This window comes from Streptomyces sp. NPDC085596, from assembly GCF_044541565.1.
Lineage (GTDB): Bacteria > Actinomycetota > Actinomycetes > Streptomycetales > Streptomycetaceae > Streptomyces.
Window position 1 is genome coordinate 57,051 of the sequence record NZ_JBITTC010000006.1, and the last position, 224,864, is coordinate 281,914.

At 71.9% G+C, this 224,864-nt stretch carries 211 protein-coding genes, 8 tRNA genes and 3 pseudogenes (2 of these 222 cut by a window edge); 132 read left to right on the forward strand and 90 right to left on the reverse strand.

Going from position 1 to position 224,864, the window contains the following annotated elements; all coding sequences use genetic code 11:
- Together ACIGA3_RS18995 and ACIGA3_RS19000 are read left to right on the forward strand one after the other, a co-directional pair.
- A protein-coding gene (locus tag ACIGA3_RS18995; protein ID WP_399716791.1) for a GNAT family N-acetyltransferase crosses the window boundary here: on the forward strand, positions 1-185 show its final stretch. Its footprint begins 274 nt before the window's first position; the window shows 185 of its 459 coding nt (coding positions 275-459); its start codon lies off the left edge, out of view; it ends in the stop codon at positions 183-185.
- A gap of 72 nt (positions 186-257) precedes the next feature.
- On the forward strand, positions 258-878 hold the full coding sequence (locus tag ACIGA3_RS19000; protein ID WP_399716793.1) for a class I SAM-dependent methyltransferase: 621 nt from the start codon (positions 258-260) through the stop codon (positions 876-878).
- 3 nt (positions 879-881) lie between these two features.
- Here the strand turns inward: ACIGA3_RS19000 and ACIGA3_RS19005 are convergent, their stop codons facing one another.
- Both ACIGA3_RS19005 and ACIGA3_RS19010 read right to left on the reverse strand, forming a co-directional pair.
- Entirely contained in the window at positions 882-1,379 is a 498-nt protein-coding gene (locus ACIGA3_RS19005) for a DUF402 domain-containing protein (protein WP_399716796.1), read from the reverse strand.
- Positions 1,360-2,289: a GNAT family N-acetyltransferase gene (locus tag ACIGA3_RS19010; RefSeq protein WP_399716799.1), complete on the reverse strand. Its 930-nt coding sequence runs from the start codon at positions 2,287-2,289 to the stop codon at positions 1,360-1,362. Before ACIGA3_RS19010 ends, ACIGA3_RS19005 begins: the two co-directional genes overlap by 20 nt.
- Positions 2,290-2,360: 71 nt before the next feature.
- Here ACIGA3_RS19010 and ACIGA3_RS19015 point away from each other — a divergent pair, with 71 nt between their 5' ends.
- Positions 2,361-2,732, forward strand: a complete 372-nt coding sequence (locus ACIGA3_RS19015; RefSeq protein WP_399716802.1) for a GntR family transcriptional regulator — start codon at positions 2,361-2,363, stop codon at positions 2,730-2,732.
- Positions 2,733-2,742: 10 nt separating this feature from the next.
- Here the strand turns inward: ACIGA3_RS19015 and ACIGA3_RS19020 are convergent, their stop codons facing one another.
- Together ACIGA3_RS19020 and ACIGA3_RS19025 are read right to left on the reverse strand one after the other, a co-directional pair.
- Positions 2,743-3,513, reverse strand: coding sequence for a DUF72 domain-containing protein (locus tag ACIGA3_RS19020; RefSeq protein WP_399716804.1), 771 nt, complete (start codon positions 3,511-3,513; stop codon positions 2,743-2,745).
- A 51-nt stretch (positions 3,514-3,564) separates the two neighbouring features.
- Entirely contained in the window at positions 3,565-4,674 is a 1,110-nt protein-coding gene (locus ACIGA3_RS19025; protein WP_399716806.1) for a DUF5925 domain-containing protein, read from the reverse strand.
- Positions 4,675-4,784: 110 nt separating this feature from the next.
- Between ACIGA3_RS19025 and ACIGA3_RS19030 the strand changes: the two genes are divergently transcribed.
- Positions 4,785-6,200: a xylan 1,4-beta-xylosidase gene (locus tag ACIGA3_RS19030; RefSeq protein WP_399716808.1), complete on the forward strand. Its 1,416-nt coding sequence runs from the start codon at positions 4,785-4,787 to the stop codon at positions 6,198-6,200.
- An 18-nt stretch (positions 6,201-6,218) separates the two neighbouring features.
- On the opposite strand, the gene ACIGA3_RS19035 is transcribed toward ACIGA3_RS19030, so the two are convergent.
- The 5 genes from ACIGA3_RS19035 to ACIGA3_RS19055 form a co-directional block, all read right to left on the reverse strand.
- Positions 6,219-9,779 carry a lipopolysaccharide biosynthesis protein gene (locus ACIGA3_RS19035; protein WP_399716811.1) on the reverse strand — a complete coding sequence of 1,187 codons (3,561 nt, stop codon included), beginning with the start codon at positions 9,777-9,779 and terminating at the stop codon, positions 6,219-6,221.
- Positions 9,772-10,572: a polysaccharide deacetylase family protein gene (locus ACIGA3_RS19040; protein ID WP_399716814.1), complete on the reverse strand. Its 801-nt coding sequence runs from the start codon at positions 10,570-10,572 to the stop codon at positions 9,772-9,774. Before ACIGA3_RS19040 ends, ACIGA3_RS19035 begins: the two co-directional genes overlap by 8 nt.
- A complete protein-coding gene (locus ACIGA3_RS19045) occupies positions 10,569-11,561 on the reverse strand; it encodes a glycosyltransferase family 2 protein (protein WP_399716817.1) in 993 nt (330 codons plus the stop codon). Before ACIGA3_RS19045 ends, ACIGA3_RS19040 begins: the two co-directional genes overlap by 4 nt.
- On the reverse strand, positions 11,558-12,376 hold the full coding sequence (locus tag ACIGA3_RS19050) for a glycosyltransferase family 2 protein (protein WP_399716819.1): 819 nt from the start codon (positions 12,374-12,376) through the stop codon (positions 11,558-11,560). The genes ACIGA3_RS19045 and ACIGA3_RS19050 overlap by 4 nt, the downstream gene beginning before the upstream one ends.
- Before the next feature lie 373 nt (positions 12,377-12,749).
- Positions 12,750-13,196 carry a hypothetical protein gene (locus tag ACIGA3_RS19055; protein ID WP_399716821.1) on the reverse strand — a complete coding sequence of 149 codons (447 nt, stop codon included), beginning with the start codon at positions 13,194-13,196 and terminating at the stop codon, positions 12,750-12,752.
- 310 nt (positions 13,197-13,506) lie between these two features.
- Between ACIGA3_RS19055 and ACIGA3_RS19060 the strand changes: the two genes are divergently transcribed.
- A complete protein-coding gene (locus ACIGA3_RS19060) occupies positions 13,507-14,301 on the forward strand; it encodes an SGNH/GDSL hydrolase family protein (RefSeq protein WP_399716823.1) in 795 nt (264 codons plus the stop codon).
- Between the two features lie 68 nt (positions 14,302-14,369).
- On the opposite strand, the gene ACIGA3_RS19065 is transcribed toward ACIGA3_RS19060, so the two are convergent.
- The 4 genes and pseudogenes from ACIGA3_RS19065 to ACIGA3_RS19080 all read right to left on the reverse strand — a co-directional run bounded on the left by ACIGA3_RS19065 (position 14,370) and on the right by ACIGA3_RS19080 (position 20,733).
- The gene (locus ACIGA3_RS19065; RefSeq protein WP_399716826.1) at positions 14,370-15,911 is read right to left on the reverse strand and encodes a serine/threonine-protein kinase; all 1,542 of its coding nucleotides are present in this window, start codon (positions 15,909-15,911) and stop codon (positions 14,370-14,372) included.
- 44 nt (positions 15,912-15,955) lie between these two features.
- On the reverse strand, positions 15,956-17,674 hold the full coding sequence (locus ACIGA3_RS19070; protein WP_399716829.1) for a nickel transporter: 1,719 nt from the start codon (positions 17,672-17,674) through the stop codon (positions 15,956-15,958).
- Positions 17,671-19,068, reverse strand: coding sequence for a tetratricopeptide repeat protein (locus ACIGA3_RS19075; RefSeq protein ID WP_399716832.1), 1,398 nt, complete (start codon positions 19,066-19,068; stop codon positions 17,671-17,673). Before ACIGA3_RS19075 ends, ACIGA3_RS19070 begins: the two co-directional genes overlap by 4 nt.
- A 103-nt stretch (positions 19,069-19,171) precedes the next feature.
- A pseudogene (locus ACIGA3_RS19080) lies at positions 19,172-20,733 on the reverse strand (DUF4331 domain-containing protein).
- Between the two features lie 156 nt (positions 20,734-20,889).
- On the opposite strand from ACIGA3_RS19080, the gene ACIGA3_RS19085 reads away from it, so the two are divergent.
- From ACIGA3_RS19085 to ACIGA3_RS19095, 3 genes are all read left to right on the forward strand, one after another.
- A complete protein-coding gene (locus tag ACIGA3_RS19085) occupies positions 20,890-21,480 on the forward strand; it encodes a sigma-70 family RNA polymerase sigma factor (RefSeq protein ID WP_399716834.1) in 591 nt (196 codons plus the stop codon).
- Positions 21,477-22,298, forward strand: coding sequence for an anti-sigma factor domain-containing protein (locus ACIGA3_RS19090; protein ID WP_399716837.1), 822 nt, complete (start codon positions 21,477-21,479; stop codon positions 22,296-22,298). Before ACIGA3_RS19085 ends, ACIGA3_RS19090 begins: the two co-directional genes overlap by 4 nt.
- A gap of 128 nt (positions 22,299-22,426) precedes the next feature.
- Positions 22,427-22,696 (forward strand): hypothetical protein, encoded by a 270-nt coding sequence (locus tag ACIGA3_RS19095; protein ID WP_384357409.1) that lies wholly within the window; start codon positions 22,427-22,429, stop codon positions 22,694-22,696.
- Between the two features lie 83 nt (positions 22,697-22,779).
- Here the strand turns inward: ACIGA3_RS19095 and ACIGA3_RS19100 are convergent.
- The 4 genes and pseudogenes from ACIGA3_RS19100 to hmgA all read right to left on the reverse strand — a co-directional run bounded on the left by ACIGA3_RS19100 (position 22,780) and on the right by hmgA (position 26,983).
- Positions 22,780-23,626 (reverse strand): annotated as a pseudogene (locus ACIGA3_RS19100) (CaiB/BaiF CoA transferase family protein).
- Between the two features lie 48 nt (positions 23,627-23,674).
- Complete coding sequence (locus tag ACIGA3_RS19105; protein WP_399716840.1) at positions 23,675-24,814, reverse strand: type ISP restriction/modification enzyme; 1,140 nt, start codon at positions 24,812-24,814, stop codon at positions 23,675-23,677.
- Between the two features lie 44 nt (positions 24,815-24,858).
- On the reverse strand, positions 24,859-25,608 hold the full coding sequence (locus tag ACIGA3_RS19110; RefSeq protein WP_399716842.1) for a GntR family transcriptional regulator: 750 nt from the start codon (positions 25,606-25,608) through the stop codon (positions 24,859-24,861).
- Between the two features lie 61 nt (positions 25,609-25,669).
- Positions 25,670-26,983: a homogentisate 1,2-dioxygenase gene (gene hmgA / locus ACIGA3_RS19115; RefSeq protein ID WP_399716845.1), complete on the reverse strand. Its 1,314-nt coding sequence runs from the start codon at positions 26,981-26,983 to the stop codon at positions 25,670-25,672.
- Between the two features lie 170 nt (positions 26,984-27,153).
- On the opposite strand from hmgA, the gene ACIGA3_RS19120 reads away from it, so the two are divergent.
- The 3 genes from ACIGA3_RS19120 to ACIGA3_RS19130 all read left to right on the forward strand — a co-directional run bounded on the left by ACIGA3_RS19120 (position 27,154) and on the right by ACIGA3_RS19130 (position 31,303).
- The gene (locus tag ACIGA3_RS19120; protein ID WP_399716847.1) at positions 27,154-27,762 is read left to right on the forward strand and encodes a TetR family transcriptional regulator; all 609 of its coding nucleotides are present in this window, start codon (positions 27,154-27,156) and stop codon (positions 27,760-27,762) included.
- A 104-nt stretch (positions 27,763-27,866) separates the two neighbouring features.
- On the forward strand, positions 27,867-30,125 hold the full coding sequence (locus ACIGA3_RS19125; RefSeq protein WP_399716850.1) for a molybdopterin oxidoreductase family protein: 2,259 nt from the start codon (positions 27,867-27,869) through the stop codon (positions 30,123-30,125).
- 95 nt (positions 30,126-30,220) lie between these two features.
- The gene (locus ACIGA3_RS19130; RefSeq protein ID WP_399716853.1) at positions 30,221-31,303 is read left to right on the forward strand and encodes a Zn-dependent alcohol dehydrogenase; all 1,083 of its coding nucleotides are present in this window, start codon (positions 30,221-30,223) and stop codon (positions 31,301-31,303) included.
- A 6-nt stretch (positions 31,304-31,309) separates the two neighbouring features.
- On the opposite strand, the gene ACIGA3_RS19135 is transcribed toward ACIGA3_RS19130, so the two are convergent.
- Genes ACIGA3_RS19135 through ACIGA3_RS19145 form a run of 3 tightly spaced genes read right to left on the reverse strand, consistent with a single transcriptional unit; the run spans position 31,310 to position 33,695 of the window.
- Positions 31,310-32,242 (reverse strand): DMT family transporter, encoded by a 933-nt coding sequence (locus ACIGA3_RS19135; protein WP_399716856.1) that lies wholly within the window; start codon positions 32,240-32,242, stop codon positions 31,310-31,312.
- A 51-nt stretch (positions 32,243-32,293) separates the two neighbouring features.
- Entirely contained in the window at positions 32,294-33,007 is a 714-nt protein-coding gene (locus tag ACIGA3_RS19140; RefSeq protein ID WP_399716859.1) for an ArsR/SmtB family transcription factor, read from the reverse strand.
- Between the two features lie 40 nt (positions 33,008-33,047).
- The gene (locus ACIGA3_RS19145) at positions 33,048-33,695 is read right to left on the reverse strand and encodes a TetR/AcrR family transcriptional regulator (protein WP_399716862.1); all 648 of its coding nucleotides are present in this window, start codon (positions 33,693-33,695) and stop codon (positions 33,048-33,050) included.
- A 106-nt stretch (positions 33,696-33,801) separates the two neighbouring features.
- On the opposite strand from ACIGA3_RS19145, the gene ACIGA3_RS19150 reads away from it, so the two are divergent.
- From ACIGA3_RS19150 to ACIGA3_RS19160, 3 genes are all read left to right on the forward strand, one after another.
- Positions 33,802-34,953 (forward strand): acyl-CoA dehydrogenase family protein, encoded by a 1,152-nt coding sequence (locus ACIGA3_RS19150; RefSeq protein WP_399717594.1) that lies wholly within the window; start codon positions 33,802-33,804, stop codon positions 34,951-34,953.
- 76 nt (positions 34,954-35,029) lie between these two features.
- The gene (locus ACIGA3_RS19155) at positions 35,030-35,338 is read left to right on the forward strand and encodes a YiaA/YiaB family inner membrane protein (RefSeq protein WP_399716864.1); all 309 of its coding nucleotides are present in this window, start codon (positions 35,030-35,032) and stop codon (positions 35,336-35,338) included.
- Positions 35,339-35,621: 283 nt separating this feature from the next.
- Positions 35,622-36,245: a TetR/AcrR family transcriptional regulator gene (locus tag ACIGA3_RS19160; RefSeq protein ID WP_399716867.1), complete on the forward strand. Its 624-nt coding sequence runs from the start codon at positions 35,622-35,624 to the stop codon at positions 36,243-36,245.
- A 16-nt stretch (positions 36,246-36,261) separates the two neighbouring features.
- On the opposite strand, the gene ACIGA3_RS19165 is transcribed toward ACIGA3_RS19160, so the two are convergent.
- Positions 36,262-36,723 carry a MaoC family dehydratase gene (locus ACIGA3_RS19165; RefSeq protein WP_399716870.1) on the reverse strand — a complete coding sequence of 154 codons (462 nt, stop codon included), beginning with the start codon at positions 36,721-36,723 and terminating at the stop codon, positions 36,262-36,264.
- Positions 36,724-36,829: 106 nt separating this feature from the next.
- Here ACIGA3_RS19165 and soxR point away from each other — a divergent pair, with 106 nt between their 5' ends.
- Positions 36,830-37,306 carry a redox-sensitive transcriptional activator SoxR gene (soxR, locus tag ACIGA3_RS19170; protein WP_399716873.1) on the forward strand — a complete coding sequence of 159 codons (477 nt, stop codon included), beginning with the start codon at positions 36,830-36,832 and terminating at the stop codon, positions 37,304-37,306.
- A 108-nt stretch (positions 37,307-37,414) separates the two neighbouring features.
- Here soxR and ACIGA3_RS19175 read toward each other — a convergent pair whose 3' ends face one another.
- Both ACIGA3_RS19175 and ACIGA3_RS19180 read right to left on the reverse strand, forming a co-directional pair.
- Positions 37,415-38,137 (reverse strand): 3-keto-5-aminohexanoate cleavage protein, encoded by a 723-nt coding sequence (locus tag ACIGA3_RS19175; RefSeq protein WP_399716875.1) that lies wholly within the window; start codon positions 38,135-38,137, stop codon positions 37,415-37,417.
- A 22-nt stretch (positions 38,138-38,159) separates the two neighbouring features.
- Entirely contained in the window at positions 38,160-38,762 is a 603-nt protein-coding gene (locus ACIGA3_RS19180) for a hypothetical protein (RefSeq protein ID WP_399716878.1), read from the reverse strand.
- Positions 38,763-39,018: 256 nt separating this feature from the next.
- On the opposite strand from ACIGA3_RS19180, the gene ACIGA3_RS19185 reads away from it, so the two are divergent.
- Complete coding sequence (locus ACIGA3_RS19185; protein WP_399716881.1) at positions 39,019-41,811, forward strand: penicillin acylase family protein; 2,793 nt, start codon at positions 39,019-39,021, stop codon at positions 41,809-41,811.
- 38 nt (positions 41,812-41,849) lie between these two features.
- On the opposite strand, the gene ACIGA3_RS19190 is transcribed toward ACIGA3_RS19185, so the two are convergent.
- Entirely contained in the window at positions 41,850-43,091 is a 1,242-nt protein-coding gene (locus tag ACIGA3_RS19190; protein ID WP_399716884.1) for an exo-beta-N-acetylmuramidase NamZ domain-containing protein, read from the reverse strand.
- A gap of 182 nt (positions 43,092-43,273) precedes the next feature.
- Between ACIGA3_RS19190 and ACIGA3_RS19195 the strand changes: the two genes are divergently transcribed.
- Positions 43,274-44,047, forward strand: coding sequence for an SDR family oxidoreductase (locus ACIGA3_RS19195; protein ID WP_399717597.1), 774 nt, complete (start codon positions 43,274-43,276; stop codon positions 44,045-44,047).
- Between the two features lie 113 nt (positions 44,048-44,160).
- On the forward strand, positions 44,161-44,754 hold the full coding sequence (locus ACIGA3_RS19200) for a TetR/AcrR family transcriptional regulator (RefSeq protein ID WP_399716887.1): 594 nt from the start codon (positions 44,161-44,163) through the stop codon (positions 44,752-44,754).
- Between the two features lie 56 nt (positions 44,755-44,810).
- Here ACIGA3_RS19200 and ACIGA3_RS19205 read toward each other — a convergent pair whose 3' ends face one another.
- Together ACIGA3_RS19205 and ACIGA3_RS19210 are read right to left on the reverse strand one after the other, a co-directional pair.
- Complete coding sequence (locus ACIGA3_RS19205) at positions 44,811-46,025, reverse strand: acyl-CoA dehydrogenase family protein (RefSeq protein WP_399716889.1); 1,215 nt, start codon at positions 46,023-46,025, stop codon at positions 44,811-44,813.
- 6 nt (positions 46,026-46,031) lie between these two features.
- Entirely contained in the window at positions 46,032-47,054 is a 1,023-nt protein-coding gene (locus tag ACIGA3_RS19210) for a phosphotransferase family protein (protein ID WP_399716892.1), read from the reverse strand.
- 175 nt (positions 47,055-47,229) lie between these two features.
- On the opposite strand from ACIGA3_RS19210, the gene ACIGA3_RS19215 reads away from it, so the two are divergent.
- A complete protein-coding gene (locus tag ACIGA3_RS19215; RefSeq protein WP_399716894.1) occupies positions 47,230-48,168 on the forward strand; it encodes an NADP-dependent oxidoreductase in 939 nt (312 codons plus the stop codon).
- 16 nt (positions 48,169-48,184) lie between these two features.
- Here ACIGA3_RS19215 and ACIGA3_RS19220 read toward each other — a convergent pair whose 3' ends face one another.
- Genes ACIGA3_RS19220 through ACIGA3_RS19235 form a run of 4 tightly spaced genes read right to left on the reverse strand, consistent with a single transcriptional unit; the run spans position 48,185 to position 50,353 of the window.
- Positions 48,185-48,499 (reverse strand): DUF202 domain-containing protein, encoded by a 315-nt coding sequence (locus tag ACIGA3_RS19220; RefSeq protein WP_399716897.1) that lies wholly within the window; start codon positions 48,497-48,499, stop codon positions 48,185-48,187.
- The gene (locus ACIGA3_RS19225) at positions 48,496-48,888 is read right to left on the reverse strand and encodes a YidH family protein (protein WP_399716899.1); all 393 of its coding nucleotides are present in this window, start codon (positions 48,886-48,888) and stop codon (positions 48,496-48,498) included. The genes ACIGA3_RS19220 and ACIGA3_RS19225 overlap by 4 nt, the downstream gene beginning before the upstream one ends.
- 21 nt (positions 48,889-48,909) lie before the next feature.
- The gene (locus ACIGA3_RS19230) at positions 48,910-49,425 is read right to left on the reverse strand and encodes an NUDIX domain-containing protein (RefSeq protein WP_399716902.1); all 516 of its coding nucleotides are present in this window, start codon (positions 49,423-49,425) and stop codon (positions 48,910-48,912) included.
- A gap of 34 nt (positions 49,426-49,459) precedes the next feature.
- The gene (locus ACIGA3_RS19235; RefSeq protein ID WP_399716903.1) at positions 49,460-50,353 is read right to left on the reverse strand and encodes a DMT family transporter; all 894 of its coding nucleotides are present in this window, start codon (positions 50,351-50,353) and stop codon (positions 49,460-49,462) included.
- A gap of 345 nt (positions 50,354-50,698) precedes the next feature.
- Here ACIGA3_RS19235 and ACIGA3_RS19240 point away from each other — a divergent pair, with 345 nt between their 5' ends.
- The 3 genes from ACIGA3_RS19240 to ACIGA3_RS19250 are packed head-to-tail and all read left to right on the forward strand — an operon-like array spanning position 50,699 to position 53,097.
- Positions 50,699-51,673, forward strand: coding sequence for a hypothetical protein (locus ACIGA3_RS19240; protein WP_399717599.1), 975 nt, complete (start codon positions 50,699-50,701; stop codon positions 51,671-51,673).
- 49 nt (positions 51,674-51,722) lie between these two features.
- Positions 51,723-52,487, forward strand: coding sequence for a molybdopterin-dependent oxidoreductase (locus ACIGA3_RS19245; protein WP_399716905.1), 765 nt, complete (start codon positions 51,723-51,725; stop codon positions 52,485-52,487).
- Positions 52,471-53,097, forward strand: a complete 627-nt coding sequence (locus tag ACIGA3_RS19250) for a cytochrome b/b6 domain-containing protein (RefSeq protein WP_399716908.1) — start codon at positions 52,471-52,473, stop codon at positions 53,095-53,097. The genes ACIGA3_RS19245 and ACIGA3_RS19250 overlap by 17 nt, the downstream gene beginning before the upstream one ends.
- A gap of 9 nt (positions 53,098-53,106) precedes the next feature.
- Here the strand turns inward: ACIGA3_RS19250 and ACIGA3_RS19255 are convergent, their stop codons facing one another.
- The 3 genes from ACIGA3_RS19255 to ACIGA3_RS19265 form a co-directional block, all read right to left on the reverse strand.
- Positions 53,107-53,871 carry an SDR family oxidoreductase gene (locus tag ACIGA3_RS19255; protein WP_399716910.1) on the reverse strand — a complete coding sequence of 255 codons (765 nt, stop codon included), beginning with the start codon at positions 53,869-53,871 and terminating at the stop codon, positions 53,107-53,109.
- A 13-nt stretch (positions 53,872-53,884) separates the two neighbouring features.
- Positions 53,885-55,282 (reverse strand): GntP family permease, encoded by a 1,398-nt coding sequence (locus tag ACIGA3_RS19260; RefSeq protein ID WP_399716912.1) that lies wholly within the window; start codon positions 55,280-55,282, stop codon positions 53,885-53,887.
- An 86-nt stretch (positions 55,283-55,368) separates the two neighbouring features.
- Positions 55,369-55,887, reverse strand: a complete 519-nt coding sequence (locus ACIGA3_RS19265) for a gluconokinase (RefSeq protein WP_399717602.1) — start codon at positions 55,885-55,887, stop codon at positions 55,369-55,371.
- A gap of 141 nt (positions 55,888-56,028) precedes the next feature.
- Between ACIGA3_RS19265 and ACIGA3_RS19270 the strand changes: the two genes are divergently transcribed.
- Positions 56,029-56,730: a FadR/GntR family transcriptional regulator gene (locus ACIGA3_RS19270; protein ID WP_399716914.1), complete on the forward strand. Its 702-nt coding sequence runs from the start codon at positions 56,029-56,031 to the stop codon at positions 56,728-56,730.
- A gap of 17 nt (positions 56,731-56,747) precedes the next feature.
- Here ACIGA3_RS19270 and ACIGA3_RS19275 read toward each other — a convergent pair whose 3' ends face one another.
- The 5 genes from ACIGA3_RS19275 to ACIGA3_RS19295 form a co-directional block, all read right to left on the reverse strand.
- Positions 56,748-57,155: a YchJ family protein gene (locus ACIGA3_RS19275; protein WP_399716916.1), complete on the reverse strand. Its 408-nt coding sequence runs from the start codon at positions 57,153-57,155 to the stop codon at positions 56,748-56,750.
- 236 nt (positions 57,156-57,391) lie between these two features.
- Positions 57,392-58,240 (reverse strand): helix-turn-helix domain-containing protein, encoded by an 849-nt coding sequence (locus ACIGA3_RS19280; protein WP_399716918.1) that lies wholly within the window; start codon positions 58,238-58,240, stop codon positions 57,392-57,394.
- Between the two features lie 14 nt (positions 58,241-58,254).
- On the reverse strand, positions 58,255-58,770 hold the full coding sequence (locus ACIGA3_RS19285) for a DUF6879 family protein (RefSeq protein ID WP_399716920.1): 516 nt from the start codon (positions 58,768-58,770) through the stop codon (positions 58,255-58,257).
- Complete coding sequence (locus ACIGA3_RS19290) at positions 58,742-58,996, reverse strand: hypothetical protein (RefSeq protein WP_399716922.1); 255 nt, start codon at positions 58,994-58,996, stop codon at positions 58,742-58,744. Before ACIGA3_RS19290 ends, ACIGA3_RS19285 begins: the two co-directional genes overlap by 29 nt.
- Positions 58,997-59,948: 952 nt before the next feature.
- Positions 59,949-60,036, reverse strand: a tRNA-Leu gene (locus tag ACIGA3_RS19295).
- 188 nt (positions 60,037-60,224) lie between these two features.
- Between ACIGA3_RS19295 and ACIGA3_RS19300 the strand changes: the two genes are divergently transcribed.
- The 3 genes from ACIGA3_RS19300 to ACIGA3_RS19310 all read left to right on the forward strand — a co-directional run bounded on the left by ACIGA3_RS19300 (position 60,225) and on the right by ACIGA3_RS19310 (position 63,054).
- A complete protein-coding gene (locus ACIGA3_RS19300) occupies positions 60,225-61,550 on the forward strand; it encodes a M20/M25/M40 family metallo-hydrolase (RefSeq protein WP_399716925.1) in 1,326 nt (441 codons plus the stop codon).
- A 147-nt stretch (positions 61,551-61,697) separates the two neighbouring features.
- The gene (gene chpH / locus ACIGA3_RS19305; RefSeq protein WP_350903157.1) at positions 61,698-61,931 is read left to right on the forward strand and encodes a chaplin ChpH; all 234 of its coding nucleotides are present in this window, start codon (positions 61,698-61,700) and stop codon (positions 61,929-61,931) included.
- Positions 61,932-62,052: 121 nt separating this feature from the next.
- On the forward strand, positions 62,053-63,054 hold the full coding sequence (locus ACIGA3_RS19310) for a chaplin family protein (RefSeq protein ID WP_399716928.1): 1,002 nt from the start codon (positions 62,053-62,055) through the stop codon (positions 63,052-63,054).
- An 85-nt stretch (positions 63,055-63,139) separates the two neighbouring features.
- Here the strand turns inward: ACIGA3_RS19310 and ACIGA3_RS19315 are convergent, their stop codons facing one another.
- Positions 63,140-63,328 (reverse strand): DUF5703 family protein, encoded by a 189-nt coding sequence (locus ACIGA3_RS19315; RefSeq protein ID WP_093505037.1) that lies wholly within the window; start codon positions 63,326-63,328, stop codon positions 63,140-63,142.
- A 47-nt stretch (positions 63,329-63,375) separates the two neighbouring features.
- Here ACIGA3_RS19315 and ACIGA3_RS19320 point away from each other — a divergent pair, with 47 nt between their 5' ends.
- Positions 63,376-64,068 carry a hypothetical protein gene (locus tag ACIGA3_RS19320; protein WP_399716931.1) on the forward strand — a complete coding sequence of 231 codons (693 nt, stop codon included), beginning with the start codon at positions 63,376-63,378 and terminating at the stop codon, positions 64,066-64,068.
- Between the two features lie 58 nt (positions 64,069-64,126).
- Here ACIGA3_RS19320 and ACIGA3_RS19325 read toward each other — a convergent pair whose 3' ends face one another.
- Positions 64,127-66,517 carry a helix-hairpin-helix domain-containing protein gene (locus ACIGA3_RS19325; protein ID WP_399716934.1) on the reverse strand — a complete coding sequence of 797 codons (2,391 nt, stop codon included), beginning with the start codon at positions 66,515-66,517 and terminating at the stop codon, positions 64,127-64,129.
- A 152-nt stretch (positions 66,518-66,669) separates the two neighbouring features.
- Positions 66,670-67,653 (reverse strand): aldo/keto reductase, encoded by a 984-nt coding sequence (locus ACIGA3_RS19330; RefSeq protein ID WP_399716936.1) that lies wholly within the window; start codon positions 67,651-67,653, stop codon positions 66,670-66,672.
- A 157-nt stretch (positions 67,654-67,810) separates the two neighbouring features.
- Here ACIGA3_RS19330 and ACIGA3_RS19335 point away from each other — a divergent pair, with 157 nt between their 5' ends.
- Together ACIGA3_RS19335 and ACIGA3_RS19340 are read left to right on the forward strand one after the other, a co-directional pair.
- Positions 67,811-68,866, forward strand: coding sequence for an LLM class F420-dependent oxidoreductase (locus tag ACIGA3_RS19335; RefSeq protein ID WP_399716938.1), 1,056 nt, complete (start codon positions 67,811-67,813; stop codon positions 68,864-68,866).
- A gap of 464 nt (positions 68,867-69,330) precedes the next feature.
- A complete protein-coding gene (locus tag ACIGA3_RS19340; RefSeq protein ID WP_399716941.1) occupies positions 69,331-70,119 on the forward strand; it encodes a ferritin-like domain-containing protein in 789 nt (262 codons plus the stop codon).
- A 13-nt stretch (positions 70,120-70,132) separates the two neighbouring features.
- Here the strand turns inward: ACIGA3_RS19340 and corA are convergent, their stop codons facing one another.
- A complete protein-coding gene (gene corA / locus ACIGA3_RS19345; protein ID WP_399716943.1) occupies positions 70,133-71,131 on the reverse strand; it encodes a magnesium/cobalt transporter CorA in 999 nt (332 codons plus the stop codon).
- A gap of 98 nt (positions 71,132-71,229) precedes the next feature.
- Between corA and ACIGA3_RS19350 the strand changes: the two genes are divergently transcribed.
- The 4 genes from ACIGA3_RS19350 (at position 71,230) to mshC (ending at position 74,772) form a co-directional block, all read left to right on the forward strand.
- Positions 71,230-71,916, forward strand: a complete 687-nt coding sequence (locus ACIGA3_RS19350; RefSeq protein ID WP_399716945.1) for a histidine phosphatase family protein — start codon at positions 71,230-71,232, stop codon at positions 71,914-71,916.
- A 104-nt stretch (positions 71,917-72,020) separates the two neighbouring features.
- The gene (locus ACIGA3_RS19355) at positions 72,021-72,611 is read left to right on the forward strand and encodes a DUF3090 domain-containing protein (RefSeq protein ID WP_399716948.1); all 591 of its coding nucleotides are present in this window, start codon (positions 72,021-72,023) and stop codon (positions 72,609-72,611) included.
- A complete protein-coding gene (locus tag ACIGA3_RS19360; RefSeq protein ID WP_399716951.1) occupies positions 72,575-73,420 on the forward strand; it encodes an SCO1664 family protein in 846 nt (281 codons plus the stop codon). The genes ACIGA3_RS19355 and ACIGA3_RS19360 overlap by 37 nt, the downstream gene beginning before the upstream one ends.
- A 122-nt stretch (positions 73,421-73,542) precedes the next feature.
- Positions 73,543-74,772 (forward strand): cysteine--1-D-myo-inosityl 2-amino-2-deoxy-alpha-D-glucopyranoside ligase, encoded by a 1,230-nt coding sequence (gene mshC / locus ACIGA3_RS19365; protein WP_399716954.1) that lies wholly within the window; start codon positions 73,543-73,545, stop codon positions 74,770-74,772.
- Positions 74,773-74,837: 65 nt separating this feature from the next.
- Here mshC and ACIGA3_RS19370 read toward each other — a convergent pair whose 3' ends face one another.
- The 5 genes from ACIGA3_RS19370 to ACIGA3_RS19390 all read right to left on the reverse strand — a co-directional run bounded on the left by ACIGA3_RS19370 (position 74,838) and on the right by ACIGA3_RS19390 (position 81,159).
- A complete protein-coding gene (locus tag ACIGA3_RS19370) occupies positions 74,838-75,830 on the reverse strand; it encodes a PAC2 family protein (RefSeq protein WP_399716956.1) in 993 nt (330 codons plus the stop codon).
- A gap of 253 nt (positions 75,831-76,083) precedes the next feature.
- Complete coding sequence (locus ACIGA3_RS19375) at positions 76,084-77,703, reverse strand: FAD-dependent oxidoreductase (protein WP_399716959.1); 1,620 nt, start codon at positions 77,701-77,703, stop codon at positions 76,084-76,086.
- A 53-nt stretch (positions 77,704-77,756) separates the two neighbouring features.
- On the reverse strand, positions 77,757-79,295 hold the full coding sequence (gene glpK / locus ACIGA3_RS19380; protein ID WP_399716962.1) for a glycerol kinase GlpK: 1,539 nt from the start codon (positions 79,293-79,295) through the stop codon (positions 77,757-77,759).
- Positions 79,296-79,383: 88 nt separating this feature from the next.
- Positions 79,384-80,175, reverse strand: a complete 792-nt coding sequence (locus ACIGA3_RS19385; protein WP_399716965.1) for an MIP/aquaporin family protein — start codon at positions 80,173-80,175, stop codon at positions 79,384-79,386.
- Positions 80,176-80,394: 219 nt separating this feature from the next.
- Positions 80,395-81,159, reverse strand: coding sequence for an IclR family transcriptional regulator (locus ACIGA3_RS19390; protein ID WP_399716967.1), 765 nt, complete (start codon positions 81,157-81,159; stop codon positions 80,395-80,397).
- 292 nt (positions 81,160-81,451) lie between these two features.
- Here ACIGA3_RS19390 and metH point away from each other — a divergent pair, with 292 nt between their 5' ends.
- From metH to ACIGA3_RS19410, 4 genes are all read left to right on the forward strand, one after another.
- Positions 81,452-84,970: a methionine synthase gene (gene metH, locus ACIGA3_RS19395; RefSeq protein WP_399716970.1), complete on the forward strand. Its 3,519-nt coding sequence runs from the start codon at positions 81,452-81,454 to the stop codon at positions 84,968-84,970.
- 130 nt (positions 84,971-85,100) lie between these two features.
- A complete protein-coding gene (locus ACIGA3_RS19400) occupies positions 85,101-85,802 on the forward strand; it encodes an HAD family hydrolase (protein ID WP_399716973.1) in 702 nt (233 codons plus the stop codon).
- 432 nt (positions 85,803-86,234) lie between these two features.
- Complete coding sequence (locus ACIGA3_RS19405; RefSeq protein WP_399716976.1) at positions 86,235-87,839, forward strand: ABC transporter substrate-binding protein; 1,605 nt, start codon at positions 86,235-86,237, stop codon at positions 87,837-87,839.
- A gap of 63 nt (positions 87,840-87,902) precedes the next feature.
- The gene (locus ACIGA3_RS19410) at positions 87,903-89,483 is read left to right on the forward strand and encodes an ABC transporter substrate-binding protein (RefSeq protein WP_399716979.1); all 1,581 of its coding nucleotides are present in this window, start codon (positions 87,903-87,905) and stop codon (positions 89,481-89,483) included.
- A gap of 64 nt (positions 89,484-89,547) precedes the next feature.
- Here ACIGA3_RS19410 and ACIGA3_RS19415 read toward each other — a convergent pair whose 3' ends face one another.
- Both ACIGA3_RS19415 and ACIGA3_RS19420 read right to left on the reverse strand, forming a co-directional pair.
- Positions 89,548-90,219 (reverse strand): response regulator, encoded by a 672-nt coding sequence (locus tag ACIGA3_RS19415; RefSeq protein WP_399716981.1) that lies wholly within the window; start codon positions 90,217-90,219, stop codon positions 89,548-89,550.
- A gap of 15 nt (positions 90,220-90,234) precedes the next feature.
- A complete protein-coding gene (locus ACIGA3_RS19420; RefSeq protein WP_399716984.1) occupies positions 90,235-91,164 on the reverse strand; it encodes a RecB family exonuclease in 930 nt (309 codons plus the stop codon).
- 165 nt (positions 91,165-91,329) lie between these two features.
- Between ACIGA3_RS19420 and ACIGA3_RS19425 the strand changes: the two genes are divergently transcribed.
- The 3 genes from ACIGA3_RS19425 (at position 91,330) to ACIGA3_RS19435 (ending at position 94,467) form a co-directional block, all read left to right on the forward strand.
- Entirely contained in the window at positions 91,330-92,715 is a 1,386-nt protein-coding gene (locus ACIGA3_RS19425; RefSeq protein ID WP_399716987.1) for a site-2 protease family protein, read from the forward strand.
- A gap of 53 nt (positions 92,716-92,768) precedes the next feature.
- Entirely contained in the window at positions 92,769-93,671 is a 903-nt protein-coding gene (locus ACIGA3_RS19430; protein ID WP_389004769.1) for a tRNA (adenine-N1)-methyltransferase, read from the forward strand.
- Positions 93,672-93,879: 208 nt separating this feature from the next.
- Positions 93,880-94,467 carry a hypothetical protein gene (locus ACIGA3_RS19435; protein ID WP_399716991.1) on the forward strand — a complete coding sequence of 196 codons (588 nt, stop codon included), beginning with the start codon at positions 93,880-93,882 and terminating at the stop codon, positions 94,465-94,467.
- Positions 94,468-94,553: 86 nt separating this feature from the next.
- Here the strand turns inward: ACIGA3_RS19435 and ACIGA3_RS19440 are convergent, their stop codons facing one another.
- A complete protein-coding gene (locus tag ACIGA3_RS19440; protein WP_399716993.1) occupies positions 94,554-94,856 on the reverse strand; it encodes a ferredoxin in 303 nt (100 codons plus the stop codon).
- A gap of 453 nt (positions 94,857-95,309) precedes the next feature.
- Between ACIGA3_RS19440 and arc the strand changes: the two genes are divergently transcribed.
- The 6 genes from arc to prcA all read left to right on the forward strand — a co-directional run bounded on the left by arc (position 95,310) and on the right by prcA (position 101,488).
- Entirely contained in the window at positions 95,310-97,076 is a 1,767-nt protein-coding gene (gene arc / locus ACIGA3_RS19445; protein ID WP_399716996.1) for a proteasome ATPase, read from the forward strand.
- A gap of 233 nt (positions 97,077-97,309) precedes the next feature.
- Positions 97,310-98,821, forward strand: a complete 1,512-nt coding sequence (gene dop / locus ACIGA3_RS19450; protein ID WP_399716998.1) for a depupylase/deamidase Dop — start codon at positions 97,310-97,312, stop codon at positions 98,819-98,821.
- A 167-nt stretch (positions 98,822-98,988) separates the two neighbouring features.
- Positions 98,989-99,207 carry a ubiquitin-like protein Pup gene (locus tag ACIGA3_RS19455; protein ID WP_399717000.1) on the forward strand — a complete coding sequence of 73 codons (219 nt, stop codon included), beginning with the start codon at positions 98,989-98,991 and terminating at the stop codon, positions 99,205-99,207.
- Positions 99,208-99,251: 44 nt separating this feature from the next.
- Complete coding sequence (locus tag ACIGA3_RS19460) at positions 99,252-99,845, forward strand: endonuclease VII domain-containing protein (RefSeq protein ID WP_399717002.1); 594 nt, start codon at positions 99,252-99,254, stop codon at positions 99,843-99,845.
- Positions 99,797-100,642 carry a proteasome subunit beta gene (prcB, locus tag ACIGA3_RS19465; RefSeq protein ID WP_399717005.1) on the forward strand — a complete coding sequence of 282 codons (846 nt, stop codon included), beginning with the start codon at positions 99,797-99,799 and terminating at the stop codon, positions 100,640-100,642. Before ACIGA3_RS19460 ends, prcB begins: the two co-directional genes overlap by 49 nt.
- A gap of 63 nt (positions 100,643-100,705) precedes the next feature.
- Positions 100,706-101,488: a proteasome subunit alpha gene (gene prcA / locus ACIGA3_RS19470; protein WP_399717008.1), complete on the forward strand. Its 783-nt coding sequence runs from the start codon at positions 100,706-100,708 to the stop codon at positions 101,486-101,488.
- 84 nt (positions 101,489-101,572) lie between these two features.
- Here the strand turns inward: prcA and ACIGA3_RS19475 are convergent, their stop codons facing one another.
- Positions 101,573-102,589: a LacI family DNA-binding transcriptional regulator gene (locus tag ACIGA3_RS19475; protein ID WP_399717010.1), complete on the reverse strand. Its 1,017-nt coding sequence runs from the start codon at positions 102,587-102,589 to the stop codon at positions 101,573-101,575.
- Between the two features lie 139 nt (positions 102,590-102,728).
- On the opposite strand from ACIGA3_RS19475, the gene ACIGA3_RS19480 reads away from it, so the two are divergent.
- From ACIGA3_RS19480 to ACIGA3_RS19555, 16 genes are all read left to right on the forward strand, one after another.
- On the forward strand, positions 102,729-103,988 hold the full coding sequence (locus tag ACIGA3_RS19480; protein WP_399717013.1) for an MFS transporter: 1,260 nt from the start codon (positions 102,729-102,731) through the stop codon (positions 103,986-103,988).
- 9 nt (positions 103,989-103,997) lie between these two features.
- Positions 103,998-105,359: a Pup--protein ligase gene (pafA, locus tag ACIGA3_RS19485; RefSeq protein WP_026249154.1), complete on the forward strand. Its 1,362-nt coding sequence runs from the start codon at positions 103,998-104,000 to the stop codon at positions 105,357-105,359.
- Between the two features lie 144 nt (positions 105,360-105,503).
- A complete protein-coding gene (locus tag ACIGA3_RS19490) occupies positions 105,504-106,511 on the forward strand; it encodes an FKBP-type peptidyl-prolyl cis-trans isomerase (protein WP_399717015.1) in 1,008 nt (335 codons plus the stop codon).
- A gap of 101 nt (positions 106,512-106,612) precedes the next feature.
- Positions 106,613-106,993, forward strand: coding sequence for an FKBP-type peptidyl-prolyl cis-trans isomerase (locus tag ACIGA3_RS19495; RefSeq protein ID WP_399717017.1), 381 nt, complete (start codon positions 106,613-106,615; stop codon positions 106,991-106,993).
- A 167-nt stretch (positions 106,994-107,160) separates the two neighbouring features.
- Positions 107,161-108,114, forward strand: coding sequence for a helix-turn-helix transcriptional regulator (locus tag ACIGA3_RS19500; RefSeq protein WP_399717020.1), 954 nt, complete (start codon positions 107,161-107,163; stop codon positions 108,112-108,114).
- A 20-nt stretch (positions 108,115-108,134) separates the two neighbouring features.
- The gene (locus ACIGA3_RS19505) at positions 108,135-109,154 is read left to right on the forward strand and encodes a helix-turn-helix transcriptional regulator (RefSeq protein ID WP_399717022.1); all 1,020 of its coding nucleotides are present in this window, start codon (positions 108,135-108,137) and stop codon (positions 109,152-109,154) included.
- A 29-nt stretch (positions 109,155-109,183) separates the two neighbouring features.
- Positions 109,184-109,453, forward strand: a complete 270-nt coding sequence (locus ACIGA3_RS19510) for a hypothetical protein (protein ID WP_399717605.1) — start codon at positions 109,184-109,186, stop codon at positions 109,451-109,453.
- A gap of 20 nt (positions 109,454-109,473) precedes the next feature.
- Entirely contained in the window at positions 109,474-109,668 is a 195-nt protein-coding gene (locus tag ACIGA3_RS19515) for a hypothetical protein (RefSeq protein ID WP_161150348.1), read from the forward strand.
- Positions 109,669-109,925: 257 nt separating this feature from the next.
- Positions 109,926-110,210, forward strand: coding sequence for a Sec-independent protein translocase subunit TatA (gene tatA, locus ACIGA3_RS19520; RefSeq protein WP_399717025.1), 285 nt, complete (start codon positions 109,926-109,928; stop codon positions 110,208-110,210).
- Between the two features lie 90 nt (positions 110,211-110,300).
- Positions 110,301-111,197 carry a twin-arginine translocase subunit TatC gene (tatC, locus tag ACIGA3_RS19525; protein ID WP_399717608.1) on the forward strand — a complete coding sequence of 299 codons (897 nt, stop codon included), beginning with the start codon at positions 110,301-110,303 and terminating at the stop codon, positions 111,195-111,197.
- A gap of 113 nt (positions 111,198-111,310) precedes the next feature.
- The gene (locus ACIGA3_RS19530) at positions 111,311-114,163 is read left to right on the forward strand and encodes a DEAD/DEAH box helicase (protein WP_399717027.1); all 2,853 of its coding nucleotides are present in this window, start codon (positions 111,311-111,313) and stop codon (positions 114,161-114,163) included.
- Positions 114,164-114,484: 321 nt separating this feature from the next.
- Positions 114,485-116,122: an ATP-binding protein gene (locus ACIGA3_RS19535; RefSeq protein WP_399717029.1), complete on the forward strand. Its 1,638-nt coding sequence runs from the start codon at positions 114,485-114,487 to the stop codon at positions 116,120-116,122.
- On the forward strand, positions 116,119-116,526 hold the full coding sequence (locus ACIGA3_RS19540; protein WP_217460818.1) for a roadblock/LC7 domain-containing protein: 408 nt from the start codon (positions 116,119-116,121) through the stop codon (positions 116,524-116,526). The genes ACIGA3_RS19535 and ACIGA3_RS19540 overlap by 4 nt, the downstream gene beginning before the upstream one ends.
- Positions 116,523-116,933 (forward strand): DUF742 domain-containing protein, encoded by a 411-nt coding sequence (locus ACIGA3_RS19545; RefSeq protein ID WP_399717032.1) that lies wholly within the window; start codon positions 116,523-116,525, stop codon positions 116,931-116,933. The genes ACIGA3_RS19540 and ACIGA3_RS19545 overlap by 4 nt, the downstream gene beginning before the upstream one ends.
- A complete protein-coding gene (locus ACIGA3_RS19550) occupies positions 116,914-117,546 on the forward strand; it encodes a GTP-binding protein (RefSeq protein WP_399717034.1) in 633 nt (210 codons plus the stop codon). Before ACIGA3_RS19545 ends, ACIGA3_RS19550 begins: the two co-directional genes overlap by 20 nt.
- A 49-nt stretch (positions 117,547-117,595) precedes the next feature.
- Positions 117,596-119,104: a cytochrome P450 gene (locus ACIGA3_RS19555; protein ID WP_399717037.1), complete on the forward strand. Its 1,509-nt coding sequence runs from the start codon at positions 117,596-117,598 to the stop codon at positions 119,102-119,104.
- Positions 119,105-119,125: 21 nt separating this feature from the next.
- Here ACIGA3_RS19555 and ACIGA3_RS19560 read toward each other — a convergent pair whose 3' ends face one another.
- Complete coding sequence (locus ACIGA3_RS19560; RefSeq protein ID WP_399717040.1) at positions 119,126-120,079, reverse strand: pseudouridine synthase; 954 nt, start codon at positions 120,077-120,079, stop codon at positions 119,126-119,128.
- Positions 120,080-120,147: 68 nt separating this feature from the next.
- Here ACIGA3_RS19560 and ACIGA3_RS19565 point away from each other — a divergent pair, with 68 nt between their 5' ends.
- Entirely contained in the window at positions 120,148-120,729 is a 582-nt protein-coding gene (locus ACIGA3_RS19565; protein ID WP_399717042.1) for a GNAT family N-acetyltransferase, read from the forward strand.
- A 15-nt stretch (positions 120,730-120,744) separates the two neighbouring features.
- On the opposite strand, the gene ACIGA3_RS19570 is transcribed toward ACIGA3_RS19565, so the two are convergent.
- Positions 120,745-121,593: a siderophore-interacting protein gene (locus ACIGA3_RS19570; RefSeq protein ID WP_399717045.1), complete on the reverse strand. Its 849-nt coding sequence runs from the start codon at positions 121,591-121,593 to the stop codon at positions 120,745-120,747.
- Positions 121,594-121,706: 113 nt separating this feature from the next.
- On the reverse strand, positions 121,707-122,627 hold the full coding sequence (locus ACIGA3_RS19575) for a 5'-3' exonuclease H3TH domain-containing protein (protein WP_399717048.1): 921 nt from the start codon (positions 122,625-122,627) through the stop codon (positions 121,707-121,709).
- 187 nt (positions 122,628-122,814) lie between these two features.
- Between ACIGA3_RS19575 and ACIGA3_RS19580 the strand changes: the two genes are divergently transcribed.
- The 4 genes from ACIGA3_RS19580 to ACIGA3_RS19595 all read left to right on the forward strand — a co-directional run bounded on the left by ACIGA3_RS19580 (position 122,815) and on the right by ACIGA3_RS19595 (position 127,359).
- Entirely contained in the window at positions 122,815-123,897 is a 1,083-nt protein-coding gene (locus ACIGA3_RS19580) for a glycine betaine/L-proline ABC transporter ATP-binding protein (protein ID WP_399717051.1), read from the forward strand.
- Positions 123,890-125,698 (forward strand): ABC transporter permease/substrate binding protein, encoded by a 1,809-nt coding sequence (locus ACIGA3_RS19585; protein WP_399717053.1) that lies wholly within the window; start codon positions 123,890-123,892, stop codon positions 125,696-125,698. The genes ACIGA3_RS19580 and ACIGA3_RS19585 overlap by 8 nt, the downstream gene beginning before the upstream one ends.
- Positions 125,699-126,067: 369 nt before the next feature.
- A complete protein-coding gene (locus ACIGA3_RS19590) occupies positions 126,068-126,640 on the forward strand; it encodes a helix-turn-helix domain-containing protein (protein WP_391299844.1) in 573 nt (190 codons plus the stop codon).
- On the forward strand, positions 126,640-127,359 hold the full coding sequence (locus ACIGA3_RS19595) for a helical backbone metal receptor (RefSeq protein ID WP_399717056.1): 720 nt from the start codon (positions 126,640-126,642) through the stop codon (positions 127,357-127,359). Before ACIGA3_RS19590 ends, ACIGA3_RS19595 begins: the two co-directional genes overlap by 1 nt.
- Here the strand turns inward: ACIGA3_RS19595 and ACIGA3_RS19600 are convergent.
- Positions 127,271-128,392 carry a TDT family transporter gene (locus ACIGA3_RS19600; protein WP_399717059.1) on the reverse strand — a complete coding sequence of 374 codons (1,122 nt, stop codon included), beginning with the start codon at positions 128,390-128,392 and terminating at the stop codon, positions 127,271-127,273. The two genes, ACIGA3_RS19595 and ACIGA3_RS19600, sit on opposite strands and share 89 nt — an antisense overlap.
- A 70-nt stretch (positions 128,393-128,462) precedes the next feature.
- Here ACIGA3_RS19600 and ACIGA3_RS19605 point away from each other — a divergent pair, with 70 nt between their 5' ends.
- Complete coding sequence (locus ACIGA3_RS19605; protein ID WP_399717060.1) at positions 128,463-129,377, forward strand: LysR family transcriptional regulator; 915 nt, start codon at positions 128,463-128,465, stop codon at positions 129,375-129,377.
- A 77-nt stretch (positions 129,378-129,454) separates the two neighbouring features.
- Here ACIGA3_RS19605 and ACIGA3_RS19610 read toward each other — a convergent pair whose 3' ends face one another.
- Both ACIGA3_RS19610 and ACIGA3_RS19615 read right to left on the reverse strand, forming a co-directional pair.
- The gene (locus ACIGA3_RS19610; protein ID WP_399717610.1) at positions 129,455-130,162 is read right to left on the reverse strand and encodes a gamma-glutamyl-gamma-aminobutyrate hydrolase family protein; all 708 of its coding nucleotides are present in this window, start codon (positions 130,160-130,162) and stop codon (positions 129,455-129,457) included.
- A 43-nt stretch (positions 130,163-130,205) separates the two neighbouring features.
- Positions 130,206-130,952, reverse strand: a complete 747-nt coding sequence (locus ACIGA3_RS19615; protein ID WP_399717063.1) for a FadR/GntR family transcriptional regulator — start codon at positions 130,950-130,952, stop codon at positions 130,206-130,208.
- A 111-nt stretch (positions 130,953-131,063) separates the two neighbouring features.
- On the opposite strand from ACIGA3_RS19615, the gene ACIGA3_RS19620 reads away from it, so the two are divergent.
- Genes ACIGA3_RS19620 through ACIGA3_RS19635 form a run of 4 tightly spaced genes read left to right on the forward strand, consistent with a single transcriptional unit; the run spans position 131,064 to position 135,933 of the window.
- Complete coding sequence (locus ACIGA3_RS19620; protein ID WP_399717065.1) at positions 131,064-132,422, forward strand: glutamine synthetase family protein; 1,359 nt, start codon at positions 131,064-131,066, stop codon at positions 132,420-132,422.
- A gap of 58 nt (positions 132,423-132,480) precedes the next feature.
- The gene (locus ACIGA3_RS19625; RefSeq protein ID WP_399717068.1) at positions 132,481-133,851 is read left to right on the forward strand and encodes an aldehyde dehydrogenase family protein; all 1,371 of its coding nucleotides are present in this window, start codon (positions 132,481-132,483) and stop codon (positions 133,849-133,851) included.
- Entirely contained in the window at positions 133,852-134,640 is a 789-nt protein-coding gene (locus ACIGA3_RS19630; protein WP_399717071.1) for a 3-oxoacyl-ACP reductase, read from the forward strand. It abuts the gene before it with no gap.
- Positions 134,641-134,691: 51 nt separating this feature from the next.
- On the forward strand, positions 134,692-135,933 hold the full coding sequence (locus ACIGA3_RS19635; RefSeq protein WP_399717074.1) for a haloacid dehalogenase-like hydrolase: 1,242 nt from the start codon (positions 134,692-134,694) through the stop codon (positions 135,931-135,933).
- A gap of 7 nt (positions 135,934-135,940) precedes the next feature.
- Here the strand turns inward: ACIGA3_RS19635 and ACIGA3_RS19640 are convergent, their stop codons facing one another.
- Complete coding sequence (locus ACIGA3_RS19640; protein ID WP_399717077.1) at positions 135,941-137,143, reverse strand: amino acid deaminase/aldolase; 1,203 nt, start codon at positions 137,141-137,143, stop codon at positions 135,941-135,943.
- A gap of 273 nt (positions 137,144-137,416) precedes the next feature.
- Here ACIGA3_RS19640 and ACIGA3_RS19645 point away from each other — a divergent pair, with 273 nt between their 5' ends.
- Positions 137,417-138,625, forward strand: a complete 1,209-nt coding sequence (locus ACIGA3_RS19645) for a hypothetical protein (protein ID WP_399717080.1) — start codon at positions 137,417-137,419, stop codon at positions 138,623-138,625.
- Positions 138,622-139,791, forward strand: coding sequence for a type VII secretion-associated serine protease mycosin (gene mycP, locus ACIGA3_RS19650; protein ID WP_399717081.1), 1,170 nt, complete (start codon positions 138,622-138,624; stop codon positions 139,789-139,791). The genes ACIGA3_RS19645 and mycP overlap by 4 nt, the downstream gene beginning before the upstream one ends.
- Here the strand turns inward: mycP and ACIGA3_RS19655 are convergent, their stop codons facing one another.
- Positions 139,792-140,481 carry a serine hydrolase gene (locus ACIGA3_RS19655; RefSeq protein WP_399717084.1) on the reverse strand — a complete coding sequence of 230 codons (690 nt, stop codon included), beginning with the start codon at positions 140,479-140,481 and terminating at the stop codon, positions 139,792-139,794.
- A gap of 51 nt (positions 140,482-140,532) precedes the next feature.
- Here ACIGA3_RS19655 and ACIGA3_RS19660 point away from each other — a divergent pair, with 51 nt between their 5' ends.
- Positions 140,533-141,264 (forward strand): SseB family protein, encoded by a 732-nt coding sequence (locus ACIGA3_RS19660; protein ID WP_399717086.1) that lies wholly within the window; start codon positions 140,533-140,535, stop codon positions 141,262-141,264.
- Between the two features lie 15 nt (positions 141,265-141,279).
- Here the strand turns inward: ACIGA3_RS19660 and ACIGA3_RS19665 are convergent, their stop codons facing one another.
- Positions 141,280-141,636, reverse strand: coding sequence for a DUF1844 domain-containing protein (locus tag ACIGA3_RS19665; protein ID WP_399717088.1), 357 nt, complete (start codon positions 141,634-141,636; stop codon positions 141,280-141,282).
- Positions 141,637-142,020: 384 nt separating this feature from the next.
- Between ACIGA3_RS19665 and infC the strand changes: the two genes are divergently transcribed.
- The 9 genes from infC (at position 142,021) to ACIGA3_RS19710 (ending at position 151,892) form a co-directional block, all read left to right on the forward strand.
- Positions 142,021-142,731: a translation initiation factor IF-3 gene (infC, locus tag ACIGA3_RS19670; protein WP_399717613.1), complete on the forward strand. Its 711-nt coding sequence runs from the start codon at positions 142,021-142,023 to the stop codon at positions 142,729-142,731.
- A gap of 108 nt (positions 142,732-142,839) precedes the next feature.
- Positions 142,840-143,034: a 50S ribosomal protein L35 gene (gene rpmI / locus ACIGA3_RS19675; protein ID WP_006374321.1), complete on the forward strand. Its 195-nt coding sequence runs from the start codon at positions 142,840-142,842 to the stop codon at positions 143,032-143,034.
- A gap of 109 nt (positions 143,035-143,143) precedes the next feature.
- Positions 143,144-143,527, forward strand: a complete 384-nt coding sequence (gene rplT, locus ACIGA3_RS19680) for a 50S ribosomal protein L20 (protein WP_103845028.1) — start codon at positions 143,144-143,146, stop codon at positions 143,525-143,527.
- Between the two features lie 182 nt (positions 143,528-143,709).
- Positions 143,710-144,570, forward strand: a complete 861-nt coding sequence (locus tag ACIGA3_RS19685; RefSeq protein WP_399717091.1) for a TrmH family RNA methyltransferase — start codon at positions 143,710-143,712, stop codon at positions 144,568-144,570.
- 51 nt (positions 144,571-144,621) lie between these two features.
- The gene (locus tag ACIGA3_RS19690) at positions 144,622-145,749 is read left to right on the forward strand and encodes an ATP-binding protein (RefSeq protein ID WP_399717094.1); all 1,128 of its coding nucleotides are present in this window, start codon (positions 144,622-144,624) and stop codon (positions 145,747-145,749) included.
- Between the two features lie 136 nt (positions 145,750-145,885).
- On the forward strand, positions 145,886-147,007 hold the full coding sequence (pheS, locus tag ACIGA3_RS19695; protein ID WP_399717097.1) for a phenylalanine--tRNA ligase subunit alpha: 1,122 nt from the start codon (positions 145,886-145,888) through the stop codon (positions 147,005-147,007).
- Entirely contained in the window at positions 147,007-149,520 is a 2,514-nt protein-coding gene (gene pheT, locus ACIGA3_RS19700) for a phenylalanine--tRNA ligase subunit beta (RefSeq protein ID WP_399717099.1), read from the forward strand. Before pheS ends, pheT begins: the two co-directional genes overlap by 1 nt.
- Before the next feature lie 394 nt (positions 149,521-149,914).
- Positions 149,915-151,255, forward strand: a complete 1,341-nt coding sequence (locus tag ACIGA3_RS19705; RefSeq protein WP_399717102.1) for a transcriptional regulator — start codon at positions 149,915-149,917, stop codon at positions 151,253-151,255.
- A gap of 97 nt (positions 151,256-151,352) precedes the next feature.
- Positions 151,353-151,892, forward strand: a complete 540-nt coding sequence (locus ACIGA3_RS19710; protein WP_399717105.1) for an NUDIX hydrolase — start codon at positions 151,353-151,355, stop codon at positions 151,890-151,892.
- On the opposite strand, the gene ACIGA3_RS19715 is transcribed toward ACIGA3_RS19710, so the two are convergent.
- The 3 genes from ACIGA3_RS19715 to ACIGA3_RS19725 form a co-directional block, all read right to left on the reverse strand.
- Complete coding sequence (locus tag ACIGA3_RS19715; protein ID WP_399717108.1) at positions 151,886-152,143, reverse strand: hypothetical protein; 258 nt, start codon at positions 152,141-152,143, stop codon at positions 151,886-151,888. The genes ACIGA3_RS19710 and ACIGA3_RS19715 overlap by 7 nt on opposite strands.
- A 178-nt stretch (positions 152,144-152,321) precedes the next feature.
- The gene (locus tag ACIGA3_RS19720; protein WP_399717111.1) at positions 152,322-155,024 is read right to left on the reverse strand and encodes a tetratricopeptide repeat protein; all 2,703 of its coding nucleotides are present in this window, start codon (positions 155,022-155,024) and stop codon (positions 152,322-152,324) included.
- A 155-nt stretch (positions 155,025-155,179) separates the two neighbouring features.
- A complete protein-coding gene (locus tag ACIGA3_RS19725) occupies positions 155,180-156,055 on the reverse strand; it encodes a 3-hydroxybutyryl-CoA dehydrogenase (protein ID WP_399717114.1) in 876 nt (291 codons plus the stop codon).
- 169 nt (positions 156,056-156,224) lie between these two features.
- Between ACIGA3_RS19725 and ACIGA3_RS19730 the strand changes: the two genes are divergently transcribed.
- Complete coding sequence (locus ACIGA3_RS19730) at positions 156,225-157,481, forward strand: glycoside hydrolase family 10 protein (RefSeq protein ID WP_399717117.1); 1,257 nt, start codon at positions 156,225-156,227, stop codon at positions 157,479-157,481.
- A 29-nt stretch (positions 157,482-157,510) separates the two neighbouring features.
- On the opposite strand, the gene ACIGA3_RS19735 is transcribed toward ACIGA3_RS19730, so the two are convergent.
- Positions 157,511-157,708 (reverse strand): DUF1918 domain-containing protein, encoded by a 198-nt coding sequence (locus tag ACIGA3_RS19735; RefSeq protein ID WP_381093172.1) that lies wholly within the window; start codon positions 157,706-157,708, stop codon positions 157,511-157,513.
- Positions 157,709-157,727: 19 nt separating this feature from the next.
- Positions 157,728-158,639, reverse strand: a complete 912-nt coding sequence (locus ACIGA3_RS19740; protein ID WP_399717119.1) for a DMT family transporter — start codon at positions 158,637-158,639, stop codon at positions 157,728-157,730.
- On the opposite strand from ACIGA3_RS19740, the gene ACIGA3_RS19745 reads away from it, so the two are divergent.
- Both ACIGA3_RS19745 and ACIGA3_RS19750 read left to right on the forward strand, forming a co-directional pair.
- Positions 158,638-160,071, forward strand: a complete 1,434-nt coding sequence (locus ACIGA3_RS19745; RefSeq protein ID WP_399717122.1) for a PLP-dependent aminotransferase family protein — start codon at positions 158,638-158,640, stop codon at positions 160,069-160,071. The genes ACIGA3_RS19740 and ACIGA3_RS19745 overlap by 2 nt on opposite strands.
- A 124-nt stretch (positions 160,072-160,195) precedes the next feature.
- Positions 160,196-160,789: a histidine phosphatase family protein gene (locus tag ACIGA3_RS19750; protein WP_399717125.1), complete on the forward strand. Its 594-nt coding sequence runs from the start codon at positions 160,196-160,198 to the stop codon at positions 160,787-160,789.
- Here the strand turns inward: ACIGA3_RS19750 and ACIGA3_RS19755 are convergent.
- On the reverse strand, positions 160,771-161,217 hold the full coding sequence (locus ACIGA3_RS19755) for a DUF6314 family protein (RefSeq protein WP_399717127.1): 447 nt from the start codon (positions 161,215-161,217) through the stop codon (positions 160,771-160,773). The two genes, ACIGA3_RS19750 and ACIGA3_RS19755, sit on opposite strands and share 19 nt — an antisense overlap.
- A gap of 272 nt (positions 161,218-161,489) precedes the next feature.
- Positions 161,490-162,356 carry a GyrI-like domain-containing protein gene (locus tag ACIGA3_RS19760; protein WP_399717129.1) on the reverse strand — a complete coding sequence of 289 codons (867 nt, stop codon included), beginning with the start codon at positions 162,354-162,356 and terminating at the stop codon, positions 161,490-161,492.
- Between the two features lie 308 nt (positions 162,357-162,664).
- On the opposite strand from ACIGA3_RS19760, the gene rox reads away from it, so the two are divergent.
- Positions 162,665-164,146, forward strand: coding sequence for a rifampin monooxygenase (rox, locus tag ACIGA3_RS19765; RefSeq protein ID WP_399717132.1), 1,482 nt, complete (start codon positions 162,665-162,667; stop codon positions 164,144-164,146).
- Here the strand turns inward: rox and ACIGA3_RS19770 are convergent.
- Positions 164,097-164,225, reverse strand: coding sequence for a hypothetical protein (locus ACIGA3_RS19770; protein WP_399717135.1), 129 nt, complete (start codon positions 164,223-164,225; stop codon positions 164,097-164,099). The genes rox and ACIGA3_RS19770 overlap by 50 nt on opposite strands.
- 40 nt (positions 164,226-164,265) lie before the next feature.
- Positions 164,266-165,006, reverse strand: a complete 741-nt coding sequence (locus ACIGA3_RS19775; protein WP_399717137.1) for a VOC family protein — start codon at positions 165,004-165,006, stop codon at positions 164,266-164,268.
- Positions 165,007-165,148: 142 nt separating this feature from the next.
- Between ACIGA3_RS19775 and ACIGA3_RS19780 the strand changes: the two genes are divergently transcribed.
- From ACIGA3_RS19780 to ACIGA3_RS19810, 7 genes are all read left to right on the forward strand, one after another.
- Entirely contained in the window at positions 165,149-165,478 is a 330-nt protein-coding gene (locus ACIGA3_RS19780; RefSeq protein ID WP_399717140.1) for a deoxyxylulose-5-phosphate synthase, read from the forward strand.
- 172 nt (positions 165,479-165,650) lie between these two features.
- Entirely contained in the window at positions 165,651-166,700 is a 1,050-nt protein-coding gene (locus tag ACIGA3_RS19785) for a hypothetical protein (RefSeq protein WP_399717143.1), read from the forward strand.
- Between the two features lie 98 nt (positions 166,701-166,798).
- Positions 166,799-167,827 carry an N-acetyl-gamma-glutamyl-phosphate reductase gene (gene argC, locus ACIGA3_RS19790; RefSeq protein ID WP_399717146.1) on the forward strand — a complete coding sequence of 343 codons (1,029 nt, stop codon included), beginning with the start codon at positions 166,799-166,801 and terminating at the stop codon, positions 167,825-167,827.
- Positions 167,824-168,975 carry a bifunctional glutamate N-acetyltransferase/amino-acid acetyltransferase ArgJ gene (gene argJ / locus ACIGA3_RS19795; protein WP_399717149.1) on the forward strand — a complete coding sequence of 384 codons (1,152 nt, stop codon included), beginning with the start codon at positions 167,824-167,826 and terminating at the stop codon, positions 168,973-168,975. The genes argC and argJ overlap by 4 nt, the downstream gene beginning before the upstream one ends.
- Positions 168,972-169,886: an acetylglutamate kinase gene (gene argB, locus ACIGA3_RS19800; protein WP_399717153.1), complete on the forward strand. Its 915-nt coding sequence runs from the start codon at positions 168,972-168,974 to the stop codon at positions 169,884-169,886. The genes argJ and argB overlap by 4 nt, the downstream gene beginning before the upstream one ends.
- Positions 169,883-171,079 carry an acetylornithine transaminase gene (locus tag ACIGA3_RS19805; protein ID WP_399717155.1) on the forward strand — a complete coding sequence of 399 codons (1,197 nt, stop codon included), beginning with the start codon at positions 169,883-169,885 and terminating at the stop codon, positions 171,077-171,079. The genes argB and ACIGA3_RS19805 overlap by 4 nt, the downstream gene beginning before the upstream one ends.
- A gap of 7 nt (positions 171,080-171,086) precedes the next feature.
- On the forward strand, positions 171,087-171,626 hold the full coding sequence (locus ACIGA3_RS19810) for an arginine repressor (RefSeq protein WP_399717158.1): 540 nt from the start codon (positions 171,087-171,089) through the stop codon (positions 171,624-171,626).
- 39 nt (positions 171,627-171,665) lie between these two features.
- Here ACIGA3_RS19810 and ACIGA3_RS19815 read toward each other — a convergent pair whose 3' ends face one another.
- The 5 genes from ACIGA3_RS19815 to ACIGA3_RS19835 form a co-directional block, all read right to left on the reverse strand.
- Positions 171,666-172,406 carry an FAD:protein FMN transferase gene (locus ACIGA3_RS19815; RefSeq protein ID WP_399717615.1) on the reverse strand — a complete coding sequence of 247 codons (741 nt, stop codon included), beginning with the start codon at positions 172,404-172,406 and terminating at the stop codon, positions 171,666-171,668.
- A gap of 55 nt (positions 172,407-172,461) precedes the next feature.
- Positions 172,462-173,223 (reverse strand): FMN-binding protein, encoded by a 762-nt coding sequence (locus ACIGA3_RS19820; RefSeq protein WP_399717160.1) that lies wholly within the window; start codon positions 173,221-173,223, stop codon positions 172,462-172,464.
- Between the two features lie 16 nt (positions 173,224-173,239).
- Complete coding sequence (locus ACIGA3_RS19825) at positions 173,240-174,622, reverse strand: ferric reductase-like transmembrane domain-containing protein (RefSeq protein ID WP_399717163.1); 1,383 nt, start codon at positions 174,620-174,622, stop codon at positions 173,240-173,242.
- A gap of 88 nt (positions 174,623-174,710) precedes the next feature.
- A complete protein-coding gene (locus tag ACIGA3_RS19830; RefSeq protein ID WP_399717164.1) occupies positions 174,711-175,412 on the reverse strand; it encodes a L,D-transpeptidase in 702 nt (233 codons plus the stop codon).
- A 3-nt stretch (positions 175,413-175,415) separates the two neighbouring features.
- The gene (locus ACIGA3_RS19835) at positions 175,416-176,003 is read right to left on the reverse strand and encodes a pyridoxamine 5'-phosphate oxidase family protein (RefSeq protein WP_399717167.1); all 588 of its coding nucleotides are present in this window, start codon (positions 176,001-176,003) and stop codon (positions 175,416-175,418) included.
- Between the two features lie 91 nt (positions 176,004-176,094).
- Here ACIGA3_RS19835 and ACIGA3_RS19840 point away from each other — a divergent pair, with 91 nt between their 5' ends.
- The 5 genes from ACIGA3_RS19840 (at position 176,095) to ACIGA3_RS19860 (ending at position 181,983) form a co-directional block, all read left to right on the forward strand.
- A complete protein-coding gene (locus ACIGA3_RS19840) occupies positions 176,095-177,288 on the forward strand; it encodes an argininosuccinate synthase (protein ID WP_399717170.1) in 1,194 nt (397 codons plus the stop codon).
- A gap of 87 nt (positions 177,289-177,375) precedes the next feature.
- Positions 177,376-178,806, forward strand: a complete 1,431-nt coding sequence (gene argH, locus ACIGA3_RS19845) for an argininosuccinate lyase (RefSeq protein ID WP_399717173.1) — start codon at positions 177,376-177,378, stop codon at positions 178,804-178,806.
- A 57-nt stretch (positions 178,807-178,863) separates the two neighbouring features.
- Positions 178,864-179,835 carry an aldo/keto reductase gene (locus tag ACIGA3_RS19850; RefSeq protein WP_399717176.1) on the forward strand — a complete coding sequence of 324 codons (972 nt, stop codon included), beginning with the start codon at positions 178,864-178,866 and terminating at the stop codon, positions 179,833-179,835.
- 79 nt (positions 179,836-179,914) lie between these two features.
- The gene (locus ACIGA3_RS19855; protein WP_399717179.1) at positions 179,915-180,466 is read left to right on the forward strand and encodes a TetR/AcrR family transcriptional regulator; all 552 of its coding nucleotides are present in this window, start codon (positions 179,915-179,917) and stop codon (positions 180,464-180,466) included.
- Positions 180,463-181,983 carry an MFS transporter gene (locus ACIGA3_RS19860; RefSeq protein ID WP_399717182.1) on the forward strand — a complete coding sequence of 507 codons (1,521 nt, stop codon included), beginning with the start codon at positions 180,463-180,465 and terminating at the stop codon, positions 181,981-181,983. Before ACIGA3_RS19855 ends, ACIGA3_RS19860 begins: the two co-directional genes overlap by 4 nt.
- Before the next feature lie 61 nt (positions 181,984-182,044).
- Here ACIGA3_RS19860 and ACIGA3_RS19865 read toward each other — a convergent pair whose 3' ends face one another.
- Positions 182,045-182,674, reverse strand: coding sequence for a lysophospholipid acyltransferase family protein (locus ACIGA3_RS19865; protein WP_373310086.1), 630 nt, complete (start codon positions 182,672-182,674; stop codon positions 182,045-182,047).
- Between the two features lie 327 nt (positions 182,675-183,001).
- Here ACIGA3_RS19865 and ACIGA3_RS19870 point away from each other — a divergent pair, with 327 nt between their 5' ends.
- From ACIGA3_RS19870 to ACIGA3_RS19880, 3 genes are all read left to right on the forward strand, one after another.
- Positions 183,002-184,177, forward strand: coding sequence for a glycerophosphodiester phosphodiesterase (locus tag ACIGA3_RS19870; protein ID WP_399717185.1), 1,176 nt, complete (start codon positions 183,002-183,004; stop codon positions 184,175-184,177).
- 115 nt (positions 184,178-184,292) lie between these two features.
- A complete protein-coding gene (locus ACIGA3_RS19875; RefSeq protein ID WP_399717188.1) occupies positions 184,293-184,799 on the forward strand; it encodes a sigma-70 family RNA polymerase sigma factor in 507 nt (168 codons plus the stop codon).
- A gap of 44 nt (positions 184,800-184,843) precedes the next feature.
- Positions 184,844-185,341: a GNAT family N-acetyltransferase gene (locus ACIGA3_RS19880; protein WP_399717618.1), complete on the forward strand. Its 498-nt coding sequence runs from the start codon at positions 184,844-184,846 to the stop codon at positions 185,339-185,341.
- 24 nt (positions 185,342-185,365) lie between these two features.
- Here the strand turns inward: ACIGA3_RS19880 and ACIGA3_RS19885 are convergent, their stop codons facing one another.
- Positions 185,366-185,785 carry a hypothetical protein gene (locus ACIGA3_RS19885; protein ID WP_399717190.1) on the reverse strand — a complete coding sequence of 140 codons (420 nt, stop codon included), beginning with the start codon at positions 185,783-185,785 and terminating at the stop codon, positions 185,366-185,368.
- Position 185,786: 1 nt separating this feature from the next.
- Positions 185,787-186,146, reverse strand: coding sequence for a hypothetical protein (locus ACIGA3_RS19890; RefSeq protein ID WP_399717192.1), 360 nt, complete (start codon positions 186,144-186,146; stop codon positions 185,787-185,789).
- Between the two features lie 570 nt (positions 186,147-186,716).
- On the opposite strand from ACIGA3_RS19890, the gene ACIGA3_RS19895 reads away from it, so the two are divergent.
- From ACIGA3_RS19895 to ACIGA3_RS19935, 9 genes are all read left to right on the forward strand, one after another.
- Positions 186,717-187,775: a methionine ABC transporter ATP-binding protein gene (locus ACIGA3_RS19895; protein WP_399717195.1), complete on the forward strand. Its 1,059-nt coding sequence runs from the start codon at positions 186,717-186,719 to the stop codon at positions 187,773-187,775.
- The gene (locus ACIGA3_RS19900) at positions 187,772-188,506 is read left to right on the forward strand and encodes a methionine ABC transporter permease (RefSeq protein ID WP_399717196.1); all 735 of its coding nucleotides are present in this window, start codon (positions 187,772-187,774) and stop codon (positions 188,504-188,506) included. Before ACIGA3_RS19895 ends, ACIGA3_RS19900 begins: the two co-directional genes overlap by 4 nt.
- Before the next feature lie 78 nt (positions 188,507-188,584).
- Positions 188,585-189,415 carry a MetQ/NlpA family ABC transporter substrate-binding protein gene (locus ACIGA3_RS19905; protein WP_399717198.1) on the forward strand — a complete coding sequence of 277 codons (831 nt, stop codon included), beginning with the start codon at positions 188,585-188,587 and terminating at the stop codon, positions 189,413-189,415.
- A gap of 44 nt (positions 189,416-189,459) precedes the next feature.
- Complete coding sequence (locus ACIGA3_RS19910; protein ID WP_399717201.1) at positions 189,460-190,290, forward strand: MetQ/NlpA family ABC transporter substrate-binding protein; 831 nt, start codon at positions 189,460-189,462, stop codon at positions 190,288-190,290.
- A gap of 148 nt (positions 190,291-190,438) precedes the next feature.
- Positions 190,439-191,077 carry a GNAT family N-acetyltransferase gene (locus tag ACIGA3_RS19915; protein ID WP_399717204.1) on the forward strand — a complete coding sequence of 213 codons (639 nt, stop codon included), beginning with the start codon at positions 190,439-190,441 and terminating at the stop codon, positions 191,075-191,077.
- Positions 191,078-191,174: 97 nt separating this feature from the next.
- Positions 191,175-192,392 (forward strand): precorrin-6y C5,15-methyltransferase (decarboxylating) subunit CbiE, encoded by a 1,218-nt coding sequence (cbiE, locus tag ACIGA3_RS19920; protein ID WP_399717206.1) that lies wholly within the window; start codon positions 191,175-191,177, stop codon positions 192,390-192,392.
- Between the two features lie 384 nt (positions 192,393-192,776).
- Positions 192,777-196,130 (forward strand): nicotinate-nucleotide--dimethylbenzimidazole phosphoribosyltransferase, encoded by a 3,354-nt coding sequence (gene cobT, locus ACIGA3_RS19925; RefSeq protein WP_399717208.1) that lies wholly within the window; start codon positions 192,777-192,779, stop codon positions 196,128-196,130.
- Positions 196,131-196,274: 144 nt separating this feature from the next.
- Positions 196,275-197,510, forward strand: coding sequence for a uroporphyrinogen-III C-methyltransferase (gene cobA / locus ACIGA3_RS19930; RefSeq protein ID WP_399717211.1), 1,236 nt, complete (start codon positions 196,275-196,277; stop codon positions 197,508-197,510).
- 59 nt (positions 197,511-197,569) lie between these two features.
- Positions 197,570-198,391: a TrmH family RNA methyltransferase gene (locus tag ACIGA3_RS19935; protein ID WP_399717213.1), complete on the forward strand. Its 822-nt coding sequence runs from the start codon at positions 197,570-197,572 to the stop codon at positions 198,389-198,391.
- Positions 198,392-198,401: 10 nt separating this feature from the next.
- On the opposite strand, the gene ACIGA3_RS19940 is transcribed toward ACIGA3_RS19935, so the two are convergent.
- On the reverse strand, positions 198,402-199,757 hold the full coding sequence (locus ACIGA3_RS19940; RefSeq protein WP_399717216.1) for a protein kinase: 1,356 nt from the start codon (positions 199,755-199,757) through the stop codon (positions 198,402-198,404).
- Positions 199,758-200,681: 924 nt separating this feature from the next.
- Here ACIGA3_RS19940 and ACIGA3_RS19945 point away from each other — a divergent pair.
- Positions 200,682-201,623: a phosphotransferase family protein gene (locus tag ACIGA3_RS19945; protein WP_399717219.1), complete on the forward strand. Its 942-nt coding sequence runs from the start codon at positions 200,682-200,684 to the stop codon at positions 201,621-201,623.
- A gap of 81 nt (positions 201,624-201,704) precedes the next feature.
- Entirely contained in the window at positions 201,705-202,001 is a 297-nt protein-coding gene (locus ACIGA3_RS19950; protein ID WP_399717222.1) for a zf-TFIIB domain-containing protein, read from the forward strand.
- A 56-nt stretch (positions 202,002-202,057) separates the two neighbouring features.
- Here ACIGA3_RS19950 and ACIGA3_RS19955 read toward each other — a convergent pair.
- The 5 genes from ACIGA3_RS19955 to ACIGA3_RS19975 form a co-directional block, all read right to left on the reverse strand.
- Positions 202,058-202,129 (reverse strand) — tRNA-Val (locus ACIGA3_RS19955).
- 53 nt (positions 202,130-202,182) lie between these two features.
- A tRNA-Val gene (locus ACIGA3_RS19960) sits at positions 202,183-202,254 on the reverse strand.
- Between the two features lie 26 nt (positions 202,255-202,280).
- Positions 202,281-202,352: transfer RNA gene (locus tag ACIGA3_RS19965), tRNA-Val, on the reverse strand.
- A 1-nt stretch (position 202,353) separates the two neighbouring features.
- A tRNA-Cys gene (locus ACIGA3_RS19970) sits at positions 202,354-202,427 on the reverse strand.
- A 38-nt stretch (positions 202,428-202,465) separates the two neighbouring features.
- A tRNA-Gly gene (locus ACIGA3_RS19975) sits at positions 202,466-202,538 on the reverse strand.
- 112 nt (positions 202,539-202,650) lie between these two features.
- Between ACIGA3_RS19975 and ACIGA3_RS19980 the strand changes: the two genes are divergently transcribed.
- The 3 genes from ACIGA3_RS19980 to ACIGA3_RS19990 all read left to right on the forward strand — a co-directional run bounded on the left by ACIGA3_RS19980 (position 202,651) and on the right by ACIGA3_RS19990 (position 205,494).
- Complete coding sequence (locus tag ACIGA3_RS19980) at positions 202,651-203,781, forward strand: chorismate-binding protein (protein WP_399717621.1); 1,131 nt, start codon at positions 202,651-202,653, stop codon at positions 203,779-203,781.
- Entirely contained in the window at positions 203,778-204,599 is an 822-nt protein-coding gene (locus ACIGA3_RS19985) for an aminotransferase class IV (RefSeq protein ID WP_399717225.1), read from the forward strand. The genes ACIGA3_RS19980 and ACIGA3_RS19985 overlap by 4 nt, the downstream gene beginning before the upstream one ends.
- Positions 204,600-204,669: 70 nt before the next feature.
- Positions 204,670-205,494, forward strand: coding sequence for a GNAT family N-acetyltransferase (locus tag ACIGA3_RS19990; RefSeq protein ID WP_399717228.1), 825 nt, complete (start codon positions 204,670-204,672; stop codon positions 205,492-205,494).
- A gap of 4 nt (positions 205,495-205,498) precedes the next feature.
- Here the strand turns inward: ACIGA3_RS19990 and ACIGA3_RS19995 are convergent, their stop codons facing one another.
- Positions 205,499-206,023: a DsbA family protein gene (locus ACIGA3_RS19995; protein WP_399717231.1), complete on the reverse strand. Its 525-nt coding sequence runs from the start codon at positions 206,021-206,023 to the stop codon at positions 205,499-205,501.
- 242 nt (positions 206,024-206,265) lie between these two features.
- Between ACIGA3_RS19995 and ACIGA3_RS20000 the strand changes: the two genes are divergently transcribed.
- Both ACIGA3_RS20000 and ACIGA3_RS20005 read left to right on the forward strand, forming a co-directional pair.
- A complete protein-coding gene (locus tag ACIGA3_RS20000) occupies positions 206,266-206,730 on the forward strand; it encodes a hypothetical protein (protein ID WP_399717233.1) in 465 nt (154 codons plus the stop codon).
- Between the two features lie 189 nt (positions 206,731-206,919).
- Entirely contained in the window at positions 206,920-207,072 is a 153-nt protein-coding gene (locus ACIGA3_RS20005) for a hypothetical protein (RefSeq protein WP_165425682.1), read from the forward strand.
- A gap of 73 nt (positions 207,073-207,145) precedes the next feature.
- Here ACIGA3_RS20005 and ACIGA3_RS20010 read toward each other — a convergent pair whose 3' ends face one another.
- Both ACIGA3_RS20010 and ACIGA3_RS20015 read right to left on the reverse strand, forming a co-directional pair.
- Positions 207,146-207,706 carry a CGNR zinc finger domain-containing protein gene (locus ACIGA3_RS20010; protein WP_399717236.1) on the reverse strand — a complete coding sequence of 187 codons (561 nt, stop codon included), beginning with the start codon at positions 207,704-207,706 and terminating at the stop codon, positions 207,146-207,148.
- A gap of 309 nt (positions 207,707-208,015) precedes the next feature.
- On the reverse strand, positions 208,016-208,429 hold the full coding sequence (locus ACIGA3_RS20015; RefSeq protein ID WP_010351314.1) for an SsgA family sporulation/cell division regulator: 414 nt from the start codon (positions 208,427-208,429) through the stop codon (positions 208,016-208,018).
- 190 nt (positions 208,430-208,619) lie between these two features.
- Between ACIGA3_RS20015 and ACIGA3_RS20020 the strand changes: the two genes are divergently transcribed.
- The 3 genes from ACIGA3_RS20020 (at position 208,620) to ACIGA3_RS20030 (ending at position 209,625) form a co-directional block, all read left to right on the forward strand.
- Positions 208,620-209,072: a TIGR02611 family protein gene (locus ACIGA3_RS20020; RefSeq protein ID WP_399717240.1), complete on the forward strand. Its 453-nt coding sequence runs from the start codon at positions 208,620-208,622 to the stop codon at positions 209,070-209,072.
- Positions 209,073-209,133: 61 nt separating this feature from the next.
- A tRNA-Val gene (locus ACIGA3_RS20025) sits at positions 209,134-209,205 on the forward strand.
- Positions 209,206-209,553: 348 nt separating this feature from the next.
- Positions 209,554-209,625, forward strand: a tRNA-Val gene (locus ACIGA3_RS20030).
- Between the two features lie 80 nt (positions 209,626-209,705).
- Here the strand turns inward: ACIGA3_RS20030 and ACIGA3_RS20035 are convergent.
- Positions 209,706-210,431 (reverse strand): 3'-5' exonuclease, encoded by a 726-nt coding sequence (locus ACIGA3_RS20035; RefSeq protein WP_399717242.1) that lies wholly within the window; start codon positions 210,429-210,431, stop codon positions 209,706-209,708.
- A gap of 168 nt (positions 210,432-210,599) precedes the next feature.
- Between ACIGA3_RS20035 and ACIGA3_RS20040 the strand changes: the two genes are divergently transcribed.
- The 3 genes from ACIGA3_RS20040 (at position 210,600) to thrS (ending at position 214,469) form a co-directional block, all read left to right on the forward strand.
- Positions 210,600-211,166, forward strand: a complete 567-nt coding sequence (locus tag ACIGA3_RS20040; RefSeq protein ID WP_399717245.1) for a DUF4365 domain-containing protein — start codon at positions 210,600-210,602, stop codon at positions 211,164-211,166.
- Complete coding sequence (locus tag ACIGA3_RS20045; RefSeq protein ID WP_399717247.1) at positions 211,163-212,398, forward strand: hypothetical protein; 1,236 nt, start codon at positions 211,163-211,165, stop codon at positions 212,396-212,398. Before ACIGA3_RS20040 ends, ACIGA3_RS20045 begins: the two co-directional genes overlap by 4 nt.
- Positions 212,399-212,492: 94 nt before the next feature.
- Positions 212,493-214,469 carry a threonine--tRNA ligase gene (gene thrS, locus ACIGA3_RS20050; RefSeq protein ID WP_399717250.1) on the forward strand — a complete coding sequence of 659 codons (1,977 nt, stop codon included), beginning with the start codon at positions 212,493-212,495 and terminating at the stop codon, positions 214,467-214,469.
- A gap of 31 nt (positions 214,470-214,500) precedes the next feature.
- Here thrS and ACIGA3_RS20055 read toward each other — a convergent pair whose 3' ends face one another.
- Positions 214,501-215,115, reverse strand: coding sequence for a potassium channel family protein (locus ACIGA3_RS20055; protein ID WP_399717252.1), 615 nt, complete (start codon positions 215,113-215,115; stop codon positions 214,501-214,503).
- Between the two features lie 112 nt (positions 215,116-215,227).
- On the opposite strand from ACIGA3_RS20055, the gene ACIGA3_RS20060 reads away from it, so the two are divergent.
- Positions 215,228-215,788, forward strand: coding sequence for an HIT family protein (locus tag ACIGA3_RS20060; protein WP_399717254.1), 561 nt, complete (start codon positions 215,228-215,230; stop codon positions 215,786-215,788).
- 6 nt (positions 215,789-215,794) lie between these two features.
- Here the strand turns inward: ACIGA3_RS20060 and ACIGA3_RS20065 are convergent, their stop codons facing one another.
- Positions 215,795-217,438 carry a hypothetical protein gene (locus tag ACIGA3_RS20065; protein WP_399717256.1) on the reverse strand — a complete coding sequence of 548 codons (1,644 nt, stop codon included), beginning with the start codon at positions 217,436-217,438 and terminating at the stop codon, positions 215,795-215,797.
- 197 nt (positions 217,439-217,635) lie between these two features.
- A complete protein-coding gene (locus ACIGA3_RS20070) occupies positions 217,636-219,834 on the reverse strand; it encodes an elongation factor G-like protein EF-G2 (RefSeq protein ID WP_399717258.1) in 2,199 nt (732 codons plus the stop codon).
- Between the two features lie 236 nt (positions 219,835-220,070).
- On the opposite strand from ACIGA3_RS20070, the pseudogene pgsA reads away from it, so the two are divergent.
- The 6 genes and pseudogenes from pgsA to pdxT all read left to right on the forward strand — a co-directional run.
- Positions 220,071-220,794: pseudogene (gene pgsA / locus ACIGA3_RS20075) on the forward strand (phosphatidylinositol phosphate synthase).
- A complete protein-coding gene (locus tag ACIGA3_RS20080) occupies positions 220,791-221,699 on the forward strand; it encodes a phosphatidylinositol mannoside acyltransferase (RefSeq protein WP_399717260.1) in 909 nt (302 codons plus the stop codon). Before pgsA ends, ACIGA3_RS20080 begins: the two are co-directional and overlap by 4 nt.
- Positions 221,696-222,904, forward strand: a complete 1,209-nt coding sequence (locus ACIGA3_RS20085) for a glycosyltransferase family 4 protein (RefSeq protein ID WP_399717263.1) — start codon at positions 221,696-221,698, stop codon at positions 222,902-222,904. Before ACIGA3_RS20080 ends, ACIGA3_RS20085 begins: the two co-directional genes overlap by 4 nt.
- Complete coding sequence (locus tag ACIGA3_RS20090) at positions 222,901-223,443, forward strand: hypothetical protein (protein ID WP_399717265.1); 543 nt, start codon at positions 222,901-222,903, stop codon at positions 223,441-223,443. The genes ACIGA3_RS20085 and ACIGA3_RS20090 overlap by 4 nt, the downstream gene beginning before the upstream one ends.
- A gap of 129 nt (positions 223,444-223,572) precedes the next feature.
- Positions 223,573-224,478, forward strand: coding sequence for a pyridoxal 5'-phosphate synthase lyase subunit PdxS (gene pdxS, locus ACIGA3_RS20095; RefSeq protein ID WP_030810697.1), 906 nt, complete (start codon positions 223,573-223,575; stop codon positions 224,476-224,478).
- A gap of 14 nt (positions 224,479-224,492) precedes the next feature.
- On the forward strand, positions 224,493-224,864 hold the 5' portion of the coding sequence (gene pdxT, locus ACIGA3_RS20100) for a pyridoxal 5'-phosphate synthase glutaminase subunit PdxT (RefSeq protein WP_399717268.1). 225 nt of this gene lie beyond the right edge of the window; the window shows 372 of its 597 coding nt (coding positions 1-372); it begins with the start codon at positions 224,493-224,495; its stop codon lies beyond the right edge, outside the window.

Sequence of the window (224,864 nt, forward strand, 5' to 3'; positions counted from 1 at the left end):
GCCGGCTGCTGCACTTCGTGGAGGAGCACGCCCGCGCTCTTGGCCTCCCCGAGATCCGGCTCTACACCAACGCGCTGATGTGGGAGAACCAGGAGATCTACCCCCGCTACGGCTACGAGCTGGTGGAACGCCGCGTCGACGGCCCCTACGACCGGCTCCACTACCGCAAGCCGCTGAGCCGCTGAGCCGCTGAGCCGCTGAGCCGCTGAGCCGCTGACGGAGCCTCATTGTCAGTGGTGGATGGCACGCTTGTGGTCATGAGTGACGCGAGCGCGAGTGAGTGGACCGCCGGGACGGACGTGGACTGGGACGCCCAGGCCGCCGTCTTCGACGACGAGCCGGATCACGGGCTGCGGGCGCCCGAGGTCCGGGCGGCGTGGGGCGAGCGGCTTCATGGCTGGCTGCCCGAACAGCCCTCGGACATACTCGACCTGGGCTGCGGCACCGGCAGTCTGAGTCTCCTCGCCGCCGAGCAGGGGCACCGGGTGACGGGGGTCGACGCCTCCCCGGCCATGGTCGAGCGAGCCCGCGCCAAGCTCGCCGGGCAGGACGCGCGAGTGCTGTGCGGGGACGCGGCCGTGCCACCGGTGGTGGAACAGGGCTACGACGTGATCCTCGTCCGGCATGTGCTGTGGACGCTGCCCGATCCCGCCGAGGTGCTGCGGCACTGGCGCACCCTGCTGCGCCCCCGCGGCCGGTTCGTGCTGATCGAGGGTGTCTGGGGGACCGTCACCCCGGCCGGTATACCCGTCGACCGGCTCACCGGGCTGCTGGCACCCCTCGCCGGGCGGATACGCGTGGAGCCGCTGTCCGACGACCCGCTGCTGTGGGGCAAGTCCGTCAGCGACGAGCGGTACGCGGTGCTGGCCGAGGTGTGAGGCTCAGAGCAGGGCCGGGAGGCCGTCCGCGCGGGCCAGCGCCTCCAGTTCGTCCAGGGCGGACCGGGCGGCCGACGCGGCCTCCGGGTCCCGTTCCGGCAGGCCGCTCGCGGCGAACTCGTCCTCGTCCAGGCGGAGTACGGTCTTGCCCTCGCCGGAGACCCACAGGTCCAGGTCGAGGTCCTCCACGAGGAGTTCGGTGCCCAAGCGGACGGCGGGGCGGGTGATGTCGCAGTACCAGCCCTTCAGGGTGCCGTCCTGGGCGCGGACCTCCTTCACCGCGTACCAGCGGTCCCGCCAGTAGTGCTCGGTGAACACGTCGCCGGGCTCGAAGCGGACGAAGCCGAAGTCGCGTACGCCGTCGCCCGCCCAGGGGGCGCGTACGGACACTCGGGTGCCGTCGTCCGTGAGCAGCGTCGCCGGGTAACGGATCTTCGTGCGGCCAGCCTTGATGAGGACGATCTCCAACTCGCTGAGTGTGTCAGCCGAGTTCGCGGACATAGCGCACCTCCGTGGCGCAGAACTCGTAGCCGAGCCACTTGTTGATGGCGATCATCGGGCCGTTGCCCGAGTCGTTCCCGGTGAACGCCTCGGTGCGGCCGGCCGTGCGGGCCCGGTACAGCGAGTGCAGCTTGGCGAGCTTGGCCAGGCCCCGGCCCCGGTAGGCACGGGAGGTACCGGTCATCGCGGTGAAGTAGCGGGTGTCGCCGTCGGTGTAGGCCACGCTGAAGGCGACCGGGCGGCCGTCGACCACCGCCACGACGGTCAGTTCGAGGTCCAGCAGCGGATGCTCCCAGGTCTCCTCCAGCCACGCCTCGTAGTCCGAGTAGGCCAGCGTGACCTCGCCGGGCTCGTCCGCCACCGCCTCCGCGTCGAGCTCGAACAGCGGACGCGGGTCCGCCGCGAAGTCGGCGGCCGTGCGCAGCTCCACGCCGGGCGGGGTCTCCGGCAGCGGCGGAAGGGCGCCGTTCGCCAGGTCGAGGCGGAGGAAGCGGGCCGGGCGGCCGGGCCGGTAGCCGTGCCGTTCGGCGAACCGCACGTTCGCGGGCTCGTCCAGCACCCAGGAGTACAACCGCGTGGCGCCCAGCGAGCCGAGATACTCCTCGGCGGCGGCGACCAGCAGCCGCCCCGCACCCCGCCCGGTGCGGTCCGGGCGGACATGGACATTGAGGTACGCCTGCCCCGGCTCCGTGCTGTCGTGCGCCAGCGCGACCTGCGCCGTGCCGATCACCTCGCCGTCCTCCTCCGCGACCAGCGAGCGGAAGCGGGCGTCCGGATGGCTCCGGGTGAGGACATGGCGCACCGATTCGGGGGTGAACAGGATGTAGGGCAGCGCCAGCCGTCGTACCTCGGTGAAAGCCTCGGTGTCGGCCGGTACGTCGGGGCGCAGATCGCGCACGAGTACGGTCATGTGCACGCACCGTACGGGCGGTCCCGCCGGAGTGCCTCTTATTTTCCGCCGGGTGCGGGAGAATCGGCCCTGTGAGCCTGAAGATCCACATCGATGACAGCGCGCCGCCGTACGAGCAGGTCCGGGCGCAGATCTCCGAGCAGGCGCGGGCGGGCGCCCTCCCGGCCGGGTACCGGCTGCCCACCGTGCGCGGACTCGCGGAGTCCCTCGGCCTCGCCGTGAACACCGTCGCCAAGGCGTACCGGGCCCTGGAGGCGGACGGCGTGATCGAGACCCGCGGCCGCAACGGCACGTACGTGGCCGCCGCCGGCCCCGCCGCCACCCGCGAGGCGAGCACGGCCGCGCAGGCGTACGCCGAGCGGGCCCGGCGGCTCGGCCTGGACCACGACGAGGCGCTGGCCACCGTCCGCGACGCGCTGCGCGCGGTTTACGGCACCGACTGAGCGGCGGCGCTCACCGCCGCGCCCACGGCTCCGGCGTCCGGGTCACCGCAAGCCCCGCCCGCCGTGCCAGGTTCCCGAACTCCGCCGCGTCCTTCACCGCCGCGCCCCTCGGGTCGTTGTTGAAGTAGGCGTACACGTCCTGCCCCTCCGGCCAGGCCGAGGCGATGCGCTCCACCCAGGACTCCAGCGCCTGGGTGCCGTAGCGCGGCCACGGCTTGGCGCGGCCCCGGTGGAAGCGGACGTACCCCCAGTCGGCGGTGCGCCACAGCGGGCCGGCCGGGCGGCCCAGCTCGTCCGCCCAGCACAGGGCGGCCTTCCGGGCCTCAAGCACCTCGCGGGTCTGCGGGGTCCACCAGGAGTCGTGGCGCGGTTCGACCGCCACCCGTGTCCTCGCCGGGAAGCAGGCCAGGCACGCGTCCAGCAGCGGCGGGTCCGCGCGCAGGGTCGGCGGGAGCTGGAGCAGGACGGGCCCCAGGTCGGAGCCCAGCCCCTCGGCGTGGCTCATCAGCCGGTGCACCGGCTCCTCGGGGTCCCGCAGCCGCTTGATGTGGGTCAGATAACGGCTCGCCTTCACCGCCACCACGAAGCCCCGCGGCAGCCGCTCCCGCCACGCCTCGAAGTTCTCGCGGGACGGCAGCCGGTAGAACGCGTTGTTCAGCTCCACCGTGGCGAACTGCTTCGCGTACTCCTCCAGCCACAGCCGCACCGGCACCCCCGCCGGGTACAGCACGCCCCGCCAGCTCTTGTACTGCCACCCCGACGTACCGACGAACAGGGTCATACATCCATGAAAGCATCCCGGGCGCGGGCCGGTCCGGCCGGAGGTGGGCCGCTAGAGGTACAGCCCCGCGTCCGCGCCGTCCCGCGCCCCCGGTACCGAGGTCGGTGCCGTGCCCCGGCGCAGCGCGTACAGCTCGGCCAGCGTCGAGCCGTCCCGGCCCAGCTCGCTCTTCAGCTCCGCGGCCTGGTCGCCGAGCCAGGTCACCGCCTCCGGCCGGGTCAGCGGACCCACCTCGATCCGCGCCAGACAGCGGCCGGGCCGGACCACGGCCGGGTGCAGCCGCTCCAGGTCCTCGTTGGTGGTGACGCCCACCAGGACATTGCGGCCCTGGCCGAGCAGCCCGTCGGTCAGATTCAGCAGCCGGGACAGCGCCTGGCCCGCGGTGTGCCGGGCCTCGCCCCTGATCAGCTCGTCGCAGTCCTCCAGCAGGAGCAGCCGCCAGCGGGCCTTGCCGGCGCCGTCCTCCTCGCCGATGGCGATGTCCATCAGATAGCCCACGTCGGAGAAGAGCCGCTCCGGGTCCAGTACGCAGTCCACCTGGCACCACTCGCGCCAGGACCGGGCCAGCGTGCGCAGCGCGGAGGTCTTGCCGGTGCCCGGTGGGCCGTGCAGCAGCAGGAGCCGGCCCGCGATGTCCTCCGGTGTCGTCTTCATCAGGCGGTCCATCGCCTGTGCCACCGGTGCCGTGTAGTTGGCCCGCACCTCCTCCCAGGTGCCGGCCGCGATCTGGCGGGTGGTGCGGTGCGGGCCGCGCCGGGGCGAGACGTACCAGAACCCCATCGTGACGTCGTCCGGCTGCGGGGCGGGCTCGTCGGCCGCGCCGTCGGTGGCCCGGCCGAGGACCTCCTTGGCCAGCTCGGCGGTGGTCGCGGTCACCGTGACGTCCGCGCCCCGGTTCCAGCGGGAGACCAGCAGGGTCCAGCCGTCACCCTCCGCGAGGGTCGCGCTGCGGTCCTCGTCACGGGCCACCCGCAGGACCCGGGCACCGTCGGGCAGCAGGGTCGCCTCGGAGCGGACCCGGTCGATGTTGGCCGCGTGCGCGTACGGCTGCTCACCCGTGGCGAAGCGGCCGAGGAACAGCGCGTCGACGACGTCGGAGGGCGAGTCGGAGTCGTCGACGTTCAGCCGGATCGGCAGCGCGTCGTGCGGGTTCACAGACATGCCGACATGATCGGGCACCGGCGCACCGCGCGCACGGCAATTCCGCCGCTTGTCCCCAGGTGTTCCCAACTCGCGCCCGACGCCGGGATTCCGCCGTTACTGTGAAGCCGATGGGACGTCATCGGTGGTACACGGGGGCACGGCGGTGGCGGCTCACCGCCCTGCTCGGCGTGGGCGCGACCGCGCTGGCCCTGCTGGTGACCCTGCTGAACACGCTCCCCGGCCGCGGCGCCGACATAAGCGGAACCTCCCGCGACGGCGACAAGGTGCACGGCACGCCCGCCGCCCCGGCCGGACCCCTCCGCCCCTCCGTGGGCTGGGGGTTCACCCACACCCAGTACAGCGCCGACCAGGGCGGCGGCAGCGGCCGGGTGGCGCGGCTGCTCAAGGGCGACGGCGGGCTCCCGCAGGACCAGGCCGTCATGGGCTGGGGCGCCGACAACCCCGAACCGGTGAAGGGGCACTACGACTTCGGCGCCCTGGACCGCCGTATCGACTTCATCCGCGCCTCCGGCGGCACCCCCGTCATCACCCTGTGCTGCGCCCCGGACTGGATGAAGGGCGGCCGGCCCGGCGTCGGCACCACCGACTGGAGCCAGGACTCGCTGGAGCGGGCGCCCGACCCGGAGCACTACCAGGACTTCGCCGACCTCGCCGGCACCGTCGCCCGCCGCTACCCCGACGTACGCCACTTCGTCGTCTGGAACGAGTTCAAGGGCTTCTGGAACGAGGCGAAGGGCCGCTGGGACCACGAGGGCTACACCAAGCTGTACAACCTGGTCCGCGAGGCGCTGAAGAAGGCCGGCCCGGACAACCTCGTCGGCGGCCCCTACCTGCCCATGGACAGCGTCGACCCCCGCGCCTCCGACGCCTCCGGCCGGCTGCGCGGGCCCTGGGGCGCCATGGACCAGCGGGTGCTGGACGCCTTCGACTACTGGAACGCCCACAAGACCGGCGCCGACTTCGTCGTGGTCGACGGCTCCAGCTACACCAACGACGACGAGCTGCTGCCCGACGAGTTCGCCGCCACCGCCAAGTTCACGGCCGTCGGCGAGTGGGTGCGCAAGCGCACCGGCGACCTCCCGCTGTGGTGGGCCGAGTACTACGTGGAGCCCGCCGATTCCCAGGACCGCCGCGAGGGCTGGTCCGAGGCCCGCCGGATCGCCGTGCACGCCACCGGGCTGATCGCCATGGCCGAGGGCGGTGCCGACTCCGGCTTCTACTGGAACCCGGAGAAGAAGAGCGGCCCCGGCTGCCCCGGCTGCCTGTGGACCCCGACCGGCGACCCGGACGGCGGCCGGAAGCTGCCCATGTACGACCTCGTCTCCCGCTTCGGCAAGGCGTTCCCGCCGGGCACCCGGTACGAGAAGGTGTCCGTCGCCGCCGACGACCGGCCGAACCTCCGCGTGCTGGCGAACCGGGACACCGTCCTGGTGGTGAACACCCTGGACCGCCCGGTCAGCGCCCGCGTCGACGGGAAGCGGTTCGAGATGCGCGGCTACGAGGTGAAGTGGCTGGACCGCTGAGCCACCCCACCCCGCCCCTCAGCTCATCGTCAGGAACCGCTGCACCAGCGAGGCCAGCACCACCGCCAGCAGCGGCAGCGCGAACCAGAACCCGCCCTGGACCCGGCGCAGCCCGCCCACGCTCGGCCGGGCCGCCACCCGCAGCACCTCACGCCCGGCCAGCAGCAGGATCAGCACGGCGGCGGCCAGCGCACCCACCACCGACCACGGCGTCCAGGTGATCTGCGGCCCGATCGGACCGGGGTCCGGCTCAGGCACCGGCGCAGACCCGCCCCCGCGCAGCGCGTACACGGTCGCGTCCTCGTTCACCAGGACCTTGGACAGCTCCGCACGACCGTCCAGCGTGCGGGTCAGCCGGGACTCCCAGGCCGCCGAATAGCCCGCGTCCAGCTCCAGATAGCGGACCTGGCTCTCGTTGACCATCAGATACGAGTTCGGGCCCGCGTCCCTGAGCGCCTTGACCAGCCCGGACACCAGCACCGGGTCGGTCGGTGCGAGCGTCGGCACATAGGTCACCCGCTCCATGTCCCGCGCACCCCAGGGCAGCGCCGGAGTCACGTCGTTCACCGTGTCCGTGGTCAGCCACAGCAGCCGTACGGTCGGCTTGTCATGGGCGTACACCCAGTCCATCGCCGCGACCTCGCCGGGCCGGGTCCGCTCGAACGGCTCGTTGCCCCAGCGGGCCACCAGGAAACCGCCGATCAGCAGCAGCCCCGCCAGCAGCGCGGCCGGCGCGGCCAGGCTCACCCGGTCCCGCTCCCGCTCCTTCCCGCTCACCCCGGTACGCGGAAACAGGGCGAGCGCGCCCAGCAAGGCGGCACCCGGCAGCGCGAACATGAAGACACGCAGCGCCATCTCACCGCCGTACGACTGCATGCCGAAGCCCAGGAACGGCACGAACGCCAGGACCAGCAGCGAGCGTTCTCGGTAGCCGTGCTCGCGCCGCCGCCACCAGCCCCAGCAGGCCAGCGCCAGCACCGAACCGGCCAGCAGCACACGGGTGTACAGCACCAGCTTGTGGGTCGAACTCCCGCCCTGGATACGGCCGGAGACCGAGGTCGACACATTGCCGCCGACCCCGCCGAGCCCACCGAACAGCTCATCGAAGTGCCCCGACCAGTACGGCTCCGCCATGAAGCCGACCCACACCGCCACCACCACCGCGAACAGCAGCGGCAGCCCGCGCAGTTCGCACCGGCCGAGCAGCACCAGGGCCGCGAGCACCCCGAGCATCACGAACGGGGTGAGCTGGTGGGCCGGTACGCAGGCCAGAAACAGGGCGATCAACACCAGCAGCAGCACGACCCGTTGACGCCGGTCGGTGGGCTCCACCTCGGCCTCGCCGGGCCGGAACCGGGCCCAGATCATGTGCGGGGCCCGGAACCACACCAGCAGGACCGCCACGAACACCAGGTACAGCAGATAGGTGAAGCCCTGCGGGGAGAAGTAGTCCTGCCCGACCCAGCCGCTCAGCGCGAACAGCCACACCCCGGTCCACCGGGCCCGCCAGCTCGCCCGCAGCGACCGGGTCAGCAGGAACATCGGTGCCAGATAGGCGAGTTGGATGGCCGTCGGCCACCAGCGGATCACCTCGGTGAGGTCGGACACCCCGCACGCCTGGGCGACGAACGCGGTGACCGCGAAGAAGCCCGGCCAGCTCCAGCGGGCGTCCAGGTCGGGCACGGTCGACCCGGTGCGGTCGATGTGGTCGAGGAAGCCCAGGTGCTGCCACGCCGTGGGGAACCTCGGCGCGCTCTCGATCACGGCGGGCAGCGCGTGCAGCGACACCACCGTCGCCACCAGGGTGAGCAGCAGCAGCGCCCGGTGCTCCCGGCGCAGCCAGAGCAGCGCGGCGAACACCGTGACCAGCAGCGCCGCTCCGACCAGCGTCGGCAGTGGCAGCACCGAGACCAGACCGAGGCCGCCCATCCCGTCCAGGTCGGCGTCGCCCAGCCGCAGCGCGGGCACCCAGTAGAGCACCAGCGCGGCGATCAGGAGGCAGCCGAGGAGCACACCGGTCCGGGTCGGCGCCAGGGAACGGCGGCGCGGGGGAGTGTCCTCCCTGACGGGCTCTCGCTTCCTCAACCCCTCTTCGGGCAGGGCCACTTCGAAGGACGCGTCCACCGAGTCCACTTCCTTTGCCTCCTCGTCCGCGTCCACCGCCCAGGAGGGCGCCCGCCGGGTGGTCCCTGCCGGGGTCGCCTCGCCGGGGCCGAGGTCGGCCAGATCGCCGTCCGGGGACGCGGTCACGGGGCCGGGCCGGATGACGCGCCACAGCCGCGGCGCGGCGATCGCCACGATCACCGCCAGGCTGGAGATCTCCGCGACACCCGCGCCGGTCAGCCCCATCCGGGGCAGGAGCAGCAGGGTCAGGCCCAGCACCAGCGCGCACAACAGCCCCTGGAGCCAGGCGAGTCCGGCGGTCCGGCTCTGCGCCCGGAGCACCGCGAAGTAGGTCTCCATCACCACCCGCAGCACCGCGCCGACCGCGAACCAGCGCAGCAGCGGGGTCGCCGCGTCCGCGTACCCGGCGCCGAACACACCGAGAATCCACGGCGCGCCGACGAACAGCACGCCCGCGACCGGCAGCATGATCCGGGCCATCCGCCTCAGCGCCGCCCGGGTGTTGGCGGCCAGCCGCGCCGGGTCGTGCGAGCCCTCCACCGTGAGCGAGGCACCCATGTTGATGGCGAGCAGGTTGGTCGTGCCGCCGATGGTGGTGGTGATGTAGAAGTACGCGTTGTCCTCGGCGCTGACCTGCGACGCGATGATCACCGGGACGAGGTAGACCACCCCGAGCGAGAACAGCGAGCCGGTGTAGTCGCCGGCGAGGAACCGGCCGATCTGCCGCAGCGTCGGGGGATGCGCCCGCCCCTCGGTCGCCGCCGTGTGCCGGGGGACCAGCCGCCGGAACACCAGCCAGCCCAGCGGGATCACCGAGGTCGCGATGGCCGCGACCCAGGACACGAAGACCCCGGAGGCCGGGATCGCCACCGCGAACGCCACCAGCAGTCCGAGCTTCACCGCCGAGAACACGGAGTTGCCCACCGGCACCCAGGGTGCGCTGCGCAGCCCCGTCAGCACCCCGTCCTGGAGGGTGAGCACGTTCCAGGCCACCACCGCCGCGACGAAGCCGAGCCCGCTCACCGGCCCGTGCAGGAACCGGTACGAGGGCCCCCACGCGTCCAGCGTCAGCAGGAACACCCCCGCCGCCACCGCCACCACCAGCGAACTGCCGGCGTAGATACGGAAGATGAGCCGGGCGGTAGAGCGTCCCGCGACCGGGATGAAGCGGGCCAGGGCACCGGTCAGCGTCACCGCGGTCAGCCCGGCGAGGAGCTTCATCGCGGCGATGGCGGCCGAGCCCTGCCCGACCGCCGACTCGGAGTAGTAGCGCGCCGCCGCCAGCCAGAAGCCGAGACCGAGGACGGCGGAGATGCCGGTGTTCAGCATCAGCGCGTAGGCGTTGCGGAACAGCGGGTTGCCGCCGAACACGCGCTCCAGCACGGGCAGTCGCGGGCGGCGCCCCGGCGCGGACACGGCCGGGGCGGCCTCTTGGGCGGTGGTCGTGTCAGACACGGGAGCGGATGGCCTTCCGGCAGACCTGGCGTGCTCTTCGCACGAGTGCGTATCCCTTGGTCAGCGCACGGTCCCTGGCGAAGTCCCGTGCGACGGAACGGCCTTGGAGCAGCCGCTCGAACTCGGTCACACCCGTGGCACGCCGCACGGTGACCCGTCTGAGCGCGTACGGGCCCTGCCCGCGCCGGGCCAGCGCGTTGCCGACCGCCAGTGCCTGGGTGTACCCGGCCTCCCGCACGGCCTGACGGACCCGGCGGCTGGAGTAGCCGTAGGGGTAGGCGAACGACAGCGGGCGCGGGCCCAGTTCGTCGGTGAGGATGCCGGTGCTGTGCTCCAGCTCGGCGGCGAGCGAGACGTCGTCCAGCTGGTCGAGCTGCGGATGACTGTGGCTGTGGCCGCCGATCTCCACACCGCTGTCCGCGAGTTCGCGCACCTGGGACCAGTCGAGCATGGCGTCCAGGCCGCCCCCGGTGTCGTAGGGACCCCTGATCCAGCCGGTGGAGGCGAACAGCGTGGCGGGGAAACCGTGCTTGGCGAGCACCGGCAGGGCGTGCCGGTGGACGCCCTCGTAGCCGTCGTCGAAGGTGATCAGCACCGGCCGGGCGGGCAGCGGGCGCCGGTAGCGCCAGTGGGCCGCGAGCGTCGCGGTGGTGAGCGGGGTCAGACCCAGGTCGCCGATGAGCGCCATCTGCTCCGCGAACGCCTCGGGCGCGACCGAGAGGGCGCGGGTCGCGTCATTGGGCGCCGCCGCCACCGCGTGGTACATCAGGATCGGTACCCCCGTCCCGGTCATCCCCCCACCTCCACCGACGGCACCGTGAACCGGGCCCCGCCGCGCCGGGCGCGCACACTGCCGACGACGTAACCGCCGGCCGCGGTGAGCACCCCCGCCACGATCGCGCCCGCGCGCCCCGCGCCGCCCGGCCGGCCGAACAGGGCGTCACGCAGCCCGCGCGCGATGCCGGCGGGCAACACCCGGGTGGTGTAACGGCGTTCGGACTCCAGCCCCTTCGACGCACCCACACTCTGTGCCACCAGCGCCTTGGACAGGCCCTCGGCATAGGTGCGGGTGCGGAAGTACGCGAAGCGCTCGCGGACCTCGGGCACCCGGTGGTGGATCACCGCGCGGTCGTCGATGAGGAGTACGGCGTCGGGCCGGGCGCGGCTGAGGCGGATGCACAGCTCCGTCTCCTCACAGCCCAGCGGGCGCCGGTCGCCGTCCCGGCCGATACCGGTGGCGAACCCGCCCGCCACGTCGAACGCGGTCCGCCGGAAGGAGGCGTTGCCGCCCAGCACGTTGCGCACCCGGACCCGGCCGGGCGGCAGACCCCGGTACGTGCAGCCCACCACCCAGTCGAACTCCTCCGGGAACCAGGCCGGCCGCCGCCCCGAAGCCCACACGGGCTCGGTCCGGCCGCCGACCGCCAGGACGCGCGGGTCGGCGTACCCCTCGGCGAAGTGGCGCAGCCAGTCCCGCTCGGCCACGGCGTCGTCGTCGAGGAAGGCGATCACCTCGCCCCGGGACGCGGCCACACCGGTGTTGCGTCCGGCGGACAGACCGCGCGGACCGGCGTTGGCGAGCACCCGGACGGCACCGGCCGCGACCGGCTCCTTGTACTCGTGGGCCAGCCGGTCCAGCAGGGCGGTGTTGTGGTCCACGACCAGGAGTGTCTCCAGCGCGGGGCGGGACTGGCCGCGCACCGAGGCGACCGCCGCGAGGATGTCCTCCCAGCGGTCCTCGGTGTACACACAGATCACGACGGAGATGTCCGGAGCGGTCAAGACGTCTCTCCCCGCCGGGAGTCCGTCAGCGGCGAGCGCCGTCCCCGGCGCAGCGCACGGCGGTTGGAGCGCTCCTGGAGGATGACTCTGAGGACCCGCAGCCCGTCCCGCACGGCGCGCAGATTACTCGTGCCGTGGATGCGGAGGTACTCGTGGCTGGGGATCTCCTGCACCTTCAGCCCGGCCTTGACCACTCTGATGTTCATCAGCGTCTCGACCTCGAAGCCGGTGCAGTCCAGGTCGATCTTGTCCAGGCAGTGCCGCCAGAAGGCGTTGTAGCCGTAGCAGAGGTCGGTGTAGCGGGCGCCGAACTTGCGGTTGACGACCGTGCACAGCGCCCAGTTGCCGAGCTTGCGGATGAAGGTCATGTCGTCGGTGCCGCCGCCGTTGGCGAAGCGGGAGCCCTTGGCGAAGTCGGCGCCGGAGACCAGCGCGGAGACGTAGGAGACGATCTCGTTGCCGTCGGCCGAGCCGTCCGCGTCGACCATCACGATGATGTCGCCGGAGGCCGCCTCGAACCCGCTGATCAGGGCGTCCCCCTTGCCCTTGCCGCGCTGGGCGACGACCTTCACGTCCGGCCACAGCGAGCGGGCCACGTCCACGGTGTCGTCGGTGGAGTCGCCGTCGACCAGGACCACTTCGTGAATCCAGTCCGGCAGCGTCTTGAAGACGTACGGCAGGTTCTCCGCCTCGTTCATGGCGGGGATCACCACGCTCACCGGCGGAGTGATCGCCAGATGCGAGGAGATGGGCCGGTAGTGGGCCGCGAGCAGCGGCTCCTGGTCCGGACCCGGCGTGCGCAGAACAGAACTCATGACTGTGGTCCCTCTCGTCCGGTGGACCGCCCGCCCCCGGGCGGCCCGGCTGTGTGTCCGGTTCGAAAGGGGGGTTCTCGCCCTTGGTCGCGGCACGGCGAAACGCTCTCCGGGCCGGAAGACGAGCTGGCAAAGCTGACCGGGCCCCCTGAGAGATCAGGGACAGCCGGTCGCGCGGCACGGCCCGGTCACCTGGTGCGGTCACCGAGCACGGCACCCCCCTACCGCGCCTCACCCCGGTACGTCACGGCTCCGAGCCCTCCCCTGAACCGTGTGGCGACGGACCGATGTGGGTGAGATGTACGACGGTATTGACGATAGAAGCAGAATCGCAAGACCTGGACGTGGTCTCACGAATCAGTTGGTTTGGCCGTTACGAAACTTTGGCCTGTTTTACTCCCTTCGGCGGCCCCTCCCGTGAACTCGCCCGCCGCCGTACCTGGACAGCCAGGAGGAGCAGCAGGCTGAGCACGGTCACGGCCACGATCCCGCCCGTCACCGACCAGCGGTGCACGGTCAACATGGCCTGGGCGACCAGCATGTCGACCGCCACCGCGCCCGCGAGCGCGGTGACCAGCCGGCCGAAGGGGTCCAGCCCGCGCAGCGCCAGGGCGATGGCCAGGGCGGGTGCGGCGAGCAGGAAGAACAGCGCGCACGGTCCGCGCAGTGGTGAGCCGGAGTCCATGAGTGCGAGCAGCGCGCCGCACGCGGCGGTGCCGGTCGCTGCTCCGGCGAGCAGCGGTGGCAGGTCCCTCCCCGGTCCCGCCTGCTCTCTGCCTTCGCCATCTGCTGTGGTTCTGTTGCCAGTTGAGGACCGCATGGGCCGACTTTGCCCCCCGACGCGCCGGATGCCGGGCTTCAATGTGGCCCAGCCGCTCCGAGGCCGTCAAGACGACCCCTCCCCACATACCCCTTCTGGGGAAATCTGCCCGAACCCACCTACGTCATGTGCTATGTGGCGGGTCGTCAACAGATCGGAGGCGTACCCGCAATATGCGGGACGGTGAGGGTCCGGGGCCGATTCTGTCGATGCGTGGTTGAGGGCGAAATTGTTTTGGCATGGACACTTCCCGTCAACGCGCGTAGCTGGTACCAAAGTTGTGGCAGAGATCCTGCTAAAGGGAGGTTCCATGAGACGTACCCGAATTGCGGCATACGTGACTTCACTCCTCCTCGCCACCGGCCTCACCTTCGCCGGCGCCGCTCCGTCGCAGGCCGCCACCGGCGGCTATGTGGCGCTCGGCGACTCCTACTCCTCCGGGGTCGGAGCGGGCAGCTACATCAGCTCCAGCGGCGACTGCGACCGCAGCACCAAGGCGTACCCCTACCTCTGGAACGCCGCGCACGGCCCGTCCTCGTTCGCCTTCAACGCCTGTTCGGGCGCCCGCACGGACGACGTGCTCGCGGGCCAGCTCGGCTCGCTCAACTCCGCCACCGGCCTGGTGTCCATCACCATCGGCGGCAACGACGCCGGCTTCGCCGACGTCATGACCACCTGTGTCATCCAGTCCGACAGCACCTGCCTGTCCCGGATCAACACCGCCCGCGCCTACATCGACTCCACGCTGCCCGGCAAGCTCGACGCCGTGTACAACGCGATCAGCGCCAGGTCCCCCTCCGCCCGCGTGGTCGTCATCGGCTACCCGCGCTTCTACCTCCTCGGCCAGAGCTGCCTCGGTCTCTCCGAGACCAAGCGCTCCGCCATCAACAGCGCGTCCGACTACATGAACAGCGCCATCCAGAAGCGCGCCCAGGCCCACGGCTTCGTCTTCGGCGACGTCCGCACCACCTTCACCGGCCACGAGATCTGCTCCAGCAACTCCTGGCTGCACAGCGTCAACTGGACCAACATCGGCGAGTCGTACCACCCGACCGCGGCCGGACAGTCCGGCGGCTACCTCCCCGTGCTCACCAACGCCGCCTGAGCCACCCGGTCCACCAGGGTGAGCCCGTCAAAGCGAGCCGTACGGGACTCACTCGCACGAATGAAATGTCAGGGTGTGCCCGAGGATGAAGCGGAGGCCCCGTCCGACGGGGTCTCCGTCGCCGTACGGCACGTCACCGAGAACGGCACCTCGTCGGACGTGACCCGCACCGGCTCGCGCACCTCCACGGCGACCGCGTTCTCCGACGTGCCGTCCTCGTCGTCCGTCCGCACGGTCACCCGCGCCCGCTTCGTCCGCTCCCCGCCCTCCGGGAACGACAGCGTCCGCCACTCCTCGCCCTCGAACGATCCGTGCCTGAGCTTCCACCGGTAGCGCACCTCGGCGGGCAGCCTGCCCACGGTGAACGTCGCGGTGAACACCGGTGACCCGGCTTCCGGCGGCGGGCAACTCCCCTCGTACTCCGTGTGCGCCCCGGTCAGCGACACCCGCACCGACTGCGCGGGTTCGCTGCTCGGTGAGGCGCTGCTCCTCGACGTCGATGGTGACGGCGACTGCGCGTGGCTGGTGGGCGCGGGGGAGCGGGGCCCATCGGTCGTCAGGGTCGGGCTCGGGGTGCCCCCGCCCTCGTTCCGGTCACCGTCGTCCCGGTTCAGCAGGGTGTACGTCAGCCCGGCCAGCGCGAGGGCCAGCGCGAGCACGCCGACGACCAGTACGACGCCCGCGCGGCGGCCCCGTGCCGACGGGCCGGGACCGGGGTCCCCGTCCGGCAGCGGCACGGTCGGCGGCGGAGGCGGCAGGTGCTGCACACGGGTCGTGGGTGTGCCCCCGGCCGCGATCAACCGCAGGTCACGCGCGGCTCGTTCGGCGGGCAGTCGCTCCTCGGGCTCCTTGCGGAGCAGGCCCTCGATGACCGGTTCGAGCGGGCCCGCCCGGCGTGGGGGCGGCGGCGGGTCCTCCACCACGGCGCGCAGGGTGGAGAGCGGGGTGTCCTGGCGGAACGGCGAGCCACCCTCCACCGCCGCGTACAGCAGCACACCCAGGGACCACAGGTCCGACTCCGGGCCGGGGGTCCGGCCCAACGCCCTTTCCGGGGAGAGGAATTCGGGTGAGCCGATCACCTCTCCGGCCATGGTCAGCGCCGAACTGCCTTCGACCGAGGCGATGCCGAAGTCGGTCAGCACCACGCGGCCGTCGTCGGACAGCAGCACATTGGCCGGCTTCACGTCCCGGTGCAGCACCCCGACGTCGTGCGCGGCACGCAGGGCGTCCAGCACTTCCGCGCCGACGTGGGCGGCGTCCGGCACGGACAGCGGGCCAGTCGTCTCCAGGGTGTCGGCGAGGGAGCGGCCGCGCACCAGCTCCATCACGATCCAGGGGCGGCCGCCCTCCATCGCCACGTCGTACACCGTGACCACGTTGGGATGGGCGACCCGGGCCGCCGCCCACGCCTCGCGCTCCAGGCGGGCGTACATCCGCTCCACGTCCGGGGCGGGCAGCCCGGCCGGGGCCCGTACCTCCTTGACGGCCACCTCACGCTGCAGCACCTCGTCGTACGCGCGCCACACCGTGCCCATGCCGCCCTCGCCCAGCGGGGACAGCAGACGATAGCGGCCCGCGATCAACCGATCGCGTCCCTGCTCTTCGGACACGGGCGCCCCCCATGGCAAGTCGCGCGATTCCTGAACAAAGTAGCTCAGCCGAGAGCGGTTGCGACCCCCTTGAGCATCAACCCGGCGCCCAGGACCAGCACGGCCAGCGCCGACGCCAGCGGGATCGTGCGGCGGACCAGCGCGGCCAGCGGATGGGCGGGGCGCCCGGGGTCACGGTCCAGCAGCCGCCCGGCCACCGAGCCGAGCCGGACGACGGCGAAGCCGGCCGCCGTCAGCGTCAGCGCGAGCCCGGCGCCGTACGCCACGACCAGCAGCAGCCCGAACCACGCCTGCCCGAGCGCCGCCGCGCCTACCAGTACGACCACGGCGGAGGGGCTGGGGACGAGGCCGCCCGCGAAGCCGAGCAGGATCGTGCCCCTCAGGGTGGGGGCCGTGGCGTGGGAGTGGGTGTGGCCGCCGTGAGTGTGGACGAGGGTGTGCTTGTGGGGGTGGGGATGGGCGTGCTCGTGACCGTGAGTGTGGTCGTGGGTGTGGGTGTGGTCGTCGTCGTGGGAGTGGCTGGGCGGGTGGTGGTGGTCGGGCGGGTGGTGGTGGTCGGGCACATGTGGTGACGCGCCATGTGGGCTCGCCACATGTGGTGACGCGCCATGGTGCGCATGCACATGCGCCCCGTCACCATGACCGCCACCCACCAGCGCCAACGCCCGCACCTCCACCGCCTCCGCGCCGGTGTGCCCGGCCCCGGACTCCGGGACGTGCTCGTGCGTGTGCGCCACCTCGGCCGCCCGCACCCGCCAGGCCCGGCGTACGAGGTTCGCGCCCGCGCCGAGGACCAGGGCGCCGCTGGCCACGCCCAGCCAGGCCACCACCGAGGGTGTGGCGGCGGAACCGGCCGTGACGAGCAGCCCCAGGGCGACCACCCCGAGGGTGTGGGTGACGGTGACCGAGGCGGCCAGCGGGAGGACGTCCCGCATTCGGGCCCGCCCGCCGCGTGCCGCCGCCGCGGCGGCCATCAGGGTCTTGCCGTGCCCCGGCGCGAGCGCGTGGGCCGCGCCGAGGGCGACCGCGATGAGCAGCGCGAGCGTGGCGAAGCCGAGGGTGAGGTCCCGGCGGGCGACCAGGTCGTTCAGGGCCTGGGTCCAGCGGTCGGCGCCCCTCGGCAGCACCGAGGCGCCCGGCGCGTCCCGTTCCGCGGCCAGAGCGGTCCCGCCCGGCCGGAGGGTGAGCCGGGCGGCGGAGGTGTCGGCGGGGGAGGACAGCAAGTCGGTGGGATAGGTGGTGAGTTCACGCGAGACCGACTTCTGCGGCACGTCGGACCGGCTCAGGGTCATCCGGTCGCCGCGCGCGGTGATCTCCCGCCATCCCGGCCCGGAGGACAGGCCCGCGCCGCGGAAGCCGACACTCACCGTCGCGCCCTTGGGCAGCGGGGCAGACTCCGCGCACTCCAGGCGCAGGGTGTCCAGTCCGGCCTGGCCGGGCCGCAGCCGGGCCCGCGCGGCCGAGACGGTGAGTGTGACCCGGCGCCCCTCCACGGTGAGTTCACTGCCCCGCGCCGCCTCGGCACAGCGCAGCTCGGCCCACCGGGCGGTGCCGAGCCTTTCCAGCTCCGGCTTGGCCTGCGTCGCCGGGATCTCCGCCAGGTCCTCGACATGGGTGACCCGGAGCTGTCCTGGAGCGGCGACCAGGCCGTCGTACCGGTTGACGGTGAAGTTGCCCAGGGGATGCGCGTCCGCCGCCGGGGCGGAGCCGAGCAGGGCGGCGCAGGCACCCGCGAGGACGGCGAGGGAACGGTGGAGCCTCACTTGGCCGCCTCCAGTGCCTCGCGGGCCTCGGCGGCGCCCAGCGGGGAGAAGCCGGGGTTCAGTTTCAGCGCCGCCGCCAGCGAGGCCCGGCCCTCCTTCGCGTGGCCGGTGGCGAGTTCGATCACGCCCCGGTGGTAGAGGAAGGAGGCGTTGCGGTAGCCGGTGGCGGTGGCCTCGCGGGCGTGCGCCAGCGCCTCTTCGTCGTGGCCGCCCACATGCAGTGCCCAGGCGAGGGCGTCGGCCGTGTGGACGGTGTGCCTGCGGGCCCACTCGGCGCGGGCCGCGCGCAGGGCGGCCGCCTTGTCCCCGTGGTCGGCGGCGGCGAGCGCGGTGTCGAGGTCGGCGTCGACGCCGTTGGCGCGGGCCAGCGCGATCCACGCCTGGACCAGCGTGTACTGCTCGCGCGCCTTCTCCCGGTCGCCGGCGTCGCCCCGGGCCTCGTACAGCTCCCCGAGGGCGACCAGCGGGCCGGGCAGCGGGGCGCGGGCGACCACCGCTTCAAGTCCCTTGATTGCAAGAGCCTGTTGACCGCTCGCCGCCTGGGCGCGGGCCCGGCCCTCCAGCGCGGGGAGGTAGGTGTCGTCGGCGGCGAGGGCGCGTGCGTAGTAGGTGAGGGCGGTCTTGTAGTCGCCCTGGTTCCAGGCGAGTTGGCCGAGCTGGGTGGCCACGTAGGCGATGTCTCCGGGGGAGGTCGCGCCGGTCAGCGCCTGCTGGAGGACGCGCCGGGCCGTGGTGACGTCGCCGCGCAGCTCGTGGACGTAGGCGTACCGGGTGAAGACGGGGGTGCCCGGCCTGCGCGCGTCGGCGGTGTCGGCGGCTCGTGCCGCCTCGGGGTAGCGGCCGAGTTCGACCAGGGCGTCGATACGGGAGCACAGGGCGCGTTCGTCGTAGGGGTCGCTCTTCAGGACGCGGTCCGCGTCGGTGAGGGCGCCCGTGAAGTCGTGGCGGGCCGCGGCGAGGGCCGCCTGCCCGGCAAGCGCCTTGTCGTTGCCGGGGGCGAGGGCGAGGGAGCGCTTCAGGGCGGCCTGCGCCTGCGGGTACCGGGCGGGGTCGCCCTTGGTGCGCGCCTGTTCCACATAGGCGAGACCGAGCGTGGCCCAGCTGTCGTGGTCCTTGGGCTGCGCCTTCAGGTGCGTCTGGAGCGCGGCGACGGCCGCGTCCGGGTCGGCGCCCGCCGGCGCGCCGGGGTCCATGGCGGCGGAGGCGGGGGCCGGAGCAACCCGCCCGCCGTCCCGGGCGGCCCCGAACGCGACCGCGCCACCGGTCAGGGCGACGGCCAGCAGGGCGGCGGAAGCCACCCGCCACGCCGTACGGCGTCCCTGGCTCCCGCCCGGCGCGCCGCCGGTCTCCTCGTCACCGCTCGCCTGCGGGGCGTCATTCGTACGCGGGCCCATTGCCCTCTCCTGGTTCGCCTGATGGTGGTCCGGAAGACCGGCGCGGCCCGCCGTGGGGGAAGGGTGCGGGCCGTGCCGGTCGCTGGGGAGCTGAGGGAAGGGCTCAGTACGCGCGCTGCATCCGGCGGCGCCACCAGGCGACGACGGTGCCGAGCAGCAGGATTCCGGCCGCGCCGGCGGCCGCCGAGCCGGCGATCAGCGTGGTGTTGTCCGTGCCGCCCGCCGCCGAGGCCGGGCTGAGCGCGTCACCGAGCTGGCTCTTCACATCGGCGCCCGCGGTCGTGCCCTTGGCCAGCGCGCCGCGCGAACCCGCCGTGGGCTGGGCCACGTAGGGGAAGGACTTCTCGAACTTCTTGTCGTTCGCGTCGACCGCGTCACCCAAGTCGTTCTTGGCGCCGAGGAGTTCACCCTCGACGACCTGGAGGGCCTCGTCGATCACGTCGTCGGTGAGCCGCCGCCCGTTGGGGAAGCCCGCGTTGTCGCCGTCCAGCACACCGAGCCGCTTGGGGTGCATGGTCGGCTTGATCGAGGTGTTCAGCCGCAGCTGCTCCGAAGGGCGCACGTTCGGGGGCTGGTTGAGCCCCTTGACGCCCTTGAGGAAGACGTCGACCAGGTCGTTGCGCGGCTCAGCGGGAGCGTCGATCTTGTAGATGCCCTCGATGAGCTTGGGCAGCTCGGGGTTGGTGACGTTCTTCAGGAACTGGGCGTCGTGCGAGGGCTGGGACGCGTTGAAGCGGTCCTTGTCCGCTTGCGGGTTGACCACCTCGTTGACCAGCGGGTTGCCGAGGCGGGAGACCTGGCTGTAGTAGCCCTGCGCGTTGCGGCGCTGGGTGGTGGACCAGATGCCGACGACCGGCTGGCCGGCCGACTGCCGGATCAGGTCGTTGGGGACCTGGAGGGCGATCGTGTTGACGTTGTAGCCCTTGAGGGTGTCCCGGCCGACCTCGCTCAGGTTGCCGCCGTACAGCAGGTCGAACACGCGCAGGTCCAGGAAGAACGGGTCGTCCGCCTGCCCCGCGAAGGTCGCCGCGCCGCCCGCCGTCTTGTACACGGCCTGCGAACGGAGCTTGCCGTAGTCCGGCATGGACGCCTTGCCCACGTTGGACGGCGCCACCGGCACGTCGTCCGCCACCTTGGTCCGGGACATCGCGTGGCCGCCCTTCATGCGGACCAGCTCGAGGTCGTAGGTCTGGGTGATGTTGAGGTCGGGGTCGTCCAGGCTGGTGACGGGCCCGGTGTTGTACAGGAACGTCTTCCCGTTCTTCGTCCTCGTCTTGAAGGTGTACCGGAAGAGGAGGTCGTCAAGGTGTACCGGAAGAGGAGGTCGTCCTGGGCGTCGCCGTCGCTGTCGATGTGCAGGTCGTACTGCGCGTCGTCGGCGAAGGTGTAGAAGTTCGGGCCGCCCGCCGGCTCCTCGAACGGTATCCAGTCGGCCACGATCGTCGTCGTGTCCGGCTTGTCGGGGCTGACGAACGCGTACAGATCGGTGTTGTCGTACTGCGGGGTGCCCGAGATCAGCGGGGCCTCCCGGTGGGAGGAGGCGGAGGCCGCCCCCGGCTCCAGCGTGGCGACACCGGCGGCCGCGAGCCCACCGGCGGCCAGTGCGCCGCAGATGAGCGGGACCAGCCCGTTGCGTGCCGTGCCGCTTCTGGCGAAGAGAGTCATGCCGTCCGTCCTCGAATCCGACTTGCTTGACGGACGGGTATACGGAGCGATCGGCCGATCCGGATTGGCCGCAGAGGAACTTTCTTTTTCCTGTTTCCGACCCGCGTTTTCGGCCCGCCGATCCGTATCAACCGCCGGAGGTGTGCGTTCGTGCGGATGCGAGGGGCCACAGGCAGGGCCGGGTGCGGCCATGGCGGCCGGGGTGAGGGGGCCGAAGCTTTGCTGGTGCGGGTGGCGGGCGGCGACCATCAGGCGTTCGAGGAGCTGTACGCGCTGGTGTCCGGGCCGGTGTTCGGGTTGGTCCGGCGGGTCGTGCGCGACCCCGCCCAGTCCGAGGAGGTCGTCCAGGAGGTGCTGCTCGAACTGTGGCGCTCCGCCGCCCGGTTCGACCCGGCGCGGGGCAGCGGCCTGTCCTGGATACTCACCCTCGCCCACCGCCGCGCCGTCGACCGGGTGCGCAGCGCCCGCGCGGCCGGCGAACGCGAGCAGCGCGAGGCCCTGCGCGCCGGGGAACCCGCCTTCGACCACGTCACCGAGGAGGTCGAGGCCGGACTCGAACGCGAGTGGGTGCGCCGCTGCCTGAAACGGCTGACCGACCTCCAGCGCCAGTCCGTCACCCTCGCCTACTACGACGGCTACACCTACCGCGAGGTCGCCGAACGGCTGTCCCTGCCGCTCGGCACCGTCAAGACCCGTATGCGCGACGGCCTCACCCGGCTGCGCGGCTGCCTCGGAGGTGCCGCGTGAGTCTCTTCACCCGGCTGACGCGCCGCGATGACCCGCACTCGCTGGCCGCCCCCTACGCGCTGGACGCCCTCGAACCCGGTGAGCGGCGCCGCTTCGAGAAGCACCTCGCGGGCTGCGGCCGCTGCACGGCCGACGTCCGCGAACTGTCCGAGGACGCCGTCCGGCTGGCCTGGTCCACCGCCGCCCCCGCCCCGGCCGCCCTGCGCGAGCGGGTGCTGGCCGCCGCCCGCACCACACCGCAGGACCCCGCGCCCCGGCCCGCCGGGCGGCAGCGAGCCGCCCAACTGCCCCCGCACGTCTGGGGAGTCCAGCCGCCGCCCGCCCGCGACCGGCGCGCGGGACGGCGCCCCCTGTTCGTGCCGTTCGCCACCGTGACCGCCGCGGCTGCCCTGGTCGTCGCCTCGCTCTTCGCGGTCCAGGCACACCGCACCGGGGAACGGCTCGCCGCCGAGCAGGCGCGGGCACGTGACATCGCCCACGTTCTCGCCGCTCCCGACGCCCGGACGGCCGGCGGAACGGACGCGCGCGGCCGCGCCCTCGCGGTGATCGCCTCCCCGTCGGAGGGCCGCGCCGTCGTCACCCTGAGCGGATACGGCACCCCTTCGGGTGGCCGTGTGCATCAGCTCTGGCTCACCCGCCCCGGCGCACAACCCCGCTCCCTCGGGCTCCTCCACGGCGACACGCCCTTGGTCGCCAAGGGCCTCGGCAAGTCCTCGGCGTCACTCGCCGTGACGGTCGAGCCGAACGGTGGCTCAGCGCACCCCACTGGCCAGCCCGTTGTCCAACTCACCCTGAAATCAGTCGGATTCGGAGAGTAGTCAAATAGGGATGATCAACCGCCTTGTGGGGAAGGTGAATCCCGTGGCCGAGATACACGCATGCCCTACCGGGACGATAGGGTTACTCTGCCCGTGGGCCGGGTGGATTCGTACGGGTGGGGAGTGACATGGAGCAGATAGCAATGCGCAGCAGGGCCAGGGTTCCTGCGATCACCTGCGGAAGCGGTGCGACCAGCAGGCGTCTGGACCGCCACCTCGCGGTGCTCGGCGGACCCGCCATACCGCAGCGGGAGACGGTCGAGGCGACGTCGCTGATGCGTGAGCTGACCGCGCGGGACACCGTGCGTCAGCGCAGCGACCGGCGCGCCCGCGTCAGCCGGGTCTCCCTCTTCGCGCCCCTGCGCCGGCTGCGCCGGTCGCTCTTCGGCAGCCACTGAGCCGCACCGAGCGGACTCCCCGGAGTCCCGCCCGGTTCCGGCTCGGCCCCGAGTGAACCGGCGCCCACCCCGCAGTTCCGCGCTCAGGCCGCCACACCGTCCCGGCGCAATGCCGCGATCTCGTCGTCCGTCATCCCCACGGCACGGAGCAGCGCGTCGGTGTGCCGGCCGAGCGCCGGCACATCCCCCGACCGCGACTCCTCCCCGCCCGGCAGGGTGATGGGCGGCAATAGCGCGCGCAGGCCCCACCGGCGAACCCACCCGCCGCCACCGCTCCCGCGCGGCGAGCTGCGGATGCTCCGCCAGCTCGGCCAGATCCCTGATCCGCGCACAGGCGATCCCCGCCGCCTCCAGCCGCGCCAGCGCCTCGTCCGTCCCCAGCGCGCCCAGCGCCCCCGCGACCAGGGCGTCGGTACGCTCCCGCCCGGCGACCCGCGCCGCGTTCGTCGCATACGCCGGGTCGTGCGCCAACTCCGGCTTGTCCAGTACCTGTTCGGCCAGCATGTCGTACGCCCGCTTGTCCGCGTACGGCCCCGAGCCGCCGTAGCCGGAGATGTTCACGGCGATCAGCCTCGGGTCCGCCGCGCACAGCGTGGCCGCGTCCAGGCCCAGCCGGGCCGCCGCCCCGTGCGCGAGGTTCTGCACGAACACGTCCGCGCCCGCGATCAGCCGCCGTACGGCGTCCAGGCCACGCGGGTCCTTCAGGTCCAGCGCGATGGACTCCTTGCCCCGGTTGCACTACGCGAAGCGCGAGGCGAGGCCATCGGCGGCGGTGTCGTAGCCGCGTGCGAAGTCACCTCCGTCGACCCGCTCCACCTTGATCACCCGGGCGCCCAGATCGGCCAGTTGCCGGGTGGCGAAGGGCGCGGACACGGCCTGTTCGACGGCGACGACGGTCACGCCCTCCAGGGGCGGCGGCAGCAGATCCACGCCCGCGATGATCTCCCGGCCGGCCCCCGCTGTCACCAGTCACCCCGGCTAGAGCAGGGCGAACTGGCCCTCCGGCCCCTCCTCCTGGTGGTCCAGCACCGAGGCGGGGCGACGGGCAGGGGGCGCGGGCGGGAGAACTCCCGCCGTGCGGAGGCCGGTTGCCGTGACCGGCTCCGGGACCGGGCCCAGGTCGGCCCGGTGGTCCGCCAGGAGGGTCAGGACCGTGACCAGCTCCAGCAGCTCCGAGGTCCAGCTCTGGGGCCAGGTCCGGGGGCCGATCGCGGCCAGGGTGCCGGGGGCGCCGGGGGTCGTGCGGGCCGTGAACCAGGCTTCCAGGGTGCGGACCCCGGCCACCTCGTGCTCCCAGGCCGCGCGCGGGACGGGGGAGACACGGCCCTCGTCCAGGTGCAGGCTCTCGTCGTCGGCGTCGTAGCGCAGGGCGCGCGGGTACGGGGGCAGCGGCGCACGCACGTACGGGCGGCGGCCGCCGGGCAGCTTGGGGCGCTCCCCGTCCCGGCGCATCAGCCACAGCGCGCGCCGGCCCGACTCCACACCCCGCGCCCACACCTCGGGGTCCCCGGTGAGGGGCACGGTCAGGTCCGCGCGGACGGCGGCCAGAATCCACGCCAGGACGTCCGCCGCGGCGGGCCGGGAGCCGAGCCGCGTGGCCAGCACGTCCAACAGGCCCGGCGCCAGGTTGGGTTCGGCACCACCGGGCCGCCGGTACAGCGGGCGGACGCGGCCCGCCGCGAGGGTCGGCAGCAGTGCGGTCGCCAGTACCCCGGCACCCGCCTCCACCACGAACACCTGCCGTTCGTCCGCCACCCGCCACAGCTCCGGGCGGGCGGTGTCGATCAGCCGGTGGTCCGGGATCAGCCACCGCTCGTCGAACGGCGCCGCGAGCACCCGCACCGGCTCCGGGCACGCCCCCGAGGCCCGCGCCAGCCGCTCCGTACCGGTCCGCCGGCCGGGCAGCTGGGCCACCGCCGATCTCGGCGTACGCGACCGGGTCGGCTCGAACAGCGCCTCCCGCTCCGCCCCCTCGGCCGCCAGCAGGGCCGCCCAGCGGGCCTTCAGGGACGCCGGGTCGGGTGCCGTCGGCCAGGCGCGGCCCAGCCGCAGCGGTGCGACGGACCACGGCATGAGGTCCGCCAGCGGCGGCGCGTCCTCGTACGTCACGCCCGGCATGCTACGGCCTCGGCCCGGCCGGAGCACGGGAACGGAGGCGGGGCTCAGGTGGCCTCCAGAGTGACGGTGAAGGAGAAACGGTCGCCCCGGTAGTGGATGACGGCCACGTCCAGAACCCGGCCCGCGGAGTCGTAGGTGACGCCCGTGTAGTGCAGGATCGGGCTCAGCAGCGGCACCCGCAGCAGGCGGGCGGTCTCCGGGTCGGCGAGCCGGGCCTCCACCGTGTCGGTGATCCGGCTGATGTCGGCGCCCACCACGTCCCGCAGCACCTTCGTCATCGGCCAGCGGGCCAGATCGGCCGGGTCGATCCGGTCGGCCAGCTCCGGACGCACATGGTTGACGGCGTGGTTGGTCGGCTCGCCCGTCTTCGCGTCCCCGCGCAGCCGGTGGTAGACCGCCACCTCGGCCAGGTCCGGGAAGTGTTCGGCCAGCACGGGCGGCACCGGCACCCGCGCCTGGTCCAGCAGTTCGGCCGTCATCCCGGACTGCTGGGCCACGATCGCGTCCACCGAGCCCAGCAGCCGCACCGGCGCCCCGCGCCGCACCCCCGGCTCGATGAAGGTGCCGCGCCGCCGGTGCCTGCTGATCAGCCCCTCGTCCTCCAGCTCCTTCAGCGCCTGCCGCATCGTCAGCACGCTCACCCCGTAGTGCTCCGCCAGCCGCTCCTCGGTGGGCAGCCGCAGCGGGTCCTCGGGCGAGCGGCCCAGGATGGAGGCGCGCAGCGACTGCGACACCTGGTACCAGAGCGGCAGCTTGCGGTTCAGGACGATCGAGTCCGGGGCGAAAGAGGTCACGCGGCTATCCGTACCTGTCCTGGCTCGGTCGGCGCAACGGATCGGTCACGTATCGGAGTTGTCACGACGTACGGAAATGCGGCTCCAGTCCCCGCCACACGTCGTCGTAGCCCTGCTGGAGGTGGTCCGCGCGGGCCGCGTGCGGGGTCAGGGTCAGCGGCCAGCGGGTCTCGAACATGAACGCCAGCCCGTCGTCGATGCGCTGCGGGCGCAGCTCGGCCGCGCTCGCCCGGTCGAAGGTCTCCCGGTCCGGGCCGTGTGCCGACATCATGTTGTGCAGCGAGCCGCCGCCGGGTACGAAGCCCTCCGCCTTCGCGTCGTAGGCGCCCTCGATCAGGCCCATGTACTCGCTCATCACGTTCCGGTGGAAGTACGGCGGCCGGAACGTGTCCTCGCCGACCAGCCAGCGAGGCGCGAAGACCACGAAGTCGGCGCCCGCCAGGCCCGGTGTGTCCGAGGGGGAGGTCAGCACGGTGAAGATGGACGGGTCCGGGTGGTCGTAGGAGATGGTGCCGATCACATTGAAGCGACGTAGGTCATAGGTGTACGGCACATAGTTGCCGTGCCAGGCGACCACATCGAGCGGGGAGTGGTCGTAGGTGGCCGTCCAGAGGTTGCCGCAGAACTTGTTGACCACCTCCACCGGCCCCTCGGTGTCCTCGTACGCGGCGACCGGCGCCCGGAAGTCACGGGGGTTGGCGAGGCCGTTGGCGCCGATGGGGCCCAGGTCGGGGAGGCGGAAGGGCGCCCCATAGTTCTCGCACACATAGCCCCGCGCCGAGTCATCCAGCAGCTCCACACGGAAGCGGACCCCACGGGGGATGAGGGCCACATATGAGGGCTCCACATGGAGCCGCCCGAACTCGGTGTGCAGCAGCAGCCCGCCCCGCTCCGGCACGATGAGCAGCTCCCCATCGGCGTCCGAGAAGACACGCTCCATCGAGGAGTTGGCGTGATAGAGGTGCACGGCCATGCCACTGCGCTGGGTCGCGTCGCCGTTTCCGCCCAGCGTCCACAGACCCGCCAGGAAGTCCGTGCCCGGCAGCGGCTCGGGCAGCGGGCTCCAGCGCAGCCGGTTCGGGTCGGGCACGGTCTCGGTGAAGGGGGCCGTACGGATCGAACCGTTGGCGGTGCGGGTGAAGGCGGGGTGCGCGGCCGAGGGACGGACGCGGTACAGCCAGGAGCGGCGGTTCTGCGCGCGGGGCTCGGTGAACGCCGTACCGCTGAGCTGCTCCGCGTACAGGCCGAGCGGCGCGCGCTGCGGTGAGTTGCGGCCCTCGGGCAGGGCGCCGGGCACCGCCTCCGAGGCGTGTTCGTTGCCGAAGCCGGTCAGGTACGCCAGCCCCTCGGCGGTCTTCCGCGCGTCCTCGGTCATGATCGCTCCCTTGCGTCCTGATTCCTATGCAGCACCGTAGGAATGCCGGAGGGCGTGCGCAAGAGGCGAACGCGCCCTTCACCCGGGAGGAGCGCCAGAACCAGCCGCCCGAGGGACGTGCGACACCTCCCGGCCTTCTCCGACTCCCTGTGGGCAGGCATCATGTGGCCGTGCCCCATGTGACATCGCTCCGCCGCGCCCCCGTTCAGCGGCGCAGCGCCGAACGGCTGACCAGAATCCTCGACGCCTGTGCCGCCCTCCTGGACGAGGTCGGCTACGACGCCCTGACCACCCGCGCGGTCGCCGAACGCGCCGACGTGCCCATCGGCTCGGTGTACCGCTTCTTCGGCAACAAGCGCCAGATGGCCGACGCCCTCGCCCAGCGCAACCTGCGCCACTACGCCGAGCACGTCACCGCCCGGCTGCAGAAGGCGCCGCCCGATGACTGGCGGGCCGCGATGGACGTCGTCTTGGACGAGTACCTGGGCATGAAGCGCACCGCGCCCGGCTTCGCCCTCGTGGACTTCGGCAACCAGATACCGGTCGGCACCCGGCGCACCGCGCCCAACACCCGTGTCGCCGACCGGCTCACCGAACTCGTCGCCGGCCACCTCGGCCGCGCACCCGACGACGATCTGCGCCGCGTCCTCCTGGTGGCCGTGGAGAGCGCCGACACCCTCATCCAGCTCGCCTTCCGCACCGACCCGCACGGCGACCCGGCGATCATCCGGGAGACACGGGAACTCCTGCGGGCCTACCTGGGCCGCGTCCTGGACTGAAGCGGGCGCACGGGGCTCCCCACCATGCCTACCGGTCGGTATGCTCGCCTGGGCCGGCACGCCCGTGCCCGTCCGGCAGCGCTGCCGACCCTCCGGGAGGACCCGTGTCCCGCACCGCTCTGCGTATCTGCCCCCTGTGCGAGGCCACCTGCGGGCTGACCCTCACCATCGAGGGCAGCCGTGTCACCGCCGCCCGAGGCGACCGCGACGACGTGTTCAGCAAGGGCTTCATCTGCCCCAAGGGCGCCTCCTTCGGCGCGCTGGACGCCGACCCCGACCGGCTGCGCACCCCGCTGATCCGCGAGAACGGCGAACTGCGCGAGGCCAGTTGGGAGGAGGCGTTCGACGCGGTCGCGCGCGGCCTGCGCCCGGTCGTGGAGCGGTACGGCGCCGACGCCCTCGGCGTGGTCCTCGGCAACCCCAACGTGCACACCATGGCCGGCGCCCTCTACCCGACCGTCCTGCTCGGCGCGGTCCGCACCCGCTCCCTGTTCACCGCCTCCACGGTCGACCAGATGCCCAAGCACGTCTCCAGCGGCCTGCTGTTCGGTGACGCCAACGCCATCCCCGTGCCCGACCTCGACCACACCGACCACCTCCTGCTGATCGGCGCCAACCCCCTGGAGTCCAACGGGAGTCTGTGCACCGCGCCAGACTTCCCCGGCAAGCTGAAGGCGCTCAGGGCGCGCGGCGGACGCCTCACCGTCGTGGACCCCCGCCGCACCCGCACCGCCAAGCTCGCCGACCGCCACCTCGCCATCCGCCCCGGCGCCGACGCCCTGCTCCTCGCCGCGATGGCCACCGTGCTGTTCGAAGAGGGCCTGGTCGATCTCGGCGACCTCACGCCACACGTCGACGGACTGCCCGAACTCCGGGAAGCGCTCGGCGACTTCACCCCCGAGGCGGTCGCCGGGGTCTGCGACATCGACCCCGGCACCATCCGCACCCTCGCCCGCGAACTCGCCGCCGCCCCCACCGCCGCCGTCTACGCCCGCATCGGCAGCTGCACCGTCCCGCACGGCACCCTGGCCAGCTGGCTGGTCGACGTCCTCAACACCCTCACCGGCAACCTGGACCGCCCCGGCGGCGCCCTCTTCCCCCAGGCCGCCACCGACCGCACCCCCCGCCCGGCGGGCCCCGGCCGGGGCTTCACCCTCGGCCGCTGGCACTCCCGCGTACGGCGACTTCCGGAGGCGAAGGGTGAGCTGCCGCTCTCCGCGCTGGCCGAGGAGATCGACACCGCCACCCCCGAGGGCGAACCCGTACGCGCGCTGATCGTGATCGCCGCCAACCCGGTGCTCTCCGCGCCCGACGGGGACCGGCTCGACAAGGCCCTGGACTCCCTGGACTTCATGGTCAGCGTCGACCCCTACCTGGGCGAGACCTCCCGCCACGCCCACGTCGTGCTGCCCCCGCCCCCGCCCGCGCAGAGCTCGCACCACGACTTCGCGTTCAACACCCTGGCCGTCCGCAACCAGGTCCGCTACAGCCGGCCCGCCGTCCCGCTGGAGCCCGGAAGGATGGCCGAGACCGAGATACTCGCCCGGCTGATCCTCGCCGCGAGCGGCATGCACGGCGCCGACCCGGCCGCCGTGGACGCCATGGTCATCGACCAGACCCTCGGCAAGGCCGTCCAGGACCCCCACTCCCCGGTCCACGGCCGCGACCCGCGCGAGGCGGCCGCACAGCTCACCGGCGCCGACGGCCCCGAACGCCGCCTCGACCTGATGCTCCGCCTCGGCCCCTACGGCGACGGCTTCGGCGCCCGCCCCGACGGCCTCACCCTCGCCCGGCTGCTCGACCACCCGCACGGCATCGACCTCGGCCCGCTCCGCCCGCGCCTGCCCCAGCCGCTGAAGACGCCCAGCGGCAAGGTCGAGCTGCTGCCCGCCCCCATCGCCGCCGACCTGCCCCGGCTGCGCGAGGCCCTGCGCGAGCGGCCCACCGGACTCGTCCTCGTCGGCCGCCGCCATCTGCGCTCCAACAACAGCTGGCTGCACAACGTCCCCGCCCTCACCGGCGGCACCAACCGCTGCACCCTGCACCTCCACCCCGAGGACGCCGAACGCCTCGGCGTCCGCGACGGCGACCCGGTACGGGTCAAGGGCGCCGGGGGAGAGGTGACCGCGCCCGCCGAGGTCACCGACGCCATCCGCCCCGGCGTGGTGAGCCTCCCGCACGGCTGGGGCCACGACCGCCCCGGCACCCGGCTGGCCCACGCCGGCCGCGAACCCGGCGTCAACGTCAACCAGCTCCTCGACGGCACCCTCCTCGATCCCCTGTCCGGCAACGCCGTCCTCAACGGAATCCCGGTGCGGCTCAGCACCGCTAGCACCCCGGCATCCCTGGCGCCGGAAAACTAACGCCGCTAGTTTGGTGCGCGGTCCCCGCTCGGCGCGCTCCGGCCCGCCGGGTACCTTCGGACCACGTCGCCCCAGTTCTGAGGAGACCGCGCGCGATGACCGTACGAGCCGCCGTCCTGCCCGCCGTCGGGGCCCCGCTGGAGATCACCGGCATCGAACTGCCCGAGCCGGGCCCGGGCCAGGTGCGGGTGCGCCTGGCCGCCGCCGGGGTCTGCCACTCCGACCTGTCCCTGTCCAACGGCACCATGCGGGTGCCGGTCCCCGCCGTCCTCGGCCACGAGGGCGCGGGCACCGTGACCGCCGTGGGCGAGGGGGTGTCCGGGCTCGTACCCGGTGTGCCCGTCGTCCTCAACTGGGCTCCCGCCTGCGGGGGTTGTCCGGCCTGTGCGCGGGGTGAGGTCTGGCTGTGCGGGCACGCGCTGGACGGCGCCGCCCGGGTCCACGCCCGTACCGCCGACGGCACCGAACTCCATCCCGGCCTCAACGTCGGCGCGTTCGCCGAGGAGACCGTCGTACCCGCCGCCTGCGCGCTGCCGCTGCCCGAGGGCGTCCCGCTCACCGACGCGGCCCTGCTCGGCTGCGCCGTCCTCACCGGCTACGGCGCCGTCCACCACTCGGCACGGGTCCAGCCCGGCGAGACGGTCGCCGTGTTCGGGGTCGGCGGGGTCGGGCTGGCCACCCTCCAGGCGGCCCGGATCGCGGGCGCGGCCCGCGTCATCGCCGTGGACATCTCTCCGCAGAAGGAGGAGCTGGCCCGCGCCTGCGGCGCCACCGACTTCGTCCTCGCCGACGAGCAGACCCCGCGCGCGATCCGCGCCCTCACCGACAAGCAGGGCGTCGACGTCGCCGTGGAGTGCGCGGGCCGGGCGCAGAGCATCCGAGCCGCCTGGGAGTCCACCCGCCGGGGCGGGCGCACCACGGTCGTCGGCATCGGCGGCAAGGACCAGCAGGTCACCTTCAACGCCCTGGAACTCTTCCACTGGGGCCGCACCCTCTCCGGCTGCGTCTACGGCAACTCCGACCCCGCCCGCGACCTGCCCGTCATCGCCGGGCACATCCGGGAGGGGCGGCTCGACCTCTCCGCGCTCGTCACCGAGCACATCACCCTCAAGGACATCCCGGCCGCCTTCGACGACATGCTCGCGGGCCGGGGCGGCCGGGCGCTGGTGGTGTTCTGACGGGGCTCAGGGCACCCGGTCGGGGCTCGGGGCGGCGTCCGCCACCTGAGCCGGCGCCGTACGCCCCCGCGAGCGGGCCACCGCCACGCCCGCCAGGCACAGCGCGCCGCCGCCGAGCATGACCGGCCCCGGCACCTCGCCCAGCGCCAGCCACGACATCAGCACCACCAGCGCGGGTACGGCGTACGTCGTCGCGCCCAGCTTGGAGGCGCTGGTGCGGGCCAGGGCGTACGCCCAGGCGGTGAAGGCGAGCGCGGTCGGGAAGACGCCGAGGTACACCATGCCGAGCGTCGCGGGCAGCGGCGCGCGGGCCGCCTCCGAGATCAGCTGCCCGGCGAACGGCAGGCAGGCCACGGCGCCGACGAGACAGCCGTACGTCGTCACCTGAAGGGCGCTCGCCCGCGCGACGGCGGGCTTCTGCGCGACCACCCCGGCCGCGTACGCGACCGCCGCGAGCAGGCACGCCACCACCCCGAGCACCGAGGAACCGCCGCCCCCGGCCGACATCGACAGGCCCACGATCACCGCACCCGTGAACGACACCGCCATCCCCGCCAGCAGCCGGGGCGGCATCGGGTCCCCGAGGAACCGGGCCGCGAACAGGGCGATCAGCAGTGGGCCGACGTTCACCACCAGGGCCGCCGTGCCGGCGTCCACCCGCTGCTCGCCCCAGTTCAGGGCGACCATGTAGAAACCGAACCACAGCACCCCGGACACCAGGATGCCCGGCCAGGCGGCGCGCGGCGGCAGCCCCTCACGGCGTACGGCGCACAGCGCGGCCAGGGTGAGACCGCCCGCGAGCAGCCGCCCGAGCGCCAGCGCGCCCGGTGAATAGGCTTCCCCGGCGGTACGGATCACCACGAAGGCGGACGCCCAGAGCAGCACGGTGACCACGGCGGCGGCCGCGGGCAGCAGACGATGACGCGGACTGAGGTCCATCGGACTCCTCGGATCGGTGGAGAGATAAGGATCGGTGGAGAAAAAGGGGCGTCAGGCCAGCGCCCGCCCGTCCACGCCCAGCAGTTCCGCGAGCGCACGCTCCCCGGCGGGCGTCACCCGCACCGCGCGCCCCGAGCCCACGCGGGCGCACCAGCCGGTGTCCAGCGCGTACCGGCACAGCGCCGCACCCGCCGCGCCCCCGAGATGCGGGCGCCGCTCCGTCCAGTCGAGGCAGGAGCGGGCCAGCGGGCGGCGCGTGGAGCGGTCCACGGTGATGCCCGCGTCCCCGAACCAGGCGAGACCCGCGTCGGTGAGGGCGAACCCGGCGTCCTGGCGCAGCAGCCCACGCGCGGTCAGCGCGTCGGTGACCGCGATGCCCAGCCTGCCGGCCAGATGGTCGTAGCATGTACGGCCGCGCGCCATGGCGGACTGGGTGCGGACCTCCCGCAGCGTGCGCGGGACTTGGAGCACCGCGTCCTGCGGCAGATGCGCCGCCAGATCCTCGACGAGTTGTGCGGCGCGCGAGTCGGCCAGCCGGACGTAGCGGTGTCGCCCCTGGCGTTCCGTCGCGAGCAGGCCGCCCGCGACCAGCCGGTTCAGGTGCTCGCTGAGTGTCGAGGGCGCGACCCGGACGTGCCGGGCGAGTTCCCCGGCGGTCCACGCGCGCCCGTCCAGCAGGGCCAGCAGGCAGCCTGCCCGCGTCTCGTCGGCGAGCAGCGCGGCGAGCGAGGCGAGGGCGGTGGCGCACGGGTCCCTGGCGGTCATGTGCACAGCATGCGGGACGGATACTTCGGCGGCCGCCGAATTATGGGAGGGCCCCGGGCTCCGGCTGCCCGTACTGTCCCTCAAGCCCGGCCAGCAGCGCCGCGAGCCCTGCTTCGAAGGCCCGCTCGTCGATCTTCTCCTGCTGCTCGGCGAGCAGGTGGGCCTGGCCGAGGTGGGGATAGTCGGCGGGGTCGTAGGCGCTCGCGTCGTCCACGAAGCCCGCGGCGAACGAGCCCAGCGCGGAGCCCATGATGAAGTACCGCATCAGCGCGCCGACCGAGGTCGCCTGTGCCGGGGGCCAGCCCGCGTCGACCATCGCCCCGTACACCGCGTCCGCCAGGCGCAGCGCGGCCGGGCGGCGGCCGGGGCCGCGCGCGAGCACCGGGACGATGTTGGGGTGGTCGCGCAGCGCGGACCGGTAGGAGACGGCCCAGTCGTGCAGCGCGGTCCGCCAGTCCCGGCCGTCCTCGAACATCGACAGGTCGACCTGCGCGCTCACCGAGTCCGCGACCGCCTCCAGGATCTCGTCCTTGGTGCGGAAGTGGTTGTAGAGCGAGGGCCCGCTGACGCCGAGTTCGGCGGCGAGCCGCCGGGTGGAGACGGCCTGGAGGCCCTCCGCGTCCACGAGGGCCCGTGCCGTCTTCACGATCCGGTCGGTGCTGAGAAGGGGCTTGCGCGGTCGGGCCATGGCCCACATAGTAGGGCTGCGAGCAGAAACTAGCAGTGCTAATTTAAATGTACGTCTTTCAAGGGCCTTACGGGTTCCCGCCGAGGCCGTGTGGGGTGATCGCGTGGTGAACCTGGAGCTGAGCGAGGAACAGGCGGCCGTACGGCGACTGGCCCGTGACTTCGTGGAGCGCGAGATCGCCCCGTACGCGGCCGGCTGGGACCGCGCCGAGGAGGTCGACCGGGGCATCGTGAAGAAGCTCGGCGAGGTCGGCTTCCTGGGCCTGACCATCGACGAGGAGTACGGCGGCTCCGGCGGCGACCATCTCGCGTACTGCCTGGTCACCGAGGAACTGGGGCGCGGCGACTCCTCGGTGCGCGGGATCGTCTCCGTCTCCCTCGGGCTGGTCGCCAAGTCGATAGCGGCCTGGGGGAGCGAGGAGCAGAAGCGGCGGTGGCTGCCGGGGCTGACCTCCGGCGAACTGATCGGCTGCTTCGGCCTCACCGAGCCCGGCACCGGCTCGGACGCGGGCAACCTCACCACGCGGGCCGTGCGCGAGGGTGACGCCTATGTGCTGAGCGGCACCAAGATGTTCATCACCAACGGCACCTGGGCCGACGTCGTCCTGCTCTTCGCCCGCTCCACCGACGCCCCCGGCCACAAGGGCGTCTCCGCCTTCCTCGTCCCCACCGACACTCCCGGCCTCACCCGCCGCACCATCCACGGCAAGCTCGGCCTGCGCGGCCAGGCCACCGCCGAACTGGTGCTGGAGGACGTGCGGGTGCCCGCCTCCGCGATGATCGGCGCCGAGGGCAAGGGCTTCTCCGTCGCCATGTCCGCGCTCGCCAAGGGCCGGATGTCGGTCGCCGCGGGCTGTGTCGGCATAGCCCAGGCCGCACTGGACGCGGCCGTCCAATACGCGGGCGAGCGGGAGCAGTTCGGCACCTCCATCGCCCGGCACCAGCTCGTGCAGGAGCTGATCAGCGACATCGCCGTGGACGTGGACGCCGCCCGGCTGCTGACCTGGCGGGTGGCCGACCTGATCGACCGGGGCGAGCCGTTCGCCACCGAGTCCTCCAAGGCCAAGCTGTTCGCCTCCGAGGCCGCCGTGCGCGCCGCCTCCAACGCCCTCCAGGTGTTCGGCGGTTACGGCTACATCGACGAGTACCCGGTGGGCAAGCTCCTGCGCGACGCCCGCGTGATGACCCTCTACGAGGGCACCAGCCAGATCCAGAAGCTGCTCATCGGCCGAGCGCTCACGGGCGTCTCCGCCTTCTGAGGCCGCGCGCTTCTGAGTACCCGCACTGAGTACCTCGGCGGATGTGGCCCGCGCCGCGTCCGCCGACACTCGTGTCATGAGCGACACACCCGTCAAGCAGCAGAGCACGGCCGCCTTCTACGGCCAGGCCGTCGCCTCCTTCGCCGTCGCCATGACGGCCACCGCGATCGGCATCTACCGGCTGGACGCCAACGCCTGGGTGCGCGGCTTCCTCGCCATCGCCGTCCTGTACCTCGTCACCTCCGCCTTCACCCTCGCCAAGGTGATCCGGGACAGACAGGAGGCCGGGGAGATCGTCAGCAGAGTCGACCAGGCCCGGATGGAGGAACTGCTCACCACCCACGATCCGTACCGGAAGACCCCCGGCCCCCCGCAGTCGCGGTAGGGTCTGTCCGGCGGATCATGGCGCGGACGCGGGGCCTGGCACGCCCATCTGCGGCGTTGTCGTCACTCTCCCCCAAGCTCTCGGCTCCGCTCGAGCAGGGAGGGACCCCCATCGCTCCGCGTCGACTCCCTCCTCCGCCTTGCATCTGGACGCACCAGGCCCCGCTCACCTGCATTCCTCGGCACCGCTGCTCACCCGCACCCTGATCCGCCGGACAGGCCCTAAGCGGGCGCTCACCTTCGGCGGTATGGTGGTGCTCCTGTCATCTGAAGAGGGGCGAGCGATGAGTACGGCGGAGGAGACGGTCGGCGGCGAGGCCGACGCGTGGGCCGAGGTCACCCCGGACGCGGCCCGGCGGCTGCTCGTCGCCGCCGTGGAAGCCTTCGCCGAGCGCGGCTACCACGCCACCACCACCCGCGACATCGCGGGCCGCGCCGGGATGAGCCCGGCCGCGCTCTACATCCACTACAAGACCAAGGAAGAGCTGCTCCACCGGATCAGCCGCATCGGTCACGACAAGGCGCTCGACATCCTGCGCACCGCCGCGCGCGGCGAGGGCACGGCCGCCGAGCGGCTCGCGGACGGGGTCAGCTCCTTCGTCCGCTGGCACGCGGGCCGCCGCACCACCGCACGCGTCGTGCAGTACGAGCTGGACGCGCTCGGTCCCGACGCCCGCGCGGAGATCGTCGCGCTGCGCCGCCAGGTGGACGCCGAGGTGCGCGGGATCATCGAGGACGGCGTGGCCGCCGGCGAGTTCGACGTGCCCGACGTCCAGGGCACCACCCTCGCCATCCTGTCGCTCTGCATCGACGTGGCCCGCTGGTTCAACGTGGACGGCCCGCGCACCCCCGAGCAGGTCGGCGACCTCTACGCCGGCCTCGTGCTGCGGATGGTCGGGGCCCGCTGACCCCGACGCCCGCGGCTCAGAAGTAGTACCGGGACACCGACTCCGCCACGCACACCGGCTTGTCGCCGCCCTCGCGCTCCACGGTGAAGGCGACCGACACCTGGACCCCGCCCGGCACGTCCTCCACGTTGGTGATCACCGCGGTGGAGCGCAGCCGGGAGCCGACCGGCACGGGCGCGGGGAAACGGACCTTGTTGGTGCCGTAGTTGACGCCCATCCTCACGCCCTCGACCGCGATGAGCTGCGGCCCGAAGAGGGGGAGCAGGGAGAGCGTGAGGTAGCCGTGCGCGATCGTGGTGCCGAACGGGCCCGCGGCCGCCTTCTCCGGGTCGACGTGAATCCACTGGTGGTCGCCGGTGGCCTCCGCGAACAGGTCGATCCGCTTCTGGTCGACCTCCAGCCAGTCGGTGTGGCCGAGCTGCTCGCCCACGGCGGCCTTCAGCTCGTCGGGGGAGGTGAAGGTCCTTGGTTCTGCCATGATCCCGGCCTCTCGCGTCGTATGTCTAAGCAACTGCTTAGCATGGTGGGGTGTACGGCGCCTGTCAACGGCTCGGCGGTCCTGGCGGGTCGGTAGGCTCGGGACGGTGCCCCAGCTTCCCGAGAAGATCCATGAGCTGACCGTAGGCCAGTTGTCCGCGCGCAGCGGCGCGGCCGTCTCCGCCCTGCACTTCTACGAGGCCAAGGGCCTGATCAGCAGCCGCCGCACCTCCGGCAACCAGCGCCGCTACAGCCGCGACACCCTGCGCCGGGTCGCCTTCGTGCGCGCCGCCCAGCGGGTCGGCATCCCGCTCGCCACCATCCGCGAGGCCCTCGCCGAGCTGCCCGAGGAGCGCACCCCGACCCGCGGGGACTGGGCCCGGCTCTCCGAGGCGTGGCGCTCGGAGCTGGACGACCGGATCAACCAGCTCAACCGGCTGCGCGACCACCTCACCGACTGCATCGGCTGCGGCTGCCTCTCCCTGGCCACCTGCGTCCTGTCCAACCCGGACGACGTCTTCGGCGAACGCGGGTCCGGGTCCAGCCTGATGCGGGAGGAGCGGCAGCCCCGTGCACACCCCTGAACTCACCGCCGCGCTCGCCCCGATCGCCTGCGGGCGCTGGGCATGAGCCGGCCTGGCCGATCGCACGGCACTCCTCGCCCAGCCCTGTGACGTGCGTTGGAACGACCCCTACTGGTCGCGCTGAGAGCCGTGCTCCGCCAGCCCCTCGGTCACCAACTGACTGTTGGACAGCGCGCGTTCACCATCCGGGAGGAACAGCGTGTCCTCCAGGCCGATGCGGGTCGCCAGGCCCAGCCGGGCGGCCAGTCGCAGTACCGGCCACGCGCCGTCGTCCTCGCCGTGCAGCAGGACGGGACGGCCGTGCGCCGCGCCCAGTTCGGCCAGCAGGGTGTGCGCCGACGCCTCGGCGGTGGCCGGGTCGGTGTCCGTCACCTCGGCCAGCACCCGCAGCACCCCCGGCCCCAGCGGCGAGACCGCGAAGCGCGCCGCGCCCTCGGTGCCGGACCAGATACCCGCCTCCACGCCGATGCCCCGCGCCAGCAGCAGCCCGGCCAGCTCCTCGGTGCCCGGCTCATGCCAGTTGACCGAGGCGAAGTCGGGCAGCACCGACCAGGAGCGCACCCGCTCAAGCCGCTCGGCCGGACCGGGCTCGGCCCAGGCGCCGGTGGTCACCCCGACCGGCACCCCGACCCGCCGGCGCAGCGCCTCCACCACGGGCCCGACGACCCGTGCGGACAGGGACTCCCGCCCGCACGGCGTCCGGGGATGCACATGCACCTCCGTGGCCCCGGCGGCGACCGCCTCCGCCGCCGACCGTGCCAACTCATCCGGCGTCAGCGGGACTTGAGCCCCGTCCGCAGCCGTTCTGCTCCCGTTCAGACAGACCTGCACCGGACCATGGTGCCGCACCCGGTCAGGCCGACATCAGCAGCCGCTCCCGCCGCGCCGAGGCCAGCGCGCCCTCGGTGAGCACCGGCCGGGGCACCAGGATGCCGCAGTCCGCGCACACCGGCCCGGCGGACGGCTCGTGGTCCAGGCCGTACCGCCACACCAGCCGCTCACCGTCGCACACCGGGCACACGGCCCCCGGCCGGCGCTCCAGGGCGCCGATCAGCCGGTGCAGTACGTCGGCCAGCGGCTCACGGGGGTGCAGCCGCGGGTCGTCGCACCAGGCGACGCCGAAGCCGCCCCAGGTCATCCGATGCCAGTCGTCCACACTGCCCGGCCTGCGCAGGCCGTCGTGCTTCTCCTTCTTCCGGCGTTCCGCGAACTCGGCCTCGTAGGCCAGCCACACCGCGCGCGCCTGCTCCAGCTCCACCAGTGCGGCCACGAGCCGCACCGGGTCGGGAGAGCGGTCCTCGGGGCCGAAACCGGCCCGCGCGCACAGATGGTCCCAGGTCGCCCGGTGCCCGTAAGGAGCGAACCGCTCCAGGCACTTGCGCAGTGAGTAGCGCCGTAGCGCCAGATCGCATCGCGGATCGCGCACCTGTCTCGCCAGACTTCGGAATCCGGCCATCGCCCTGCACCTCCGTCACACCTGTGTCCGCTCTTCGGTCACCTCGGCGTCGCCGTACGGCTTTCGCGCGACGTCGCCGGATAGACGTGTCGCGGGCCGATCCGGCTCCATCCGATTTCCGATGCCCTCCCATAACGCGCTCCGTGTTGACCGCCGGGCACCGGCCTGAGCGGCCGCCGAACTTGACGCATGTTCACCTTCGTTCGCGGGGATACCGGCGGTAACGTCCGGCCCACCCCCGTCGGGAGGAGCTGCCATGCCACGGCGCACCCCACGTAACGTGTTGTCCGACAGACTCAGAACTCCTCGCACACTCTCCGGGTTCCTGAAGACGGCCTCGATATGCGTCCTGATCGCCGGTTGTCTTTCACCACTCGGTCAGGCGGCGGCCGCCACAAGCGCTCCCACCGCCGCGAACGACCACTGTTCCGGCCAGTGTTCGGACATCCTTCCGCCGGGTGAGAACGGCAATGCCACCCTGGCACAGATCCTGCTCAACCAGGCTTTCGGCACCCAGCCGGCGCACGCCGAGGATCAGCTCGGCCCCTACGCCAATCTCGCCACCGGACACCCCGGCCTGACCGACGCGAAGATCAACAACTTTTTCAACGACGCCTCCTTCGGCGTCCCCGCCGGCCAGGTCGCCTCCACCGAGAAGCCCGCCGGACGCACCGACGTCACGATCGTCCGGGACAAGAAGACCGGTGTGCCCCACATCACCGGAACCACCCGCTACGGCACCGAGTTCGGCGCCGGATACGCGGCCGGCCAGGACCGGCTCTGGCTGATGGACGTGTTCCGGCACGTGGGCCGGGGCCAGTTGACCGGCTTCGCCGGCGGCGCCCCCGCCAACCAGGGCCTGGAGCAGGAGTTCTACCGCCAGGCCCCCTACACCGAGGCCGACCTCCAGGCGCAGATCGACGGCGCCGTGGCCAGCAACGGCGAGCGCGGACAGCAGGCCCTCGCCGACGTCACCGCCTACCTGGACGGCATCAACGCCTACATCGACGCCTCCGACAGCGGGCGTTACTTCCCCGGCGAGTACGTCCTCACCGGCCACAAGGACTCCATCACCAACGCGGGCACCATCGACCACTTCAAGGTCACCGACCTGGTGGCGCTCGCCTCGGTCGTCGGCACGCTGTTCGGCTCCGGCGGGGGCGGCGAGGTGAACAACGCCCTCTCCCTGATCGCCGCCCAGTCCAAGTACGGCGTCGAGGAGGGCACCCGCGTCTGGGAGTCCTTCCGGATGCGCAACGACCCCGAGGCCGTCCTCACCCTCCACGACGGACAGCGCTTCCCCTACGCCGGCCGCCCCGACAGCCCCCAGGGCCGGGCCCTGCCCGACGCCGGATCGGTCACCCAGGAACCCCTGGTGTACGACCGCACCGGCAGCGCCGCCACCGCCCGCGCCAAGAACTCCTCCACCGCCGCCGCCAAGGACACGCTCAGCTCCGCCCGGCGCGGCATGTCCAACGCCCTCGTGGTCAGCGGCGAGCACACCGCCAGCGGCCACCCCGTCGCCGTCTTCGGCCCGCAGACCGGCTACTTCGCCCCGCAGCTCCTGATGCTCCAGGAGATCCAGGGCCCCGGCATCAGCGCCCGCGGCGCCTCCTTCGCGGGCCTGAGCATGTACGTCGAACTCGGCCGCGGCCAGGACTACTCCTGGAGCGCCACCACCTCCGGTCAGGACATCATCGACACCTACGCCGTCGAGCTGTGCCAGGACGACCACCACTACCTCTACCGGGGCACCTGCACCGCGATGGAGCAGGTCGAGCGGAAGAACGCCTGGAAGCCCACCGTGGCCGACGGCACCGCAGCCGGTTCGTACGCCATGCGCGTCTGGCGGACCAAGTACGGCCCCGTCCAGTACCGGGCGACCGTCGGCGGCAAGAAGGTCGCCTACACCACCCTGCGCTCCTCCTACCTGCACGAGGCCGACTCCATCATCGGCTTCCAGATGCTGAACGACCCCGGCTACGTCAAGGGCCCCGAGGACTTCCAGAAGGCCGCCCAGCACATCAACTTCACCTTCAACTGGTTCTACGCCGACTCCGCGCACACCGCGTACTACAACAGCGGCGACAACCCGGTGCGCGCCGCCGGCGTCGACGCCGAGTTCCCGGTGTGGGCACAGCCGGCGTACGAGTGGCGGAACTGGGACCCGGCCGCCAACACCGCCGACCACACCCCGCCCTCCGCCCACCCGAACTCCGTCGGCCAGGACTACTACATCTCCTGGAACAACAAGCAGGCCGAGGCGTACACCGCCGCGCCCTGGGGCGAGGGCTCGGTGCACCGGGGCGACCTCCTCGACGACCGGGTGAGCAAGCTGGTCGCGCAGGGCGGGGTGACCCGGACCAAGCTGGTGCAGGCCATGGCCGACGCCGCCCTGGCCGACCTGCGCGCCGAGGACGTGCTGCCGAAGCTGCTCAAGGTGGTCAACTCGGCGCCGGTCAGCGACCCGGCGGCAGCGGCGGCCGCGACCAAGCTCCAGAAGTGGCTGGACGCGGGGGCGAAGCGCACGGAGACGTCGGCGGGGTCGAAGAAGTACGCCGACGCCGACGCGATCCGCGTCCTGGACGCCTGGTGGCCGCTGCTGGTGAAGGCCGAGTTCGAACCCGGCCTCGGCACCGGCCTGTACGGCGCGTTCACCGCCAACCTGCCCGTGGACGAGGCACCGTCCGCCGGACACGGCCCGACCGGCTCGCACGCCGGAAGCTCCTTCCAGTACGGCTGGTGGAGCTATGTCGACAAGGACATCCGGGCCGTCCTCGGTGAACCCGTACAGGGCGGCCTCGCCCGCGAGTACTGCGGCGACGGCAGCCTCACCGCCTGCCGGGACATCCTGCTCGGCACGCTGAAGCAGGCCGCCGGGCTCACCGCCGCCCAGGTCTATCCGGGCGACGACCTGTGCCCGGCCGGGGACCAGTGGTGCGCCGACTCGATCCAGCAGCGCACCCTGGGCGGCATCAAGCACGGGAACATCAGCTGGCAGAACCGGCCCACCTACCAGCAGGTCGTGGAGTACACCTCGCACCGCTGACGCTCGAAAGCGGCGGCCCCTTCAGGGGGCCGCCGCGCTCAGCGGTACATCAGATACCGCGCCCGCACCCGGCGGAACGCCGCCAGCTCCCCGTGCCAGGCGGCCGCGACCTCCTCCGCCCCGGCCCCGGCGTCGATCATCGTGCGCACCAGCTCCGAACCGGTCAGCTTGTCGATCCAGTTGTCCGGCCGCCACGCGAAGCCGTCCCACACCCGCCGCGCCGTCACCAGCAGGGCCACCCCGGTCAGCACCGGGTCGAAGGCCGCGGGGTCGTGCACGTGGAGCTGGACCCCGCCCACCGTCTTCCCCGCGAACTTGGAGAACGTCGGCGCGAAGTACGCCTCCCGGAACCGCACCCCCGGCAGCCCGGCCTTGTTCGCCGCCTCGGCCCAGCGGCCGTCGACGCCCTCCGCGCCGAGGAGTTCGAAGGGGCGGGTGGTGCCCCGGCCCTCGGAGAGGTTGGTGCCCTCGAACAGACAGGTGCCGGAGTACACCAGGGCCGTGTCCGGGGTCGGCATGTTCGGGCTCGGCGGCACCCAGGGCAGCCCGCAGTCGTCGAAGAACATCCCGCGCCGCCAGCCGGTCATCGTCACCGTCTCCAGCGGCACCGGCTTGTCGAGGAACTCCCCGTTGAACAGCCGGGCCAGCTCCGCCACCGTCATCCCGTGCGCCTGCGCGATCGGCCGCCGGCCGACGAAGGTGGCGAACTCCTCGTGCAGCACCGGCCCCAGGGCCGCGCGTCCGGTCACCGGGTTCGGGCGGTCCAGCACCACGAACCGCTTGCCCGCGAGCGCGGCCGCCTCCATGCAGTCGTACAGCGTCCAGATGTACGTGTAGAAGCGGGCGCCCGCGTCCTGGATGTCGAAGACGACCGTGTCCACCCCGGAGGCGGTGAAGACGTCGGCGAGCGCCTGGCCGCTCTTCAGATACGTGTCGTACACCGGCAGCCCGGTCGCCGGGTCGTCGTAACGGCCCTCCGAGCCGCCCGCCTGGGCGGTGCCCCTGAAGCCGTGCTCCGGGCCGAAGACGGCGGTCAGCCGCACCCGGGGGTCCGCGTGCATCACGTCCACGATATGCCGGACGTCGCGGGTGATCCCGGTCGGGTTGGTGACGACCCCGACCTTCCGGCCGGACAGCGGGGCGTAGCCGTCGGCGGCCAGCCGCTCGAACCCGGTGCGCACCCGGTGCCCCGCACCGGTGTCCGAGGCGGGGGCCGGGACCGCGGCCCCGACCGCGGCCGTACCGGTGGTGGCGAGCAGGCTCCGTCTGGACAGCGTCATACGAGGACCTCCGTGAGCGCGGCGGGTGCCATGACCACGGGGACGCTAGCGCCTGGCGGCCCGGCAGGGAACGCGCCGGACCGGTGCCATCGGGGATTCCCCTTCCCTACGGCATACCGACTGGTTAGTCTGGCGCCGCGGCGGCCGTACCGCCGCGTACAGCCGTAGCTCGAAGGAGGCCGCTGGTGGAAGCCGTGCAGGACGCCGGAGTCGTCGTCACCGGGGCGGGCGGAGGGATCGGGGCCGCACTCGCCCGCCGGTTCGCCGCCGAGGGTGCCCGTGTAGTCGTCAACGACCTCGACGCCGACAAGGCCAAGGCGGTGGCCGAGGAGATCGGCGCGACCGCCGTACCCGGCGACGCCTCCGGCATCGTCGCCGAGGCCCGCGCGGCCCTCGGCGGCACCATCGACGTGTACTGCGCCAACGCGGGCGTCGCCTTCGAGGACGGCACGCCCGGCGCCCCGCTGGACGAGCGCTCGTGGGCGGTGTCCTGGGACGTCAACGTGATGGCCCACGTCCGCGCCGCCCACGACCTGCTGCCCGACTGGCTGGAGCGGGGCGGCGGCCGGTTCGTCTCCACCGTCTCCGCCGCCGGACTGCTCACCATGATCGGCGCGCCCTCCTACAGCGTCACCAAGCACGGCGCACTGGCCTTCGCCGAGTGGCTGTCCCTCACCTACCGCCACCGGGGCGTCAAGGTGCACGCCATCTGCCCGCAGGGTGTGCGCACCGACATGCTGGACGCCACCGGCAGCGCCGGCGACCTGGTGCTCCAGCCGACCGCGATCGAACCGGCCGAGGTCGCGGACGCCCTCTTCGAAGGGATGGCCGAGGACCGCTTCCTGATCCTGCCGCACCCCGAGGTGGCCGAGTACTACCAGGCCCGCGCGGCCCTCCCGGACAAGTGGCTGGGCGGCATGAACCGTCTCCAGCGCGCCTGGGAGGAGTCCCGCTGACGGGGGCCCCGCCACCCGCGCCCGCCGCGGGATGGGAAGATCCTCCGGCGGGAGAGCGTTCCCGCGCCAGATGACGACAGCCGGCGGACACGACGGAAAGGCAGGTGGCGGCAGTGCCCAGAACCACGGACGGAGACGCCACACCCGTCCCGCGGCGGCTGCTGGACGCCGCGACCCGCCTCTTCGCCGACCAGGGCTACGACCGCACCTCGGTGCAGGAGATCGTGGAGGCCGCCGGAGTCACCAAGGGCGCGCTCTACCACTACTTCGGCTCCAAGGACGACCTCCTGCACGAGGTCTACGCGCGCGTACTGCGCCTCCAGCAGGACCGCCTGGACGCCTACGCGGACGCCGACGAACCGGTGGAGAAGCGGGTACGGGACGCGGCCGCCGACGTGGTCGTCACCACCATCGAGAACCTCGACGACGCGATGATCTTCTTCCGCTCGATGCACCACCTCAGCCCCGAGAAGAACAAGCAGGTCCGCGCCGAACGCCGCCGCTACCACGAACGGTTCCGCGCCCTCATCGAAGAGGGCCAGCGCGAGGGCGTGTTCTCCACCGCCACCCCGGCCGACCTGGTCGTGGACTACCACTTCGGCTCGGTCCACCACCTGTCCACCTGGTACCGCCCCAAGGGCCCGCTCACCCCGCAGGAGGTCGCCGACCACTTGGCCGACCTCCTCCTGCGCGCCCTGCGCCCGTAGCCACGACGCGTAAGGGGCGCCCGCAATGGCGGGCGCCCCTTACGACAGCAGGTCCGCTACAGGTACTTCTTCAGCTCACGCCGGGCCAGCGAGCGCTGGTGCACCTCGTCCGGGCCGTCCGCCAGCATCAGCGTGCGCGCCCCGGCGTACAGCTCGGCCAGCGGGAAGTCCTGGCTCACCCCGCCCGCGCCGTGCAGCTGGATCGCCCGGTCCAGGATCTCCACCACCGCGCGCGGAGTGGCGATCTTGATGGCCTGGATCTCGGTGTGGGCGCCCCGGTTGCCGACGGTGTCCATCAGCCAGGCCGTCTTCAGCACCAGCAGCCGAAGCTGCTCCACCGTCACCCGCGCGTCCGCGATCCAGTTCTGCACCACACCCTGCTGCGCCAGCGCCTTGCCGAACGCGGTACGGGCGACCGCCCGCCGGCACATCAGCTCGATGGCCCGCTCGGCCATGCCGATCAGCCGCATGCAGTGGTGGATGCGCCCGGGACCCAGCCGGGCCTGCGCGATGGCGAAGCCGCCGCCCTCCTCACCGACCAGGTGGGACACCGGCACGCGCGCGTGGTCGAAGACGACCTCCGCGTGCCCGCCGTGCGAGTGGTCCTCGTACCCGAACACCTGCATGGCCCGCTTCACGGTCACACCGGGCGTGTCGCGCGGGACCAGCACCATCGACTGCTGACGGCGGATGTCCTCGCCGTCCGGGTCGGTCTTGCCCATGACGATGAAGATCTCGCAGTCCGGGTTCATCGCCCCGGAGATGTACCACTTGCGGCCCGTGATGACGTACTCGTCACCCTCCCGCTCGATCAGCGTGGTGATGTTGGTGGCGTCCGAGGAGGCCACCTCCGGCTCGGTCATGGCGAACGCCGACCGGATCTCCCCGGCCAGCAGCGGCTCCAGCCACCGCTTCTTCTGCTCGTCGGTGCCGAACTGCGCCAGCACCTCCATGTTCCCGGTGTCCGGCGCCGCGCAGTTCAGCGCGGTCGGCGCCAACTGCGGGGAGCGGCCGGTGATCTCGGCCAGCGGCGCGTACTGGAGGTTGGTCAGCCCGGCACCGTGCTCGGAGTCGGGCAGGAAGAGGTTCCACAGGCCCTGCCTGCGCGCCTCCGCCTTCAGTTCCTCCACCACCGCCGGGGTGTCCCACGGCGAGGCGAGCAGCGCCCGCTGCTCCTCGGCGACCGGCTCGGCCGGGTACACGTACTCGTCCATGAAGGCGAGGAGCCGCTCCCGCAGTTCCTCCGTGCGCGCGTCGAACGCGAAGTCCATCTGCTCTCAGCCTTCCTGAAGAGTGGTCAGTCCGTGGTCGATGAAGACGGGCACCAGGTCCCCGATGCGGTCGAAGCCGCGCCCCACCGTCTGGCCGAGGGTGTACCGGTAGTGGATGCCCTCCAGGATCACGGCGAGCTTGAACCAGGCGAACGCCGTGTACCAGTTGACGTCCGAGACATCGCGCCCGGAGCGCTCCGCGTACCGCTCGATCAGCTCGGCGGGCGTGGGGTGGCCGGGGGCCTCGGCGGTGGTGGAGACGGGGGAGTGCGCCATGCCGAGCGGCCGGCTGTACATCACCAGCAGGCCCAGGTCGGTCAGCGGGTCGCCGAGGGTCGACATCTCCCAGTCGAGGATCGCCTCGATCCGGTCGCCCTCGCCGATCAGCACGTTGTCCAGGCGGTAGTCGCCGTGCACCACGGTCGGGGCGGGGGAGGTGGGCAGGGAGCGGCCGAGGGCCGCGTGCAGCTCGTCCACGCCCGCCAGTTCGCGGTTGCGGGAGGCGTCCAGCTGCTTGCCCCAGCGGCGCAGCTGGCGGTCGAGGAAGCCCTCGGGGCGGCCGAAGTCCGCGAGGCCCACCTCGGCGGGGTCCACGGCGTGCAGCTCGACGAGGGTGTCCACCAGCGACAGCACCGCGTTCCGGGTCCGCTCCGGGCCGAGCGGCGCGAGCTGGTCCGCCGTGCGGTACGGGGTGCCCTCGACGAACTCCATGACGTAGAACGGGGCGCCCAGCACCTCGTCGTCCTCGCACAGCAGCAGCGGCCGGGGGACCGGTACCTGGGTGGGGTGCAGGGCGCTGATCACCCGGTGCTCGCGCCGCATGTCGTGCGCGGTGGCCAGCACATGGCCGAGGGGGGGCCGCCGTACGACCCAGCGGGAGGTGCCGTCGGAGACGGCGTAGGTGAGGTTCGACCGTCCGCCCTCGATCAGCCTGCCGGTCAGCGGACCGGTCACCAGGCCGGGGCGCTCACGGTCGAGCAGCGCGCGCAGCCGGTCGAGATCGAGTCCGGGCGGGTGGTCGGCGCTCATACATCACTCCTACGAACGGGTGAACAGGAACCCGTCATATGATGCCGACCGGTCGGTATGCCGTCCAGTGTGTTCCCCGGAGTTACGGCGGACGAGCTACGTCCGGGCCCCGCGAAACGCCCATATCGTGACACCGGGGTTGCGTGGCGCGTGAACACCCTGGAGGGTCCAGATCATGAAGGCCATCAGCTACCGCCGCTACGGCGGCCCCGAGGTGCTGGAGTACGGCGAGCTGCCCGAGCCCAAGGTGGGCCCCGACCAGGTACTGGTCCGGGTGCGCGCGGCCGCGGTCAACCCGGTCGACTGGAAGTGCCGCGAGGGGTATCTCGACCCGATCCTGAACACCGTCTTCCCCGTCATCACCGGCTGGGACGTCAGCGGCGTCGTGGTCCGCCCCGGCGCCTCCGTCGTCGAGTACGCGGAAGGGGACGAGGTGATGGGCTACGTCCGCGAGGACCTCCTCTCGCTCGGCACCTTCGCCGAGTACGTCGCCGCCCCCGTGCGCACCCTGGCCCGCAAGCCCGCCGCGATGTCCTTCGAGGAGGCCGCGGGACTGCCCCTGGCGGGCCTGACCGCGTACCAGGTCCTTGTCCAGATCCTGAACGTCAAGCGCGGCGAGACCGTGCTCATCCACGCGGCCGCCGGCGGCGTCGGCTCCCTCGCCGTGCAGATCGCGAGCCATCTGGGCGCCCGCGTCATCGGCACCGCGAGCGAACGCAACCACTCCTTTGTGCGCAGCCTCGGCGGCGAACCCGTCAGCTACGGCGAGGGCCTGGCCGAGCGCGTACGCGGCATCGCGCCCGAGGGCGTGGACGCGGTCTTCGACACCGTCGGCGGCGAGACCCTGAAGGTCTCCGCCCAGCTCCTCGCCCCCGGCGGCCGCCTCGCCTCCATCGCCGACCCGGACGTCACCGAGTACGGCGGCCGCTACTGGTTCGTCCGCCCCGACGCCGAGGACCTCACCAAGCTCGCCCAACTGGCCGACCAGGGCGCCGTCTCCGTCCACGTGGACAAGACGTTCCCGCTGGAGCGCACCGCCGAGGCCCAGCAACTCAGCCAGGAGGGCCGCACCCGCGGCAAGATCGTCGTCACGGTGAGCGGGGACGACGACTAGGCCACCAGCGGCGCCGCTAGGCCACCAGCACCGCCGCGCACACCGCCAGCGCCACCGCGCACCCCGTCGCCGCCCAGGCCAGGCGCGGGGTCAGCGCGGCCGGTACCGCGCTCTCCGTCAGGGTCCGGATGCGCAGATGGGCCAGCGCGAGGAAGGCCAGCCAGCACGCACAGCACAGCAGGACCAGCACCGCCCCGGTCAGCGGACTGGCCGCCCGCACCGCGGACCGCATGGCCAGCACCGCGGTGACCGTGCCCGACAGGGTCGTACGCCGCCACGCCAGCCGGGTGCGCTGCGGCTGGAGCCCCGGGTCCCCGGCCGGAGCGGTCATCCCGCCCATCCGGCCAGCACCACCACGACCATCGCCACGGCCACCACCGCCACCAGCAGGCTCAGCACCGCCGGGAACCGGGACACCGGCAGATCCTCGCCCCGCCGCATCGCCTGCTCGCAGCGCACCCAGTGGTGCACCGCGCGCAGCGCGCACAGCACCCCGCCGCCCAGCAGCGCCAGCGCCAGCCCCACCCGCCACGCCCAGCGCAGCTGCGGCAGGAACTGGTCCACCGCGAAACCGCCGCCGATCAGCGCCAGCGCGGTCCGCAGCCAGGCCAGGAAGGTCCGCTCATTGGCCAGCGAGAACCGGTAGTCGGGGGTGGTGCCCTCGTCCCGCACCCGCTCGGGCGCGAACCAGAGCCGGGCGTTCCGCACGAATTCGCTCACCTGACGGACCCTACCGGCGTCTCACCCCGCCGCCCTGAACGCCCTCAGCCGCTCGTGCGCGGCCAGCCCGTCCGGCACCCACTCCCACTCGGCGAGCCGCGCCGTGACCTCCTCGTCGGTGAGGAAGGCGTGCCACTGCACCTCCTCCACCTGTGGCCGCACCTCGAGCTCGCAGCGCACCTCGTACACCGCCGACCACCAGCCGTGCCCGGCCCCGTCTTCATAGAGGAACTTGAAGAGGTACGTCGGCTCGGGCAGCCCGCTCACGCCCAGCTCCTCCTCCGCCTCGCGCAGCGCCGCCTCGTCGTAGGACTCGCCCGCGCCCACCACCCCGCCCACGAACAGGTCGTACAGCGCGGGGAAGACCAGCTTGGTCGCGGTGCGCCGGTGCACGAAGAGACGGCCCGCCGCGTCGCGGACCTGGATGAAGACGCAGCGATGGCGCAGCCCCCGGGCGTACGCCTCGCCGCGCGGGGCCTGGGTGACGACACGGTCCTGCTCGTCCACGATGTCGAGGATCTCGTCGGCGGGGTTCATGCCCGCCATCCAAGCAGCCCCGGCCGCCGGCGGCTCAGTTCCGCTGGAGATCCCGCACCGGCCGCTCCTCGGCCGTGCCGCACGGCATCGCCGGGTGCAGCCCCAGCAGCACGATGCCCGCGACGATCGCCGCGAGCCCGGCCGCCTCCCAGGCCAGCGCCCCGGTGTCGGTGTGCAGCCGGTCGCCGAGGAAGCCCACCCCGCACAGGATGCCCGCGAGCGGCTGGGCGGCCGTCAGCGCGGGCAGCGACATGCGCAAGGGCGCCGTCTCGAACGCGCTCTGCACCAGCAGCAGCCCGGTCACCCCGAGCGCCAGCACCGCGTAGGGATGCCCGCCGGTGAACAGCTCCGTGAAACCGCCCTCGCGGAAGCGGATGCTGCTCACCCGGGTCAGCGCGTCCTGCACGCCGTAGAGAAGCCCGGCGGCCGTCGCCAGCAGCACCGGGCTCCAGGAGATCCGCGAGCGTTTCGCCCAGCCGGCCAGCGCCAGCGCCACCCCCACCATCACGCCGAGGATCAGCCAGTGCCGCACCGGGTCGGTGACCGCGGTGCCGCCGCGCGGACGGCCCGCCAGGATGAACGTGCTCACCCCGCCCGCCAGCAGCACCAGACCGGCCCAGCCCTGCCGGCCCAGCCGCTGGCCGGTCTGACGGCGGGACAGGGCGAGCGCGAACAGCAAATTCGTGGCGAGCAGCGGCTCCACCAGCGAGATCTCGCCGTTGCCGAGCGCCACCGCGCCCAGTGCCATGCCGGCCACCATCAGCGCGGTGCCGCCCAGCCAGCGCGGCACCCGCATCAGGTCCAGCAGCAGCCGGAAGGAGAGGAAGTCACTGGGGGGCGCGTTCCGCGCCACGTTCTGCTGAAGCACGAACCCGAACCCCAGGCACGCCGCGGCACTCACGGCGAGGAGGAGAACCAGAACGGACACGCTGCGTACCTCGATCATCGGCCGGGCCACAAGTGCGTAGTGGCCGACTGTAGCGCCCTTCAGGGGCGGGACTGTGGAGAGTGCCCGGAAGCGGGCACGTTTCGGCGGAACCGTCCGGTCATGTTCCGTCCCCCCGCCGCCCGGCGCCATGGCGTACGCCACATCCGGCACCCCCGAATCGGCCTATCCGGCCCCGACCAGGGCACCCGTGCCCCAAGTCCCCCTACTGAAGCGGTGGTTGAACCGAGCAACACCCTGATTCCGCTTGACGCAAACCAAGGCGGGGAGTTTGCTGTGAGTGATCGGCCGATGGCAGCCCGAAAAACAGGAAGTCCCGCGGTGCCCCTGACCCCGCCCCCGCCCGTCACAGACCGGGCCCCCTCGGACCCGCCCGGCGGCACCGCCCCCGAGCACTCCGGCACCTTCGACGCCGCCCTCGGCGACGCCGAACTCCTCGCCGCGCGCGCCGCCCTGGCCCAGGGCCGCTGGCAGTCCGCCCGCTCCCTGCTGCCGCACACCGGCGACGACTGGGACCGCCGGGGCCACCGCGTCACCGTGCTCGCCGCCGAACCCGGCGCCCACACCTCGGCCGGGCAGTGGCTGCTCGCCGAACCCGGCTCCGCCGACGCGGCAACCCTGCTCGCCCTGGCCCTGGTCCACCGCGCCCTGCGCGGCGAGGAGGACCCCGGGCACGCCCGCGCCTCCTGCCACACCGCCGCCGAACTCGCCCCCGCCGACCCCACCCCCTGGCTCGGCCTGCTCCTGCTGGCCCGCGCCCACGGCCCCGAACCGGAGCCGACGGCCGTCTTCAAGGAACTGCGCGCCCGCCACCCCGAGCACCACCACGGTCACCACCTGCTCATCGCCGGCCTCGCCGAACGCCCGCCCGGCGGACCCGAGTCCCACGAGGCGTACGACGCGGCCGAGCGCGCCGCCGCCGAGGCCCCCGCCGACTCCCCGCTCGCCGTCCTCCCGGTCGTCGCGTACGCCGAACGCCACCGCGTCCTCGCCGCCGCCGGCCTCGCCCCGGCCGTCCCGGGCCCCGCCCCCTGCGCCCACTGGACCGGCCCCCGGGCCCGCCGCGTCCTGCGCGCCGCCTTCGACTGGTGGCTGGAGTGGGAGCACGACGAACACCCCAGACGCCACATCGACCTCAACCACCTGGCCTTCGCCATGTCCGCGGCCGGCCGCCCCGCCGAAGCCGCGGCCCTCTTCCACCGCATCGGCCCCCACGCCACCCCCGCCCCCTGGTCCTACACCGGCCAGGACCCCTGGACCGCCTTCCACCAGGCCCGCACCCACGCCCTGGCCACCGGCTGAACCCCGACAACACTGGCCCCACCGCCCCCGGACGTGCTCGAATGACGACGTGACCCCCGACCCGGACCGGCACACCCACGGGCCCCCCGACGACCCGGCCGACCCCGACGCGCACGGCAAGCCCGTCGGCCGCCGTCTCTTCCTCGGCACCCTCGGCCTGGGCGCGCTCGGTGTCGCCACCGCGCCCTGGCTGCAACGCGGCGCGGAGAGCGCGCTCGGGGCCCTCTCCGGCCAGGACCCCACCGGACTGAGCGGCCTGCTCCCCAACGGCGGCGGCTTCCGCTACTACTCCGTCGCCGCCTCCGTCCCGCACCGGGGCCCCGCCGACTACCGCCTCACCGTCGACGGCCTCGTCGACCACCCCCGCGCCTACACCCTCGCCGACCTGCGCGCCCTGCCCCGCACCCGGCTGACCAGGGACGTCCAGTGCGTCACCGGCTGGCGGGTGCTCGGCACCCCCTTCGAGGGCGTCCGCCTGAGCACCCTGCTGGACGCGGCCGGCGTCCGCCCCACCGCCCGGGCCATCCGCTTCACCTGCTTCGACGGCACCTACACCGAGAGCCTCACCCTCGACCAGGCCCGCCGCTCCGACGTCCTGGTCGCGCTGCGCATGCAGGGCAAGGACATCGCCCACGACCACGGCGGCCCCGTCCGCCTCTACGTCGCCCCCATGTACTTCTACAAGTCCGCCAAATGGCTCTCCGGCATCACCGTCACCGACCATGTCCAGCCCGGCTACTGGGAGAGACTCGGCTACGACGTCGACGCCTGGGTCGGCCGCTCGAACGGACGGACCGATGACCCTACGAGCTGACGCCCCGGCACACACCAGCGCCCGCGTCCACCGCTTCACCCCCGCCGAACGCTGGGTCCACCGCACCAGCGCCGCCCTCATGGCCCTCTGCGTGGCGACCGCCGCCTGCCTCTACGTGCCCCAGCTCGCCGTCCTCGTCGGACGCCGCGAACTCGTCGTACGCGTCCACGAATGGGCCGGACTCGCGCTCCCCGTGCCCGTACTGCTGGGGCTGGTCTCCCGCGCGTTCCGCGCCGACCTCGGCGCGCTCAACCGCTTCGGCCCGCACGACCGGCGCTGGCTGCGCGCCGCCCTGCACCGGGACAGGCGCCACTCGGCGCGCCCCGCGGGCAAGTTCAACGCGGGGCAGAAGATCTACACGGCCTGGATCGCCGGAGCTGTCCTGGTGATGCTCGGCACCGGCCTGATGATGTGGTTCACCCATCTCACCCCGCTGCTGTGGCGCACCTCGGCCACCTTCGTCCACGACTGGCTGGCCCTCACCGTCGGCGTGGTCCTCGCGGGACACATCGGCAAGGCGCTGGGGGACCCGGAGGCACGGCGGGGACTGCGCACCGGCGCCGTGAGCCGGGAGTGGGCGGAGCGGGAACACCCGCTCTGGCGCCCGTGAGCGTGCGTATCAGAGCACGCTGGTCATGCCGCCGTCGACGTAGAGCACCTGGCCGGTGACGAAGTCCGCGGCGGGGGAGACCAGGAACAGCAGCCCGCCGACCAGGTCCTCGGTACGCCCCCAGCGCCCGGCCGGGGTCCGCCCCCGCACCCACGCGCTGAACTCGGCGTCCTCGACCAGCGGCCGGGTCAGCTCGGTCTCGATGTAACCGGGCCCCAGCCCGTTGACCTGCACGCCCAGCGGACCCCAGTCCGCGCACATGCCCTTGGTGAGCATCTTCAGCGCGCCCTTGGTCGCCGCGTACGGCGCTATGCCGGGGCGTACCACCTCGCTCTGGAGCGAGCACACGTTCACGATCTTGCCGCGCCCGCGTTCGGTCATCCGCCGGGCGGCCTCGCGGCCGGTGAGGAAGGCGCTGGTGAGATTGGTGTCGAGGATGCGGTGCCAGTCGGAGTCGGTGAACTCCAGCAGCGGCGCCCGCAGTTGCATCCCCGCGTTGTTGACCAGAATGTCGAGCGGGCCCACCCGCTCCTCGACCTCGGCGATCCCGGCGGCCACCGAAGGGCCGTCGGTCACGTCGAACACCGCCGTGTGCACCCGGTCGCCGGGCAGTTCCGCCGCGGCCCGCGCCAGGCGGTCACCGTCACGTCCGTTGAGGACCACGGTGCAGCCCGCCTCGGCGAGACCACGGGCCAGGGCGAGACCGATGCCCCGGCTGGAACCGGTGACCAGGGCCGTACGGCCGCTGATGTCGAAGAGAGGGTGAGCCGTCATCGCCGTACCGCTCCTAGATCACCAGTGACAGCAGCAGGACCAGGCCACCGGCGACCACCGAGATGATGGTCTCCATCACCGACCAGGTCTTGACCGTCTGGCCGACGCTCAGCCCGAAGTACTCCTTCACCAGCCAGAAACCGGCGTCGTTGACATGGCTGAAGAAGAGCGAACCGGCACCGATGGCCAGCACCAGCAGGGCCGTGTGCGTGGTCGACATGTCGGCCGCGAGCGGCGCGACCAGACCGGCCGCCGAGACCGTCGCCACCGTCGCCGAACCGGTCGCCAGCCGGATCGCCACCGCGATCAGCCAGGCCAGCAGCAGCGCCGGGATCGACCAGTCCTTGGAGATGTCCAGGATCATCTGGCCCACACCGCAGTCGATCAGCGTCTGCTTGAAGCCACCGCCCGCGCCGACGATCAGCAGGATGCCCGCGATCGGCATCAGGCCCTTCTCGACGGTCTGCTGGAGGCGGCCCTTGGTGAAGCCCGCGGGCCGGCCCAGCGTGAAGAAGCCGACGATCACCGCGGCGAGCAGCGCGACCAGCGGGGAGCCGACCACGTCGAAGACCCGCTGGGTCATGTTGGCCGGGTCGTCGATGACGATGTCCACCAGGGCCTTCGCCAGCATCAGCACCACCGGCAGCAGCACCGTGGCCAGCGTGGCACCGAAGCCCGGACGACGCTCGAGGTTCTCGGAGGCGCGCTCCGGGATCATCCGCTCGGGCGCCGGTACGTCCACCCAGCGGGCGGCGACCTTCGAGAACAGCGGACCGGCGATGATCACCGTCGGAATGGCGACCACGATGCCGAGCGCCAGCGTCACACCCAGGTTGGCCTTGACCGCGTCGATGGCGACCAGCGGGCCGGGGTGCGGCGGGATCAGACCGTGCATCACCGACAGACCGGCCAGCGCCGGGATGCCGATGCGCATCAGGGAGTAGTTGCCGCGCCTGGCGACCATGAGTACGACCGGGATCAGCAGCACGATGCCGACCTCGAAGAACAGCGGCAGACCGATCACGGACGCGATGAGCACCATGGCCCACGGCATCGCACGGCCGCCCGCCTTGGCGAGGATCGTGTCGACGATCTGGTCGGCGCCGCCGGAGTCGGCGAGCAGCTTGCCGAGGATCGCGCCCAGCGCGATCAGCACACCGACACCGGCGACCGTGCTGCCCAGGCCGGTCGTGAAACTCACGATCGCCTTGTCGAGCGGAGCACCGGCCACCGCCCCGAGCACCAGCGAACCGATGGTCAGGGCCAGGAAGGCGTGGAGCTTGAACTTGGTGATGAGAAAAACGATGACGGCGATGCCCGCCAGGACGGCTATGCCCAGTTGGGCGTGGCCGGCCGAGGTGATCGGCTGGACGGTGTCCGCTGCCAGCATCTCGACGCTGAGTCTGGTCACGGGATTCCCTTGCGGTTACGGGGATTCGGGGGACATGAGGGGTGAAGAAAGGGGGGTACTGCGAAAGGGGGTACTGCGAGAGGGTGCTACGCGGAGGCGGCGGCGAACGCGGCCAGAGCCTCGGCCGCGCGCTCGGTGATCTCCTCGGGAGAACCGCTGACGTCGACGGCGACACCCGCCTCGTCGGCCTCCAGGGGCTGCAGCGTGGCGAACTGGGAGTCCAGCAGCGCGGTCGGCATGAAGTGACCCTGCCGCTGGGACATCCGGCTCTCGATGAGCTCGCGGTCACCGGTCAGGTGCACGAACACCGCTCCAGGAGCCTCGGCCCGCAGCCGGTCGCGGTACGACCGCTTCAGCGCCGAGCTGCTCACCACCCCGCCGAGGCCCGCCCGGCTGTGCGCCCAGCGCCCGATGGCGTCGAGCCACGGCCACCGGTCGGCGTCCTCCAGAGGGGTCCCGGCCGACATCTTGTCGATGTTGGCCTGGGGGTGGAAGTCGTCGCCCTCGGCGTACGGGACGCCCAGCCGGGCGGCGAGCAAAGGACCGATCGTGGTCTTGCCCGTCCCGGCGACGCCCATCACGACGACGACCTGGGGGGTGCGCATGACTGCCTCGCTGTCTTCTTCGACATCGACGCCGAACTCCGGCGTCGCCACACTGAAACCTATTAGGTACGACAAATTCAAGTGGGTGTGACATATAAGTCTGACTTTTTGAGTCTGTGATCCAGGCCGTACGCTGAGTGCATGAGCACACCGGGCCGGGGGCTGCACGGCCGCGTACTGGACACCCTCGGCCCCGCGATCACGGCGGGGGACTATCCGCCGGGCAGCGTGCTGCGCACCGACGAACTCGCCCAGCGGTTCGACGTGTCCCGCTCCGTCATGCGCGAGGCCGTCCGCGTACTGGAGTCCATGCACCTGGTCGCCTCCCGCCGCCGGGTCGGCGTCACGGTCCGCCCCAAGCACGAGTGGAACGTCTACGACCCGCAGGTCATCCGCTGGCGCCTGGCCGGCGCCGACCGCCCCCACCAGCTGCGCTCGCTGACCGTGCTGCGCTCCGCGATCGAACCCATCGCGGCGGGCCTCACCGCCCGCAACGCCACCGCCGAGCAGTGCGCCGAACTCACCGAGTGCGCCCTCGGCATGGTCGCCAACTCGCGCGGCCACAAGCTGGACCAGTACCTGATCCATGACATCGCCTTCCACCGGATCATCCTCACGGCCTCCGGCAACGAGATGTTCGCCCGCCTCGGGGACGTCGTCGCCGAGGTCCTCGCGGGCCGCACCCATCACGACGTGATGTTCGCCGACCCCGACCCGCCGGCGGTCACCCTGCACGTCCGGGTCGCCGAGGCCGTCCGCGCCGGCGACAGCGTCCGCGCCGAGGAACTGACCAGGGAGATCACGGTCGGCGCGCTCCAGGAGCTGGACATCCTGGTGCCGTAACGGCGGGTCTCAGGGCCTCAGTCGAGGAATTCCCCGTCCACGTACACCCACGCCCCGTCCACCCGCTCGAAGCGACTCCGCTCGCACAGTTCCCCGCCGCGATAGGACGCCCGGAACGTCACGGTCCCCCGCTCGTGGAACCCCGACCCGTCGGCGCGGTCGAGGATCTCCAACCCGGTCCACCTCATGCCAGGATCAAGATCGAGCTGCTCGGGCCGCTTACGCGGATGCCAGCTGTTCAACAGATACGCGACATCCCGCACGACGAACGCGGCATACCGCGAACGCATGAGCGTCTCGGCGGTGGGCGCAGCGGCCGCTCCGGCGTGGAACCGTCCGCAGCACTCCCCGTAAGCCTTGGGGAGTCCACAGGGGCAGGGCGTGGTGGGGGTGACGGGGGCGGGGCGGGAGGTGCGACGAGCCATGCGGGTCATTGTGCCGGACCGCTCCGCAGGGCAGGATCCGGCGGCACGACCCCGCCCTCGCCCGAGAAGACGATGTGCAGGTCTCCGTCCGCACGGCAACGCAGGCCCCAGGCAAGCAGCGTCGCGAGCACCTTGTGCTCGATCTCCTCCGTGGGCGAAATCCGAACCCCCTCCAGCGCACGCACCGTCCGGCCTACTGCCTCACCGCGCAGTGTGGTGTCTCCGTCACCCTCCACTCAGCCCAGTGACGCCAGTGCGGCCGTTATCAGAGAGCGTGCCGCGCTTCCTCGTACGGCCCCCTGCGAAAGCTGCTCGAAGGCTCGGGCGTACAGCTCGACCTGACTGGGCTGGGTGAGGGTGGAGGCTGCGTCCAGCGTGTCCGCGTGCACTCTGGTGTCGTCGAAGATCGTGAAGGTGGTCATGGGCCACACGGTCCGCTGTTCGGAGAACGGGACGATACCAACGGCGACGTTCTGCAGATCCATGACCGCGAGCAGATGGCCGAGCTGCGCCGCCATGGTCTCGGCGCCGCACAGCCGGTACCGCAGCACCGATTCTTCCAGGACGAACGAGAACCGCCGGGTGCCGTTGGCCAGCACCTCGTTACGTCTCATGCGGGCCGTCACCGCGTCGCTCACGTCGTCGGGGGTTCCCCGGAAGTGCGCGATGGACGACAGGAGTGCGGTCGCGTAACCGGGTGTCTGCAGGAAACCGGGGATCACATCGGAGACGTAGACGCGGAACATCCTGGTCTGCTGATACAGGTCGCCCGTGGACTCCTGCAGCCGGCGCAGACCGGTCCGCTGGAGTCGCCTCCACTGCACATGGGCGTCGGTGGACTGCCTGTTCGCCGCGATCAGGTCGGGGATCTGATCGTCGGCCGCGCAGGCACGGCACCACGCCCTGATGTCCGCGTCGGAGGGCGGCGTCCTGGCGTTCTCGATCCGGGAGGACTTCGATTCCGACCAACCGCACCTGGAGGCCAGCTCCCGCCCGGTGATCCCGGCGTCCTTCCGGATCTCACGGAGGCGGCCGGCGAGGCTTTCCCGTGCTTTCTGGACGCTGGAAGAGGGGTGCGGCGGCATGGAGCTGGCTTCCGTCAGATCGTGTACAGGTGGTGCGGGAGCGCTCGCTCCCAGACCGCTTCGAAAGCGGCGGAGCACAGTTTCACGGTCTCCGGATCCGCCGTGATCTCGTCCTCCACTACGACTCCGTCACCGGAGAAGTGGTGCACTCGGAGGAGCGCGCCGTCGAACAGCCAGAAGTCGTTACCCGGCAGAGAGATGCTCGTGGCCTGTCGTCGCGGCAGCCACCGCACCTCCTCGCCCGCCGTGACGTTGGCGTGTGTGACGTAGTGCTCCCAGCGGATGTACTCCGATACGGGCTCGGAAACTATCCGTGCCCGGCGGACCGATACGCCCCGGGCCACAGTCTCGGCGATCAACTGGTCGTACGGATGCCACCAGGATTCGCGGTCCTCCCAATCGATCCGCTCACCGCGCTTCCATGCCTCGAACCGTTCTGTCGAGGCGTAGCAATCACGCAGCTCCAGATGGATTGCAGACCGCTCACACTGGTTGAGCAGTTCAGCGAAGCTGGGCACGCTCGATGGCATCACATGCCTCCCTGATCAGCGGGATCATCCGGGCGGGAATCCTGACGATGGCTTCGTTGGCCGGTACTGGACCGTTCGCGGGACTGGTTGCCTCGCACTCCGACTGAGTCTCGGTGCTCGGCTTCCATCCTTGCAACAAGATCTCTTGAGCCTCCGCGTTCGCCCACACGGTGGGGCAGTGATCCCGGTCGGTGTCGGGGTCGATGCCAACGAACTCTACGGCCATGGCTCGCTCCTTCGTTCAGCACTTGCTTGGGCTTGCATAAGCTTCGTTGAACTGCTGATACAGCGTCAATAGCGCTATCAGACAGGCGAATTCGTGTGCAAGCTCGTGCAAGTTTATGGAGTCGCTGACGAGCTGACTCCTAACGTCGTTGCATCGCACAGATGAGCCGGGAGGCAGCAGTGTCACAGAAGCCGCATGGCTACCGCCTGACTGAGCTACCGGCCGAGCCTTCCGCCGTGCCGGGCTGCTCGGAGTGCCTGTCACTTTCGGTCGGCAGGAAGAACGCCCGATCGAGGGGTGACTACAGCGCCGTGTCCGACGCGAACGTCGAGCTGCGCAGGCATCAGGCGCAGGCGCACGCATCGTGATTGAGGAAACAGGTGAGCGGCTGTTCGCCGATCGCCCCTTGCTGGCTCTGCGTGTTTCGCGTGACTCGGGTCGAACGTGGGATGCCGAGCGGGCTGTGCTCGCCTCGGACGACCTTGCGCGGTTCCTCACGCCCGTATGGCCTCCGTGCGAGTGCGGACGTTGTTGCAGTCGAGCGGCCCGGTAGGCCCCGGCGCGGCTGTACGACGGCGCGGGGACCGTTTCTCCGCAGTGTGCTGTCCGTGCGTAGGACGGGGCGCCTTCGCCCCTGCGCTGCGGATGCTGGAAGAGTTTCGGGATCTGCGGCGCTGACCGAATAAACCAAGCCCCCGCCATTCGGCGGGGGCTTGGTTTATTCGGTCAGTGAGCCCTTTCCGCGTGGCCGCTGATCGGGTGATGGTGGCGCGCTCGGAGGGTGTCGCAACGCAGTACGGGCAGTCACGTATGGACGGAGCGCGGAAGCTCGCCGCCTCCGGTGCGGGCCGACTCGGCCTGTCGCCCCTGGTCTGACCTGGGGAGTCGCTGGGCCATTGGTCACGCCACAGCCCAGAAATGCAAAAAACCCCAGGTCAACTGGGGTCTCTGCTGGTGTCCGAGGGGGGACTTGAACCCCCACGCCCGATAAAGGGCACTAGCACCTCAAGCTAGCGCGTCTGCCATTCCGCCACCCGGACAAGGTGTCTGTCGTGCGGGGTGTTCCCCGCGGCGACGAAGGAAACATTACCAGGCTTTCGAGGGTGTCCGATCACCCCCCGGGCCCGGTCCCCGCCGTGTGAACGCCCTGTGGCGGGGTGGACGCGAACGGGCCGGGCAGGGGGAGGATGGGGGTGACCCACCAGCAGTGACAGCGGGAGGAAGCAGCGTGAGCGAGACGGACACGGCCAAGGGCGTCACCGGTGAGGACGAGGTCGTGGACCTCTGCCGCGAGCTGATCCGGTTCGACACCAGCAACTACGGCGACCACTCCGGCCCCGGCGAGCGCGCCGCCGCCGAGTACGTCGCCGGAAAGCTCGCCGAGGTCGGCCTTGAGCCGAAGATCTTCGAGTCGCATCCGGGGCGCGCCTCCACCGTCGCCCGTATCCAGGGCGAGGACCCGTCCCGGCCGGCACTGCTGATCCACGGCCACCTGGACGTCGTACCGGCCAACGCGGACGACTGGACCCACGACCCCTTCTCCGGCGAGGTCGCCGACGGGTGCGTGTGGGGGCGCGGGGCCGTCGACATGAAGGACATGGATGCCATGACGCTGGCCGTCGTGCGCGACCGGCTGCGCAGCGGGCGGCGGCCTCCGCGCGACATCGTCGTCGCCTTCCTGGCCGACGAGGAGGCGGGCGGCACCTACGGCGCCCGGTACCTGGTCGACAACCACCCCGAGCTGTTCGAGGGCGTCACCGAGGCCATCAGCGAGGTCGGCGGCTTCTCCTTCACGGTGAACGAGCAGCGGCGGCTTTATCTGATCCAGACGGCCGAGAAGGGCATGCACTGGATGAAGCTGACCGTGGCCGGTACCGCCGGGCACGGCTCGATGATCCACCGCGACAACGCCATCACCGAGCTGTCCGAGGCCGTCGCCCGCGTCGGCCGCCACAAGTTCCCGGTGCGGGTCACCAAGACCACCCGCGCCTTCCTGGACGAACTCGGCGACGCGCTCGGCACCGAACTCGACCCGGAGGACATGGAGTCCACCCTCGCCCGGCTCGGCGGCATCGCCAAGCTCATCGGCGCCACCCTGAGCAACACCGCCAACCCCACCCAGCTGAACGCCGGTTACAAGGTCAACGTCATCCCCGGCGAGGCCACCGCCCACATCGACGGCCGCTTCCTGCCGGGCTACGAGGAGGAGTTCCTCGGCGACCTCGACCGGCTGCTCGGCCCGAATGTGCGCCGCTCGGACGTCCATGCGGACAAGGCCGTCGAGACCAGCTTCGACGGAGCCCTCGTGGAGGCCATGCAGTCCGCGCTGCTGGCCGAGGACCCGATCGCGCGTGCGGTGCCGTACATGCTGTCCGGCGGTACGGACGCCAAGTCGTTCGACGACCTCGGCATCCGGGGCTTCGGCTTCGCGCCGCTCAAGCTGCCGCCGGAGCTGGACTTCGCCGGGATGTTCCACGGCGTGGACGAGCGGGTTCCGGTGGACGGGCTCCAGTTCGGCGTGCGGGTGCTCGACCGGTTCATCGACGCCTCCTGAAGCCCCCGGACAGGGGTAATCAGGCAGGCGTACGAGATCAACTGAGAAGAGTGAATGCGCCGATAAGCTCGTAGCCCGATTACTTCCTCCTCGTTACAGGTGATGCGACCCCGCACCTTGGGGCCGCGTTTCCAACTAGGAGGAATAATGATCAAGAAGGTCGTCGCTGCCGCGGTTGCCACCGGTGGACTGGTCCTCGCGGGCGCGGGCATCGCCGCCGCCGACGCGGGTGCCAGCGGTGCCGCCGTGGGTTCGCCCGGTGTCCTGTCCGGCAACGTCGTCCAGGTGCCGGTGCACGTTCCGGTGAACGTCTGCGGCAACACGGTCAACGTGATCGGGCTCCTGAACCCCGCCTTCGGCAACACCTGCGTCAACGACTGACGTCAGCTGTTCGAGGGGCGTTTTCAGCGAACCGTCGGCCCCGGAGCGCGCATCATGCGCTCCGGGGCCGACCGGTTTTCGCACCCAGTCGAAGCAGGGAAATCCCAGGGGGGATCAGAACATGCGACAGGGCACCCGTAAGGGCCTGATGACCATGGCGGCCGCGTCCGGAGTGATCGCCGCCGCCAGTGGATACGCACACGCCGACTCGGGCGCGGCAGGCTCCGCCGCCCGCTCGCCCGGCGTACTGTCCGGCAACACCGTGCAGGCCCCGGTCCACGTACCGGTGAACGCCTGCGGCAACACCGTCGACATCGTCGGACTGCTCAACCCGTCCGTGGGCAACGCCTGCGGCAACGGCGCGCGGGGTGGTCCGGGGGGCGCGCACGCCGGCGGACGCACCACCGACTCACCGGGCGTCGGGTCCGGCAACACCGTCCAGGCCCCGGTCGACATCCCGGTCAACCTGTGCGGCAACAGCGTCGATGTCATCGGCGTGGGGAATCCGGCGGGGAGCGACAAGTGCGGGAACGGCGGCCAGGGCCGCGCCCATGAGAACCCGCCGGGGCAGCCCGGGCAACCGGGGAACCCCGGTCAGCCCGGGAATCCGGGGAACCCCGGTACGCCGGGGCAGCCGGGACACCCCGGTCACCCCGGTACGCCTGGGCATCCCGGTCACCATGGGAACTCGTGTCCTCCTGGCCACCATGGCCACCACCCCGGTCACCCTGGGAACCCCGGCCATCCGGGCCATCCGGGCCACCCCGGGAACCCCGTTACACCCGGCACCCCTGGGAACCCCGGTACTCCGGGCAACCCCGGCACCCCGGGCCAGCCCAGCAACCCCGGTACTCCGGGAACTCCGGGCCGGCCGAGCACCCCCGGCACCCCGACCCAGCCCCACACCCCGAGTACTCCCGCCACCCCCACCACCCCCTCCACCGGCCGTGGCCACACCCCGCAGGGGTCCTCCCAGGTCGGGTACCAGGGCGGCAGCCGCGCCGCAGGCGGTCAGCTCGCCCACACCGGTGGTGACCTGCCGCTGGGCCTCGCCCTGTCGGCCGGCGCGGGCGCGGTGCTCGCGGGCGCGGTCCTGTACCGCAAGGCCTGGAACGCCGCCTGACCCCAGGTGTGACCCGAATGACGGAGCGGGCCCCTGCCGTGTCACGGCGGGGCCCGCTCCGATCAGTCTTTCCGCTGGCGCGCCCTCACCACGTGGCACGCACCTGGCGGATGATCCGCCGGCGCAACCGCACCCTGCGGCTGCCATCGCGCATCAGGCTCAGTCGGTCCAACTCCCAGTGTCCGTACTCGGCATGGTCCGTGAGGAGACGCGTCGCCTCGTTGCGGGACACCCCGCGCGGGACGTACACGTCGACAAATTCGTATTCCGGCATCGCATCTATTGTGCGGTCTGGTGCCCGGTACGGATAGCGTCTGCACTATGTCTGATGCTGCGCAGCCCACCGCTGCCGAGGTACGCGCCGCCGCCGAGGCGGTCAAGACCGCGCTCGACCGCCACCTGGCGGCCGTCGAACGCAGGACGGGTGACGACGACCCGGCCGTCTACGAGGCGTTCAATCAGCTGGCAGCGGCCGCCGAGGTGTACGACGAGCTGCTCTACGACCGCTACGACGAGGTCACGCCCTTCGAGATCCCCGGCGCCGACGACTCGCTGCCGCCGTACGCGGGCCCCGAGGACCCCCATGCCGTCAGCGTCCTGATCCGCCGCGACTACACCGTGGCCGAACCCCAGCGGCTGCTGGCCCAGGCCCAGCGGGTGGAGGCCGCGGAGTTCGAGGACACCCTCACGGACGACGACACCGCGAGCACCGTCCCCGGCGCGCTCGGCATCCTGTTCGGCGAGTTCGAGCCGGACGAGATCGCGTCCCGGCACCGCGAGTTCGGACTCGCGGAGGGCGACTCCACGCTCTGGGTCACCGCGGCGGAGGAGGCGGCCGAGCCCGGCGAATGGCTGGAGGCCCCGTTCGAGGAGGCCGACCCGCAGCACGTGATCTGCCGCTTCGACGTCAGCGCGGTCTTCGACCGGGACGACAGCGACGACACCGACGAGCCGCACGAGACCCTGGACGAGTCGGCCGACGACGACCTGGAACCGCTCGACCGCGACCGGTGAACGAGCGGCGGTGCCCGTACCGGAGCGATCCGGTACGGGCACCGCCGTGTTTCCGGGCTCAGCCCACCGGAGGAAGCTGCACCCGCAGCAGCGTCCGCAGCCGGGTCGTACGCGGCTTGGCCACGCTCTCCGCCACCGCCTTCGGCAGCGCCTGCTCCACCCCGTGCACCACGGACAGATGCCGCTCCGCCCGGCCGAACGCCGTGTACACCCACGGCCTGGTCAGCACCGCAGCCGCGTCACCCGGCAGCACCACCACGGCGGCGAGCCAGCGGCCGCCCACCGCCTGGTGCGCGGTCAGCGCCCAGCCGTGCCGCACCCGGCTCTCCACCAGCTCCCTGGGCACGACCACGGGTCCGCCCGCGCACTCCAGATGCAGCCCCTCCGCGTCCGCCCGCACGACCCGGCCCGGCACCGTACGGCCCGGCGCGGGGGAGTGGACGATCCGGTCACCGGGGTCGAAGCCGCCGAACCGGCCGGGGCCGGGGTTCAGCCGCTCCTTCAGGACCGTGTTGAGCGCACGGGTGCCCGCGGCGCCCCCGTGCCCCGGAGTGATCACCACCGTCTCCTCCGGCGGGACCCCGAACGCGCGCGGCACCGAGTCCACCACCAGCTGCGCCGTACGGTGCACCGCCTCGCCCGCGTCACGCACCGGGACGATCACGATCTCCTTGCCGGGCGCCTCGACCTGGTTCAGCTCGCCCACCCCGATGCCCGAGACCAGCTCGCCGAGCGGGCCTGGATCGGGCACACGGGAGGCGACCTGCGGACAGGCGGGCACGGCGAGCAGATCCGCGAAGACCCGGCCGGGACCGGCCGACCACAGCACCGCCGGGTCACCACTGAGGACGAGGCGGGCCCCGTCCGGCAGCGACTCGGCCAGCATCGCGGCACCCTCCACGTCCAGCTGGGGCGCGTCCAGCACGATCAGCAGATCGAGGTCCAGCGCGCCCTCCGCGTCCCGGCCGGGGCCCGACGCGCCGGACAGCAGGCCCGCGACCGTGCCCACGGCGCCCGAACCGGGCTCCTCGCCCAGCTGTGCGGCGAAGCGCCGGGCGCCGTCGGGGGTGTGGCAGACCGCGAACGCGCGCAGGCCGGCCGCGCGGGCGGCGCCGAGCAGCGCGGCCGGTTCGGTACGGGCCGCCTCGCCACCGGTGTGCAGCACCAGGCCGTGCCCGGCGACCTGGCGGGCGAGGGCGGCCGCACCGCCGGAGAGCGCGGCCACGGCCGACTCCCAGGGCTCCTCCGCCTCTTTGGCCAGCGAGTTGACCAGCCGGGCCAGCGCGTCCGCGAGGCTCTCCTCGGCGAGCGCGTACCGCTCCAGGCCGGCCAGGACGCGGACCGGGACCTCCTCGGCCTCCTCGTCGTCGTCATCCGTCGCGCGGGGTGCCGGCTGGGCTCCGGGCTCCTCCAGGGCGTCCTGGAAGACCAGCGCGTCGCCCTCCGCGAGCGCGCTCTGCACGGCCTCGTCCGGGTCCGGCACCGCCCGCTGCCCGAGGGCCTCGGTGAGCGCCGGGAGGTCCAGCGCGGTGTGCCCGGCCAGTGCGGCCTGCTCCAGCAGCCACACCGTCAGCGCGCGCCCGCGCCGCTCGTCGTCCGGACGGCACTCCGCGCCCAGCAGGGCCCGCGCGAAACCGTCGGCCTGCTCCGGCCGCACGCCCGCGACCCGCAGCAACTGCCAGGGGTCGGCGCGCAGCGCGTCCTCGGCGCCGTCACCCAGCGCGGCGGCCACCTGGGGTGCCAGCGTCTCCGGCGCACCGCCCTCGGTCAGCACCGCGCGTACGGCGCCCACGGCCTCCGCGTCGGGCGCGGGAGCAGCCCGCACGGGCTGCGGACGCCGCTCGGGTTCGGGCGCGGGGCGGCGCGGCGCCGGAGCGGGCTCCACGAAGGCCGGGGCGACCGGCTTCTCCCCGCTCTCCACCGCCCGCACGGCGGCCAGCAGATCGGCCGCCGTCCCGCTCAGCTTGCCGCCACTCTGGACAGGCCCCTGCTTCTCGGCCTTCCGCCGCGCGATCCGCTCCCGCTCCAGCCGCTGAGCCGCCAACTCGGCCTCGGCCTCGGAGGGCGCGGCCACGCCTTCGGCGGACTCCGAGGTCGCGCCGTCGGCGGCCGGCGACTGGTCCGACGCGCCGTCCCCAACCTCAGCCGTCCGGCCACCGCGCTCTCCGTCACCGGCGTCCGCTTCGGCCCCGCCGCCTCCGGCCTCGGAGACCGCGTCCGCGCCTCCGGCCGCCTCGGCGCGTGGCGCCTGCCCCGATGCACCGGAGCCGTCCCCGGCCTCAGCCGTCCGGCCACCGCTCTCTTCGTCAGGAGCGGCCACATCGGCTCGGCCTTCCCTGGCCTCGGGCACCGCGGCCGGGCCTTCGGCGGCCGACGCACCGGCATCATCCCGGCCGCCACCAGCCGCCTCGGCCGTCCGGCCACCGGTCTCCTCAACGCCGACGGACATTTCAGCCCCGTCCTCGGACACCCCGCCCGCGTCCTCGGCAGCCTCGGCGGACGGCGCCCGGTCAGCATCGGCCCCGGGCTCAACCTCCGCTGCTCCGCCGGAGGCGTTCTCCTCCGTGCTGCCGGCAGGCGTCTGCGGGTCCGGCTCCGTGGTCACAGGGTGCTCCAGTCGTGATCGGGATAGCGGTGCACGGGCGCCGACACATCGTCCAGCGCCCGGCAGATCTCGTCAGGAAGACTAAGCGCCTCCACCGACAACGCCGCCGCGAGCTGCCGCGCGTTGCGTGCGCCGACGATGGGGGCGGTCACGCCGGGCCGGTCCCGGACCCAGGCCAGGGCCACCTGGAGCGGGGTGACGGCGAGCCCGTCGGCGGCCGTGGTCACCGCGTCCACGATCCGGCTCGCGGTGTCGTCCAGGTACGGCTCGACGAAGGGCGCCATGTGCTCGGAGGCGCCGCGCGAGTCGGACGGCACCCCGCCCCGGTACTTCCCCGTCAGCACCCCCCGGCCCAGCGGCGAGGAGGGCAGCAGGCCGATCCCCAGGTCCAGCGCGGCGGGCAGCACCTCGCGCTCGGCGCCCCGCTGGAGCAGGGAGTACTCCAGCTGCGTCCCGGCCAGGCGGGTGCGGGTGCCCGGCGCGGCCAGCTGCCAGGTGGCCGCCTTGGCGAGCTGCCAGCCACAGAAGTTGGACACCCCCGCGTACCGGGCGCGCCCGCTGCTCACGGCGAGGTCCAGCGCCTGGAGCGTCTCCTCCAGCGGGGTGTCGGGGTCGTGGCAGTGGATGTGCCACAGGTCGACATGGTCGGTGCCCAGGCGCTCCAGGGAGGCGTCCAGGGCGGCGAGCAGATGCCCCCGTGAGCCGTCGGCCCGGCGCTCGAGGTCGGGTACGCTGCCCGCCTTGGTGGAGATCACCAGGTCCTCGCGGGGCACCAGGCCGTCCGTCAGCTGTCCGAGCAGGTATTCGGCGCCCCCGTCGCCGTACACGTCCGCGGTGTCGACGAGGGTGCCGCCCGCTTCCCAGAACGCCTTCAGCATGTCCGCGGCGTCGTGCTCCTCGGTGTCCCGGCCCCAGGTGAGGGTGCCGAGTCCGATCCGGGACACGCGCAGGCCGGTACGGCCGAGATGCCTCTGCTCCATGTGCGCGAGATTACTGGCCAGAGCTGGTGCCGTGGGTTGCCTGTGGACAACGGGACCGGCCGCGGCCCCGTGGAACATCCGAGGCGGGGTGGGCCGCGCGGCAATGGGTCGCTAAGGTCGGCCGCAGATACGTTACTTGCGAGTAAGGGGATCGGTCATGCAGCTCGGGATCAACCTCGGCTACTGGGGCGCCGGGATGGACGGGGACAACCTCGCCGTGGCGCAGGAGGCCGACCGCCTCGGCTACAGCGTCTGCTGGGCCGCCGAGGCGTACGGCTCCGACGCCGCCACGGTGCTCAGCTGGGTGGCCGCGCAGACGGAGCGGATCGACGTCGGCTCGGCGATCTTCCAGATCCCGGCCCGCCAGCCCGCCATGACCGCGATGACCGCGGCGACGCTCGACTCCCTCTCCGGCGGCCGCTTCCGCCTCGGCCTAGGCGTCTCCGGACCGCAGGTCTCCGAGGGCTGGTACGGCGTCAAGTTCGACAAGCCGCTCGCCCGCACCCGCGAGTACGTGGAGATCGTCCGCAAGGCGATGACCCGCGACCGACTGTCGTACGAGGGCGAGCACTGGACGCTGCCGCTGCCCGGCGGCCCCGGCAAGCCGCTCAAGCTGACCGTGCACCCGCAGCGCGAGCACATCCCGCTCTACATCGCCGCCATCGGCCCCAAGAACCTGGAGCAGACCGGCGAGATCGCCGACGGCGCCCTGCTGATCTTCCCGTCCGCCGAGCACCTGGAGGACACCGCCGTCGCGCATCTGCGCGCCGGCCGGGAGAAGGCGGGCAAGACCCTCGACGGCTTCGACATCTGCCCCACCGTGCCGCTCGCGCTCGGCGAGGACGCCGACGTGGCCCGGCTCGCCGACACCTTCCGCCCCTACACCGCGCTCTACGTGGGCGGCATGGGCAGCCGCAAGCAGAACTTCTACAACCGGCTCGCCCAGCGCATGGGGTACGAGAAGGAGGCCGCCGAGATCCAGGACAAGTACCTCGCCGGTGACAAGGACGGCGCCGCGGCCGCCATTCCGCACGACCTCATCGACAAGACCACCCTGCTCGGCTCCGTCGACCGCATCGCCGACCGTATGAAGGCGTACGCGGCGGCCGGCGTCACCACCCTCACGCTCGCCCCGGCCGGCTTCACGCTGGAGGAGCGGATCGCCGCCCTGCGCGGCGGCGCCGAGGCCCTGGAGCGCGCCGGCCTCGCCTGACCGGGGCCGGGGGAGAGGTCCGCGGCCGTGGTGGGGGCTCGGGGAGTCTTCCCCGCCACGGCCGTCACGGGGAACAACGCGCCGGGACGGACGGGGTTACGCCCCCGCCCGTCCCTCCTTCGGCCTAGGGCCTGTCTTCCGGATCTTGCCGGGGTCGCGGGGTCTGACACGCCCTCCCCCAAGCTCTGCGAGCAGGGGGGACCCCCAGCGGCGTTGTCGTCGGTCTCCCCCAAGCTCTCGGCTCCGCTCGAGCAGGGAGGGACCCCCATCGCTCCGCGCGTCGACTCCCTCCTCCGCCTTGCAGCTGCACGCACCAGACCCCGCTCGGGTCGGCCAGAAGGCACCGTCGGCCCGAGCCGGCCTGATCCGGAAGAAAGGCCCCAGCGCGGCCGATCTCCTGTTGCGCGCCCCCTTGACCCGCATTTGACTACTTCTCTGCGGAACCGTGCAGAGAGGGGCCCGCGATGCTTTCGGCCAAGAGCCTGTTCCAGGAGATCCTCGACGACGACGCGTCCTTCCGGCTTTTCTGCTCCATCGCCGCCGGCGGCGAGTCCCAGGGCGGCTGGGAGAACGGCAGGATCGCCGCCCTGGTGCCGGAAGGCGCACGCGGCCTCGCGCCCAGGATCGCCCGGCACGGCGCCGACGAGGACAAGCACGGCCGCATCTTCGAGGCCCTGCTGCGCAAGCGCGGCCTGAAGCCCGTCGAGGTCCCGCCCGACACCGACTACACCATGCTCCTCGAACGGCGCGGCATCGGCCTGGCCCACGACAAGCTCAAGGCCGACCGGCCGCTGACCGAGCACGACATCGTCATCTACCTCGCCCACAGCCGCGTCACCGAACAGCGGGCCTCCGAGCAGATGCGCATGCTCCGCAAGCACTTCGGCGGCCACCCCGACGTGGGCCGCGCCGTGCGGATGATCTCCCACGACGAGGACAACCACCTCGCCTACTGCCACGAGGAACTCCTGCGCCTGGCCCACGCCGGACACGGCCGCGCCATCCAGCGCGTCCTGCGCGAGAGCGCGCTCGCCGAGATCCGGATCTACCGGGACGTCAGCCTCGCCGTCATGGCCCACATGGGCCGCGTCCTTCGCTGGTCCCGCGCGAAGAGCGCGCTCCTCGCGGCCGGTATCCACGCCCTGTACGCGTGGGAACGGGCCTTCGGCTGGCGCCGCATGGTCACCCTGGAGATGCCCGAACGGCGCGACGCACTCGGCGGGCCCGCCCCCAGGGCCACCGAATTCGCGTGAGCCGAAGCGTGAACTACAGCCAGCCGCGCCGTTTGAAGTTCCGGTACAGCAGAAGTTCCAGTACCGCCATCACCGCGACCACCGTGGGGTAGCTCCACATCCAGCGCAGCTCCGGCATGTGCTCGAAGTTCATGCCGTAGATCCCCGCGATCAGTGTCGGGATCGCGGCCATCGCCGCCCAGGACGAGATCTTGCGCATGTCGTCGTTCTGGCGCACGCCCATCTGCGCCAGATGCGCCGAGAGGATGTCGGACACCAGCCGGTCCAGACCCTCCACCGACTCGTTGACGCGGGTCAGATGGTCGTTGACGTCCCGGAAGAACGGCCGCGCGGCCGCGTCCACGAACGGCACCTGGGTCACGGACGGCCCCATCCCCGACAGCCGGGTCATCGGCACCGTCAGCGGCACCGTCGCCCGGCGGAACTCCAGCACCTGCCGCTTGAACAGGTAGATCTTGGACGCGGTGCCCCGCGAACCCGCGTCGGACGGGGAGAACACCTCCGCCTCCAACTCGTCCAGGTCCGTGCCCAGTTCGGTCGCCACCTCCAGGTACTCGTCCACCGTGGCGTCCGCGACCGCGTACAGCACCGAGGTCGGCCCGTGCCGCAGCTTGTCGGGGTCCGCCTCCAGGCGCCGCCGCACCTCCGGCAGCGGCGAGGACTCGCCGTGCCGCACCGTCACCACGAACGAGTCGCCGAGGAAGAGCATGACCTCGCCCGTGGTCACCGTGTCGCGCGAGGACTCGTAGAACACCGGCTTCAGCACCACGAACAGCGAGTCGTCGTACACCTCCAGCTTGGGGCGCTGGTGGGCCTTGAGGGCGTCCTCGACCGCCAGCGGGTGCAGGCCGAACACCTTGCGGACCTGCTCGAACTCCTCCGTCGTCGGATCGTGCAGCGCGATCCACACGAACGCGTCGTCCGCCGAACGCGCCTCCCGCAGGGCTTTCGCGGGGTCGTCGGACGAATCGGTCCGATGCCCGTCACGGTAGATGGCACAGTCGAAGATCACGGAGTGCATTCTCCCGCCGTCCTGCCCCGCACGCACTCGGGGTCCATGAATCGCCGCCCCGGATCACCACCCGGCGGCGCCGGTCTACGCTGGGCCGCATGCCCACCCTGATCCTCGTTAGGCACGGCCGTTCCACCGCCAACACCGCAGGGCTCCTCGCCGGCTGGACACCCGGCGTCGCCCTCGACGAACGCGGCACGCAGCAGGCCGCCGCCCTCCCCGGCCGCCTCGACGGCCTGCCCCTGCGCGAGATCGTCCTCAGCCCCCTCCAGCGCTGCCAGGAGACCGTACAACCCCTGCTCGACGCCCGCCCCGACCTGCGCCCCCACACCGACGACCGGATCGGGGAGTGCCACTACGGCGACTGGTCGGGCCGCAAACTCGCCGAGCTGAAGGACGAACCCCTGATGGAGGTCGTCCAGAGCCACCCCTCCGCCGCCGCCTTCCCCGGCGGCGAGTCCATGCGCGACATGCAGGCCCGCGCCGTCGCGGCCGTACGCGACTGGAACGCGCGCGTGGAGAGCGAGCACGGCGCCGACGCCGTCTACCTGATGTGCTCCCACGGCGACATCATCAAGTCGATCGTCGCCGACGCCCTCGGACTCCACCTCGACCTCTTCCAGCGCGTCTCCGTGGAGCCCTGCTCCGTCACCGCCATCCGCTACACCCGGCTTCGGCCCTACCTCGTCCGCCTCGGCGAGACCGGCGACCTCGCCTCCCTCGCCCCCCGCGAGACGCCCCCGGACGACGACGCACCGGTCGGGGGCGGTGCGGGCGCACCGTGATCGCCGCCCGCAGTAGGGTGAGGCGGTCGGCCGCGCGGCGTGCCCGCACACCCGCACCGACCGCTTGAACCGCTCGAACGATCTCGAACTCATGGAGACAGGACGTGTCCCGTCAGGTGTTCCTCTACGACCCGCCGGACCGCTTCGTGGCCGGCACGGTCGGACTGCCCGGACGCCGTACGTTCTTCCTCCAGGCCACCGCGGGCCCGCGGGCGACCAGCGTGGCCCTGGAGAAGGCCCAGGTCGCCGCGCTCGCCGAGCGCATGGACGAACTCCTCGACGAGGTCGTACGCCGTAGCGGCGGCAATGCCGCGGTGCCCGCCGTCGCCCCCGTCGAGATCGCCGACACCGCCCCGCTGGACACCCCCGTCGAGGAGGAGTTCCGCGTCGGGACCATGGCTCTGGCCTGGGACGGCGAGGAACAGCGCATGGTCGTCGAGGCCCAGGCCCTGGTGGAGCTGGACGCCGAGACCGCCGAGGACCTGGCCGAGGCCGAGGAACGCCTCCTCCAGGACGAGGAGAACGGCCCCCCGATGCTGCGGGTCCGGCTGACCGGCGCGCAGGCCAGGGCCTTCGCCAAGCGCGCCCTCGACGTCGTCAACGCCGGGCGGCCGCCGTGTCCGCTGTGCAGCCTCCCGCTCGACCCGGAAGGACACGTATGTCCGCGCCAGAACGGATACCGCCGGGGAGCGTGAGCGCCGCGGAGACGGGAACCGACGCGGACGCCGCCGAACTGCTTGCCCACGGCGAGCTGACCGTACGCGGCCGCATCCGGGACGCCTCCAACGCCGCCCTGTTCTGCGCCGTCGCCCTCGACGGCCGCGAGGCTCCTTGCGTCTACAAGCCCGTGGCTGGGGAGCGCCCCCTGTGGGACTTCCCCGACGGCACCCTGGCCGGCCGTGAGGTCGCCGCCTACGAGGTGTCCGAGGCGACCGGCTGGGGCCTGATCCCGCCGACCGTGCTGCGCGACGGCCCCTTCGGCGAGGGCATGTGCCAGCTCTGGATCGAGGTGAGCGCCGACGCCGAACTCCTCGCGCTCGCCGAGGGCGAGGAAGCCGGGCCCGGCTGGAAGGCCATCGGCCTCGCCGAGGTCGGCGAGGGCCGCACCGCGCTGCTCGTGCACGCCGACGACGAACGGCTGCGCCGCCTCGCCGTCCTCGACGCCGTGATCAACAACGCCGACCGCAAGGGCGGCCACCTCCTGCCCACCGTCGCCGGCCGCCTCTACGGCATCGACCACGGCGTCTCCTTCAACGCCGAGAACAAGCTGCGCACCCTGCTGTGGGGCTGGGCGGGCGAACCCCTCACCGAGGACGCCGTCACGGTCCTCGGCGGCCTGCGCGACACCCTCGCCGCGGGCGGCGCCCTGGCCGCGAAGCTGGCCCCACTGCTCACCCCGGCCGAGATCGACGCCACCCGCGCACGCGTCGACGGCCTCCTCGCCACCGGCCGCCACCCCGAACCCACCGGCGACTGGCCCGCCATCCCCTGGCCCCCGGTCTGAGGCCGACGGGCACGGGCGAGCACGACACGGCGCCCGGCGCAAGAGTGCCCATCCGGCCATCCGGCGGCCTTGGGCGCGATCCGGTTCGTAGCCCCAGCTCATGGCCGGTTACGCTCATGTACATGCATGCCTGGCCCGCTTCCGAGGTCCCCGCCCTGCCTGGTCAGGGCCGCGACCTGAGGATTCACGACACCGCGACCGACGGTCCGGTCACCCTCGACCCCGGTCCCGTCGCCCGGATCTACGTCTGCGGCATCACGCCGTACGACGCGACCCACATGGGTCACGCGGCGACCTACAACGCGTTCGACCTCGTCCAGCGCGTGTGGCTCGACACCAAGCGGCAGGTCCATTACGTCCAGAACGTCACCGACGTCGACGACCCGCTGCTGGAGCGCGCGACGCGCGACGGCGTCGACTGGGCCGCGCTCGCCGAGCAGGAGACCACCCTGTTCCGCGAGGACATGACCGCCCTCAGGATGCTGCCGCCCCAGCACTACATAGGCGCCGTCGAGGCCATACCCGGCATCGTCCCGCTCGTGGAACGGCTGCGGGATCTCGGCGCGGCCTACGACCTGGACGGCGACGTCTACTTCTCCGTCGACTCCGACCCGAACTTCGGCCAGGTCTCCAACCTGGACGCGGCCGCCATGCGCGCGCTGTCCGCCGAGCGCGGCGGCGACCCGGACCGGCCCGGCAAGAAGAACCCGCTCGACCCGATGCTGTGGCTGGCGGCCCGCGAGGGCGAGCCCAGCTGGGACGGCGGCTCGCTCGGCAGGGGCCGCCCCGGCTGGCACATCGAGTGCGTCGCCATTGCCCTGGACCACCTCGGCATGGGCTTCGACGTGCAGGGCGGCGGCTCCGACCTCGCCTTCCCGCACCACGAGATGGGCGCCTCCCACGCCCAGGTGCTCACCGGCGAGTTCCCGATGGCCAAGGCGTACGTCCACGCGGGCATGGTCGGCCTGGACGGCGAGAAGATGTCGAAGTCGAAGGGCAACCTCGTCTTCGTCTCCGCGCTGCGCCGCGACGGCGTCGACCCGGCCGCCATCCGGCTCGCCCTGCACTCACGCCACTACCGCGCGGACTGGGAGTGGACCGACCAGGTGCTCCAGGACGCCGTGGACCGGCTCGGCCGCTGGCGTGCCGCCGTCTCCCGCCCGGACGGCCCCTCCGCCGACGCACTCGTGGAAGAGGTCCGCGAGGCCCTGGCCGACGACCTGGACGCGCCCGCCGCGCTCGAGGCCGTGGACCGCTGGGCGGCCCGCCAGGAGAGCGAGGGCGGCACCGACATCGGCGCCCCCGGCGTGGTCAGCCGCACCGTCGACGCGCTGCTCGGCGTGGCGCTCTGACCTGACAGAACAAGTGGGGCGGCACCCGGCCGGGTGCCGCCCCACTTGTCTGTCCGCGGGCTCGTTCAGTCCTCCGAGCCGTCCGCCTCGTCGCCGTCGGAGACGCCCGGCGCCTCCGGCTTCGGGGGCTTGGGCGGGCGGGTGCGGCCGCTCGGCGCGTCCCGGCGGTAGGGCCCGCTGTCCGAGCCCTCCGCCGTGGCGTGCCCGCCCGGCCCGCCCACGTCCCGGCGCCGCAGATACCGCTCGAACTCGCGCGCGATGGCCTCGCCGGACGCCTCCGGCAGCTCGGCGGTGTCGCGGGCCTCCTCCAGCGTCTGCACATACTCCGCGACCTCGCTGTCCTCCGAGGCCAGCTGGTCCACGCCCGTCTGCCAGGCACGCGCGTCCTCGGGCAGCTCGCCCTGCGGTATACGCAGGTCCACCAGGTCCTCGAGACGGTTCAGCAGCGCCAGCGTGGCCTTCGGGTTGGGCGGCTGGGAGACGTAGTGCGGCACCGCCGCCCACAGCGACACCGCGGGCACCCCGGCGTGCGTGCACGCCTCCTGGAGCACACCGACGATGCCCGTCGGGCCCTCGTACTTGGTCTCCTCCAGGTTCATCCGGCGGGCCAGGTCGGCGTCCGAGGTGACCCCGCTGACCGGCACCGGACGCGTGTGCGGGGTGTCGCCGAGCAGCGCGCCCAGGATCACCACCAGCTCCACGCCCAGCTCATGGGCGAAGCCCAGCAGTTCGTTGCAGAACGAGCGCCAGCGCATCGACGGCTCGATACCGCGCACCAGCACCAGGTCACGGGGCTTGTCCCCGCCGACGCGGACCACCGACAGCCGGGTCGTCGGCCAGGTGATCTTGCGCACGCCGCCTTCCATGAAGACCGTGGGGCGGTTCACCTGGAAGTCGTAGTAGTCCTCGGCGTCCAGCGCCGCGAACACCTGGCCCTTCCACTCGCGTTCCAGATGCGCGACCGCCGTGGAGGCGGCGTCACCGGCATCGTTCCAGCCCTCGAACGCGGCCACCATGACTGGGTCGATCAGCTCGGGAACACCCTCCAGCTCGATCACCCAGTGCCTCCTTCCGACGTGCTCTCGCCTGACCACCCAACCTTACGGCGTCCGACGGGAGCCTCCGCAGCCCCCTCGCAAGGGGCTGAACGGATCACTGCCCCGAACCCCGGCCCGGGACACCCCGCAGCGGAGCCCGCTCCCAGGCGCCGTCCACCGGACCGGCCTGGTCCCGCACGCCTGCCGCCCCGCCGCCCGCCAGGTGGGACTGGGGCGGTTCCACCGTCGCGGAACCGCCCCTGAGCGCGCCTTTTTACTGCTTGCCGTCCAGGACGTCGCGCACCTTCGCGCGCACCTCGTCCGTGGCCAGGCCGCGGATGGTGAGCGTGGTGCGGCGGCGCAGCACGTCGTCCGCCGTCTCGGCCCACTCCTGGTCGCGGGCCCAGACCACCTGTGCCCAGATCTCCGGGGCGTCGGGGTGGACCCGCTCGGCCAGCTCGGGGTGCTCGTTGGCCATGCGGGCGATGTCGAAGGAGAGGGAGCCGTAGTGGGTGGCCAGATGGCGGGCGGTGTCGGCGCCCATGCGCGGTCCGGGCGCCGGACGGTCCACCAGCAGCCGGTGCTCGACCGCGCGCGGGTTGGCGACACCGGGCAGCGGCAGCCGCTTGGGCAGCTCGGAGACCGGCTCGAAGTCGTCGCCGAGCGGCCGGCCCGGCAGCTCCTCCAGCTTCTTCAGCACGGTCCGCCCGATGTGCCGGAACGTGGTCCACTTGCCGCCCGCCACCGACAGCATCCCGCCCGGGCCCTCGGTGACCACCGTCTCCCGCTTGGCCTTCGCCGTGTCGCCGGGACCGCCGGGCAGCACCCGCAGTCCGGCGAAGGAGTAGGTGATCAGGTCCCGCTGGAGCTGCTGATCCCGGACGGAGAACGCGGCCTCGTCCAGGATCTGGGATATGTCCGACTCGGTCACGGACACATCCGCCGGGTCACCCTCGTACACCTCGTCGGTGGTGCCGAGCAGCAGCATGTCCTCCCAGGGCAGCGCGAACGTGATGCGGTACTTGTCGATCGGGGTGGCCAGCGCCGCCTTCCAGGGAGCGGTGCGCTTCAGGACCAGGTGCGCGCCCTTGGACAGGCGGATCGAGGGGGCCGCGTGCGGGTCCTCCATCCGGCGCAGGTGGTCCACCCACGGTCCGGTCGCGTTCAGCACCAGGCGGGCGTTCACCCCGAACTCCTCGCCGGTGAGCCGGTCCTTCAGTTCGGCGCCGGTGACCCGGCCGCGCGTGGTGCGCAGCCCGGTGACCTCGGCGTGGTTGAGGACGACCGCGCCCGCGTCGACGGCCGCGCGGACCGTCATCAGCGCCATGCGGGCGTCGTTCATCTGGTCGTCGCCGTACACGGCCACGGCCTTCAGGTTGTCGGTGCGCAGCTCGGGCACGTCCTGCGCGGCCTTCGACGGCGAGAGCAGATGCCCCACGCCGTCACCGAACGCGGACAGCGCGGAGTAGGCGAAGACGCCCGCGCCGAGCTTGGCCGCGCTGTGCGGGCCGCCCTTGTACACCGGGAGGTAGAAGGTGAGCGGGTTCGCCAGGTGGGGGGCCACCTGGCGGGAGACCGCACGCCGTTCGAAGTGGTTCTCCGCCACCAGCTTCACCGCGCCGGTCTGGAGGTACCGCAACCCCCCGTGGAGCAGCTTGGAGGAGGCGGAGGAGGTGGCGCCGGCGAAGTCACCGGCGTCGACCAGCGCCACCCTGAGCCCGGACTGCGCGGCGTGCCAGGCGGTGGAGATGCCCAGGATGCCGCCGCCGATCACAAGAAGGTCGTACGACGCCCTGGCGAGCTGCTCCCTGGTCTCGGCGCGGCTCGGGTTGGAGCCGGAGGCCGGGTGCGTGCCCAGGGCAGGTACGGACTGCAGGGTGGTGGGACTGGTCATGTCGGGTACTTAACTCCTCGTCGGAGCCGGGTCGGGCGGCTGCGCCGGCCCGGTCAGCTCTCGTCCTCGAGCCAGCCCATGGTCCGCTCGACGGCCTTGAGCCAGCTCTTGTACTCACGGTCGCGGGTCTCCGCGTCCATGCGGGGGGTCCACTCGGCGGCCCGGCGCCAGTTGGCGCGCAGCTCGTCGGTGTTGGACCAGAAGCCGACGGCGAGACCGGCGGCGTAGGCGGCACCGAGACAGGTGGTCTCGGCGACCATCGGGCGGACCACGGGCGCGTCCAGCACGTCCGCGAGCTGCTGCATCAGCAGGTTGTTCGCGGTCATGCCGCCGTCCACCTTGAGCGTGGTCAGCTCGACGCCGGAGTCCTTCGTCATGGCGTCCGCGATCTCCCGCGTCTGCCAGGCGGTGGCCTCCAGGACGGCGCGCGCGAGGTGCGCCTTGGTGACGTACCGGGTCAGGCCCGCGATCACACCGCGCGCGTCGGAGCGCCAGTGCGGGGCGAACAGGCCGGAGAAGGCCGGTACGAAGTAGGCGCCGCCGTTGTCCTCGACCGAGAGCGCGAGCGTCTCGATCTCGGCGGCGGTGGAGATGAGACCCATCTGGTCGCGCATCCACTGCACCAGCGAGCCGGTGACGGCGATGGAGCCCTCCAGGGCGTACACCGTCGGCTTGTCGCCGATCTTGTAGCCGACCGTGGTCAGCAGACCGGCGTAGGAGTTGATGATCTGCTCACCGGTGTTCATCACCATGAAGGTGCCGGTGCCGTAGGTGGACTTGGTCTCGCCCTCGGAGAAGCAGGTCTGGCCGAACAGGGCCGCCTGCTGGTCGCCGAGCGCGGAGGCGACGGGGATGCCGCCGAGCAGGTCGCCCAGGCTGCCGCCGGTGATCTCACCGTAGACCTCGGCGGAGGAGCGGATCTCGGGCAGCATCTGCTGCGGGACGCCGATGGACTCGCAGATCTTCTCGTCCCACTGCATCGTGTGCAGGTTCATCAGCATGGTGCGCGAGGCGTTGGTGACGTCGGTGACGTGCTTGCCGCCGTCGACGCCGCCGGTCAGGTTCCAGATGACCCAGCTGTCCATGGTGCCGAAGAGGATGTCCCCGGCCTCGGCGCGCTCACGCAGACCCTCGACGTTGTCCAGCAGCCAGCGGGCCTTGGGACCGGCGAAGTACGAGGCCAGCGGGAGGCCGGTCTGGCGGCGGAAGCGGTCCTGGCCGACGTTGCGGCCCAGCTCCCGGCAGAGGGCGTCGGTGCGGGTGTCCTGCCAGACGATGGCGTTGTGGACGGGCTCACCGGTGTTCTTGTCCCACAGCACGGTCGTCTCGCGCTGGTTGGTGATGCCGATGGCCTTGATGTCGTCGCGGGTGATGCCGGCCTTCTCGACGGCGCTGGCGACGACCTCCTGGACGTTGGTCCAGATCTCGTTGGCGTCGTGCTCGACCCAGCCCGGCTTCGGGAGGATCTGCTCGTGCTCCTTCTGGTCGACGGAGACGATCCGGCCGTCCCGGTCGAAGACGATGCAGCGCGAGGAGGTCGTGCCCTGGTCGATCGCCGCGATGAACGGTCCTGCGGTGTGGGCGTCGGTCACTGTGTGCTCCTGGGAGATCCGAGGTGAGGGTGCGGTGCGTACGGCGCGTACTCGAATGATCGGTGCTTTTCGGGCAAATCGTTACTCATCAAGCAAAAGCGACGTTGTAGATGCCCGCAGCGATCGCGCCGCCGATCAGTGGACCGACGACCGGAACCCACGCGTAGCTCCAGTCCGAACCGCCCTTGTTGGGCAGCGGCAGCAGCGCGTGCACGATGCGCGGTCCCAGGTCGCGCGCCGGGTTGATCGCGTACCCCGTCGGACCGCCCAGGGACAGACCGATCGAGACGACCACCAGGGCGGTGATCAGCGCGCCCACCGGGCCCAGACCGTTGCCCTCGTTGTTCAGGCCCTGTGTGAGGACCGCCAGCACCAGCACGATCGTGCCGATGATCTCCGTGAGAAGGTTCTGCACCGCGTTCCGGATCTCCGGACCGGTGGAGAAGATGCCCAGCACCGGGCCCGCGGCCGCCTCCTCGGCCTCGACCGCCTTGACCGTGTCCTGCGCGCCGGGCCCGCCGACGATCTCCCGGTCGGTGAGGTGCGCGTGGAACTGGCCCAGGTAGGCCACCCAGACCAGCGTCGCGCCGATCATCGCGCCCAGCAACTGGCCGCCCCAGTAGGCGGGCAGCGTGCTGTAGTCGTGACCCTTGATCGCCAGCGCGAGGGTCACGGCCGGGTTGAGATGCGCGCCGGAGAGGGGCGCCGAGGTGTAAACAGCCGTCAGAACGGCGAAACCCCACCCGAAGGCGATGGCCAGCCATCCGGCGCCGCGCGCCTTGGAAGCCTTCAGCGTCACGGCGGCACACACACCGCCGCCGAGCAGGATGAGTATGGCGGTACCTATGGTCTCGCCGATGAAGATGTCGGAGCTGGACACCCGCGACTCCTTTGTCCTTCGTCCAGGGGAACCCGGCCCTAGGCGCTGTCACACCCTAACGCGTAATACCGATAGGTGTTCGACAATGCCGACCGATGGACGGGAGTCTCGCTTTCGCCGCGCACACGCGTCAAGGGTTCCGGGGGCGAAAAAGAACGCAGAAGGCAGGATCGTTACGGACGGGGGCACAGCAGACCGGGCCCCACACGGAGCACATGCTCAGAAGCGGGCCGCGCCCAGGTCCCGGGACACCGCGCGGGCGCAGTCCCGCACCGCCGCGATCAGCTCCGGACGCGGTTCGCCGTCCCGGCACAGCCGCTCGACCGCGCCCGCGATCCCCACCGCGCCCACCGGCATCCGGCGCCGGTCGTGGATCGGCGCGGCGATCGACGCCACGCCCTCCCAGGTCTCCTCCACGTCCGCCGCGTACCCGCGCGCCCGCGTGAGGTCCAGGACCTGTTCGAAGTCCTCCGGCGCGCACACCGTACGGTCGGTGAACGCCTTGCGGGAGGAGTCCAGCGCCTCGCTGTGCGCCACCGGGTCGTACGCGGAGAGCACCTTGCCCAGCGCCGTGGAGTGCAGGGGCTGCATCGCCCCGATCTCCAGCACCTGACGGCTGTCGTCCGGGCGGAAGACGTGGTGCACGATCAGCACGCCCCGCTGGTGCAGCACGCCCAGGTACACGCTCTCCCCGCTGGAGCGGGCCAGGTCGTCGGTCCACACCAGCGCCCGCGCGCGCAGCTCGTGCACGTCCAGATACGTGGTGCCCAGCCGCAGCAGTTCCGCGCCCAGCTGATAGCGGCCCGAAGCCTCGTCCTGCTCCACGAAACCCTCGTGCTGGAGCGTGCGCAGGATGCCGTGCGCGGTGCCCTTGGCCAGACCCAGCGACGAGGCGATGTCGGAGAGGCCGAGCCGCCGTTCGCCGCCCGCGAGCAGACGCAGCATCGCGGCCGCCCGTTCGAGCGACTGGATGTTCCGTGCCATCGCCGTTCTGCCTCCGTCCGCATCGGCCACCGCCGAGCCATCCCACACACGTTCGGCAATGCCGAACATTACCGGTCCATGCCGACCTCCCGCCAATGAGCAGGACCGCCCCGGAACACCCATGTCTCCGGCCACGGCACTCGCCCGGCCGGACTCCGCCATCCGCGTCCGTGTCGTGGACGCCTGTGCCCATCCAAGCCCACTGGCGGTTACTCTGGCGCCGTGCCCCACGCCCAGGTCCGTCCTGGACAGGCGCATAGCCGACAGCCGTCGCATCCAAGGGAGCCCCTTCATGGCCTCGTCGCCGACGTCCCCTTCCGCCGACAGCCGGACCCGTGCGTCCGCGCTCCGTCAGGCACTCGCCACCCGTGTGGTGGTCGCCGACGGAGCCATGGGCACCATGCTCCAGGCCCAGGACCCGACCCTCGACGACTTCCAGCAGCTCGAGGGCTGCAACGAGATCCTCAACCTCACCCGTCCCGACATCGTGCGCTCCGTCCACGAGGCGTACTTCGAAGTCGGCGTCGACTGCGTCGAGACCAACACCTTCGGCGCCAACCACTCCGCCCTCGGCGAGTACGACATCCCCGAGCGCGTCCACGAACTCTCCGAGTCCGGCGCCCGCGTCGCCCGCGAGACCGCCGACGACTTCACCGCCCGCGACGGCCGCCCCCGCTGGGTGCTCGGCTCCATGGGCCCCGGCACCAAGCTGCCCACCCTCGGCCACGCCCCGTACACCACCCTGCGCGACGCCTACCAGAGCAACGCCGAGGGACTGGTCACCGGCGGCGCCGACGCCCTGCTGATCGAGACCACCCAGGACCTGCTCCAGACCAAGGCCGCCGTCCTCGGCGCCCGGCGGGGCCTGGACGCCCTCGGCCTCGACCTGCCCGTCATCGTCTCCGTGACCGTCGAGACCACCGGCACCATGCTGCTCGGCTCCGAGATCGGCGCCGCGCTCACCGCGCTGGAACCCCTCGGCATCGACATGATCGGCCTGAACTGCGCCACCGGCCCCGCCGAGATGAGCGAGCACCTGCGCCACCTCGCCCGCAACGCCCGCATCCCGCTGGCCTGCATGCCCAACGCGGGCCTCCCCGTCCTCGGCAAGAACGGCGCGCACTACCCGCTGACCGCCCCCGAGCTGGCCGACGCCCAGCAGACCTTCGTCCACGAGTACGGCCTCTCCCTGGTCGGCGGCTGCTGCGGCACCACCCCCGAGCATCTGCGCCAGGTCGTCGAGCGCGTCCGCGACCTCACCCCGGCCGAGCGGCAGCCCCGCCCCGAGGCGGGCGCCGCCTCCCTCTACCAGTCCGTCCCGTTCCGCCAGGACACCTCCTACCTCGCCATCGGCGAGCGCACCAACGCCAACGGGTCGAAGAAGTTCCGCGAGGCCATGCTGGAGGCCCGCTGGGACGACTGCGTGGAGCTGGCCCGCGAGCAGATCCGTGAGGGCGCGCACCTGCTCGACCTGTGCGTGGACTACGTCGGCCGCGACGGCGTCAGCGACATGGCCGAACTCGCCGGCCGCCTCGCCACCGCCTCCACCCTCCCCATCGTGCTCGACTCCACCGAGGTCGACGTCATCCAGGCCGGCCTGGAGAAGCTCGGCGGCCGCGCGGTGATCAACTCGGTGAACTACGAGGACGGCGACGGCCCGGACTCCCGCTTCGCCAAGGTCACCCGCCTCGCCCGGGAACACGGCGCCGCCCTGATCGCGCTCACCATCGACGAGGAGGGCCAGGCCCGCACCCCCGAGAAGAAGGTCGAGATCGCCGAACGGCTCATCGACGACCTCACCGGGAACTGGGGCATCCGCGAGGAGGACATCCTCATCGACACCCTGACCTTCACCATCTGCACCGGTCAGGAGGAGTCCCGGGGGGACGGCGTCGCCACCATCGAGGCCATCCGCGAGCTGAAGCGGCGCCACCCGGACGTCCAGACCACCCTCGGCCTGTCCAACATCTCCTTCGGCCTCAACCCGGCCGCCCGCATCCTGCTGAACTCCGTCTTCCTCGACGAATGCGTCAAGGCGGGCCTGGACTCGGCCATCGTGCACGCCTCCAAGATCCTGCCCATCGCCCGCTTCAGCGAGGAAGAGGTGCAGACCGCCCTCGACCTCATCCACGACCGCCGCGCCGAGGGCTACGACCCGCTCCAGAAGCTGATGGCGCTCTTCGAGGGCGCCACCGCCAAGTCCCTGCGCGCCGGCAAGGCCGAGGAACTGGCCGCGCTGCCCCTGGACGAACGCCTCAAGCGGCGCATCATCGACGGCGAGCGCAACGGCCTCGAAGCCGACCTGGACGAAGCCCTCCAGGACCGCCCCGCCCTCGACATCGTCAACGACACCCTGCTCGACGGCATGAAGACCGTCGGTGAACTCTTCGGCTCCGGCCAGATGCAGCTCCCGTTCGTGCTCCAGTCCGCCGAGGTCATGAAGACGGCCGTCGCGCACCTGGAACCGCACATGGAGAAGTCGGACGCCGAGGGCAAGGGCACGATCGTGCTGGCCACCGTGCGCGGCGACGTCCATGACATCGGCAAGAACCTCGTGGACATCATCCTGTCCAACAACGGCTACAACGTCGTCAACCTCGGCATCAAGCAGCCCGTCTCCGCGATCCTGGAAGCCGCCGAGGAACACCGCGCCGACGTCATCGGCATGTCCGGCCTCCTGGTCAAGTCCACCGTGATCATGAAGGAGAACCTGGAGGAGCTGAACCAGCGCGGACTCGCGGCCGACTACCCGGTCATCCTCGGCGGCGCCGCCCTCACCCGCGCCTACGTCGAACAGGACCTCCACGAGATCTACGAGGGCGAGGTCCGCTACGCCCGCGACGCCTTCGAGGGTCTGCGCCTGATGGACGCCCTCATCGGCGTCAAGCGCGGCCGCCCCGGCGCCCAGCTCCCCGAACTCAAGCAGCGCCGCGTCCGCGCCACCCCCGCCCCGGCCCTCCCCGAGGAGAGCCCGCAGGAGGGCCACGTCCGCTCCGACGTGCGCACCGACAACCCGGTGCCCGCCCCGCCCTTCTGGGGCACCCGCGTCGTCAAGGGCATCCAGCTCAAGGAGTACGCCTCCTGGCTGGACGAGGGCGCCCTCTTCAAGGGCCAGTGGGGGCTGAAGCAGGCCCGCACCGGCGACGGCCCCACCTACGAGGAACTCGCCGAGACCGAGGGCCGCCCCCGGCTGCGCGGCCTCCTCGACCGCCTCCAGACCGAGAACCTGCTGGAAGCCGCCGTCGTTTACGGCTACTTCCCCTGCGTCTCCAAGGACGACGACCTGATCATCCTGGACGAGGACGGCAACGAACGCACCCGCTTCACCTTCCCCCGCCAGCGCCGGGGCCGCCGGCTCTGCCTCGCCGACTACTTCCGCCCGGAGGAGTCCGGTGAGCGGGACGTGGTCGGCCTCCAGGTTGTCACCGTCGGCTCCCGCATCGGCGAGGAGACCGCCAAGCTCTTCGAGGCCAACGCCTACCGTGACTACCTCGAACTGCACGGCCTCTCCGTCCAGTTGGCCGAAGCGCTCGCCGAGTACTGGCACGCCCGCGTCCGCGCCGAACTCGGCTTCGCCGGCGAGGACCCCGCCGACATCGAGGACATGTTCGCCCTGAAGTACCGCGGCGCCCGCTTCTCCCTCGGGTACGGCGCCTGCCCCAACCTGGAGGACCGCGCCAAGATCGCCGACCTGCTCCAGCCCGAGCGGATCGGCGTCCACCTCTCCGAGGAGTTCCAGCTCCACCCCGAGCAGTCCACCGACGCCATCGTGATCCACCACCCCGAGGCGAAGTACTTCAACGCCCGCTGACCAGGCTGACCAGGAGACACGCGCACACGACAGGCGCTTCGGGCGCCCACGAAGTATGCTGGTCGGTCCACCGCAGGCCGGTTCCCTTTCCGGGAACCGGCCTGATCGTCCCTCAAGGAGGTGCGCCCGGATGACCAGCACGGTCCCCGCGCTAGGAACCCGTACGGCCGAAGGCTCCGCCCTTCAAGCGGTCCTCCTCGACATGGACGGCACCCTGGTGGACACCGAGGGCTTCTGGTGGGACGTCGAGGTCGAGGTCTTCGCCGCCCTCGGTCACGCCCTCGACGAGTCCTGGCGGCATGTCGTCGTCGGCGGCCCCATGACCCGCAGCGCCGGCTTCCTCATCGAGGCCACCGGCGCCGCCATCACCCTCGCCGAACTCTCCGTCCTCCTCAACGACGGCTTCGAGGCCCGCATCGGCAGCCACCTCCCGCTGATGCCCGGCGCCGCCCGGCTGCTCGCCGAACTCCACGAGCACGACATCCCCACCGCCCTGGTCTCCGCCTCCCACCGGCGCATCATCGACCGCGTGCTGACCACCCTCGGCCCGCACCACTTCACCCTCTCCATCGGCGGCGACGAGGTCTCCCGCACCAAGCCCCACCCCGACCCCTACCTCCTCGCCGCCGCCGGACTCGGCGCCGATCCGGCCAGATGCGCCGTCATCGAGGACACCGCCACCGGAGTCGCCGCCGCCGAGGCCGCCGGCTGCCATGTGGTCGCGGTCCCCTCCATCGCCCCGATCGTCCCCGCCGAAAGGCGCACCGTCGTACCCTCGCTGGAACAGGTCGACCTGTCTTTTCTGCGCGGACTGATGACGCTCACGCACTAGGCGTTCACCCAGCGTGCGAAAACAATGGTGACCAGGGGCGCAATTCCTTCGAACGGCGCCCCCGGAAGGAATTCCGAGCCGCCGAACCGGCTGAATTCCGGTATCCCGGACCGCAGTTGACGCTGTGACGTTCGCCACTCCCGGTGGCCTCGACAAGGCTGCCCACGTGTGCAGAAACCCCCGTCGCGCGCACGGTGCGCAGGCCCTTGTGTCCTGATTGATGGACCGTTGTACGAATCCTGCCGCTGTCGGTTTTTCGGTGCGTCCACACCCGGTTTCACTGCGTGATGAGCCCTCAACTCATGCGGCCGCGAACCGCCGTGCGGGCGCGGACTAATGTCGACGCGACAACCTCGCACCAACCCCCGTGATCCGCCGCGTCACCCCGCTTGCCGGGTTCACGGAATCAAACAGCTCTGGAGAAAGTCCCGCATGAACCGCAAGACTCTGGTGCTGCCGGCAGTGGCCGGCCTGCTCACGCCGGTTCTCGCCGCGTGCGGCGGAACCGACAGTGGGGCCAAGAACGGCGACCCCATCGTCGTCGGCACCACGGACCGGTTCACGGCCACGAGCGACGCCCCCGCGCCCCTCGACCCCGCCTACGCCTACGACGTCGGCACCTGGAACGTCCTGCGCCAGACCGTGCAGACGCTGATGACCCAGCCCAAGGGCGAGGGCAGCCCCGTCCCGGAGGCGGCCGAGAGCTGCAGCTTCACCGACACCGGCAACGAGCGCTACGCCTGCAAGCTGCGCAGCGGCCTGAAGTTCGCCTCCGGTGAGCCCGTCACCGCCGCCGATGTGAAGTACTCCATCGACCGCGCGATGAAGCTCCAGGCGGACAGCGGTGTCGCGGCCCTGCTGAACACCGTCGACACCGTCGAGACGCAGGGCGAGCGCGAGGTCATCTTCCATCTGAAGACGGCCGACGCCACCTTCCCCTTCAAGCTGTCCACCCCGGTCGCGGGCATCATCAGCCCCAAGATGTACGCCAAGGACAAGCTGCGCGACGGCTTCGAGGTCGACGGCTCCGGCCCGTACACCTTCAAGGCCGAGGTCAAGGGCGACGCGATGGTCAGCGGCACGTTCACCAAGAACCCCACGTACAAGGGGAGTTCCGAGGTGAACAACGACAAGGTGGAGATCCGCTCCTTCGACGACGCCGACGCCATGGGCGCCGCCATCGACCGCGGCGACATCGACGTCATGAGCCGCACCATGTCGCCAAGTCAGATCCAGAAGCTCGACGGCGGTTCGGACAAGAACGCCGAGCTGGTCGACATGCCGGGTCTGGAGATCCGCTACCTCGCCTTCAACACCGCCGCGCCGACCGTGAAGGACAAGGCCGTCCGCCAGGCCATGGCCCAGGTCATCAACCGCGGCGAACTGGTCTCCAAGGTCTACGGCACCCAGGCCGAGCCGCTGTACTCGCTGGTGCCCGCCACCCTGACCGGCCACTCCAACTCGTTCTTCAACAAGTACGGCGACCCCAGCCCCGCCAAGGCCAAGGCCCTGCTCGCCAAGGCCGGCGTCACCGCCCCGGTCAAGCTGACCCTGCACTACACCACCGACCACTACGGCTCCGCCACCAAGGAGGAGTTCGAGGTCCTGCAGAAGCAGCTGAACGACAGTGGTGTCTTCGACGTCACCATCCAGGGCCACCCCTGGGCCACCTTCCGCCCCGCGGAGCAGAAGGGCCGGTACGACGTCTACGGCATGGGCTGGTTCCCCGACTTCCCGGACGCCGACAACTTCCTGGCGCCGTTCCTCGACAAGGACAACTTCCTTGGCTCGCCGTACAGCAACAGCACGATCGAGCGGACGCTGATCCCCGAGTCCCGCCGCGAGGCGGACCGGCTCGACGCCGCCAACAGCCTCACCGACATCCAGGACACCGTCGCCGAGGACGTCCCCGTGCTGCCGCTGTGGCAGGGCAAGCAGTACGTCGCCGCACGGGACGACATCACGGGCACCTCGTACGCCCTGAACTCCTCCTCGACGCTTCAGCTGTGGGAGCTCGGCCGCGGTGTGAGCGGCTGACGTCTCCCGTACCCGGAGCCGCGACGGCGGCTCCGGGCCACGAACCGACGACAAGGCACTGCTGTGAACATGCGCAACCAGTGGCCGGTCCTGCCCGTGGTGGCGGGGCTGGCCTGCGGCCTGTTGACCGGCTGCGGCTCCGGGACCGACGACGCCAAGGGCACCGGCCAGGCAATGGTGATGGGGATGTCCGACGACGTCCTGGCCACCGACCCGGCATCCGGCTACGACCCCGGCTCCTGGCTGCTGTTCAACAACGTCTTCCAGTCGCTCCTCAGCTTCCCCAACGGCGGCACCCAGCCGGAGCCGGAGCTGGCGAAGTCCTGCGCGTTCGGTGACGCGCGGGCCACCGTGTTCAAGTGCGAGCTGAAGCCCGGTCTGAAGTTCAGCAACGGCGACTCCCTCACCTCCGAGGACGTCAAGTTCTCCTTCGACCGCCTGCTGAAGATCAACGACGCCGCCGGTCCGGCTGTCATGTTCCCGACGCTGGAGCAGGTGGAGACGCCGGACGCCAAGACCGTCGTCTTCCACCTCAACGCCCCCGACGCGACCTTCCCCAGCAAGATCGCCTCCGGCGCCGGCTCCATCGTCGACCACCGCCAGTACGACGCCGACGGCCTGCGCACCGACAAGAAGGCCATCGGCTCAGGCCCCTACAAGCTCGACTCCTTCGACAAGGGCCAGGCCGTCTTCTCGGTCAACTCCCACTACAAGGGCACCGCCGACATCAAGAACTCCGGCGTCACCCTCAAGTTCTTCCACGGCGACCAGAAAGCCCTGAAGAAGGCCCTCCTCGGCGGCGACATCGACATCGCCTACCGCGGCCTGAGCGCCGGCGACATCACCGGCATCGACGCCCAGGAAGGCACCAAGGGCATCGACGTCATCGAGGGCAGCAGCGCCGAGGTCCAGCACCTCGTCTTCAACATGAAGGACCCCGTCGCCGGAAAGCTCGGCGTCCGCAAGGCCATCGCCCACCTGCTGGACCGCGACGCCCTCATCCACAACGTCTACCAGGGCACCGCCACCCCGCTGTACTCGATCATCCCGGCGGGCATCATCGGCCACAACACCGCCTTCTTCGACACCTACGGCGCCCGCCCCTCCAAGGACAAGGCCGCCCAGGCCCTGCGCGCCGACGGCATCACCGGCAAGGTCAAGCTGACCCTCTGGTCCACCCCCGCACGCTACGGCCCCGCCACCGACGCCGAACTGCGCGCCGTCGCCGCCCAGCTCAACGCCAGCGGCCTCTTCGAAGCCGACGTCAAGTCCGTCGACTTCGGCCAGTACGAGAAGGACATCGCCGCCGGCAAGTACGGCGTCTACGTCAAGGGCTGGGTGCCCGACTACCCGGACGCCGACAACTTCACCGCCCCCTTCTTCGGCAAGGGCAACGTCCTGGCCAACGGCTACGACAACAGCCGCCTGACCGGCACCCTGCTCCCGGCCACCGCCGCCCAGAGCGACCGCGCCGCCACCGACAAGGACTTCGCGCAGGTCCAGGACATCGTCGCCGCCGAACTGCCCATCCTGCCCGTCTGGCAGGCCAAGCAGTACGCCGTCGTCCGTGACGGGGTCTACGGCCTGGAGTACTGCCTCGACGCCTCCACCGTGTTCCGCTTCTGGGAACTCAGCAAGAGCTGAGCCACCTCCCACGGAAAACACCGAGGGCGCCCCTCCCGTGAGGAAGGGGCGCCCTCGGCCATAGTTACTGCGCGCCCGGCCGCACCAGACCACTCTCGTACGCGTACACCGCCGCCTGCACCCGGTCCCTGAGGCCCAGCTTCGTCAGCACATGCCCCACATGCGTCTTCACCGTCGTCTCGCTCACGAACAGATCCGCCGCGATCTCCGCGTTCGACAGCCCCCGCGCCACCAGCTTCAGCACCTCCACCTCACGGTCCGTCAGCGTGTGCAGCGTGCTCGGCGCCGGCTCCTCACCCGACGGCAGATGCGTCGCGTACTTGTCCAGCAGCCGGCGCGTGATACTCGGCGCCAGCATCGCCTCACCCGCCGCCACCACCCGGATCGCCTGCACCAGCTCGTCCGCCGGAGCGTCCTTCAGCAGGAAACCGCTCGCCCCCGCCCGCAACGCCTCCACCACGTACTCGTCCAGATCGAACGTCGTCAGCACCAGCACCTTCGCCGGACCGTCCCGCTCCGGACCCGTGATCTGCCGGGTCGCCTCCACCCCGTCCATCCGGGGCATACGGATGTCCATCAGCACGACATCCGGCTGCAACGCACGCACCTGATCGAGCGCCTGCAGACCGTCACCGGCCTCACCGACGACCGCGATGCCCATCTCCGCCTCCAGGATCATCCGGAACCCGGTACGCAACAGCGGCTGGTCATCGACCAAAAGGACGCGGATGGCCACGTGAGAACTCCTTCGCTAGACCGGCCCCATTCTGCCCACATCATCCGCACCGGACTCCGCCGCCCTCACGGCAAGCGGATACGGCGGGGGAGTACCCCCGAACTCCGGACACACCGCACGGTGATCGCACCAGCCGCACAGCTTCGTCGGCCGCGGCCGCCACACCCCCGACTCCGTCGCCTCCTGGATCGCCGCCCACAACGCCAGCAGCTTCCGCTCCACCCGCTCCAGATCCGCCGGCACCGGGTCGTACGTCAGCACATCCCCACTGCCGAGATACACCAGCTGCAACCGCCTCGGCACCACCCGCTTCAGCCGCCACACCACCAGCGCGTAGAACTTCATCTGGAACAGGGCGTCCTCCGCGTACTCCGGCCGCGGCGCCTTGCCCGTCTTGTAGTCGACGATGCGCACCTCACCCGTCGGCGCCACATCCACCCGGTCGATGATCCCGCGCAGCCGCAGCCCCGACTCCAGCTCCGTCTCCACGAACAGCTCACGCTCGGCCGGCTCCAGCCGCGTCGGGTCCTCCAGCGCGAACCAGCGCTCCACCAGCCGCTCCGCCTCACCCAGCCAGCGCGCCAGCCGCTCACCCTCCGGATCACCCTCGAACAGCTCCGAGACCTCCGGACGGCTCTCCCGCAACCGGTCCCACTGCGCCGGCACCAACGACTTCGCCCGCGGCGCCGTACGCTCCTCCGCCGGCGCGTCGAACAACCGCTCAAGCACCGCGTGCACCAACGTGCCCCGCGTCGCCGCCTCACTCGGTTTCTCCGGCAGCCGGTCGATCACCCGGAACCGGTACAGCAACGGACACCGCATGAAATCACTCGCCCGCGACGGAGACAGCGACGAAGGCGCCACGACGACCCGCGCGACACCCTCCGCGCCGCCCTCGCCACCCCGAACGCCCTCAGGGGCCCTGTCCTCACCGCTGCTCTCCATGACCCCAGACCATACGGCCCGGCACCGACAGCGACCCAGCCGCACACCCTCCGCCCCAAGAACACCAGGGTGCCGGAGCGGACCGCGCCACCCCGGCCGCATACCATCGACCCGAGACCCTTCCGCCCGGCCACGCGCGGAAGACGCTTCGAACGAGGGGACACCGTGGACGTGAGCGGCGGGAACGGGCAGCCGCGGCCGGACGAGAACCACCCGGCCGAGCACCCCCCAGTGCCTCCGACCCCGAACCCGGAACACGACCCCGAGCCCGGCCCGGAGCACGACAGGGCCACCCCCGACCAGCACGGACCCGGCGACACCCCGGAGCGCACCGAGCACGAACACCGCTCCCTCGCCCACGCCGGCATCGCCCGCACCGACCCGCCCCCCGAGCGCCCCAAGGAACCCGGCGGCGGCATCCTCATGGGCCGCCCCTTCGGCGTACCCGTCTACGTCGCACCCAGCTGGTTCCTCGTCGCCGCCCTCATCACCTGGGTCTTCGGCGGCCAGCTCGACCGCGTCCTGCCCGAACTCGGCGCCCTGCGCTACCTCGTCTCCCTCTTCTTCGCGGTCGCCTTCTACGCCTCCGTACTCGTCCACGAACTCGCCCACACCATCGCCGCGCTCCGCTTCAAACTCCCCGTCCGCCGCATCCAGCTCCAGTTCTTCGGCGGCGTCTCCGAGATCGAGAAGGAAGCCGAGACACCCGGCCGCGAATTCGTCCTCGCCTTCGTCGGCCCCCTGCTCTCCCTCGTCCTCGCCGGACTCTTCTACCTCGCCCTCAAACCCGTCCAGCCCGGCACCGTCCCCGGCGTCCTGCTCGGCGGCCTGATGATCTCCAACCTCATCGTCGCCATCTTCAACCTCCTGCCCGGCCTCCCCCTCGACGGCGGCCGCATGCTCCGCGCCGTCGTCTGGAAGATCACCGGCAAACCCATGACCGGCACCGTCGCCGCCGCCTGGGTCGGCCGCGCCCTCGCCGTCTCCGTCCTCATCGGACTGCCCCTGCTCAACCAGTCCGGCGCCCTCGGCGGCGACCAGGACATCAGCGGCATGGACACCGTCACCGACGCCCTGCTCGCCGCCATCCTCGCCGCCATCATCTGGACCGGCGCCGGAAACAGCCTCCGCATGGCCCGCCTGCGCGAACACCTCCCCGACCTCCGCGCCCGCACCCTCACCCGCCGCGCCGTCCCCGTCCAGACCGACACCCCCCTCTCCGAGGGCCTGCGCCGCGCCAACGCCGCCGGAGCCCGCGCCCTCGTCGTCGTCGACGCCGACGGCACCCCCCTCTCCCTCGTCCGCGAAGCCGCCATCGTCGGCGTCCCCGAACACCGCCGCCCCTGGGTCGCCGTCAGCGAACTCGCCCAGGACCTCACCGACGGCATGCGCGTCTCCGCCGAGCTCGCGGGCGAGGAACTGCTCGACACCCTCCGCGCCACTCCCGCCACCGAGTACCTCGTGATCGAGAACACGGGCGAGATCTACGGGGTCCTCTCCGCGGCGGATGTCGAGAAAGCCTTCGTGAAGGCCATGGCCCGCCCCTCCTAGCGGCACCGGGGAGAGTGGTCGGCACCCCCCGCCGCTGCCGGTAGGCTGGTCACATGTCCGAACCGACCGGTGCCGCCCGCAGGCGCGGGCCCTTCAAGGTCGGGGACCAGGTTCAGCTGACCGACCCCAAGGGCCGCCACTACACGTTCACGCTCGAAGCCGGGAAGAACTTCCACACCCACAAGGGCTCCTTCCCGCACGACGAACTGATCGGCGCCCCCGAGGGCAGCGTTGTCCGCACCACCGGCAACGTCGCCTACCTCGCGCTGCGCCCCCTGCTCCCCGACTACGTCCTGTCCATGCCCCGCGGCGCCGCCGTGGTCTACCCCAAGGACGCGGGGCAGATCCTCGCCTTCGCCGACATCTTCCCCGGCGCCCGCGTCGTCGAAGCGGGCGTGGGCTCCGGCTCCCTCAGCAGCTTCCTGCTCCGCGCCATCGGCGACCAGGGCATGCTGCACTCCTACGAGCGCCGCGAGGACTTCGCAGAGATCGCCAAGCAGAACGTCGAGCGCTACTTCGGCGGCGAACACCCCGCCTGGCAGCTCACCGTCGGCGACCTCCAGGACAACCTGTCCGACACGGACGTCGACCGCGTCATCCTCGACATGCTCGCCCCCTGGGAATGCCTCGAGGCCGTCTCCAAGGCCCTCGTCCCCGGCGGCATCCTCTGCGCCTACGTCGCCACCACCACCCAGCTCGCCCGGACCGTCGAGTCCATCCGCGAGATCGGCTGCTTCAACGAGCCGACCGCCTGGGAAAGCATGATCCGCAACTGGCACATCGAGGGTCTCGCCGTCCGCCCCGATCACCGCATGATCGGCCACACCGGCTTCCTCCTCACCGCCCGCCGCCTCGCCGACGGCGTCGAGCCCCCCATGCGCCGCCGCCGCCCCGCCAAGGGCGCCTACGGCGACGACTACGCCGGACCCAACGCCGACGGCGGCGCGGGCCGCTGACCCGCACCCACCCGGCACAACACGAGGGCGCCGTGCCCCAGTTCCCCACCACCCACGGGAACTCGGGCACGGCGCCCTCGCATTGACCCCAGCCGCCCCCCCCGGCCCGCGTGAAATCCGCACCCGCCCCGCCGTTCCCACCCACCGTGACGTGTGACACCATGCTGGCCACCCCTTCACCGGCACAGCCCCACAGGAGACCCTCCTAGTGCAGCAATCCGCCGTCCCGGAGCTCGCCCGCACGGACACCCGGCCCATCCACTGGGTCGCCACGGCCACCGCGGTCGCCGGCGTGATCGCACTGTCCTCCCTCGTACAGCCCGGCCCGGCCACCGCGGCCCAGCCGACCACCGCCACCGAGGCCAGGCCCGCCCCCGCGCCCACCGCCACCACCCCGCCCGGCACCACCGGCGTCGCCTTCCCCCTGGACTGCGGCCCCGTCAAAGCCGTCGTCGCCCGCAAGACCAGCGGCGACCTCGACGGCGACGGCAAACCCGAAACGGTCGCCGTCGTCCACTGCGACGCCGCCATGGGCACCCCGCCCGACGCCCTCTACGTCCTCACCCGCAACCTCGCCGACGGCAAGCCGCGCGTCGTCGCCACCCTCGTCCAGCCGGCCGACCGCCTCACCGTCACCGACCTCGACCTGAGCGCCCGGACCGTGACAGCCACTCTGCTCGGCTACTCCACCGACGACGTACCCAGCTGCTGCCCCGACGTCAGGAAACCCGCCGCCTGGCACTGGAACGGCCACGCCTTCCTGCGCTCCACCCCCGCCGAGACCCGAGGCGTCTGACCCCGTACGCGCCCGCGACCCCGAACGCACGAGACGCGCGCATGCCCCGCACGCGCGCGTCCTCGCCGAAGCCGTCCCGAGCGGACTCAGTCCGCCTCGGGCCCGAACACCTCGACCCTGTCCGAAACGCGACGCACATGGATGCACGCCCCCGGACACTCCTTCGCCGAGTCCACCACGTCCGTGAGCAGCGGCAGCGGCACCGGCGTCGTCGCGCCCACGCCCTGGAGCAGCTCGTCGTCGGCGTCCTTCACATAAGCCAGCCCGTCGATGTCCAGCTCGAACACCTCCGGCGCGTACTGGGCGCAGATCCCGTCACCGGTACACAGGTCCTGGTCGATCCAGACCTCCAGCGCCTCGCCGTCCGGGGCCTCCTGCTGCACGCTCATCTCTCCTGACCTGGGTTCGCCGGGCGGATGCGCACGGCGGCTGTCGAACATCACGACCCTACCTCCGCCGCCCGCTTTCCCGCCGTGTGCGACCGGGTGGGGGGTTCCTCCGGAACGACGACATCCGGCCGCCCTGGACATGACACCGAAGGACCCCTCCGTCGCTCAGTGTGATGACCCCACGAACCCCCACGCCCCGTTCGCCGCCGCCCCGGAACCGCCCCACCACCCCGCGCAGGACAACTCCGGCCACTCCTGCAGGGTCTTGACACCGGCCGACCCGGAACAAGCGGCTTCCGCATCACGTTCAGTGGGTATCCCCTCCGTGCGAGAGGGAGCGCACCGGGTGACCGACGACACACCTTGACAGTCTTTGTGATCTAGGGGTTTCAATCGACACCCACCCAGGTAGGGTCTGGAAGCGTCCAGCTCCCCTTGGAGGAGGTGAGGACCGTGGCAGCCCACGACGACGACACCAACCGCGGCATCCGCTCGGGACGAGGGTCCGACGACCCTGTCGGGCAGATCGCCTATCTTGAGCAGGAGATCGCCGTCCTGCGCCGCAAGCTCGCCGACTCTCCGCGGCACACGAGGATTCTCGAGGAGCGGATCGTCGAGCTTCAGACCAACCTGGCCGGCGTCTCCACACAGAACGAGCGCCTGGCCAACACACTCCGCGAAGCCCGCGACCAGATCGTGGCCCTCAAGGAGGAAGTCGACCGGCTCGCCCAGCCGCCGGCCGGCTTCGGAGCCTTCCTGCAGGCCAACGAGGACGGCACCGCCGACATCTTCACCGGCGGCCGCAAGCTCCGCGTCAACGTCAGCCCGAGCGTCGAACTCGACACCCTCAGGCGCGGCCAGGAAGTCATGCTCAACGAAGCGCTCAACGTGGTCGAGGCCATGGAGTACGAGAGCGTCGGCGACATCGTCACCCTCAAGGAGATCCTCGAGGACGGCGAACGAGCCCTGGTACTGGGACACACCGACGAGGAACGCGTGGTCCGGCTCGCCGAACCGCTCCGGGGCATCACCATCCGCCCCGGCGACGCCCTCCTCCTCGAACCCCGCTCCGGCTACGTCTACGAAGTCGTGCCCAAGAGCGAGGTCGAAGAACTCGTCCTCGAAGAAGTCCCCGACATCGGCTACGAACAGATCGGCGGACTCGGCGGCCAGATCGAGGCCATCCGCGACGCCGTCGAGCTTCCTTACCTCTACCCCGACCTCTTCAAGGAGCACGAGCTGCGCCCGCCCAAGGGCGTCCTCCTCTACGGACCTCCCGGATGCGGTAAGACCCTGATCGCCAAGGCCGTCGCCAACTCGCTCGCCAAGAAGGTCGCCGAAGTGACCGGACAGGCATCGGGCAAGAGCTTCTTCCTCAACATCAAGGGCCCCGAGCTGCTCAACAAGTACGTCGGCGAGACCGAGCGGCAGATCCGCCTCGTCTTCCAGCGTGCCCGTGAGAAGGCCAGCGAGGGCACCCCCGTCATCGTCTTCTTCGACGAGATGGAATCCCTCTTCCGCACCCGCGGCTCCGGCGTCAGCTCGGACGTGGAGAACACCATCGTCCCCCAGCTCCTCGCCGAGATCGACGGCGTCGAGGGCCTGCAGAACGTGGTCGTCATCGGCGCCTCCAACCGCGAGGACATGATCGACCCCGCCATCCTGCGGCCCGGCCGGCTCGACGTGAAGATCAAGATCGAGCGTCCCGACGCCGAAGCGGCCAAGGACATCTTCGGCAAGTACCTCACCGAGCGCCTCCCGCTGCACTCCGACGACCTCGGCGAGCACGGCGGCGACAGGGAGATCACCGTCCAGAGCATGATCCAGACGGCGGTCGAGCAGATGTACGCCGAATCCGAGGAGAACCGCTTCCTGGAAGTCACCTACGCCAACGGCGACAAGGAAGTCCTCTACTTCAAGGACTTCAACTCCGGCGCCATGATCGAGAACATCGTGGGCCGCGCCAAGAAAATGGCGATCAAGGACTTCCTCGACAAGAGCCAGAAGGGCCTCCGCGTCTCCCACCTCCTCCAGGCATGCGTGGACGAGTTCAAGGAGAACGAGGACCTGCCCAACACCACCAACCCCGACGACTGGGCCCGTATCTCCGGAAAGAAGGGCGAGCGCATCGTCTACATCCGCACCCTCATCACCGGAAAGCAGGGCGCGGACACCGGACGGTCCATCGACACGGTGGCGAACACCGGTCAGTACCTGTAAAAGGCCGAGCGGCTGCGGATGCCCGCCTCGGGCATCCGCAGCCGCCTGCTTTTCAGGCCACGACCGGAGTAGTCAATGACGCAAATGATCTCCCCACCAGTGCAAAGGCGTTCTAGGCTCTTTCCTACCGCCGAGTCGCGCAGTGCGGGGACGGGCACCGCACACGCACCGGAGCGCCAGCGGTACGCGAGCGACACCCAAGACAGAGGGTGCCGCCGGGCAAGGAGGGCCGCATGACCGTACGGCGAGTAATGGGCATCGAGACGGAGTACGGCATCTCCGTCCCCGGCCACCCCAACGCCAATGCCATGCTCACCTCGTCCCAGATCGTCAACGCCTACGCGGCGGCGATGCACCGGGCCCGCCGAGCCCGCTGGGACTTCGAGGAGGAGAACCCGCTGCGCGACGCGCGAGGCTTCGACCTCACACGGGAGGCCGCCGACTCCAGCCAGCTCACCGACGAGGACATCGGCCTCGCCAACGTCATCCTCACCAATGGCGCCCGGCTCTACGTCGACCACGCCCACCCCGAATACAGCGCCCCCGAGGTCACCAACCCCCGGGACGCCGTCCTCTGGGACAAGGCGGGCGAACGCATCATGGCCGAGGCCGCCGAACGCGCGGCCGCGCTGCCCGGCGCCCAGCCCATCCACCTCTACAAGAACAACACCGACAACAAGGGCGCCTCCTACGGCACGCACGAGAACTACCTGATGAAGCGGGAGACCGCCTTCTCGGACATCGTGCGCCACCTGACGCCCTTCTTCGTCTCCCGCCAGGTCTTCGCGGGCGCAGGCCGCGTCGGCATCGGCCAGGACGGCCACGAACACGGCTTCCAGCTCAGCCAGCGCGCCGACTACTTCGAGGTCGAGGTGGGCCTGGAGACCACCCTCAAGCGGCCCATCATCAACACCCGCGACGAACCCCACGCGGACGCCGAGAAGTACCGCCGTCTCCACGTGATCATCGGCGACGCCAACCTCTCGGAGATCTCCACCTATCTCAAGCTGGGTACCACCGCACTGGTCCTGTCCATGATCGAGGACAACTTCATCGCGGTGGACCTCGCCGTGGACCAGCCCGTCCGCACCCTCCACCAGGTCTCCCACGACCCCTCCCTCAAGCACCTCATCACGCTCCGCAGCGGGCGCACACTCACCGCCGTGCAGTTGCAGATGGAGTACTTCGAGCTAGCCCGCAAATACGTCGAGGAGCGCTACGGCGCCGACGCCGACGACCAGACCAAGGACGTCCTCGGCCGCTGGGAGGACACCCTCACCCGGCTGGAGAGCGACCCCATGAGCCTCGCCGGCGAACTGGACTGGGTCGCCAAACGGCAGCTCATGGAGGGCTACCGCCGCCGCGACGACCTCGAATGGGACGCGCCCCGGCTGCACCTGGTCGACCTCCAGTACGCCGACGTACGCCCCGAGAAGGGCCTCTACAACCGCCTGGTCGACCGGGGCCGCATGAAGCGGCTGCTGGACGAGGCGGAGGTCGAGCGGGCGCGTACCAAGCCGCCGGAGGACACCCGGGCCTACTTCCGCGGCCGGTGCCTGGAGCAGTACGCGGACGACGTGGCCGCGGCCTCCTGGGACTCGGTCATCTTCGACCTGCCCGGCCGCGACTCGCTCCAGCGGGTGCCAACCCTGGAACCGCTTCGCGGAACGCGAAATCACGTCAAGGAACTACTGGACCGGTGCCGGACCGCCGACGAGCTGGTCAGGGTGCTCTCCGGCAATTGAAACCCCGGCCCGGGGCATTGATTCGGCTCCCTTCGCAGGGTGGAAATCCCGGCGTCAGGGAATCATCGAGATGGCCCCCGTACGTTCCTGGAACTAGGGGGCCGATGTCGGACCCGGCTTGTAGGGTCTGATCATCACCGAACGGCGAACTGAGCGGGGTGAGGGTTATGGCGACCAAGGACACCGGCGGCGGCCAGCAGAAGGCCACACGCTCCACCGAAGAGGTCGAGGAGCAGACCCAGGAAGCACAGAGCTCCGAAGACCTCAAGGAACGACAGGAAAAGCTGAGCGACGACGTCGACTCGGTTCTGGACGAAATCGACGATGTCCTCGAGGAGAATGCCGAGGATTTCGTGCGCTCATTCGTTCAGAAGGGTGGCCAGTAGGCCACTCTTCCTTCGAATCGTAGGTAGCGGTATCGGGGGACTCGGTGGGGCAAGGAGAGAGGCCGAAGCGTTGCTCGCGGTGCGGGGAGACCAAGCCGCGAGCAACCTTCGCCCGTAACAGATCGACCCGCGACGGATTACAGGCTTACTGCCGTCCGTGCGCGGCGACGTATCACCAAACCCGTCAAGTGGCGAAGGGCAAGAACGTCCGGCCGAGGGTGGAGACGCCGGAGGGATACAAATTCTGTCGGAGATGCGGGGAGATCAAGCCGCACAGCGAGTGGCATCGTAACGCGACGGCTTCCGACGGTCTCTCGACGAGTTGCAAGGCGTGTCGGGCGGCGAAGGGCCGTGCAGACCACCTCAAACGCCACTACGGCATCACGGAAGCCGAGCGTGACGCCATGATCGCCTCGCAGCGGGGGCTCTGCGTGATCTGTCTGGATGCCCCAGCCATTCATGTGGATCACTGCCACAAGACGGGTAGGGTCCGTGGCGTACTGTGCTTTAACTGCAATTCCGGCCTTGGTCTGTTGAGGGACGACCCTGACACCGCTCGCCGGGCCGCCGCCTATCTGGAAGGAAACTCGTGGAAGCCAATACTCGTGGCACCGGGCGTCTACCAGCTGCCTTCCTGACGCCTGGGTCGTCCTCCTTCATGGACTTCCTGTCCGATCACCAGCCGGAGCTGCTGCCGGGCAAGCGGACGCTGCCGCCCGTCCAGGGCGTGATCGAGGCCCCGCACGGGACGACGATCGTGGCCGTCACCTTCCCCGGTGGTGTGGTCCTCGCCGGTGACCGCCGGGCCACCATGGGCAACGTCATCGCGCAGCGGGACATCGAGAAGGTGTTCCCGACGGACGAGTACTCGGCGGTGGGCATCGCCGGCACGGCGGGTCTGGCCGTGGAGATGGTGAAGCTCTTCCAGCTGGAGCTGGAGCACTTCGAGAAGGTCGAGGGCGCCCAGCTGTCCCTGGAGGGCAAGGCGAACCGCCTCTCGACGATGATCCGCTCCAACCTCGGCATGGCCATGCAGGGCTTGGCCGTGGTGCCGCTGTTCGCGGGGTACGACCTGGACCGCGAGCGGGGACGCATCTTCTCGTACGACGTGACGGGCGGCCGTTCCGAGGAGCACAACTTCGCGGCGACCGGCTCGGGCTCGGTGTTCGCGCGCGGTGCGATGAAGAAGCTGTTCCGCGGCGACCTGACCGAGGAGGAGGCCGCCACCCTGGTGGTGCAGGCGCTGTACGACGCGGCCGACGACGACTCGGCGACCGGTGGTCCCGATGTCGCCCGCCGGATCTATCCGATCATCACGGTGATCACCGACGAGGGCTTCCGCAGGCTGACCGAGCAGGAGGCGTCCGAGCTGTCGCGCGCGGTGCTGCAGCGGCGGCTGGAGGAGCCGGACGGTCCGCGGGCCGCCCTGCTCTGAGCGGGCGTCCGGTCTTCGCAGTGAGGTGATCCAGTGACCATGACAGAAAGGGACGGATAACCGGTGTCGACGCCGTTCTATGTCTCACCCCAGCAGGCCATGGCGGATCGCGCCGAGTACGCCCGCAAGGGCATCGCGCGCGGTCGCAGCCTGGTGGTCATGCAGTATGCCGACGGCATCGTGTTCGTCGGCGAGAACCCGTCCCGTGCGCTGCACAAGTTCAGCGAGATCTACGACCGGATCGGTTTCGCGGCCGCCGGCAAGTACAACGAGTACGAGAATCTGCGCATCGGCGGTGTGCGGTACGCGGATCTGCGTGGTTACACCTATGACCGTGACGATGTGACCGCGCGCGGCCTGGCGAACGTGTACGCGCAGACGCTGGGCACGATCTTCTCCTCGGCGGCCGAGAAGCCGTACGAGGTGGAGCTGGTGGTGGCGGAGGTCGGCGCGACTCCGGAGGGTGACCAGATCTACCGGCTGCCGCACGACGGTTCCATCGTGGACGAGCACGGTTCGGTGGCGGTCGGCGGTAACGCGGAGCAGATCAGTACGTTCCTGGATCAGCGGCACCGGGACGGGATGAGTCTGGCGGAGGCGCTGAAGCTGGCGGTGCAGGCGCTGTCGCGGGACACCAATGGCGGTGAGCGGGAGATTCCGGCTGAGCGTCTCGAGGTGGCGGTGCTGGACCGGACGCGTCCGCAGAAGCGGAAGTTCAAGCGCATCGTGGGCGGTCAGCTGTCGCGGCTGCTGGCGGCAAACGGCGCGACGACCGAGGCGGAGAGCGCGGACGATCCGGACGACGCTCCGGACGCTCCCGGTGCGGCGGGCTCCGAGAAGGAGTGAGGCGCGCGCTCGCGCGGTGTTTTTCAGGTGCCCTCGGCCGGTTTCCGGTCGGGGGCACCTTGTGTTGCCGGCGCCGGATGGGCCCTAGGAGGGCCGTGGCGGGGCCGTGGAGGCTCGGGGGATGAGGTGGACGGGGATGTCCCCGTGTTCCGGTTCGCGGCCGTCCAGGACGGCGAGGAGGGCTTCCATGCCGCGTTCGCCGAAGAGTTCGGCGTCGAGGCGGACGGTGGTGAGTTCGGGGTCGAGGGCGGTGGCGAGGGCGAGGTCGTCGAGGCCGGTGACGGAGATGTCGTCGGGGATGCGCAGGCCGAGGCGGCGCAGGGCCTTGTAGGCGCCGGCGGCGAGTTTGTCGTCGTCGCAGACGATGGCGGTGGGGCGGGGGCCGGGGGTGGTGAGGGCGGCTTCGGTGGCGGCGCGGGCGGCGTCGATGGTGATGGGCGCGTGGGCGGTGGCGAGCCGGGTGCCGGGTACGGCGGCGAGGCGGTCGGCGAGTTCGCGGGCGCGGATCTCGAAGGTCCAGGAGGGCACGTCGGCGGCGAGGTGGAGGACGTGGCGGTGGCCGAGGCCGAGGAGGTGGTCGGTGACCTGGCGGACGCCGTCGGTGATGTCGAGGTTGACGGTGGCGGCGCCGAGGCTGCCGGCGGGGTCGCTGTCGAGCATGACGAGGGGGAGCTGGTCGCCGCTGATGGCGGTGAGGGCGTCGGCGGCCATGGAGGAGGCGATGACGCCGTCGAGGGCGGCCTGGGCGGAGGCGAAGGGGTCGCGGGCGGGGCCGACGCCTTCGGGGGAGGGGTAGAGGACGACGCCGAAGCCGTGCCGGGCGGCGACGCGGGCGGCTCCGGTGTAGACGCCGGCGAAGAACTCGGTGGTGAGGGCGGGGACGACGAGGAGGACGGTGCGGGTGTGGCCGAGGCGGAGGTTGCGGGCGGCGAGGTTGGGGCGGTAGCCGAGGTCGGTGGCGGCCTGGCGTACGCGCTCGGCGGTGGTCTCGGCGACGCGGCCGCGCCATTTGTCGCCGAGGACGAGTGAGACGGCGGCCTGGCTGACTCCGGCCGCGCGGGCGACGTCACGGCTGGTCGGGCGCGTGCTGCTGCGTGCCACCGTGGGCGTGCTCCTTGGTATGGGCGGGGTTGCGTTCTGGACGGTCGGACAGCGCACATGGTACGTATGAAGGCGTTAGTTATACGTAACACTTCGGGGACGTCGCGGCGGTCCGGAGCGGCCGCTGAAGGGGCGGGACATGGCGACGGGTTATCTGGAGATCCTGCGGGCGCGGCATGCGCTGCGTCTGCTGACCGGGACGCTGGTGGGCCGGCTGCCCAACGCGGTGGCGCCGATCGCCATGGTGCTGTTCGTGCGCGCGGAGGGCGGTACGTACAGCCTGGCGGGTGCGCTGGCGGCGGTGTACGGGGTGGCGAACGCGGTGGGGCAGCCGCTGCTGGGGCGGCTGGTGGACCTGTACGGGCAGCCGAGGGTGCAGTTGCCCGCGGCGGTGGCGTCGGCGCTGGCGATGGCGGGGTTCGCGTTCTGCGGGATCGGTCCGCTGGGGCTCGCGTACGCGCTGGTGGTGCTGGCCGGGCTGTTCACGCCGCCGCTGGAGGGCGGGCTGCGGGCGTTGTGGCCGTCGGTGCTGCGCCGGGGGGATCAGGTGCACACGGCGTACGCGCTGGACGCGGTGGCGCAGGAGGTGATGTTCACGGTCGGGCCGCTGCTGGTGACGTTGTGCGTGTCGGTGTGGTCGGAGCGGGCGGCGCTGCTGGTGCTGAACGTGGTGGGGGTGCTGGGGGCGCTGTCGGTGGTGGTGTCGGCGCCGTCGCGGGCCTGGCGGTCGGAGCCGCGGGAGGCGCACTGGCTGGGGGCGCTCAGGTCGCGGGGGCTGCTGGCGTTGCTGGGGGCGTTCCTGTTCGTGGGGATCGCCATGGGGTCGATCACGGTGGCGTCGGTGTCGTACGCGGACGGGCACGGTGGTGACGCGGTGTACGGCTGGATGATGGCGGGGCTGGGTCTGGGGGCGCTGGCCGGCGGGACGGTGTACGGGGCGCGGCGGTGGGCCGGGGTCCCGGAGCGGCGGTTGCGGGTGCTGGTGGCGTTGCTGGCGGTGTGTTATCTGCCGTTGCTGTCGATGCCGGGTGTGGTGGCGATGGTGCTGTTGTCGGTGGTGTCGGGGGTGTTCCTGGCACCGTGCATCGCGTGTGCGTTCATCATCGTGGACCGGCATGCTCCGGCGGGGACGGTGACGGAGGCTTTCTCGTGGCTGGTGACGACGTTCATGGTGGGCGCGTCGGTGGGTACGGGGCTCGCGGGGCCGGTGGTCCAGTCGGGTGGTGCGTCGTGGGGGTTCGCGCTGCCGGGGGTGGCGGGGTGTGCGTCGTTGCTGGTGCTGCTGGCCACGGGGCGGGTGCTGACGGCTCCGGTTGGGGGCGGTGTGGTTGCGGCTTCATCGGAAAATGATCCAGATCGTGCTGCCGAACCCCGTTTCAGTTCAGGGGATCGGGCGTAATGTTCAGTCATGGACCGCCGCATTTTCGGGCTGGAGAACGAGTACGGCGTCACGTGCACGTTCAGGGGACAGCGGCGTCTGTCTCCTGACGAGGTGGCGCGGTACCTCTTCCGCCGTGTCGTGTCATGGGGCCGCAGCAGCAATGTCTTTCTGCGGAACGGTGCCCGGCTGTATCTAGACGTGGGCTCACATCCGGAATACGCGACACCCGAGTGTGACAATGTGACCGAACTGGTCACCCACGACAAGGCCGGCGAGCGCATTCTCGAGGGACTCCTGGTGGACGCGGAACGACGCCTGCACGAGGAGGGAATCGCGGGCGACGTCTACCTCTTCAAGAACAACACCGACTCGGCGGGCAACTCCTATGGTTGCCACGAGAACTATCTGGTGGCGCGGCACGGGGAGTTCTCCCGGCTCGCGGACATCCTCATCCCGTTCCTGGTGACCCGGCAGCTGCTGTGCGGCGCGGGCAAGGTGCTCCAGACGCCGCGTGGTGCGGTGTACTGCGTGAGCCAGCGGGCGGAGCACATCTGGGAGGGCGTGTCGTCGGCGACGACGCGTTCGAGGCCCATCATCAACACCCGTGACGAGCCGCACGCGGACGCCGAGCGTTATCGGCGGCTGCATGTCATCGTGGGTGACTCGAACATGTCCGAGACGACCATGCTGCTGAAGGTCGGTGCCACCGATCTGGTGCTGCGCATGATCGAGGCGGGCACCGTGATGCGGGATCTGACGCTGGAGAACCCGATCCGGGCGATCCGTGAGGTCAGTCATGACATCACCGGGCGGCGCAAGGTGCGTCTCGCCAGTGGCCGGGAGGCGTCGGCGCTGGAGGTGCAGCGCGAGTACTTCGACAAGGCGGTGGACTTCTGCGACCGCCGGGGCATCCGTACGGGGACGGTCGCGCAGGTGCTGGAGCTGTGGGGCCGGACGCTGGACGCGATCGAGACGGAGGAGCTGGACCGGATCGGTACCGAGATCGACTGGGTGATGAAGTACAAGCTCATCGAGCGGTACCGGGAGAAGCACAACATGACGATGTCGCATCCGCGGGTCGCGCAGATAGACCTCGCGTATCACGACATTCACCGGCGTCGTGGGCTGTACTACCTGCTGGAGAAGAAGGGTCAGGCGGCGCGGATCTGCAATGACCTGAAGATCTTCGAGGGCAAGTCGGTGCCGCCGCAGACGACTCGGGCGCGGCTTCGCGGTGACTTCATCCGGCGGGCGCAGGAACAGCGCCGGGACTTCACGGTGGACTGGGTGCATCTGAAGCTCAACGACCAGGCGCAGCGCACGGTGTTGTGCAAGGACCCGTTCCGTTCGGTGGACGACCGGGTGGAGAAACTGATCGCCGGAATGTAGCCGTGGCGGTGTGAGCCGCGGGTTTCGGCGCCGTATTGACCGAGCGCCACACGGGCGCCGTACGTTTACCGTACGGCGCCCTTGTCACGCCGTAGAGTTGCGCGCACCCAATCCGCAAGATCGACCGATTACGAGGCATCTCCCGTGCGCCGACGCTCACTCCTCCTGGCCGCCGTTCCCGCTGGACTGGTCACGCTCGCCGGGTGCGGCGACGGCGATTCGAAGTCCAGCAAGACCAGTGCGTCCCCGTCCGCGTCGGCGTCGCCGTCCTCGCCTCCGCCGCCGAAGATCGTGGACGGTCCGCTGCCGGCGATCACGGCGGGGACGAAGTTCGGTCAGAAGCCGACGGTCGCCAAGGGGACGGGTGACCCGTCGAAGGATCTGGCGGTCCGTACGGCGATCGCGGGCAATGGCCGCACGGTGGCGGAGAACGACTTCATCAGGGCGAACTACCTGGGGCAGATCTGGAGCTCGGGGAAGGTCTTCGACAATTCCTACGACCGTAATCCGCTGGTGCTGCAGCTGGCGCAGGGCAGCATCATCGACGGCTGGCGGTACGCGCTGACGGGGAAGAAGATCGGCAGCCGGGTGGAGATCGCGGTGCCGCCGACCTGGGGGTACGGGCCGTCGGGCAATGAGCAGGCGGGGATCAAGGGCACGGACACGCTGGTGTTCGTGATCGATCTGCTGGACTCCTACAACGCCAAGAGCTCGGCGAAGGGCAAGGAGATCCCGCAGACGGACGCGGCGCTGCCGAAGGTGGCCACGAACACGGACGGCAATCTGCCGAAGGTGACGCTGCCGAAGTCGGCGCCCCCGAAGAAGCTGGTGTCGAACTACGTGCTGGAGGGTGACGGGGACGAGGTCACCAAGAAGCAGGCGATCCTGTGCCAGTTCCAGGGGCTGGAGTGGCAGGGCGGCAAGACGTTCCAGAAGACGTACGGTTCGGGGCGGCTCAGCCAGTTCTCGGTGGAGCAGATGGAGCAGGTCGTCAAGGGGCTTGCGCAGGGGGTCACGGGGAAGAAGGTCGGCAGCCGGGTGCTGATCGTGGTGCCGCCGGACCTGGGCTACGGCGACAACCCGCCGAGCGGGAGCGGTATCAAGAAGGGCGCCACGCTGGTCTTCACGGTGGACATCCTCGCGGCGATGTAGCGTGTCGGGCGTTCTCGCCGGGTGCCCCGTTGCGGGCGGCGGAGCTGCGAGGATGACAGACTGTCCATGTTTCGTGTCGTACACAAGCAGGAGCTTTTGACGTGAGCATCGAGAAGCCCGAGGTCGACTTTCCGGGCGGCGAGCCGCCGAAGGACCTTGAGATCAAGGACATCTGGGAGGGCGACGGCGAGGTCGCCGAGGCGGGCGACTTCGTCAAGGTTCACTACGTGGGCGTCGCGTTCTCCACGGGTGAGGAGTTCGACGCCTCCTGGAACCACGGCAAGCCGCTGGACTTCCAGCTCGGCAAGGGCCAGGTCATCCAGGGCTGGGACAAGGGCGTGCAGGGCATGAAGGTCGGTGGTCGCCGTGAGCTGATCATCCCGGCGCACCTCGCGTACGGCGACCGGGGTGCCGGCGCCCGGATCGCGCCGGGTGAGACGCTGATCTTCGTCTGCGACCTCGTGGGCGTCGGCAAGCGCTGACCTGATCGGTACTGATCGAAGTGGGGCCCGCGCCGGGTGCGCGGGCCCTTCTTCTTTGACCCTTGTCGTCCGCATTGGCCCTTGTTCTTTGCTTCGGCTTTTGCCGCGCCACCTGCGAGCGGTACGGTCAACGGTCGGAAGCATCTGAGGGAAGGCGTAGGGCGTCGATGGCCATTGCCAAGGCCGAGCGGCTGATGAACCTCGCGCTGTGCCTGCTCGGCACACGGCGGCCGCTCAGCAAGCGCGAGCTGCGCGGGTCCATCGAGGCGTACCTGGAAGCGGGGTCGGACGACTCCTTCAACCGCATGTTCGAGCGGGACAAGGACGATCTGCGCGAGCTGGGCCTGGTCATCGAGACCGTGGAGAACCTCGAGGGCGAGGTCGGCTATCTCGCCCGCCGCGACAGCAACCGGCTGCCCGCGATCACCCTGGACGCCGAGGAGGCCGCGGCCCTGGGCCTGGCCGCCAAGGTCTGGCAGCAGGCCCGGCTGGCCGGCGCGGCCAGCGGCGCCCTGCAGAAGCTGCGCGCGGCCGGGCTGCCCGAGGATGTCGACCCCTATGGCTCGCACGGCGCGCTGGAGCCGCGCATCCCGGTGCACGAGGCCGCGTTCGAACCGCTGATGCTGGCCTGCCGGGACCGCCGCCCGGTCGTCTTCGACTACCGCAAGGCGTCCGCCGCCCGCCCCGAGACCCGGCATGTCGAGCCTTGGGCGCTGGAGTGCTGGCGCGGCCACTGGTACCTGGCGGGTTACGACCGCGAGCGGGGCGCGGAGCGGGTCTTCCGGCTGTCCCGGATCACCGGCAAGGTCCGGGCGCGCGGTACGGGCTTCACCGCGCCGGTGCCCGATGTGGTCACCGTCAGGGAGACCGTCGCCGGGTGGGCGGGGGAGACCGCCGACCGCTCGGCGCTGATCCGGCTGCGTTCGGGTGCCGGCTACCCCTTGCGGGCCAAGGCCGGCAAGGTACGGGAACTGGGCGACGGCTGGGACGAGTTGGAGATTCCGTACGGGCATGGGCTGGATGCCTGGCTGGTGGAGTTCGGACCGGACGTGGTGGTGCTGGAACCGGCCGAGCTGCGTGCGGACGTGGTGGACCGGCTGCGTGCCGTGGCCAAGGGCTGAGGGGGAGCGGAGCTAAGACCATGGCAGGTAAACCGGCAAGGCCCGTGAACGCCATCGACCAGACCCGGCGGATGCTGTCGCTGGTCACGTATCTGCGCGAGCGCCCCGGCGCCCGGATCGTGGACGTGGCCCGCGCCTTCGGCATCACCGAGGACGAACTCGTCTCCGACCTGGACGTGCTGCCCATGTGCGGCACCAGTTTCCGCGGCGGGGACCTGCTGGACATCGACACCGATGGCGAGCGCATCTGGTGGCACAACCCGGCGGCGCTCGGCGAGGACGCGGCCGAACCGCTCCGGCTCGCCGCCGACGAGGCGACCGCGCTGCTGGTGGCCGCCCGCGCGGTGGCCACGCTGCCCGGGCTGCGCGAGAGCGACCGGCAGGCGCTGGTGCGGGCCACCGCCAAGGTGGAGACCGCCGCCGGTGAGGCGGCCGGGGCCAGCTCCCGGCTGTCGGTGACCTTCGAGTCCGAGGGCGGTGTCTTCGCCGACGTGGACCGGGCCATCTCCGAGCGCCGCCGGCTGTGGGTGCGCTACTACTCCCCGGCCCGCGACGAGCTGACCGAGCGGGAGATCGACCCGATCCGCCTGGTCAGCGTCGGGCACACCTACGTGGAGGCGTGGTGCCGCCGCTCGGAGGCGCGCCGTACCTTCCGGCTGGACCGGGTCGCGGAGATCCGGATTCTGGACGAGCCGGCCGCGCCGCCCGAGATAGAGCCGCGCGACCTGTCCGAGGGGCTGGTGCAGCCCGCCGCCGAGGACCCGGAGGTCGTGGTCGAGGTCGGCCCCGGCGGCCGCTGGGTCGCCGAGTACTACCCGCACGACAGCGCCGAGGAGCTGCCCGACGGCGGCCTGCGCATCACCCTGCGCACCCCCGACCCGGCCTCCTTGCGGCGCCTCGCCCTGCGGCTCGGCCCGGACGGCCGGATCGCCTCGCCGCCCGACCTCGCCGACCGCGCCCGCCGGGCCGCCCGCGAGGCCCTGGCGGCGTACGAAAGCCCCTCGGCCGCGGGGGACGGGTCGCGGGAGCACACGCTGTGAGCGAGTCCGCGGTGCCGGGTGCGACCACCATGACGGGTGTGACGGCGGCCGCCGCGTTCGCCGGGATGCGGCGCGTCGTCCCCGTGGTGTTCAAGGCGGCCTGCCCCGGCTGCCGGGGCCGGTTCGAACTCGCCGCGGGCGCGCTGCGGCTGGCCGTCGGGGGCTCCAGCCGGACCACGTTCTACTCCTTCACCTGCCCCGAGTGCGGCACGGCCGTGCGCAAGCCCGCCGGGGAGCGGATCGTGCAGCTGCTCAGCGGGGCCGGGGTGCGGACCCTGCGGCTGCACTCCACCGTCTGAGACGGTCTAGGCTCGTCCTCATGTTCTGGCCGATGTTCGCGGTAGCCGTGGGTTTTCTGGGTCTCGCCGTCCTCGGGGTGCTCGCCGTCCGGGTGTTCCTGGCGGCGCGGCAACTCGGCGTCCAGGTGGCCGACTCCGGGCGCCGGATCAGCCGGGCCGCCGAGGACCTGGAGCGGGCCGCGGTGAGCACCGCCCGCGCCGCCGACACGCTCTGACCTGCGGAGCGGCGAGGGCGCCGGACACGCCACAAGCGGTTTGCGTCACTTCGCCCTGTCATGCGGGACAGACGTGCGGGTACGCTGCTGGTCGCGGTGCGGAGAACGAGGCGCGTACCGCCGACCGGGAGTAGGCACGGGGATTGCCTCCCGTTTACCCCTGAGCGTTACGATCGCTGTCCGTACGACCATCCGGACACTTGTCCGACCGGTCTGACAGCACCCCCACCCCCGCCTCGGTGAGAAGGTACAAACTCATGATCGGACGGCTCGGTCCTACCGAGATCATTCTCATCCTCGTCGTCGTCTTCCTGCTCTTCGGCGCGAAGAAGCTTCCGGACATGGCCCGCTCGCTGGGCAAGTCCGCGCGCATCCTCAAGAGCGAGGCCAAGGCGATGAAGGAGGAGAGCAACACCTCCGCCCCGGCCGCCCCGCCGACCCCCGGCGAGCAGCCCCCCGCGCAGCGCACCATCCAGGCCGCTCCCGGCGACGTGAACAGCGCCCGCCCGGTCAACGAGCCCACGGACACCACCCAGCGCTGACCCGCGGCCGCATTCCCGGCCTGCCGCACGAGATGAGGACGTGGGTTGCTCAAGTCTGCCCGCAAGAAAGAGAAGGACCCCGAGGGGCGGATGCCCCTCGTGGAGCACCTGCGTGAGCTGCGCAACCGGCTCGCGAAGGGCATGTTGGCGATCACGGTCGTCTCCGTGGTGGCCGCTTTCTACAGCCAGAACCTGATGTCCTTCCTCTCGCATCCGGTCCCGCGCTGCACCGGGGGTCTGGGGGAGTCCACCGGAGGCTCCTGCGCCGTCATCGCCTACACCGACCTGCTGTCGCCCTTCACCACCACGGTGAAGGTCTGCTTCATGGCGGGCGTGGTCCTCTCCAGCCCCGTCTGGCTCTACCAGCTGTGGGCGTTCATCGCGCCGGGCCTGCACCGCAACGAGCGCAAGTACACCTACGGGTTCGTGGCCGCGGCGGTGCCGCTCTTCATGGCGGGCGCCTGGCTCGCCTACACGATCCTGCCGATCAGCATGCGGGTGCTGCTGGGCATCACGCCCGACGGCTCGGCGAACATCCTGCCGATGGACAAGGTCCTGGACTTCATCGTCCGGATGATCCTCATCTTCGGCGGCGCCTTCGAGCTTCCGCTGCTGCTGGTCATGCTGAACTTCGCCGGTGTGGTGACCGGGCGCCGCATGGCCGGCTGGTGGCGCGGTGTGGTCATGGGCGTCTTCGTCTTCGGCGCCGTCGCCACCCCCACCACGGACCCCTTCGGCATGATCGCGCTGGCCGGCCCCATCGTGGTGCTGTACTTCATCGCCGTCGGCATCGCCCTCCTGAACGACCGGCGCCGCGAGCGCGCCGAGGAGGCCGCCGAGCTGGACGACGACGAGGCATCGCCGCTGGACCTCAGGCCGGAGCCGGTCGTCGGGGCGGAGCGGCTGTCCGCCGCGGTGCCCGAGCAGGCCCGCCAGACCGAGGCCCTGCCGCCGGGCCGGTACGACGGCTACGACGACGTCACCTGAGCGCATCACGACCCGCGGTGAGGGGCCGGACGGATCTTCCGTCCGGCCCCTCACCCGTGTGCGCGGGCGGTGCGGAGCCGGTCATTCCGTTTCGATGGGCGTGGGAAGCGATAATGATCGTCCTGTTGTCGGTGCGGCCCGGTACGCTCGAAAGCACGATGACAGAGGACCTCTCACCGGCCGAGCGGTACGCGGCGTCCCGAGTGCGGGCAGCCGAGCAGGCCACCGCGCTCGCGGGCTTCCGCGAGATGTACGACTTCGGCCTCGACGACTTCCAGGTGGAAGCCTGCTCCGCGCTGGAGGGCGGCAAGGGCGTGCTGGTGGCCGCCCCCACCGGCTCCGGCAAGACGATCGTGGGCGAGTTCGCCGTCCACCTCGCCCTGGAACAGGGCAAGAAGTGCTTCTACACGACACCCATCAAGGCGCTGTCGAACCAGAAGTACGCCGACCTGTGCCGCCGCTACGGAGCCGACAAGGTCGGCCTCCTCACCGGCGACAACAGCGTGAACTCCGACGCCCCGATCGTCGTCATGACGACCGAGGTGCTGCGGAACATGCTGTACGCGGGCTCCCAGACCCTCCTGGGCCTCGGCTATGTGGTCATGGACGAGGTGCACTACCTCTCCGACCGTTTCCGGGGCGCCGTCTGGGAAGAGGTGATCATCCACCTGCCCGAGTCGGTGACCCTGGTGTCGCTGTCGGCCACCGTGTCCAACGCGGAGGAGTTCGGCGACTGGCTGGACACCGTGCGCGGCGACACCGAGGTGATCGTCTCCGAGCACCGGCCCGTACCGCTGTTCCAGCACGTGCTGGCCGGGCGGCGGATGTACGACCTGTTCGAGGAGGGTGAGGGCCACAAGAAGGCCGTCAACCCCGACCTCGCCCGGCTCGCCCGCATGGAGGCCACCCGGCCCTCCTACCAGGACCGCAGGCGCGGCCGTTCCATGCGCGAGGCCGACCGGGAGCGCGAGCGCAGGCAGCGCTCGCGGGTGTGGACGCCGAGCCGGCCCGAGGTCATCGAGCGCCTCGACTCCGAGGGCCTGCTGCCCGCCATCACCTTCATCTTCAGCCGCGCCGCCTGCGAGGCCGCCGTCCAGCAGTGCCTGTACGCGGGGCTCAGGCTCAATGACGAGGAGGAGCGGGAGCAGGTCCGCGCCCTGGTCGAGGAGCGCACCGCCAACATCCCGCCCGAGGACCTCCACGTCCTCGGCTACTACGAATGGCTCGAGGGTCTGGAGCGCGGCATCGCCGCCCACCACGCGGGCATGCTGCCGACCTTCAAGGAGGTCGTGGAGGAGCTGTTCGTCCGCGGCCTGGTCAAGGCCGTGTTCGCCACCGAGACCCTCGCGCTCGGCATCAACATGCCCGCCCGCTCGGTGGTGCTGGAGAAGCTCGTCAAGTGGAACGGCGAACAGCACGCCGACATCACCCCCGGCGAGTACACCCAGCTCACCGGCCGGGCCGGCCGGCGGGGCATCGACGTCGAGGGCCACGCCGTGGTGCTGTGGCAGCGGGGGATGAGCCCCGAGCACCTGGCCGGGCTCGCGGGCACCCGCACCTATCCGCTGCGCTCCAGCTTCAAGCCGTCGTACAACATGGCGGTCAACCTGGTCGAGCAGTTCGGGCGGCACCGCTCGCGGGAGCTGCTGGAGACGTCGTTCGCGCAGTTCCAGGCCGACAAGTCGGTCGTCGGGATCTCCCGGCAGGTGCAGCGCAACGAGGAGGGCCTGGAGGGCTACAAGGACTCCATGACCTGCCACCTCGGCGACTTCGACGAGTACGCGCGACTGCGCCGCGAGTTGAAGGACCGGGAGACCGAGCTGGCCCGGCAGGGCGTCAACCAGCGGCGCGCCGAGGCCACCGTCGCCCTGGAGAAGCTGAAGGCGGGCGACATCATCCATGTGCCCACCGGCAAGTACGCGGGCCTCGCCCTGGTCCTCGACCCCGGCCTGCCCGCCGGACGGACCGGCGGCCACCGGGGCTTCGACCACCACGACGGGCCCCGCCCGCTGGTGCTCACCGCCGAACGGCAGGTCAAGCGGCTGGCGTCCATCGACTTCCCCGTACCGGTGGAGGCGCTGGACCGGATGCGCATCCCGAAGACGTTCAACGCCCGCTCCCCGCAGTCCCGCCGGGACCTCGCCTCCGCGCTGCGCACCAAGGCCGGGCACATCCCGCCGGAGCGCGCCCGCAAGAAGCGCGCACAGGCCGCCGACGACCGGGAGATCGCCCGGCTGCGCACCGAGATCCGCGCGCACCCCTGCCACGGCTGTGACGACCGCGAGGACCACGCCCGCTGGGCCGAGCGACACCACCGGCTCCAGCGCGACACCTCGCAGCTGGAGCGGCGCATCGAGGGCCGTACCAACACCATCGCGCGGACCTTCGACCGCATCGTGGCCCTGCTGACCGAGCTGGACTATCTGCGGGGCGACGAGGTCACCGCCAACGGCAAGCGACTTGCCCGTCTCTACGGCGAGTTGGACCTGCTGGCCAGTGAATGTCTGCGCGAGGGCGTGTGGGAAGGGCTCGGCCCCGCCGAACTCGCCGCCTGCGTCTCGGCGTTGGTGTACGAGGCGCGGGTCAGTGACGACGCCATGGCGCCCAAGCTGCCCTCCGGGGCGGCCCAGGCCGCGCTCGGGGAGATGGTGCGGATCTGGGGGCGGCTGGACGGGCTGGAGGAGGACTTCGGAATCAGCCAGACCGAGGGGGTCGGGCAGCGGGAGCCGGACCTCGGGTTCGCCTGGGTCGCTCACCAGTGGGCCTCCGGGAAGGGGCTCGACGAGGTGCTTCGCGAGGCGGAGATGCCCGCGGGGGACTTCGTGCGGTGGACCAAGCAGGTGATCGACGTTCTGGGGCAGGTCGCTGCGGCTGCTCCTGCGGAGGGCTCGACGGTCGCCAAGAACGCCCGTAAGGCTGTTGATCAGTTGCTGCGGGGTGTGGTGGCCTACTCGTCCGTGGGGTGAGGTTGTAGGGCGGGTGCGGGTGGGCTGTGGCTGGTCGCGCTCACGCGGCGGTAGCCGCAAATCGATACAGCCCCCGCGCCCCTGAAAGGGTCGGCTTCGCCGGCCCTTTTCGCATGCCTGGACGGTGCTACTCAGTGTGTTCGAATGGGTGCTCGCTGTGTAAATAGGGGCGACGGTACTCCTGTTGCTCGGGGGATTTCAGGTGCTTGCCGAATATGACACGGGGGTGTCCCGGTCGGATTAGGCTCGCCCGCGGCGGACCCGGTTGAGATGGATTCGGGCGCCTGTTCCCCTATATACCGTTCTTCCCAGAAGGCATCCATGGTGAGTGTTCAGAAACCTCCCGGTGTCCGTGAACGTCCGTATGCGCAGGCGTTGTTGCCGCCCGCCCTGGTGATGGTCGCGGTGACCGCGGCCGCCGTGTTCCTGGTGCCGGGCGCCGCCCGGATCGCCGTCGGCTGCTGCGGGGCCGTGGCCACGCTGCTGCTGCTCGCCACCGCGAGCGAAGTGGTGCGACGCGGGCGTCAACTCCGGTCCGTACAGGACGAGAACGCCCGGCACACCGCGTATCTGGAGCAGCGCATCGCCGCCCATGACGCGGAGATCGTCCGCCTCGGCTCCGAGGTGCTCCCCGTCGCGCTGGGCCGGCTGCGCCGCGGTGAGCGACTGCGGGACGTACTGCGCAACGTGGTCGAGGATGACCCCGAGCTGCGTCATCTTCCGGAGTCTCAGCGCGAGTTGCTGCGCATCGCGCTGCGCGGTGCCGAGCACGAGATCAACATGCGGGACGCCACCCAGCGGGCGTTCGTCACCACCGCCCGGCGCGTGCAGGCCATCGTCCACCAACAGGCCAAGGAACTGCGGGAGATGGAGGAGGACCACGGCCGCAACGCCGAGGTCTTCGACGACCTGCTGCGCGTCGACCACGGCACCGCGCTGATCGGCCGCCTCGCCGACTCCATCTCGGTGCTCGGCGGCGGCCGGCCGGGCCGCCAGTGGCCGGTGCCCGTCTCGCTCTACAGCGTGCTGCGGGGCGCGATGTCCCGCATCCTGGAGTTCCCCCGGATCAACCTCGCTTCGATCGTCAACATCAATATCAAGGGCACCTCGGTCGAGCCGATCATCCACGCGGCGGCCGAGCTGTTCGACAACGCCACCCGGTACTCCCCGCCGTCGACCAAGGTGCATGTCACCGCCTTCGAGGTGCAGACCGGTCTCGCCATCGAGATCGAGGACGCCGGGGTCAGCCTCAGCGAGGAGGGGCGGGCCCGCGTCGAGCAGATGATCCTGGACGCCCGCGCCGACGACGACGCGCACAACCTCGGTGACAGCCCCCGACTCGGCCTCGCCGTGGTCGGCCGGCTCTGCAACGCCTTCAGCATGGACGTCTCGCTGCGCGCCTCCGCGTACGGCGGCGTCCGCGCCATCCTCGTCGTACCGCGCGACATGCTCACCACCGAACCCGGTGTCGGCGCCGCGCACGGTATCGGGGCCACCGCCGTGCCGATGCCCGAACTCGGCGCGCTGGAAGGCCCCAAGCGGCCGCCCAAGCGGCGCCGCCCCACCGCACCGCGCATCCCCGCCCCGGTCTCGATGGAGGACGACGTCCCCGAGGTCACCGAGTGGACGGCGAACGGACTGCCGCAGCGCCGCAGCCGGGTGACGGTGCCGCTCAGCCAGCGCTACGCCGAACAGGCCGCCATCGAGCAGGCCGAACGCGAGGGCCGGCCCACCCTCTGGTCCCAGCCCGAACCGCAGCCCCGGCCCGAGACCGACCCCGAGCGGCAGAAGCTGCTGGACCGCGAACCGGGCATGTGGGTCGACGCGTTCTGGGAGGGCATGAAGAAGGGCAACGAGGGCGCCCACCCGACCGACTTCACCCGGAATCCGACCGCCTACCTGCATCTGATCGACGACTCGGCCGATACCGGCGCCGGCGACGAGGGGGAGCCCAAGTGATCCAGCAGCGTGCCAACTTCGACTGGATGCTCAAGCAACTGCACGACGGCGTACCCGGCATCGAGATGATCGTGGTGCTCTCCTCGGACGGTCTGCGCATCGCCCGCTTCGGCGGCGACCCCGACGCCGCCGACCGGGTCGCCGCCGCCTGCGCCGGCGTGCAGAGCCTGGCCGGGGCGGTCGCCCAGGAACTGCCCGGCAGCAGCGGCGAGATGAAGCTCGTCGTCATCGAGATCGACGGCGGCTACTTCTATCTGATGGCCGCAGGTGACAACGCCTACCTCGCCGTCCTCGCCGACGTGGTGTGCGAGCCCGGCCGGATGGGCGGCATGATGCGCGACCTCGTCGTCCGGATCGGCGCCCACCTCACTTCTCCGCCCCGGCGCGGCGGGCAGGCCGTATGACCCCGCGCCGCAAACGGCGCCTGCCGCAGGAGGCGCCCTCCCCGCCGCCCGTCGCCCCGGAAGCGGGCGGCGAGGGGGAGGGCAGCAACCCCGAGCGGCTGTACGCCGTCACCGGCATCCACGAGGGCGGGCGGGCGCAGCTCGATCTGGTCACCCTGATCGTGGCGCGCTCGGCGCCCCCGCCGTCCGGCACCCCCGAACAGGCGGCCGTGCTCCGGCTCTGCTCCGCACCCCTGTCCGTGGCCGAACTCTCGGCCTACCTCGACCTGCCGTTCAGCGCGATGACCGCGCTGATCACCGAGCTGATCGGCGCCGACCTGGTGCAGGCGCGCGCCCCGATCGTCCGCCAGGCGCTCCCCGACCGGTCCCTCCTCGAAGCGGTGATGCATGGACTTCAACGCCTCTGACGCCGTCCCCGCCCCGATCCCCGGCCCGCGCACCGAGGAGCGGCTCCCGCAGACCGCCCAGGCCGCGGTGAAGATCGTGATCGTGGGCGGCTTCGGCGTCGGCAAGACCACCATGGTCGGCTCGGTCAGCGAGATCAGACCGCTGACCACCGAGGAGACCATGACCCAGGCCGGGATCGGCGTCGACGACGACTACGGCTCCGAGACCAAGACGGCCACCACCGTGGCCATGGACTTCGGCCGCATCAGCATCACCGGGAAACTGGTCCTCTACCTCTTCGGCACCCCCGGCCAGGAACGGTTCTGGTTCCTGTGGAACCGCCTCTTCGAGGGGGCGCTCGGTGCGGTCGTCCTGGTCGACACCCGCCGCCTGGACGTCAGCTTCGACGTCATGGGCCGCCTGGAGGAACGCGGCGTGCCGTTCATCGTCGCCGTCAACTCCTTCCCGGACGCGCCCCGCCACTCGATCGAGGAGCTGCGCGGCGCGCTCGACCTGGCCCCGGAGATCCCGATCGTCGAGTGCGACGTACGCCGCCGCGCCTCCAGCCGGGACACCCTGCTGACGCTGATGCACTTCCTGCACTCCCTCGCCCGGTCCGGCGCCCTGACCTGACCCGCGACCGTACGAGCCCACCCCAGCCGTTCTTTTCGGAGCCCTCACTGTGACGCCTGAACCCCAGACCCCGACAGGCACCCCCGACACCGCGCCCGGCCCGCCGCCGGGCTGCCCCGCGCACGGCACCGGCCCCGGCGGCCTGCACCGGCTGTACGGCCCGGACGCGCTCGACCTGGACGGCCTCTACGAGCGGCTGCGCGAGAGGCACGGCCCGGTCGCCCCGGTGCTCCTCCACGACGACGTACCCATGTGGGTGGTCCTCGGGCACGCCGAGAACCTGCACATGGTGCGCAGCCCCTCGCAGTACACCCGTGACAGCCGGGGCTGGACGCCGCTGCTGGAGGGCATGGTCAAGCCCGACCACCCGCTGATGCCGCACATCGCCCGGCAGCCGATCTGCGCGCACGCCGAGGGCGACGAGCACCAGCGGCTGCGCGCGGCCGTCACCGCCGCCATGGCGACCATCGACCACCGCGGTCTGCGCCGCTCCATCAACAGCTCCACCCAGGAACTGGTCAACGGCTTCTGCGGGCGCGGCCGGGCCGATCTGGTCTCCCAGTTCGCCGAGCATCTGCCGATGGCCGTGATGTGCGAGATCCTCGGCATGCCCGAGGAGTACGACGACCGGATGGTGCAGGCCGCCCGTGACGCGCTCAAGGGCACCGAGACCGCCAACGAGAGCCATGCCTACGTCATGGGCGCGCTGAGCAGGCTCACCACCCGGCGCCGGGCCCGGCCCGAGGGCGACGTCACCAGCCATCTGATCACGCATCCGGCGGGGCTGAGCGACGACGAGGTCCGCGAGCATCTGCGGCTGCTCCTCTTCGCCGCGTACGAGACCACCGCCAACCTGCTGGCCAACGCACTGCGCATGGTGCTGACCGAACCGGGCTTCCGCGCCCGGCTCAACGGCGGGCAGATGACGGTGCCGGAGGCGATCGAGCAGTCCCTGTGGGACGAGCCGCCGTTCAGCACCGTCCTCGGCTACTACGCCAAGCAGGACACCGAGCTGGGCGGGCAGCGCATCCGGCGGGGCGACGGGCTGCTGTTCGCCCCCGCGCCGGGCAACCTCGACCCGCGGGTACGCCCCGACCCGACCGCGCACATGATGGGCAACCGGTCCCATCTCGCCTTCGGCGGGGGCCCGCACGAATGCCCCGGCCAGGACATCGGGCGGGCCGTGGCCGACATCGGGGTGGACGCCCTGCTGACCCGGCTGCCGGACATCCGGCTGGAGTGCGCCGAGGAGGATCTGTGCTGGCGGTCCTCGATCGCGTCCCGGCATCTGGTGTCGCTGCCGGTGCTGTTCGAGCCCAAGCCGAAGCAGGACGTCAACCGGGCGCCCAGCATGTCCTCCCTCCATCCGCACCGGGAGGATCAGCGGGCGGAGCCGTTGCGGGAGCGGGTGGAGGAGAAGGCGGCCAGGGTGGAGGAACGGATGGAGGAACGGGTGGAGCCGGTCCCGGCCGCCGTCCCGCCCGCGTCCTGGCCCGCGCCGGAGAGCGAGCCGCCGAGCCGCTGGCAGCGGATGTGGCGGTGGCTGCTGGGGGAGTAGGGGGCCGTCCGCGCGCCGGGATCAGGCGCCGGACCACTCCTCGGGGGAGGTCCACGCCTGGAGCGTGCGCCCGCTGACGAAGCTGTGCTGGGCGCCGGTGACCGGATCGGTGAACTCCAGCCCACGGGCCAGGAGTTGGAGGGGCCGGCGGAAGTCGCCGGGCGCTGTCGCGGGGGCGACCTCCGGGTAGAGGGGGTCGCCGAGGATGGGGACGCCGAGCGCGTTCAGGTGCACCCGCAGCTGGTGGGTCTGGCCGGTGGCGGGCAGCAGACGGTAGCGGGCCAGCCCGTCCTTCTCGCGGTGTCCGGCCCGCTCCACCCGCGTCACCGCGTTGGGCTCGCCCTCCACCTCCCGCGCGGCCAGCACCCCGCGTTCCTTCAGAATCCGGCTGCGCACGGTCCGGGGCAGCTCCAGCTCCGGGTCGTGCCGGGCGACGGCCTCGTACTCCTTGTGCACCCGGCGGTCGCGGAACAGGCCCTGGTAGGCGCCGCGTTCCTCCGGGCGCACGGTGAACAGCACCAGTCCGGCGGTGAGCCGGTCCAGCCGGTGCGCGGCGCCCAGCTCGGGCAGGCCGAGGTCGTGGCGGAGACGGGCGAGCAGGGTCTCGGTGACATGGGAGCCGCGCGGGGTGGTGGCCAGGAAGTGCGGCTTGTCGGCGACGACGATGTGCTCGTCCCGGTACACCACCTCGACCGGGAACGGCACCGGCACCTCCGGCGGCAGCTCACGGTGGAACCACACGAACATCCCCGGCCGGTACGGCGCGTCCGGCGCCACCGGCAGCCCGTCGGCGCCCACCACCGCCCCGGCGTCGAACATCGCCTCGACCATGCCCGGCCCGGCCCCCGTGAGCCGCGCCACGAGATGCTCGCGCACCGTGGCCCACGCCCCGTCCACAGGCAGCCGCACCCGCACGGGGTCGACACCCCGGCGCTGGGGGAGCGGGGCGGGCGGGGGCTGCGTACGGCGTCTCATCAGTCCCAGATTACGGGTGCGGCCCAATTCGGTTGGCCCGCTGCCAGGCGCTTGGCAGGATGCCGGACATGCCGTTTCTCACCAGCCCGGTGCTGCCCGAAGGGACCCTCTCCCGCCGGCCGCAGCCCGACATCCCGGCCGCCGCCGGACTGCTGCTGCGCCCCTGGCGGCCTGAGGACGCGCCCGCCGTCCACGCCGCCTTCCAGGACCCGGTGCTGCATCAGTGGCACGTGCGGTCCTCTGAGTCCGAGGAGGAGGCGGCCGGCTGGATCGAGGGGTGGCGGTCGGAGTGGGCGCGCGAGTGCGACGCCCAGTGGGCCGTCGTGCACGCGGACACCGGTGAGCTGCGCGGCCGGGCCGCGCTGCGGGAGATCCGGCTGCGCGACGGCGTGGCCGAGGTGGCGTACTGGACCGTGGCGCGGGCGCGCGGGCAGGGCGTCGCCCGGCATGCCACGGACGCGCTGGTGCGCTGGGCGTTCCAGGAGATCGGCTTCAACCGGCTGGAGCTGATGCACGCCACCGCCAACGAGGCGTCCTGCCGCGTCGCCACCAAGACCGGGTTCGCGGTGGAGGGCACCCGGCGCCGGGCCCTGCTGCACCCGGACGGCTGGCACGACATGCATCTGCACGCCCGCCTCAGGGGCGACTGAGCGCCCGCGACCGGCTCAGGCAGCCGCGTCGGCGCTCTCCTGCTCGGCCTCGATCCGCGCGTTCCACTCCGGCTTGCTCGCCTGCCAGCCGTCCTCGTTGTGGCCCAGGCGCCAGTAGCCGGAGATCGACAGGTCCTCGCGCGGGATCTGCGCCTCCACCCGCAGCATCCGGCGCAGCTCCTTCACGAAGGACGCCTCGCCGTGCACGAAGGCGTGCGGGCGGCCCTCGGGGAACTCGAGCGCCCGTACGGCCTCCACCAGGGCCTCACCGACCGGGCGGTCCCCGCGGTGCAGCCAGACGACCTCCACATCGGAGTCGATCTTCTGCTCCTCCTCGGGGCCGGCCACCTCCACCAAGGCGTGCGCGGGCGTGCCCGGCGGCAGGGTCTCCAGCGCGCGGGCGATGGCGGGCAGCGCGCTCTCGTCCCCGACGAGCAGATGCCAGTCGGCCGTCACATCGGGGGCGTAGGCGCCACCGGGGCCGAAGAAGCGCAGGGTCTCGCCGGGGCGGACCCGGGTGGCCCAGGGCCCGGCGAGGCCCTCGTCACCGTGGATCACGAAGTCGAGGGTCAGCTCCCGCTGTTCGCCGTCCCAGGCGCGCACGGTGTACGTACGGGTCACCGGCCACTGCTCGCGGGGGAGTTCGGCCCGGATCTGCTCCAGGTCGAACGGCTCGGGGTAGGTCATGCCGGCCACCGGGGCGAAGAGGAGCTTCACATAGTGGTCGGTCCAGGCGTCGGCCGAGAAGTCGGCGAGTCCGTCGCCGCCGAGCACGATCCGCTGGACGTGCGGGGTCAGCCGCTCGGTGCGCACCACCTGGGCGGAATGGAGCTTGCGCGGCTTTCGCCCCGGACGCTCTGCCATGACGGCCTCCTGCTGCCTTGGTTAGGTTTACCTAAGCTAGCATCTCGCGCCGGTGTCGCCCTGTTCTCGGGGGTCCCTTCGTCCGAAAATTCCCCTTGTGGAGGGGGCCGCTCTCACGCCTCCAGCGTGGTCAGCAGCCGCTGGAGCGAGCCGCCCAGACCCCAGCGGGCCGCCAGCGCGTCCAGCGCGGCGGGGTCGCGCGGGGTGTGCGGCAGCGCGGTGTCGACCTCGGGCAGGGGGACGTCACCGGCCACCCGGACGACCTTCGGGGCGACCGCGAGGTAAGGGGCCGCCTCGGTGAGGCGCTTGCGCTGGGTCGGAGTGAGCTTCGCCTTCGGGTCGTCCACGGCCGCGATGATCCCGGCCAGGTCCCCGAACTCGGCCAGCAGCTTGGCCGCCGTCTTCTCCCCGACGCCGGGCACGCCCGGCAGGCCGTCGCTCGGGTCGCCGCGCAGCAGCGCCAGATCCGCGTAACCCCGGCCGTCCACCCCGTACTTCTCGCGCAGCCACGCCTCGTCGGTGAGCTGGAGGGTGCCGACGCCCTTGAGCGGATACAGGACACGGATCTCGCGGGCGTCGTCCACCAGTTGGTACAGGTCGCGGTCGCCGGTGACGATGTCGACCGGGCCGTCCGCGTGGGCGGTGAACGTGCCGATCACGTCGTCCGCCTCGTATCCGGCCACGCCCACGCAGGCGATGCCGAGCGCGTCCAGCACCTCCTCGATCACCGGGACCTGCGGGGAGAGCGTGTCCGGGACCTCCTCGGCGTCCGGGGCGCCCTCGTGCTCCTCGGCCACCCGGTGCGCCTTGTAGGAGGGGATCAGATCGACCCGCCACTGGGGCCGCCAGTCGGCGTCCATGCAGGCCACCAGCTTGTCCGGGCGGTGGTCCTTGACCAGGCGGTCGATGAAGTCCAGCAGTCCGCGCACCGCGTTCACCGGGGTGCCGTCCGGTGCCCGCACCGAGTCCGGCACGCCGAAGTAGGCGCGGAAGTACAGCGAGGCGGTGTCGAGAAGCATCAGTCGTCCGGTCACGCTCGCATCATGCCGCACCGCACTGACAGCGGCCCCGCGCGCCGGGCCCGAGGGTGTGACCTGGGCCACTTCGGTGTTTGGCTCAAATATGACCGGGCAGGCGCCGCGCGCCGGAACGAGGCAATTGCTTTTCCAGCGACAACGATCCCTCGTCTCCTGCTCCTTGCCGCCTAGCCGAGGGACATGCATGACCGCGAGAATCGAAGCGGAACATCTTTACAAGGTGTTCGGCAGACGACCGGACCAGGCCGTGGAACGGCTCGAACAAGGCGCCGACCGCGACGAGCTGCGCGGGGAGGGCAGCACCGCCGCCGTCATCGACGCGTCCTTCGCCGTCGCGCCCGGTGAGATCTTTGTTGTCATGGGCCTGTCCGGCTCGGGCAAGTCCACCCTGCTGCGCACGCTGAACGGCCTGCTGGCCCCCACCGCGGGCCGGGTCCGGTTCGACGGACAGGACCTCACCGCCCTCGGGGACCGCGAGCTGCGCGAGGTCCGCGCCCACAAGATCAGCATGGTGTTCCAGCACTTCGCGCTCTTCCCGCACCGCAGCGTCCGTGACAACGCCGCCTACGGCCTGGCCGTGCAGGGCGTGCCCCGCGCCGAGCGCGAACGCCGCGCCGACGAGGCGCTCGCCCTGTGCGGTCTGGCCGGCTGGGAGGACTCCTGGCCCGACGAACTCTCCGGCGGCATGCAGCAGCGCGTCGGCCTCGCCCGCGCGCTCGCCACCGACGCCGACCTGCTGCTGATGGACGAGTCCTTCAGCGCGCTGGACCCGCTGATCCGCCGCGACATGCAGGACCAGCTCCTCGAACTGCAGAAGACGCTGCGCAAGACCATCGTCTTCATCACCCACGACCTCAACGAGGCCATGCGCCTGGGCGACCGCATCGCCGTCATGCGCGACGGCCGCATCGTCCAGACCGGCACCGCCGAGGACATCCTGCTGCGCCCCGCCGACGACTACGTCGCCTCCTTCATCCAGGACGTCGACCGCTCCCGCGTGCTCACCGCGGCCGCCGTCATGGACACCGACGTGACGGGCGACGAGGCCGACTGCGCCTGCGAGACCGCCGCGCCCGGCACGCCGTTCACCGAACTGTGCGCGCTCAGTGCCCGGCTCAGCCACCCGGTCGCCGTCCTCGACGCCGACCGCACCCTCGTCGGTGTCGTCCCCGAGAGCCGTCTCGTCGGCTTCCTCGGTGACGAGCAGGGAGACCCGATCGCCTGCGACCACGGCGGCGACGAGAGGAAGGTGACCGCCCGTGCCTAGGCTTCCGCTCGGTGACTGGGTCGACTCCGGGGTCGACTGGCTGGTCGGCCACCTCTCCTGGCTCTTCGACGCCATCCGCGCCGTCCTGGAGGGCATGTACGACGGCATCGACGCCGTCCTCACCGCCCCCCAGCCCCTGCTGCTCGCCGGCATCCTCGCCGTCCTCGCCTGGTGGCTGCGCGGACTGCTCGCCGGTGTCCTCGCCTTCGCCGGATTCGCCCTCGTGGACTCCCTCGACCTGTGGGAACGGGCCATGTCCACGCTCTCACTGGTGTTGGTCGCCACCATCATCGCGCTGGTCATCTCGATCCCGCTCGGCATCTGGGCGGCCCGCTCCCGCGCGGTGAGCGCCACGCTGCGCCCGGCGCTGGACCTGCTCCAGACCATGCCGTCGATGGTGCTGCTGATCCCGGCCATGCTCTTCTTCGGGCTCGGCACGGCCGCCGGTGTCGTCGCCACCCTGATCTTCGCGCTCGCCCCCGGCGTCCGCATGACCGAGCTGGGCATCCGTCAGGTCGACGCCGAACTGGTCGAGGCCGCCGAGGCGTTCGGCACCACACCCCGCGACACCCTGTGGCGGGTGCAGCTGCCGCTCGCCCTGCCGACCATCATGGCGGGCGTCAACCAGGTCATCATGCTCGGCCTGTCCATGGTCGTCATCGCGGGCATGGTCGGCACCGGCGGCCTCGGCGGCGCGGTCAACGAGGCCATCGGCCAGCTCGACATCGGCTACGGCTTCGAGGCGGGCGTCGGCATCGTCGTCCTCGCCATCTACCTCGACCGGGTGACCGGCGCGCTCGGCACCCACCTCTCCCCGCTCGGCCGCCGCGCCGCCGCCAAGGCCCGGCCCAGCGCCTGGTCCTACCGGCCGCGCCCGGCCGTCGCCGTCGTCGCGGTGGTCGTGCTCGCGCTGGTAGCGGGCGGACTCGGCGTCTTCGGCCCCGGCGCCACCACGTCCACGGCCTCCGGCACGGACATCGGCAAGGGCAAGGAGATCCGGCTCGGGTACATCCCCTGGGACGAGGGCATCGCCTCCACCTTCCTCTGGAAGGAGCTGCTGGAGCGGCGCGGCTTCAAGGTCACCGTCACCCAGTACGCGGCCGGCCCCCTCTACACCGGCCTCGCCACCGGCCGCCTCGACTTCGAGACCGACTCCTGGCTGCCCACCACGCACGCCGAGTACTGGAAGAAGTACGGCGACCGGATGGAGGACCTGGGCAACTGGTACGGCTCCACCTCCCTGGAGCTGTCCGTCCCGTCCTACGTGAAGGACGTCAACTCCCTGGCCGACCTGAAGGACCACGCCGCCGAGTTCGACGGCCGGATCATCGGCATCGAGCCCAGCGCGGGCATGATGGGCCTGCTCAAGGACAAGGTCGTCCCCGAGTACGGGCTCAAGGGCAAGTACGAGGTGATCGACGGTTCCACCCCGGCCATGCTGACCGAGCTGAAGCGCGCCTACGCCAAGAAGCAGCCCGTGGTCGTCACCCTGTGGTCCCCGCACTGGGCCTACAGCGACTACAAGCTGAAGAAGCTCAAGGACCCGGCGGGCGCCTGGGGCAAGGGCGACACCGTGCACACCCTCGCCCGCAAGGGGTTCGCCGCCGACAACCCCGAGATCGCCAAGTGGCTGAAGGACTTCTCCATGACGGAGGAGCAGCTCACCGGGCTGGAGGCCCGCATCCAGAAGGCCGGCAAGGGCAAGGAGCAGGACGCCGTCCGCACCTGGCTCAAGGAGCACCCGAAGCTGTCCGACACCTGGGCGCCGGCCGGGAAGGCCGAGAAGGAAGCGGCCGGGTGACCTGAAGGGGCGGACGCGGCGCCCGCGTCCGCCCCCGGGCGCCGATTTCACCACCGTAGAGATCCGGCCAACCACGGAGCGCCACGGACCCCGCCCGGCGGGAACACCTGGGGCCGCTCGGGCCTTGAAGCAGGTGAACGCCGCGGAAGTCCGAGGCAGGACGGAGGACGGCGGGCCCGAGGGGGCGCGCCCGGCGGACCGCGGCACTGGCGCGAACCGTGGGGTACCGGCCCGGCGGCGGCGCGGGATGTGAGAGGCGCGTGAAACGGTTTGCCGAACGTGCGTAGGGTGCAGACAACCTAAGGACAGGGACGCCCGGCACGGGGCGTCCGGGCAGCCGCGCCACGCGTGAAGGAGGGAGCCGCAGCGATGGGCGACCACAAAGAGCGACAGCCCGTGCGGGTCGGCGCGGCCGTCCGGCGGCGCCGCCGGACGCTCGAACTCACCCTCGCGGTCGTGGCCGAGCGCAGCGGCCTCTCGGTGCCCTTCCTCAGCCAGGTGGAGAACGACCGGGCCCGCCCGAGCCGCACCTCCCTGGAGAAGCTCGCCGACGCGCTGCGCACCACGGCGGTGGAACTGCTCGCCGCCGCCGACCCCGCGTGCAGCGTGGACGTCGTACGCGGTGAGCCGGTCGCCGACGGCGACTTCACCGCCCGCACGCGCGCCCTGGTGCGCGGCCACCACCAGCTGCACGCCTCGGAGTTCACCGGCGACCACGACGCGGGCCGCGAGTTCCAGCACCGCAACGACGAGCTCATGTACGTCGCGGACGGCGCCGTCGAGATCGAGGCCGAGGGCCGTGCCTACCGCCTCGGCCGGGGCGACACCCTGTATCTGACCGGAGGTGTCCGCCACCGCTGGCGGGCCACCGTGCCGGACACCCGCGTGATCGTGGTGGCCGTCGCCGAACACATCGAGGCGGTCCAGGACCGGTCCCGCTAGTGCGGATCGTCTCCCTGGTGCCGTCTCTGACCGAGGCGGTCGCCGTCACGCTGCCCGGTGTGCTCGTCGGGGCCACCGACTGGTGCGAGCGCCCGGCGGGCCTCGATGTCGTCCGGATCGGCGGCACCAAGAACCCGGACACCGCGCGGATCGCCGCCCTCGCCCCCGACCTGGTGATCGCCAACGAGGAGGAGAACCGCGCCCCCGACCTCGACGCCCTGCGCGCGGCGGGTATCCCGGTGCTGGTCACCGAGGTGCGGACGGTGCCGCAGGCGTTCCCCGAGCTGGAGCGGGTGCTGTCGGCGTGCGGCGCCGTATCCCGCCCCGGCTGGCTGGACGGCGCCGAGGCCGCCTGGGCCGCGCTGCCGGAGCCGGAACGGCCGGTCAGCGCCGTCGTACCGATCTGGCGCCGCCCCTGGATGGTGCTCGGCCGGGACACCTTCGCGGGCGACGTCCTGGCCCGCCTCGGCGTACGCCACCTGTACGCCGGACACCCCGAGCGCTACCCCCGCGTCCCCCTGGACGAGCTGACCGCGGCGGCTCCCGAGCTGGTCGTGCTGCCCGACGAGCCGTACCGCTTCACCGCCGACGACGGCCCCGAGGCGTACCCCGGCCTGCCCTGCGCCCTCGTCAGCGGACGGCACCTGACCTGGTACGGACCCTCGCTGCTCGAAGCTCCGCGCGTGCTGGCCGGGGCGCTGGCAGCAGGGCGCCGCTGAGCAGGCCGCGCGCGGTACCGGTGGCCGCCGCGGCCCACGCGATGAGGAGCAGGGTGTACAGCCCGGCCGCCAGCCCCGAATAGACGACCAGGCCCGTGTGCCGGGCCAGCGAGGCCGCGCCGGTGACACAGGTGCCCACCGGGAAGGTGAACGCCCACCAGGTCAGCGCGAACCGCATGCCCCGCCGCCGCGCCCGCACCACCTGCGCGGCGGCGAACGCCAGCCACAGCAGCGCGAACCCCATGACCGGCACCCCGTACAGCACGGCGAACACCGCGAGACCCCGGTCGTACGGCGCCGGAACCACCCCCGGAGCCAGGTCCGCGATCGCGCCGGTGGCGGTGGTGGACTGGCCCAGCGGGCCGAGGACCAGGAACAGCGCCGGGGTCAGCGCGAGCGGCAGCGGGCCGTGGCACAGCAGCCGGGCGAGGAGCAGCGGCAGCATCAGCAGCGTGGCCAGCAGGCTCAGCCCGAACAGCGCCAGACAGCCCAGCAGCAGGGTCTCGCGGGGCTGGCCCGGCGGCAGATACGGCACCAGGGCGGGGCCCAGCGCGGCCGACACCATCGGTGCGACCAGCGGCAGCAGCCACACCGGGGTGGCGTCGGCGAGGCCGGTCCGGTGCCGGGTCACCATCAGGTACGGCACCGCAACGGCCGCCGCCAGGCCCAGCGCCGTACCGGCGGTGAACAGGACGGCGTCCAGGACGACGGCCGCTTGGGTGCCGATCCAGTACCGGCCGGCCGAGAGCGCGCCGCCGCCGACCGCGAGGAGGGCCATGGCGGCGCAGCCGTAGAAGGGGGCCGTCGCCGGGTCGAGGAGGTGGGCGTGGGCCTGGTCGCGGTGGTGGGTCCAGTGCAGGGCGCGGGCCGCGAGCAGGGCGAGCAGCAGGAGCAGGGAGAGGGTCCACAGGGCGGCGCAGAGCCAGCGGACGTGGGAGGGGAGGGCGGCGCCCGCCGAGCCGACGATCGCCGTTCCCATGACGGCGGCGTACCAGTTCGGGCCGAGGTGGCGGAGGCGGGCTGCGGTGACCATGCCATCAGCTTCCTGGCACGGGTCCGCGCTGACCAGGGAGTTCGTTTCTATGGGGGCATAAGGTGGTCTTATGAGCGAAGAGCAGGCGAGGAGCGGTTCGCTGGCGCACCGGGTGCCCGATCTGGGCGGACTTGAGCTGCTGCTGGCCGTGGCCCGGCTGGGCAGCCTCGGGGCGGCCGCGCGCGAGCTGGGCATCACCCAGCCCGCCGCCAGCAGCCGGCTGCGCTCCATGGAACGGCAGCTCGGCGTCGCCCTGGTCGACCGCTCGCCGCGCGGCTCCCGGCTCACCGACGCGGGCGCCCTGGTCACCGACTGGGCGCGGCAGGTCGTGGCGGCGGCCGAGACGTTCGACGCGGGCGCACAGGCACTCCGCGCCACCCGGGACTCCCGGCTGCGGGTCGCGGCCAGCATGACCATCGCCGAGTATCTGCTCCCCGGCTGGCTGCTCGCGCTGCGCGCCGGGCGGCCGGACACGGCGGTGTCCCTGCTCGCCGGCAACTCGGCGAAGGTCGCCGAACTCCTCCTGGCGGGCGAGGCCGACCTCGGTTTCGTGGAGGGCCTCACGGTCCCCACCGGCCTGGACTCGGCCGTCATCGCCCACGACCGCCTCACGGTCGTCACGGCCCCCGCCCACCCCTGGGCACGCCGCCCCCGGCCGCTGAAGACGGCGGAACTGGCCGCCACCCCGCTCATCCTCCGCGAACGCGGCTCCGGCACCCGCCAGGTCCTCGACGCGGCCCTCGGTGCCCCGGCCCGCCCCCTGATCGAACTCTCCTCCACCACGGCCGTGAAGGCGGCCGTCATCGGCGGCGCGGGCCCCGCCGTCCTCAGCGAACTGGCGGTGGGCGAGGAACTGGCGACCCGGCGCCTGGTCGGCATCCCGGTGGAGGGCGTCTCCCTGCGCCGGGACCTGCGCGCCGTCTGGCCCACGGGACACCGGCCGACGGGCCCGGCCAGGGAACTGCTGTCCCTGACCCGGGAGTAGGGGGTGTCTCGTCGATCAGGCCGGATCAGGGTGCGGTGCCAGGCGTCGCGAGCCCGGCGTGATCGACGAGACACCCCCTAGGAGCCGCCTTTGCTCGCGGCGGCGATCAGCGCGCGCATCACCCGTTCGTCCGTGCCCATCTCGGGGTGCCACTGCACGCCCAGCACCCAGCCCCCGGCGCCCCCGGCCGACGGGAGTTCGACGGCCTCGATCGTGCCGTCGGCGGCGTGGGCCGAGGGGACCAGGCCGGGGGCGAGGCGGTCCACCGCCTGGTGGTGGTAGGTCGGGACGCTGGTGCCGTCCGGCTGGATGGCCGCGTACAGGGTGCCCGGCACCGGGTGCACCGGATGCGCGCCGAAGACGCCGACCGCCTCCGCGTGGCCGTCGAGGTGCTGGACGAGGGTGCCGCCCAGGGCGACGTTGAGCAGCTGCATCCCCCGGCAGATGCCGAGCAGGGGGACATGCGCGGCCAACGCGGCCTCGATCAGGGCGAGTTCCCAGGCGTCCCGTTCCGGGGCGGGCGGGCCGCAGCGGGGCGTGCGTTCGGCGCCGTAGCGGGCGGGGTCGACATCGGGGCCGCCCGCGATGACCACGCCGTCCAGGCGGGCCACCACCTCCGGGGCCAACGACGGGTCGTCCGGCGGCAGCAGGGCGGGGAGGCCGCCGGCCCGGCTCACCAGGCGGGGGTAGGCGGCGGGGAGGAGCGCGGCCTCCAGTTCCCAGACGCCCCAGCGGGTGCCCGCCTCCAGATACGTACTCACGCCGATCAGCGGCCGTCCGCCCATGTGCCCTCCAAAGGTGCTCACGCATACCTTTGCAGAGCCGGGGTCAGGCCAGGAAGCCCCGCAGGAGTGCCGCCGTGCCCGCGCAGTGCTCGCGCGCGATCTCCCGCGCCGCCTCCGCGTCCCCGTCGAGCACCGCCTCCACCAGCGCGCTGTGCTGCCGCTGGGAGTGCTCCAGGTTCCGTACCAGCAGCGGGATGCAGTCCAGCAGGTCGTTGACGCCCGCCCGGACCGCCGCGTACTGGGCGGCCAGCGACGGCGAGCCGCACAGCTCGGCCAGGGTCAGATGCAGCAGGGTGTCCCGGCGCCGGTAGTCCGCGAGCGGCGCGTCCCGCGTGTGGTCCAGCGCCCGCCGCAGCCGTCCGGCACCCTCCTCGGACAGCCCGTGCGCCGCGCACAGCCCGGCCGCGCCCACCTCCAGCACCTCGCGGAAGCGCAGCACGTCCTCGATGTCGACCCCGGCCGTCCGGCGCCGCAGCTCGTCCTCGCCGACGCCGTCCGCGCGGCGCAGCACGAACGTGCCGCCGTACCGCCCGCGCCGCGACTCCACCAGGCCCTGGTCGTGCAGCACCCGCAGCACCTCGCGCAGCGTCACCCGGCTGATGCCCAGCCGCTCCGCCAGCTCCCGCTCGGCGGGCAGCCGTTCACCGTCCGGTACGAGGCCCAGCCGGACCACCTGGAGGATCTGCTCCAGCGCCTCCTCGAAGCCGTTGCCCGCCCGTACCGGCCGCAGCACCGCCCCGAGCCGGTCACTCCTCTCTCTCGCCTCCCGCGCACCCGTCCTCCCCGCCATCCGGTCGCGCCCCCTTCCCAAGCAATGGTTCCCCGCCATACCTTATGGCTCCCGGCCGTACCTTATGGCTCCGGCCGCACCGCGCGCAGCATGCCCAAGGAGGCCCTTCCCGTGGCAGACCGCACACCCCCGCTGAGCGTCGAGGAGCTGCGGGCCCTTGTCGCCGGCGGTGACATCGACACCGTCGTGCTGGCCTTCACCGACATGCAGGGGCGGCTCCAGGGCAAGCGGTTCGCCGCCCGCTTCTTCCTCGACGAGGTACTCGACCACGGCACCGAGGGCTGCAACTACCTCCTCGCGGTCGACACCGAGATGAACACCGTCGACGGCTACGAGATGTCCTCCTGGGACCGGGGATACGGCGACTTCGCCATGCGCCCCGACCCGGCCACCCTGCGCCGACTGCCCTGGCACCCCGGCACCGCCCTGCTCATGGCCGACCTCGCCTGGGAGGACGGGACGCCGGTCACCGCGGCCCCGCGCCAGATCCTGCGCCGCCAGCTGGACCGGCTCGCCGCGCTGGGATACACCGCCCAGGCCGGCACCGAGCTGGAGTTCATCGTCTTCAAGGACAGCTACGAGCACGCCTGGGACACCGGCTACCGGGGGCTGACCCCGGCCAACCAGTACAACATCGACTACTCCATCCTCGGCACCGGCCGCGTCGAGCCCCTGCTGCGCCGGCTGCGCAACGAGATGGCGGGCGCGGGCCTCACCGTCGAGTCCGCCAAGGGGGAGTGCAACCCCGGCCAGCACGAGATCGCGTTCCGGTACACCGAGGCCCTGCGCACCTGCGACCAGCACGCGGTGTACAAGACCGGGGCCAAGGAGATCGCCGCCCAGGAGGGAATGGCGCTCACCTTCATGGCGAAGTTCAACGAGCGGGAGGGCAACTCCTGTCACATCCACCTCTCGCTCGCCGACGAGGACGGCCGCAACGCGATGGCCGAGGGCGACGGCATGTCCGAGGTGATGCGGCACTTCCTGGCCGGACAGCTCGCCGCCCTGCGCGACTTCTCGCTGCTGTACGCGCCCAACATCAACTCCTACAAGCGGTTCCAGCCCGGCTCCTTCGCGCCCACCGCCGTCGCCTGGGGCCACGACAACCGCACCTGTGCCCTGCGGGTCGTCGGCCACGGCCGCTCGCTGCGCTTCGAGAACCGGCTCCCCGGCGGTGACGTCAACCCGTACCTCGCCGTCGCCGGACTCGTCGCCGCCGGGCTGTACGGCGTCGAGCAGCGGCTCGAACTGCCCGAACCCTGCGAGGGCAACGCCTACACGGCCGACTACGAGCACGTGCCCACGACCCTGCGCGAGGCCGCCCAGCTCTGGGAGACCAGCCCGCTGGCCAAGGCCGCCTTCGGCGAGGACGTCGTCGCCCACTACGCCAACATGGCCCGCGTCGAACTGGCCGCCTTCGACGCCGCCGTCACCGACTGGGAGCTGCGCCGCTCCTTCGAACGCCTGTGAACGGCACGCCCACTGCGAACACCCGTGAATGCTGTGAACACCCGGGAAAGGTGACACCTTGACGGACCCGCACGAACTCCAGGTGATCAACCCGGCCACCGAGGAGACCATCGCCACCGTCCCCGCCGCGAGCGCGGCCGACGTGGACGCCGCCGTCGCCCGCGCCACCCGTGCCCAGGCAGCCTGGGCCGCGCTCGCCCCCGCCGACCGCGCCCGGCTGCTGCGCCGCTTCGCCGACACCGTCGACGCCCACATCGAGGAACTGGCCCTGCTGGAGGTCCGCGAGGCGGGCCACACCCTCGGCAACGCCCGCTGGGAGGCCGGCAACGCCCGCGACCTGCTCCTCTACGCGGCCGGCGGCGCCGAACGCCTCCTCGGCAGCCAGATCCCGGTGCCCGGCGGCTGGAACGTCACCTTCCACGAACCCCTCGGCGTGGTGGGCGTCATCGCCCCCTGGAACTTCCCCATGCCCATCGCCGCCTGGGGCTCCTTCCCGGCCCTCGCCGCGGGCAACGCGGTCGTCCTCAAGCCCGCCGAGACCACCCCGCTCACCGCGCTCCGCCTCGCCGGACTCGCCCTGGAGGCGGGCCTGCCCGAGCACCTCTTCCAGGTGCTGCCGGGGTACGGCCACACCGCCGGACGCGCCCTGGTGGACCACCCGGACATCGGCAAGATCGTGTTCACCGGCTCCACCCGCACCGGACACGAGGTCATGGAGCGCTGCGCCCGGCAGCTCAAGCCGGTCACCCTCGAACTCGGCGGCAAGAGCCCCAGCATCGTCTTCGCCGACGCCGACCTGGGAGCCGCCCTCGACCCGTTCTCCTTCCTCGACAACGCCGGCCAGGACTGCTGCGCCCGCACCCGCGTCCTGGTCCAGCGCGAGGTCCACGACGAGGCCCGCGCCTTCCTCGCCGACGCCCTCGCCGCCGTGGTCGTGGGCGACCCGGCCGACGAGAAGACGCAGATGGGCCCGCTGATCTCCCGTACCCAGCTGGACCGCGTCCGCTCCTACGTCCCCGACGGCGCCCCCGCCCTGCGCGGCACCGCCCCGGACGGGCCCGGTCACTGGTTCCCGCCGACCGTGCTCACCGACGCGGCCCCCGACAGCCCGGCCGCCCGCGAGGAGATCTTCGGACCCGTGGCCGTCCTGCTGCCCTTCGACGACGAGCGGGACGCGATCCGGCTCGCCAACGACACCCCGTACGGCCTCTCCGGCTCCATCTGGACCCGGGACCTCGGCCGCGCCCTGCGCGTCTCCGGGGCCGTCCGCGCGGGCAACCTGTCCGTCAACTCCCACTCCAGCGTCCGCTACTGGACCCCGTTCGGCGGCTTCAAGCAGTCCGGACTGGGCCGCGAACTCGGCCCGGACGCCCTGACCGCCTTCACCGAGACCAAGAACGTCTTCCTCAGCACGGAGGGGCCCGCTTAAGTGACCGAGACCGAAGCTCCCGTCTGCCGCCGCCTGGTCGGCCGTACCGCCGTCGTCACCGGAGCCGGCAGCGGCATCGGGCTGGCCACCGTCCGCCGGCTGGCCGCCGAGGGCGCCCGCGTGGTCTGCGCCGACATCGACGAGACCAGCGGCAAGGCCGCCGCCGAGGAGGTGGGCGGTCTGTTCGTGAAGACCGACGTCACCGACCCCGAGCAGGTCGAGGCGCTGTTCAGGGCCGCCCACGACACCTACGGCAGCGTCGACATCGCCTTCAACAACGCCGGCATCTCCCCGCCCGACGACGACTCCATCCTGGACACCGGCCTGGAGGCGTGGAAGCGGGTGCAGGAGGTCAACCTGACCTCCGTCTACCTGTGCTGCAAGGCCGCCATCCCCTACATGCGGCGCCAGGGCCGGGGCTCCATCATCAACACCGCCTCCTTCGTGGCCCGGATGGGCGCGGCCACCTCCCAGATCTCGTACACCGCCTCCAAGGGCGGGGTGCTCGCCATGTCCCGGGAACTCGGGGTGCAGTTCGCCCGCGAGGGCATCCGGGTCAACGCCCTGTGCCCCGGCCCGGTCGACACCCCGCTGCTCCAGGAGCTGTTCGCCACCGACCCCGAGCGGGCCGCGCGCCGCCTGGTGCACATCCCGCTGGGCCGGTTCGCGCGGGCCGACGAGATCGCCGCCGCCGTCGCCTTCCTCGCCAGCGACGACGCCTCCTTCGTCAACGCCACCGACTTCCTGGTCGACGGCGGCATCTCCGGCGCGTACGTCACGCCCCTGTAGTCGGCGCGTACGTCACTCCCCTCCAGCCGAAAGGTGTACGGTCCCCGTCCCATGCGACAGCTACTCGCCTGGTCCCTGACCGCGGCCGCCGCCCTCGCGGCCGCCCCCGCCCTCACCCCCACCGCGGCGGCCGCCGAATCCAACTGCCCCAAGCTGAGCACCAGTTGGTACGGCCACAACCGTGCCCAGCTGCAACAGGTCATCGACGCCCGCGGCACCTGTTCCGGACACCGCGGCGCGGTCGCCGCGTTCGACTGGGACAACACCGTCACCAAGAACGACGTCACCGACGCCACCCTCTCCTGGGCCCTGCGCCACGACGCCCTGCCCCGCCCCGCCCGCTGGAAGGACTCCAGCGCCTGGCTCACCGACGCCGGGGACCGGGCGCTCACCGCCGCCTGCGGCACCGGCGCGGGCGGCTCCCTGCGCACCTCGGACCGGCCCCGCTGCACGGACGAGATCGTGGAGATCCGGGAGAAGGGCACCACGATGAGCGGCGCCGCCGCCTTCGCCGGGACCTGGAACCACCGGCGTACCGTCCCGCAGTACGCCTGGGTGCCCCAGCTCTTCGCGGGCCGCACCCCGGCCCAGCTCTCCTCCTACGCGGCCGCCGCCCGCACCGAGGCGCTCGCCGCCCCCATCGGCGCCACCCGCACCCTGGGCACCCACACCGTCCCCGCCTACGTCCGCTACTACGACCAGCAGCGCGACCTCATCCGCACCCTGCAGCGGGCCGGGTTCCGGGTGTACATCGTCTCGGCCGGCTCCGAACCGGTCACCGAGGTCTGGTCGCGCGGGGTCGGCATCGACGCCGCGCACACCATCGCCATCCGCTCCGTCCTCGACCACCGGGGCCGCATCACCACCCGTAACGAGGGCTGTGGCGGCGTCGGGGTGAACAAGGGCGACGTGATCCCCTACATCGACGGCAAGCGGTGCTGGATCAACCAGGACATCTACGGAATCCACGGCCCCGCCGCCTGGCAGAAGCAGCCCTGGAAGAAGCGGATCGCCGTCGGCGGCGGCGACGCGGACACCGACGTCACCTTCGTCTCCGACGCCACCGGCGCCCACCTGGTGCTCAACCGCAACAAGGCCGAGCTGATGTGCCGGGCCTACGACGACACGGACGGCCGCTGGGTGATCAACCCGATGTTCATCGAGCCGCTGCCCCGCAAGAGCGAGCCGTACCCCTGCTCCACCACCGCCTACAACGCCCCCGACGGCGGCCACACCCCGCTGCGCCGCCCGGACGGCTCGGTGGTGCCGGACCAGGCGGACACCGTGTACTGAGGGGCCGTCACAGGAACGTGTGCCCCTCACCCCGGTAGGTGGGCACGGTCGCCGTGACCGTGTCCCCCTCCACCAGGTGCAGCACCTCGAACCGCTCGCACAGCTCGCCCGCCTTCGCGTGCCGGAACCACACCTTGTCGCCGATCAGCAGATCATCGGCGGGCGAGCCGAGCAACGGGGTCTGCACCTCGCCCGCCCCCTCCTGCGGGTCGTAGCGCAGCCCCTCCGGCAGATACGGCACCGGCAGCCGGTCCGGGCCGGGAGCACCCGACGCCGGGTAGCCGCCGCCCAGCACCGTCACCGCGCCCACACCCGGGCGCCGGACCACGGGCAGCGCGAACAGGGCGGCCGGACGGCCCGTGAACGACGTGTAGTTGTCGAAGAGCCGGGGCACGTACAGCCCCGAACCCGCCGCGATCTCCGTCACCGCCTCCTCGGCCGCCGTGTGCTGCACACTGCCCGTGCCGCCGCCGTTCACGAACTCCAGCTCCGGCGCCACCGCCCGCACCGCCCGCACGGCCGCCCCGCGCCGCTCGGCCAGCTCCCGCCGGGCCGCCGCCTGCATCAGCCGGATCGCGCGCGAACGCACCGGCCGTCCGGCCAACGCATCCCCCACTCCGGCCACATGACCCTCGTACCCCATCAGGCCCACCAGCTTGAAGCCCGGCCGCCGCGCCACCGACCGTGCCAGGTCGGCCAGTTGGGCGGGGGAGTGCAGCGGGGAACGGCGGGCGCCCACCCGGACCCGGCCGCCCAGCAGACGCAGCGAGGTGTCCAACTCCAGGCAGACCCGCACCACTTCACGCCCGCCCGCGCGGGAGGCGTCGATCAGGTCCAGCTGGGCCACGTCGTCCACCATCACCGTGACCGTGGCGGCCAGCTTGGGATCGGCGGCCAGCTCGGCGTACCCCGCCCGGTCGGCGGACGGGTAGGCCAGCAGCACGTCCTCGAAGCCGGAACGCGCCAGCCACAGCGACTCGGCCAGCGTGAACGACATGATCCCCGCGAAGCCCTCCCGCGCCAGCACCCGCTCCAGCAGGGCGCGGCAGCGCACGGACTTGGAGGCGACCCGGATCGGCTTGCCGTTCGCCCGGCGCACCAGATCGGCCGCGTTGGCGTCGAAGGCGGCCAGATCCACGAGGGCGAGCGGGGCGTCGTAGGCGGCGGTGGCCCGGTCGTACCGGGCCCGGTCGGCGGCACGCGCAGTCATGACGGCAGCCTGCCAGACGCGATAACCACGGGGTAGGGGGATGTTCCGGGCAGATGCCCCGGCAGCGCGGACCGGGTCCGTCCCGCCGGCCCGGAACCCGTAAAGTGACGCGCACGTACGGCGGAAAACACCCGGCCGCAGCGCTGAACCGGGATGCCGGTCCAGCCGTACGGGTATGCGTGCCCGGACGGAACTCGTCCGACGGGCCGCGGCCGCCGCCCAGGACGGCCCGCGTACGAGCAGTCGGCCCGGTCGCCAGGAAACGGGGGGTGCATGAGCACGGAAGCGCGCCGCGCCCCGTTCCCGCCGCGCCCCACCGAGGACCCCGCACCCGCGGCGAAAGCCGAACCGGACACACCACCGGTCGAGGACGAGCCCTCGGTGTTCGCCCCGCGCCGCTCCCTCGAACGGCCCCGCGAGACCCGGCTGCCGGTCCCCGAGGCCCGGCTCACCACACCCCCGCCGCCCCCGCCGGCCTCCGCCCGCTTCCCCGACACCCCGCCGCTGCCGACGCGCGCCCCGGCCGAGTCGCCCACGGAGACCACGACCCGGCTGCGGCCCGTCCCGGCGGCCCCCGAACCGGGCGCCCAGCCGCCCGCGCCCGCCTGGAGCCCGGCCGCCGCCCCCGCGCCCGACCCCGCCCTCTCCTGGAACGCCCCCTGGCCGGTCGGCGCGTTCGGGCAGCCCGAGCCGTACGAGGAACTCGTGCGCGGGCCCGGCCCGGTGGCCCGGCTGCGCAGCCGTACCGGCGTCGCCGCCATCTGCGTCGTCCTCGGGCTCGGCCTCATCGGCGGTGCGCTGGCCGGGAGTTGGCTCACCGGGGAGGACGGTGAGCGCAGCGCCGACAGCGGGTTCGCCGCCGCCGGGGCGCTCTGGCACAACGTGCCCGTCGACCAGCTCTTCCCGCCCACCGTCAAGGGCACCGGCGCCGGACCCGGCGGAGCCGACCGCAGCTGGACCCGGATCGCCGTGGCCCCCGACACCGGCTGCGCCGGCGCCTTCGACCCGCTGCTGCTGCGCGCCCTCGCCCCCGTCGGCTGCGCCCGCCTGCTGCGCGCCACCTACACCGACGCCACCCAGACCCATGTCACCACCGTCGGCCTGCTGTTCACCAAGGCCGACCCCGCCGCCATGGCAGGGCTCGCCGCCCGCTTCCACAACGAACACCTGGACCGCCGCACCGACCTGCTGCCCCTGCCGTACGCCGCCAAGGGCACCCCCGCCGCCGGGTTCGGCGCGAGACAGCGCGCCAGCTGGACGGTCAGCGTCCTCACCGACGCCCCCATCGTCGCCTTCGCCGTCTCCGGCTGGGCCGACGGCCGCACCGTCGACACCCCGCAGCCCGCCCCGGACGCCGTACGCTCCGGCGCCACCTCCGCGCCCGCGCAGGCCGGACTCGGCAACGAGGCCCAGGGGCTCGCCGACCGCATCCAGCGTCGGCTGCGCCAGACCGTCAGCCCGGCCACGGAGAAGCCCTCATGAGGCGTCGCACCCGCACCGCGTCGAGCCTGCTGCTCGCCACCGGTCTCGCCCTGCTCCCCGCCTCCGCCGCGCGCGCCGACTCCATCCGCGCCCAGCAGTGGGGGCTGTCCGCGCTCCACCTCGACGAGGCATGGCGCACCACCCAGGGGCAGGGCGTCACCGTCGCCGTACTGGACACCGGCGTGGAGGACGGCCACCCCGACCTCGCGGGCAACGTCCTGCCGGGCAAGGACATGGTCGGTTTCGGCGCCGGTCCGGGCGACCGCGCCTGGGCCCGGCACGGCACCGCCATGGCAGGCATCATCGCCGGTCACGGACACGGACCCGGCGACGGCTCCGGGGTCATGGGCGTCGCGCCCAAGGCGAAGATCCTCCCCGTCCGGGTCATCCTGGAGGACAAGGACCCCGCCCGCGCCAAGGCCCGCGTCACCCGTGGCAACGCCCTCGCGGACGGCGTCCGCTGGGCCGCCGACCACGGCGCCGACGTCATCAACCTCTCCCTCGGCGACGACTCCGACTCCGCGCACCCCGAGGCCGGCGAGGACGAGGCCGTGCAGTACGCCCTCGGCAAGGGCGTCGTGGTGGTCGCCTCGGCGGGCAACGGCGGCGACAAGGGCGACCACGTCTCCTACCCGGCCGCCTACCCCGGCGTCATCGCCGTCACCGCGGTCGACCGCTACGGCACCCGCGCCTCCTTCTCCACCCGCCGCTGGTACGCCGCCGTCAGCGCGCCCGGTGTGGACGTCGTCATCGCCGACCCCGATCACCGCTACTACGAGGGCTGGGGCACCTCGGCCGCCTCCGCCTTCGTCTCCGGCGCGGCCGCCCTGCTCAAGGCGGACCGTCCGGAACTGACCCCGCCCCAGATCAAGAAGGTGCTGGAGGACACCGCGCGGGACGCTCCCTCCGGCGGCCGCGACGACTCCCGGGGCTTCGGCATGATCGACCCGGCCGCCGCCCTCAAGACCGCCGCCCGCCTCGAACCCGAGAACCCGCGCCCGGCGGCTTACGGCAAGAAGTACTTCGGCCCCGGCCCCGACAGCCCCGACTCCGCCGCCGGCGCCACCGGCTGGGCGGCCTGGCTGGCGGGCGGCACCGGTACCGCCCTGCTGATCGCGGCCGTCACCGTGATCTGGCGCAACCGCAGGCCCGGCGCGACCGGCTGATCACGCCGGGGCGGCGAACGCCCGCACCGCCGCCCGGGCCGCCGATTCCACCAGCGCGACACCCTCCACGCGGCTCGCCGTGCCCTCGGTGAGGACCGCCAGCAGCCGGTCGCCGTCGGCCCCGGACACCCGGCCGACGCTGTGCACGACCCAGCGGCCGGTCGCGTCGCGGGGGAACCAGCCGTTCTTCAGCGCGCAGGGCCCCACCGCCGAGATGCCCCACCGCTGCTCCGGCACCACCGAGCCCATCAGGGCGGCCAGGTACGCGCGCGAGGTCGCGTTCAGCACGGGAGAGGGCCCGAACACGTGCTGGAGCAGAGTCAGTTGGTCCCTGGCCGTGGTGCGGGTCAGGCCCCAGTAGCCGTTCTCACCGCCCACCGTCGCGGTGAGGCCGAGGCGATGGTGCGCCGCGTCCAGACCGGCGGCGCCGCCGATCCCGTGCCACAGGGCGGTCGCGGAGTCGTTGTCGCTGTGCCCGATCATCCGCGCGGCCCGCTCCCGCTCCACCGCTGTCAGCGTCCGGCCCGCGTCCTGGGCACGGAGCAGCAGCGCGGCCAGGATGCCGACCTTGACGACGCTCGCCGTGTCGTGGACGCCGTCGCCGTGCACCGCGCTCCGCCCGGAGCCCGGATCGAGCACCCCCACCGACAGCCGGGCGCCCTCGGGCACCTCCACGCTCAGCGCTTCCACCGGTGCCTCCCGTCGGCGCGGCCCCTTACCGGCCCCGATAAGGTCGGGACCGTGGCGAACAAGAACATTCCCGACTCCGGCTTCTCCGACGACGACGGCTCCGCCGACCCCCGGCTGAGCGCCGCCCTCGCGGCCTGGGCCGGGGACCGCAAGGCGCTCGGTCCCGTGCTGGAGGCCCTCAAGGGCGCGCGGCTGCTCGTCCCCGTCGTCGCCGTCCTCGGAGAGGTGGAGGTGGACGAGAACGGGCTGCGCCGGGAGAAGACCAGCGACATGGCCGTTCCCACGCTGAAGGCCGCCGGGCGCACCGCGCTGCCCGCCTTCACCTCCTCCGAGTCGCTGGCCCGCTGGGACCCCGCCGCCCGGCCGGTCGCCGTACCGCTCCACCAGGCGCTCCAGGCCGCCGCCCACGAGAAGGCCGACACGGTCGTGCTGGACCTCGCCGGGCCCGTGCCGTTCGAGCTGAGCGGCGCGGCGCTGCTCGCGCTGGCCGAGGGCCGCACCAGCGTCGACCCGCTCACCGACCCGGCCGTCGTGGCCGCCGTCCGCGCGGCCGTCGCCGCCGAGCCCGCCGTGCGCTCCGCCCACCTCGGCCCCGGTGCGGCAGACGGCACCCTCGCGCTCGTCCTCGACCCCGCCGCACCGCCCGCGCCCGCCGCCCGCGCCGTCGCCGAGCGGCTGGCCGCCGACGAGACACTGAGGGCCCGCCTGGTGCGCGGCCTCGACCTGGCACTCCTGCCGGCCGGGACCACCCCTCCGGGCGAGCCCTTGTACGTACGCGACTGAGGGAGCCGCCGGGGACTAGCCGTAGACCGCCCCCGTGTACTTCTCACCGGGGCCCTGGCCCGGCTCGTCCGGGACGAGGGACGCCTCGCGGAAGGCGAGCTGGAGCGACTTCAGGCCGTCGCGCAGCGGGGCCGCGTGGAAGGAGCTGATCTCGGTCGTGCTCGCGTCCATCAGCCCGGCGAGGGCGCTGATCAGCTTGCGGGCCTCGTCCAGGTCCTTGTACTTCTCGCCCTCCTCGCTCAGCCCGAGCTTCACTGCGGCGGCGCTCATCAGGTTGACGGCGACCGTCACGATCACCTCGACGGCGGGGACCTCGGCGATGTCGCGGGTCATGGCGTCGAAGTCGGGCGTCTCAGGGGAGGTCTCACTCATACCCCACACGATAGGCGCCGGTCTCCGGCCGGGCGCCCGGCGGCCCCGGTTAGCCCTTCCTCCCCGGAGCTGCTAACCTTGTGTGACGACCGGCCGGACGAGCACGCCTCTGGCGAGCACTCCGGCCCACAAGTGGAGGCTTCGAGCTCCCACCCGACCACCCTCACGGGCGGCGGGTCACCGGTCAGACGGATTTCGTCGCCCACGCGGCGGACACCGTCCGATAGCGCCCCGCGGCCATCGCGGCGGTGTTCCGGTAGTTCGAGGAGCCCCGCATGTGATCGTCCGGGGCATTTTTTGTGCTTCGGCGCGGTTAGGTCTTACTGATACAGACGTTACGCGGCTGTCCGCCAGACCGTCGCGTGGTGCTACCGAGGAGGATCCATCAGCGCCGAGCCCCGCATCAACGACCGGATTCGCGTTCCCGAGGTGCGACTTGTCGGCCCCAGTGGCGAGCAGGTGGGCATCGTCCCCCTGGCCAAGGCACTGGAGCTTGCGCAGGAGTACGACCTGGACCTGGTCGAGGTGGCGGCGACCGCCCGTCCGCCCGTGTGCAAGCTCATGGACTACGGGAAGTTCAAGTACGAGTCGGCCATGAAGGCCCGTGAGGCGCGCAAGAACCAGGCGCACACGGTCATCAAGGAGATGAAGCTCCGGCCGAAGATCGACCCGCACGACTACGACACCAAGAAGGGTCACGTCGTCCGGTTCCTCAAGCAGGGCGACAAGGTCAAGATCACGATCATGTTCCGTGGCCGTGAGCAGTCCCGCCCCGAGCTGGGCTACCGACTGCTTCAGCGCCTCGCGGAGGACGTCCAGGACCTCGGTTTCGTCGAATCGAACCCGAAGCAGGACGGCCGAAACATGATCATGGTCCTCGGTCCGCACAAGAAGAAGACCGAGGCGATGGCCGAGGCCCGCCAGGCGCAGGAGGCCCGCAAGGCCGACGCGAAGGCCAACCCCGGCCGCTCGCAGAACGCCGCGGACAGCGACAGCGCCGAGGACTTCGAGGCCGAGGGTGTCGAGGCCGAGGGCGTCGAGGCCGCAGAGGTCGAGAAGACCGAGGCCCCTGCCGAGGCTTCCGCCGAGGCGTGATCCCAGGGACGCGAGTCCCGGGGAACCAACCGATAAGAGAGCGACGCTCCACCGTGCCCGGTTTCACGACCGGGCACCGGAGCGCCACCGACGAGGAGATACGGCGCTATGCCGAAGAACAAGTCGCACAGCGGTGCCAGCAAGCGCTTCAAGATCACCGGCTCCGGCAAGGTGCTCCGCGAGCGCGCCGGCAAGCGCCACCTGCTCGAGCACAAGTCGTCCCGCGTGACGCGCCGCCTCACCGGCACCGCCGAGATGGCTCCGGGCGACGCCGCGAAGATCAAGAAGCTTCTCGGCAAGTGACGTGAGCGGCGCTCGCACCGAGCGTCGTACGTCTTCACCGGGACCCAATCGTTTCCGGGTCGTGTGAGTCTGAGTCCACTCCACGGCCCCGCTACAAGGAGTTAAACAAGTGGCACGCGTCAAGCGGGCAGTCAACGCCCACAAGAAGCGCCGGGCGATCCTCGAGCAGGCCTCCGGCTACCGTGGTCAGCGCTCGCGCCTGTACCGCAAGGCCAAGGAGCAGGTCACCCACTCCCTGGTCTACAACTACAACGACCGCAAGAAGCGCAAGGGCGACTTCCGTCAGCTGTGGATCCAGCGCATCAACGCCGCTGCCCGCGCCAACGGCATCACCTACAACCGCTTCATCCAGGGTCTGAAGGCCGCGAACATCGAGGTCGACCGCAAGATCCTGGCCGAGCTGGCCGTCAACGACGCCGGTGCGTTCGCCGCGCTCGTCGAGGTCGCCCAGAAGGCGCTCCCCGCGGACGTCAACGCGCCGAAGGCCGCGTGACGCTGCGCTGGCCTTGAGCCGGTTGAATGCAGGACCCGCAGGCTATTGAGCTTGCGGGTCCTGCTGTTGGGGGGCCTGGTGTGTCGTCGGGTGCGGCGCCTTCGTGGCTTGTCGCGCAGTTCCCCGCGCCCCTGAAAACCCCCCGCTTGACGTTGGGATCTCTGTCGAAGGTGATTAGGACTATGGGCTCCGCCAACCCTGAGTTGATCTCTCCCCGTTCCGCGCGTGTGAGTGCCGCGCGGCGGCTGGGGAGGCGGAACTTCCGGGGGAAGGAGCGGCTGTTCCTCGCGGAGGGGCCGCAGGCCGTGCGGGAGGCCACCGGGCACCGGGCCGGGGGAGAGCCGACGCTGGTGGAGCTGTTCGCCACCGTCGAGGCCGCGGAGCGGTACGCCGACATCATCGGGGAGGCCCGTGCCGCGGGCGCCCGTGTGCACCTCGCCGACGAGGACGTCATCGCCGACATCTCCACCACCGTCACCCCGCAGGGTGTCGTCGGGGTCTGCCGGTTCCTCGACACCCCGTTCGAGGACATCCTCGCCGCCCGCCCCAAGCTCGTCGCCGTCCTCGCGCACGTCCGCGACCCCGGCAACGCGGGCACCGTGCTGCGCTGCGCCGACGCCGCCGGTGCCGACGCGGTGATCCTCACCGACGCCTCCGTCGACCTGTACAACCCCAAGGCCGTACGCGCCTCCGTGGGCTCCCTGTTCCATCTGCCCGTCGCCATGGGCGTGCCCGTCGAGCAGGCCGTCCGGGGGCTGAAGGACGCCGGGGTGCGCATCCTCGCCGCCGACGGCGCCGGGGACCGCGACCTCGACGCGGAGCTGGACAAGGGCGCCATGGGCGACCCCACCGCCTGGGTGTTCGGCAACGAAGCCTGGGGGCTGCCGGAGGAGACCCGTGCCCTGGCCGACGCCGTCGTCAGCGTCCCCATCCACGGCAAGGCCGAGAGCCTGAACCTGGCGACCGCCGCCGCCGTATGTCTGTACGCGTCGGCCCGCGCCCAGCGCGCCCCCGGAGGCTGCCGTTCCGTCACCCCGACCTAGTAGGGTGACCCACTCGGGGGCCCTGCGCAGGCTGAGAGGTGGGGTACGGGGATGAGTGTGGTCGGCACGAGCACGGCGCCGGACGGGCAGGACGTGCGCGCGTCCCCGCAGGGGGACCCCGCCGACGCGATCGACCCCGACCAGCTCCCCGACGGCCTCGTCGTCGCCGACGAGCACGGGCGGGTCGTACGGTTCAACGCCGCCGCCGCCCGGATCACCGCCGTCCGCCCGGCCGACGCTCTCGGCCGGCCGCTGGAGAAGGCGCTGCCGCTGGAGGACCTCGAAGGGCGCCGTTGGTGGCAGCTCACCGATCCCTACGGCGGCCTCGCCATCCGGGTGCGGCAGCCCGAGCGGAACCTGCTGCTGCCCGGCGGCCGGGAGGTCCTGGTCGCCGCCCGCTACGTACGCGACGAGCCGCTCGGCCCGCTGCACCGCCTCGTCGTCACCCTCCGGGACACCGAGGCCCGGCGCCGCACCGAGCGCAGCCACGCCGAGCTGATCGCCACCGTGGCGCACGAGCTGCGCTCCCCGCTCACCTCCGTCAAGGGCTTCACCGCCACCCTGCTGGCCAAGTGGGAGCGGTTCACCGACGAGCAGAAACGGCTGATGCTGGAGACCGTCGACGCCGACGCCGACCGGGTCACCCGGCTGATCGCCGAGCTCCTCGACATCTCCCGCATCGACAGCGGCCGCCTGGAGGTGCGCCGCCAGCCCGTCGACACCGCCGCCGCCGTCGGCCGCCACATCCAGGCCCATGTCGCCGCCGGCCAGCCCGCCGGCCGCTTCCTGCTCCGCGTCGAGCACCCGCTGCCCGCCCTGTGGGCCGACCCCGACAAGGTCGACCAGGTGCTCAGCAACCTGCTGGAAAACGCGGTGCGCCATGGCGCCGGAACTGTCACGATCGACGTCACGCCCGCCCCGTCCCCGCGCGAGGGCGAGGAGACAGGCACGTCGGTCACCGTGAGCGACGAGGGGCCCGGCATCCCGGAGGAGTCCATGAACCGCGTCTTCACCCGCTTCTGGCGGGGCAGCAAGCGCGGCGGCACCGGCCTCGGGCTCTACATCGTCAAGGGCATCGTCGAGGCCCACGGCGGCACCATCACGGTCGGCCGCGCCCCCGGCGGCGGCGCGCAGTTCCGGTTTACGTTGCCCGTGAGCGCCCCGGCCTACCTGGCCTGAGCCGCCCGCGGGCCATTCGCCCAGCCCGTCCCCGTTAGACTCGGCCCCTGGCACCTTTGTGTCCGCACGCGGCCCGCCGGGACCCCTTCGGGCGGTGACGGGACCACCAGCCACCCAATCGGAAGCACGGGAAGAGATGTCGGCACCGAATAAGTCGTACGACCCTGTCGAGGTCGAGGCGTTGAAACCGGAAGAGATCGAGCGGATGCGGGACGAGGCGCTCGCCGCCTTCGGTGCCGCGGAATCCCTCGACGCGCTCCACGAGGCCAAGGTCGCCCACACCGGCCCGGCCTCCCCGCTGTCCCTCGCCAACCGCGAGATCGGCGCCCTGCCCCCGCACGCCAAGGCCGACGCCGGCAAGCGCGTCGGCATGGCCCGCGGCGCGGTCAACAAGGCGCTGGCCGCCCGCCAGGTGGAGCTGGAGGCCGAGCGGGACGCCCGCGTGCTGGTCGAGGAGGACGTCGACGTCACCCTGCCGTACGACCGCGTCCCCGCCGGTGCCCGGCACCCGCTGACCACGCTCTCCGAGCGCATCGAGGACGTCTTCGTCGCCATGGGCTACGAGGTCGCCGAGGGCCCCGAGGTGGAGGCCGAGTGGTTCAACTTCGACGCCCTCAACATCGGCCCCGACCACCCCGCGCGCGGTGAGGCCGACACCTTCTTCGTCCGCGGTGAGAAGGGCGGCACCGAGTCCGGTGTCGTCCTGCGCACCCACACCTCGCCGGTGCAGATCCGCTCCCTGCTGGAGCGCGGGGCGCCGGTCTACGTGATCTGCCCCGGCCGCGTGTACCGCACCGACGAGCTGGACGCCACGCACACCCCCGTGTTCCACCAGGTCGAGCTGCTCGCCGTCGACGAGGGCCTGACCATGGCCGACCTCAAGGGCACCCTGGACCACATGGTCCAGTCGCTGTTCGGTCCCGGCATGAAGACCCGGCTGCGGCCGAACTTCTTCCCGTTCACCGAGCCGTCCGCCGAGATGGACATGCTCTGCTACGTCTGCAAGGGCGAGTCCGTCGGCAATCCCGACCGCCCCTGCCGTACCTGCTCCAGCGAGGGCTGGATCGAGCTGGGCGGCTGCGGCATGGTCAACCCCAAGGTGCTGACCGCCTGCGGCGTCGACCCGGAGAAGTACAGCGGATTCGCCTTCGGGTTCGGCATCGAGCGGATGCTGATGTTCCGCCACAACGTCGAAGACATGCGAGACATGGTCGAGGGTGACGTCCGGTTCACCCGGCCGTTCGGGATGGAGATCTGATGCGGGTCCCGCTTTCCTGGCTGCGGGAGTACGTCGACCTGCCGGCGACCGAAACCGGCCGTGACGTCCAGGCCAAGCTCATTTCGGCCGGGCTGGAGGTCGAGACCGTCGAGCAGCTCGGCGCCGACCTCAAGGGCCCGCTCGTCGTCGGCCAGGTGCTGACCATCGAGGAGCTGGAGGGCTTCAAGAAGCCCATCCGCTTCTGCACCGTCGACGTCGGCCAGGCCAATGGCACCGGCGAGCCGCAGGAGATCGTCTGCGGCGCCCGGAACTTCGCCGTCGGCGACAAGGTCGTCGTGGTCCTGCCCGGCGCCACCCTGCCGGGCGGCTTCTCGATCGCCGCGCGCAAGACGTACGGCAAGACCTCGCACGGCATGATCTGCTCCACCGACGAGCTGGGCATGGGCGACGACGGCACCCACGGCATCATCGTGCTGCCGCCGGAGACCGAGACCGGCAAGGACGCCATCGAGCTGCTGGAGCTGGTCGACGAGGTCCTGGACATCGCCGTCACCGCCAACCGCGGCGACTGCCTGTCCATCCGCGGTGTCGCCCGCGAGACGGCCATCGCCTACGGCCTGCCGCTGCGCGACCCGGCCCTGATCGACGTACCCGCGCCGAACGCCTACGGCTACCCGGTGAAGGTCTCCGACCCGATGGGCTGCGACCGCTTCACCGCCCGCACCGTCACCGGGCTGAGCCCCGAGGCGCGGTCCCCGATCTGGCTGCGCCGCCGGCTCCAGAAGGTCGGCATGCGCCCGGTCTCCCTCGCCGTGGACATCACCAACTACGTGATGATGGAGCTGGGCCAGCCCCTGCACGCCTACGACCGCACCTCGGTCCAGGGCGCCATCGGGGTCCGCCGTGCCGAGGAGGGCGAGAAGCTCGTCACCCTCGACGGGGCCGAGCGCACGCTGCACGCCGAGGACCTCGTCATCACCGACGAGCGCGGCCCCATCGGCCTGGCCGGTGTCATGGGCGGCGCCGACACGGAGATCGCCGACCACGACGACACCGAGCGGTCCACCTCCGACGTCGTCGTGGAGGCCGCCCACTTCAACGCCGTCTCCGTCGCGCGGACGGCCCGCCGTCACAAGCTGTCCTCGGAGGCGTCCCGCCGCTTCGAGCGGGGTGTCGACCCCGAGGCCGCCGCCGCTGCCGCGCAGCGCACCGTGGACCTGCTGGTCCTGCTCGCGGGCGGCACCGCCGAGGCCGGCGTCACGGAGATCATCGCGCCGTTCGCGCCGCGCACGATCACCATCCCCGCCGACCACCCGGACAAGGTCGCGGGCGTCACCTACGGCCGCGAGATCGTCGTCCGCCGCCTCCAGGAGATCGGCTGCGACGTGTACGGGCAGGACGAGCTGATCGTCACCGTCCCGTCCTGGCGGCCCGACCTCACCGAGGCCAACGACCTGGCCGAAGAGGTCATCCGCCTGGAGGGCTACGAGAACCTGCCCTCCACGCTGCCCAAGCCCACCTCCGGCCGTGGCCTGACCCACCGTCAGCGGCTGCACCGCCGGATCGGCCGGGCCCTGGCGGGAGCGGGCTACGTAGAGGCGCCGAACTACCCGTTCGTCGCCGAGCAGGTCTTCGACCAGCTCGGTCTGGACGCCGGTGACCCGGCCCGCCGCGTGGTCAAGCTGTCCAACCCGCTCAGCGACGAGGAGCCCGCGCTCCGCACCACGCTGCTGCCCGGCCTGCTGGGCGCCCTGCGCCGCAACGACGGCCGGGGCTCGCACGACCTGGCGCTCTTCGAGACCGGCCTGGTCTTCCACCCGCGCGAGGCCGGCTCGGTCGCCGGGCACCTGCCCGTCGACCGCCGTCCCACCGACGAGGAGATCGCCCGCCTGGACGCCGTGCTGCCCGAGCAGCCGCGCCATGTGGCCGTCGTCCTCGCCGGTGCCCGCGAGCAGTCCGGCTGGTGGGGCAAGGGCCGCCCGGCCGACTGGGCCGACGCGATCGAGGCCGCCCGGACCGTCGCCCACGAGGCGGGCGCCGAGCTGATCGTGCGCAAGGCCCAGTACGGTCCGTGGCACCCCGGCCGCTGCGCCGAACTGGCGGTCGTCGAGGACGGCGCCGAGCGCGTCGTCGGCCACGCGGGCGAACTCCACCCGCGCGTGCTCAAGGCCCTCGGCCTGCCGGAGCGCAGCTGCGCGATGGAACTGGACCTGGACGCCCTGGAGCGGGTCGGCGACGACACCCCGCAGGCGCCCGGAATCTCCACCTTCCCGGTCGCCACGCAGGACGTCGCCCTGGTCGTCGACAAGCCGGTGCCCGCCGCCGACGTCGAGGCCGCGCTGCGCGAGGGCGCGGGCGAACTGCTGGAGTCCATCCGGCTGTTCGACGTGTACGAGAACCCGGAGCAGCTCGGCGAGGGCCGCAAGTCCCTCGCGTACGCGCTGCGCTTCCGGGCCGGCGACCGCACGCTGACCGTGGACGAGGCGTCCGCCGCGCGCGACGCCGCCATCGCCCTGGCGAACGAGCGCACGGGCGCGGAGCTGCGCGGCTGACCCCCGCTGTAAACCCGAAGGCACCGGCCGGTCACGGACTCGATCCGTGACCGGCCGGCGCCGTTCCCGGCGCCCACCGGGCCGGCTGCCCGGCTGCCGCCGCGCGAACGCGGGCCGGTGGCCTTACGGCCGTACCGGCGACGCGGTACCGGTTCCGCGCGGCGGCGAAGTGCGGGGCTCCGCCCGACACCCGGGGGCGCTCGGCCGGACCGCCGCCTTGTGAGGGGGAGCGGACGGCCCGGCCCGCCTCTCGCGAGGCGGGGCACCAAGTGAAGCCGTCCGACCGGTATGCCCGACAGTGCGCGCGGGACGCGGATGCGCGCACTCCGCTCACACCCCGTGTGAACCCGTTCGCACTACGCTTACGGCACCACGCCACTCGGGGGGCCAACTGATGCAGCCCAACACCCTGCTCGACGCGATCCTGGACGAGGCGGGGATCTCGCACGCCGGGCTCGCCGCGCACGTCAACCAGGCCGGCCGCCGCCGGGGACTCGCGCTCAGATACGAACACACCGCCGTCGCACGGTGGTTGAAGGGTCAGCGGCCGAGAGGCCAGGTGCCGGATCTGATCTGCGAGGTGCTCGCGGGACGGTTACGGCGCCCGGTCACGCTGGACGACATCGGCCTCGGCGTGCCGGGCGAACCCGCCACCGCCCACGCCGGCTCGCTCTCCGGGTTCGTGGAGCGGGCCACCGCGCTGTGGCGCTCCGACGAACAGCAGCGCCCGCATGTGCTGGGCGCGCCCGCCGTCACCGGTACGCCCGCGGTGATGCCGGTGTGGGAGTGGGAGAACCCGCCGGAGGACGTGGACGTGTCGCGCGGCGGACAGCACCGGGTCACCGAGGCGGACATCGGCACCCTGCGGGCGGCCCGCGCGCACTACGAGCAGATGTACCGCAAGGCCGGCGGCGTGGCGACCCGCACCCGCATCGTCGGCTTCCTCAACGCCGAGGCCGCGCCGCTGCTGCGCGGCAGCTACCCCGACGACACCGGACGCCAACTGCACCGTGCCACGGGCGGGTTGGTGGCCATCGCGGGCATCTGCGCCTACGACTCCGACGCGCACGGGCTGGCCCAGCGCTACTTCCACCAGGCGCTGCGGCTGGCGAAGGCGAGCGGGGACCGGGGGCTCGGGGCGTACGTGATAGCGCTGCTGGTCAACCAGTCGCTGTTCATGCGGGAGTACCGGCAGGCGGTCGCCTTCGCGGAGGCCGCGCTGCGTACGGCCGGCCGTCACATCACCCCGGCGCTCGCCTCCGACCTGTACGCGATGCAGGCCAAGGCGTACGCGCATCTCGGCGACGGGGGCGGCGCGCTGTCCGGCATCCGGCGGGCGGAGACGGCGGCCGGGCAGATCCGGCCGGGCACCGAACCGGACGAGACGGGGTACGTCCAGCCGGGCCTGGTGAACGTCCAGGTGGCGGAGGCGCTGCTGAGCCTCGGTGAGCTGTCGGCCGCGCGGGAGCACGCGGCGGCGGCCGTGGACACTCCGGCGCACGACCGGGGCCGGGTGCACCGGCTGGCGATGCTGAGCACGATCGAGCTGCGGCAGGGCAACGCCGACAAGGCGGTGGCGACCGCCGTGCAGATGGCCGAGCAGGCGCGTGGCATGGAGTCCCAGCGACTGCGCGACCGGCTCCGGGCGGTGCGCGAGTACCTGGTGCGCTGCGGCTCGGCCGGGACCGCGGACGCGGCGGAACTGATCGACGGCGCGCTGCGCGTACCGCTGTAACGGGCGGGGGGCGCGCGCCGCCGAAGCGAGCGCCCTGTAGGCCGGGAATAGTCCCTGCTGCGATATTGCCACTTACTCGGCGGAAGGTGGCAGAACCGTGCAGTGGACGAAACAGAACGAACAAACTGTGTACGCGAACCGCTGGTTCAGCGTCAATCTGGCGGATGTCGAGCTGCCCAACGGCTCACATCTCGACCACTTCCTCATCCGGCTGCGGCCGGTCGCCGTCGCCACGGTGGTCAACGAGGCCAACGAGGTCCTGCTGCTGTGGCGGCACCGCTTCATCACCGACAGCTGGGGCTGGGAGCTGGCCGCGGGGGTCGTGGAGGACGGCGAGGACATCATGAGCGCGGCCGCGAGGGAACTGGAGGAGGAGACCGGCTGGCGGCCGGGGCCTCTGCACCACCTGATGAGCGTGGAGCCGTCCAACGGCCTCACCGACGCCCGGCACCACGTGTACTGGTCCGAGCAGGGTGAGTACACCGGTCATCCCGTGGACGACTTCGAGTCGGACCGCCGTGAGTGGGTCCCGCTCAAACTCGTCCCCGACCTGATCGCCCGTGGGGAGGTCCCGGCCGCCAACATGGCGGCCGCGTTACTCCTGCTGCACCATCTCCGGCTCGCCGACGGTCAGTGAGCCAGCGCCTGCCAGACGGCGACGGCGAGCGCCCCCAGGGCGGTGAGCGCGGCGACCGAGGGCAACGGCCAGCGGGCGTGTTCGAGCGAGTTCACCCGGGAGTTCAGCTCATCCAGCTCCTTGGCGGTCTCCTCGGTACGGTGACTGAGCAACGCCAGCCCGCCTTCGACGCGCGCGTAGGCGACGTCGAGGCGGCGGCGTAACTCGGCCAGTTCTCCGTGAACCACGGCCTGCTCCGGTTCGACGGTCACGGGTCCACTCCTCTCCATGGTCGGACGGGACGACTCCGCATCCCTTGCATGCGCATGCAGAGTCAACCGCCCCGGCGGACCCAGGGGGAGCGTGTGCGACCGGCATATGCGAGCCCCCGGCGCACACGGAGTGTGAAACACATGGGCCCGGCACCTATAGGTGCCGGGCCCATGTGTTTCAGTCCTCGTCCGGTACCGCCTCGGCTCCGTTCCGCCCGCGCATCCGGACGAAGACCGGGTTCACCGCCACGGTGGCCGTCTCCAGGCGTTCGGCCTCTTCGCTCCGCCCCTCGGCGCGCAGGGCGAGGACGACGTCGTGGGTGACGGCCGCTTCGTTCCACTCGTAGTCACCCGACCGGTAGACCTCGAGGGCGGCTTCGAAATCGGCGTGCGCCTCCGGGTAGCGGCCAAGGTCCCGGTACGCGACCGCGCGCAAGTGAAGCGCCATGGCCCCGGCGTAGGCATCTCCCGCGCGCCCGGTCACCTCGACGGCGTGGGTCAGCGGTGCCAGGGCCTCCTCCGGCCTGCCCTCCTTCAGGTGCAGCCAACCCACGTCCCGCTGGGTGTGGGCGAACCACATCTTGTCGCCGATCCGCTGGAAGACGCCGAGCGCCGTCCTGGCCGTGCTGGATGCTTCGGCCAGGTCGCCCATGCCCGCGAGGACACGGATCCTGGCGTTGGTGACCCGCCCGACCCAGAGTTGCTCACCCATGGGCCCGAAGATCTCCTCCGCGCGCCGGTAGCGGTCAAGGGCCTCCTCGCGGCGGCCGAGGAGGCGGTAGATCTTGCCCAGGGCGTAGAGGCAGGCCCCTTCCCATCTGCGATCCTTCAGCACCCGGAAGTCGTGGATGGCTGCCTCCAGCAGCGGTGCCGCTTCTTCCGGCCGCCGCAGATAGCCGAGCGTCTCCGCCAGGGTCCGCCGCAGCCGGGCCCGCGCCCGACGGTCACCGGAGTCCTCGGCCAGCCGCAGCGCTTCCCGCTGGCTCTGCTCGGCGAGCTCCGGCTTGCCCCGCCATCTCTGGAACTCGCCCAGCTTCTCCAGCGAGTTGAGGACGTGCCAGGAGTCGCCGGCGGCCCGCAGCCCGTCCGTCGCGGTGCTCATGTGCCGCAGGGCCTCGCGGTAGTCGCTCTTCGCCGCGTGGGCGCGGGCGACGACCATCTCGTCCCTGGCACGGTCCACCGGGTCCGTCGCCCCGCCGCATTCCGTTCCGTCGGTCAGCAGAGTCAGGGCCGTGTCGGGCACGCCCTCGGTCAGCGCCACGGCCGCACGTGCGCGTCGCAGGCTTCCAGCAGTCCGCGGCCGGGCCTCGGGCGGTGCGCTGAACAGCCAGTTCGCGGAGCCGACGGGCAGAGTGATGTCGTCGAGGAAGTACGACAACGCCTCCCCGATCTCTGCGGCCTCCACGTCCATGCCGAGACTGCGGCCCCGCCCGATGGCCCACAGCAGCCGCTCCTGCTCGCCCGACACCCAGGAGGCCGCCGGCAGCCGGTCCAGGTCGCCGGTCCGCTCCGGTGGTACCTCTGCCGCCAGCTCCGGCGCGCGCCGAGCGGCCAGCTGGACCACGGCGTCCCGGAAAGCGCGCACCTGACGGGTTTCCAGCGCTTGCCGCTCGTCCGGCGGCAACTGGTCGGACTGCTCCGCGGCGTAGACCCGGATCAGGTCGTGGATGTGATAGCCGGCGTCCGCCGCGCTGTCGTCACCGCGAGCTTCCATCAGGCTGACCTCGATCAACTCGTCGCACGCCGCGACCGCTGACTCCCATGAGCCCGCGACAGCGGCGAAGTGCCAGTCACTGAGCCGTCCAGCCGGCAGCGACGCGACCAGCCCGAAGGCCGCGCGGGTGGCTTCTCCCAGTTCCCGGTAGGTGAAGGCCAGACAGGCATCCAGGCTCTTGTCCTCGTGGACGAGTTCCCGCAGCCGGTGCCGCTCGTCCTCGAGACGGGCCTGCATCCGTGCCAGGCTCAGGTCCGGGCGCTGTCTGAGTTTGGAGCCGACGATGCGCAGGGCCAGGGGGAGCCGCCCGCAGAACCGTGTGATCTGCAGGGCGACGGCCGGGTCGGCCGCGACGCGGTCCTGACCGGCGTAGTGCGCGAGGACATCCAGTGCGTCGTTCTCGTCCGGGAGGACGACCTGCACAGGAGGACGCGCGACGTCTCCGGCGGACAGCGCCTTGCGGCTGGTGATCAGCACGGCACACCCCGCACCCACGGGGAGCAGCGGCCGGACCTGTTCGGTGCTGTGTGCGTTGTCGAGCACGATCAGCAGGCGCCGGTCGTTGGTCAGGGCGCGCAGCAGCGCGGCTCGGTCCGCGACCCCGGCCGGGATGTCCTCGTGCGCGACCTCGAGTCGCCGCAGGAGTTGCTCCAGGGCTTCGGCGCTGGTCCGGGGCTCGTCGGCGTCGCCCCGCAGTTCCAGGTAGAGCTGGCCGTCGGGATACTCGTCCCGCACCCGGTGTGCCGCGTTCAGAGCGAGGGCCGTCTTGCCCGCACCCGGCGCCCCGTGGATGACGACGATCTTCGACTGCCCGTGTAAGGGGTCGAGGGTCAATGCGCCGCCGGGCGACGCCGGAACGTCCCGGAGCACGGCGAGCAAGCCGTCGAGCAGGACCTCCCGTCCCACCCAGGGCGCCGTACCGGGCAGTTCGTGCCGCGGGGCTCTCCGCGCGGCCGCGGGTGTGAGCGGCTCGGTCTGGGGGCGAGCCGAGTGGTACCAGGCCAGGCCGCCGACCAGTACGGCCGCCCCGCCGCAGACAGCGACCGCGGCCGGCCCGTGGAAGAGGTCGAAGATGATGTCGCCGGTCATGCTCAGCCCGGCCACGCTGCCGCCGACCGCGCCGGCGGCCCAATAGGGCGCGCGACGTGAACTGACCTGCTCCGTCATGGAATTCCCCCGTGAAGTCGGCGCGGCGTGTGCCGATGATGACACGAGCGTGAGCACGAGGACAGCGCCTTCACCGCCATCCGCGCCGGGCCGACGAGCGGCTCGGCGCGACGGCGATCGCTGTCCTCCGACGAGGGAGGGGCGTGCCGGTCAGGTCAGCTGTACGAGTAGAACCCCGAACCCGACTTCCGGCCCAGGCGGCCGGCCTCGACCATGCGCTGGAGGAGCGGGGGCGCGGCGTAGAGGGGTTCCTTGTACTCCATGTACATGGAGTTGGCGATCGAGACGATCGTGTCCAGGCCGATGAGGTCGGAGAGCTTCAGCGGGCCCATCGGGTGGGCGCAGCCCATCTCCATGCCGTTGTCGATGTCCTCGCGGCTGGCGATACCCGACTCGAACATGCGGATCGCGGAGAGGAGGTAGGGCACCAGCAGGGCGTTCACGACGAAGCCGGAGCGGTCCTGGGCGCGGATGGCGTGCTTGCCGAGGACCTTCTCCGCGAAGATCTGGGCCCGGCTGAGCGTGCCCTCGGAGGTGGTGAGGGCCGGGATCAGCTCGACCAGGTTCTGTACCGGGGCCGGGTTGAAGAAGTGGATGCCGATCACGTGGTCGGGGCGCGAGGTGGCGACCGCCAGCTTCACCAGGGGAATGGAGGAGGTGTTGGAGGCCAGGATCGCGTCGGGACGCGTCATCACCTGGTCGAGCACCTGGAAGATCTCCGTCTTCACCTGCTCGTTCTCCACCACGGCCTCGATCACCAGGTCGCGGTCGGCGAACTCGCCCAGGTCGGTGGTGAAGCTCAGCCGGGCGAGGGCCGTGTCGCGCTCCTCCTCGCTGATCTTGCCGCGCTCCGCCGCCTTGGCCAGGGAGTTGTGCAGCCGGGTACGGCCGTACTCCAGGGCGTCGCCCGTGGTCTCGGCGACCATCACGTCCAGTCCCGCGCGTGCGCACACCTCGGCGATGCCCGCGCCCATCTGGCCGCAGCCCACGACTCCGACGCGCGAGATGTCTCCGGCTCGGAAGTCCGTCACATCGTCCCCTTCGCTGGTTCTACGGCTCGTGCAGGGCGTCCGGTTTCGGTGCCTGCTCCGATCGTGCACGTTACCGCCAAGTATCGATGATCGATCGACGGGGTAGGGACAAGCCGTGCCTCCGGGACGATCCGTCACGGGGCGGACTCGGAGCGTGTGGGAGGTACGGATGGCGGCTCGTGCGATGTCCGGTACGCGTTCTCCGGCGGGGGCCGTCTCGCGGCGGACCGTCGCCCTGGGGGTGCTCGCCGCTCTGACGACGGCCGGGAGCACCCCGGCGTACGCCTCCGGGCGGCACCACCGGGAGATGCGCGGCGTCTGGCTCGCCACCGTCGCCAACCGGGACTGGCCCTCGCGGCCGGGGCTCCCGGCCGAGGAACAGCGGGCCGAGCTGATCGCCCACCTCGACCGGGCGGTGGCGGCCCGGCTCAACACCGTGATCTTCCAGGTGCGCCCCACCGCCGACGCCCTGTGGCCCTCCCCGTACGAGCCCTGGTCCCAGTACCTGACCGGTACCCAGGGCCGCGACCCCGGCTGGGACCCGCTGGGCACCGCCGTACGGGAGGCCCACGCGCGCGGGCTTCAGCTGCACGCCTGGTTCAACCCGTACCGCATCGCCAACCACACCGACCCCACGCGTCTCGTCCCGGACCACCCGGCGCGGCGGCACCCGGAGTGGGTCGTGCCCTACGGCGGCAAGCTGTACTACAACCCCGGCCTGCCCGAGGTCCGGCACTTCGTCCGCCGGGCCATGCTGGACGCGGTCGCCCGTTATCCGGTGGACGCCGTCCACTTCGACGACTACTTCTACCCGTATCCCGTCGCCGGGCAGACCTTCGACGACGACGCCGCCTACGACGCCTACGGGGGCGGCTTCGACGACCGGGCCGCCTGGCGCCGCGACAACATCGACCGGCTGGTGCGGGAGGTCGCGGCGGGCATCCGGCGCGTACGGCCCGGCACCCGCTTCGGGATCAGCCCCTTCGGCGTGTGGCGCAACGCCGCCACCGACCCGCGCGGCTCCGACACCCAGGCGGGCGTGCAGACGTACGACGACCTGTACGCGGACACCCGGAAGTGGGTCCGCGAGCACTGGATCGACTACATCGTCCCGCAGATCTACTGGAACATCGGTTTCCCGGCCGCCGACTACGCCCGCCTCCTCGACTGGTGGGCGGAGCAGGCGGCGGGTACCCGGACCCGGCTGTACGTGGGGGAGGCGCTGTACAAGGCGGGCGCGGCCGGGCAGCCCCCGGCCTGGCAGGACCCCGCCGAACTGTCCCGGCACCTCACCCTGGCCGCCGGGTATCCGCAGGTGCGCGGGCATGTCTTCTTCGCCGCCCAGGAGGTGGCCCGCGATCCGCTGGGCGCGATGGCGCGGGTCGTCGCCGACCACTACCGCCGGCCGGCGAGACCCCCGCGCTGACCCCGTTGCCTTCGTCTGCTTCGTCTCGTCTAGTTCGTCTCGTCCTCGTGGTGACGGACCTGGCAGTCCGGGCCGGGCGACATGATGGCCTCGTGCCCGTCCTCGAAGCGGACGCGGTAGGGCGGTTCGCCCTCCTCGCCGATCACTTCGACCACTTCCGTGACCTGATCGTGTTGGCCGACCACTCGTCCGTGCTGGACAAGGTGGTCGCCCTTGGTCGCACGCATCTTCGGGCCCTCCTCACGGTCACGACCGTTGGGTGACGGCGATGCACACGAGCACGGCGAGCGCGGTCAGCGGTGCGGCCGCGGGGACGTGCTCGCCCAGTAGCAGTGCCGACCACACCAGTGTGAGCAGGGGCTGAGCCAACTGCAACTGGCTGGCCCGCGGGATGCCGACGGCCGCCATGCCCCGGTACCAGAGGAGCAGCCCGAGGAACTGCGAGCCCACCGCGACCCACAGCACCCCCGCCACCCCGTGCGCGGTGAGCCGTACCGGCTCGTGGCCCAGCGCCAGCGCGGTGCCGAGCGCGCTCAGCGGCAGGCACAGCACCAGCGCCCAGCCGATGACCTGCCACCCCGGCATGACACGGGCCAGCCTGCCGCCCTCGGTGTATCCGGCCGCGCACACCAGCAGCGCCGCGAAGAGATAGGCGTCCGCCCTGGTCAGCGCGCCGCCGCTCTGGGTGACCGTGAACGCGACCACGGCCGCCGCGCCCGCCAGCGCGGCCGTCCAGAACCGGCGCGAGGGGCGCACGCCGGTACGCAGGGCGGACACCGCGGCGGTGGTCAGGGGGAGCAGGCCCACCACGACGGCCGCGTGCGCGGTGGTGGAGGTCTGGAGGGCGAGGGTGGTCAGCAGCGGGAAGCCGAGCACCGTGCCGGCCCCGACCACTCCCAGCCCCACCAGATGGCGGGCGGCGGGCAGCGGCACCCGCAGAAGCAGCAGGCAGGCGCCCGCGACCAGGGCCGCGAGGACACCCCGGACCGCCACGAGCGACCAGGGGCCGAAGCTCTCCAGGCCCCAGGCGGTGGCGGGGAAGGTGAGGGAGAAGGCGACGACGCCGAGAGCGGCCTGGCCGCTGCCCAGGAGCAGGGGCTCGCGGGGCATGGTGACTGCTATCGGGGTCGTATCGGTAGCGCTACTCTGTGCTCTCATGAACGAGCGTAGCAGTGTGCGGGAACTGGCGGACCAGCTGCGCAGGGAGCTGGACCGCTACTCACCTGATGGAAAGCTCCCGTCGAGCCGGGCCCTGGTCGAACGGTTCCGGGTCAGCCCGGTGACCGTCTCGCGGGCGCTGGCCCAGCTCGCCGCCGAGGGCCTTGTCGTCACCCGGCCCGGCGCGGGCGCCTTCCGGGCCCGGCCGCGCGCCGCCACCCCGCCCGCCGGGGACACCTCCTGGCAGGAGGTCGCGCTGAGCGCAGACGCCGCCGGCGACGTCGTACCCCGCACCGTGGACGCCTCCGGGGTCATGGTCTCGCTGCCCGCGCCGCCGCCCGGCGTGCTGGAGCTGAGCGGCGGCTACCCGCACCCCTGCCTCCAGCCCGAGCAGGCCATGGCCGCGGCCCTCGCCCGCGCCGGACGGCGCCCCGGCGCCTGGGGGAGGCCGCCGCTGGAGGGGCTGCCCGAGCTCCGGGAGTGGTTCGCGCGCGGAATCGGCGGCTCCGTCACCGCCGCCGAGGTGCTGATCGCGGCCGGCGGCCAATCGGCGCTGGCCACCGCCCTGCGCGCGCTCGCCCCGCCCGGCGCACCGGTCCTGGTCGAGTCACCCACCTACCCCGGCATGCTGGACCTCGCCCGCGCGGCCGGCCTGAGGCCCGTACCGGTGCCGGTCGACGCCGACGGCGTACGCCCCGACCTGCTGGCCGACGCCTTCCGCGCCACCGGCGCCCGCGTCTTCGTCTGCCAGCCCCTCTTCCAGAACCCGACCGGCGCCGTGCTCGCCCCCGGCCGCCGCGCCGAGGTGCTGCGCATCGCCCGTGCCTCGGGCGCCTTCGTGATCGAGGACGACTACGTACGCCGCCTCGCGCACGCCGACGCGCCCCCGTTGCCCCGGCCGCTGGCGGCGGACGACCCGGACGGCGTCGTCGTGCACGTCGGCTCGCTCACCAAGGCGACCTCGCCCAGCTTCCGGGTCAGCGCCCTCGCCGCGCGCGGCCCGGTACTGGAACGCCTGCGCGCCATCCAGATCGTGGACAGCTTCTTCGTGCCCCGGCCGCTCCAGGAAGCGGCGCTCGAACTCGTCGGCTCACCGGCGTGGCCGCGCCATCTACGGTCGTTGTCGGCCGAGTTGGCCGTGCGGCGCGAGGCGATGGCCGGCGCGCTCGCCCACCGGCTGCCCGAACTCGCCCTGCCGCACATCCCGTTCGGCGGCTTCCACCTCTGGCTCCGCCTGCCCGAGGGCGTCACGGAGGCGGCCCTGACCGCGGCCGCCCTCCGCGCGGGCATCTCCATCACCCCCGGCCGCGCCTACTTCAGCGCCGAACCCCCGGCGGACCACATCCGGTTGAGCTTCGCCGCGGTCGCGGGTACGGGGGAGATCGCGGAGGGGGTTCGGCGGCTGCGGGCGGCGTGGGACGAAATACGGTGAAGTCACTCAAGTCGCTGAGAAAATGCGGGTGTTGAGACAGGCGGGACGATGTTTTCCGGTCACCCTCCAACCGGCCGGGGCAATGGCTCTTGACCGGCCCCCGTCCTGGGATCACCATCACCGCATGCCACTTCGGGTGACGTTCGTGGCCGCAGCGCACGGTTCCCCGTCGCACGCGGAGCGGTTCCAGGACGACCGGCCGCTGGACCAGGCGGGCTGGGACGAGGTGCAGCGCTCGGTCGGGTACCTGCTGCCGCTGGCCGCGGCCGAGTTGCGCTACTGCTCCCCGACCCCGCGCAGCCGCGCCACCGGCGACGCGCTCGGCTACGCTCCCCTCGCCCAACTCGCCCTGCGCGACTGTGACATGGGGCGCTGGCGGGGGCTGACCGTGGCCGAGGCGATGGCCCGCGAGCCGCAGGCGGTGGACGTCTGGCTCGCCGACCCGAGGGCCAGCCCGCACGGCGGCGAGTCGATGCTCGCCTTCATCTCGCGGGTGGGCGGCTGGCTCGACACCCGGCCCGGCGACGACCACGCCCGCATCGTCGCCGTGGCCGAGCCGTCCGTGATCCGCGCGGCCCTCGTCTACGCCCTCCAGGCACCCCCGGCCGCCTTCTGGAGCATCGACGTACGCCCGCTGTCCACGATCACGGTCGCCGGCCGCGCGGGCCGCTGGACCCTGCGCCTGGACGCGGTGTCCCCTCAGCCCTCGCGCACGTAATCCGTGGTGAGCACGAGATCCTTCTTCGGCCCGCCGACCCGCCACACCGAACGCCAGTGATCGGCGTCGGTGACGGTGAACTCACCCCGGTAGAAGTCGGCCGCGCAAGGGTGCCCGGCGATGTGCCGCCCGCTGCGCAGATCCAGGTCGTGGAAGGGCCGCCCGTCCGCGAACCGCACCTCCGCCGTACCCGGCACCGCCCCCGGCACGAACCGCAACGTCCGCATGGCGGGCCGCGTCACCCCCTGCCAGGTGAACTCCCCGGCCTCCTCGTGCAACAGCCCGTCCGGCGACGGCCCGAAGGTCGTATGCCCCTCGAAGTACCCCTCGTCCGCGCCCGCCAGATCCCGCACGGTCCGCGTGACCCGCCAGCGCCCGGCGAGAAACCCGAGCACATCGGGAACGGGCAGATGGCCCCCGTCGCTCACCGCGTCCACCGGGACCCCCCGCGCGGCCCGTCGGGCGACCCGACCGGCCTCTTCCGCCGGGCCTGCGCCCTGACTTCGTGATGCGCGACATGACTGGTGGCCCGGAAAGCCTCCTCGTACGCCGAAAGCACCCCGCCTCCGCCCCCGCGCCGCCGCACGAACCGGGCCGGCCAGGTCAGGGCCCCCAGCACCACCGCCAGCCCGCCGAAGAGGATCAGGTAGGGCACCAACGCGTTCATACGACCGAGCTTACGGGCCACCCTCCGGCGGGCTCACCGGTCCGCCCCCTCCACCGGCAGCCACAGCTCCGCGTCCGCCTCGCTCCCGTCCCCGGACGGCCGCACGCGCAGGATCTCCGGGCCGGGGCGGCTCGCGTACGGGTTCGACGGGAACCACTGCGTGAACACGTCCCGCCACAGCGTCTGGACCGCCAGCGGCATGGGCCCGGAGACCGTGAACACCGCCCAGGTGCCGGCCGGGACGGCCAGCGTGGCCAGGCCCTCCGGGGCGGGGGACGAGGTGACCACGCCCTGGTAGTAGTCGAGTTCCGTGCCCTCGGCCCGGCTCGGGTCCAGGTCGTCGCAGACCGCGACGACGCCCTCCGGCTCCTGGTCCGACAGTTTCGCCAGCCGCTCCAGATCCTCCCGGCCGATCCCCCGGACGAAGTCCATGATCGCCTGGTTCGGCCCCGCGTGCACCAACGGCACCCGGGCCTTGAATCCGACCACGCCGAACGCCTGCTTCCGCTCGATCCGGTGTCGCATGTCGCTGTTCCCTTCGATGACGAGGCGGAAGGACATCCGGGGCTGTGAGCTGAGCGTGACACCGGCCCGCCGGGCCTCACTCGGGCCGACGCCGTGCATCGCCCGGAACGCCCTGGCGAACGCCTCGCCCGAGCCGTATCCGTAGCGCACCGCGATGTCGAGCAGCGTCTCCCGCCCCGCGACCACCTCCGCGGCCGCGAGCGTGAGCCGCCTGCGCCGGACGTACTCCGACAACGGCATCCCGGCGAGCGCGGAGAACAGCCGCCGCAGGTGATACACCGACGTACCCGCGACCCGCGCGAGTTCCTCCGGATCGACACTCCCGTCGAGCCCCCGCTCGACGTGCTCCATCGCCTGATTGAGCCGCTCCAGCACGTCCCGTTCCCTTCCTTTGACACCGGGAACGCTAGGCGCGAGGGGGAACCCGGCACCCGACAATCCATGCCCGATTCTGTCGGGTGGTCGGTCGGAGCACTGACCGGGGCTGCCCGGAAAACAGCGAAGGCAAGGAGTTCGGAAACCCCTTGCCACTCTCAAGATATAGCGCACGGGGGGCCTTGCGGCAAGGCCCCGGTGGTGTCGCAGAATGGGCGGCCGCGGCCGGGAGTGAGGGAAATGGCGCGTTCGTGGAATGCACGTCGCTTTATCCGGCTTGCGCTCGAATTCGTTGATGGGGTGGGTGGATGACTGACGTGATCGTGGTCGGCGGCGGGCCGACCGGGCTGATGCTGGCCGGGGAGCTGCGTCTGGGCGGGGTGGAAGTCGTCGTGCTGGAGAGGCTGGCCGAGCCGAGCAGCCAGTCCCGCGGACGTGGCCTGCACGTGCGCAGCGTCGAGGTGATGGACCAGCGGGGCCTGCTGGACCGGTTCCTCGCAAAGAGCGAGAAGTTCCAGGTCGGCGGGCTCTTCGGCGGCATCATGAAGCCGTGGCCGGACCGGCTGGACACCGCGCACCCGTACGGCCTCGCCACGCCGCAGGCGGCCACCGAGCGGCTGCTCGACGCGTGGGCCCGCGAACTCGGCGCCGAGATCCGGCGCGGCCAGGAGGTGGTCGCGCTGAGCCAGGACGCGGACGGGGTGACCGTGGGGCTGGCCGACGGCGGCGAACTGCGCTCGCGCTACGTCGTCGGCTGCGACGGCGGCCGCAGCACGGTACGCAAGCTGCTCGGCGTCGGCTTCCCCGGTGAGCCCGCCACGGTCGAGACACTGCTCGGCGACATGGAGGCCACCGAGGACCCGGCGACGATCGCCGCCGTCGTGGAAGAGGTCCGCAAGACACAGCTGCGGTTCGGGCTCTCACCCGACGTGGACGGCCAGAAGGGGCTGTACCGCGTCATCGTGCCCGCCGACGGTGTCTCCGAGGACCGGTCGGCCCCGCCGACCCTCGCGGAGTTCAGCAAGCAGCTACGGGCGGTCGCCGGCACCGACTTCGGCGTGCACTCACCCCGCTGGCTGTCCCGCTTCGGCAACGCCACCCGGCAGGCCGAGCGTTACCGCGTCGACCGGGTACTGCTGGCCGGCGACGCGGCCCACATCCACCCGCCGACCGGCGGCCAGGGGCTCAACCTCGGGGTGCAGGACGCGTTCAACCTCGGCTGGAAGCTGGCCGCCGAGGTGCACGGCTGGGCACCGGACGGCCTGCTCGACAGCTACCACACCGAACGCCACCCGGTCGGCGCCCGCGTACTCGAGAACACCCGCGCCGGAATCACCCTCCTCGGCACCGACCCCGGCGCCACCGCGCTGCGCGAACTCTTCTCCCGGCTCATGGACTTCGAGGAGGTGAACCGCTACATCACCGGCATGATCACCGCCGTCGACGTCCGCTACGACCTCGGCGACGGCCATGAACTCCTCGGCAGGCGGCTACGGGACGTCAAGCTGAAGCAGGGGCGCCTCTACGAGCACACGCACCACGCCCGCGGCCTGCTCCTCGACCGGACCGGCCGCCTCTCGGTGGAAGGCTGGGCGGACCGGGTCGACCACGTCATCGACGTCAGCGAGGAACTCGACGTGCCTGCCGTGCTGTTGCGCCCGGACGGCCATGTGGCGTGGGTGGGGGAGAGCCAGGAGGACCTGCTCATCCACCTGCCCAAGTGGTTCGGCGAGGCCGAGGTCACGGCGCCGGGTACTCGGCCAGCAGCGTCTCACTCGCCTTCTCGCTGACCAGGTAGACCGCGGAGGCGATGAACAGACCGGGGATGTCGGGAAACACCGACGCGTCCACCACCCGTAGCCCCTCCACTCCGCGCGTACCGTCCTCGAGGCGGTGAAGGACTGATCCCTCAGGGCAGCGCGAGCACGCAGAACTCGTTGCCCTCGGGGTCGGTCAGACACGTCCACGGGACGTCGCCCTGGCCGAGGTCCAGATCGGTGGCGCCGAGGGCTTTCAGCCGGGCGACCTCCGCCGCCTTGTCGTCGCCTGGGTCGGGGAGCAGGTCGAGATGGACGCGGTCGGGCGCCGTGTCCGCTGTGGGCGAGCGGAACAACTCCATATACGGACCAGTGCCGTTGGCCGACCGCAGCAACACGAGGTCGTCGGTCGCCCGGTGCACGGTCCAGCCCATCGCCTCACCCCAGAACCGGGCCATCGCCCGCGGCTCCACACAGTCCACGACCACCGCCGCGATCGGCCCGGTGTCCCGGTACCGCTCCCGAGGCTCCAGCACACAGAACTCGTTCCCCTCCGGATCGGCGAGCACCGTCCACGGCACGTCCCCCTGCCCGATGTCGAGAGCCGTGGCGCCATGATCCTTCAACCGCGCCACCAGCCCCGCCTGGTGATCCAGGGAGGTCGTGGCGAGATCAAGATGCGTACGGTTCTTCGCCGCAGTCTTGGCCCCCGGCACCGGCACGAAATCCACACCGACCACCACGGGGTCCGGCCAGACGAGCCCACCGGGAGGCCCGACATAGGTCGTCACACCGGGACTGTAGGCATCCCACCCCAGGGCCTCAGCCCAGAACCGCCCGACCGCCGGGGCGTCAACCGCCTTGATATTGACGTGCACAGGTCGCAGTCCCATGGCGGTGATCCTATGCGTGGGTCCGTGAGGGCATCCGGAGGTTGATCTGTCTGCTGGTCACCGTGCGTGAGGCCGAGCCCAGGGCCGACGTTCGCGCCGAAAAGCGACAGCCCCTCCGCGGAACGATCTCCAGGCTGGCCCGATGACTCACGGAAAGACCTCTTACGTCTGCCTCTCCTGCCGTGTCTCGTACAAGCAGTGGTACGACAGGGCGCGGCAGCGAACCTGTCCGAGTTGTGCCGGGCCGTTGATCCACGCCGGGTCGGCGTTCGCGGCGCCCCGGCGGCGGGATCTCGCGGACTGGCGGACGCTGGCCGTGCTGCTCCGGGCCGGGGTGGGGTTCCACAAGAGCTGCTGCGGTGGGCCGGGGGAGCGGCCGCGGACGCTGCGGGAGGTGCGTGAGCAGGTGGCGTACGCGCGGCGCGGCGGTACCTCGGTCGCCGCTGCGCTCGGGCAGCGGCATCTGCCGTAGCGGGGCTGTACGCCGCTGGAACGCCCCGGAGGCGAGCGGTGGCGGCGCTGTACGCGTGAAGGCCGCACCTGGATCGGCCAGTTGGCCCGGCCTCACTGTCGGCGCCCTGTGTCATCATGCGGACGCGTCCCAGGGGAGTGGGCCGCGGTTCACTGATCGCCAGGGGGCTGGAATGGGTGCGGGTACGGAGCCGGACGGCTCGTCCAGGTCCGACGAGGAGTGGGAGCGGTTTCTGCGCGAGTCGGTGGCGGGTACCACCGACGCGCCCAAGGAGCCCTCGGCGCGGGCCCGCGAGGTGGCGAGACGGCTGCGCACGGAGCCCGACAGAGGCCCGGACGGCTGGCGCGGCCACCCGCCTGAGCGGCCCAAGCGCCGCGTGGGCTGGTACGTGGTCGGACTGCTGGCCGTGCTGGCCCTGCTCTTCGTGGCGCTCGCACCCGGACGGGTGGTGGACCTCGTCACCGGTTCCGACTCGTCGCGGCCGGACGCCCAACGCCCCACCGCTCAGGACCCGTTCCGTGGTTCACCGGCGGCGACCTGGGCGAGCGGAGCGGCGGGGATCACCATGCCGAAGGAGGCCAAGGCGGTCGGCTGGATGAGCGCGGCCGAGGTCGGGCGGGCCCTCGACCGCAGCCGGGACTTCCTCGTCGCGTCCAGCCTGGACCGGGGGGTGCTGCGGGGCGCGCGCCCCGAGAAGGCGATCGCACTGATCAACCCGCACCAGAAGGACGTCCAGGACCTGCTGAGAACCGCTTTCCGCACCCCGGGCGAGAAGAACGACCCCCTCCTCCTCTTCAGCCGCTTCCAGCCCTCCCGCGCCCACCTGGTCGGCGACATCGTGAAGACGCGCGGCGCGCTCACCTACCGCGAGGGCGAGCACGGCGCCCTCCAGGTGACCGCCGACGTCACCTTCGTCTACCCGGTCGCCCGCACGGGCGGCGACGACGAGATCGTGCGCACGATCGTCCGACGGGAGCTGGTCCTGAGCTGGGACGACCCCGGCAAGGTGATCACCGAGCCGGGCACGTTCTCGATCGTCTCGTACAAGTACGACATGACCAACGGCGGCTGCGGCATCCCCACCGGCTACTTCGTCCCACCCTTCGGCCCCGACCGCCGGGCGGAGGAAACCGGCAGGGAGGTCGACCCGTACGACCGCCGCACGCCGTTCGGGCGGGGAGGATCCTCCGGGGACGAGTGCGGGAGAGCGACGCGGTCCTAGCCGGCGGTGGCAGCCACCCCACCGAGCCCCTCCTTCGCACACCTGATTGCATAAACCTGCGGAGCTACGTATAGTCATGCCAGTTGAAGGAGGTTGACATGGTGGTGCGCGCGGCGGTGGCCGGGGCCAGTGGGTATGCGGGTGGGGAGTTGCTGCGGCTGCTGCTCGGGCATGCCGGGGTGGAGGTCGGGACGCTGACCGGGCACTCCAGCGCGGGCCGACGACTCGGGGAGCTGCAGCCGCAGCTCGCGCCGCTGGCCGACCGGGTGCTGGCGGAGACGACCGCCGAGGCGCTCGCCGGGCACGACGTGGTGTTCCTGGCGCTGCCCCACGGGCAGTCCGCCGCCGTCGCCGAGCAGCTCGGCCCGGATGTGCTCGTGATCGACCTGGGCGCCGACTTCCGGCTCACGGACCCCGCCGACTGGGAGCGGTTCTACGGCTCCCCGCACGCCGGCACCTGGCCCTACGGCCTGCCCGAACTCCCCGGTGCGCGCGCCGCGTTGGAGGGCGCCAAGCGCATCGCCGTACCCGGCTGCTACCCGACCGCCGTCTCCCTCGCCCTCTTCCCCGCATACGACGCCGGGATCACCGAGCCCGAGGCCGTGATCGTCGCCGCCTCCGGTACCTCCGGGGCCGGCAAGGCGCCCAAGGCGCACCTGCTCGGCAGCGAGGTCATGGGCTCCATGACGCCGTACGGCGTCGGCGGCGGCCACCGGCACACCCCCGAGATGATCCAGAACCTCAGCGCGGCGGCAGGCGAGCGGGTGAGCGTCTCCTTCACCCCGACCCTCGCCCCCATGCCACGCGGCATCCTCGCCACGTGCAGCGCCAAGGCCCGCGCCGGAGTCACCGCGGAGGCGGTCCGCGCGGTCTACGAGAAGGCGTACGCCGACGAGCCGTTCGTCAGGCTGCTGCCCGAGGGGCAGTGGCCGGTCACCGGCGCCGTGACCGGCTCCAACGCCGTCCAGGTGCAGGCCGCCCTGGACGCGGAGACCGGCCGGGTCATCGTGATCAGCGCCATCGACAACCTGACCAAGGGCACCGCGGGCGGTGCCGTACAGAGCATGAACATCGCCCTCGGGCTCGACGAGACCACCGGGCTTTCCACGATCGGAGTCGCGCCTTGAGCGTCACAGCGGCCAAGGGATTCACCGCGGCGGGCATCGCCGCCGGGATCAAGCAGAACGGCAACCCCGACCTGGCCCTCGTGGTCAACACCGGCCCCCGACGGGCCGCCGCCGGCGTCTTCACCGCCAACCGCGTCAAGGCCGCCCCGGTGCTGTGGTCCGAGCAGGTCCTCAAGAGCGGCCAGGTCAGCGCGGTCGTCCTCAACTCCGGCGGCGCCAACGCCTGTACCGGCCCCCAGGGCTTCCAGGACACCCACGCCACCGCCGAGAAGGCGGCCGAGGTCCTCGGGCGCGGCGCCATCGAGGTCGCCGTCTGCTCCACCGGCCTCATCGGTGTGACCCTGCCGATGGACAAGCTGCTGCCCGGCGTCGAGAAGGCCGCCGCCTCCTTGAGCGAGCACGGCGGCGAGAAGGCCGCCCTCGCCATCAAGACCACCGACACCCACCACAAGACCGCCGTGGTCACCCGGGACGGCTGGACGGTCGGCGGCATGGCCAAGGGCGCCGGCATGCTCGCCCCCGGCCTCGCCACCATGCTGGTCGTCCTCACCACCGACGCCGACCTCACCACCGCCGAGCTGGACAAGGCACTGCGCGCCGCCACCAAGGTCACCTTCGACCGCGTCGACTCCGACGGCTGCATGTCCACCAACGACACCGTCCTGCTGCTCTCCTCCGGCGCCTGCGGCATCACCCCCGGCTACGACGACTTCGCCGACGCCGTCCGCGAGGTCTGCGCCGACCTCGGCCGCCAGCTCATCGGGGACGCCGAGGGCGCCAGCAAGGACATCAAGGTGGAGGTCGTGGGCGCGGCCACCGAGGAGGACGCCGTGGAGGTCGGCCGCTCCATCGCCCGCAACAACCTCCTCAAGTGCGCCATCCACGGCGAGGACCCCAACTGGGGCCGCGTCCTGTCCGCCATCGGCACCACCAAGGCCGCCTTCGAGCCCGACCAGCTCAACGTCGCCATCAACGGCGTCTGGGTCTGCAAGAACGGCTCGGTCGGCGAGGACCGCGACCTGGTCGACATGCGCTACCGCGAGGTCCACATCGTCGCCGACCTCGCCGCCGGCACCGAGGGCGCCACCATCTGGACCAACGACCTCACCGCGGACTACGTCCACGAGAACAGCGCGTACAGCTCATGAGCACGCCCACGCGGAAGCACACCGCGCTGCCCAAGGCACAGACCCTCGTCGAGGCGCTGCCCTGGCTCACCCGCCACCACGGCCGCACCGTCGTCATCAAGTTCGGCGGCAACGCCATGGTCGACGAGAGCCTCAAGGCCGCCTTCGCCCAGGACGTCGTCTTCCTGCGCCACGCCGGCCTGCGGCCCGTCGTCGTGCACGGCGGCGGCCCCCAGATCAGCGCCGCCCTCGACCGGCACGGCATCGTCAGCGAGTTCAAGGCGGGCCTGCGCGTCACCACCGAGGACGCCATGGACGTCGTACGGATGGTGCTCGCCGGGCAGGTGCAGCGCGAGCTGGTCGGCCTGCTCAACCAGCACGGGCCGCTCGCCGTCGGCCTCACCGGCGAGGACGCCCACACCATCACCGCGACCCGGCACCGGCCGAGGATCGACGGCGAACTCATCGACATCGGACGCGTCGGCGAGATCACCGAGATCGACACCGGCGCCATCGAGGCCCTGCTCGCCGACGGCCGCATCCCGGTCGTCTCCTCGATCGCCCGCTCCCAGGATGACGGACATGTCTACAACGTCAATGCTGATACGGCGGCTGCGGCACTCGCTGCTGCGCTGGGCGCCGAAACCCTCATGGTCCTCACCGACGTCGAGGGCCTCTACGAGGACTGGCCGCACTCCGACGAGGTGATCAGCCGCCTCACCGCGACCCAGCTGGAGAAACTGCTGCCCGACCTGTCCTCGGGCATGGTGCCCAAGATGGAGGGCTGCCTGCACGCCGTACGGGGCGGCGTGCGCACCGCCCGCGTCATCGACGGCCGCGTCCAGCACTCCATCCTGCTGGAGATCTTCACCGACGAGGGCATCGGCACCATGGTCGTGCCCGACGAGCCGGACACACCGGGGGAGTCATGAGCAACGAGGAACTGACCGCGCGCTGGCAGGGCGCCCTCATGAACAACTACGGCACCCCGCGGCTCCCCCTCGTACGAGGTGAGGGGACGGCCGTCTGGGACGCCGACGGCAAGCGCTACCTGGACTTCGTCGGCGGTATCGCGGTCAACGCCCTCGGGCACGCGCACCCGGCGATCGTCCGCGCGGTGAGCGAGCAGATCGGCACCCTCGGCCATGTCTCCAACCTGTTCGTCGCCGAGCCGCCCGTCGCCCTGGCCGAGCGCCTGCTGCGGCTGTTCGGCCGGGACGGCAAGGTGTTCTTCTGCAACTCCGGCGCCGAGGCCAACGAGGGGGCGCTGAAGATCGGCCGGCTGACCGGGCGCACCCACATGGTGGCGACCAGCGGCGGCTTCCACGGCCGCACCATGGGCGCCCTCGCCCTCACCGGCCAGCCCGCCAAGCAGGAGCCGTTCCGCCCGCTGCCCGGCGACGTCACGCACGTACCGTACGGCGACCCGCAGGCGCTCGCCGCGGCCGTCACCCCGGACACGGCCATGGTGATCATCGAGCCCATCCAGGGCGAGAGCGGTGTCGTGGTGCCCCCGCCCGGCTACCTCAAGGCCGCCCGCGCCATCACCGCCGCCACCGGCGCCCTGCTCGTCCTGGACGAGGTGCAGACCGGCGTCGGCCGGACCGGCGACTGGTTCGCCTACCAGGCCCACGAGGGCGTGCTGCCCGACGTCGTCACCCTCGCCAAGGGGCTCGGCGGCGGACTGCCGCTCGGCGCCACCATCGCCTTCGGCCGCGCCGCCGACCTGCTCCAGCCCGGCCAGCACGGCACCACCTTCGGCGGCAACCCGGTCGCCTGCGCCGCCGGACTCGCCGTCCTCGACACCATCGAGGACGAGGATCTGCTCGCGAACGCCAAGCGGCAGAGCGAGGCACTGCGCGCCGGGATCGAGGCGCTGGACCACCCGCTGGTCGGCCATGTCCGGGGCGCGGGCCTGCTGCTGGGTATCGTGCTCACCGGGCCGCACGCCGCGCAGGCGCAGGCGGCGGCCCAGGAGGCCGGGTTCCTGGTGAACGCGCCCGCCCCCGACGTCGTACGGCTCATGCCCCCGCTGAACCTCCGCGACGACGAGGTGGACGCCTTCCTCCAGGCGCTGCCCGGCATCCTCGACGCAAGCGACGAGGACGGACGATCCCGAGAATGAGACGACGATGAGCCAGGCGCAGGACCACGATCAGGCGGCGGGCGGACCCGCCGTACCGCAGACCCGGACGGCCCGACACCGCCGGATCGTGGACATCCTCAACCGGCAGCCGGTGCGCTCGCAGAGCCAGCTCGCCAAGCTGCTCGCCGACGACGGGCTGAGCGTCACCCAGGCGACGCTCTCCCGCGACCTGGACGAGCTGAACGCGGTCAAGATCCGCAACACCGACGGCGACCTGATCTACGCGGTGCCCAGCGAGGGCGGCTTCCGCACCCCGCGCGCCCCGCTGGGCGGCTCCGCCAAGGAGGAGCGGATGCGGCGCCTGTCCCAGGAGCTGCTGATCTCCGCCGAGGCGTCCGCCAACCTCGTCGTGCTGCGCACCCCGCCCGGCGCCGCCCAGTTCCTCGCCTCGGCCATCGACCAGGCCGAACTGCACGACATCCTCGGCACCATCGCCGGCGACGACACCCTCATGCTGATCAGCCGCGACGCGACGGGCGGCCAGGCCCTCGCCGACCATCTGCTGAGGCTGGCCCAGAACACGTAGTGAGACGGAGGGGCGGGGCCCGTACAGAACCCCGCCCCCTCACCCCAGCCGAGTAGCCAGCCCCCCGGTGCAGCGCACCTCGTCGCCCGCCGTGATCAGCAGGCCCTCCACGTCCGGCAGGGACTCCAGCCAGGCCAGGCCCGCGCGGGAGCCCATGGCGAAGGCGGCCGTGGCCCAGCAGTCGGCCCAGGTCAGCCGGGGGGTCACCACCGTCACGGCGACCAGGTCGGTCACCGCGGAGCGGCCGGTGCGGGGGTCCACGATGTGCGCGCCGCGCTCGGCCGTGCCCGAGGTCGCCACCGCCAGCTCGTTAGCCCCGGCCGCCGAGACCACCGCCGCAAGGCCGCCCGGCCGGAGCGGGTCGGCCACGCCCACCCGCCAGGCCCGGTGCGGCTCGGGCGCCCCCAGCATCTGGACGTCACCCCCGCCGTTCACACTGACCCCGCACACCCCGGGGACGGCGGCCAGCGTGCGCGCGGCCCGCTCGGCGGACCAGCCCTTGACGATCCCGGTCGGGTCCAGCGTCCCCCGGTACCGGGTGCTGAACCAGCCGTCGCTGACCCGCTCCGCCTCGGCCGCCAGCGCCAGCACCTCGCGCACCTCGGGGGCGCACTGCTCCGGCGTCAGCTCCTCGCGGGCCAGCCGGGACACCTCGCTGTCCTCGCGGTAGGTGCTGAACACGGCGTCGACCCGGTGCAGTCCCGCGACCGCCGTCTCCAGCGCCGCGCGCACCTCGTCGGGGTCGCCGCCGCGCACGTCGAAGGAGAAGACGGTCCCCATGACCTCCTCCGCGTGCCGCAGCACATGCGGTGTCCCCGCCCGCTCGGCCACCGTCTCAGCCACCGGCCTGGTCCAGCGCGGACTGGAGCGACTTCTTGTACCCGGTGCTGGTGTAGGTCGCCCCGGACACCGAGTCGATGTCCGCGCTCTGCGTCGCCAGGGCCGCCTGGTTCAGCCGGGGCACCGCGAGCGCGGTCTTCTGGTCGCTCTCGCCGCCCTTGGGCGCCTGGACCGCCTCCGCCTTGGTGATCTTCTTCCCGCTGAGCGTCACCCGGACCTGGACGGCCCCGTACGGCGTCTGCTCCGCGCTGCCGGTGACCGTACGGGCCTGCGCCGCCCCCGAACTCCCGCCCGCAGAGCCCTTCTTCACCTGGTCCAGCGCGGACTGGAGCGACTTCTTGTACCCGGTGCTGGTGTACGTCGCCCCCGACACCGAGTCGATGTCCGCGCTCTGCGTCGCCAGGGCCGCCTGGTTCAGCCGGGGCACGGCCAGCGCGGTCTTCTCGTCGCTCGTCGGGCCCTTGGGCGCCTCGACGGCCTCCGCCTTGGTGATCTTCCCGCCGCTGACCGTCAGCCGGACCCGCACGGCACCGTACGGCGTCTGCGCCGCGTCCCCGGTCACCGTGCCGGCCTTGTCCGACGCCTGGTCGCCGCCCGACCCGCCCTGCGGCGACTCCTGCGCCGCGGCCGCCGGCGGGGCTGCCGCCGACGCCGAGGCCGGATCGGAGGCGGGCTTCAGCGACAGCAGCAGCACGACACCGGACACGGTGGCCGCGGTGGCCAGCATCACGCGCCGAATGGGGTGGCTCTTCCTCATGACTTCTGAGCTCCGCTCACATCTCGAACGACTCGTGATGGATACGCCGGGCGGGGACACCCGCGCCGCGCAGTGCCTCGTACACCGACTGCGCGAAGCCGGGCGGCCCGCACATGAAGACGTCGTGGCGGTCGATGTCGGGCATCTTGCGCCGGAGGTTCTCCGCCGAGATGTCCGGCCGCTCACCCTCCGGGCTGTTCACCGCGTACATCAGCCGGGCGCCCCGCTCCTCGGCGATCGCGGCCAGCTCGTCCCACAGGGCCAGGTCCTGCGTGGTGTTGGCCCGGTACAGCAGGGTGATGTCACCGGAGGCCCCCGGCAGCGTCTCGAACAGCGCCCGCATCGGCGTGATCCCGACCCCGCCCGCCACCAGCAGCACCTTGCCCCGGCTGCGCCGCTGCGCGGTGAGCGCCCCGTACGGGCCCTCCGCCCATACCCGCGTGCCCGGCGTCAGCTCGCGCAGCCGCGCGCTGTGGTCACCGATCGCCTTCACGGTGATCCGCAGCATGCCCGGCCGGGGCGCCGCCGACAGCGAGTACGGGTGCGAGCTGAACCGCATCCCCGGCGCCAGGAACCGCCAGCGGAAGAACTGGCCCGCCTGCGCGCCCATCCGGTGCAGCTTCCGCCCGGAGATCAGCACCGACACGATGCCCGGCGACTCCTCGATCACCGCCTCCACCCGCATCCGGTGCCGCAGGTTCAGCCGGACCGGGACGATCACCCGGTACCAGAGCACCAGCGCGGTCACCGCGCCGTACAGCACGTACCAGAAGGTCTTGGCGGACGGCTCCACCGCGAAGTCGTTGCCGGTGGTGATCTGGTGCCAGAAGGTCAGGAACACCGCCGCGTAGGTGAGCAGATGCACGTGGTACCAGGTGTCGTACGGCAGCCTGCGCCGGACCACGCCGATGGAGGAGAGGCCGATCACCACGAACAGGCCGGTGCCGATGGCCGCCTTGCCCATGTCGGGCAGCTGGTTCACCGAGTCGACGGTCTGCTGGACGATGTCGCCGAGCGACTTGCCCGCCTGGAGGGCGTACCCCCACATGATGAGGAAGACGTGCGCCAGGACCAGGCTGAGCGTGTAGCGGCCGCTCATCGCGTGCCAGCGGGCCACCCGGTCCGAGCCGACCCGCCGCTCCAGCGCCGGTACGCGCGCCATCTGGAGCACGACCAGCGCCATCAGGTACCCGGCGAGCAGACCGGTGATCCTCCCTGCGTTCAGGACCCGGCCGGCGTTGTCGGCGATCGAGGGGGTGTTGTGCCACCAGAGCCACAACACGGCCGCCGCGCCGGCCCACACCGCGAGCAGCAGTGGGACGGCCGGCGAGCGGCGCGGGCGGATGCGGCGCATCGTCTGGCGGCGGGCGGCACGTCCGCCTGCGAGCGTGGTGGTCACGGTTCCTCCGGGGGACTTGACCCTTGACCCACACATACGTGCGGTGCGAGCGGAGTGTTCAGCGTCCCGGCGGGTGACCTGGCGGGTGTCAGTAGCCGGTGATCGAAGTGGCCCCGCCCGTCGTCCCGATGGCGATGTGCGGGCGCCTGGACGGGTCGGCCCAGCGGAGGACGCGGGCCATGGCGTCGGCGGGTACGGACACACAACCCGCCGTCGCCGCTCTGCCGTTGACGTGAAGGAAGATGCCCGCGCCGCGCCCGCGCACCGGACGGTGGTAGTTGAAGCCGATGACCAGGGCGTGGGCGTACTGGGTGGCGTAGGAGACCAGGTGCTCGGACTCCGAGGCGCGGCAGTCGGTCGGGAGGGGGTCCACCCAGCGGTTGTAGGCGCGGGAGTCGTTGTCCTGGCACCACCAGGAAGTCTCGTGCACCGGGGCGTACTTGACGTGTGTCCCGGGCGGCGCCGCCTCGATGCCGAAGCCGAACGGCAGGTCGTACAGCCCCGCCGGGGTGGTGTTGGTGCCCTGCTGCCGCTCGGTGCCCTCCACCAGACCGCCCGACCCGAACCGCGCGGGCGCGGTCCCGGCCACCGTCCAGTGACCGTGCCGCCGGTCCCACCAGGTGAGGGTGCCGGTGGTGGAGCCGGTGTCCGGTGCCTCGGCGGTGATGAGCTGGGTGCCGCCGCCGGTGTCCGCCAGGCGCGCGGGCAGCGGCACGTCAGAAGGCGCGGGCGCGAGACCGAGCGCGCAGAAGGAGGCGGACACGAGGGCGGTGACCAGGCGGCGGCGCATGGCTCAGACCGTAGAGGGCGGCAGCGGCAACGGCAGGCCGGGCAGCCCGTCGATGCTCGTGGCGATGTGCTCCTTCCTGGTGAAGTAGTCACTGAGCGAGGCGTCGTCCTCGCGGGCGAACCGCCGCCCGTGCAGCTCGCGGTCCTCCTCGTACGCCATGCGGGGAACGGCGTACCCGCAGGAGTCGCGGATCAGGTCCGCGCGCACCACGATGACCGCCCGCAGCCCGTGCGGGGCCGGGTCGATGCCGGGGAAGGCGGCCAGCAGGTCCGGGAAGCGAGGGTCGTCGCGGAAGACGGGCTCGCCCCGGCCGTGCACGCGCACGATGTTCGGCGGGCCCTGGAAGGCGCACCACATCAGGGTGATCCGGCCGTTCTCCCGCAGGTGGGCCACGGTCTCCGCGTGGGAACCCGCGAAGTCGAGATAGGCCACCGTCAGCTCGTCCAGCACGACGAAGGAGCCCTTGAGGCCCTTGGGGGAGAGGTTGACCGTGCCGTCGCCGGCCAGGGGCGCGGTCGCCGTGAAGAAGAGGGGCTGCTCCTCGATGAATCTCCGCAGCCGGCCGTCGATCCGCTCATATGTCTTTCCCATGCCCGCTGACTACCCCGCCGCCGCGATTGACGAATCATGCGGAGTTCTGCATACTCATGCATATCAGCGAATGCACGTGAGGAGAGAAACCGTGACCGAGCGCGTCGTACTCGCCTACTCAGGCGGACTGGACACCTCCGTCGCCATCGGCTGGATCGCCGAGGAGACGGGCGCCGAGGTCATCGCCGTCGCGGTGGACGTCGGCCAGGGTGGCGAGGACCTGGACGTCATCCGCAAGCGCGCCCTCGCGTGCGGTGCCGTCGAGGCCGAAGTGGCCGATGCCAAGGACGAGTTCGCCGAGGAGTACTGCCTCCCGGCGATCAAGGCGAACGCCCTGTACATGGACCGCTACCCGCTGGTCTCGGCCCTCTCCCGGCCGACGATCGTCAAGCACCTCGTCGCCGCCGCGCAGAAGCACGGCGCCACCACGGTCGCCCACGGCTGCACCGGCAAGGGCAACGACCAGGTCCGCTTCGAGGCCGGCATCGTCGCCCTCGCCCCCGGCCTGAAGTGCATCGCCCCGGTCCGTGACTACGCGATGACCCGTGACAAGGCGATCGCCTTCTGCGAGGCGAAGAACCTCCCGATCGCCACCACCAAGAAGTCCCCGTACTCCATCGACCAGAACGTCTTCGGACGCGCCGTCGAGACGGGCTTCCTGGAGGACATCTGGAACGCCCCGATCGAGGACATCTACGAGTACACCTCCAACCCGGCCGAGTCCCGCGAGGCCGACGAGGTCGTCATCACCTTCGAGCGTGGCGTACCGGTCGCCCTCGACGGCCGCCCGGTCACCGTCCTCCAGGCCATCCAGCAGCTCAATGAGCGCGCCGGCGCCCAGGGCATCGGCCGGATCGACATGGTCGAGGACCGCCTCGTCGGCATCAAGTCCCGCGAGGTGTACGAGGCTCCGGGCGCCATCGCCCTGATCACCGCCCACCAGGAGCTGGAGAACGTCACCGTCGAGCGCGAACTCGCCCGCTACAAGCGGCAGGTGGAGCAGCGCTGGGGCGAACTGGTCTACGACGGCCAGTGGTTCTCCCCGCTCAAGCGGGCGCTGGACGGCTTCATCGCCGAGGCCAACGAGCACGTCTCCGGCGACATTCGGCTGACCCTGCACGGCGGCCGCGCGGTCGTCACCGGCCGCCGGTCCCAGTCGTCGCTGTACGACTTCAACCTCGCCACCTACGACACCGGCGACTCCTTCGACCAGGCCGCCGCCAAGGGCTTCATCGACATCTACAGCCTGTCGTCGAAGATCGCCGCCAAGCGGGACCTCGCGTAAGCGACGTCGTTATGCAGGCCGACCGCCTCCCCGCCTGCCAGGGTGGGGAGGCGGTCGTACACCCAGCCACACCCGAGGAGCAACGCAGTGAGCAGCAACAGCGGTGACGTACGGCTCTGGGGCGGGCGTTTCGCCGACGGCCCCGCCGAGGCCCTGGCGAAGCTGTCCGCGTCCGTCCACTTCGACTGGCGGCTCGCCCCCTACGACATCGCCGGGTCCCGCGCCCACGCGCGCGTGCTGCACACCGCGGGCCTGCTCGACCAGGACGAGCTGACCCGCATGCTCGGCGGGCTCGACCGGCTCGAAGCCGACGTGGCCTCGGGCGACTTCGTGGGCACCATCGCTGACGAGGACGTCCACACCGCCCTGGAGCGCGGCCTGCTGGAGCGGCTCGGCCCCGACCTCGGCGGCAAGCTGCGCGCCGGACGCTCGCGGAACGACCAGGTCGCCACGCTCTTCCGGATGTACCTGCGCGACCACGCCCGGATCATCGGCGGCCTGATCGCGGAACTCCAGGACGCCCTGGTCGGCCTCGCGGAGGCCCACCCGGACGTGGCCATGCCCGGCCGCACCCACCTCCAGCACGCCCAGCCGGTGCTCTTCGCCCACCATGTGCTGGCCCACGTCCAGTCCCTCGCGCGGGACGCCGAGCGGCTGCGCCAGTGGGACGAGCGCACCGCCGTCTCGCCGTACGGCTCCGGCGCGCTCGCCGGCTCCTCCCTCGGCCTGGACCCCGAGGCAGTCGCCCGCGACCTCGGCTTCGAGCGCGGCAGCGTCGGCAACTCCATCGACGGCACGGCCTCGCGGGACTTCGTCGCGGAGTTCGCGTTCATCACGGCGATGATCGGCATCGACCTCTCGCGGATCGCGGAGGAGATCATCATCTGGAACACGAAGGAGTTCTCCTTCGTCACCCTGCACGACGCGTTCTCCACCGGCTCCTCGATCATGCCGCAGAAGAAGAACCCGGACATCGCGGAGCTGGCGCGCGGCAAGTCCGGCCGCCTCATCGGCAACCTCACGGGCCTGCTGGCCACCCTGAAGGCGCTGCCGCTCGCCTACAACCGCGACCTCCAGGAGGACAAGGAGCCCGTCTTCGACTCCTGCGACCAGCTGGAGGTGCTGCTCCCCGCCTTCACCGGCATGATCGCCACCCTCACCGTCAACCGCGAGCGCATGGAGGAGCTGGCCCCGGCCGGGTTCTCGCTCGCCACCGACATCGCCGAGTGGCTGGTCCGGCAGGGCGTGCCGTTCCGCGTCGCGCACGAGGTCGCGGGGGAGTGCGTCAAGGTCGCGGAGGCGGACGGCAAGGAGCTGGACGACCTCACGGACGAACAGTTCGCCAAGATCTCCGCCCACCTCACCCCGGAGGTCCGCACGGTCCTGAACGTCCAGGGCGCGCTGGCCTCGCGGAACGGGCGGGGCGGTACGGCGCCGAGCGCGGTGGCGGTGCAACTGGCGGAGGTCAAGTCCGACCTCGCGCAACAGCATGCCTGGGCCGACGCCAAGAAGAACTGAACGAAGGGCATCGCGGGTTAGCTTGGGGGCTGATCAGCCGACCGAACGGAGCCCGCGATGCCCTTCGACCGCCTCTCCTCCGCGACCACCCCGACCAGCCACCTCGGCCTGGGGCTTGCCGCCGTCGGCCGCCCCGGCTACATCAACCTGGGCCGGGACCGCGACCTCGGGGAGGACCGCAGCGCCGACGCGCTGCGCGCCCGTACCCATGAACTCCTCGACGCCGCCTACGCCCAGGGCGTGCGCTATTTCGACGCCGCCCGCTCCTACGGCCGCAGCGAGGAGTTCCTCGCGGACTGGCTGAACGCCCGCCTGGAGACCGACGACGTGGTGGTCGGCAGCAAGTGGGGCTACACCTACACCGCCGACTGGTCCACGGAGGCCGACCGGCACGAGGTCAAGGACCACACCCTCGCCACGTACGAGCGGCAGCGCGCCGAGACCGACGCCCTCCTCGGGGACCGGCTCGACCTCTACCAGATCCACTCCCTCACCCCCGACAGCCCCGCGCTCACCGACCGCGAGCTGCACGCCCGCCTCGCAGAAGCGGCCGCGGGCGGCCTCACCATCGGCTTCTCCACCAGCGGCCCCGCCCAGGCAGACACCATCCGGGCCGCGCTGGAGATCACCGTCGACGGCGCCCCGCTCTTCGGCACCGTGCAGTCCACGTACAACGCGCTGGAGACCTCGGCCGGGCCCGCGCTGGCGGAGGCGCACGACGCCGGGCTGACGGTGATCGTCAAGGAGGGCATGGCCAACGGACGGCTCGCCCCGGAGCACGCGCCCCAGGCCCTCAAGGACATCGCCGAGGAGACCGGCCTCGGCTGCGACGCCGTGGCCCTCGCGCTGATCCTCCGCCGTCCCTGGGCCGGTGTCGTCCTGTCCGGCGCCGCGACCGTCCCCCAGCTCGGCTCCAACCTCCACGCCGCCGCCGTCGACCTCACCGACGACCAGCGGGCCCGCCTCGACGCCCTCGCGGAGGACCCGCGCGCGTACTGGAAGCGGCGCGGCGAGCTGCCCTGGCACTGAGACCCGCCCCGGCCGGCCCCGATGAGGCACGCATGCCCGCAATGAGACACTCATGTCTCATGCGAGGTACTCTTGTCTCATGGCTCTCGACCGTGACCACGTCCTGCGCTCCGCCGCCGCCCTGCTGACCCGCAAGTCCACCGCGACCATGGACGAGGTCGCCCGGGCCGCCGGGATCAGCCGCGCCACCCTCCACCGCCACTTCGCCGGACGCGACACGCTGGTCCGCGCGCTGGAGGCGCTCGGCATCGCGGAGTGCGAGGCGGCGCTCGACCGCGCCCGGCTGGACGAGGGCCCCGCCGCCGACGCCGTCCGCCGGCTGGTCCGCGAGATCGAGCCCGCCGCCGGACTGCTCGCCTTCCTCTACGGCGAGAACCAGCTCTGGGAGGGCGAAGGACAGAACACCGGCTGGCTGGGCCTGGACACCCGGATCAGCGCCCTCTTCCAGCGCGGCCAGTGCGACGGCGACCTCCGTATCGACCTCACCCCCGGCTGGCTCACCGAAGCCTTCTACGGGCTGATCACCTCGTGCGCCTGGGCCGCGCTGGACGGCCGCGTGGCCTCCCGTGACTTCTCCACGATGGTCGCCGAACTGCTGCTCGGCGGCGCGCTGCGCCGGACGGAGTCATGACCAGCACCCTGCGCCCCCTACGGACCGAGACCGAGCGGCGTCCCGGCCGCTGGCTCGCGCTCGCGGTGCTCGTCCTCGCCGTACTGCTCGTCGCCGTCGACGCCACCGTCCTCGGCCTCGCCACGCCCTACATCAGCGAGGACCTGCACCCCTCCGGCACCCAGCTGCTCTGGATCGGCGACGTCTACTCCTTCGTCATCGCCGGGCTCCTCGTCTCGATGGGCAGTCTCGGCGACCGCGTCGGCCGCAAGCGCGTCCTGCTGTGCGGCGCGGCCGCGTTCGGCGCGATCTCGGTCCTGAACGCCTACGCCACCACCCCCGGCCTGATGATCCTGGCGCGGGCCCTGCTCGGCGTCGCGGGTGCCACCCTGATGCCCGCGACCCTCGCCCTGATCCGCAACCTCTTCCACGACCCGCGCGAGCGCAGCCTCGCCATCGGCATCTGGGGCGCCACCGCCTCCGCCGGCACGGCTGTCGGCCCGATCGTGGGCGGCTTCCTGCTGGAGCACTTCTGGTGGGGCTCGGTGTTCCTGATCAACCTGCCGGTGATGGCGGTCCTGGTCCTGGTCGGCATCCGCACCCTGCCCGAGTCCCGCGACCCGAACCCCGGCCCCTGGGACCTGACGAGCGTGCTGCTGTCCCTGGTCGGCATGCTCGCCCTGGTCTACGCGGTCAAGGAGGCCGCCACCCACGGCTTCAGCCCCCTCACCCTGGCCACGGGCCTGCTGGGCGCGGCCGCGCTGTACGGCTTCGTCCGCCGCCAGCTCACCCTGCCCACCCCGCTGCTGGACATGCGGCTGTTCCGGCACCGGGGCTTCAGCGGGGCGGTGCTCGCGGATCTGCTCACGGTCCTCGGGATGTCGGGGCTGGTGTTCTTCCTGTCCCAGTTCCTGCAACTGGTCCAGGGCAGGCGCCCGTTCGAGGCGGGCCTCGCCGAACTGCCCGCCGCCGTGGGCGCGGTGGTGGCCGGGCTGGTCGCGGGCCGCGCGGCGCGCCGCTTCTCGGTGCGTGCGGTGGTCTCCGGCGGCCTCGCCGCGATCGGCGTGGCCCTCGCGGTCCTCACCACGCTCGACCGGTCCACCGGCTATCCGCTGCTCGGCGCCGCCCTGCTGATCGTCGGCGTCGGCGCGGGCTTCTCCTTCACCGTCACCTCCGACGTGATCCTCTCCAGCGTGGACCGCAACCGCGCGGGCGCCGCCTCAGCGGTCTCCGAGACGGCCTACGAACTCGGCGCGGCCCTGGGAATCGCCCTATTGGGCTCGATCGTGACGGCCGCCTACCGCGACTTCACGGCTCCGGCGGGCACCCCGGAAGCGGCCCACGAGTCTTTGGGCGCGGCAGTGGAGGCGTCAGCGGGGATGCCCGCCCCGACGTCCCAGGCATTGCTGGACGCGGCCAGAGAGTCCTTCGTGCACGGCCTGCACCTGGCGTCGGGGGCGGGAGCGGCGGTCCTGCTGGCAACGTCAGCAGCAGCATGGTTCCTGCTGCGAGGCCAACGGCTCGACAAGGGCTTTTAGCCTTCAGGGGCGCGGGGAACCGCGCGACCGGCCCCAACGCCCCCGCGCCCGAAAAACGACCTCAGGCAGCCTTAGCCTTGGTGGCGTACATGTCCACATACTCCTGCCCCGACAACCGCATGACCTCAGCCATCACAGAGTCGGTCACCGCACGGAGCACATACCGGTCCCGGTCCATGCCCTCGTACCGCGAAAATTCCATAGGCTCACCGAACCGCACAGTGACCTTGCCCGGCCGGGGAAACCCCTTCCCCCCAGGCTGAAGCTTGTCCGTGCCGATCATGGCGAACGGCACCACCGGCGCCCCGGTCATCAGGGTCAGCCGCGCGATGCCCGTACGCCCCCGGTACAGCCGTCCGTCGGGGGAGCGGGTGCCCTCGGGGTAGATCCCGAAGACCTTGCCCTCCTCCAGCACACGGCGGCCGGTCATCAGGGCCGCCACGCCGCCGTTCGCCCCGTCCCGGTCCACCGGGATCATGCCGACGCCGGTGAAGAACCAGGCCATCGCCCGGCCCTTGATCCCCTTGCCGGTGACGTACTCGTCCTTGCCGATGAACTGGACCTGCCGCTTGGAGACCACCGGGAGCACGATCGAGTCGATGAACGTGAGGTGGTTGCCCGCCAGGATCACCGGGCCCTCGCCGGGAATGCGCTCAAGGCCCTCCACCTGGGGGCGGAACATCAGGCGCATGGCCGGCGCGAGCACTGCCTTGATGAGCGCGAAGCGGGACAACGGGTCCTCCAGGCCGAGCGGGCGATATGAGTCTGTGCAGGTGAGGACATTACTCGCGGCTATGGGAAAAGCGCACATCGAGCCGCGCGATTCACCGAGGTCTTACGTGTTGTTGACATGGGCTCACCTGCCGCTGAAAAACCCGGCGGGACATCAGGCGTCACCCGCGTGTTCCCGCCGAGGTCTCCCCTTCGTCATGTCCACGCCCCTACGATCGGCGCGCACCCAAGAACCACAGCCAGGTCAGACCCGAAAAGACCTGCGTAACGACAGCGGGAGACGCGTATGGAAAGCGACCGGACCAACCAGCCCTCGCGCGCGACCGGACGGCGCGCGGTCCTCGGTGCGGCGGTGCTCGGTGCGGGCGGGGCGGTCCTCGGACTGCCCTCGGCCGCCCACGCGGCCGGCACCCGGACGGCCGGGTCCGGCGGACGCGGCCTGAAGAGCCTGCCGGTGCCGACGATCATCGGCCACCGGGGTGCCAGCGGCTACCGCCCCGAGCACACCTTCGGCTCCTACGACCTCGCGCTCGAACTCGGCGCCGACATCGTGGAGGCGGGCGACCTGGTGCCCACCAAGGACGGGCATCTCGTCTGCCGCCACGAGCCCGAGATCGGCGGCACCACGGACGTCGCCTCGCACCCCGAGTTCGCCGGCCGCAGGACCACCAAGGTCCTCGACGGGGTCTCCGTCACCGGCTGGTTCACCGAGGACTTCACGCTCGCCGAGCTGAAGACACTGCGCGCCGTCGAGCGCATCCCGGCCAACCGCCCGCACAACACCCTCTACAACGGCCGGTGGGAGATCCCGACCTTTGAAGAGGTCCTGAAGTGGCAGGACGCCCGCACCCGCGAGCGCGGCCGCCAGGTGTGGATCTACCCCGAGCTGAAGCACCCCACCTACTTCCGCCGCCTCGGCCTGGGCCTGGAGGAGCGGGTGGCCAAGCTGCTGCGCAAGTACGGCAAGGACAGCCGGAACGCGCCGGTCATCCTCCAGTCCTTCGAGCCGACCAGCATCGAGCGGCTCAACCGGATCGTCGACAACCCGCTCGTCGTCCTGCTCGACGCGGCCACCAGCCGCCCCTACGACTTCGTCGCCACCGGCGACCCCCGCACGGTGGCCGACCTCGTCACCCCAAGGGGCCTGCGCGAGATCGCGGGTTACGCCCAGGGCATCGGCCCCACCCTGGACCTGGTCATCCCGAAGAAGTCCGACGGCACCCTGGGCGAGCCCACCCGGCTGGTCTCCGACGCCCACAAGGTCGGGCTGATCCTGCACCCGTACACCATGCGCAACGAGAACCCCTTCCTCCCGGCCGAGTTCCGCAAGGGCAGCGCCCCCGACGGCTACGGCGACGTCTTCGGCGCGTACCGGACGTACTTCGCCACCGGGATCGACGGCGTCTTCACCGACAACGCCGACACCGGCGTGCTGGCCCGCGCCGACTTCCTCGGCCACTGAGGGCCCCCGCACCGGAACCGGGCGGGGCGTCAACACCGAGGCCCCGCACACCCCGATGAGGGTGACAGCGCGCCGTCCCGGAAACCCGACGCCGGGACGGCGCGTCTCGACGCATATGACCCACGACCTGCTGACCGAGCTGCGCCCGCTCCTGACCGCGGAGGCGTCCGCCGAGGCATATGCCTCCGGGAGCGAACCCGGCGATCTGGAACAGGCCGTCTGGCTCCGGCTGCTGGAACGGCTGGAGACCCAGGGGCCGCCGCCGGACCCGTCCGGCTGGCTCCGCGACGCCGTCCGCGACGAGGGCCGGCTCAGCCGCCACGCCCACGGCGTCGAACGCCCCTACGACGGCGAACCCGCCGACGACACCCGGCACGGCCCCGAACAGCTCGCCCTGAGCGAAGCCCGGCACCGGGTGGTGCGCGAGGCGGTGCGCAGACTGCCCGGCCGCTGCCCCCGGATCATGGCGGCCCTGCTCTCCCCGCGCGACCTCACCTACCGCGAGATCGCGGGGGAGTTGGGCATCTCACAGGGCAGTCTCGGACCGGAACGCTCCAGATGTCTGGGATGTCTCCGACGAATGCTCGCGGCGGAGGTTGCCAGTCCCGAAGCACGGGGATAGAGGTGGGGGACAACAGTGATCAGGTGAGCGGGAGGCATGCGCACATGGGCATGAGCGTGACCATCTCGGCGGCGACCGAGCCGGACGCGGAGCAGATCTTCCGGCTCCAGTACCTCTGCTTCCAGAGCGAGGCAGCGCGCTACGGCAACTACCGCATCGACCCGCTCGTGCAGAGCCTGGACCAGGTCCGCGAGGAGGTCGCCGCCGACTGCGTCTTCGTCGCCCGGCTCGGTGACGAAGTGGTCGGCTCGGTGCGCGGCAGGCTCACCGAGGACGGCGCGGCGGCCATCGGCACGCTCTGCGTCCACCCCCGCCTCCAGGGCCACGGCATCGGCGCCCGCCTCCTCGGCGCGGCCGAGAAGGCCCTCGCCGAGCAGCGCGGCGCCACCACGTACCGGCTGCGCACCGGCCACCGCAGCGAGGGCGGCCTGCGGCTGTGCCGCAAGCTGGGCTACCGGGCCGTGGGCCGCTCGCTGGGCGCCGACGGCGTCGAGATGATCGTGCTGGAGAAACCGGCGGCGGCCTACGCGACCACCGCCTGAGCCGCCGGGGCGGGGCGGGCGGCCTCAGGCCGCCTGCCGCCGTCGCGCCTCGCGCAGCCAGTACAGCGCGGTCACCGGCAGCAGCACCGGGATGAAGACGTACCCCATCCCGTAGTCCGACCACACGGTGGCGTCCGGGAACGCGGACGGTTCCACCAGGGTCCAGGTGCCCACGATCAGCACGCCCGCCAGCTCGGCGGCGCAGCACACCACCGCCGCCCGACGGGCCGTCTCGCCGCCCCGGACCAGGGTGTACGTGATGAACCCGTAGACCACGCCCGCGAGCGCCGACAGCGAGTACGCGAGCGGTGCCCGGTCGAACTCCGTGGCGATCTGGTAGACCGAGCGCGAGACGGCGCCGACCACCATCACGCCGTAGAACCAGACCAGCAGCATGCCCGGCCCGCTGATCAGCCGGGCCGGCTTCTCCTCCAGCGCCGTCATGTCAGCCTCCCCAGATGTCAAAGAGCCGTACTTCGAGAACGGCCAGCACCACGCCGCCCGCCGCGACCGTCACCGAACCCCAGCGCGTGCGCTCGGCCAGCGACATGAAGCCCGCCGCCGGGACGCAGGCCAGCGCGCCCAGCAGATACGCCAGGAAGATCGTCGTGCCCTGGTCCGGCTTCTCGCCCCGCGCCAGCAGCACGATCCCGACGACCAGCTGAACCACGGCAAGCAGGGACACCACGGCCATGCCGATGAAGTGCCAGTCCTTGGTCGGCTGGTCCCGGTGTGCGGCCCAGCCGCACCAGGCGGCCAGCAGCAGCGCGGCGATCCCGGTCGCCAGCGTCAGGGCATTGAGCATGCCGAGACCTTATTACGGCCGAAACGGACGCCCGCCGCCGCCCCCGGCGCCCGGACGGCCATCGTGGCGTTGGCCACAGCGGACCCTGCCGAAGCGCGGGTCCCCGCCCGGCCGCGATGGGCTCCTGCCCCTTGGTGACGCGGGCGACCGGCGATCGGCCCGCCCCCTGTGTCTCACCGGTACCATCCACGTCTGTCCAGCATGCGGACAGGGCTCTCCGGTCCGCGCGGCCGGTCTGGTTTACTGACCGCATGACCACGACGAGCAGCCGCACCCTTGCGACCGAGGCGACCAATACGCCCGGTGCTCGTTGTATGTGTCGCATGACGTGCCGAATGCGCGCCTTCTAGAGGGCCCCCGCACCACCCGAGAGCCTCGCGCCCCGAAGCGAGAGCCATGGCCCGGCCCGGCTCCGGAACACCGGCGTACCGGACCCGTGCCGTTCGCGCACACGCTGTTCTCCCCGGTTTCCTCGCCACCGCGAGAACCGTGCCGCGTCCCTGAAATGCAATCCCATGCACCTGTGCCTGGCACACCCGCGCCCGGCACTCGACAGTGACGGAAACCCCTGTGATCACCACCTCGGGCCTGACCAAGGTCTACCGCTCGCGCGGCCGTGAGGTCACCGCCCTCGACGGCGTCGACCTCCACGTCCGCGAAGGAGAGGTCTACGGCGTCATCGGCCAGTCCGGCGCCGGCAAGTCCTCCCTGATCCGCTGCGTCAACCTGCTGGAGCGCCCCACCGCCGGCACCGTGAGCGTCGCCGGACAGGACCTCACCGCCCTCGCCGGCCGCGGACCGCGCGCCGGAAAGGAACTGCGCCGGGCCCGCAGCCACATCGGCATGGTCTTCCAGCACTTCAACCTGCTGTCCTCCCGGAGCGTGCAGGACAACATCGAGCTGCCGCTGGAGATCCTCGGCAAGTCCGGCAAGGAGCGCTCCCGCAAGGCGCTGGAACTCCTCGACCTCGTCGGTCTCGCCGACAAGGCGAAGTCCTACCCGGCCCAGCTCTCCGGCGGCCAGAAGCAGCGCGTCGGCATCGCCCGCGCGCTGGCCGGCGACCCGAAGGTGCTGCTCTCCGACGAGGCCACCAGCGCCCTCGACCCGGAGACCACCCGCTCCATCCTCCAGTTGCTGCGCGACCTGAACCAGCAGCTGGGCCTGACCGTCCTGCTGATCACCCACGAGATGGACGTGGTGAAGTCGATCTGCGACTCCGCCGCGCTCATGGAGAAGGGACGCATCGTGGAATCCGGCACCGTCAGCGAACTGCTGGCCACCCCCGGCTCCCAGCTGGCCTCCGCCCTGTTCCCCGTCGGCGGCGAGGCCACCGGCGACGACCGCACCGTCCTCGACATCACCTTCCACGGCGAGGCCGCCACCCAGCCGGTCGTCTCCCAGCTGGCGCGCACCTACAACATCGAGATCTCCATCCTCGGCGCGGCCATCGACACCGTCGGCGGCCTCCAGATCGGCCGGATGCGCATCGAACTGCCCGGCCGCTACGAGGACAACGTGGTGCCGGTCGGCTTCCTGCGCGAGCAGGGCCTCCAGATCGACGTGGTCGGCCGCGACAGTGCCGACGGTGAGGGCCAGGAGCCCGCTCTGGTGAAGGAAGGTGCGAAGTGACCTGGTCCGAGATACAGCCGCTGCTGTCGCAGGCGTGTTCCGAGACGTTCTCGATGGTGCTCTGGTCCACCCTGATCGCCATCGCCCTCGGCCTGCCGCTGGGCATCCTCCTCGTCCTCACCGAACGGGGCGGTCTGCTCCAGAACGTCGTCGCCAACAAGGTGATCGGCCAGGTCGTGAACGTCGGCCGCTCCATGCCGTTCATCATCCTGATGGTCGCCCTGATGAGCTTCACCCGCTGGGTGACCGGCACCACCATCGGCACCACCGCCGCGATCGTGCCGCTCGCCATCGGCGGCATCCCGTTCTTCGCCCGGCTGGTCGAGACGGCCGTCCGTGAGGTGGACGGCGGACTCGTCGAGGCCGTGCAGTCCATGGGCGGCAGCAGCTGGACCATCGTCCGCAAGGTCCTCGTCCCCGAGGCGCTGCCCTCGCTGATCGCCAGCACCACCACCACGATCATCGCGCTCATCGGCTACTCGGCCATGGCCGGCACCGTCGGCGGCGGTGGCCTCGGCGACCTCGCCGTCCGCTACGGCTACCAGCGCTTCGAGACCGGACTGATGTGGCTCACCGTCGGCATCCTCGCCGTCGTCATCTCCCTCATCCAGTTCGCCGGCGACTTCGCCGCCCGCTCCCTGCACGGGCGCGGCGGCTCCGGACCGGTGCCGAAGCTGCGCCTGCTCAAGGCCAAGGAGCCGGCCGCCGCCGACATCGGCAAGGTCGCCTGAGCGCGCCCGTCCCCCTTCAGGACTCCCCGGCCACCCAAGCCCGGGGTCGCACCACCTCTTTAAGGAAAGGCACTTTTCGTGCGTAACGCCGCCAAGCTCACCACCGCCGTCCTCGCCGCCGGAGCCCTCACCCTCGGGCTCTCCGCATGCGGCTCCGGAAAGGACTCCGGCTCCACCGACACCAGCGGACCGCTGATCGTCGCCGCGAGCCCGACCCCGCACGCCGAGATCCTGAACTTCGTCAGCAAGAACCTGGCGAAGAAGGCCGGACTCGACCTCCAGGTCAAGGAGTTCACCGACTACATCACGCCGAACACGGCCACCGAGGACGGCTCGGTCGGAGCCAACTACTTCCAGAACCAGCCGTACCTCGACGACTTCAACAAGAAGCGCGGCACCCACATCGTGCCAGTCGTCACGGTCCATCTGGAACCGCTCGGCCTCTACTCCCACAAGGTCAAGAAGGCCGACGACCTCAAGAGCGGTGCGACCGTCGCCGTCCCCAACGACGCCGTCAACGAGGCCCGCGCCCTCAAGCTGCTGGCCGCCAACAAGCTGATCACCCTCAAGGACGGCGTCGGCAACGAGGCCACCCCCGCCGACATCACCAAGAACCCCAAGAACCTGAAGTTCAAGGAGGTCGAGGCGGCCCAGACCCCGCGCTCCCTGGACGACGTGGACGCGGCGGTCGTCAACGGCAACTACGCCATATCCTCCGGCCTCAAGCCCGCCAAGGACGCCATCGCCCTGGAGTCCGCGAAGAACAGCCCCTACGGCAACTTCCTCGCGGTGAAGAAGGGCGACGAGAACGACCCCCGGGTCAAGAAGCTCGCCAAGCTGCTCACCTCGCCCGAGGTGAAGAAGTTCATCGAGGACAAGTACCAGGGCTCCGTCATCCCCTCGTTCTGACCGCTCCCGGCAGCCAGACCCCGACCCGCTTAGGGGATCGACACATGCGCAAGACCGTATGGCTCGCGGCGGCCACCGCCGCGGCCCTCTCGCTCGGCCTGACCGGCTGCGGCTCAGGCTCGGCCGCCGGCAAGGGAGGTGACGACGGCCCGCTCGTCGTCGGCGTCACCCCCGTCCCCGCCGGTGAAGTCCTCCACCACATCGACGACAAGCTCGCCGCCAAGGCCGGACTCAAGCTGGAGATCAAGGAGTTCACGGACTACGTCCTGCCGAACACCGCGCTCCAGGAGGGCACGCTCGACGCGAACCTCTACCAGAACCAGCCGTTCCTGGACGACTTCAACAAGTCCAAGGGCACGGAACTGGTGTCGGTGGTGAAGGCGTACCTGCCGCCCATGGGCGTCTACTCCCACAAGGCCAAGGACGTCACCAAGCTCCGTGACGGCGCCACCGTCGGTGTGCCCAACGACCTCACCAACGAGGCCCGTGCGCTGAAGCTCCTCGCCGCCGCCGGCGTCATCGAGCTGAAGCCCGGCGCGGGCGCCGACGCCTCCCCGGCCGACGTCACCGGCAACCCCCGGCACCTGAAGTTCCAGGAGATGGAGGCCGCCCAGCTGCCCCGCTCGCTGGACGACATGGACGCCGCCGTCATCAACAACAACTTCGCCCAGGACGCGGGCCTCAGCCCCACCAAGGACGCCGTCTATCTGGAGTCCGCGAAGAACAACCCGTACGCCAACCTTCTCGCGGTGAAGAAGGGCAACGAGAACGACCCGCGGGTGAAGAAGCTGGCGAAGCTGCTGACCTCGCCCGAGGTGAAGAAGTTCATCGAGGACAAGTACAAGGGGTCGGTCCTGCCCGTCAGCGGCAACTGACCTTCGCGCACGGGCCCGCCTCCTCCTCCCGCAAGGGGCGGCAGGGGGCGGGCCCGTGCGTGCGTTCCGGTGCTGTCATGCTGCATGCTGGGCAGTTCAGCAGGTCCTGACGGACCCTCAAGAAACCTCGAAGGTTACGGAGCGGCGCATGACTAGCACCTTCCCCAACATCTCCATCTCGACGGAGCGGTTGGTGCTGCGTCCCCTCGACGAGGACGACCTGCCCGCCCTGGCCGAGATGATGAACGACGAACAGGTCGCCGCCTGGACCGACGTCCCCCAGCCCTTCACCGAGGACGGCGCCCGGCGCTGGATCACCCAGTACGCGCCCACCGAACGCACCGCCGGACGCGGGATCGACCTCGCCGTCACCGAGTTCCTCACCCAGCGCCTCGTCGGCATCGTCCAGCTCGGCAGGACCAACTGGCGCATCCGGTCCACCGAGCTGTCGTACATCATCGCCCCCTGGGCACGCGGCGAGGGCTACGCCTCCGAGGCCGCGCTCGCCACCGCCAAGTGGCTCTTCGGCGACCAGCGGTTCGAGCGCATCGAGCTGCGCACCGCCGCCGACAACACCGCCTCCCAGCAGGTCGCCCAGAAGATCGGCTGCATCAGCGAGGGCGTGCTGCGCAACGCCTGCATAGTCCATGTGCGCACCGAGGACGGCACCTGGACCGACATGCGCACCGACTTCATCATCTGGAGCCTGCTGCCCGAGGACCTCGAAGGCAGCGACGAACAGCTCGCCGACAGCCGCGGCTTCGGCTCCTACGCCCAGTGGAACTGACCCCGCCCCGCCGCCCCGCTCCGCCCCACCACCAGGTAACCTCACGAAGCCCGTATCCGGGCCACCTCTGACGACGAAGACCTGGAGACTGACGACGATGGCCGACCGGGTCACGGTGATCGGCTGGGATGGCTCGCCGCTGACCGACGCGGCACGCGGCGCCCTCGGCGCCGCCACGCTCGTCGCGGGCGCCCCCCACCATCTGGCGCTGCCCGAGATCCCGGCCGCCGCCGAACGCGTCCGCCTCGGCAGCGTCGCCCTGGCCGCCCGCCGGATCGCCGCCCACCGCGGCACCGCCGTCGTGCTCGCCGACGGCGACCCCGGCTTCTTCGGCGTCGTCCGCGCCCTGCGCGCACCGGAGTTCGGCCTGGAGGTCGAGGTCGTGCCCGGCGTCTCCTCCGTGGCCGCCGCCTTCGCCCGCGCGGGCATGCCCTGGGACGACGCCCATGTGGTCGTCGCACACCCCCGCACGCTGCGCCGCGCCGTGAACGTATGCCGTGCCCACACCAAGGTTGCCGTTCTCACCGCACCCGGTGCCGGACCCGCCGAGCTCGGCCTGCTCCTCGACGAGGTGCACCGCACCTTCGTCGTCTGCGAGGAACTCGGCACCGAGAACGAACGCGTCAGCGTCCTCACCTCCGACAACGCCCCCGACCACACCTGGCGCGACCCCAACGTCGTCATCGTCATCGGCGGCCCCGCGGCCGTCGTCGAGGGCGGCGGCTGGATCGCCGGCCGCGACCCCGGCACCGGCCCGCGCGGCTGGACCCAGCCCGACGAGGTGTACGGCGGCGTCCTCGGCGAGGGCGAGAACGAACTGCTCCGCGCCGCCCAGCTCGCCCGGCTCGGCCCGCGCACCGGTGACCTGGTCTGGGACATCGGCTGCGGCTCCGGCGCCTTCGCCGTCGAGGCCGCCCGCGCCGGTGCCGCCGTCCTCGCCGTCGACCAGGACCCCGAGTCCTGCGCCCGCACCGACGCCGCCGCCCGGCAGTTCGGGGTCCAGCTCCAGATCGTGCGCGGCGAGGCGCCGCACATCCTGGAGAACCTGCCGGAGCCGGATGTCGTACGCGTCGGCGGCGGGGGAGCGGCCGTCGTCTCGGCCGTGGCCGACCGGCGCCCGCAGCGCATCGTCGCCCACGCGGCCACCCGCGACGCCGCCGAACTCATCGGCCGGGACCTCACCGAGCACGGCTACCGGGTCGAGTGCGCCCTCCTCCAGGCCGTCGGACTCGACACCAAGTCCTGGACGGAGAACGAGCGGAGCGTCGTCTTCCTGCTCACCGGCGACCTGCCGCCGCGCGAGACCCCGCGCTGAACCACCGCCGTACCTCCCCGCCCGATTCGCCCCGTGATCCGGTTGTCGTACCGCGCGCGGTAGGCTGGCCGATCGTTGTACCGCACCCGCGGTCCGGAAGTTCGTTCGTCAATGTCCGGAAAGCTCGCCCGGTTTGGGGCGGTGGGTGAGGTACGGCAAAACCGGAGGACGCGCAACGTGGCGCAGTCCACAACGGGCTGTCGCGTGATCTCGCTGTCACGACGGCACAACGGCCGCGAGAATGCCACCGAATGGCTTTGTCGCCATTTCTGGCGGGTCGTTCGTGCCGATGCGCACGGACGCTCGTTCTCACTACGGGCGGTCGGTGCGCCGTTCCGGGTGAGCTGGTCGTAGGAGCACTAAACCGATGGGCGAGGGGTACGCATGACCGACACCGGCCAGGTCCCGGCCGAGGGACAGCCGGAGAGCGCAGGCATGGTGGAGCAGCCGGGCGCCCTCGGGCACGGCGCGTACACCTACCTCGCCGAGGCGCCCGCCGAGGACGAGGACCTGCTGCTGCCGGGCGCTCAGGGCGCGTGGGGCAACGAAATGCCGCCGCCCGCCCCGGAACCGATCGTCGAGGCCGTCCACCAGCCCGGCGCCCACGAGACGGCAGGCCGGGACACCGGCTCCGTCGACCTCACCGGCGTACGGCTGCCCGAGCAGGGACCCGGCTCCATGCCGTCGGCCGCGCACGAGGCGCCGACGGCCGTTCAGCCGCCGCGCCGTCCGCTGCACCTCGGCCCGCCCATCCCGGACGCCTCCGCGAGCCCGGTCCGCTCCCTCGCCGACCGCGGCCCCGCCGGAGTGCCGCTCAGGCCCATGGCCGGCCCCGAGTACCTCGATGTGCAGGCGCTGCCCGACCCGGCCCCGCAGGCAGCCGCGCCCTGGGGCACCGCCCCGGCGGAGGCGGTGGCACCGGTGGCCGAAACGGTTGTCCCGGACGTGGTTGTCCCGGAGACGGTTCTCCCGGACGCGGTTCTGCCCGACGCGGAGGGCGCGCCCGTCGAGCCGGCGGAGGCCGCGCAGGCCGCCGTCGACCGGCTGACCGCGCAGGCCGAGGCCGCCGTGGAGGAGGCGCCGGAGACCCCCCTCGTGGCCGAGGTGCCGGAGGCGGAGGTGCCCGAGCCGGCCGTGGAGGCCGTGCCCGAGGCCGCTCCGGGCCACGAGGCCGAGGCCGCCATCGAGGAGGCTCTCGTCGAGGTCGTCGAGGCGGAAGTCTCTGCCGAGGCCGTCGAGGTGGCGCCCGAGCTTCTCGTCGTCCCCGAGACTGTCGTCCCGGAAGCTGTCGTCCCGGAGGCTGTCGTCCCAGAGGCCGAGGAGGAGGCTCCGCAGGCTCCTGAGGACGTGGTGGCTCCTGTCGAGGAGGCTCCGCAGGCCGTCGAGCCCGTCGCGGCTCCCGAGCCCGAGGTCCCCGTGATCCCGGCCGTCCCGGTCGAGGAGGCCGTGGAGGAAGCCGTACCGGAGGCCGTGGCGATCGCCGAGGCTCCCGAGGCGGAAGCCCCGCTGCCCGCCGACGAGTTCCCGCTCCCCGAGCCCGAGATCCCCGCCGAGCCCGAGGTCATCCCCGTGGCCGCCCCGCAGCCTCCGGTCTTCGAGGCCCCCGAGCAGCCCGTACCCCCGGCCCCCGCCGAGGCACCCGCCGCCCACGAAGCACCCGCGCGCCCCCAGCTCCAGGCCCCCGAAGAGGCCCCCGCCCCCGCGGAGCCGCTGCCCTCCGGCCTTCCGCCGGCGCCGCACCCGGCGCAGCCGCTCGGGCAGTTCGTGGCCGTCGACGGCCAGGTGCCGACCACCCCGCACCTGGCCCCCACCCCGCCGCAGCCCCTGATCCTTCCCGACCTGGACGCCTTCGCCCCCCAGGGCCCCGTGGCCGCCGTGCCCACGCCCCGCGCGGCCGACGAGTCCGAGCCGGACTTCGTCCAGCACGCCGAGGACCTGGTCACGACCGACGCCGACCAGGCCGAGGAGCCCGTGCCCGCCGAGGCGGAGCCGGCCCTGCCCCTGGGCCCGGCCGCGCCCGCGTACAACGACGCCGAGCGCGAAGCCGTGCTGAAGGTGATCCGCGAGCGCCGCGACATCCGCAACGGCTTCCGCGGCGACCCGATCCCGCACGACGTGCTGCTGCGCGTCCTGGAGGCGGCCCACACCGCCCCCTCCGTGGGTCACTCGCAGCCCTGGGACTTCGTCGTCATCCGCTCCGCCGACACCCGGCGCGCGATGCACGACCTCGCCATGAGCCAGCGCGAGGCGTACGCCAAGTCGCTGCCCAAGGGCCGGGCCAAGCAGTTCAAGGAAATGAAGATCGAGGCCATCCTCGACACCCCGGTGAACATCGTCGTCACCGCCGACCCCACCCGCGGCGGCCGCCACACCCTCGGCCGGCACACCCAGCCGCAGATGGCCCCGTACTCCTCCGCGCTCGCGGTGGAGAACCTCTGGCTCGCCGCGCGCGCCGAGGGCCTCGGGGTCGGCTGGGTCAGCTTCTTCGACGAGCGCGAGATGGTCCGCGCGCTCGGCCTGCCCGAGCACCTGGAGGTCGTCGCCTACCTGTGCGTCGGGTACGTCGACGAGTTCCCGGACGAGCCCGAGCTGATGCAGGCCGGCTGGTCCAAGCGCCGCCCGCTGTCCTGGGTGGTGCACGAGGAGACGTACGGCCGCCGCGCCCTGCCCGGAGAGGAACCCCACGACCTGCTTGCCGAGACCGTCGCGCAGATCCGCCCGCTCGACGCCAAGGCGCTCGGCGAGGCGTGGGAGCGCCAGAAGCGCATGACCAAGCCGGCCGGCGCGCTGGGCATGCTGGAGATCATCTCCGCGCAGCTCTCCGGCCTGTCCCGGCAGTGCCCGCCGCCCATCCCGGAGCCCGCGGCCGTGGCCGTGTTCGCCGGTGACCACGGAGTGCACGCCCAGGGCGTCACCCCGTGGCCGCAGGAGGTCACCGGCCAGATGGTCGCCAACTTCCTGGGCGGCGGCGCGGTGTGCAACGCCTTCGCCAACCAGGTCGGCGCCGAGGTGTGCGTCGTGGACGTCGGCGTCGTCGCCGACCTGCCCGCCACCCCGGGTCTGCTGCCCCGCAAGATCCGCGGCGGCACCTCCGACATGACCACCGGGCCCGCGATGACCCGCGAGGAGGCCAGAGCCGCCATCGAGGTCGGCATCGAGACCGCCCGCGACCTGGTCGCCGCCGGGAACAAGGCGCTGCTCACCGGCGAGATGGGCATCGGCAACACCACCTCCTCCGCCGCGCTGATCTCCGTCTTCACCGGCGCCGACCCGGCCGAGGTCACCGGCCGGGGCACCGGCATCAACGACGAGACCCTGGCCCGCAAGACCGACGTCGTGCGCCGCGCGCTGGAACTCCACCAGCCGGACCCGGCCGACCCGATCGGTGTCCTCGCGGCCCTCGGCGGCTTCGAGCACGCGGCCATGGTCGGTCTGCTGCTGGGTGGCGCCTCGCTGCGTACACCGGTGATCCTGGACGGGGTGAGTGCCGGTGCCGCCGCGCTCGTCGCCCGCGCCATCGCCCCCGAGGTGCTGGCGGCCTGCATCGCCGGTCACCGCAGCGCCGAGCCCGGCCATGTGGCCGCGCTCAACAAGCTGGGCCTACGCCCGCTGGTCGACCTCGACCTGCGCCTGGGCGAGGGCACCGGCGCGCTGCTGGCGCTGCCGCTGGTGCAGAGCACGGCCCGCGCGATGCACGAGGTGGCGACGTTCGACTCGGCGGGCGTCACCGAGAAGTAGCCGACGGCCACGGGTGGTCCGGCCCGGAGTTCACCAGCCGGACCACCCGTGCCCTCAGGCGGGCCCAGACATTAAGATCCGCACGTCAGGGCCGCTCCGAAGGCGCGGCGCGCCCACCGCACACCGCACGAGGAGCCGCACCTCATGGCCGAACACCCCGCCTACCCCGTGGGCCTCCGCCTGACCGGTCGCCGCGTGGTCGTCCTCGGTGGCGGCCAGGTCGCCCAGCGCCGTCTTCCGGCGCTGATCGCGGCGGGCGCCGACATCCTCCTCGTCTCCCCGGAGGCCACCCCCTCCGTCGAGGCGATGGCAGACGCCAGCGAGATCACCTGGCTGCGCCGCCCGTACGCCGAGGGCGACCTCTCCGGCGCCTGGTACGCCCTGATCGCCACCAGCGACGCCGTCGCCAACGCCAGGGCCTCCGCCGAGGCGGAGGACCACCGCGTCTGGTGCGTCCGCTCCGACGACGCCGACCAGGCCACCGCGTGGACGCCCGCCACCGGCACCAGCGAGGGCGTGACCGTCGCCGTCCTCACCACCAGCGCGCGCGGCCGCGACCCCCGGCACACCGCCGCCATCCGCGACGCGGTCGTGGCGGGCCTCAGCGACGGAACCCTGGTCGCCCCCCACCACCGCACCCGTACACCCGGCGTCGCCCTGGTCGGCGGCGGCCCCGGCGACCCCGACCTGATCACCGTCCGCGGGCGGCGGCTGCTCGCCGAGGCCGACGTCGTCATCGCCGACCGGCTCGGCCCGCGCGACCTGCTCGCCGAACTCCCGCCGCACGTCGAGGTCATCGACGCCGCGAAGATCCCCTACGGGCGGTACATGGCCCAGGAGGCCATCAACAACGCCCTGATCGAGCACGCCAGGCAGGGCAAGTCCGTGGTCCGGCTCAAGGGCGGCGACCCGTTCGTCTTCGGCCGGGGCATGGAGGAGGTGCAGGCGCTCACCGAGGCGGGCATCCCCTGCACCGTCGTCCCCGGCATCTCCAGCTCGATCTCGGTGCCGGCCGCGGCCGGGATACCCGTCACCCATCGCGGCGTCGCCCATGAGTTCACCGTGGTCAGCGGCCATGTCGCCCCCGACGACGCACGCTCCCTGGTCGACTGGCCCGCGATGGCGCGCCTCACCGGCACCCTCGTCGTCCTCATGGGCGTCGACAAGATCGGCAGGATCGCCGAGACCCTGATCGCGCACGGCAAGGACCCCGGGACCCCCGTGGCCCTCGTCCAGGAGGGCACCACGGCCGCCCAGCGCCGGGTGGACGCGACCCTCGCCACCGTGGCGGAGACCGTACGAGCCGAGGCCGTGAAGCCTCCCGCGGTCATCGTCATCGGCGCCGTGGTGGAAGCGGCCCCGCCCGCCGAACAGCCCTGACCCGCCCGTATCCGAAGAACGCTTCCGAAGAACTCCGAAGAACAAGGCAGCAGCACCCCGTGGCCCAGCTCATCACCGTCGACGACTCCGCCGACCCGCGCCTGCACGACTACACCAATCTCACCGACGTGGCCCTGCGCCGCAGACGCGAGCCCGCCGAGGGACTGTTCATCGCCGAGGGTGAGAAGGTCATCCGGCGTGCGGGGAACGCCGGTTACGGCATGCGCTCGATGATGCTCACGCCCAAGTGGGTCGACACGATGGCCGATTTGATCGACGAACTGACCTGCCCCGTCTACGTGGTGACCCCCGAGCTCGCCGAGAGCGTCACCGGCTACCACGTCCACCGGGGCGCCCTCGCCTCCATGGCCCGCAACCCGCTGCCCACCCCGGCCGAGCTGCTGGAGTCGGCCGGACCCGAGGGCACCCCACGCCGGGTCGCCCTCTTCGAGGACATGGTCGACCACGCCAACCTGGGCGCCGCCTTCCGTAACGCGGCCGCCCTCGGCGTGGACGCCGTACTCCTCACCCCGCGCTGCGCCGACCCGCTGTACCGGCGCTCGGTGAAGGTGTCCATGGGCACCGTCTTCGCCGTGCCCTACGCCCGCCTGGACTCCTGGCCGCACGACGCGGACACGCTCCGCGCGCACGGCTTCGAGCTGGCCGCCCTGTGCCTGTCGGACGACTCCATCACCCTGGACGAACTCGCCGCCCGCCGCCCGGAGAAGCTCGCCCTGATGCTGGGCACCGAGGGCGAGGGCCTGTCCCCGGCGGCGCTCGCGGCGGCCGACGTCCATGTGCGCATCCCGATGGAGGCGGGCGTCGACTCCCTGAACGTGGCGGCGGCCTCGGCGGTCGCCTTCTACGCGACCCGCCCCTGACCGACCGGCCTCACTGCCCCGCGGACGTGGGGCGCGGCGTCGGGTCGTACTCCGGCGGCAGCGGACCGCCGCTGTCCCGCGGTACGGGGGCCTGCTGGATGCCGGTGCGACGCTCGCCGCCGTCCCCGCCCAGGCCGCGCGCCGGACCCGTACAGCCCTGCGCCACCGCGATGCCCAGGGCGACCATCAGCGTCACCACCACGAACACGGTCAGCCGCTGCCGCAGCAGCCGGGGGTTGGCCGGGCGCAGCTTGGTGCCCGTGGTGCGCGGAGCCGGGCGGCCCGCGCCGCTGCGCGGAGCGGAACGGTTGCCGGTGCCACGCGGCGCCGGGTTGGGGCGGGTACCGGGACGGGAGGCGACACCGCCGCGCGAAGGGGCCCCGCCACGGGAGGGCGCGGCGCCGCGCGGCGGCGGGGTGCCGGGGGCGGCCCGGCGCTGCGTGGTGCGCTGCTGGTCGGGCGAGGTGTCCGCGAGCCGCCCGGAGGGCCGCTCCGGCATCGGCGCACGCGGCCCGGGCGGCCGTGCCCCACCCAGACCCTGCGCCTCACGGGCCGCGATCTCCTTGAGCCGCAGCGACAGTTGGAGCGTGCTCGGCCGGTCCTCGGGGTCCTTCGCCAGACAGGCCCGCACCAGCGGGGCCAGCGCGTCCGGCACCCCGTGCAGCTGCGGCTCCTCGTGCACCACCCGGTACAGCATGACCTCGGAACTGCCGTGCCCGAAGGGCGAGTCACCGGTCGACGCGTACGCCAGGGTCGCGCCCAGCGAGAACACGTCCGTGGCCGGGGTGACCGCCGCACCGCGCACCTGCTCCGGCGCCAGGAAGCCGGGGGAGCCCACCGCCGTACCGACATGCGTGAGCGTGGAGGCGCCCGTGGCCCAGGCGATGCCGAAGTCGATGATCCGCGGGCCCTTGGGAGACAGCAGGATGTTGGACGGCTTCAGGTCCCGGTGCACCACACCGGCCTCGTGCACCGCCACCAGCCCCTCGGACAGGGCCGCGCCGATCGCCGCGGCGTCGGCCGCGAACAGCGCGCCCTCCTCGGCGACCTTGTCGTGCAGGGAGGGGCCGGGTACGTACTGCGTGGCGAACCAGGGCCGCTCGGCCTCCAGGTCCGCCGCCACCAGCCGCGCCGTGCAGCCGCCCCGGATACGCCGGGCCGCCGACACCTCGCGCGCGAACCGCGACCGGAACTCCTGGTCCTCCGCGAGATCGGGCCGGATCACCTTCAGCGCGACCCGCTGGCCCTTCTTGTCGGAGCCGAGATAGACCACGCCCATCCCGCCCGCGCCGAGCCGTCGGTGAAGCCTGAACGAGCCGACGACGCGCGGGTCCTCGCGCCTCAGGCGCATCATCGCCATGTTCATCCCCGCTGCCCGGTCCCTGTGACGTGCCCAGCTTACGTTTCCACGGCCGCCCGCGCGCAGAGGCCGCGCCCTCTCGGGCCGATGGATTGCGCCTACCCCACGCCGGAGGTGAAACGCGGTCAGCGACACGGATCTTGCTGTGTGGTTGATGTAAAGACGCCATCAACCCTCTGACCTGGTACGGATATTGACTTTAAGTCAATTGGCTCCACCGGAGTCTACGGCAGAGCGCGGAGGAGGAACGGGCGGCCGCCGCTCCGGCAGTTCGCGGCATCATCCCCGCGCCGGACCCCGAGCCCGGTCGGCCAAAGTGACTGAAGTCACGCCAATCCACCCCTGGGAGGAGACACGGGGGCGGGCGGCCGCGACCCTTCCGGGAAGACCCTGAGACTCCTCCCCGCGTCTCCACCCAGGGGAGTACTCAGCGAGAGGAGGCTCATCCTCCGGGAGGCCCGCCATTCGGTACGAGGGCATGACGCCCGCCCACCGCCGCGAACCTAGATTTGAGGTCAAGCGGCGGGTGCGGCGCTCGCCCCCCGAGGCTGGACGCCCGCCGCTGTCAACAACCGAATCGGCCGGGAGAAGGAACCATGGCCCCCACGGCACCGAGGCGCGACGCGTTCGCTCGACGCCGCGCGGGCCGCCGCCACCCTCTGGTGGCGACACTCATGGCCCTTCCCCTGGCGGCCCTGCTCCTCCTCGTCTTCGACGGCTGGGAGACGGTGGCCACACAGGCGTCGTCCGTGGGTGCGATGCTGGGGCGCTGAGAAGCGGACCAGGCCCGGAAGAGCGGTCCGGGCGGGATTTCCCTCCCATCCAGGAAACCCCGTGGGGACGGGGGTGCGACGGACGGCACGCAATGCCGGCGCAGCTGGGGAGCTGCGCCGGCATTGCGTTTCCCGCACCCCAGTACGCTCACCTCCCGTGACCCCAGAAGCAGCCCCGGCCCTGACGGCCCGCCTCAGGACGGCCGTACACCCCGGCGCCGGGCCGTGCGCCTGCGTCTGCGGCCCGCTGGCCGACCGCCCGGACGCCACCGTCGTCCGGCACGGCGCGACGGTCGCCAAGGCCCACGCCCCGGACACCGACCCGCGCGAGCTGGGCCTCCGCCTGACCGCGGCCGCCCGCCTCCCCGGCATCCTGCTGCCCCCGCTCACCCCGGCCCCGGCCCACCTGGACGACCGCCTCGTCACCCACTGGCCCTACGGCACCCCGGTCGACCGGGACGACCCCGACGCCGCCCCCTGGGAGGCCACGGCCACCCTCCTCGCCCGCCTCCACCGCACCCCGCCGCCCCCAGGGCTGCCCCCGATGCGCGGCCCGGCCAAAGCGGCCCGGGCGATGTCCCGGCTGCGCCGTACCCTCCGGAATCACCCCTCCACCGCGGCCACACCCGTCCTGGAAGCCTGGGTCACCCTCCCGCCCTGGGCCCGCGCCGAAGTCCCCGCCCCCGGCACCCCATTCCTCTGCCACGGCGACCTGCACCTCGGTCAACTCGTCCGCCACCCCGCCCCCGACGGCCCCTGGCACCTGATCGACGTCGACGACCTCGGACTCGGCGCTCCCGCCTGGGACCTCGCCCGCCCCGCCGCCTGGTACGCCTGCGGCCTCCTCCCGCCCGACGAATGGCTGCGCTTCCTCACCGCCTACCAGGCGGCGGGCGGACCGGCCGTCCCGGCGCACGGCGACCCCTGGCCCGTACTGGACGTCCCCGCCCGCGCGCTCACCGTCCAGACCGCCGCCCTCGCCCTCACCAAGGCGCTCACGGAGGGCCGGCCGCTGGACGAGGTGGCACAGGCGGTCGTGGACGCCTGTGCCCGAATGACGGCCACCCCCGCCCAGTTGGCCCGCGATTTCCTCAAATAGGCTGCAACCGACCGGGGCAGGACGGAGTCTGTCCTGGGGAAACACCAAGCAGCACCCGACGGCGAGGAGTTGAGCCGAACCATGCAGTGTCCGAAATGCCATGCGCCGATGCACACCTACAACCGCAACGGCGTCCAGATAGAGCAGTGCAACGGCTGCCGCGGCATCTTCCTCGACTACGGCGAGCTGGAGGCGCTGACCCGCCTGGAGTCGCAGTGGACCCAGCCCGGCCCCCCGCCGGCCGCCCCGCAGGGCTACCCGGCCGCCGCTCCGCCCGCGCCCGCCTGGGGCGCCCCGCACGGCGGTCACCAGGGTGGCGGCCACTACGGCGGCCACCACCGCCACAAGAGCTTCGGCCACATGCTGTTCTCCAGCTGAGCCCGGCACGAAGAAGCCCCCGGCCGCACAAGGCGGCCGGGGGCTTCTTCGATGTGTGGACGATACTGGGATTGAACCAGTGACCTCTTCCGTGTCAGGGAAGCGCTCTCCCGCTGAGCTAATCGTCCTCGGGACCACGATCACTCGATGTCACTTCATGGAGCGGATCATGGGCACTGCGTGCGCGATACTGGGATTGAACCAGTGACCTCTTCCGTGTCAGGGAAGCGCTCTCCCGCTGAGCTAATCGCGCGGGATGGGACCTTCGAGAAGATCCAGTGGACGATACTGGGATTGAACCAGTGACCTCTTCCGTGTCAGGGAAGCGCTCTCCCGCTGAGCTAATCGTCCTTGGAGGTGGAGACGGGATTTGAACCCGTGTAGACGGCTTTGCAGGCCGTTGCCTCGCCTCTCGGCCACTCCACCAGGAGTGTAGGGGACCGGGAAGACCCCTGTTTCCTGCGAGCGGACGACGAGGCTCGAACTCGCGACCTCAACCTTGGCAAGGTTGCGCTCTACCAACTGAGCTACGTCCGCCTGTCGTTTCGGACCGCTTGCGCGTCCCGGCGACGTGTTGAACTCTAGCGGATTCCTGAGCCAGCACAAAAACGCGTTTGCGCAGCGTGCTGCGGTGCACCCGGCGGACACCATGGTCAAGACCATCGCGAGCCTCCGTCCGGCTCGGCTTTCGGACACCCGGCCTAGACTCGGCCACGTGCTCCACCTTCCGGCCGCCGCCCCCTTCCCGGCTCCTCTGGCCCGCTTCGGCGACCGCGTCGCCACCGGCCTTCTGGACGTCACCAGCGATCCCGCCGCCCTCGACTCCACCGGCTTCTGGGCCGTCGTCGCGGACTTCGAGGGAAAGCTGACCTGCGCACGCTTCGCCGACGTACGGCACGCCCCCGTGCCCGCCCCGGTGCCGGGCGCCTGGCACGGCCCGGCCCCCGAGGAGTGGACGACCTCCCTGGACCGCACCGCCTATGTACGTGCCGTCCACCGCATCCGGGAGCACATCGCGGCGGGCGAGGTCTACCAGGCCAATCTCTGCCGGGTGCTGAGCGCGCCGGCCGCCCCCGGCGCCGACATCGACGCCCTCACCGCCCTGCTGGCCCGCGGCAACCCCGCCCCGTACGCGGGCACCGTGCGGCTGCCGGAGCACGGGGTGGAGATCGCCACCGCCTCGCCGGAGCTGTTCCTGCGCCGGACCGGCCGCACCGTCGAGTCCGGCCCCATCAAGGGCACCGGCCGTACCGAGGCCGACCTGCTGGAGAAGGACCACGCCGAGAACGTGATGATCGTGGACCTGGTCCGCAACGACATCGGCCGCGTCTGCGCCCCCGGCAGCGTCACCGTCCCCGACCTGTGCGTCACCGAGAAGCACCCCGGACTCGTCCACCTCGTCTCCACCGTGCGTGGCGAACTGCGCGCCGGGACCGGCTGGCCCGAGCTGCTCGCGGCCACGTTCCCGCCCGGCTCGGTCACCGGCGCACCCAAACCCAGCGCCCTCACGATCATCGCCGCGCTGGAGACCGCGCCGCGCGGCCCCTACTGCGGAGGCATCGGCTGGGTCGACGCCGACCGGGGCACCGCCGAGCTGGCCGTCGGCATCCGCACCTTCTGGATCGACCGGGCCGCCGGGGCCCTCCGCTTCGGCACCGGCGCCGGGATCACCTGGGGCTCCGACCCCGACGCGGAGTGGCGCGAGACCGAACTGAAGGCGTCCCGGCTGCTAGCGGTAGCGTCGGGGCAGTACCAGGAAAGTGGAAAGGCCCGCACATGAGCATCTGGCTGGACGGCGCCCTGCGGGACGCCACGACCGCGAGCGTCTCCGTCTTCGACCACGGGCTGACCGTGGGCGACGGCGTCTTCGAGACTTTGAAGGTGGTCGACGGAAAACCGTTCGCGCTCACCCGGCACCTCGACCGGCTGACCCGCTCCGCCCGCGGCCTCGGCCTGCCCGACCCCGACCACGACGAGGTCGCCCGCGCCTGCGCGGCCGTGCTGGAGGCCAACCCCATGCCGCTCGGGCGGCTGCGCGTCACCTACACCGGCGGTCAGGCCCCCCTCGGCTCGGAGCGCGGCGCACACGGCCCGACCCTGGTCGTCGCCCTGAGCGAGACCACCCGCCGCCCCGACTCCACGGCCGTCGTCACCGTCCCCTGGGTCCGCAACGAACGCGGCGCCCTCACCGGCCTGAAGACCACCTCGTACGCCGAGAACGTCGTCGCGCTGGCCCGCGCGCACGAACAGGGCGCGTCCGAGGCGCTGTTCGCCAACTCCGTGGGACAGCTCTGCGAGGGCACCGGCTCCAACGTGTTCGTCGTCCTCGACGGCGAGATCCACACCCCGCCGGTCGCCTCCGGCTGCCTGGCCGGCATCACCCGCGCGCTGACCGTCCAGTGGACGGGCGCCAAGGAGACCGACCTGCCGCTGGACGTGCTGGAGCGCGCCGACGAGATCTTCCTGACCTCCTCGCTGCGCGACGTACAGGCCGTGCACCTGGTCGACGGCCGTGAACTGCCGGGCGCGCACGGCCCGGTGACCGCCAAGGCGATGCGGATCTTCGAGGAGCGGTCGGGCGCCGACCTGAACCCGTGAGATCCCATTTGCCCGGTGGGCGCCGGTAATTGGGCTGAACCGGGGCCGCCGAACGGGTACAACTCCCGTGATGACGACGACACTGCGGCCGACCGAGCCGCTTCAACAGCACGCGGACGGCACCCGTTCGCGCCGCTTCCAGGTGTGCGTGAACAGCCGCCCGGCCGGCGAGGTCCACCTGGACACCTCACCGTTCCTCGGCCCCTCGGTGGCCCGCGTCACCGAGCTGCGGATCGAGGAACCCGACCGGCGGCGCGGCCGGGGCACGGTGGCCATGCTCGCCGCCGAGGAGGTCGCGCGCGGCTGGGGCTGCCGCCAGATCGAGCTGACACTCCCGGCCGGCAACGAGGCCGCGTCCCGGCTCGCCGACGCCCTCGGCTACGTCCCGCGCAACCGCGGCATGCGCAAGCGGCTCGGGGACGAACCCCCGCCGCTCCCGCCGGGCAGCACCGCGCGCCCGATGACCGAGGCGGAGTTCACGGCCTGGCAGGCGGCGGAACGGGTGCGGTACGCGGGGGAGTGGATCGAGCGCGGCGTACCCGAGGCCGACGCGCACGCCAAGGCCCGGCGCGACCACGCCGCCGTCCTCCCGGACGGGCTCGCCAGCGAAGGGACGTGGTTCGGCGTCCTGGAGCACGAGGGGACCCCGGTGGGCCACGTCTGGCTGGGCCGCCGCGGGGACGAGCGCTGGATCTACGACGTGCAGACCGAGGAGGCCCGGCGTGGCCGGGGCCACGGCCGCGCCCTCATGCTCCTCGCGGAGGCCCGTGCGATCGCCGAGGGCGAGCACACCCTCGGTCTCAACGTCTTCGCGGGCAACACCCCGGCCGAGCGGCTGTACGAGTCGCTCGGCTACGAGACGACGTACCGCACCCTGAACAAACCGCTGCTGTAGCGGCTCAGGCCCGCGGCTCGGCCAGCAGACGGTCGGTGATCTCCTCGATCCGCTCGCGCAGCCCTTCCTGGCTCTTGCCGCCGTCCAGGCGCTCGCCGCCGATCACATAGGTCGGGGTGCCGGTGACGCCGATCGCCTTGCCCTCGGCCTGGTCGGCATCGACGATCAGGGTGTGCCGCCCGTCGATCAGGGCGACGTCGAACTCCTCGGCGTCCAGGCCGAGTTCACGGGCCACGTCGACCAGCACGGCCTCGCCCCGCCGGTCCAGCTCCTCGGCCCGCGCCAGCACCGCCTCGATGTACGGCCAGCCCTGCCCCTGCTCCACCGCCTCCTCGGCGGCCTGAGCGGCGGCGAAGGAGTGCTTGTGCTTCTCCAGCGGGAAGTGCCGCAGCCGGATCTCCAGCCGGTCGCCGTAGCGGGCACGCAGGGCGCGTACGTCGTCCAGGGCGCTGCGGCAGTCGGTGCACTGGAGTTCGCACCAGATGTCGAGCACGACGGGCTCGGGGTGTGCGGGGGAGGTGTCGCTCATAGGGGCCAGTCTTCCAGGCGGGCGGGGCCCGGCCCAATCCCGGCGGCGGGCAGCCTGCCTGGCGGGGACCCCGAGCGGAGCCGGGGGCATCCCTGAGAAGTCCCTGATCTCCGGGCCGGACCATGGCCCCGCCGGGGTCGGGCGGTGCAGGATGGAAGGGACGAAGCGCACCGCCGGTGCCCTCGCCGCCCCGGCCCGGAGTACCGGACCGGAGGACCGACCGACCCCGCCAGGAGGACCGGATGCTCGCCGAGACCGTCTGCTCCGCCGTGTCCGCGGCGGGCCTGGGCATCGCCGCGGTCACCGCCTACCGCAAGCGTTTCCTGACCGCCGTGCGCATAGCGGCCTACTCACTGGTCCCGGTCGGCCTGGTGATGACGGGCGCCGTCGGCTGGCTCGCCGGTACCGCGTTCAGTCCGCTGGCCTGGGCCGGCTTCGGGGTGCTCGGCGCGTCCTGGGCGCTGTTCGCCCTGACCCGCGCCGTGGAGCGCCGCCGGGGCACCCGCGCCGAGCGGACCGCCGCCGGTGACGGCAAGGCCGCCCCGGTGAGCCCTGCCGCCTCGGCGCCCGCCCTGGGCCAGGGCGCGGAGCGAGGTTCCCGGCCCGCCACGTCGCCCTCCTCCCGCTCGTCGTCCTCCGCCTCCTCCTCGGGCTCTCCGGACGACTTCAGCGACATCGAGGCCATCCTCAAGAAGCACGGCATATGAGCCAGTGGCATATGCCGCCACCGATGACCTGGGCATGACGGACCAGTCGCCACATACCGTCATGGCGCGCACGAAACCGTTCACCACGCGGAGCGACGCGAAAGCTACGGTACGAATTCGATGAAGTCCCGCACTTTCCGTGTGTGTTGATCGCGCACAGGGCCTGACCTGGGCCATCATCACCGCGAGATGGTCGACACGACACAGAGCGAGGCCGCGCCGCAGAAGGACGAGCCGCGCGGGTGCCTCTTCGCCCTTTCCCAGCCACCGCTGATGATCTTCCTAGCGGTGATCGGGTGTCTGATCCTCATGGCTGCGCTGCACGATCTGCTGTTGCTGTGAGCCGTACGCGTCTGTCCCGGCGTCACCCGCCGGGACCGGCGTCGGACCGCCCCGTACCCGGTGAGCCCCCGGCTCAGCCCGCCGCCTCCTTGCGGCGTGCCCGGTAGGCGGCCACATGCAGCCGGTTCCCGCAGGTCCGGCTGTCGCAGTAACGGCGCGAGCGATTGCGGGAGAGGTCCACGAAGGCGCGCCGGCAGTCCGGTGCCTCACAGCGCCGCAGCCGCTCCTGCTCCCCGGCCACCACGAAGAAGGCCAGCGCCATCCCGCAGTCCGCGGCGAGATGGTCGGCCAGCGAGGCGCCGGGGGCGAAGTAGTGCACATGCCAGTCGTAGCCGTCGTGGTTCGTCAGGCGCGGGGTGGTGCCCGCGGCCGCGACCAGCTCGTTGATCATCTCGGCCGCCGCGCGGCCGTCCGGCGCGGCGAAGATCCCCGCGAACCGGCCGCGGACCTCGCGCACGGCCGAGAGGTCGGACTCGGACAGCGTGCCGATGTCGCTGACGGCGTGGCCGTCCGTGAAATCCGCCAGCGCCGCCACATCCGGCAGCCCGTCCGTCGCCGCGTCGTCCTCCGGCGCGGTGTTCACCAGATCCACCACGGTGTCGAGCGCGCACCGGGTGTCGTGGGTGATCAGCACGTTTCGCTCCCTGGCCTGAGGGTCGGGCGGGCGCCCGCCGATGGGGGCAGATGGTAGCGACAACCGCGCCCGCCCCACCGGCCGCCGCCTCGCTGCGACCCCTGCCCGTGCAACGCCCGCCCGGCCGCCGGGGTTCCCCAAGCCCCCGCGCGAGGTCCCCACAGGGCGCCCACAGGGCGCGCACGCACGGCGGCGCCGCCTCCGTGATCGCTCACGGTGGCGACGCCGCCGGGTGCCCTATGCGGTTGTCTCGGCCCGCGCCGTCTCCCCGAGTGGACGGCGCCGGGCGGCTCGGTGGGGTGTCGTGGCCTAGTTCTCCGCCAGGATGTGCGACAGCTCCTGGTCGAGATCGAAGTGCCGGTGTTCCGTGCCGGGCGGCACGGCGGCGTCGGTTCGCTTCAGGAAGGACTCCAGGGCCCGTGCGGGGGCCTCCAGCAGAGCTTCGCCCTCCGGAGAGCTGAGGGCGATGCAGACGACCCCCTGACCATGACTGCGCGATGGCCAGACGCGGACGTCGCCGGTGCCCGTGGGGCGGTGCAGCCCCTCGGCGAGGAGGTCGCGGGCGAACACCCACTCGACGGTCTCCTCGGCTCCGGTGTGGAAGGTGGCGTGCACGGCGTAGGGGTCGGCCGTGTCGTACCGCAGGCCTGCGGGGACAGGCAGGGAGGACTCGCTCGACACAACGAGGCGCAGGTGCAGCTCGCAGCTGACCGTGGTGTTCATAAGCGCCAGGGCCTTTCGCTCAGTGTGCGCTCGGGGATTCGCACGTCGGCGAAATCGACATGCCACCTACGGTGCCGTTGTAAACCCCTTCGAGGGTTTTGCGTGGCTTTACGTACCTCTTCCGGCCGAGAAGTCGAACCGGATCTGCCACCATTCCAGTGACTCATTCACTCCGGTAGGGTTTGACCGTATGAATACGGGGAGTGACGAGCCGGGTGAGGTCGCCGTGGTGCCGAACGAGGCGGAGACGGGCGAGGAGTCGGCCGGGGACGGCCTCGGCTCCAAGGCGCCGCAGTTCATCAAGCGGCGCAGGGCCCTGCACCTGAGCTGGCAGGTCGGCGTCTTCGTGCTCGGGCTCGCCGTGGTCGTCGCGGGCATCGTCATGCTCCCGCTGCCCGGACCCGGCTGGGTCGTGATCTTTGGTGGCATGGCGATCTGGGCGACCGAGTTCGTCTGGGCCCAGCTCGTGCTGCGCTGGACCAAGCGCAAGGTGACCGAGGCGGCCCAGAAGGCCCTGGACCCGCGGGTGCGCCGCCGCAACATCACCCTCACCGCGATCGGCCTGGTGATCATCGGCGTGCTCGTCGGGATCTACCTCTGGAAGTTCGGCGTCGTGATGCCATGGAAGATCAAGGACCAGTGAGCCGGTGCCGCGGGCGGTCACAGGCACCCTCTGACATGGGGTAATGTTCTTCCTGCGCCCAGGGCGATTAGCTCAGTGGGAGAGCGCTTCGTTCACACCGAAGAGGTCACTGGTTCGAACCCAGTATCGCCCACCCTGGACCGAAGGCCCGTCTGCGAACAGCAGGCGGGCCTTCGGCGTGTGCATGTAAAAAGCGGCGGACGCCGTCAAGGTCCCCTTCCGGACGAACCGGACCCGGCCCGCGAGCGACGGATTCCGGCCGACGGCGGAAATGCAGACGATATTCCGACGGAAAGCGTCCGGATTTCCCGCAAGTGCGACAACATGTGAATTCCCGGCGCCATCAAGTCCCCATTGCGGAAACCCTTCTGATTCCCGGTCACTTCCATCCCCCACCGCACGCACGGCACTCGGGGCCCCCGGCCGGGCAGCGGCGGTTTGGACTCACCCCGCCCGGACCTGTATGGTTCACTGCGTTGCCGGGCGATTAGCTCAGTGGGAGAGCGCTTCGTTCACACCGAAGAGGTCACTGGTTCGAACCCAGTATCGCCCACCGGCACGAGAGCCGGTCCGCACACAGCGGGCCGGCTCTTCCGCTGTCCGGAGCCCCGCGCCCGCCGGAGCCCCACCCGGCTACGCCGCCGCCGACAACTCCTGCCGCAGCGGCCACTCCGTACTCACCAGCTCCGGCGAACCACTGCGCGCGAACCACGCCTGAAGCCCCCGGGCCTGCGCCGCGTGCCAGCCCACCTGCAACGCGTGCAGCTCCGCCGGGGACAGCCGCTCCAGCCGCGCCGCGAACCGGCGCCCCACCGCCCGCACGACATCCAGCGCCGCCATCGCGTCCGCCGCCGCGTCATGCGCCTCCCGCAGCGCCACCCCGTACTGCTCGCACAGATCGCCCAGCGTGCGACGGCCCTTGCGGTAACGGTCCAACTGCTTGTCCATCACCCTCGGGTCCAGCACCCTCAGCGGCGCCGACTCGAACCAGCGGTCCAGCGACGACGCCCGGTGCCGGCGCAACTCCCGGTCCAGCAGCGTCAGATCGAAGGGCGCGTTCATCACCACCAGCGGCCGGCCCATCGCCGTGTGCTCCGCCAGCTGCTGGGCTATCTCGTACACCACCGGCGCCGGCCAGCGGCCGTTGTGCTGGAGATGCTCCTCCGTCAGCCCGTGTATCGCCGTCGCCCCCTCGGGCACCGGCACCCCCGGACTGACCAGCCAGCGGCTCACCCGCGGCCGCGTCCCCGGCGCGTCCTGGACGACGACAGCGGCCGACACGATCCGGTCGGTCTCGACGTCCACGCCTGTCGTCTCCGTGTCGAAGGCGGCCAGCGCCCCTTCGTACCAGCACGTCATACCAACCCAACTCCTCGCCCGCACATGGCGGCTGACGTTCCGTCTTCTGCCCGTTTGGTGATACCCGGCCCGTTTGCGCCGTACGCCGGGAGGAGACAACAGGAGTACGGGTCTTTGCAGTTCAGCGGCCCGCAGTGGGGAAACCCCTGGTTCGGAAGGCTGTTGGTCATGGCCATGGCGCAGCCCGAGCGAGGCGGGCTGCTGCCCGCCGGTACGGGCCACCTTCGCGGCACCCTCGCCACCACCGCCTGCATGGAGACCCTGCAGGTCGGTTATCTGCACGCGGTCGCCGCCGCGGCCGGCTGCTCGCTGTCCCAGCCCTTCCCCGACAACGGTATCGACTGGCACGTCAGCCACAGCGCCCCCGGCCACACCGTGGACGACGAGGTCACCATCAAGGTGCAGCTCAAATGCACCTACCAGCTCGCCCCCCGGCCCCCAGGCCCCCACTTCTCCTTCACCCTCGACAACGACCATCTGCGCAAACTCGCCCGCACCCCCGTCTCGGTGCACAAGATCCTCGTCGTCATGATCGTCCCGCGCTCCCAGGACGACTGGCTGCGCGCCGGACACGACCGGCTCGACCTCAGACACTGCTGCTACTGGGTCAACCTCGCCGGACACCCCATCACCGGACGCACCCGCACCACCGTCCGCGTCCCCACCGCGCGCATCTTCGACGACCGGGCCCTGTGCGAGATCATGACCCGGGTCGGTACGGGAGGCAGGCCATGACAACCTCCGACGAACCCCTGCGCATGCTCCGCCCCCACCCCGACGACTCCGCCTGGCACCGGCCCCCCGACCCCGGCCGCGTCGACCCCGCCGTCCTCGCCACCCTGCTGCGCCGCCACGGCTGGCAGCGCCGCGGCGGAGTCCCCGGCCGCTACGGCCGCTGGACCCCGCCCGCCCCCGCCGACGGCCCCACCAGCCTCCTCGTCCCCGAGAGCCGCGCCTTCCCCGACGCCGACGACCTCCTCGGCGAAGCCCTCCACGCCCTCCACCGCGCCGCCGCCCCCTCCGCCCGAGAGATCCTCATCGCCCTCGCCGTCCCCAGCGACGAGATCCGCTGGCACCGCGACACCCCCGCCGGACCCGTCGACGGCGCCACCCCCTGGACCGTCGACGAACGCCTGCGCACCGCCGCCCGCCAGACCCTCCTCGCCGCCGCCCTCGCCACCCGCGCCCGCACCGGCTACCACGGCGCCCGGCACCGCGGCCCCGCCACCGCCCTCCTCGCCGACGTCCTTCTCGGCCCCGCCGCCGAAGGCCGCACCCTGACCGCCTTCGCCCCCGCCCCCACCGGCCGTCCCCTCACCATCCGCCTCCACCACGCCCTGCACGCCACCCGCGAGGCCATCGACTACCAGCGGGCCACCGGCGCCATGGACGCCTTCGACGGCGCGGTGCAAGCAGGCGTCAGCCGCGAACTCACCGAAGCCCTCACCGCACTCGTCCGAGGCACCGAGGGCGCCCGCGTCGCCATCGCCTGGGCGCCCGCCGCCGGAGTCCCCGAAGGCTGCGCAGCCTTGGCCGGACCCGTCGAGTTCTCACCCGGCGACCTCCCCGCACTGCGCGCCGCCGGCACCCGCTACCTGCGCGCCGAACCCTCCGTACCGGTCAACGTCACCGGCGTCGTCGTCCGGCTGCGCCGCTCCGGGCCGCGCGGCGAGGGCACCGTACGGCTGCGGGTCCTCGCGGGCGCCGAGATTCCGTATCTGCGGCTCACCCTCGGCGAGGAGGACTACCGGATAGCGGGCCACGCCCACCTCGTCGGCCTCCCCGTACGGGTGCGCGGCCGGCTGGAGCGCCGGGGCGGCTTCCGCAGGCTCACCGGCGCCACCGGCGTCGTCCCCGTGCGGGTCGACGAGACCGAACGCGACCGGCTGATGAAGTCCCTCCAGGAGAACCTCGACTTCTTCGAGGAGGCATGCGGAGAGGCGTACGGGGACGGCGACGGAAAGTAACCGTTTCGCGGTCGGCGGGGGCGGGTCGGTACGATCCCTTGTGCGCGCGCTCCTGGTACGGCGCCGCACTTAAGCCTTCAGTCAGGAGAGACCGGTGTCAGACGTCCGTGTGATCATCCAACGCGATTCCGAGCGGGAAGAACGCGTGGTGACGACGGGCACTACCGCCGCCGACCTCTTCGCGGGCGAGCGCTCGATCATCGCCGCGCGCGTGGCCGGCGAGCTGAAGGACCTCGCGTACGAGCTGTCCGACGGCGACGAGGTCGAGGGCGTCGAGATCTCGTCCGAGGACGGGCTCAACATCCTGCGCCACTCCACCGCGCACGTCATGGCCCAGGCCGTGCAGGAGCTGTTCCCCGAGGCCAAGCTCGGTATCGGCCCGCCGGTGAAGGACGGGTTCTACTACGACTTCGACGTGGAGAAGCCCTTCCACCCCGATGACCTCAAGGCCATCGAGAAGAAGATGCAGGAGATCCAGAAGCGGGGCCAGAAGTTCTCCCGCCGCGTCGTCACCGACGAGGACGCCCGCGCGGAACTGGCCGACGAGCCGTACAAGCTGGAGCTGATCGGCCTCAAGGGCTCGGCCTCCTCCGACGACGGCGCGGACGTCGAGGTCGGCGCCGGCGAGCTGACGATCTACGACAACCTGGACGCCAAGACCGGCGAGCTGTGCTGGAAGGACCTCTGCCGCGGTCCCCACCTGCCCTCCACCCGGAACATCCCGGCGTTCAAGCTGATGCGCAACGCCTCGGCGTACTGGCGCGGCAGCGAGAAGAACAAGCAGCTCCAGCGCATCTACGGCACCGCCTGGCCGTCCAAGGACGAGCTGAAGGCGCACCTGGAGTTCCTCGCCGAGGCCGAGAAGCGCGACCACCGCAAGCTCGGCAACGAGCTGGACCTCTTCTCCATCCCGGAGCAGATCGGCTCCGGCCTCGCCGTCTTCCACCCCAAGGGCGGCATCATCCGCCGGGTCATGGAGGACTACTCGCGGCGCCGCCACGAGGAGGAGGGCTACGAGTTCGTCTACACCCCGCACGCGACGAAGGGGAAGCTCTTCGAGACCTCGGGCCACCTGGACTGGTACGCCGACGGCATGTACCCGCCCATGCAGCTCGACGAGGGCGTGGACTACTACCTCAAGCCCATGAACTGCCCGATGCACAACCTGATCTTCGACGCGCGCGGCCGCTCGTACCGTGAGCTGCCGTTGAGGTTGTTCGAGTTCGGGACCGTGTACCGGTACGAGAAGTCGGGCGTCGTGCACGGCCTCACCCGGGCCCGCGGCTTCACCCAGGACGACGCGCACATCTACTGCACCCGTGAGCAGATGTCCGAGGAGCTGGACCGGACGCTCACCTTCGTCCTCGGCCTGCTCCGCGACTACGGCCTGACCGACTTCTACTTGGAGCTGTCCACCAAGGACGAGACCAAGTTCGTCGGCACGGACGAAGCCTGGGACGAGGCCACCGAGACCCTGCGTCAGGTGGCCGAGAAGCAGGGTCTGCCGCTGGTGCCCGACCCCGGTGGCGCCGCGTTCTACGGTCCGAAGATCTCCGTGCAGGCTCGGGATGCGATCGGCAGGACCTGGCAGATGTCCACCATCCAGCTCGACTTCAACCTGCCCGAGCGGTTCGACCTGGAGTACACGGGCCCCGACGGCTCCAAGCAGCGGCCGGTGATGATCCACCGCGCCCTGTTCGGCTCCATCGAGCGGTTCTTCGCCGTGCTCCTGGAGCACTACGCGGGTGCCTTCCCGGCATGGCTGGCTCCGGTGCAGGCGGTCGGTATCCCGATCGGGGACGGGCACGTCGAGTACCTGGAGAAGTTCGCGGCCGAGGCCAAGCGGAAGGGTCTGCGGGTCGAGGTGGACTCCTCCTCCGACCGGATGCAGAAGAAGATCAGGAACGCCCAGCGCCAGAAGGTGCCGTTCATGATCATCGTCGGTGACGAGGACATGAACGCGGACACCGTCTCGTTCCGCTACCGCGACGGCTCGCAGGAGAACGGCATCCCGTTCGAGGACGCCATCGCCAAGATCGAGAAGGTCGTGGCGGAGCGGGTCCAGGTCTGATCCTGCCCGACCCCGACGAACCCCCGAGGCATCACCGCCGCCTCGGGGGTTCCTCGTCCTCCTCCCGCGAGAACACCTGCAGCAGCCACGACGAGAACGACCCCGTCACCGCGCCCAGCAGGGCCAGGCCGCCCGCCATCATCGCCGCCGCGATGATCCGGCCGCCCGTGGTGACCGGGACGACATCGCCGTAGCCCACGGTGGACAGGGTGGAGCAGGCCCACCAGACGGCGTCGCCGAAGGTCCGCATGTGCGAGGCCGGCGCTCCCCGCTCCTGCTGGTAGACCGCGAGCGCGCCGGTGAAGCCCATCAGCAGGGTGGAGATCCCCGAGTAGGCGATGACCCGCGCGTACAGCGGGAGCCGGGGCAGGCCGCGCCGGTGCTCCAGGGACTCGTAGATCCGCACGATCCGCAGTGGGCGCAGCAGCGGCAGGATCAGGACCAGAGTGTCCAGCCAGTGGGTGCGGACGAAGCGCGGGCCCTGGCCGCTCATCCTCCAGCGCATCGCGTAGTCCACCGAGAACAGTGCCCAGCACGCCAGGAGCAGCACCAGCCACAGGTCGTCCCAGGCGGTGCCGAAGCGCGGGGCGAGGACGAGGGCCGCGTACGAGCCGAGGAACGTCAGGGATGCCACGGTGAGAGGCATCTCGGCGCGTTTCTCCCAGCGCGTCCTGGGGCTGTCGTGGTGCACCGGCCCAGCTTCGCCGGTGGCTCCCTTCTCCCCGCCCCGGCGACACGCCGCGAACGGGCGAAGCCATATGCTGCCTTGCATGACGAGTGAGCCGGAGCAGCAGATCGGAGTGGGGACGCAGGACGCGTTCCAGCGCCTGTGGACGCCCCACCGGATGGCCTACATCCAGGGCGAGAACAAGCCGAGCGGTCCCGGAGCGGACGACGGCTGCCCGTTCTGCTCCATCCCGGCCAAATCGGACGAGGACGGCCTGATCGTGCGCCGGGGTGAGCATGTGTACGCGGTGCTCAACCTCTACCCGTACAACGGCGGGCATCTGATGACGGTGCCCTACCGGCATGTGGCCGACTACACCGATCTGACCACGCCGGAGACCGCCGAGCTGGCGGAGCTGACCAAGCAGGCGATGACGGCGCTGCGTACGGCGTCCGGTGCGCACGGCTTCAACATCGGCATGAACCAGGGCACGGTGGCCGGTGCGGGCATCGCGGCCCACCTCCACCAGCACATCGTGCCGCGCTGGGGTGGCGACACGAACTTCATGCCGGTGGTCGGCCACACCAAGGTGCTGCCTCAACTGCTGGGCGACACCCGCAAGATGCTCGCGGAGGCGTGGCCCGCGAGCTGATCGCTCCTACGCGTCGTAGAGGTCGGCCTTCCTCGGTGCCGGGTCCTGGACCAGGCCGCTGAGGAACGCCGAGCGGGCGCCGAACTTGTCGGTGTTCACGCCGTTCTCCTTCAGGACCTTGATCGCGGCCGCGTGCACCACCCGCAGTACGGGGGTGGCGGCGCGCAGGGCGTCGTCGGCCATGAAGCGGTGCCGCCAGGGCTGGTCGGCCCAGGCGTGCCGCAGGCCGAAGGGCTCGGGGAGGGCGATGGAGCCGCCGAGCCAGTTCAGGGCGGGGGAGTACCAGGTGAGCGGGGCGCGGACGGCGAGCCGTACGACCTCGTCGGTGGGGACCAGGGGGAGCTTGACGGTGCGGTTCTCCCACGGCTTCAGGGACTTGGCGACCTCCTTGGTGGGGGCGGCCGGCTTGGCGTGGAAGAGGGGGTTCACCGGGCCCAGGGCGTGGCCGGTGACCTCGATGCGCAGGGTCTCGTGGAGGACGGTCACCGTGATCATCATGGTGAGGACGAGCTGGCCGTCCCAGAGGGTCCACTGGACGCCCAGATAGTGGCGGTCGCCGCTGCCGAACTGCTGCTTGTTGCAGATCTCCTGTATGGCGTGCTGCTTGATCTGGAACGCCTCGACGTCGGTGCCCTCCGGGCGGGAGACCTCCTTGGCGTTCTCGCCGATCGGGGTGACGATCCAGTGCCGTATCGACGGCCGGGGGAAGCCGCCGGTGTTGAGCGGGCCGCGCTCCAGCATGCGCAGCTGGTCGTGGATGGCGCGTATGACGTCCCAGCTGCGGAAGGGGTGGATCTCGCGCGGGGGGTCGGCGGAGACGAGGTCCTCGGCGAGCTGCCAGGAGCCCCAGCGGGTGCCCATGCCGAGGATGCCCTTGGGGCCGGCGTAGAAGACGGAGTTGGAGCGCTGTTCGGCGCCGAGCCGGGCCAGGGACTGGCGGAGTTGTTCGGCGGCCGTCTCGCCGGGACCGCGCGGTACGGCTTCGGGGACCTTGGCGCCGATGCTGCTGCCGGAGAGCAGGCCGGCCCAGCGTTCGCGCAGGTCGGCGGCGGTGCGTTCGCAGATGCGGCGGGCCCAGAACCAGCCCAGTACGGGGACGATGACGGCCCCGCGGGTGTACCAGCCCCAGAAGCCGCCGAAGGGCAGCTTGAGCAGGAAGAGCACGGCGAGGACGCCGACTCCGGCGAGCAGCGCGGTGCCCAGTGCTCCGGCTCGTCCCTCGCGCTTGGCGAGGAAGGAGCGGAGCAGGAAGACGAGGAGCCAGGCGAGGAGGCCGGGCAGGAAGATCAGGCCGCACACGACCATCACGAGGGACAGTTTGTTGTCGCGTTCGCGGCGGATGTTGTTGGCGGCCAGGCAGTGTTCCACGACGACCTGGGGGTCGGCGCCGAAGGACTGGATCAGGGGTTTGCGGCCCGGTGCGAGCATGCGGTCGGCGACGGAGCGGGAGAAGGCTTCGCCCAGGTTGGGGCGGAACAGCGGGATGCGGCCGGCCTTGACGGTGGACTCGTGCCACTCGTTGTCGGCCTTCTTGATGTCCTCGATCATGTTGTCCCGGTAGGCCGCCGAGGCCAGTGCGAGGGTCGCCGCCTGGCCTTCGTCGCCGGAGACGGGCACCTGAGGCCCGTCCCACTCCGTCCCAACCGACATTCCCGCCCCCATCGCCGCCGTGTCGCTCCTGCGGCCTTCCCGGCTTCCCCGCCGCGCACACCTGTCGAACCGGACATCGTTGCGATGTCCCGTGGCCACGGCGCGGGTTCGGCCGGGCCGGGACCTCGCGGCCAGGGTATCGGCAGCCGCCCCTCGTGCGTCGGCGGACGGCCGAAGCCGCCCGCCGACGCCGGGAGTTACGGGGTGTCCCCGTCCTGTTCGCGCAGTCGCTCGGCGACTTGGGGCGGCATCGGTTCGTGCCGGGCGTAGGCGCGGCTGAAGGCGGCCGTGCCGTGGGAGAGGGAGCGCAGGTCGATGGCGTAGCGGCCGATCTCGAACTCGGGTACCTCGGCCCGGACGAGGGTGCGTCCCGAACCGGTCTGTTCGGTGCCGAGGACGCGGCCGCGCCTGCTGGAGAGGTCGCTCATGACGGCGCCGACGTAGTCGTCGGGGACCAGGACGCTGACCTCGGCGACCGGTTCCAGCAGGTGGATGCGGGTCTCGGTGGCGGCCTCGCGCAGGGCGAGGGCGCCCGCGGTCTGGAAGGCGGCGTCGGAGGAGTCCACCGAGTGCGACTTGCCGTCGAGCAGGGTGACGCGTACGTCCACCAGGGGGTGGCCGGCGGCGACGCCCTTGGCGGCCTGGGCGCGGATGCCCTTCTCGACGGAGGGGATGAACTGGCGGGGCACCGCGCCGCCGACGACCTTGTCGACGAACTCGATGCCGGAGCCGCCGGGCAGGGGCTCCACCTCGATCTCGCAGATGGCGTACTGGCCGTGGCCGCCGGACTGTTTGACGTGCCGGCCGCGTCCGGCGGCCTTGCCGGCGAAGGTCTCGCGCAGCGGCACCTTGTGCGGGACGACGTCGACCTGGACGCCGTAACGGCTGCGGAGGCGTTCCAGGGCGACGTCGGCGTGGGCCTCGCCGAGGCACCACAGGACGACCTGGTGGGTGTCCTGGTTCTGTTCGAGTCGCATGGTCGGGTCCTCGGCGACGAGCCGGGAGAGGCCGAGGGAGAGTTTGTCCTCGTCGGGCTTGCTGTGGGCCTGGATGGCGAGGGGGAGCAGCGGGTCGGGCATCCGCCAGGGCTCCATGAGCAGCGGGTCGTCCTTGGCGGAGAGGGTGTCGCCGGTCTCGGCGCGGCCCAGTTTGGCGACGCACACCAGGTCGCCGGCGACCGCCTGGGGGACCGGGCGCTGTTGTCTGCCGAAGGCCATGGAGAGGGCGCCGACCTTCTCGTCGACGTCGTGGTCCTCGTGGCCGCGGTCGGCCAGTCCGTGTCCGGAGACGTGGACGGTGTCGTCGGGGCGCAGGGTGCCGGAGAAGAGGCGGACCAGGGAGATGCGGCCGACGTAGGGATCGGAGGAGGTCTTGACGACCTCGGCGACGAGGGGGCCCTCGGTGTCGCAGGGGCTCAGCTCGCGGGGGGCGCCGCCGATCTCGGCGACGTCGGGCATGGGGTGCTCGAAGGGGGTGGGGAACCCTCGGGTGATCAGCTCCAGGAGTTCCACGGTGCCGAGACCCTGCCTGGCGCCCTCGGCGGCGGGTGCGGCGGCGAGGACGGGGTGGAACGTGCCGCGTGCCACGGCCCGCTCCAGGTCCTCGATCAGTGTCTTGACGTCGACCTGTTCGCCGCCGAGGTAGCGGTCCATGAGGGTCTCGTCCTCGCTCTCGGCGATGATCCCCTCGATCAGCCGGTTGCGGGCCTCCTCCAGGCCGGGGAGCTGGTCCTCGCCGGGTTCGGACTCCTTGCGTTCGCCGGCGGAGTAGTCGAAGAGCTTCTGCGAGAGCAGGCCGACCAGGCCGGTCACCGGGGCGTGGCCGTCGGGTCCGGCGGGGCCGCGCAGCGGGAGGTAGAGGGGGAGGACGGCGTCGGGGTCGTCGGCGCCGAACGCCTCGGCGCACACCCGGGTCATCTCCTCGAAGTCGGCGCGCGCCGACTCCAGGTGGGTGACCACGATGGCGCGGGGCATGCCGACGGCCTGGCACTCCTCCCACACCATCCGGGTCGAGCCGTCCACGCCGTCGGAGGCGGAGACGACGAAGAGGGCCGCGTCCGCCGCGCGCAGACCGGCCCTCAGCTCACCGACGAAGTCGGCGTAGCCGGGGGTGTCGAGGAGGTTGATCTTGATGCCGTCCCATTCGACGGGGACCAGCGAGAGCTGTACGGAGCGGTGCTGGCGGTGCTCGATGTCGTCGTAGTCGGAGACGGTGCCGCCGTCCTCGACGCGGCCCGCCCGGTTCACCGCCCCCGCGGTCAGCGCGAGGGCTTCGACCAGGGTGGTCTTGCCCGATCCGGAGGGGCCGACCAGCACCACGTTCCGTACGGACGCGGGGTGGTCGGCCGTCATTGCCCTGCCGGCGGCTCCGGGGTGTGTGTGAGTCTTGTCGCCCATGATCCTGCCTCCCGTGCACGGTGAGGTCATCGGGGACGCGAACGCGGCGGGGACCCGCATGGATGCGGCGGCTCCGGCGGCGCCCGCGGTCCTTCGAGCTTTCCACTCCCGTCATGCCGCGTCCATACGACGGACCCCCGACAGACGCGGCGGGGCTGTGGGGGACCGTCTGGATGGTCACGGATCGTGCCGTGGCGGAGGGTGTGCGCCCCCGTGCGCGGGCGCGCGTGGCTACGATGGGCCAGCCGACGGCCACCACGGGCCACGGCGACACCGACCGTCGGGAAGGCCATGCTGAACAAGTACGCGCGTGCATTCTTCACGCGTGTTCTCACGCCGTTCGCCGCGTTTCTCATCCGGCGGGGGGTGAGCCCCGACGCGGTGACGCTCATCGGCACCGCCGGTGTGGTCGCGGGTGCGCTGGTCTTCTATCCCCAAGGAGAGTTCTTCTGGGGGACGATCGTGATCACGCTGTTCGTCTTCTCCGACCTGGTCGACGGGAACATGGCCCGGCAGCTGGGCCGCTCCAGCCGCTGGGGCGCCTTCCTGGACTCCACCCTGGACCGGGTCGCGGACAGCGCGATCTTCGGCGGCTTCGCCCTCTGGTACGCGGGCGGCGGGAATGACAACGTGCTGTGCGCGGTCTCCATCTTCTGTCTGGCCAGCGGCCAGGTGGTGTCGTACACCAAGGCGCGCGGCGAGTCGATCGGGCTGCCGGTGGCGGTCAACGGGCTGGTGGAGCGGGCCGAGCGGCTGGTGATCTCGCTGGTCGCGGCCGGTTTCGCGGGCCTGCACAAGTTCGGTGTGCCGGGCATCCAGTACCTGCTGCCCATCGCCCTGTGGATCGTCGCGGTCGGCAGTCTCGTCACGCTGGTCCAGCGGGTCGTGACCGTGCGCCGGGAGTCCGCCGAGGCGGAAGAGGCGGCCCGGCTCGACGCCGGGAGCGAGGCGGCCAAGTGAGCGCCGCCGACCGCCTCACCGACGGCCTGTACGGGCTCGGCTGGAGCACCGTCAAGAAGCTCCCCGAACCGGTCGCCGCGCGGCTGGGCCGGACCGTCGCCGACATCGCCTGGAAGCGGCGCGGCAAGGGCGTCGAGCGGCTGGAGGCCAACTACGCGCGCGTGGTGCCGGACGCCACCCCCGAGCGCCTCGCGGAGCTGTCCCGCGCGGGCATGCGCTCCTACCTGCGCTACTGGATGGAGTCCTTCCGGCTGCCCGCCTGGAGCCCGGAGCGGGTGCGCACCGGCTTCGACCCCAAGGGCGCCCACCATCTGACGGACGGCCTGGCCGCGGGCAAGGGCGTGATACTGGCCCTGCCGCACCTGGCCAACTGGGACCTGGCGGGCGCCTGGGTCACCACCAGCCTCGGCATCCCCTTCACCACCGTCGCCGAGCGCCTGAAGCCCGAGACGCTGTACGACCGGTTCGTCGCCTACCGCGAGGGCCTGGGCATGGAGGTGCTGCCGCACAGCGGGGCCTCCGCGTTCGGCACCCTGGCCCGGCGGCTGCGCGACGGCGGCCTGGTCTGTCTGGTCGCGGACCGGGACCTGTCGGCCAGCGGTGTCGAGGTCGACTTCTTCGGTGAGCGCGCCCGGATGCCCGCGGGCCCCGCCCTGCTCGCCCAGCAGACCGGCGCCCAGCTGCTCCCGGTCACCCTCTGGTACGACGAGTCGCCCGTGATGCGGGGCAAGGTGCATCCGCCGGTCGAGGTGCCCCAGGCGGGTACGCGGACCGAGAAGACGGCCGTGATGACCCAGGCGCTGGCCGACGCCTTCGCCACCGGGATCGCCGATCACCCGGAGGACTGGCACATGCTCCAGCGGCTGTGGCTCGCCGACCTCGACCCGGCGAAGGGACCCGCGTGAGAATCGGGATCGTCTGCCCGTACTCCTGGGACGTGCCCGGTGGCGTCCAGTTCCACATCCGGGACCTCGCCGAGTACTTCATCCGCCTCGGCCACGAGGTGTCCGTGCTCGCCCCGGCCGACGACGACACCCCGCTGCCGCCCTACGTGGTCTCGGCGGGCCGCGCGGTGCCGGTGCCGTACAACGGCTCGGTGGCCCGGCTGAACTTCGGGTTCCTCTCGGCGGCACGGGTGCGCCGGTGGCTGCACGACGGCGCGTTCGACGTGGTGCACATCCACGAACCGACGTCGCCCTCCCTCGGCCTGCTCACCTGCTGGGCGGCGCAGGGTCCCATCGTGGCCACCTTCCACACGTCCAACCCGCGCTCCCGCGCGATGATCGCCGCCTACGCGATCCTCCAGGCCGCGCTGGAGAAGATCAGCGCCCGGATCGCGGTCAGCGAGTACGCCCGCCGCACCCTGGTCGAGCACCTGGGCGGGGACGCGGTGGTGATCCCCAACGGGGTCGACGTCGACTTCTTCGCCGGCGCCGAGCCCAAGGCGGAGTGGCAGGGCGGCACCATCGGCTTCATAGGACGCATCGACGAGCCCCGTAAGGGCCTGCCGGTGCTGATGAAGGCCCTGCCGAAGATCGTCGCCGCCCACCCGGAGACCCGGCTGCTGATCGCGGGCCGGGGCGACGAGGAGGCGGCCGTCGAGGACCTGCCCGAGGAGCTGCGCTCCCGCGTGGAGTTCCTCGGCATGATCAGCGACGAGGACAAGGCCCGCTTCCTGCGCAGCGTCGACCTGTACGTGGCGCCCAACACCGGTGGCGAGAGCTTCGGCATCATCCTGGTCGAGGCCATGTCGGCGGGCGCCCCCGTCCTCGCCTCCGACCTCGACGCCTTCGTCCAGGTCCTCGATCAGGGCAGGGCGGGCGAGGTCTTCGCGGGCGAGGACGCCGACGCGCTCGCGGAGAAGGCCGTACGCCTGCTCGCGGACCCGGCGCGCCGGGCGGAGCTGCGCGCGCGGGGCAGCGCCCATGTGCGGCGCTTCGACTGGTCCACGGTCGGCGCAGACATCCTCTCGGTGTACGAGACGGTCACCACCGGCACCACCGCGGTCGCCACCGACGAGCGGCCGGGCCTGTGGTCGAGGTTCGGCCTGGCCCGTGAGCGGGACGCGGAAGCGAGTGCCTCGCCCTCCACCGATAACCTTCGCGCGTGATCCCCACCCTCATCTGGATTCTCGTCGCACTGCTGGCGGTCGGCGTCTACCTGAGCTGGACCGCCGGACGGCTGGACCGGCTGCACGTACGCATGGACGCCGCCCGCGCCGCCCTGGACGCGCAGTTGCTGCGCCGGGCGTCCGTGGCGCAGGAGCTGGCCACCTCCGGCGTCCTGGACCCGGCCGCCTCGATCGTGCTCTACGAGGCCGCGCACGCCGCCCGGCAGGCCGAGGAGGAGCAGCGAGAGGTCGCGGAGAGCGAGCTGAGCCAGGCGCTGCGCGCCGTGTTCGAGGACGCCCGGCAGGTGGAGGGCGTACGGGCCGCGCCCGGCGGCGAGGACGCGGCACACGAGCTGGCCGAGGCGGTCCGCCGGGTGCCGATGGCCCGCCGCTTCCACAACGACGCCGTGGGTGCCGCCCGCCGGCTGCGTGAGCACCGCAAGGTCCGCTGGTTCCGCCTGGCCGGGCACGCGCCGTTCCCGCTGGCCTTCGAGATGGACGACGAACCGCCCGCCGCGCTCGTCGAGCGGGTGGCCTGAGCGGGCTCCCACAGGGGCACGCCGGGACAAAATGATCCACCGGCTTCCCATTGGCCCTTGATGTGGCTTGGTCCGGTCGCGTTTCCTCGGCGGTGCAGAAACCGTCTTTACCCACCAGTGAGGTCACGCGTGTCCATCATCGACAACCAGGGTCCCGAGACCGGCACCGCCCGTGTGAAGCGCGGCATGGCCGAGCAGCTCAAGGGCGGCGTGATCATGGACGTGGTCAACGCCGAGCAGGCGAAGATCGCCGAGGACGCCGGCGCCGTGGCCGTCATGGCCCTGGAGCGGGTCCCGGCCGACATCCGCAAGGACGGCGGCGTGGCCCGTATGTCCGACCCGGACATGATCGAGGGCATCATCGACGCCGTCTCGATCCCGGTCATGGCCAAGTCCCGCATCGGCCACTTCGTCGAGGCCCAGGTCCTGCAGTCCCTCGGCGTCGACTACATCGACGAGTCCGAGGTGCTCACCCCGGCCGACGAGGTCAACCACTCCGACAAGTGGGCGTTCACCACCCCCTTCGTCTGTGGTGCCACCAACCTGGGCGAGGCCCTGCGCCGTATCGCCGAGGGCGCCGCGATGATCCGCTCCAAGGGCGAGGCCGGCACCGGCAACGTCGTGGAGGCCGTGCGCCACCTGCGCCAGATCAAGGGCGAGATCGCCAAGCTCCGCGGCTGCGACCACAACGAGCTGTTCGCCGCCGCCAAGGAGCTGCGCGCCCCCTACGAGCTGGTCAAGGAGGTCGCCGAGCTAGGCAAGCTGCCCGTCGTCCTCTTCTCCGCCGGTGGCGTCGCCACCCCGGCCGACGCCGCCCTGATGCGCCAGCTCGGCGCCGAGGGCGTCTTCGTCGGCTCCGGCATCTTCAAGTCCGGCGACCCGGCCAAGCGCGCCGCCGCCATCGTGAAGGCCACCACCTTCTACGACGACCCGAAGATCGTCGCGGACGCCTCCCGCAACCTCGGCGAGGCCATGGTCGGCATCAACTGCGACACCCTCCCCGAGACCGAGCGCTACGCCAACCGCGGCTGGTAGGGACCCCCATCACCATGCACACCCCCGTCATCGGCGTCCTGGCCCTCCAGGGCGACGTACGGGAGCACCTCATCGCCCTGGCCGCGGCCGACGCCGTGGCCAGGCCGGTCAGGCGCCCCGAAGAGCTCGCCGAGGTCGACGCCCTCGTCCTCCCCGGCGGCGAATCCACCACCATCTCCAAACTGGCCGTCCTCTTCGGCCTGATGGAGCCCCTGCGCGCCCGCGTGCGCGCCGGGCTGCCCGTGTACGGCACCTGCGCCGGGCTGATCCTGCTCGCCGACAAGATCCTCGACCCGCGCTCGGGCCAGGAGACCATCGGCGGTATCGACATGATCGTGCGCCGCAACGCCTTCGGCCGGCAGAACGAGTCGTTCGAAGCGGCGGTC

Excerpts from the sequence above, each read along its gene's own strand:
- ACIGA3_RS19000 (WP_399716793.1), top strand. The coding sequence starts at position 258 with ATGAGTGACGCGAGCGCGAGTGAGTGGACCGCCGGGACGGACGTGGAC.
- ACIGA3_RS19005 (WP_399716796.1), bottom strand. The coding sequence starts at position 1,379 with ATGTCCGCGAACTCGGCTGACACACTCAGCGAGTTGGAGATCGTCCTC.
- ACIGA3_RS19010 (WP_399716799.1), bottom strand. The coding sequence starts at position 2,289 with ATGACCGTACTCGTGCGCGATCTGCGCCCCGACGTACCGGCCGACACC.
- ACIGA3_RS19020 (WP_399716804.1), bottom strand. The coding sequence starts at position 3,513 with ATGACCCTGTTCGTCGGTACGTCGGGGTGGCAGTACAAGAGCTGGCGG.
- ACIGA3_RS19025 (WP_399716806.1), bottom strand. The coding sequence starts at position 4,674 with ATGTCTGTGAACCCGCACGACGCGCTGCCGATCCGGCTGAACGTCGAC.
- ACIGA3_RS19030 (WP_399716808.1), top strand. The coding sequence starts at position 4,785 with ATGGGACGTCATCGGTGGTACACGGGGGCACGGCGGTGGCGGCTCACC.
- ACIGA3_RS19040 (WP_399716814.1), bottom strand. The coding sequence starts at position 10,572 with ATGACCGGGACGGGGGTACCGATCCTGATGTACCACGCGGTGGCGGCG.
- ACIGA3_RS19050 (WP_399716819.1), bottom strand. The coding sequence starts at position 12,376 with ATGAGTTCTGTTCTGCGCACGCCGGGTCCGGACCAGGAGCCGCTGCTC.
- ACIGA3_RS19055 (WP_399716821.1), bottom strand. The coding sequence starts at position 13,196 with ATGCGGTCCTCAACTGGCAACAGAACCACAGCAGATGGCGAAGGCAGA.
- ACIGA3_RS19060 (WP_399716823.1), top strand. The coding sequence starts at position 13,507 with ATGAGACGTACCCGAATTGCGGCATACGTGACTTCACTCCTCCTCGCC.
- ACIGA3_RS19075 (WP_399716832.1), bottom strand. The coding sequence starts at position 19,068 with ATGGGCCCGCGTACGAATGACGCCCCGCAGGCGAGCGGTGACGAGGAG.
- ACIGA3_RS19085 (WP_399716834.1), top strand. The coding sequence starts at position 20,890 with ATGCGAGGGGCCACAGGCAGGGCCGGGTGCGGCCATGGCGGCCGGGGT.
- ACIGA3_RS19095 (WP_384357409.1), top strand. The coding sequence starts at position 22,427 with ATGGAGCAGATAGCAATGCGCAGCAGGGCCAGGGTTCCTGCGATCACC.
- ACIGA3_RS19105 (WP_399716840.1), bottom strand. The coding sequence starts at position 24,814 with ATGCCGGGCGTGACGTACGAGGACGCGCCGCCGCTGGCGGACCTCATG.
- hmgA (WP_399716845.1), bottom strand. The coding sequence starts at position 26,983 with ATGACCGAGGACGCGCGGAAGACCGCCGAGGGGCTGGCGTACCTGACC.
- ACIGA3_RS19130 (WP_399716853.1), top strand. The coding sequence starts at position 30,221 with ATGACCGTACGAGCCGCCGTCCTGCCCGCCGTCGGGGCCCCGCTGGAG.
- ACIGA3_RS19135 (WP_399716856.1), bottom strand. The coding sequence starts at position 32,242 with ATGGACCTCAGTCCGCGTCATCGTCTGCTGCCCGCGGCCGCCGCCGTG.
- ACIGA3_RS19140 (WP_399716859.1), bottom strand. The coding sequence starts at position 33,007 with ATGACCGCCAGGGACCCGTGCGCCACCGCCCTCGCCTCGCTCGCCGCG.
- ACIGA3_RS19145 (WP_399716862.1), bottom strand. The coding sequence starts at position 33,695 with ATGGCCCGACCGCGCAAGCCCCTTCTCAGCACCGACCGGATCGTGAAG.
- ACIGA3_RS19155 (WP_399716864.1), top strand. The coding sequence starts at position 35,030 with ATGAGCGACACACCCGTCAAGCAGCAGAGCACGGCCGCCTTCTACGGC.
- ACIGA3_RS19160 (WP_399716867.1), top strand. The coding sequence starts at position 35,622 with ATGAGTACGGCGGAGGAGACGGTCGGCGGCGAGGCCGACGCGTGGGCC.
- ACIGA3_RS19165 (WP_399716870.1), bottom strand. The coding sequence starts at position 36,723 with ATGGCAGAACCAAGGACCTTCACCTCCCCCGACGAGCTGAAGGCCGCC.
- ACIGA3_RS19180 (WP_399716878.1), bottom strand. The coding sequence starts at position 38,762 with ATGGCCGGATTCCGAAGTCTGGCGAGACAGGTGCGCGATCCGCGATGC.
- ACIGA3_RS19185 (WP_399716881.1), top strand. The coding sequence starts at position 39,019 with ATGCCACGGCGCACCCCACGTAACGTGTTGTCCGACAGACTCAGAACT.
- ACIGA3_RS19190 (WP_399716884.1), bottom strand. The coding sequence starts at position 43,091 with ATGACGCTGTCCAGACGGAGCCTGCTCGCCACCACCGGTACGGCCGCG.
- ACIGA3_RS19205 (WP_399716889.1), bottom strand. The coding sequence starts at position 46,025 with ATGGACTTCGCGTTCGACGCGCGCACGGAGGAACTGCGGGAGCGGCTC.
- ACIGA3_RS19210 (WP_399716892.1), bottom strand. The coding sequence starts at position 47,054 with ATGAGCGCCGACCACCCGCCCGGACTCGATCTCGACCGGCTGCGCGCG.
- ACIGA3_RS19215 (WP_399716894.1), top strand. The coding sequence starts at position 47,230 with ATGAAGGCCATCAGCTACCGCCGCTACGGCGGCCCCGAGGTGCTGGAG.
- ACIGA3_RS19220 (WP_399716897.1), bottom strand. The coding sequence starts at position 48,499 with ATGACCGCTCCGGCCGGGGACCCGGGGCTCCAGCCGCAGCGCACCCGG.
- ACIGA3_RS19230 (WP_399716902.1), bottom strand. The coding sequence starts at position 49,425 with ATGAACCCCGCCGACGAGATCCTCGACATCGTGGACGAGCAGGACCGT.
- ACIGA3_RS19250 (WP_399716908.1), top strand. The coding sequence starts at position 52,471 with ATGACCCTACGAGCTGACGCCCCGGCACACACCAGCGCCCGCGTCCAC.
- ACIGA3_RS19255 (WP_399716910.1), bottom strand. The coding sequence starts at position 53,871 with ATGACGGCTCACCCTCTCTTCGACATCAGCGGCCGTACGGCCCTGGTC.
- ACIGA3_RS19265 (WP_399717602.1), bottom strand. The coding sequence starts at position 55,887 with ATGCGCACCCCCCAGGTCGTCGTCGTGATGGGCGTCGCCGGGACGGGC.
- ACIGA3_RS19270 (WP_399716914.1), top strand. The coding sequence starts at position 56,029 with ATGAGCACACCGGGCCGGGGGCTGCACGGCCGCGTACTGGACACCCTC.
- ACIGA3_RS19275 (WP_399716916.1), bottom strand. The coding sequence starts at position 57,155 with ATGGCTCGTCGCACCTCCCGCCCCGCCCCCGTCACCCCCACCACGCCC.
- ACIGA3_RS19280 (WP_399716918.1), bottom strand. The coding sequence starts at position 58,240 with ATGCCGCCGCACCCCTCTTCCAGCGTCCAGAAAGCACGGGAAAGCCTC.
- ACIGA3_RS19285 (WP_399716920.1), bottom strand. The coding sequence starts at position 58,770 with ATGCCATCGAGCGTGCCCAGCTTCGCTGAACTGCTCAACCAGTGTGAG.
- ACIGA3_RS19290 (WP_399716922.1), bottom strand. The coding sequence starts at position 58,996 with ATGGCCGTAGAGTTCGTTGGCATCGACCCCGACACCGACCGGGATCAC.
- chpH (WP_350903157.1), top strand. The coding sequence starts at position 61,698 with ATGATCAAGAAGGTCGTCGCTGCCGCGGTTGCCACCGGTGGACTGGTC.
- ACIGA3_RS19310 (WP_399716928.1), top strand. The coding sequence starts at position 62,053 with ATGCGACAGGGCACCCGTAAGGGCCTGATGACCATGGCGGCCGCGTCC.
- ACIGA3_RS19315 (WP_093505037.1), bottom strand. The coding sequence starts at position 63,328 with ATGCCGGAATACGAATTTGTCGACGTGTACGTCCCGCGCGGGGTGTCC.
- ACIGA3_RS19320 (WP_399716931.1), top strand. The coding sequence starts at position 63,376 with ATGTCTGATGCTGCGCAGCCCACCGCTGCCGAGGTACGCGCCGCCGCC.
- ACIGA3_RS19325 (WP_399716934.1), bottom strand. The coding sequence starts at position 66,517 with ATGTCCGTCGGCGTTGAGGAGACCGGTGGCCGGACGGCCGAGGCGGCT.
- ACIGA3_RS19330 (WP_399716936.1), bottom strand. The coding sequence starts at position 67,653 with ATGGAGCAGAGGCATCTCGGCCGTACCGGCCTGCGCGTGTCCCGGATC.
- ACIGA3_RS19335 (WP_399716938.1), top strand. The coding sequence starts at position 67,811 with ATGCAGCTCGGGATCAACCTCGGCTACTGGGGCGCCGGGATGGACGGG.
- ACIGA3_RS19340 (WP_399716941.1), top strand. The coding sequence starts at position 69,331 with ATGCTTTCGGCCAAGAGCCTGTTCCAGGAGATCCTCGACGACGACGCG.
- ACIGA3_RS19350 (WP_399716945.1), top strand. The coding sequence starts at position 71,230 with ATGCCCACCCTGATCCTCGTTAGGCACGGCCGTTCCACCGCCAACACC.
- ACIGA3_RS19360 (WP_399716951.1), top strand. The coding sequence starts at position 72,575 with ATGTCCGCGCCAGAACGGATACCGCCGGGGAGCGTGAGCGCCGCGGAG.
- mshC (WP_399716954.1), top strand. The coding sequence starts at position 73,543 with ATGCATGCCTGGCCCGCTTCCGAGGTCCCCGCCCTGCCTGGTCAGGGC.
- ACIGA3_RS19375 (WP_399716959.1), bottom strand. The coding sequence starts at position 77,703 with ATGACCAGTCCCACCACCCTGCAGTCCGTACCTGCCCTGGGCACGCAC.
- ACIGA3_RS19390 (WP_399716967.1), bottom strand. The coding sequence starts at position 81,159 with ATGGCACGGAACATCCAGTCGCTCGAACGGGCGGCCGCGATGCTGCGT.
- metH (WP_399716970.1), top strand. The coding sequence starts at position 81,452 with ATGGCCTCGTCGCCGACGTCCCCTTCCGCCGACAGCCGGACCCGTGCG.
- ACIGA3_RS19400 (WP_399716973.1), top strand. The coding sequence starts at position 85,101 with ATGACCAGCACGGTCCCCGCGCTAGGAACCCGTACGGCCGAAGGCTCC.
- ACIGA3_RS19405 (WP_399716976.1), top strand. The coding sequence starts at position 86,235 with ATGAACCGCAAGACTCTGGTGCTGCCGGCAGTGGCCGGCCTGCTCACG.
- ACIGA3_RS19420 (WP_399716984.1), bottom strand. The coding sequence starts at position 91,164 with ATGGAGAGCAGCGGTGAGGACAGGGCCCCTGAGGGCGTTCGGGGTGGC.
- ACIGA3_RS19430 (WP_389004769.1), top strand. The coding sequence starts at position 92,769 with ATGTCCGAACCGACCGGTGCCGCCCGCAGGCGCGGGCCCTTCAAGGTC.
- ACIGA3_RS19440 (WP_399716993.1), bottom strand. The coding sequence starts at position 94,856 with ATGAGCGTGCAGCAGGAGGCCCCGGACGGCGAGGCGCTGGAGGTCTGG.
- dop (WP_399716998.1), top strand. The coding sequence starts at position 97,310 with ATGACCGTACGGCGAGTAATGGGCATCGAGACGGAGTACGGCATCTCC.
- ACIGA3_RS19455 (WP_399717000.1), top strand. The coding sequence starts at position 98,989 with ATGGCGACCAAGGACACCGGCGGCGGCCAGCAGAAGGCCACACGCTCC.
- ACIGA3_RS19480 (WP_399717013.1), top strand. The coding sequence starts at position 102,729 with ATGGCGACGGGTTATCTGGAGATCCTGCGGGCGCGGCATGCGCTGCGT.
- pafA (WP_026249154.1), top strand. The coding sequence starts at position 103,998 with ATGGACCGCCGCATTTTCGGGCTGGAGAACGAGTACGGCGTCACGTGC.
- ACIGA3_RS19500 (WP_399717020.1), top strand. The coding sequence starts at position 107,161 with ATGGCCATTGCCAAGGCCGAGCGGCTGATGAACCTCGCGCTGTGCCTG.
- ACIGA3_RS19505 (WP_399717022.1), top strand. The coding sequence starts at position 108,135 with ATGGCAGGTAAACCGGCAAGGCCCGTGAACGCCATCGACCAGACCCGG.
- ACIGA3_RS19510 (WP_399717605.1), top strand. The coding sequence starts at position 109,184 with ATGACGGGTGTGACGGCGGCCGCCGCGTTCGCCGGGATGCGGCGCGTC.
- ACIGA3_RS19515 (WP_161150348.1), top strand. The coding sequence starts at position 109,474 with ATGTTCTGGCCGATGTTCGCGGTAGCCGTGGGTTTTCTGGGTCTCGCC.
- tatA (WP_399717025.1), top strand. The coding sequence starts at position 109,926 with ATGATCGGACGGCTCGGTCCTACCGAGATCATTCTCATCCTCGTCGTC.
- tatC (WP_399717608.1), top strand. The coding sequence starts at position 110,301 with ATGCCCCTCGTGGAGCACCTGCGTGAGCTGCGCAACCGGCTCGCGAAG.
- ACIGA3_RS19530 (WP_399717027.1), top strand. The coding sequence starts at position 111,311 with ATGATCGTCCTGTTGTCGGTGCGGCCCGGTACGCTCGAAAGCACGATG.
- ACIGA3_RS19535 (WP_399717029.1), top strand. The coding sequence starts at position 114,485 with ATGGTGAGTGTTCAGAAACCTCCCGGTGTCCGTGAACGTCCGTATGCG.
- ACIGA3_RS19545 (WP_399717032.1), top strand. The coding sequence starts at position 116,523 with ATGACCCCGCGCCGCAAACGGCGCCTGCCGCAGGAGGCGCCCTCCCCG.
- ACIGA3_RS19550 (WP_399717034.1), top strand. The coding sequence starts at position 116,914 with ATGGACTTCAACGCCTCTGACGCCGTCCCCGCCCCGATCCCCGGCCCG.
- ACIGA3_RS19560 (WP_399717040.1), bottom strand. The coding sequence starts at position 120,079 with ATGAGACGCCGTACGCAGCCCCCGCCCGCCCCGCTCCCCCAGCGCCGG.
- ACIGA3_RS19565 (WP_399717042.1), top strand. The coding sequence starts at position 120,148 with ATGCCGTTTCTCACCAGCCCGGTGCTGCCCGAAGGGACCCTCTCCCGC.
- ACIGA3_RS19570 (WP_399717045.1), bottom strand. The coding sequence starts at position 121,593 with ATGGCAGAGCGTCCGGGGCGAAAGCCGCGCAAGCTCCATTCCGCCCAG.
- ACIGA3_RS19580 (WP_399717051.1), top strand. The coding sequence starts at position 122,815 with ATGACCGCGAGAATCGAAGCGGAACATCTTTACAAGGTGTTCGGCAGA.
- ACIGA3_RS19590 (WP_391299844.1), top strand. The coding sequence starts at position 126,068 with ATGGGCGACCACAAAGAGCGACAGCCCGTGCGGGTCGGCGCGGCCGTC.
- ACIGA3_RS19600 (WP_399717059.1), bottom strand. The coding sequence starts at position 128,392 with ATGGTCACCGCAGCCCGCCTCCGCCACCTCGGCCCGAACTGGTACGCC.
- ACIGA3_RS19605 (WP_399717060.1), top strand. The coding sequence starts at position 128,463 with ATGAGCGAAGAGCAGGCGAGGAGCGGTTCGCTGGCGCACCGGGTGCCC.
- ACIGA3_RS19610 (WP_399717610.1), bottom strand. The coding sequence starts at position 130,162 with ATGGGCGGACGGCCGCTGATCGGCGTGAGTACGTATCTGGAGGCGGGC.
- ACIGA3_RS19615 (WP_399717063.1), bottom strand. The coding sequence starts at position 130,952 with ATGGCGGGGAGGACGGGTGCGCGGGAGGCGAGAGAGAGGAGTGACCGG.
- ACIGA3_RS19635 (WP_399717074.1), top strand. The coding sequence starts at position 134,692 with ATGCGACAGCTACTCGCCTGGTCCCTGACCGCGGCCGCCGCCCTCGCG.
- ACIGA3_RS19640 (WP_399717077.1), bottom strand. The coding sequence starts at position 137,143 with ATGACTGCGCGTGCCGCCGACCGGGCCCGGTACGACCGGGCCACCGCC.
- ACIGA3_RS19645 (WP_399717080.1), top strand. The coding sequence starts at position 137,417 with ATGAGCACGGAAGCGCGCCGCGCCCCGTTCCCGCCGCGCCCCACCGAG.
- mycP (WP_399717081.1), top strand. The coding sequence starts at position 138,622 with ATGAGGCGTCGCACCCGCACCGCGTCGAGCCTGCTGCTCGCCACCGGT.
- ACIGA3_RS19665 (WP_399717088.1), bottom strand. The coding sequence starts at position 141,636 with ATGAGTGAGACCTCCCCTGAGACGCCCGACTTCGACGCCATGACCCGC.
- rpmI (WP_006374321.1), top strand. The coding sequence starts at position 142,840 with ATGCCGAAGAACAAGTCGCACAGCGGTGCCAGCAAGCGCTTCAAGATC.
- ACIGA3_RS19685 (WP_399717091.1), top strand. The coding sequence starts at position 143,710 with ATGGGCTCCGCCAACCCTGAGTTGATCTCTCCCCGTTCCGCGCGTGTG.
- ACIGA3_RS19690 (WP_399717094.1), top strand. The coding sequence starts at position 144,622 with ATGAGTGTGGTCGGCACGAGCACGGCGCCGGACGGGCAGGACGTGCGC.
- pheS (WP_399717097.1), top strand. The coding sequence starts at position 145,886 with ATGTCGGCACCGAATAAGTCGTACGACCCTGTCGAGGTCGAGGCGTTG.
- pheT (WP_399717099.1), top strand. The coding sequence starts at position 147,007 with ATGCGGGTCCCGCTTTCCTGGCTGCGGGAGTACGTCGACCTGCCGGCG.
- ACIGA3_RS19705 (WP_399717102.1), top strand. The coding sequence starts at position 149,915 with ATGCAGCCCAACACCCTGCTCGACGCGATCCTGGACGAGGCGGGGATC.
- ACIGA3_RS19720 (WP_399717111.1), bottom strand. The coding sequence starts at position 155,024 with ATGACGGAGCAGGTCAGTTCACGTCGCGCGCCCTATTGGGCCGCCGGC.
- ACIGA3_RS19730 (WP_399717117.1), top strand. The coding sequence starts at position 156,225 with ATGGCGGCTCGTGCGATGTCCGGTACGCGTTCTCCGGCGGGGGCCGTC.
- ACIGA3_RS19735 (WP_381093172.1), bottom strand. The coding sequence starts at position 157,708 with ATGCGTGCGACCAAGGGCGACCACCTTGTCCAGCACGGACGAGTGGTC.
- ACIGA3_RS19745 (WP_399717122.1), top strand. The coding sequence starts at position 158,638 with ATGAACGAGCGTAGCAGTGTGCGGGAACTGGCGGACCAGCTGCGCAGG.
- ACIGA3_RS19740 (WP_399717119.1), bottom strand. The coding sequence starts at position 158,639 with ATGAGAGCACAGAGTAGCGCTACCGATACGACCCCGATAGCAGTCACC.
- ACIGA3_RS19750 (WP_399717125.1), top strand. The coding sequence starts at position 160,196 with ATGCCACTTCGGGTGACGTTCGTGGCCGCAGCGCACGGTTCCCCGTCG.
- rox (WP_399717132.1), top strand. The coding sequence starts at position 162,665 with ATGACTGACGTGATCGTGGTCGGCGGCGGGCCGACCGGGCTGATGCTG.
- ACIGA3_RS19775 (WP_399717137.1), bottom strand. The coding sequence starts at position 165,006 with ATGGGACTGCGACCTGTGCACGTCAATATCAAGGCGGTTGACGCCCCG.
- ACIGA3_RS19780 (WP_399717140.1), top strand. The coding sequence starts at position 165,149 with ATGACTCACGGAAAGACCTCTTACGTCTGCCTCTCCTGCCGTGTCTCG.
- ACIGA3_RS19785 (WP_399717143.1), top strand. The coding sequence starts at position 165,651 with ATGGGTGCGGGTACGGAGCCGGACGGCTCGTCCAGGTCCGACGAGGAG.
- argC (WP_399717146.1), top strand. The coding sequence starts at position 166,799 with ATGGTGGTGCGCGCGGCGGTGGCCGGGGCCAGTGGGTATGCGGGTGGG.
- argB (WP_399717153.1), top strand. The coding sequence starts at position 168,972 with ATGAGCACGCCCACGCGGAAGCACACCGCGCTGCCCAAGGCACAGACC.
- ACIGA3_RS19805 (WP_399717155.1), top strand. The coding sequence starts at position 169,883 with ATGAGCAACGAGGAACTGACCGCGCGCTGGCAGGGCGCCCTCATGAAC.
- ACIGA3_RS19810 (WP_399717158.1), top strand. The coding sequence starts at position 171,087 with ATGAGCCAGGCGCAGGACCACGATCAGGCGGCGGGCGGACCCGCCGTA.
- ACIGA3_RS19815 (WP_399717615.1), bottom strand. The coding sequence starts at position 172,406 with ATGGGGACCGTCTTCTCCTTCGACGTGCGCGGCGGCGACCCCGACGAG.
- ACIGA3_RS19820 (WP_399717160.1), bottom strand. The coding sequence starts at position 173,223 with ATGAGGAAGAGCCACCCCATTCGGCGCGTGATGCTGGCCACCGCGGCC.
- ACIGA3_RS19830 (WP_399717164.1), bottom strand. The coding sequence starts at position 175,412 with ATGCGCCGCCGCCTGGTCACCGCCCTCGTGTCCGCCTCCTTCTGCGCG.
- ACIGA3_RS19835 (WP_399717167.1), bottom strand. The coding sequence starts at position 176,003 with ATGGGAAAGACATATGAGCGGATCGACGGCCGGCTGCGGAGATTCATC.
- ACIGA3_RS19850 (WP_399717176.1), top strand. The coding sequence starts at position 178,864 with ATGCCCTTCGACCGCCTCTCCTCCGCGACCACCCCGACCAGCCACCTC.
- ACIGA3_RS19855 (WP_399717179.1), top strand. The coding sequence starts at position 179,915 with ATGGCTCTCGACCGTGACCACGTCCTGCGCTCCGCCGCCGCCCTGCTG.
- ACIGA3_RS19860 (WP_399717182.1), top strand. The coding sequence starts at position 180,463 with ATGACCAGCACCCTGCGCCCCCTACGGACCGAGACCGAGCGGCGTCCC.
- ACIGA3_RS19865 (WP_373310086.1), bottom strand. The coding sequence starts at position 182,674 with ATGCGCCTGATGTTCCGCCCCCAGGTGGAGGGCCTTGAGCGCATTCCC.
- ACIGA3_RS19870 (WP_399717185.1), top strand. The coding sequence starts at position 183,002 with ATGGAAAGCGACCGGACCAACCAGCCCTCGCGCGCGACCGGACGGCGC.
- ACIGA3_RS19875 (WP_399717188.1), top strand. The coding sequence starts at position 184,293 with ATGACCCACGACCTGCTGACCGAGCTGCGCCCGCTCCTGACCGCGGAG.
- ACIGA3_RS19880 (WP_399717618.1), top strand. The coding sequence starts at position 184,844 with ATGGGCATGAGCGTGACCATCTCGGCGGCGACCGAGCCGGACGCGGAG.
- ACIGA3_RS19885 (WP_399717190.1), bottom strand. The coding sequence starts at position 185,785 with ATGACGGCGCTGGAGGAGAAGCCGGCCCGGCTGATCAGCGGGCCGGGC.
- ACIGA3_RS19890 (WP_399717192.1), bottom strand. The coding sequence starts at position 186,146 with ATGCTCAATGCCCTGACGCTGGCGACCGGGATCGCCGCGCTGCTGCTG.
- ACIGA3_RS19910 (WP_399717201.1), top strand. The coding sequence starts at position 189,460 with ATGCGCAAGACCGTATGGCTCGCGGCGGCCACCGCCGCGGCCCTCTCG.
- ACIGA3_RS19915 (WP_399717204.1), top strand. The coding sequence starts at position 190,439 with ATGACTAGCACCTTCCCCAACATCTCCATCTCGACGGAGCGGTTGGTG.
- cbiE (WP_399717206.1), top strand. The coding sequence starts at position 191,175 with ATGGCCGACCGGGTCACGGTGATCGGCTGGGATGGCTCGCCGCTGACC.
- cobT (WP_399717208.1), top strand. The coding sequence starts at position 192,777 with ATGACCGACACCGGCCAGGTCCCGGCCGAGGGACAGCCGGAGAGCGCA.
- cobA (WP_399717211.1), top strand. The coding sequence starts at position 196,275 with ATGGCCGAACACCCCGCCTACCCCGTGGGCCTCCGCCTGACCGGTCGC.
- ACIGA3_RS19940 (WP_399717216.1), bottom strand. The coding sequence starts at position 199,757 with ATGAACATGGCGATGATGCGCCTGAGGCGCGAGGACCCGCGCGTCGTC.
- ACIGA3_RS19950 (WP_399717222.1), top strand. The coding sequence starts at position 201,705 with ATGCAGTGTCCGAAATGCCATGCGCCGATGCACACCTACAACCGCAAC.
- ACIGA3_RS19980 (WP_399717621.1), top strand. The coding sequence starts at position 202,651 with ATGGTCAAGACCATCGCGAGCCTCCGTCCGGCTCGGCTTTCGGACACC.
- ACIGA3_RS19985 (WP_399717225.1), top strand. The coding sequence starts at position 203,778 with ATGAGCATCTGGCTGGACGGCGCCCTGCGGGACGCCACGACCGCGAGC.
- ACIGA3_RS19990 (WP_399717228.1), top strand. The coding sequence starts at position 204,670 with ATGACGACGACACTGCGGCCGACCGAGCCGCTTCAACAGCACGCGGAC.
- ACIGA3_RS19995 (WP_399717231.1), bottom strand. The coding sequence starts at position 206,023 with ATGAGCGACACCTCCCCCGCACACCCCGAGCCCGTCGTGCTCGACATC.
- ACIGA3_RS20000 (WP_399717233.1), top strand. The coding sequence starts at position 206,266 with ATGCTCGCCGAGACCGTCTGCTCCGCCGTGTCCGCGGCGGGCCTGGGC.
- ACIGA3_RS20005 (WP_165425682.1), top strand. The coding sequence starts at position 206,920 with ATGGTCGACACGACACAGAGCGAGGCCGCGCCGCAGAAGGACGAGCCG.
- ACIGA3_RS20015 (WP_010351314.1), bottom strand. The coding sequence starts at position 208,429 with ATGAACACCACGGTCAGCTGCGAGCTGCACCTGCGCCTCGTTGTGTCG.
- ACIGA3_RS20020 (WP_399717240.1), top strand. The coding sequence starts at position 208,620 with ATGAATACGGGGAGTGACGAGCCGGGTGAGGTCGCCGTGGTGCCGAAC.
- ACIGA3_RS20035 (WP_399717242.1), bottom strand. The coding sequence starts at position 210,431 with ATGACGTGCTGGTACGAAGGGGCGCTGGCCGCCTTCGACACGGAGACG.
- ACIGA3_RS20040 (WP_399717245.1), top strand. The coding sequence starts at position 210,600 with ATGGCCATGGCGCAGCCCGAGCGAGGCGGGCTGCTGCCCGCCGGTACG.
- ACIGA3_RS20045 (WP_399717247.1), top strand. The coding sequence starts at position 211,163 with ATGACAACCTCCGACGAACCCCTGCGCATGCTCCGCCCCCACCCCGAC.
- ACIGA3_RS20055 (WP_399717252.1), bottom strand. The coding sequence starts at position 215,115 with ATGCCTCTCACCGTGGCATCCCTGACGTTCCTCGGCTCGTACGCGGCC.
- ACIGA3_RS20060 (WP_399717254.1), top strand. The coding sequence starts at position 215,228 with ATGCTGCCTTGCATGACGAGTGAGCCGGAGCAGCAGATCGGAGTGGGG.
- ACIGA3_RS20065 (WP_399717256.1), bottom strand. The coding sequence starts at position 217,438 with ATGTCGGTTGGGACGGAGTGGGACGGGCCTCAGGTGCCCGTCTCCGGC.
- ACIGA3_RS20070 (WP_399717258.1), bottom strand. The coding sequence starts at position 219,834 with ATGGGCGACAAGACTCACACACACCCCGGAGCCGCCGGCAGGGCAATG.